The sequence below is a fragment of the Blautia sp. LMAG:89 genome (assembly GCF_008679485.1).
Taxonomy (GTDB): domain Bacteria; phylum Bacillota; class Clostridia; order Lachnospirales; family Lachnospiraceae; genus Blautia_A; species Blautia_A fusiformis.
On the sequence record NZ_NANC01000012.1, the window covers coordinates 402,589 to 633,274 of the forward strand.

The 230,686-nt window shown below is 43.6% G+C and carries 212 protein-coding genes, 1 tRNA gene, 5 pseudogenes and 1 riboswitch (2 of these 219 running past the window's edge); of the genes and pseudogenes, 27 read left to right on the top strand and 191 right to left on the bottom strand.

Features of this window, described 5'->3' with window-relative positions; all coding sequences use genetic code 11:
* Together CCC70_RS15095 and CCC70_RS15100 are read right to left on the bottom strand one after the other, a co-directional pair.
* Positions 1–660 carry the 5' portion of a glycosyltransferase family 4 protein gene (locus CCC70_RS15095; protein ID WP_287085250.1) on the bottom strand. 450 nt of this gene lie to the left of the window's left edge, so the window shows 660 of its 1,110 coding nt (coding positions 1–660); its start codon is at positions 658–660; the stop codon falls past the left edge of the window.
* Between the two features lie 271 nt (positions 661–931).
* Entirely contained in the window at positions 932–2,053 is a 1,122-nt protein-coding gene (locus tag CCC70_RS15100) for a transposase (protein ID WP_287085194.1), read from the bottom strand.
* A gap of 622 nt (positions 2,054–2,675) precedes the next feature.
* On the opposite strand from CCC70_RS15100, the gene CCC70_RS15105 reads away from it, so the two are divergent.
* On the top strand, positions 2,676–3,569 hold the full coding sequence (locus CCC70_RS15105) for an RluA family pseudouridine synthase (RefSeq protein WP_287085195.1): 894 nt from the start codon (positions 2,676–2,678) through the stop codon (positions 3,567–3,569).
* Between the two features lie 57 nt (positions 3,570–3,626).
* Here CCC70_RS15105 and CCC70_RS15110 read toward each other — a convergent pair whose 3' ends face one another.
* From CCC70_RS15110 to CCC70_RS15125, 4 genes are all read right to left on the bottom strand, one after another.
* On the bottom strand, positions 3,627–4,391 hold the full coding sequence (locus tag CCC70_RS15110; RefSeq protein WP_287085196.1) for a type III pantothenate kinase: 765 nt from the start codon (positions 4,389–4,391) through the stop codon (positions 3,627–3,629).
* A gap of 19 nt (positions 4,392–4,410) precedes the next feature.
* Positions 4,411–5,049 (bottom strand): ECF transporter S component, encoded by a 639-nt coding sequence (locus CCC70_RS15115; RefSeq protein ID WP_059085617.1) that lies wholly within the window; start codon positions 5,047–5,049, stop codon positions 4,411–4,413.
* A gap of 154 nt (positions 5,050–5,203) precedes the next feature.
* Entirely contained in the window at positions 5,204–6,409 is a 1,206-nt protein-coding gene (gene coaBC, locus CCC70_RS15120; protein WP_118368886.1) for a bifunctional phosphopantothenoylcysteine decarboxylase/phosphopantothenate--cysteine ligase CoaBC, read from the bottom strand.
* A gap of 14 nt (positions 6,410–6,423) precedes the next feature.
* Entirely contained in the window at positions 6,424–7,311 is an 888-nt protein-coding gene (locus CCC70_RS15125) for a peptidylprolyl isomerase (protein ID WP_118515966.1), read from the bottom strand.
* Between the two features lie 275 nt (positions 7,312–7,586).
* Here CCC70_RS15125 and CCC70_RS15130 point away from each other — a divergent pair, with 275 nt between their 5' ends.
* Positions 7,587–8,066 carry an S-ribosylhomocysteine lyase gene (locus CCC70_RS15130; protein ID WP_015524777.1) on the top strand — a complete coding sequence of 160 codons (480 nt, stop codon included), beginning with the start codon at positions 7,587–7,589 and terminating at the stop codon, positions 8,064–8,066.
* 198 nt (positions 8,067–8,264) lie between these two features.
* Here CCC70_RS15130 and CCC70_RS15135 read toward each other — a convergent pair whose 3' ends face one another.
* The 3 genes from CCC70_RS15135 to CCC70_RS15145 all read right to left on the bottom strand — a co-directional run bounded on the left by CCC70_RS15135 (position 8,265) and on the right by CCC70_RS15145 (position 11,081).
* A complete protein-coding gene (locus CCC70_RS15135; protein ID WP_195655978.1) occupies positions 8,265–8,807 on the bottom strand; it encodes an SH3 domain-containing protein in 543 nt (180 codons plus the stop codon).
* 91 nt (positions 8,808–8,898) lie between these two features.
* The gene (locus CCC70_RS15140) at positions 8,899–9,903 is read right to left on the bottom strand and encodes an XdhC family protein (RefSeq protein ID WP_118368889.1); all 1,005 of its coding nucleotides are present in this window, start codon (positions 9,901–9,903) and stop codon (positions 8,899–8,901) included.
* A gap of 32 nt (positions 9,904–9,935) precedes the next feature.
* Complete coding sequence (locus CCC70_RS15145; RefSeq protein WP_287085197.1) at positions 9,936–11,081, bottom strand: aminotransferase class V-fold PLP-dependent enzyme; 1,146 nt, start codon at positions 11,079–11,081, stop codon at positions 9,936–9,938.
* Between the two features lie 84 nt (positions 11,082–11,165).
* On the opposite strand from CCC70_RS15145, the gene CCC70_RS15150 reads away from it, so the two are divergent.
* The gene (locus CCC70_RS15150; RefSeq protein WP_118623820.1) at positions 11,166–12,386 is read left to right on the top strand and encodes a dicarboxylate/amino acid:cation symporter; all 1,221 of its coding nucleotides are present in this window, start codon (positions 11,166–11,168) and stop codon (positions 12,384–12,386) included.
* A 196-nt stretch (positions 12,387–12,582) separates the two neighbouring features.
* Here CCC70_RS15150 and CCC70_RS15155 read toward each other — a convergent pair whose 3' ends face one another.
* The 4 genes and pseudogenes from CCC70_RS15155 to CCC70_RS15165 all read right to left on the bottom strand — a co-directional run bounded on the left by CCC70_RS15155 (position 12,583) and on the right by CCC70_RS15165 (position 13,808).
* Complete coding sequence (locus CCC70_RS15155; protein WP_270652903.1) at positions 12,583–12,864, bottom strand: hypothetical protein; 282 nt, start codon at positions 12,862–12,864, stop codon at positions 12,583–12,585.
* Between the two features lie 20 nt (positions 12,865–12,884).
* Positions 12,885–12,980, bottom strand: a pseudogene (locus CCC70_RS16775) (DUF3791 domain-containing protein); the annotation flags it as partial.
* A gap of 43 nt (positions 12,981–13,023) precedes the next feature.
* The gene (locus tag CCC70_RS15160; protein WP_207724845.1) at positions 13,024–13,428 is read right to left on the bottom strand and encodes a hypothetical protein; all 405 of its coding nucleotides are present in this window, start codon (positions 13,426–13,428) and stop codon (positions 13,024–13,026) included.
* A gap of 47 nt (positions 13,429–13,475) precedes the next feature.
* Complete coding sequence (locus CCC70_RS15165) at positions 13,476–13,808, bottom strand: winged helix-turn-helix transcriptional regulator (protein WP_117497750.1); 333 nt, start codon at positions 13,806–13,808, stop codon at positions 13,476–13,478.
* 142 nt (positions 13,809–13,950) lie between these two features.
* Between CCC70_RS15165 and CCC70_RS15170 the strand changes: the two genes are divergently transcribed.
* Positions 13,951–14,304, top strand: coding sequence for a cupin domain-containing protein (locus CCC70_RS15170; RefSeq protein ID WP_117495883.1), 354 nt, complete (start codon positions 13,951–13,953; stop codon positions 14,302–14,304).
* 166 nt (positions 14,305–14,470) lie between these two features.
* Here the strand turns inward: CCC70_RS15170 and CCC70_RS15175 are convergent, their stop codons facing one another.
* The 9 genes from CCC70_RS15175 to CCC70_RS15215 all read right to left on the bottom strand — a co-directional run bounded on the left by CCC70_RS15175 (position 14,471) and on the right by CCC70_RS15215 (position 21,768).
* Positions 14,471–15,379, bottom strand: a complete 909-nt coding sequence (locus CCC70_RS15175) for a radical SAM mobile pair protein B (RefSeq protein WP_117920231.1) — start codon at positions 15,377–15,379, stop codon at positions 14,471–14,473.
* A complete protein-coding gene (locus CCC70_RS15180) occupies positions 15,367–16,056 on the bottom strand; it encodes a radical SAM mobile pair protein A (protein WP_118368359.1) in 690 nt (229 codons plus the stop codon). The genes CCC70_RS15175 and CCC70_RS15180 overlap by 13 nt, the downstream gene beginning before the upstream one ends.
* Entirely contained in the window at positions 16,053–16,490 is a 438-nt protein-coding gene (locus CCC70_RS15185; protein WP_117497744.1) for a radical SAM mobile pair system MarR family transcriptional regulator, read from the bottom strand. Before CCC70_RS15185 ends, CCC70_RS15180 begins: the two co-directional genes overlap by 4 nt.
* Positions 16,491–16,583: 93 nt before the next feature.
* On the bottom strand, positions 16,584–17,216 hold the full coding sequence (locus tag CCC70_RS15190) for a GyrI-like domain-containing protein (protein ID WP_270389893.1): 633 nt from the start codon (positions 17,214–17,216) through the stop codon (positions 16,584–16,586).
* A gap of 143 nt (positions 17,217–17,359) precedes the next feature.
* Positions 17,360–17,971, bottom strand: a complete 612-nt coding sequence (gene yedF / locus CCC70_RS15195) for a sulfurtransferase-like selenium metabolism protein YedF (protein ID WP_118368362.1) — start codon at positions 17,969–17,971, stop codon at positions 17,360–17,362.
* 100 nt (positions 17,972–18,071) lie between these two features.
* The gene (locus CCC70_RS15200) at positions 18,072–18,263 is read right to left on the bottom strand and encodes a hypothetical protein (RefSeq protein ID WP_118368363.1); all 192 of its coding nucleotides are present in this window, start codon (positions 18,261–18,263) and stop codon (positions 18,072–18,074) included.
* Between the two features lie 2 nt (positions 18,264–18,265).
* Positions 18,266–18,910, bottom strand: coding sequence for a GTP pyrophosphokinase (locus CCC70_RS15205; protein WP_270389892.1), 645 nt, complete (start codon positions 18,908–18,910; stop codon positions 18,266–18,268).
* Between the two features lie 123 nt (positions 18,911–19,033).
* Positions 19,034–20,281 carry a DUF1015 domain-containing protein gene (locus CCC70_RS15210; protein WP_270389891.1) on the bottom strand — a complete coding sequence of 416 codons (1,248 nt, stop codon included), beginning with the start codon at positions 20,279–20,281 and terminating at the stop codon, positions 19,034–19,036.
* Positions 20,282–20,397: 116 nt separating this feature from the next.
* Entirely contained in the window at positions 20,398–21,768 is a 1,371-nt protein-coding gene (locus CCC70_RS15215; RefSeq protein WP_270389890.1) for an MATE family efflux transporter, read from the bottom strand.
* Between the two features lie 253 nt (positions 21,769–22,021).
* Between CCC70_RS15215 and CCC70_RS15220 the strand changes: the two genes are divergently transcribed.
* Both CCC70_RS15220 and CCC70_RS15225 read left to right on the top strand, forming a co-directional pair.
* Positions 22,022–22,321: a BMC domain-containing protein gene (locus CCC70_RS15220; protein WP_138277430.1), complete on the top strand. Its 300-nt coding sequence runs from the start codon at positions 22,022–22,024 to the stop codon at positions 22,319–22,321.
* A 16-nt stretch (positions 22,322–22,337) separates the two neighbouring features.
* A complete protein-coding gene (locus CCC70_RS15225; protein WP_015524765.1) occupies positions 22,338–22,628 on the top strand; it encodes a BMC domain-containing protein in 291 nt (96 codons plus the stop codon).
* A gap of 295 nt (positions 22,629–22,923) precedes the next feature.
* Here the strand turns inward: CCC70_RS15225 and CCC70_RS15230 are convergent, their stop codons facing one another.
* The 16 genes from CCC70_RS15230 to CCC70_RS15305 form a co-directional block, all read right to left on the bottom strand.
* On the bottom strand, positions 22,924–24,180 hold the full coding sequence (locus CCC70_RS15230) for an RNA-guided endonuclease InsQ/TnpB family protein (protein WP_243164902.1): 1,257 nt from the start codon (positions 24,178–24,180) through the stop codon (positions 22,924–22,926).
* A gap of 54 nt (positions 24,181–24,234) precedes the next feature.
* A complete protein-coding gene (tnpA, locus tag CCC70_RS15235) occupies positions 24,235–24,645 on the bottom strand; it encodes an IS200/IS605 family transposase (RefSeq protein ID WP_207724827.1) in 411 nt (136 codons plus the stop codon).
* 556 nt (positions 24,646–25,201) lie between these two features.
* Complete coding sequence (locus CCC70_RS15240) at positions 25,202–25,894, bottom strand: nucleotidyltransferase family protein (RefSeq protein ID WP_207724828.1); 693 nt, start codon at positions 25,892–25,894, stop codon at positions 25,202–25,204.
* Between the two features lie 78 nt (positions 25,895–25,972).
* Entirely contained in the window at positions 25,973–26,665 is a 693-nt protein-coding gene (yqeC, locus tag CCC70_RS15245) for a selenium cofactor biosynthesis protein YqeC (RefSeq protein ID WP_186582138.1), read from the bottom strand.
* Between the two features lie 54 nt (positions 26,666–26,719).
* On the bottom strand, positions 26,720–27,583 hold the full coding sequence (gene yqeB / locus CCC70_RS15250; protein ID WP_330607393.1) for a selenium-dependent molybdenum cofactor biosynthesis protein YqeB: 864 nt from the start codon (positions 27,581–27,583) through the stop codon (positions 26,720–26,722).
* Positions 27,552–28,370: a DUF975 family protein gene (locus CCC70_RS15255; RefSeq protein WP_270652169.1), complete on the bottom strand. Its 819-nt coding sequence runs from the start codon at positions 28,368–28,370 to the stop codon at positions 27,552–27,554. Before CCC70_RS15255 ends, yqeB begins: the two co-directional genes overlap by 32 nt.
* Before the next feature lie 3 nt (positions 28,371–28,373).
* Positions 28,374–28,973 carry a histidine phosphatase family protein gene (locus tag CCC70_RS15260; RefSeq protein WP_118623802.1) on the bottom strand — a complete coding sequence of 200 codons (600 nt, stop codon included), beginning with the start codon at positions 28,971–28,973 and terminating at the stop codon, positions 28,374–28,376.
* Positions 28,966–29,346 carry a bifunctional adenosylcobinamide kinase/adenosylcobinamide-phosphate guanylyltransferase gene (locus CCC70_RS15265; protein WP_270652173.1) on the bottom strand — a complete coding sequence of 127 codons (381 nt, stop codon included), beginning with the start codon at positions 29,344–29,346 and terminating at the stop codon, positions 28,966–28,968. The genes CCC70_RS15260 and CCC70_RS15265 overlap by 8 nt, the downstream gene beginning before the upstream one ends.
* Before the next feature lie 27 nt (positions 29,347–29,373).
* Complete coding sequence (locus CCC70_RS15270; RefSeq protein WP_270652175.1) at positions 29,374–30,150, bottom strand: adenosylcobinamide-GDP ribazoletransferase; 777 nt, start codon at positions 30,148–30,150, stop codon at positions 29,374–29,376.
* Complete coding sequence (locus CCC70_RS15275; RefSeq protein ID WP_270652177.1) at positions 30,147–30,674, bottom strand: bifunctional adenosylcobinamide kinase/adenosylcobinamide-phosphate guanylyltransferase; 528 nt, start codon at positions 30,672–30,674, stop codon at positions 30,147–30,149. The genes CCC70_RS15270 and CCC70_RS15275 overlap by 4 nt, the downstream gene beginning before the upstream one ends.
* A gap of 1 nt (position 30,675) precedes the next feature.
* Positions 30,676–31,728 (bottom strand): nicotinate-nucleotide--dimethylbenzimidazole phosphoribosyltransferase, encoded by a 1,053-nt coding sequence (cobT, locus tag CCC70_RS15280; RefSeq protein WP_270652254.1) that lies wholly within the window; start codon positions 31,726–31,728, stop codon positions 30,676–30,678.
* Positions 31,728–32,156 carry a GtrA family protein gene (locus CCC70_RS15285; RefSeq protein WP_270389878.1) on the bottom strand — a complete coding sequence of 143 codons (429 nt, stop codon included), beginning with the start codon at positions 32,154–32,156 and terminating at the stop codon, positions 31,728–31,730. Before CCC70_RS15285 ends, cobT begins: the two co-directional genes overlap by 1 nt.
* Positions 32,137–33,084 (bottom strand): glycosyltransferase family 2 protein, encoded by a 948-nt coding sequence (locus CCC70_RS15290; RefSeq protein WP_270652178.1) that lies wholly within the window; start codon positions 33,082–33,084, stop codon positions 32,137–32,139. Before CCC70_RS15290 ends, CCC70_RS15285 begins: the two co-directional genes overlap by 20 nt.
* On the bottom strand, positions 33,081–35,855 hold the full coding sequence (locus CCC70_RS15295; RefSeq protein ID WP_270652179.1) for a YfhO family protein: 2,775 nt from the start codon (positions 35,853–35,855) through the stop codon (positions 33,081–33,083). Before CCC70_RS15295 ends, CCC70_RS15290 begins: the two co-directional genes overlap by 4 nt.
* Before the next feature lie 113 nt (positions 35,856–35,968).
* Positions 35,969–39,514, bottom strand: a complete 3,546-nt coding sequence (nifJ, locus tag CCC70_RS15300) for a pyruvate:ferredoxin (flavodoxin) oxidoreductase (RefSeq protein WP_015524748.1) — start codon at positions 39,512–39,514, stop codon at positions 35,969–35,971.
* Positions 39,515–39,758: 244 nt separating this feature from the next.
* Positions 39,759–40,172, bottom strand: a complete 414-nt coding sequence (locus CCC70_RS15305) for an RrF2 family transcriptional regulator (protein ID WP_110102187.1) — start codon at positions 40,170–40,172, stop codon at positions 39,759–39,761.
* A gap of 341 nt (positions 40,173–40,513) precedes the next feature.
* On the opposite strand from CCC70_RS15305, the gene CCC70_RS15310 reads away from it, so the two are divergent.
* The gene (locus CCC70_RS15310; RefSeq protein WP_021650411.1) at positions 40,514–42,154 is read left to right on the top strand and encodes an ABC-F family ATP-binding cassette domain-containing protein; all 1,641 of its coding nucleotides are present in this window, start codon (positions 40,514–40,516) and stop codon (positions 42,152–42,154) included.
* A gap of 85 nt (positions 42,155–42,239) precedes the next feature.
* Here the strand turns inward: CCC70_RS15310 and ybaK are convergent, their stop codons facing one another.
* From ybaK to CCC70_RS15350, 8 genes are all read right to left on the bottom strand, one after another.
* Complete coding sequence (ybaK, locus tag CCC70_RS15315) at positions 42,240–42,719, bottom strand: Cys-tRNA(Pro) deacylase (protein ID WP_118752969.1); 480 nt, start codon at positions 42,717–42,719, stop codon at positions 42,240–42,242.
* A gap of 23 nt (positions 42,720–42,742) precedes the next feature.
* Positions 42,743–44,002, bottom strand: coding sequence for a DUF4203 domain-containing protein (locus CCC70_RS15320; RefSeq protein ID WP_186582140.1), 1,260 nt, complete (start codon positions 44,000–44,002; stop codon positions 42,743–42,745).
* A gap of 49 nt (positions 44,003–44,051) precedes the next feature.
* A complete protein-coding gene (locus CCC70_RS15325) occupies positions 44,052–45,260 on the bottom strand; it encodes a transglutaminase domain-containing protein (protein ID WP_286187030.1) in 1,209 nt (402 codons plus the stop codon).
* A gap of 85 nt (positions 45,261–45,345) precedes the next feature.
* Positions 45,346–47,355, bottom strand: a complete 2,010-nt coding sequence (locus CCC70_RS15330) for a C40 family peptidase (RefSeq protein WP_186582141.1) — start codon at positions 47,353–47,355, stop codon at positions 45,346–45,348.
* 263 nt (positions 47,356–47,618) lie between these two features.
* Positions 47,619–48,215 (bottom strand): zinc dependent phospholipase C family protein, encoded by a 597-nt coding sequence (locus tag CCC70_RS15335; protein WP_186582142.1) that lies wholly within the window; start codon positions 48,213–48,215, stop codon positions 47,619–47,621.
* 392 nt (positions 48,216–48,607) lie between these two features.
* Positions 48,608–49,030, bottom strand: a complete 423-nt coding sequence (locus tag CCC70_RS15340) for a hypothetical protein (protein ID WP_186582143.1) — start codon at positions 49,028–49,030, stop codon at positions 48,608–48,610.
* A 91-nt stretch (positions 49,031–49,121) separates the two neighbouring features.
* Positions 49,122–50,135 (bottom strand): uroporphyrinogen decarboxylase family protein, encoded by a 1,014-nt coding sequence (locus CCC70_RS15345; protein ID WP_186582144.1) that lies wholly within the window; start codon positions 50,133–50,135, stop codon positions 49,122–49,124.
* Between the two features lie 54 nt (positions 50,136–50,189).
* Positions 50,190–51,590, bottom strand: coding sequence for an MFS transporter (locus CCC70_RS15350; protein ID WP_186582145.1), 1,401 nt, complete (start codon positions 51,588–51,590; stop codon positions 50,190–50,192).
* A 261-nt stretch (positions 51,591–51,851) separates the two neighbouring features.
* Between CCC70_RS15350 and CCC70_RS15355 the strand changes: the two genes are divergently transcribed.
* A complete protein-coding gene (locus CCC70_RS15355; protein ID WP_022426480.1) occupies positions 51,852–53,432 on the top strand; it encodes a PucR family transcriptional regulator in 1,581 nt (526 codons plus the stop codon).
* A gap of 21 nt (positions 53,433–53,453) precedes the next feature.
* Here CCC70_RS15355 and CCC70_RS15360 read toward each other — a convergent pair whose 3' ends face one another.
* The 8 genes and pseudogenes from CCC70_RS15360 to CCC70_RS15395 all read right to left on the bottom strand — a co-directional run.
* Positions 53,454–54,236, bottom strand: a complete 783-nt coding sequence (locus tag CCC70_RS15360; RefSeq protein ID WP_059085594.1) for an arylamine N-acetyltransferase family protein — start codon at positions 54,234–54,236, stop codon at positions 53,454–53,456.
* A 15-nt stretch (positions 54,237–54,251) separates the two neighbouring features.
* Positions 54,252–54,791 carry a DUF2284 domain-containing protein gene (locus CCC70_RS15365; protein WP_161208484.1) on the bottom strand — a complete coding sequence of 180 codons (540 nt, stop codon included), beginning with the start codon at positions 54,789–54,791 and terminating at the stop codon, positions 54,252–54,254.
* Between the two features lie 16 nt (positions 54,792–54,807).
* Entirely contained in the window at positions 54,808–56,508 is a 1,701-nt protein-coding gene (locus CCC70_RS15370) for an ASKHA domain-containing protein (protein WP_287085198.1), read from the bottom strand.
* A 91-nt stretch (positions 56,509–56,599) separates the two neighbouring features.
* Positions 56,600–57,232 carry a corrinoid protein gene (locus CCC70_RS15375; protein ID WP_015524728.1) on the bottom strand — a complete coding sequence of 211 codons (633 nt, stop codon included), beginning with the start codon at positions 57,230–57,232 and terminating at the stop codon, positions 56,600–56,602.
* Positions 57,233–57,286: 54 nt separating this feature from the next.
* The gene (locus CCC70_RS15380; RefSeq protein WP_021650848.1) at positions 57,287–58,102 is read right to left on the bottom strand and encodes a methyltetrahydrofolate cobalamin methyltransferase; all 816 of its coding nucleotides are present in this window, start codon (positions 58,100–58,102) and stop codon (positions 57,287–57,289) included.
* Positions 58,103–58,513: 411 nt separating this feature from the next.
* Entirely contained in the window at positions 58,514–59,446 is a 933-nt protein-coding gene (metA, locus tag CCC70_RS15385; RefSeq protein ID WP_015524726.1) for a homoserine O-acetyltransferase MetA, read from the bottom strand.
* A 91-nt stretch (positions 59,447–59,537) separates the two neighbouring features.
* Positions 59,538–61,499: an NAD-dependent DNA ligase LigA gene (gene ligA / locus CCC70_RS15390; protein WP_186582147.1), complete on the bottom strand. Its 1,962-nt coding sequence runs from the start codon at positions 61,497–61,499 to the stop codon at positions 59,538–59,540.
* A gap of 85 nt (positions 61,500–61,584) precedes the next feature.
* Positions 61,585–62,235 (bottom strand): annotated as a pseudogene (locus CCC70_RS15395) (pseudouridine synthase); the annotation flags it as partial.
* 112 nt (positions 62,236–62,347) lie between these two features.
* On the opposite strand from CCC70_RS15395, the gene CCC70_RS15400 reads away from it, so the two are divergent.
* Positions 62,348–62,884: an N-acetylmuramoyl-L-alanine amidase family protein gene (locus tag CCC70_RS15400; protein ID WP_118752960.1), complete on the top strand. Its 537-nt coding sequence runs from the start codon at positions 62,348–62,350 to the stop codon at positions 62,882–62,884.
* 65 nt (positions 62,885–62,949) lie between these two features.
* Here CCC70_RS15400 and CCC70_RS15405 read toward each other — a convergent pair whose 3' ends face one another.
* The 11 genes from CCC70_RS15405 to CCC70_RS15455 all read right to left on the bottom strand — a co-directional run bounded on the left by CCC70_RS15405 (position 62,950) and on the right by CCC70_RS15455 (position 74,716).
* Entirely contained in the window at positions 62,950–63,870 is a 921-nt protein-coding gene (locus tag CCC70_RS15405; protein ID WP_022426066.1) for an SH3 domain-containing protein, read from the bottom strand.
* Positions 63,871–63,927: 57 nt separating this feature from the next.
* Positions 63,928–63,999, bottom strand: a tRNA-Arg gene (locus CCC70_RS15410).
* Between the two features lie 207 nt (positions 64,000–64,206).
* The gene (locus tag CCC70_RS15415) at positions 64,207–65,037 is read right to left on the bottom strand and encodes a hypothetical protein (protein ID WP_186582148.1); all 831 of its coding nucleotides are present in this window, start codon (positions 65,035–65,037) and stop codon (positions 64,207–64,209) included.
* A 34-nt stretch (positions 65,038–65,071) separates the two neighbouring features.
* Positions 65,072–66,136: a DUF6077 domain-containing protein gene (locus tag CCC70_RS15420; RefSeq protein WP_186582149.1), complete on the bottom strand. Its 1,065-nt coding sequence runs from the start codon at positions 66,134–66,136 to the stop codon at positions 65,072–65,074.
* 1 nt (position 66,137) lies between these two features.
* A complete protein-coding gene (locus tag CCC70_RS15425; RefSeq protein WP_186582150.1) occupies positions 66,138–68,432 on the bottom strand; it encodes a xanthine dehydrogenase family protein molybdopterin-binding subunit in 2,295 nt (764 codons plus the stop codon).
* A complete protein-coding gene (locus CCC70_RS15430; RefSeq protein ID WP_015524717.1) occupies positions 68,429–68,899 on the bottom strand; it encodes a (2Fe-2S)-binding protein in 471 nt (156 codons plus the stop codon). Before CCC70_RS15430 ends, CCC70_RS15425 begins: the two co-directional genes overlap by 4 nt.
* Positions 68,896–69,708 carry an FAD binding domain-containing protein gene (locus CCC70_RS15435; protein WP_118752957.1) on the bottom strand — a complete coding sequence of 271 codons (813 nt, stop codon included), beginning with the start codon at positions 69,706–69,708 and terminating at the stop codon, positions 68,896–68,898. The genes CCC70_RS15430 and CCC70_RS15435 overlap by 4 nt, the downstream gene beginning before the upstream one ends.
* A 122-nt stretch (positions 69,709–69,830) precedes the next feature.
* Positions 69,831–71,507: an alpha-glucosidase gene (locus CCC70_RS15440; protein WP_287085199.1), complete on the bottom strand. Its 1,677-nt coding sequence runs from the start codon at positions 71,505–71,507 to the stop codon at positions 69,831–69,833.
* An 11-nt stretch (positions 71,508–71,518) separates the two neighbouring features.
* Positions 71,519–72,154 carry a GNAT family N-acetyltransferase gene (locus CCC70_RS15445; protein WP_015524714.1) on the bottom strand — a complete coding sequence of 212 codons (636 nt, stop codon included), beginning with the start codon at positions 72,152–72,154 and terminating at the stop codon, positions 71,519–71,521.
* Between the two features lie 20 nt (positions 72,155–72,174).
* Positions 72,175–74,220 carry a M28 family peptidase gene (locus CCC70_RS15450; protein WP_286187021.1) on the bottom strand — a complete coding sequence of 682 codons (2,046 nt, stop codon included), beginning with the start codon at positions 74,218–74,220 and terminating at the stop codon, positions 72,175–72,177.
* A 163-nt stretch (positions 74,221–74,383) separates the two neighbouring features.
* Positions 74,384–74,716, bottom strand: a complete 333-nt coding sequence (locus CCC70_RS15455) for an ABC transporter permease (protein ID WP_118752955.1) — start codon at positions 74,714–74,716, stop codon at positions 74,384–74,386.
* A 311-nt stretch (positions 74,717–75,027) separates the two neighbouring features.
* Between CCC70_RS15455 and CCC70_RS15460 the strand changes: the two genes are divergently transcribed.
* On the top strand, positions 75,028–75,615 hold the full coding sequence (locus CCC70_RS15460; protein WP_015524710.1) for a cytidylate kinase-like family protein: 588 nt from the start codon (positions 75,028–75,030) through the stop codon (positions 75,613–75,615).
* Between the two features lie 599 nt (positions 75,616–76,214).
* Here the strand turns inward: CCC70_RS15460 and CCC70_RS15465 are convergent.
* From CCC70_RS15465 to CCC70_RS16615, 31 genes and pseudogenes are all read right to left on the bottom strand, one after another.
* Positions 76,215–77,321, bottom strand: coding sequence for a DUF362 domain-containing protein (locus CCC70_RS15465; RefSeq protein ID WP_287085200.1), 1,107 nt, complete (start codon positions 77,319–77,321; stop codon positions 76,215–76,217).
* 202 nt (positions 77,322–77,523) lie between these two features.
* Positions 77,524–78,372 carry an alpha/beta hydrolase gene (locus tag CCC70_RS15470; protein WP_287085201.1) on the bottom strand — a complete coding sequence of 283 codons (849 nt, stop codon included), beginning with the start codon at positions 78,370–78,372 and terminating at the stop codon, positions 77,524–77,526.
* Between the two features lie 16 nt (positions 78,373–78,388).
* Positions 78,389–78,991, bottom strand: coding sequence for a bifunctional phosphoserine phosphatase/homoserine phosphotransferase ThrH (gene thrH, locus CCC70_RS15475; protein ID WP_015524708.1), 603 nt, complete (start codon positions 78,989–78,991; stop codon positions 78,389–78,391).
* Positions 78,992–79,126: 135 nt separating this feature from the next.
* Positions 79,127–80,518, bottom strand: coding sequence for an alanine/glycine:cation symporter family protein (locus CCC70_RS15480; protein WP_287085202.1), 1,392 nt, complete (start codon positions 80,516–80,518; stop codon positions 79,127–79,129).
* Between the two features lie 249 nt (positions 80,519–80,767).
* Positions 80,768–82,162 carry a magnesium transporter gene (gene mgtE, locus CCC70_RS15485; RefSeq protein ID WP_227573802.1) on the bottom strand — a complete coding sequence of 465 codons (1,395 nt, stop codon included), beginning with the start codon at positions 82,160–82,162 and terminating at the stop codon, positions 80,768–80,770.
* Positions 82,163–82,869: 707 nt separating this feature from the next.
* Complete coding sequence (locus CCC70_RS15490) at positions 82,870–83,433, bottom strand: Fe-S-containing hydro-lyase (protein ID WP_022426051.1); 564 nt, start codon at positions 83,431–83,433, stop codon at positions 82,870–82,872.
* A gap of 1 nt (position 83,434) precedes the next feature.
* Entirely contained in the window at positions 83,435–84,277 is an 843-nt protein-coding gene (locus CCC70_RS15495) for a fumarate hydratase (protein ID WP_059085578.1), read from the bottom strand.
* A gap of 50 nt (positions 84,278–84,327) precedes the next feature.
* Positions 84,328–85,938, bottom strand: coding sequence for an FAD-dependent oxidoreductase (locus tag CCC70_RS15500; RefSeq protein ID WP_022426050.1), 1,611 nt, complete (start codon positions 85,936–85,938; stop codon positions 84,328–84,330).
* A 13-nt stretch (positions 85,939–85,951) separates the two neighbouring features.
* A complete protein-coding gene (locus tag CCC70_RS15505) occupies positions 85,952–86,629 on the bottom strand; it encodes a 2Fe-2S iron-sulfur cluster-binding protein (RefSeq protein ID WP_021652990.1) in 678 nt (225 codons plus the stop codon).
* A 298-nt stretch (positions 86,630–86,927) separates the two neighbouring features.
* On the bottom strand, positions 86,928–87,782 hold the full coding sequence (locus CCC70_RS15510) for an FAD/NAD(P)-binding protein (RefSeq protein ID WP_015524689.1): 855 nt from the start codon (positions 87,780–87,782) through the stop codon (positions 86,928–86,930).
* On the bottom strand, positions 87,775–88,812 hold the full coding sequence (locus tag CCC70_RS15515; protein WP_287085203.1) for a 4Fe-4S dicluster domain-containing protein: 1,038 nt from the start codon (positions 88,810–88,812) through the stop codon (positions 87,775–87,777). The genes CCC70_RS15510 and CCC70_RS15515 overlap by 8 nt, the downstream gene beginning before the upstream one ends.
* Before the next feature lie 3 nt (positions 88,813–88,815).
* A complete protein-coding gene (locus CCC70_RS15520; RefSeq protein WP_015524687.1) occupies positions 88,816–89,790 on the bottom strand; it encodes a 4Fe-4S dicluster domain-containing protein in 975 nt (324 codons plus the stop codon).
* On the bottom strand, positions 89,778–90,221 hold the full coding sequence (locus CCC70_RS15525) for a hydrogenase iron-sulfur subunit (RefSeq protein ID WP_015524686.1): 444 nt from the start codon (positions 90,219–90,221) through the stop codon (positions 89,778–89,780). The genes CCC70_RS15520 and CCC70_RS15525 overlap by 13 nt, the downstream gene beginning before the upstream one ends.
* Positions 90,212–92,200: a CoB--CoM heterodisulfide reductase iron-sulfur subunit A family protein gene (locus CCC70_RS15530; protein WP_118752949.1), complete on the bottom strand. Its 1,989-nt coding sequence runs from the start codon at positions 92,198–92,200 to the stop codon at positions 90,212–90,214. The genes CCC70_RS15525 and CCC70_RS15530 overlap by 10 nt, the downstream gene beginning before the upstream one ends.
* A 4-nt stretch (positions 92,201–92,204) precedes the next feature.
* Positions 92,205–92,594, bottom strand: coding sequence for a 4Fe-4S dicluster domain-containing protein (locus CCC70_RS15535; RefSeq protein ID WP_118063559.1), 390 nt, complete (start codon positions 92,592–92,594; stop codon positions 92,205–92,207).
* Complete coding sequence (locus tag CCC70_RS15540) at positions 92,591–93,385, bottom strand: CoB--CoM heterodisulfide reductase iron-sulfur subunit B family protein (protein WP_044962411.1); 795 nt, start codon at positions 93,383–93,385, stop codon at positions 92,591–92,593. Before CCC70_RS15540 ends, CCC70_RS15535 begins: the two co-directional genes overlap by 4 nt.
* Before the next feature lie 373 nt (positions 93,386–93,758).
* On the bottom strand, positions 93,759–95,198 hold the full coding sequence (locus CCC70_RS15545) for a L,D-transpeptidase family protein (RefSeq protein WP_287085204.1): 1,440 nt from the start codon (positions 95,196–95,198) through the stop codon (positions 93,759–93,761).
* A gap of 215 nt (positions 95,199–95,413) precedes the next feature.
* Positions 95,414–96,658, bottom strand: a complete 1,245-nt coding sequence (locus CCC70_RS15550) for a 3-isopropylmalate dehydratase large subunit (protein WP_287085205.1) — start codon at positions 96,656–96,658, stop codon at positions 95,414–95,416.
* A 19-nt stretch (positions 96,659–96,677) separates the two neighbouring features.
* Positions 96,678–97,169: a LeuD/DmdB family oxidoreductase small subunit gene (locus CCC70_RS15555; protein ID WP_021653000.1), complete on the bottom strand. Its 492-nt coding sequence runs from the start codon at positions 97,167–97,169 to the stop codon at positions 96,678–96,680.
* Positions 97,170–97,213: 44 nt separating this feature from the next.
* On the bottom strand, positions 97,214–98,464 hold the full coding sequence (locus tag CCC70_RS15560) for a 3-isopropylmalate dehydratase large subunit (RefSeq protein WP_287085206.1): 1,251 nt from the start codon (positions 98,462–98,464) through the stop codon (positions 97,214–97,216).
* Between the two features lie 3 nt (positions 98,465–98,467).
* Positions 98,468–98,950, bottom strand: coding sequence for a LeuD/DmdB family oxidoreductase small subunit (locus CCC70_RS15565; protein WP_021978214.1), 483 nt, complete (start codon positions 98,948–98,950; stop codon positions 98,468–98,470).
* Between the two features lie 139 nt (positions 98,951–99,089).
* The gene (gene fliB / locus CCC70_RS15570; protein WP_118063591.1) at positions 99,090–100,226 is read right to left on the bottom strand and encodes a flagellin lysine-N-methylase; all 1,137 of its coding nucleotides are present in this window, start codon (positions 100,224–100,226) and stop codon (positions 99,090–99,092) included.
* Between the two features lie 140 nt (positions 100,227–100,366).
* Positions 100,367–101,749 carry an MATE family efflux transporter gene (locus CCC70_RS15575; protein ID WP_334296287.1) on the bottom strand — a complete coding sequence of 461 codons (1,383 nt, stop codon included), beginning with the start codon at positions 101,747–101,749 and terminating at the stop codon, positions 100,367–100,369.
* A gap of 126 nt (positions 101,750–101,875) precedes the next feature.
* A complete protein-coding gene (locus CCC70_RS15580) occupies positions 101,876–102,508 on the bottom strand; it encodes a collagen-like protein (RefSeq protein WP_287085208.1) in 633 nt (210 codons plus the stop codon).
* Positions 102,509–102,630: 122 nt separating this feature from the next.
* The gene (locus tag CCC70_RS15585; protein ID WP_287085209.1) at positions 102,631–103,710 is read right to left on the bottom strand and encodes a tetratricopeptide repeat-containing glycosyltransferase family 2 protein; all 1,080 of its coding nucleotides are present in this window, start codon (positions 103,708–103,710) and stop codon (positions 102,631–102,633) included.
* A gap of 98 nt (positions 103,711–103,808) precedes the next feature.
* Positions 103,809–104,465: an HAD family hydrolase gene (locus CCC70_RS15590; protein ID WP_227752211.1), complete on the bottom strand. Its 657-nt coding sequence runs from the start codon at positions 104,463–104,465 to the stop codon at positions 103,809–103,811.
* A gap of 15 nt (positions 104,466–104,480) precedes the next feature.
* Positions 104,481–104,954, bottom strand: a complete 474-nt coding sequence (ribH, locus tag CCC70_RS15595; protein ID WP_006427673.1) for a 6,7-dimethyl-8-ribityllumazine synthase — start codon at positions 104,952–104,954, stop codon at positions 104,481–104,483.
* A 29-nt stretch (positions 104,955–104,983) separates the two neighbouring features.
* Positions 104,984–106,201, bottom strand: coding sequence for a bifunctional 3,4-dihydroxy-2-butanone-4-phosphate synthase/GTP cyclohydrolase II (locus tag CCC70_RS15600; RefSeq protein WP_287085210.1), 1,218 nt, complete (start codon positions 106,199–106,201; stop codon positions 104,984–104,986).
* Positions 106,202–106,219: 18 nt separating this feature from the next.
* Positions 106,220–106,873, bottom strand: coding sequence for a riboflavin synthase (ribE, locus tag CCC70_RS15605; RefSeq protein ID WP_287085211.1), 654 nt, complete (start codon positions 106,871–106,873; stop codon positions 106,220–106,222).
* Complete coding sequence (gene ribD, locus CCC70_RS15610; protein WP_287085212.1) at positions 106,855–107,982, bottom strand: bifunctional diaminohydroxyphosphoribosylaminopyrimidine deaminase/5-amino-6-(5-phosphoribosylamino)uracil reductase RibD; 1,128 nt, start codon at positions 107,980–107,982, stop codon at positions 106,855–106,857. Before ribD ends, ribE begins: the two co-directional genes overlap by 19 nt.
* A 2-nt stretch (positions 107,983–107,984) precedes the next feature.
* A pseudogene (locus CCC70_RS16615) lies at positions 107,985–108,110 on the bottom strand (DUF6783 domain-containing protein); the annotation flags it as partial.
* Here CCC70_RS16615 and CCC70_RS16620 point away from each other — a divergent pair.
* Positions 108,060–108,326, top strand: a pseudogene (locus tag CCC70_RS16620) (DUF6783 domain-containing protein). The pseudogenes CCC70_RS16615 and CCC70_RS16620 overlap by 51 nt on opposite strands.
* A gap of 89 nt (positions 108,327–108,415) precedes the next feature.
* Positions 108,416–108,530: riboswitch (FMN riboswitch) on the bottom strand.
* 189 nt (positions 108,531–108,719) lie between these two features.
* On the opposite strand, the gene CCC70_RS15615 reads toward CCC70_RS16620, so the two are convergent.
* From CCC70_RS15615 to CCC70_RS15700, 18 genes are all read right to left on the bottom strand, one after another.
* A complete protein-coding gene (locus CCC70_RS15615) occupies positions 108,720–108,986 on the bottom strand; it encodes a hypothetical protein (protein WP_044960682.1) in 267 nt (88 codons plus the stop codon).
* Between the two features lie 305 nt (positions 108,987–109,291).
* On the bottom strand, positions 109,292–110,230 hold the full coding sequence (gene tsf / locus CCC70_RS15620; protein WP_287085213.1) for a translation elongation factor Ts: 939 nt from the start codon (positions 110,228–110,230) through the stop codon (positions 109,292–109,294).
* A gap of 36 nt (positions 110,231–110,266) precedes the next feature.
* Positions 110,267–111,010 (bottom strand): 30S ribosomal protein S2, encoded by a 744-nt coding sequence (gene rpsB, locus CCC70_RS15625; RefSeq protein WP_021977311.1) that lies wholly within the window; start codon positions 111,008–111,010, stop codon positions 110,267–110,269.
* Positions 111,011–111,188: 178 nt separating this feature from the next.
* On the bottom strand, positions 111,189–111,956 hold the full coding sequence (locus CCC70_RS15630) for a pseudouridine synthase (RefSeq protein ID WP_270437942.1): 768 nt from the start codon (positions 111,954–111,956) through the stop codon (positions 111,189–111,191).
* Positions 111,956–114,139, bottom strand: a complete 2,184-nt coding sequence (locus CCC70_RS15635; RefSeq protein WP_270609788.1) for a DUF6449 domain-containing protein — start codon at positions 114,137–114,139, stop codon at positions 111,956–111,958. Before CCC70_RS15635 ends, CCC70_RS15630 begins: the two co-directional genes overlap by 1 nt.
* Positions 114,114–115,016, bottom strand: a complete 903-nt coding sequence (locus tag CCC70_RS15640; protein ID WP_021650396.1) for an ABC transporter ATP-binding protein — start codon at positions 115,014–115,016, stop codon at positions 114,114–114,116. Before CCC70_RS15640 ends, CCC70_RS15635 begins: the two co-directional genes overlap by 26 nt.
* Complete coding sequence (locus tag CCC70_RS15645) at positions 115,009–115,383, bottom strand: GntR family transcriptional regulator (protein WP_015524662.1); 375 nt, start codon at positions 115,381–115,383, stop codon at positions 115,009–115,011. Before CCC70_RS15645 ends, CCC70_RS15640 begins: the two co-directional genes overlap by 8 nt.
* Before the next feature lie 280 nt (positions 115,384–115,663).
* Positions 115,664–116,458, bottom strand: a complete 795-nt coding sequence (locus CCC70_RS15650) for a CPBP family intramembrane glutamic endopeptidase (protein ID WP_287085214.1) — start codon at positions 116,456–116,458, stop codon at positions 115,664–115,666.
* 32 nt (positions 116,459–116,490) lie between these two features.
* Entirely contained in the window at positions 116,491–117,138 is a 648-nt protein-coding gene (locus CCC70_RS15655; protein WP_059085566.1) for an HAD family hydrolase, read from the bottom strand.
* Positions 117,139–117,184: 46 nt separating this feature from the next.
* Positions 117,185–118,093, bottom strand: a complete 909-nt coding sequence (locus tag CCC70_RS15660; RefSeq protein WP_287085215.1) for a hypothetical protein — start codon at positions 118,091–118,093, stop codon at positions 117,185–117,187.
* On the bottom strand, positions 118,071–119,336 hold the full coding sequence (locus tag CCC70_RS15665) for a serine/threonine protein kinase (RefSeq protein WP_199874100.1): 1,266 nt from the start codon (positions 119,334–119,336) through the stop codon (positions 118,071–118,073). Before CCC70_RS15665 ends, CCC70_RS15660 begins: the two co-directional genes overlap by 23 nt.
* A 251-nt stretch (positions 119,337–119,587) precedes the next feature.
* A complete protein-coding gene (gene argS / locus CCC70_RS15670; protein ID WP_287085216.1) occupies positions 119,588–121,354 on the bottom strand; it encodes an arginine--tRNA ligase in 1,767 nt (588 codons plus the stop codon).
* Between the two features lie 39 nt (positions 121,355–121,393).
* Positions 121,394–122,263 carry a DegV family protein gene (locus CCC70_RS15675; protein ID WP_118608511.1) on the bottom strand — a complete coding sequence of 290 codons (870 nt, stop codon included), beginning with the start codon at positions 122,261–122,263 and terminating at the stop codon, positions 121,394–121,396.
* 283 nt (positions 122,264–122,546) lie between these two features.
* Entirely contained in the window at positions 122,547–124,163 is a 1,617-nt protein-coding gene (ptsP, locus tag CCC70_RS15680; protein ID WP_015524657.1) for a phosphoenolpyruvate--protein phosphotransferase, read from the bottom strand.
* Between the two features lie 269 nt (positions 124,164–124,432).
* Positions 124,433–125,695, bottom strand: coding sequence for an ABC transporter permease (locus tag CCC70_RS15685; protein ID WP_021650388.1), 1,263 nt, complete (start codon positions 125,693–125,695; stop codon positions 124,433–124,435).
* Between the two features lie 21 nt (positions 125,696–125,716).
* Positions 125,717–127,798 carry a hypothetical protein gene (locus CCC70_RS15690; RefSeq protein WP_173741045.1) on the bottom strand — a complete coding sequence of 694 codons (2,082 nt, stop codon included), beginning with the start codon at positions 127,796–127,798 and terminating at the stop codon, positions 125,717–125,719.
* Positions 127,799–127,802: 4 nt separating this feature from the next.
* Complete coding sequence (locus CCC70_RS15695; RefSeq protein ID WP_015524653.1) at positions 127,803–128,474, bottom strand: ABC transporter ATP-binding protein; 672 nt, start codon at positions 128,472–128,474, stop codon at positions 127,803–127,805.
* Positions 128,471–129,913, bottom strand: coding sequence for an efflux RND transporter periplasmic adaptor subunit (locus CCC70_RS15700; protein ID WP_186582158.1), 1,443 nt, complete (start codon positions 129,911–129,913; stop codon positions 128,471–128,473). The genes CCC70_RS15695 and CCC70_RS15700 overlap by 4 nt, the downstream gene beginning before the upstream one ends.
* A gap of 218 nt (positions 129,914–130,131) precedes the next feature.
* Between CCC70_RS15700 and CCC70_RS15705 the strand changes: the two genes are divergently transcribed.
* Positions 130,132–131,265 (top strand): hypothetical protein, encoded by a 1,134-nt coding sequence (locus CCC70_RS15705; RefSeq protein ID WP_110102460.1) that lies wholly within the window; start codon positions 130,132–130,134, stop codon positions 131,263–131,265.
* An 84-nt stretch (positions 131,266–131,349) separates the two neighbouring features.
* On the opposite strand, the gene CCC70_RS15710 is transcribed toward CCC70_RS15705, so the two are convergent.
* The 16 genes from CCC70_RS15710 to CCC70_RS15785 form a co-directional block, all read right to left on the bottom strand.
* On the bottom strand, positions 131,350–132,105 hold the full coding sequence (locus CCC70_RS15710; protein WP_287085217.1) for a sulfite exporter TauE/SafE family protein: 756 nt from the start codon (positions 132,103–132,105) through the stop codon (positions 131,350–131,352).
* A gap of 6 nt (positions 132,106–132,111) precedes the next feature.
* Positions 132,112–133,911: an aspartate--tRNA ligase gene (gene aspS / locus CCC70_RS15715; RefSeq protein WP_287085218.1), complete on the bottom strand. Its 1,800-nt coding sequence runs from the start codon at positions 133,909–133,911 to the stop codon at positions 132,112–132,114.
* A gap of 77 nt (positions 133,912–133,988) precedes the next feature.
* Positions 133,989–135,242, bottom strand: coding sequence for a histidine--tRNA ligase (hisS, locus tag CCC70_RS15720; protein ID WP_114002783.1), 1,254 nt, complete (start codon positions 135,240–135,242; stop codon positions 133,989–133,991).
* Positions 135,175–135,810, bottom strand: coding sequence for an HD-GYP domain-containing protein (locus CCC70_RS15725; protein ID WP_021650382.1), 636 nt, complete (start codon positions 135,808–135,810; stop codon positions 135,175–135,177). Before CCC70_RS15725 ends, hisS begins: the two co-directional genes overlap by 68 nt.
* A gap of 21 nt (positions 135,811–135,831) precedes the next feature.
* The gene (gene hemZ / locus CCC70_RS15730) at positions 135,832–137,385 is read right to left on the bottom strand and encodes a coproporphyrinogen dehydrogenase HemZ (protein ID WP_287085219.1); all 1,554 of its coding nucleotides are present in this window, start codon (positions 137,383–137,385) and stop codon (positions 135,832–135,834) included.
* Complete coding sequence (locus tag CCC70_RS15735; protein ID WP_287085220.1) at positions 137,333–137,962, bottom strand: MBL fold metallo-hydrolase; 630 nt, start codon at positions 137,960–137,962, stop codon at positions 137,333–137,335. The genes hemZ and CCC70_RS15735 overlap by 53 nt, the downstream gene beginning before the upstream one ends.
* Positions 137,963–137,984: 22 nt before the next feature.
* Complete coding sequence (locus CCC70_RS15740) at positions 137,985–140,309, bottom strand: RelA/SpoT family protein (protein WP_015524639.1); 2,325 nt, start codon at positions 140,307–140,309, stop codon at positions 137,985–137,987.
* A gap of 78 nt (positions 140,310–140,387) precedes the next feature.
* Entirely contained in the window at positions 140,388–140,912 is a 525-nt protein-coding gene (locus CCC70_RS15745) for an adenine phosphoribosyltransferase (protein ID WP_021650378.1), read from the bottom strand.
* Between the two features lie 202 nt (positions 140,913–141,114).
* The gene (gene recJ, locus CCC70_RS15750; RefSeq protein ID WP_287085221.1) at positions 141,115–142,833 is read right to left on the bottom strand and encodes a single-stranded-DNA-specific exonuclease RecJ; all 1,719 of its coding nucleotides are present in this window, start codon (positions 142,831–142,833) and stop codon (positions 141,115–141,117) included.
* Positions 142,834–143,000: 167 nt separating this feature from the next.
* Entirely contained in the window at positions 143,001–145,424 is a 2,424-nt protein-coding gene (gene secD, locus CCC70_RS15755; RefSeq protein WP_287085222.1) for a protein translocase subunit SecD, read from the bottom strand.
* Between the two features lie 15 nt (positions 145,425–145,439).
* Positions 145,440–146,804: a thioether cross-link-forming SCIFF peptide maturase gene (gene scfB, locus CCC70_RS15760; RefSeq protein WP_129975275.1), complete on the bottom strand. Its 1,365-nt coding sequence runs from the start codon at positions 146,802–146,804 to the stop codon at positions 145,440–145,442.
* 143 nt (positions 146,805–146,947) lie between these two features.
* On the bottom strand, positions 146,948–147,088 hold the full coding sequence (gene scfA / locus CCC70_RS15765; RefSeq protein ID WP_015524633.1) for a six-cysteine ranthipeptide SCIFF: 141 nt from the start codon (positions 147,086–147,088) through the stop codon (positions 146,948–146,950).
* A gap of 82 nt (positions 147,089–147,170) precedes the next feature.
* A complete protein-coding gene (locus CCC70_RS15770) occupies positions 147,171–147,521 on the bottom strand; it encodes a TIGR04086 family membrane protein (protein ID WP_021650373.1) in 351 nt (116 codons plus the stop codon).
* Positions 147,522–147,571: 50 nt separating this feature from the next.
* A complete protein-coding gene (locus tag CCC70_RS15775) occupies positions 147,572–149,293 on the bottom strand; it encodes a hypothetical protein (RefSeq protein WP_287085223.1) in 1,722 nt (573 codons plus the stop codon).
* Positions 149,294–149,501: 208 nt separating this feature from the next.
* Entirely contained in the window at positions 149,502–150,095 is a 594-nt protein-coding gene (locus tag CCC70_RS15780; protein WP_021650371.1) for a YdcF family protein, read from the bottom strand.
* A 144-nt stretch (positions 150,096–150,239) separates the two neighbouring features.
* Positions 150,240–151,004 carry an N-acetylmuramoyl-L-alanine amidase gene (locus CCC70_RS15785; RefSeq protein WP_270391358.1) on the bottom strand — a complete coding sequence of 255 codons (765 nt, stop codon included), beginning with the start codon at positions 151,002–151,004 and terminating at the stop codon, positions 150,240–150,242.
* A 226-nt stretch (positions 151,005–151,230) separates the two neighbouring features.
* Here CCC70_RS15785 and CCC70_RS15790 point away from each other — a divergent pair, with 226 nt between their 5' ends.
* From CCC70_RS15790 to CCC70_RS15800, 3 genes are all read left to right on the top strand, one after another.
* Positions 151,231–152,208 carry an ABC transporter substrate-binding protein gene (locus CCC70_RS15790; protein WP_044960660.1) on the top strand — a complete coding sequence of 326 codons (978 nt, stop codon included), beginning with the start codon at positions 151,231–151,233 and terminating at the stop codon, positions 152,206–152,208.
* Between the two features lie 89 nt (positions 152,209–152,297).
* Positions 152,298–153,212, top strand: a complete 915-nt coding sequence (locus CCC70_RS15795; RefSeq protein WP_021650367.1) for an ABC transporter permease — start codon at positions 152,298–152,300, stop codon at positions 153,210–153,212.
* A gap of 2 nt (positions 153,213–153,214) precedes the next feature.
* A complete protein-coding gene (locus CCC70_RS15800) occupies positions 153,215–154,009 on the top strand; it encodes an ABC transporter ATP-binding protein (protein ID WP_021977269.1) in 795 nt (264 codons plus the stop codon).
* Between the two features lie 161 nt (positions 154,010–154,170).
* On the opposite strand, the gene CCC70_RS15805 is transcribed toward CCC70_RS15800, so the two are convergent.
* The 6 genes from CCC70_RS15805 to CCC70_RS15830 all read right to left on the bottom strand — a co-directional run bounded on the left by CCC70_RS15805 (position 154,171) and on the right by CCC70_RS15830 (position 158,758).
* Positions 154,171–155,103 (bottom strand): DUF5688 family protein, encoded by a 933-nt coding sequence (locus tag CCC70_RS15805; protein ID WP_278635539.1) that lies wholly within the window; start codon positions 155,101–155,103, stop codon positions 154,171–154,173.
* Positions 155,104–155,409: 306 nt separating this feature from the next.
* Complete coding sequence (locus CCC70_RS15810; protein ID WP_287085224.1) at positions 155,410–155,880, bottom strand: low molecular weight protein-tyrosine-phosphatase; 471 nt, start codon at positions 155,878–155,880, stop codon at positions 155,410–155,412.
* Between the two features lie 215 nt (positions 155,881–156,095).
* Positions 156,096–157,310: a site-specific integrase gene (locus CCC70_RS15815; RefSeq protein ID WP_022214379.1), complete on the bottom strand. Its 1,215-nt coding sequence runs from the start codon at positions 157,308–157,310 to the stop codon at positions 156,096–156,098.
* A 104-nt stretch (positions 157,311–157,414) separates the two neighbouring features.
* The gene (locus CCC70_RS15820; RefSeq protein WP_021650362.1) at positions 157,415–157,636 is read right to left on the bottom strand and encodes an excisionase; all 222 of its coding nucleotides are present in this window, start codon (positions 157,634–157,636) and stop codon (positions 157,415–157,417) included.
* Between the two features lie 424 nt (positions 157,637–158,060).
* The gene (locus CCC70_RS15825; protein ID WP_015541278.1) at positions 158,061–158,333 is read right to left on the bottom strand and encodes a helix-turn-helix domain-containing protein; all 273 of its coding nucleotides are present in this window, start codon (positions 158,331–158,333) and stop codon (positions 158,061–158,063) included.
* A gap of 56 nt (positions 158,334–158,389) precedes the next feature.
* Positions 158,390–158,758, bottom strand: coding sequence for a sigma-70 family RNA polymerase sigma factor (locus tag CCC70_RS15830; protein ID WP_330577243.1), 369 nt, complete (start codon positions 158,756–158,758; stop codon positions 158,390–158,392).
* A 662-nt stretch (positions 158,759–159,420) separates the two neighbouring features.
* Between CCC70_RS15830 and CCC70_RS15835 the strand changes: the two genes are divergently transcribed.
* The gene (locus CCC70_RS15835) at positions 159,421–159,780 is read left to right on the top strand and encodes a helix-turn-helix domain-containing protein (protein WP_015524620.1); all 360 of its coding nucleotides are present in this window, start codon (positions 159,421–159,423) and stop codon (positions 159,778–159,780) included.
* A 63-nt stretch (positions 159,781–159,843) separates the two neighbouring features.
* Here CCC70_RS15835 and CCC70_RS15840 read toward each other — a convergent pair whose 3' ends face one another.
* Complete coding sequence (locus CCC70_RS15840; RefSeq protein ID WP_005426510.1) at positions 159,844–160,179, bottom strand: hypothetical protein; 336 nt, start codon at positions 160,177–160,179, stop codon at positions 159,844–159,846.
* A 171-nt stretch (positions 160,180–160,350) separates the two neighbouring features.
* Here CCC70_RS15840 and CCC70_RS15845 point away from each other — a divergent pair, with 171 nt between their 5' ends.
* The 3 genes from CCC70_RS15845 to CCC70_RS15855 all read left to right on the top strand — a co-directional run bounded on the left by CCC70_RS15845 (position 160,351) and on the right by CCC70_RS15855 (position 161,207).
* Positions 160,351–160,614, top strand: a complete 264-nt coding sequence (locus CCC70_RS15845; RefSeq protein WP_015541275.1) for a helix-turn-helix domain-containing protein — start codon at positions 160,351–160,353, stop codon at positions 160,612–160,614.
* Positions 160,615–160,708: 94 nt separating this feature from the next.
* A complete protein-coding gene (locus CCC70_RS15850) occupies positions 160,709–160,882 on the top strand; it encodes a hypothetical protein (RefSeq protein WP_005426514.1) in 174 nt (57 codons plus the stop codon).
* On the top strand, positions 160,869–161,207 hold the full coding sequence (locus CCC70_RS15855) for a type II toxin-antitoxin system RelE/ParE family toxin (protein WP_019162149.1): 339 nt from the start codon (positions 160,869–160,871) through the stop codon (positions 161,205–161,207). Before CCC70_RS15850 ends, CCC70_RS15855 begins: the two co-directional genes overlap by 14 nt.
* 53 nt (positions 161,208–161,260) lie before the next feature.
* On the opposite strand, the gene CCC70_RS15860 is transcribed toward CCC70_RS15855, so the two are convergent.
* The gene (locus tag CCC70_RS15860) at positions 161,261–161,620 is read right to left on the bottom strand and encodes an MmcQ/YjbR family DNA-binding protein (RefSeq protein ID WP_008703804.1); all 360 of its coding nucleotides are present in this window, start codon (positions 161,618–161,620) and stop codon (positions 161,261–161,263) included.
* Positions 161,621–162,020: 400 nt separating this feature from the next.
* Here CCC70_RS15860 and CCC70_RS15865 point away from each other — a divergent pair, with 400 nt between their 5' ends.
* Together CCC70_RS15865 and CCC70_RS15870 are read left to right on the top strand one after the other, a co-directional pair.
* Positions 162,021–162,362, top strand: coding sequence for a plasmid mobilization protein (locus tag CCC70_RS15865; protein WP_005426517.1), 342 nt, complete (start codon positions 162,021–162,023; stop codon positions 162,360–162,362).
* Positions 162,311–163,690: a relaxase/mobilization nuclease domain-containing protein gene (locus CCC70_RS15870; protein ID WP_287085225.1), complete on the top strand. Its 1,380-nt coding sequence runs from the start codon at positions 162,311–162,313 to the stop codon at positions 163,688–163,690. The genes CCC70_RS15865 and CCC70_RS15870 overlap by 52 nt, the downstream gene beginning before the upstream one ends.
* A gap of 23 nt (positions 163,691–163,713) precedes the next feature.
* Here CCC70_RS15870 and CCC70_RS15875 read toward each other — a convergent pair whose 3' ends face one another.
* Positions 163,714–164,127, bottom strand: a complete 414-nt coding sequence (locus CCC70_RS15875; RefSeq protein WP_005426519.1) for a winged helix-turn-helix domain-containing protein — start codon at positions 164,125–164,127, stop codon at positions 163,714–163,716.
* Positions 164,128–164,245: 118 nt separating this feature from the next.
* On the opposite strand from CCC70_RS15875, the gene CCC70_RS15880 reads away from it, so the two are divergent.
* Positions 164,246–164,620, top strand: a complete 375-nt coding sequence (locus CCC70_RS15880) for a BlaI/MecI/CopY family transcriptional regulator (protein WP_092073165.1) — start codon at positions 164,246–164,248, stop codon at positions 164,618–164,620.
* Positions 164,621–164,630: 10 nt separating this feature from the next.
* Positions 164,631–166,427, top strand: coding sequence for a BlaR1 family beta-lactam sensor/signal transducer (locus tag CCC70_RS15885; protein WP_117628248.1), 1,797 nt, complete (start codon positions 164,631–164,633; stop codon positions 166,425–166,427).
* A 27-nt stretch (positions 166,428–166,454) separates the two neighbouring features.
* On the opposite strand, the gene CCC70_RS15890 is transcribed toward CCC70_RS15885, so the two are convergent.
* The 7 genes from CCC70_RS15890 to CCC70_RS15920 form a co-directional block, all read right to left on the bottom strand.
* Complete coding sequence (locus CCC70_RS15890; RefSeq protein ID WP_117628249.1) at positions 166,455–167,702, bottom strand: DUF6070 family protein; 1,248 nt, start codon at positions 167,700–167,702, stop codon at positions 166,455–166,457.
* Positions 167,689–168,846 carry a DUF6070 family protein gene (locus tag CCC70_RS15895; RefSeq protein WP_287085226.1) on the bottom strand — a complete coding sequence of 386 codons (1,158 nt, stop codon included), beginning with the start codon at positions 168,844–168,846 and terminating at the stop codon, positions 167,689–167,691. The genes CCC70_RS15890 and CCC70_RS15895 overlap by 14 nt, the downstream gene beginning before the upstream one ends.
* Positions 168,847–168,886: 40 nt before the next feature.
* Positions 168,887–170,989 (bottom strand): penicillin-binding transpeptidase domain-containing protein, encoded by a 2,103-nt coding sequence (locus CCC70_RS15900; protein ID WP_287085227.1) that lies wholly within the window; start codon positions 170,987–170,989, stop codon positions 168,887–168,889.
* Between the two features lie 692 nt (positions 170,990–171,681).
* Positions 171,682–171,840, bottom strand: a complete 159-nt coding sequence (locus CCC70_RS15905; RefSeq protein ID WP_171030307.1) for a hypothetical protein — start codon at positions 171,838–171,840, stop codon at positions 171,682–171,684.
* Between the two features lie 4 nt (positions 171,841–171,844).
* Positions 171,845–172,615: an ABC transporter permease gene (locus tag CCC70_RS15910; protein ID WP_287085228.1), complete on the bottom strand. Its 771-nt coding sequence runs from the start codon at positions 172,613–172,615 to the stop codon at positions 171,845–171,847.
* A gap of 16 nt (positions 172,616–172,631) precedes the next feature.
* A complete protein-coding gene (locus tag CCC70_RS15915) occupies positions 172,632–173,357 on the bottom strand; it encodes an ABC transporter permease (RefSeq protein WP_287085229.1) in 726 nt (241 codons plus the stop codon).
* Positions 173,354–174,118 (bottom strand): ABC transporter ATP-binding protein, encoded by a 765-nt coding sequence (locus CCC70_RS15920; protein ID WP_287085230.1) that lies wholly within the window; start codon positions 174,116–174,118, stop codon positions 173,354–173,356. Before CCC70_RS15920 ends, CCC70_RS15915 begins: the two co-directional genes overlap by 4 nt.
* 142 nt (positions 174,119–174,260) lie before the next feature.
* On the opposite strand from CCC70_RS15920, the gene CCC70_RS15925 reads away from it, so the two are divergent.
* Positions 174,261–174,962, top strand: coding sequence for a response regulator transcription factor (locus CCC70_RS15925; RefSeq protein ID WP_287085231.1), 702 nt, complete (start codon positions 174,261–174,263; stop codon positions 174,960–174,962).
* 4 nt (positions 174,963–174,966) lie between these two features.
* Entirely contained in the window at positions 174,967–176,331 is a 1,365-nt protein-coding gene (locus tag CCC70_RS15930) for a sensor histidine kinase (RefSeq protein ID WP_270400979.1), read from the top strand.
* 145 nt (positions 176,332–176,476) lie between these two features.
* Here the strand turns inward: CCC70_RS15930 and CCC70_RS15935 are convergent, their stop codons facing one another.
* Positions 176,477–176,890, bottom strand: coding sequence for a sigma factor-like helix-turn-helix DNA-binding protein (locus CCC70_RS15935; protein WP_055054171.1), 414 nt, complete (start codon positions 176,888–176,890; stop codon positions 176,477–176,479).
* Positions 176,891–177,108: 218 nt separating this feature from the next.
* Between CCC70_RS15935 and CCC70_RS15940 the strand changes: the two genes are divergently transcribed.
* Positions 177,109–177,360 carry a hypothetical protein gene (locus CCC70_RS15940; RefSeq protein WP_138344404.1) on the top strand — a complete coding sequence of 84 codons (252 nt, stop codon included), beginning with the start codon at positions 177,109–177,111 and terminating at the stop codon, positions 177,358–177,360.
* On the opposite strand, the gene CCC70_RS15945 is transcribed toward CCC70_RS15940, so the two are convergent.
* From CCC70_RS15945 to CCC70_RS15980, 8 genes are all read right to left on the bottom strand, one after another.
* Complete coding sequence (locus CCC70_RS15945) at positions 177,329–177,790, bottom strand: hypothetical protein (protein WP_287085232.1); 462 nt, start codon at positions 177,788–177,790, stop codon at positions 177,329–177,331. The two genes, CCC70_RS15940 and CCC70_RS15945, sit on opposite strands and share 32 nt — an antisense overlap.
* Before the next feature lie 7 nt (positions 177,791–177,797).
* Positions 177,798–178,577, bottom strand: coding sequence for an ABC transporter permease (locus CCC70_RS15950; RefSeq protein WP_270400982.1), 780 nt, complete (start codon positions 178,575–178,577; stop codon positions 177,798–177,800).
* 2 nt (positions 178,578–178,579) lie between these two features.
* Positions 178,580–179,365 carry an ABC transporter permease gene (locus CCC70_RS15955; protein WP_055303121.1) on the bottom strand — a complete coding sequence of 262 codons (786 nt, stop codon included), beginning with the start codon at positions 179,363–179,365 and terminating at the stop codon, positions 178,580–178,582.
* Positions 179,358–180,284 carry an ABC transporter ATP-binding protein gene (locus tag CCC70_RS15960; RefSeq protein ID WP_287085233.1) on the bottom strand — a complete coding sequence of 309 codons (927 nt, stop codon included), beginning with the start codon at positions 180,282–180,284 and terminating at the stop codon, positions 179,358–179,360. Before CCC70_RS15960 ends, CCC70_RS15955 begins: the two co-directional genes overlap by 8 nt.
* A 134-nt stretch (positions 180,285–180,418) precedes the next feature.
* Positions 180,419–181,336 (bottom strand): sensor histidine kinase, encoded by a 918-nt coding sequence (locus CCC70_RS15965; RefSeq protein ID WP_117638879.1) that lies wholly within the window; start codon positions 181,334–181,336, stop codon positions 180,419–180,421.
* Between the two features lie 5 nt (positions 181,337–181,341).
* Positions 181,342–182,034 (bottom strand): response regulator transcription factor, encoded by a 693-nt coding sequence (locus CCC70_RS15970; RefSeq protein WP_110102441.1) that lies wholly within the window; start codon positions 182,032–182,034, stop codon positions 181,342–181,344.
* Positions 182,035–182,077: 43 nt separating this feature from the next.
* Positions 182,078–182,215 (bottom strand): DNA-binding protein, encoded by a 138-nt coding sequence (locus tag CCC70_RS15975; protein ID WP_080633534.1) that lies wholly within the window; start codon positions 182,213–182,215, stop codon positions 182,078–182,080.
* 333 nt (positions 182,216–182,548) lie between these two features.
* Positions 182,549–183,040 carry a winged helix-turn-helix domain-containing protein gene (locus tag CCC70_RS15980; protein WP_330577244.1) on the bottom strand — a complete coding sequence of 164 codons (492 nt, stop codon included), beginning with the start codon at positions 183,038–183,040 and terminating at the stop codon, positions 182,549–182,551.
* Here CCC70_RS15980 and CCC70_RS15985 point away from each other — a divergent pair.
* Positions 183,039–183,200 carry a DUF6219 family protein gene (locus tag CCC70_RS15985; protein ID WP_330577247.1) on the top strand — a complete coding sequence of 54 codons (162 nt, stop codon included), beginning with the start codon at positions 183,039–183,041 and terminating at the stop codon, positions 183,198–183,200. The two genes, CCC70_RS15980 and CCC70_RS15985, sit on opposite strands and share 2 nt — an antisense overlap.
* 53 nt (positions 183,201–183,253) lie before the next feature.
* On the opposite strand, the gene CCC70_RS15990 is transcribed toward CCC70_RS15985, so the two are convergent.
* The 36 genes and pseudogenes from CCC70_RS15990 to CCC70_RS16170 form a co-directional block, all read right to left on the bottom strand.
* Complete coding sequence (locus CCC70_RS15990; RefSeq protein ID WP_118331030.1) at positions 183,254–184,306, bottom strand: radical SAM/SPASM domain-containing protein; 1,053 nt, start codon at positions 184,304–184,306, stop codon at positions 183,254–183,256.
* Positions 184,307–184,308: 2 nt separating this feature from the next.
* Complete coding sequence (locus CCC70_RS15995; protein WP_118001178.1) at positions 184,309–184,701, bottom strand: hypothetical protein; 393 nt, start codon at positions 184,699–184,701, stop codon at positions 184,309–184,311.
* Entirely contained in the window at positions 184,670–185,011 is a 342-nt protein-coding gene (locus tag CCC70_RS16000) for a hypothetical protein (protein ID WP_147421676.1), read from the bottom strand. Before CCC70_RS16000 ends, CCC70_RS15995 begins: the two co-directional genes overlap by 32 nt.
* A 70-nt stretch (positions 185,012–185,081) precedes the next feature.
* Positions 185,082–187,628 carry an NACHT domain-containing protein gene (locus tag CCC70_RS16005; RefSeq protein WP_171030308.1) on the bottom strand — a complete coding sequence of 849 codons (2,547 nt, stop codon included), beginning with the start codon at positions 187,626–187,628 and terminating at the stop codon, positions 185,082–185,084.
* Positions 187,629–187,886: 258 nt separating this feature from the next.
* Positions 187,887–188,516 carry a YodL domain-containing protein gene (locus tag CCC70_RS16625; protein WP_334296293.1) on the bottom strand — a complete coding sequence of 210 codons (630 nt, stop codon included), beginning with the start codon at positions 188,514–188,516 and terminating at the stop codon, positions 187,887–187,889.
* Complete coding sequence (locus tag CCC70_RS16015; protein WP_287085235.1) at positions 188,513–188,683, bottom strand: YodL domain-containing protein; 171 nt, start codon at positions 188,681–188,683, stop codon at positions 188,513–188,515. Before CCC70_RS16015 ends, CCC70_RS16625 begins: the two co-directional genes overlap by 4 nt.
* Positions 188,680–188,931 carry a transposon-transfer assisting family protein gene (locus CCC70_RS16020; protein ID WP_118049825.1) on the bottom strand — a complete coding sequence of 84 codons (252 nt, stop codon included), beginning with the start codon at positions 188,929–188,931 and terminating at the stop codon, positions 188,680–188,682. The genes CCC70_RS16015 and CCC70_RS16020 overlap by 4 nt, the downstream gene beginning before the upstream one ends.
* Positions 188,928–194,267 carry an LPD16 domain-containing protein gene (locus tag CCC70_RS16025; RefSeq protein ID WP_287085236.1) on the bottom strand — a complete coding sequence of 1,780 codons (5,340 nt, stop codon included), beginning with the start codon at positions 194,265–194,267 and terminating at the stop codon, positions 188,928–188,930. The genes CCC70_RS16020 and CCC70_RS16025 overlap by 4 nt, the downstream gene beginning before the upstream one ends.
* A gap of 53 nt (positions 194,268–194,320) precedes the next feature.
* Positions 194,321–195,973 (bottom strand): helicase C-terminal domain-containing protein, encoded by a 1,653-nt coding sequence (locus tag CCC70_RS16030; RefSeq protein WP_287085237.1) that lies wholly within the window; start codon positions 195,971–195,973, stop codon positions 194,321–194,323.
* Positions 195,974–196,121: 148 nt separating this feature from the next.
* Positions 196,122–196,343: a DUF4368 domain-containing protein gene (locus CCC70_RS16035; protein WP_330577248.1), complete on the bottom strand. Its 222-nt coding sequence runs from the start codon at positions 196,341–196,343 to the stop codon at positions 196,122–196,124.
* Between the two features lie 24 nt (positions 196,344–196,367).
* A complete protein-coding gene (locus CCC70_RS16040; protein ID WP_287085238.1) occupies positions 196,368–197,747 on the bottom strand; it encodes a recombinase family protein in 1,380 nt (459 codons plus the stop codon).
* Positions 197,686–197,871, bottom strand: coding sequence for a hypothetical protein (locus tag CCC70_RS16045; RefSeq protein ID WP_055056597.1), 186 nt, complete (start codon positions 197,869–197,871; stop codon positions 197,686–197,688). Before CCC70_RS16045 ends, CCC70_RS16040 begins: the two co-directional genes overlap by 62 nt.
* Entirely contained in the window at positions 197,868–198,032 is a 165-nt protein-coding gene (locus tag CCC70_RS16050) for a hypothetical protein (RefSeq protein ID WP_155512691.1), read from the bottom strand. Before CCC70_RS16050 ends, CCC70_RS16045 begins: the two co-directional genes overlap by 4 nt.
* A gap of 167 nt (positions 198,033–198,199) precedes the next feature.
* On the bottom strand, positions 198,200–199,897 hold the full coding sequence (locus CCC70_RS16055; protein ID WP_070102272.1) for a MobA/MobL family protein: 1,698 nt from the start codon (positions 199,895–199,897) through the stop codon (positions 198,200–198,202).
* A gap of 283 nt (positions 199,898–200,180) precedes the next feature.
* Entirely contained in the window at positions 200,181–200,588 is a 408-nt protein-coding gene (locus CCC70_RS16060; RefSeq protein ID WP_070102271.1) for a hypothetical protein, read from the bottom strand.
* Between the two features lie 186 nt (positions 200,589–200,774).
* Complete coding sequence (locus tag CCC70_RS16065) at positions 200,775–201,065, bottom strand: hypothetical protein (RefSeq protein ID WP_055056596.1); 291 nt, start codon at positions 201,063–201,065, stop codon at positions 200,775–200,777.
* Entirely contained in the window at positions 201,046–201,294 is a 249-nt protein-coding gene (locus CCC70_RS16070) for a hypothetical protein (protein WP_055056595.1), read from the bottom strand. The genes CCC70_RS16065 and CCC70_RS16070 overlap by 20 nt, the downstream gene beginning before the upstream one ends.
* A 75-nt stretch (positions 201,295–201,369) precedes the next feature.
* The gene (locus CCC70_RS16075; protein WP_055056594.1) at positions 201,370–202,326 is read right to left on the bottom strand and encodes a hypothetical protein; all 957 of its coding nucleotides are present in this window, start codon (positions 202,324–202,326) and stop codon (positions 201,370–201,372) included.
* 219 nt (positions 202,327–202,545) lie between these two features.
* Positions 202,546–202,887: a type II toxin-antitoxin system RelE/ParE family toxin gene (locus CCC70_RS16080; protein WP_055056593.1), complete on the bottom strand. Its 342-nt coding sequence runs from the start codon at positions 202,885–202,887 to the stop codon at positions 202,546–202,548.
* Positions 202,888–202,896: 9 nt separating this feature from the next.
* Positions 202,897–203,055, bottom strand: coding sequence for a hypothetical protein (locus CCC70_RS16085; RefSeq protein ID WP_154108127.1), 159 nt, complete (start codon positions 203,053–203,055; stop codon positions 202,897–202,899).
* 111 nt (positions 203,056–203,166) lie between these two features.
* A complete protein-coding gene (locus tag CCC70_RS16090) occupies positions 203,167–203,580 on the bottom strand; it encodes a winged helix-turn-helix domain-containing protein (protein WP_179979061.1) in 414 nt (137 codons plus the stop codon).
* Positions 203,581–203,648: 68 nt separating this feature from the next.
* On the bottom strand, positions 203,649–204,284 hold the full coding sequence (locus tag CCC70_RS16095) for an ABC transporter ATP-binding protein (protein ID WP_055056639.1): 636 nt from the start codon (positions 204,282–204,284) through the stop codon (positions 203,649–203,651).
* A 45-nt stretch (positions 204,285–204,329) separates the two neighbouring features.
* Positions 204,330–205,769 (bottom strand): ABC transporter permease, encoded by a 1,440-nt coding sequence (locus CCC70_RS16100; RefSeq protein ID WP_117997298.1) that lies wholly within the window; start codon positions 205,767–205,769, stop codon positions 204,330–204,332.
* A gap of 1 nt (position 205,770) precedes the next feature.
* Positions 205,771–206,985, bottom strand: a complete 1,215-nt coding sequence (locus CCC70_RS16105; RefSeq protein WP_055056591.1) for an FtsX-like permease family protein — start codon at positions 206,983–206,985, stop codon at positions 205,771–205,773.
* Positions 206,982–207,542, bottom strand: coding sequence for a hypothetical protein (locus tag CCC70_RS16110; RefSeq protein WP_055056590.1), 561 nt, complete (start codon positions 207,540–207,542; stop codon positions 206,982–206,984). The genes CCC70_RS16105 and CCC70_RS16110 overlap by 4 nt, the downstream gene beginning before the upstream one ends.
* A 114-nt stretch (positions 207,543–207,656) precedes the next feature.
* Positions 207,657–209,078 (bottom strand): HAMP domain-containing sensor histidine kinase, encoded by a 1,422-nt coding sequence (locus tag CCC70_RS16115; protein ID WP_055056589.1) that lies wholly within the window; start codon positions 209,076–209,078, stop codon positions 207,657–207,659.
* A complete protein-coding gene (locus CCC70_RS16120; protein ID WP_055056588.1) occupies positions 209,062–209,739 on the bottom strand; it encodes a response regulator transcription factor in 678 nt (225 codons plus the stop codon). The genes CCC70_RS16115 and CCC70_RS16120 overlap by 17 nt, the downstream gene beginning before the upstream one ends.
* Before the next feature lie 339 nt (positions 209,740–210,078).
* A pseudogene (locus tag CCC70_RS16435) lies at positions 210,079–216,105 on the bottom strand (Eco57I restriction-modification methylase domain-containing protein); the annotation flags it as partial.
* A 199-nt stretch (positions 216,106–216,304) separates the two neighbouring features.
* Positions 216,305–216,406, bottom strand: coding sequence for a putative holin-like toxin (locus CCC70_RS16135; protein WP_015524590.1), 102 nt, complete (start codon positions 216,404–216,406; stop codon positions 216,305–216,307).
* A gap of 130 nt (positions 216,407–216,536) precedes the next feature.
* The gene (locus CCC70_RS16140; protein ID WP_270652129.1) at positions 216,537–217,007 is read right to left on the bottom strand and encodes a helix-turn-helix domain-containing protein; all 471 of its coding nucleotides are present in this window, start codon (positions 217,005–217,007) and stop codon (positions 216,537–216,539) included.
* 152 nt (positions 217,008–217,159) lie between these two features.
* Positions 217,160–217,849, bottom strand: coding sequence for a hypothetical protein (locus CCC70_RS16145; RefSeq protein WP_270652130.1), 690 nt, complete (start codon positions 217,847–217,849; stop codon positions 217,160–217,162).
* 121 nt (positions 217,850–217,970) lie between these two features.
* Positions 217,971–224,708 carry a SpaA isopeptide-forming pilin-related protein gene (locus tag CCC70_RS16150; protein WP_270652131.1) on the bottom strand — a complete coding sequence of 2,246 codons (6,738 nt, stop codon included), beginning with the start codon at positions 224,706–224,708 and terminating at the stop codon, positions 217,971–217,973.
* The gene (locus CCC70_RS16155; RefSeq protein WP_270652132.1) at positions 224,698–226,800 is read right to left on the bottom strand and encodes a DNA topoisomerase 3; all 2,103 of its coding nucleotides are present in this window, start codon (positions 226,798–226,800) and stop codon (positions 224,698–224,700) included. Before CCC70_RS16155 ends, CCC70_RS16150 begins: the two co-directional genes overlap by 11 nt.
* A 48-nt stretch (positions 226,801–226,848) precedes the next feature.
* Positions 226,849–228,348: a CD1107 family mobile element protein gene (locus CCC70_RS16160; RefSeq protein ID WP_287085239.1), complete on the bottom strand. Its 1,500-nt coding sequence runs from the start codon at positions 228,346–228,348 to the stop codon at positions 226,849–226,851.
* Positions 228,332–228,580: a DUF4315 family protein gene (locus CCC70_RS16165; RefSeq protein ID WP_055066060.1), complete on the bottom strand. Its 249-nt coding sequence runs from the start codon at positions 228,578–228,580 to the stop codon at positions 228,332–228,334. Before CCC70_RS16165 ends, CCC70_RS16160 begins: the two co-directional genes overlap by 17 nt.
* Positions 228,581–228,592: 12 nt before the next feature.
* Positions 228,593–230,686 carry the 3' portion of a CD1108 family mobile element protein gene (locus tag CCC70_RS16170; protein ID WP_287085240.1) on the bottom strand. It continues 747 nt past the right edge of the window, so 2,094 of the gene's 2,841 nt are visible here — the last part of the coding sequence; its start codon lies off the right edge, out of view; the stop codon is at positions 228,593–228,595.

The window sequence follows — 230,686 nt, forward strand, 5'->3', positions numbered from 1 at the left end:
ATCCTTAAATGCTTCAATCAGATACCGAATCCCCTTCTCAGGTACCAACCGGCCAAGAAAGAGAAAATATGAATCTTTTGTAAGACCATATTTTTCTGTAATGATTTCTGCGTTTTTAATAGCTGGACGATTCACTCCATTAGGAATAAAATGTGTTTTTCTACCATATGTTTCCTGAAAATAATTCTGAACACCTTTGCTCAGAACGATTATTTCATCAGCATATTTCACTGCATTTCGTTCTCCCTGGCGGATAAATTTTGAACCAAATCCATTTTTCCATTTTTCTCTTTGCCAATCGATTCCATGTATGGTTACTACAACTTTTTTTCCGAATAATTTGGGCAACCACGCAAAAAATGCTGGTCCTTCAGCATGAATATGTACTACGTCGTATCTTCCAAATGCACAGCATAGAGCCGCAAAAAAAGAAGAACTAACTGCTGCCAGTCCCTTTTTTTCAATAGTGGGAACTGTCTTCAGTTTTATCCCCTTATATTCGTTTTTAATTTTTGCATCATATTCTGCGCCGCTTACATGATGACCGGCTCTGTTGTAACAAACAACTGTATGTCCGTCTCTCACCAGACGGGTACACAGTTCTTCCACAACAATTTCCACGCCACCTTCCCGACTGGGTATTCTCTTATGCCCAAACATCGCTATCCGCAGCGGCTCTTTAATCTTTTTTCTTCTCAATACTTTCCATCCTTACAGAAGATGCCCGCATCTTCTTACTAGTATTTTTAATCAATCCTATATATTCACATTCTTATAACTTCGAATACACCCCGCACCATAAGGGCACAGTTCTTCGGCGACGCCTGCGTTGGGCCGCCTGGCGGTATTCAACCGGAAAGGAGGCGTCATTGGCGCTTCCTCTCTTGCTGATCACTCAGCATTTATATATAAGAGGCATTTCTGCCGCTTATTAACTTGGTTTGTTGTTTTTCCGGAAGCTTTCCTGACATTTACGGCCCAGGTTTCGGGCGCCGTTCAGGAAGCGGTTGACCTGATGGCCGTTCTGGCAGATGAACATGCTGCCCTGTTTTTTTCCGGTGGCTCCGCAGATGGAACATTGCTTTTCTGTTCCGTCGGCGCGCAGCTCAAGTACCAGGATTCCTTCTGCCCAGGCTTTATATTTCAGATAATTCCGGATGCGGATACTTAAGTGAAGGGGCGAATAATTGCCGCTTCTGTACATGGATATCCTGGAAAAATCTTCATCATACTCCGGCAGTACCAGTATCCCGGTGTGTTTTTCTTTGCAGAAATCTATGATCTCCTTGCTGACCTGATGTGCATAATGTTCATTCAGGTGCTTGAGATGCATGTAATATTTCCTGTTTGGCTGACTGACGTTGTCTTTATCGGTAAATGCCCTGGATGCTTCTACTTTTTTCAGCAAAGCTTTGCAATGATGTCGGTATGCATTTCCGCCTCTGCAGTTTTTTACAGCCAGCTGGCTGGATCCTTCGTCCAGAACTGTGCATACTGCAAAGCTGTCCGTATTGGTAAAGCGGACGCTGCATACTCTGGCGCCTTCCTGCATTCGTTCCTTTGCTGTCCGGGCATCGAAGTTCTCCTGCTTGACAGGTACATGGAACATGAGCCATTTTTCCTCATGAACCAGCGTCGGTGAGAGGATCGTTGCTTCCTTGGGGAAAGGGCGTCCTGTAAGTCCGCAGGGTACCCAGATCCATTTCTTTCCGTTCCAGAGCTTCAGCACTACGGAGGTGTCTGTCAGGTCTCTGTACATTCCCTTGAAAAAGGTGATGTTGGCATCGATCTTTTCGGGGAAGCTTTCTGCGCTTGCTGCGGTCTTTACTGCCATTGCAGCTTTGTTCATGGCAGATCTCCGAAAGTAAACGGGGAGCTTTCCGCCTGGCGGGATGTACTTTGGTTCTCTTCCGTCTCTTCCGGGAACAGTGAGTTTTTCCAGATGTCCCTGGATGGTCAGCAGATTTTCGGCCCAGAGCTCTTCGCTTTCTTTCAGGAGCTCATAGTAAAATGCTACGGCTTCCCGATACAGGGCTTCGGTTATTTCGATCATCTGCTTTTCCGGACAAAAGAGCCGCATTTTCCATGTTTTGATACTGTATCCTGTTTTCATGGCATCTCTTTCTGCTGTCAGGTATCGCTTAATATCTTCATTAGCGAAAAAGAGCTTGAAACACTGTTAAATGCTGCTTTTTTCGGCACAGTTGACCACGATTTTGACCACTAATAATTGGAAAGAAAAAGGAAAAAAGCTTGAAAAGTATTGATTTTATGCGGATTTACGCAAGAAAAAAGTGACCACTTTTTGTGACCACTAATGTTAGATTTCGATGATTATCAGACTGTTTATTCACTTTTTGATAGAAAACGACTGCATATGATGCTTAAAAAACGACATTATTAGCATGCTTCATGTCTTTGGCACGCCTTGACAAAGGAAAATATCAATGGTATCCTTACATATGGCTGTAAAATATATCTTTTTTGGTCTGTGACTAATGAAGATAATAAGCGACACATTTCCCATAATCCACGAGCTGTCCAAGTATATTTTCTCTTGTACCAGCTCTTTTTTTATGTCTAATCGACATTTCCATGCCCAAATGCTATACTATACCCGCAGGCCGCGCGTTCTGGCTTTTGGCCTGCTAAATTTCAGAAAAGGATTTTTTTCTATGGAGAGAATTATTACCTATACGATCTCAACCGGGGAGTCCGGGGAAAATGTTCTTGGATTTCTTCGGAAGAAGGGGTTTTCCAAACATATATTGACTACTATGAAGCGGGCGGAGCATGCGATCCTGTTGAATGGGGAGCCGGCTTTTGGCAGGACAGTTCTAAAAGAGGGGGATGTTCTTCGGATCCTTGTTCCGGAAGAGGTCAATGAGTCAGATTCCTCTATCATTCCGGTGCCGCTGCATCTGGATATCCTGTATGAGGATGAGGATATCCTTGTGCTGAACAAGCCTGCTGATATGCCTGTGCATCCCTCTGCCGGGAACTATGAGAATACTCTTGCCAACGGTGTTGCCTGGTATTATAAGCAGCAGGGGAAGGCTTTTGTCTACCGCTGCATCAACCGGCTGGACAGGGATACCACCGGGGTGCTGGTGCTGGCCAAGAATCCTCTGAGCGGGGCTCTTCTCTCCGCCCAGATGAAGCAGCGCCAGATCCGGCGTACCTATCTTGCCCTTACTGACGGGATCCCGCCGGAAAGGGGGACGATCTCCGCTCCTGTTGCGAGAATGGATGCTTCTGTGATCACAAGGGAGGTTAATTTTGAGCGTGGGGAGGCTGCCGTGACTCATTATGAGCGTCTTGCAGTCAGCAATGGATATGCTCTTGTGGAGCTGCATCTGGATACGGGGCGGACTCATCAGATCCGGGTGCATATGAAGTATATCGGCTGTCCGCTGCCGGGGGATTTTCTGTATCATCCGGTTTTTGACCGGATCGGACGCCAGGCCCTGCATTCCTTCCAGCTGGAATTTGCACACCCCATCACCGGGGAGCCTATGTGTTTCCTGGCACCTGTGCCTGAGGATTTCCGCAAAGCATTTGCGCAGTAAAAAAATCAGCTGTCCGGTAGGTGTTTCCTGCACCGGCAGCTGATTTTTTTATTGTTTTCATTTATTTTTTTTGTAGATCACAAGGAGTCCCTTGAGCAGAAGGTCCTCATCCAGAATGATTTCTTTCTTACAGTGAGAAATGATCTTTTTTGCAAGACCGCCTGTTGCGATCACGGTTGTTTTCTCACCAAGTTCTTCTTCCACCCGGTCAATGATCCCGTCGATAGCTGCTGCGTTGCTGTAGAGCACGCCGCTTTTCATGCATTCGATGGTGTTGCGCCCGATCACATGCTTCGGGGCATCGATGCTGATCCCGCTGAGCTGGGATGCCCTGGCTGTCAGTGCATCCAGGGATATTCCGATGCCAGGAAGGATCATTCCGCCAATGTATTGTTTTTTTCTGTTGACAACCGAAACTGTAGTGGCGGTTCCCATATCGATCACAATAAACGGAACCGGATATTCATTTAATCCTGCCACAGCGTCTGCCACAAGATCCGCGCCCAGCTGTCCGGGATTGTCCATCATGATGTTCAGACCTGTTTTTACTCCTGGTCCCAGGACCATGACTTCTTTTTTGAGGATCTTTTCTGCTGCCAGCTTGGCAATGTTGGTGATCTGCGGGACTACAGATGAAATGATACAGCCTTCTATGTCTGCCTTTTTGATGTGGTAGATTTCCAGTAAGGTTTTCAGGTCTACGGCATATTCCAGTTCTGTTTTTGTTCTTACGGTAGCAAGTCTCTCGATGAAGTATGTTTTCTGATCATCGATGCAGCCCACGACTATGTTGGTATTTCCAATATCAATTGCTAATATCATAATTTTATTTTCCCTGTCTTTATGCTTTTGTCTTCTCACGGCTGATCTGTGCGGATGGGATCAGATGTGCCTTGGAAAGTGCAGCTCCCACTGCTCCTGTGATCACTGTGGAGGAAATCATTTCGCATACTGCGTTGATTCCTACCATGAGACAGCAGCCGATGATGATGTTATGACCGCCCATCAGATTTTTTACATAATCGGTATTTCCGAACAGTCCTACAAGTGCTGCCATGAAGAACAGTGTATTCAGGAATGCGGAAAAGAATCCGGTTACTGCACATGCCACATAGGTATTGCTGACCTTTCGCATGCCTTTAAAAATATATCCGAGGCAGATACCGTCCAGAAGACGTGGGATGAAGCGCTGGATAAAGGCAAATACCGGATTGATACCGAAAAGCACAACTCCCATTGCACTGGAGCCGCCTACTCCTATGCACTGGAGAAAGCTGGTCAGGCCGAAGATCGCACCTGCCACGGCTCCTCCTACGGGTCCAAGGACGACTGCACTGATGGCTACCGGGATCACATTAAAGGAAATGGCCAGTGGCCCGATGTTCAGATATCCCAGTGGTGTGTAGGCCATCAGCAGAAGGATTGCTGCCATCAGGCCCAGTAACGTAAGCTGCGCTGTTGTAAATCTGTTGTTTTTCATTTCTTCTCCTCCTTGTTACCGTTCCGCTCTGTGAATATTTCCGGAAATACAGCATTTTCCGGCGTTTTCTGCGGATACAATACGGTGATGGAAAGCGGTGATCTTTTTGTTCCGCTTTTCGTTGTTAAAACCGGCTATCTGACCGGTTCTGTAGCTATGCTTCTGCCTTTGTGGTAAGCAGAAGGATCTTATCCAGGATCTTTAACGCTGCATCCTCCTTGCTCATAAGCGGGAGTGACACTTCTTCGTCCTGTGTGATCAGAGTCAGGACGTTGGTATCTCCCTGGAATCCGGCGCCTTCTACCTTCAGGTTGTTGGCTGCCACCATATCCAGGTTTTTCTTCTCAAGCTTGGCTCTGGAATTACGGAGCATGTCTTTGGTCTCCATGGAAAATCCGCAGAGGAACTGACCCTGCTTCTTGTGCTGGCCCAGATATTTCAGAATGTCGTCTGTCCTCTCGAGCTCTATGGAAGCCTGATCGTCTTTTTTCTTAACCTTGTCTTCGCTGACCTGCTTCGGACGGTAGTCTGCCACTGCGGCAGCCTTGATGATGATATCCTGTTCATCACTTAAACCGGTGACTGCCTCGAACATATCTCTGGCGGATGTCACAGGTACGACCTTCACAAAAAGGGGCGGCTCAATGGCAGTAGGTCCGCTTACCAGCGTAACCTCCGCTCCTCTGAGCATGGCCATTTTTGCAATGGCGTATCCCATCTTTCCGGATGAATGGTTGGTGAGACAGCGGACCGGGTCGATGGCCTCCTGGGTAGGTCCTGCCGTTACCAGGAGCTTTTTGCCGGCAAGGTCTTTCTGGAAGGCGGCTTCCTTCAGGATATATTCCAGAAGGGTTTCCGGCTCCGGCATTTTTCCGGCTCCGGTGTCTCCGCATGCCAGGTAGCCGCTGGCCGGTGTGATCACCTCATATCCGTAGGTTTGCAGCTTCCGGATATTGTCCTGCACCACAGGATTCTCATACATGGCGGTATTCATGGCCGGTGCAAGGATCTTCTGACACCTGCAGGCCATTACCGTAGTGGTGAGCATATCGTCCGCAAGGCCGTTGGCCAGCTTTCCGATCACGTTTGCACTGGCCGGTGCGATCATCACAACATCTGCCTTCTTGGCAATGGATACGTGCTCTACCTGGAACTGAAAGTTCCGGTCAAAGGTATCCACCAAGCATTTATTCCCGGTCAGTGTTTCAAATGTGATCGGATTGATAAAGTTCGTTGCATTCTCTGTCATCAGTACATGGACATCTGCATGAAGCTTATGTAATGCACTTGCCAGATATGCGATCTTGTATGCAGCAATACTTCCTGTGATGCCAAGAAGCACTGTTTTCCCTTTCAGCATCCTTGTCCCTCCTGTCAGTCAACCATACGGATACTCTCGATCACCGGCTGCTGATCCTTTGCAATAGTTCCGTTGCCGTCTGTCGGCTTGGCATCCTTGCAGATCTGATCTACAATGTCCATCCCGGAGGTCACGTGCCCGAATGCGGCATAGTCGCCATCCAGATGTGTGGAATCGGACTGTACGATAAAGAACTGGGAGCTTGCGCTGTCCGGATCTGTGCTGCGGGCCATGGAAATGGTTCCTCTTACATGAGAAATATCGTTCTTCACTCCATTGCTGGAAAATTCGCCCTTGATGGTATCCTCTGCTCCGCCGGTTCCGTCTCCGTTTGGATCTCCGCCCTGGATCATAAATCCGTCAATGATCCGGTGGAAGGTCAGACCGTCATAAAAATTGTCCTGTACCAGCTTTACAAAGTTTGTGACTGTAATGGGTGCAGTGTCTGCATCCAGCTCTACATCGATCTCGCCATAGTCCTTTACGGTGATGGCAGCATGATGGGTTCCTGTCAGCTGCTGGCTGGTATCGATCACAGTTGTTCCTGCCATTTGTGCATCCTCGGAACCATCGGAAAATTCTCCGTCTGCGCTGTCTGTATCCTCTGTACTGTCTGCAGAAGCTTCGGTTTCATGTGAAGTGTCCCCTGCATTACCGGAAGCCTCCTGATCATCGGCGCTTTCTTCATGATCTGAAAAGCCTGCCGCCTCAGCCTCCTCCTCGGATACTGCATTGGCTGCTGTCTCTTCATCTACGCCTGTCTGTCCTTCTGAGGTTTCTTCCTCCAGAGATTCTTCCTTCTTGTCTGCTTTGTCAGAAGTGCTGTCTGTGCTTCCGCATCCGGAAAGCATTCCTGCGGTAAGAGCTGTCGCAAATAATACGGCTAAAACCTTACGTTTCATATTTATAAGTCCTCCTTATCAGATCCCGAAAACGCCTGTTCCGGCATTTTCAGGTGAGCTTTTCACTCTCCCCCTGTAAGCTTTTCTCAGTTTAACATCATCTTTTCATAAAGTCAACTTTGCACGGAACCAGGTACAGGAGTTACTATTCACTCCGTTTTCAGTAACGTGCAGGATTCCCTTTGTTTTTGCCTTGTATCTCTTCCGGTTCTCTGCTAAAATCATGTATGGAGCTTATCATGGGCTCCGTACATATAAGAAAGTGAGGAATCAACATGGAAAAGATCACAAGTTTTACCATTGACCATATCAAGCTTCAGCCTGGCGTATACGTTTCACGTAAGGATCCGGTCGGAGATCAGGTGATCACCACCTTCGATATCCGTATGACTTCTCCCAATGAGGAGCCTGTTATGAACACAGCCGAGCTTCATGCCATGGAGCATCTGGCGGCTACCTTCCTGCGGAACCATAAGGAGTTTGGCCCGAAGGTCATTTACTGGGGTCCTATGGGCTGCCGTACCGGAAATTATCTTCTTCTTAACGGGGATTATGAATCCAGAGATATCGTTCCGCTGATGATCGAAATGTTTGAATTTATCCGCGATTTTGAGGGTGAGATCCCGGGAGCTTCTCCCAAGGACTGCGGAAATTATCTGGATATGAACCTTGGCATGGCAAAATATCTGGCAAAGAAATTCCTGAACGAAGTTCTCTACGATATCAAGCCGGACCGTCTTGTTTATCCGGAATGATCTGCGGGTACGATCCGCTAGCATGATCCTTGTGTTCTGAACGGACTGGACTATATGCCGAAACAAAAAAACAGGCTGCCTGTATCGATGTTCTTTCATCGGATACAGCTGCCTGTTTTTTGTTATATCAAGGAGATATCTGCAATTGAAGCAGGATCAGGATTTCCCTGATCTGGTCAAAAGCCTGTAGTCTGTGCTCTACTGTGCTGCTTCTGCGGTAGTATCTTCTGCGGTAGTATCTGCTGCCACTGCTCCTACCGGCGGTGTTGTGCTGACGTAATCGCCGGATGCGTAGCAGGTCTGGCCATTATAATCCACACGGATCCATCCATTGTCACAGACACCGGTACACTTCAGGGATTCTCCGGAAAGGACACCTGCCACAAACTCTGCCTCTGCATTGGCGTCAGAACGTAAATTCACACCCTCCACTGCATAGTAGGTGGCATCCTGAGCCTGTACGTTGATGCCGCTTGGGGTCTGCTCCGTAGCTGCTGTCTGTGCTGCGGGATCTGCTGCCCCGGCTGTGGTGGAGTCTGCTGCCGCTGCTGCTCCGTCCGCTGTGGAATCTGCTGCTGCCTTCGGTGTAGGTGTTGCAGTTGCCTTCGGCTTCTCTGTGGGCTCCGGCGTCGGTGTGGAATCTACTACTGTTACCACTGCATCGGTTCCTTCCTCATATCCACAGCCCTGTGCAAGGAAAGCCGCGCCTATTATCAAAGCCATAATACATTTTTTCTTCATTTTATCTGATTCCTCCTTATACGCCGGTAAAAAATTCTCTGCGTCCAATATACACGATTCTGCAATATTATGCAAGTCCTGGCCGGTTCTTTCACATATTTACCGGCTCAAAAAGCACCCGGACAGTTCCGCCGCAGATCATCCCCAGATCTCCTGCCCCCTGTCCCAGCTCGTAAACCTTTGTTTCCGTATTTCGGATATTTACTGCGTGTTTTCCGGCTTCAAACTCCACTTTTCCGCCGCCGATGCTTCCTGCCGTGCTTCCGTCCCGGAATACGAACATCTTGCTCCCAGTTCCTCTTGGTGAGGAGCCCTTCTTCTCGATGATCGTGACCATGGTTCCCGGTGTCCTGCGGCGTACTGCTGCCTCCACCTCCTCATCACAGTAGGTGCGGAAATGCCGGTTCTTTTCCTGCACGATCTCTGCCATGATGCTCACGGCGATCTCAGCCGGCATCTGTCCTCCGATGGGAAGTCCGATGGGGGCATGGATCTGATCCAGCTGTTCCTCCGTAAATCCCTCTTTCAGGAGCTTTTCCCTGGTGATCCGCACCTTTGTCCTGCTTCCGATCATTCCGAAATATGCAAAGGGTCTCTTAAGGATCGCTCTTGCACAGGCGGAATCCCCCAGATGGCCTCGTGTCACCACTACATAGTAGGCATTTTCATAGGGAGGGATCCTGTCGGACAGGGTATCAAACTCTCCAAAGATCCTCTCATCTGCCATGGGAAATCTTTCCTCCGTCACAAATTCCTCCCGGTCATCCATGACTGTTACATGAAAGCCCAGCATCCTGCCGATCTCTGCTACCGGAAGAGAAACATGGCCGCCACCCAGTATGATCAGCCTGGGATTCTTCTCGTAGGTTTCCACAAATATCTCCCGGTCTCCGTTTTTCACAACGCCGGTTTCCACAGCTGCTTCCACAGAAGCCTTCAGGAATTCTTCTGCTTCTTTATTTCTTTCTGCTCTCTTCGGATAAAAAAAGCTGCTTTCTTCCAAAAGATATTTCAGCCCGGCATCCTTTCCGTTCAGAAGGATCCCTGTTTTTACACGCCCTCTTTTTTCTACCACATCATATATTGTCTGATACATTCTCTGTGTCCTTTCTGTCCGTCTTTCGCGGTTTATTCCGCGGCAAGCTCCTTTACCGCCCCGGCAGCAGTGTCCACCTCTTCTTCCGTATTAAAATAAGAAAAGCTAAAGCGGACAGTTCCTGTTTTTTCGGTTCCCAGTGCTTTGTGCATCAGCGGTGCACAGTGGCCGCCGGCTCTTACACTGATTCCGTACTCTTCATCAAGGACCATGGCCACCTCTGCCGAATCCATCTCTGCAATATTCAGAGTCACCACAGGGGAGCGTTCTTCCCTGGAAAAATCCCCGTACAGGGTAATTCCCGGAATTTCCTTTATCTGGTCATAAAAACGCCACATCAGCTGCTGCTCTCTTTTTCGGATCTGTTCTGTTCCGGTTTCCCTGATCCAGCTGATTGCTGCACCAAGACCTGCGATCCCGTGGCTGTTCAGGGTTCCTGCCTCCAGTGTCTCCGGCATATCCTGCGGATGCTCTCTCTGAAAGGTGAGGACGCCGCTTCCGCCTACCTTCAGAGGCTCCACAGATACCCCCGGCCGGACACAGATGGCTCCTGTGCCCTGGGGTCCCATAAGGCCCTTATGTCCGGAAAAGCAAAGAATATCTATATGATCTTTTTTCATGGAAATCGGAAATACTCCTGCTGTCTGGGCAGCATCCACAATAAAAAGCTTCTGGTGCTTCTGTGCGATCTCACCGATGGCGTGGATATCATTGAGATTTCCTGTCAGATTGGAAGCGTGGGTACAGACGATCACCTTCGTCTCCGGACGGATGGCTGCTTCAAGCTCCGTAAGGGAGATCCGTCCCTTGCGGTCTGCCGGCAGGATCGTAAGCTTCATGCCGTTTTTTTCCAGGCGGTACAGTGGACGGAGCACACTATTGTGATCCATCTCCGTACAGATCGCATGGATAGTTCCCTCCTCTGGATGGAGTGTTCCCTGCAGAGCGATATTGAGCGCTTCCGTGTCATTGGATGTAAAGGCCACACATTCCGGTCCCCATACGTCAAACATCTCTGCGATCTGGCATCTTGTATTAAAAATAAGCCTTGAGGCTGCCATTGCTTCGCCGCTGCTGCCCCTTCCGCTGTTTCCTGCATGCTGCATGGCTTCCACCACAGCACGCGGCACACAGTCCGGCTTATGAAAGCTTGTAGCCGCGTTATCCAGATAAATCATTTCATTCTGCTCCTTGTGATTTTTATCAAATGCCTTTATAATAAACTCTGGCTTTATTTTATACTATCCGAGGAGGTTTTTCCAATGAAAAAAACATCTTTTTTCAACAGTCTGCCATTTAAGCTGCTGGTTGCTGTGATCCTGGGGATCATGGCCGGGCTTATCCTGAACCGGTACAGCACCAACGGAATCTCCATGGCAGTTCTCAATATCACAGTTACTATCAAGTACATTCTGGGCCAGATCATTACCTTCTGCGTACCGCTGATCGTGCTGGGATTTATCGCTCCGTCCATTACCCGGCTTGGCAAAAATGCTTCGCTGATGCTGGGAGTTGCGGTTGTCCTCGCTTACGGCTCCTCTGTTGGCGCAGCGCTTTTTTCTACAGCCTCCGGCTTTCTGATCATTCCACATCTGTCCATCCATTCCTATGCTGCAGGACTGAAGCAGCTGCCGGAGGTGATCTTTGAACTGGAGATCCCGCAGATCATGTCCGTTATGAGTGCTCTTGTGTTTGCAATGATGCTGGGCCTTGCCGCCACCTGGACAAAAGCGAAGCTGATCACAGGACTTCTGGATGAATTTCAGAAGATCGTTCTTTCTCTGGTTGCACGGATCATCATCCCCATTCTTCCGCTGTTCATCGGCACTACCTTCTGCAGCCTTGCCTACGAGGGAACCATCACCAGACAGCTGCCTGTTTTTCTGAAGATCATCGTACTGGTGCTTGCCGGGCATTTTATCTGGATGGCTCTTCTTTACATCCTTGCAGGAATCTATTCCGGAGAAAATCCTCTGGAGGTTGTCCGCCATTATGGTCCTGCCTATCTGACTGCCGTAGGGACCATGTCCTCTGCTGCCACACTGGCCGTTGCACTGCAGTGTGCCTCCAAAGCCAAACCGCTCCGCAAGGATCTTGTCAGCTTCGGGATTCCTCTTTTTGCAAACATCCATCTCTGTGGTTCCGTCCTGACAGAGGTTTTCTTCTGTATGGCGATTTCAAAGATCCTGTACGGCTCCGTTCCCACACCGGGTACCATGGTTCTGTTCTGCCTTCTTCTGGGTATCTTTGCCATCGGAGCTCCCGGCGTTCCCGGCGGAACCGTCATGGCATCCCTTGGTATCATCACCGGAATACTGAAATTCGACAGCTCCGGCACTGCACTGATGCTTACCATCTTTGCACTGCAGGACAGCTTCGGAACTGCATGCAACGTGACCGGCGACGGTGCGCTGACACTGATGCTCACCGGCTATGCAAAGCGCCATCATATTGAGGAGCAGCAACTTGACGTAGAATTGTAAGTTCGGAGCTAAGTCAGGCGGATATTTGCGATCCGATCCGCTTCGTTGCTTGCTCATAACCGGATATCAACTGTTTTATGTCTTTTATGAGAAAATACTGGCTCGAGATGAATTTCCATTGTGACCGTTTCAGGAGTACGGCGGTAATTTTCTGTTCCGTCTTTCTCCTGCGGTCCTGAGATAACGATTTTACTGATCAGCCGGTGGGAACGTTCTTTGTGTTCCAATAGTGGAAGTTTTCAACACCATCCGGATATGCATTCATTTCAAATATGATATCCTGTTTTTTTAATTCTTCCCTATACAATTCAGCTATATATGCCGGACCATTACACCACAGCTTTGTTTTCTCATCATACAGTGCTTTTCCTGTCTTTGAACATAGAAAATCTGTCAATACCTCTTTTCTGTCCTTGCCCGTCTCTTCTGCGATTTCTTCTGTCACCATAGTGATAAGAAGGTCGATTGTATAATCCATTTTTTCTTTTGGAATTGTTACAAGTGGATAATCTGTTCAACAGGTAAATGCCACTCTTCTGAAGCAAGCCGGATTAATCTTGTTTGCATGAAAGTAATCTCTGTTTTCTCACTCATTATGAATCCTCCTTAATTTCTTGGTCAATAAAACTGGAATTGGTTATTCTTTTACGATTTTATCAATGCAGAAATAAACAGCTATCATAATTAAAGATATTACCAATCCAACATAAAACTCTGGAAAAGCAAATTCGATACTATTATGAATACTCATTTTCCCTGTTATATTCATTATGTGCCAAGTAAAAAAATTGTATATTTCAGAAATCACAATTCCTACTACTCCTAATCCACCAAAAACTTTATTGATTTTTTTATTTTTAAATGGAATCCATACACCTATAATAAAAAATAACACAGATATAATGCCTATTGGATTATACAAATTAATTAAACCACTAATCTCTTGTACACCTTTCATTCCACCATACTGGTTTAATAACATTGGTAATAAACTAATAACAAATGCTATTGTTAATATAATCTTCTTTTTTATAAAATACATCTCACTTTCAAATTCCGATTGTTCGAGCTTTTCAAATACTAACGTACTTATTTCTGTTCAATAAGTGATTTATAGTAGTTACCAAAGTCAGCAAGTGAATTAACAATTGGAAGCATTTTTGTTCCGAGTTCCGTTAATCCGTATTCGACTCTCGGTGGCTGCTCATGGTAATCGTGGCGATATGCCAGTCCATCACTCATCATTTGTCTTAAACTATCTGTCAAAACCTTTTGTGAAATACCATCTATACTTCGTTGTAGCTCATTGAATCTCCATGGGCGCTCTTTCAAGTTACGCAAAATCAGCAGTTTCCATTTTCCTCCGATGAGAGATACTGCTGTTGCAACTGGGCATTCCGGTAATTCTTCTTTTGCTCGCATAATTCTCACCTCCGAGTCTATTGTAACACATTCAATTTTGAGTGTACAGTTACAAAAAGGTGCGTACTTGTTTTTGTATGTGTCTCACACTATACTAATGCCATGTAATTAGAAACTACAAATCAACTATGGAGGTATTATTATGACAAATTACACAAAAACAACTATTGGAAAGGAAAACCGAATTGAGCTGCATGAAAAGTTGTCTTTAACAGGTGCAGAAATCAGTTTAAACGAACTACCTGCAGGAGCAAATGTCCCATTTGTTCATTCTCATAAAGAAAATGAGGAAATCTATGGAATTCTTTCAGGTAACGGCAAAGCCATAATTGATGGAGAAGAAATCAGCCTTTCAACTGGAGACTGGCTAAAAATCGCACCTGCTGCAAAGCGTCAGTTTTTTGCATCCGATATTTCCGGAATTACTTATATCTGCATTCAGGTAAAAGAAAATTCTCTGGAACATTTTACAGCAGAGGACGCCGTAATCGGCTAATTAAAAGTATTTATTTACAAAAATGCACAGTTCTCGATAAGCTAAGAACTGTGCATTTCTTTTTTCTTCAATTTTACAATTTCTCTATTTTTCAAACAAGAACTTCTCGATTTCAAATGGCGATAAATAAATCTCTCCACCATCATCAGTTTAATTTTCGTTTAGATTAACGATTTCTTTTTCCTGTATTCTCTGTCCCTCGGATTTCCTCATGATAGAAATAATCTACGATCACCGGATGTCCCTGCGGGACTCTGCCATAAGGCATTTCATTATCCACAAATGGGCAATCATACTTCTTAGCCATTTCCTCAGCTTTTACTTCAAGTGCTTCAAAGTAGCTGCGGTTATGCTTGTTATAGATCTCGTCGTAAAGTGGTACAAGATCAGGATATTTTCCGGCGATATAATCCATAATTGTCTTTTTGAAACCGCCTCGAAGATTGAGATTTTCGAGCCAGAACAGATCGCACTGATCCTTTACCCGCTCAAAGATTGCTTCAAAATCCGTGATACCGGGGAATACCGGAGATACGAAACAGACTGTACGGATACCTGCTTCATATACCTGCTTCATAGCAGCGATACGGCGCTCAATGCTAGAAGCAGAGTCCATATCGTTCTTGAAATTTTCATCTAGTGTGTTGATCGACCATGAAACGGTTACTCGTCCAAGCTTCTTCAGCAGATCAATATCTCGTACCACAAGATCCGACTTTGTGCAGATCAGAATATCTGCGTCACTGCCGATCAGCTGCTCCAGAAGTTTTCTGGTATTCCCGAATTGCTCCTCCTGTGGATTGTAGCCATCTGTCACAGAACCGATGACCACCCGCTGGCCGGCATATTTCTTCGGATTCTTAATTTCCGGCCAATGCTTCACATCAAGGAAAGTGCCCCATTCCTCCTTGTGTCCGGTAAAGCGCTTCATAAAAGAAGCATAGCAATACTTGCAGGCGTGTGTACAGCCTACATATGGATTGACCGAGTAACCGCCTACAGGCAGACTGGACTTGGTCATGATGTTCTTTGTTTCCGCCTCATTAATGAGGATTCCATTTATTACTTCTGCCATGATCTCTGTACCTCCAACACTTTATTGAATTCATCCGGCATTTCCTGAATCATATTTTCATTCCCTATGATAGGGACAAGATCTTCCTTCATAAATACCGGAATGTCAAGCACATGCGCCTGATCTGTCAGAGACCATGCCCACTCCGGCTCCGTATGAACCTTCCTGCTCTGAACTCCAGTCATGGTGCCAACAACGATCCAGTTGATCCCGGAAAGATCAACTGAACCTGGATTGTCGAATAGCGGCTCAAAGGTAACATGATAGTGTTTTGCTCTGACATTTTCCCGTAGTGCGTCAATACGCCACAGTTCTGCTTTTCTCGTCACCGTAACACCAAACCATGCGTTTTCCAAATCTGTATCAAAATCCAGCAGATCAGGTCGCTTGGTAAGGAACAGGAACTGATGCTGTGGATTTTCACGGATCTTTGCAAATACCTCGTCTCTCCATTCCGGCTTCCATCCGGAGAGATCGCTCATCCCGGTAAGAAGAAAGTTCTGCGGACGTTTCTTTTCCATCATCTTGAGCTTACCCGGAAAGAATTCAGGGTCAGCGAAGTCATCAATCATATGCCAGCGTTTCACGTTGTTGCGGGCATAGCAATATGTACACCCCACTGTGCAGCCAATGACGATATTCATGTTCTGAATCTGATCTTTGATACAAATACTCATGACTTCTGCCACTCCTCAAGATTCTTTCTGATACGGTCGAGGCATTCCTCAAACTGGGTAATTTCTTCCTCCGAAAAACCTTTGTAGTAAATACTGCCCATTTTATCAGATACAGAATCGTATTCGTCCTTTAAGGCATGTGCTTTTTCAGTCAGAAACAGAAGTGTTTTCCTTTTGTCCGTTTCAGACTGAACGCGTCTTATCAGCCCTTGATTTTCCATTCTTTCCAGCATCGTAGTAAGAGAAGTTATCGCTAATCCACATTTAATCGAGAGTGACCTGATTGAAATTCCATCTTCCTGCCACAGTACATAAAGAATACGCCCCTGGGCTCCGTTAAACGCATCAATATTCTTTTCGCTGAGAATCTTCTCAAAGATTCGATCTCCAAGTTGTTTTATTTTGGTAACAAGAAATCCGCCATTCATTTTCATACAAAAACTCCTATATAGTATTTTATCAAATAATACTATATAGGAGTTTTACTGTCAACAGTTTGTATGTCTAAGTAGAAGTAAATCCCGATTTTACGCTTTCTTAATCGGATGTCTAATTACAGTTTTCCATTTATCTGGAGCAATCTTTCTTGCATCAGACATATAAATCTCGTGGTGCAATCTATCTTTGTTAATATCATTGAGATACCCATTTTGTTCTATATAAGTATCCATAAGAGCAACGGTTGCTGGCTCATTATCAAAAGAACCTATGTGCATAATTTGAACGCATAATCCTTCATCAATCGTAAGATATTCTGCTGACGAACAATCAATTTTCTTCTTTTTCGTTGCTGTTTCTATCGCCCAGTCAAAATCAGCTTTAGATATGAAATCAGGCAAACGAATAACAGAAACCCAGTTAAAAGCAGATTTATTTGTATAATCTACACCCACAACATCATCCTGCCACCAAAAGCCTTCCAATGGCGGAACAACATATTCAAAAAAGCCTTTAATTTTATAATCGGTCTTGTAACTCATTTTTAATGTGTATGCAACAGCATATAGAATACTGATTGCTTGTTGATATGCCCCGCCTTCTTCATTTGGATTGCCTTTTCCTCTAACTGCAATATAATTTGCCTTAGGTACATTTACAATCTCTGGTTTATTCTTAGGCATATAAAATTCTTTAAATTCTTTCTTAAAATCAAAAGCCATAATAACCTCCAAAATACCGAGTTGTTAAAGTCCACAAGTCAAAATTTGTCACCTTCTACATATTGTATTTCCCAAAATCTATATGTTTTTGTCTGCTTCTGTAAGTTTCTATATACTTTTGTTGTTTCTATATGTTTCTCTGTTTACGGGCGGATCACTTTTCCTGCTTTTGTGAGCTTTTCCGCTATGGTATACATATTTGTTACGGTTCCCACTGCCGGTTCCTTCAGTCCATAGAAGTTCACACAGGTTCCGCAAGTCAGGATCTCTGTTCCCTGTTCCTGTAAGGTCTTAAGGTCTTCGATACATGGTGAATCCTGTGCAGTAAGTCTGGCTCCGCCATTATAAAACAGCATAACTGACGGCGGTGTCTCCAGCTGTGTCAGCGCATACACAAATCCCTTGATCAGGATCGCACCAAGCTCCGGATCTCCGTCTCCCATCTTATCAGAAGTGATGGCAACTGTATAATCTCCCTTAGGAACAGCCGGTGTGCAGACGATCTCAGGCTCTGCCTGACTTCTTGCAGCAGAATCTGATTTTACTGTCATATTGATCTCATAACCACCTTCTGTTTTTCTGGATACGAAGCTGCATCCGGTACTTCCGGCAAGTCTGCTTAAGTTGTTTACCGCCGTTTCGTTGTCTACCAGTATTAAGATCTCGTCTCCCTGCTCTGCCTTGTCAAGAATCTTCTTGGTCATCACCACCGGGATCGGACACTGCTTTCCCATCGCATCTACTGTGTGCTTCATACCTACTCCTCCTGTTTTCTGTGATTTTTTTATAATTGTTTTTTTATCATTATTATTTTTGATCATTATGCATTTTCGCCGTTTTCTTTTCTTTGATCTTTTATTTCTGCTCCAGTTCATGAGCCTGTTTGAAGATCTCACAGGCGCCTGTATTTACACATCTCTCATGCGCGCAGTCCATAAAAGTCAGCTTCCTGCTGCCGTCCTCCTGCCGTGTATACTCACAGCAGACGGTTTCGCCCCCGTTCATGGTACGGCAGAAACCGGATACAAATTCCTCTTCAATCTCCATTTTTATCCCTCCGACGGATTCTCAGCAATCGGGGCTGGTGTGATCTCCTCCAGCATTCCTGTTTCATTGTAGGCTTCAAACTGTTCCTCGATCTTTCCGAGGATATCTGCGTACTGACAGAAAGCCTCTGCCAGCTCATCCCTGTGTTCCGGAAGCTTCTTGTAGCAGACACGGTGCTCCATGCTTGCCCAGAGATCCATAGTCATCGTCCTCAGCTGGATCTCCACCGGAAAATACTCCATGGTATCCAGATAGTATACCGGAACTGCGATGATCACATGAAGGCTGCGGTATCCGTTGGGCTTTGGATTCTGTATGTAATCCTTCTCCCTGATAAAGATCAGCTCACTCTGCCGTTTCAGCGCATTTACAAGATTATATATATCATCAATAAAGTAGCAGATCACACGGATTCCGGCGATATCCCGGAGATGATCCTTGGCGTTCTGCACACTGTCCGAATGTCCCAGCTTCTCCAGCTTTTTTTCGATGCTCCTCTTGGATTTGATCCGTTCCTGGATATTGTGGATCGGAGATACGGCAGACTTCTGATACAGACTTCCGTTGAGCACTTCAAGCTTGGCGCGCATGATCTGGCATGCATTCTGGTATGGCTGGATGCAATCGTAATACTGTTCGTTTGTCATGAAAACCTCTCTTTCTCATTTGCTCAGCATATACTGTATATTACCTGACAAATGTGAGCGATCTGTATTAATTTCCTAAGATTTTCCTGACGATTTTATTAAAATTCTATAAAGTCTCCGGCATCAGTCTGAAAGCTTATGGATAAAAAGACCACTGCGGAGCTTCGGCTCAAACCAGGTGCTCTTTGGCGGCATAAGCTTTCCCTCGTCTGCGATCGTCATCAGCTCCTCCATAGATGTAGGATACATGGCAAAGGCAGCTCCTCCTGTCTCATCTGCAGCTGCTGCCAGATCTTTCAGCCGGTGGTTTCCTCCCATAAAGCGGATTCTCTCATCGGTACGCGGATCACTGATCCCCAGAACCGGACCCAGGACCTTATCCTGAAGAATAGACACATCCAGCTGACCTACGCTGTCCTTTCCCGCATAGATATCCGGATATGCCTTCAGATGGAACCATTCTCCGTCTACATACAGCCCAAAACAGTGTTTCTCTACCGGTTTACATGGAAAGCCCGGCATTGCCATCAGCTCAAAATTAAACTTCATACTTCCGATAAAGGCTTTGGGTTCCATGCCTTTGATGTCCTTTACGATCCTGTGATACGGAAGAATAGTCAGCTGGTCATACGGAAATACCACTGACAGGAAAAAGTTAAATTCTTCTTTTCCTGTGTAGTCCGGATGCTCCGCTCTTTTCTTCTGTCCCACCTTTACTGCGGAGGCTGCTCTGTGGTGGCCATCTGCAATATAGATAGATGAGATACCGCCAAAAAGGCTGTCTATAGTCCGAATCGTTTCTTCCTCATCTACGATCCATACACGATGTGTGATCTCGTCATCGGAAGTAAAATCATACACCGGAACATGTGTATCTTTCCATTCTTCCATAAGAGTAAGAAGCTCTGCCGGATATCTGCACGCCAGAAAAATAGGGCCTGTGTTGGCATCACAGACATCCACGTGACGGATGCGGTCCTGCTCCTTATCCTCTCTTGTAAGCTCATGCTTTTTGATCACACCATTCATGTAATCATCAATGGAGCTGACACCTACGATCCCTGTCTGGGATTTTCCCTTACGAATCAGTTCATACAGATAATAGTTCGGTTTCTCATCCTGGATCAGGATCCCTTCTTTCTGGAAACGGTCCAGATTTTCCCTTGCCTTCTGATAAACCATCGGATCATAAAGATCTGTTTCCGGATCCAGATCCATCTCTGCACGGTCTATATGTAAAAAAGATTCCGGATTTTTTTCCCCGATCTCTCTCGCTTCCTTTCTGCTGACTACGTCATAAGGAAGTGCCGCCACCTTTTCTGCTTTTTCCGAAGCAGGTCTTACTGCCCGAAATGCCTGAAATAAAGCCATTGTGTTTTCCTCTCATTCCTGTCCGGCCATACGCCGGCCTTTCTTAATATTTCTGCTTAGTCTGCAGAAAAATCGTCCTGTCCATTCTAACACATATCAAAATTTCCCGCAAACCTTTATCCGGCCCGTTTGAGGTCACTGTTCAGCTCCGGCAGTACTGTCGCCAGCATGGTAAAAAAGCATGCACAGCCGCCTACAAGGTTGGAAACCGGTTCTGCCCAGAACACGCCGTCTGTTCCCAGGCCATTCACATGAGGCAACAGGATCGTCAGCGGTACCACGATCACTACCTTTCGAAACAGGGAAAAAAAGGTGGCCTTTTTTGCCTTTCCAAGTGCTACGAACACACTTTGTCCGGTAAACTGCAGTGCCATAAAACAGAAGCCAAAAAAGTAAATATGAAGGGCGGGAACTCCCTTTTCCAGAAGCCCGGGATCGCTGTTAAAGATCCGGATAAAAAATTCAGGAAGCACCTTCAGGATCCCCCAGCCTGCCAGGGTATAGATCACACAGACAACTGTAATAAATTTAATTGCTTTTTTGACTCTGTCGTAAGCTTTTTCTCCATAATTGAAGCTCATGACCGGAGAAGCACCTGTGGTAAGCCCATGGACCGGCATGGTGAAAATGTCACGGACAGAATTTAAAACTGTCATGACACCAACATAGATATCACCACCCCAGGTCTGGAGTGTGGCATTGCATACCACCTGCACAAGACTGTTTGTAAATGCCATAAAAAAACCGGACATACCCAGACTTACGATACTGCCAACTCTTTTCCAGGAGATCCTCATGGCGCTTTTTTTCAGGTTCAGGATCGCCTTTTTTCCTGTAAGGAAGCGTAAGACCCAGATGGCGGAACAGAACTGGGAAATGATAGTCGCCAAAGCCGCTCCCCGGACTCCCATGTGCATTCCAAAGATAAACAGGGGATCCAGAAGAATGTTCAGTACAGCACCGATCAGTATCGTGAGCATCCCTGTGTTTCCAAATCCCTGGCTGTTGATAAACGGGTTCATTCCCAGAGTGATCATCACAAACAGGGTTCCCAGAAGATAGATCCTTATGTAGTCTGCCGCATAGGAAAAGGTTACATCACTGGCGCCAAAGGCATAGAGGATCGGTCTGTAAAAGATAAGGCCAATGGCTGTCAGGATCGCTCCTGTGCCGATCAGCATCACAAAGGTGTTTCCCATGAGCATTTCTGCTTCTTCCCGGTTTCCTCTTCCCCGTTCCATGGAGCAAAGCGGTGCTCCTCCATTTCCAAAAAGATAGGTAAATGCGGTGATCAGGGTGATAATAGGAAAACACAGTCCCACTCCTGTCAGTGCAGTGGCTCCGATCTCAGGAATCCTTCCGATATAGATCCGGTCTACAATGTTGTAAAGGAGGTTCAGGATCTGTGCAATGATCATCGGCACAGCCACTTCCATAATGTTACGATAGACATTTCCTGTTGAAAAGTCTGTCTGATGTATCTGCATTTCTTTACACCTTCCTGCTATTTCTTATTTAATTAATATACTATATCCGGCGTCCAAAGTAAACTTTGCGTTGCTGTTCTCTTCATGAACTACTGTTCACTCCGTTCTCAGTAATACTTTGTTATCTGTGTATTTATTTCTTGCTATTTTTGTCTAAAAAAGTTATAATAAATCCATAAAAACGGTAATGATTCCACGTAAAACCGGTCAAGAAACCACATTACTGGAATCTGTTCCGCATGGAGGTATTTTTATGGATAATAATTATAAGGGCATGGCTGTAGGTGTTTTTGAGCTGGATAACCTGGTTGCCTGTTTTGTTGCTCTTGATGCTGCTTCCAAAGCAGCTAATGTCAAGATCCAGAGTGTTGAACGTAACCGTCTGAAGAGTGGCGCCTGTGTCAAGATGCGTGGTTCTGTTTCTGACGTTAATGCAGCTATGGAGGTTGCGCTGGAGGCAGCCAAACCTCTTGGTAAGGTTGTTTCTCATACTGTGATCGCTTCTCCTTCTGAGGATACTGAGATCGCACTGAAGATGACGATCAATAAATAAAGGGGGCGATGGATTTATGAATTATGGTGCTTTTGGTTTAGTTGAGGTTGTTGGCAGCAGTAATGCGATCCTGGTGATCGACCAGATGCTGAAGACTTCTGATGTTTCTTTTCTTACCTGGCAGACGAAGTGTGGTGGTCATGCCACTGTTTTTCTGACTGGTGATGTTTCTGCTGTTACGGCTGCCGTTGACAGTGTAAAAGGAAACCCGCCTTGTGAGATCGTAGCTTCAGCAGTAATCTCCAATCCTTCCGGTGAGACGGTTCGTCTGGCTGAGGAAGAAGCGGCTAAGAATCATTTTATTTGAGATTTGTCTACCTTATAATTATAAATTATAACGAACGTACGCAGGGAACCGCCCTGGCGTAGCGGGAAGGGCTTCGTCATCCGCTGACTTCTAAGGTGCTGCGGCTTCTGCTAAAACCATTCCAAAAAGTTCTGAACTCGCGTCAAGCCGCTCAGACAGCAGAACTTTTTGGAATAACGCAGAAACCACACCACGTGAACTACTCGGCAACTTAGTTACCAGAGTATCTGAAATCCGGCGGGATACCGCCTTTTTTCAGGGTGCGTCCATGACACCAATACTGCTTGCCTTTCGGCTATACAGCTACTTTTATTATTTCTGGATTTTTTAGTCCGGTTACGGACAGTGTCTTCTCTTTTCCGGATACGGAAAGATATTTCCGCAGGATATTAAATGCGCCTACTGCATCTGCATTGTAGCTTACTCCGTCAGTTATATACATACCCCGTTCTTTTCGGTTTAATGCTTCTGCATATCTTTTTGATACTTCCGGTGATAATGGACTGCACTGGCTGGTATAGCTTTCCTCCTGTTTTATCAATTGGATCCCATACAGTTTCAGCTTATATCCCAGCATGATATACAGCCTGTTATATGGCAGTCCGTGAAACTTCTGGTTGGTCTTATGCCCCATATCTTTCTCTTTACGGATATTTCGGATATCTCCCACAACCACACAACGGATATCTTCTTTTCTGCAGTATTCTGCAATCCATCTGGTTACTTTGTGAAGATAATCCTTCACTGCATTCTGCTTTTTTCTGTAAAGTCTCTGGATATGTTTCGATGATCTTGGATATTTTATCCCTCTTTCCGATTGCTGCGCATACCAGACAGACTGCACTCTGGCGATCCCTTTATGAAAATATCTTTCCAATGAAAGATATCTCCTTCCAAGGATAAAAGTCCGGCCGTTTCCGGAATCATAACAGGTCATAAGATTATGAAGTCCAGGATCAATAGATAAATAATGTCCATTCTGGGAAAGCTGCTCTGGTCCTTCAATCTCATAGGTAACGATAAGGTCACATTTTCCGTTTTCCGGCGGATAGATCTGCAATTGTTTTATATGATCCATGTCCCTGAAAATCTTATTTTCAAGATATAGAAATTTTTCATGGATCCCGTAGGTTTCTTCCATATAGCTTTTCAGATCCTTTGGCAGAGACAGGCGTAGCTGGTCTGAACCTTTCTCATGCCGGATTCCCATCTGCATGTATGTGACCGGGATATTGTCCTGCTTAAAACGGGGCGGATTTGGATCTTTGATCCCTCTAGTCTTTTTCAGGACATAGAAAGATCTCCATGCTTTGTCCAGCTGCTTGCAGGTCTCCTGTGCTGTCTGTGATGGAAGCTGTCTGTACCACAGATCTCCTTTATGCGCTTTTTTCTGATAATACCAATCAGGATACTTTTCCAGTCCCAGCTCTTTATAATGATGACGTTCGTAGTTGCAGACATTCCAGAGTTTGGAAGCTGCATAACACATATGCCCTATGATATTGGAATATTCCGGCCGGATCTTTACAGATGTTCTGTGTGACAGCAGCATTCCTCTTCCCCCTTTGGACAGCTATGCAGATAGAGATCTACACTCCACCTTGATTTAATACGACTTGCTCTGATGCTCAATATAACGGCGGATATTCTCCTCAGATACAGATCCGATCGTTTCCACATAATAGGAATGGTTCCACAGCTCTCCCTTCCATAGCTGGTCTCTTATTTCCGGAAAACGTTCGAACAGTTTTCTGCCGGTGATTCCCTTCAGATACTTGACGATTGCTGTTATGGACAGCTTTGGTGGAGCTGATACAAAACAGTGGACATGATCACCTTCACCACATTCAAATAAATAAACAGTAAAACCTTTATCCTCAGCGATCTGCTGCACCAGTTCCTTTAGGTATTCCTCAATTTCTGAGTTTAATATCTTCCGCCGGTATTTCACCGACCACACCATATGGTAATTAATATTACACACACAAGTCCTATAATGTATTAGATTTTCTTTCATACATATAGTATAACATAACAAGTAGAAATGCGCAGCAAAAATCGAACATATTTTCGATTGATTATATGCCGGTTACGGCATTAATATCAAGGGATTGGGAGATTATTATATTATTTCAATGTGCAGATATGCACAATCCTGCGCTTTCATCTCGGTAATTGAATTGCCGAGAATTCCCGCTTATTGTCCTAAGAATCAGCAGGACTCCTGCAGAGCATCCCGCCACGCCAGGGCGGTTCCCTGCTGGCTTTTGTATGCGTGAAAATTGCCTCAGACACGGTGATTTCGTCATTGATGCTCTGCTTCTACAAACTTCACACTTTCACTCTAGCCTATCTCCCCTTTCGCACGTCAGCCGGCGAGGTACCGTCTGGTTTGGGCTGGCTCTGCAGGAGGGGTGCGCTTCTTAGGCGGTGGGAATCTGCGTTGCTGGAAAAAATCCAGTTGTTTGAGCGACGCAGGAGCGAGTTCTGGATTTTTTTCAGCGGTTTTAGCAGATTTCCGGCGCCTTAGAAGCCAGCCCCCGACGAAGCCCCAGCACAAACCAGACGGTACCTCACCGGCGTCCGTCCGAAAAATCCACATCCACCATCTCCCGTCCATCTTCCACCTTCATCACAGCCACATCCTCCCGATGTGCCACAACCACTCTCTTCCCTCCGACATCACCGGAAAGCTTCATCAGTTCCTCATAATACTTCTTCGAAAAAACACAGGGATTCCCGGTCTTCCCATCATGCTCCACACAGGCGATTCCTTTCCCATCTCTCAAAAACACATCCACCAGTCCCAAAACCGTCTCCCACCGCAACCACGGCTGATCTGCCACCGTAAACAGACAAGCATCCATCTCCCGGTTGACCCGCAGCCCGATCTTCAATGAGGAAGATATCCCCTCATCCGGATGCAGATTATAAAGAAACCTCGCGCCGAGCTTCTCTGCTTCCTGCGCGATCTCCTCATACTGTGTGACAACTGTGATCTCACACCTGTGCCCCTGTTCCTCCAGTGCTGCTTTCACTTTTTTCAGTTCCAGGAGGATATGCCTGTACATCGGCATTCCGTCTATCCCGTACAGCAGCTTATTGCTTCCAAACCGCCGGCTGTTTCCTGCTGCCAGCATAATCAGTCCCAGCTTCATATCACCGCTCCACTTCCTTTCGATTCTAGTACAGCGAATATTAAGTAACCGCCATATTGACTTGCCTGATTTTTCATCTGCTGCGTTGTCGTCAATCGTCGTAGCCACCGCTACGCCTCATTCCTCCGCCTTGCAGATGAAGAAATCATCCTGCGTCAATATAGCAGAAACTTAATTTTCGCTGTACTAGCTGTTTACACTTCTCTGCAAGCTGCCGCAGATCACCATGATCCCAGACTCCTGACCTTGTGCCATAAGCTTCTCCACCACACAAGGATCCTCCAGAGTATCTGCCTTGTTCAGATACGCAAGAAATCTTCGCCCGTCCACGCCTTTTTGCAATCCGTCTTCAGACCGGATGATCTTCCACACATCCATCCATGTCACAGGCTCATCTGTACGCTTTCCCAGAAATCCCGCCACATCATCCGGACGATGTGCCGTATCACAGATCCTTTTGCCGATGCAGTCAAGACCGATCACTCCTACTACCATATCTGCAAAAGAAGGGATCACCGGCTCATGAACAGCCGGCACTTTAAGGGGTCGGCGCCTGGATCCGTCAGCTTCCACAAGAAGAAGATCACAAAAGCCGGGCAGCTTTTCCAGGATCTCCTTTTCGGGGCCGGAAATCTTTGGCTGCCCGGCCTTGTGATGAGCCGCGATGACGTATCCGTATTGTTCTATAAGCCGGCATGCTCCCGGAATGTCCTCTGCCTCCGCAAAAGGACGTTCCGGTTCCCATGCCATATGCGTGGTTGTGGTCACGATCACACGTTTTCCCTGTCCGGAAAATATTTCTGCCAGTCCAAGGATCAGACTGGTCTTTCCGCCGCCTCCTGTGAATGCCACAGTAAACGCTTTTTCATTTTTCTTCATGACACACTCCATTTTTCTTCTAACTTTTTTCAGGGACACCAGGCTCTGTATCGGTCACAGATTCTCATTCCTCACAGCTTTCTCTGTTCCCGGAAGCACTCCGCAGGAAATCAGCACCTCCAGAACTCCCCCTGCGATACACCTTGCCTTGTCTGAGATCGTAAAACAGTTTTTCTTCTGTTCTGCCCTTGGGTCGATGTCCGCGATCTTCATTCCCTCAAAAACAGGGTAGCCGTCCCGGATCAGCCCCCGGATCACGCCGGAAATGGTAGCCTTCACCGGCGTATCACCTACCACGGCGATCACCTGGTCTTTTTCAACAAGATCTGCGATCTGACAGATGTTTTTCATGTTACCGGCTGCCGGTGAATGGATCACACGTTCCTTTCCAATCCCTGCGATCAGTCCCGGCACTCCGGTATTCGGCAGGGCACTGCCTTTTTTTATGATCCTTCCCAGGTTATGGCCACGCATGGTCTCGATCACGTAATCCACATCCTCCCCTGCGGTAAAGCCCGGGCCAAGTCCCACAGTCAGTGGTGCCATATCCCTGCTGGTCCCAAGATTCTTTTTTGCAAGGATGGCATCGATCACTGCCTCCGGCTCCAGTTCGCGGATATGTTTTCCATGGGTATCTGTCAGAAGGGGAATCTCTCCCTGTGCCCAGCATTTCCTGCACTGTGTCCGGATATCGTTCTCCGTGATCCTCCTGCACACAACGCCTTCTACCTCTGCAGTTCCGTCATAAACAGCTTCACAGAAAGCCACATGACGACGGATGGCACTTGGACGGTCACATTCCAGGATCAGGACCTGATAGCCACTCTGATGAAGCTTGTGAATCACTCCTGTGGCCAGATCTCCGCCACCTCTCACAAGGATCATTTTATCCGTATATGCCGCTGTTTTCATCTTCATACACCTGCTGTCCGTTTCCCGGCATTCCTGCCGCAAGAGTATCATAAAGCTCCGCATAGGTTGCATCCTTATACGGGGATACATAAAAGAGTCCCGCGATCCCGGCCGTAATTGCCGAAAGGACAGACCAGGGAATAAAGGAAAGATCCAGGATAAAGGTATCCATCTTCTGTCCGTCCATCATCTCACGGCTTTTTGCAAATACTTCCTTTGTGCTCAGATCCGGATATTCCGCAAGAAGATAAGGTATCATCTTATATTCGTAGGATTTTACCACCCCGGGAATAATAAAAAGCAGCGTCCACAATACAAGATACAGGTCCCGTAAAAACATGGTTTTTACGATATTACCGTAATTCCCTGAACGAAATACACTGAGGAGCTTTCCGGGCCCGGGTACAGAATAAAGGTTCTCAATGTAAAAATCTCTTCCGCCTACCTCCAGAACATTTCCCACAAAAAAATGGAAAAGGATTCCGATCAAAGCCACAGCTACCACGGCACTGGCACTCAGAAGCGCAAAAAGCACTGCCAGTGGGGAGCGAAATACATGGCTGACATAAGAAGTAACACCATTGATATCCGTACCCAAACGATACGTTGTAACACCGTAATCCGGACTTGCCACATTTCCGGCACTGCCTGTGGCCGCACCGCTTCCACCGGTTGCCATCACAATAGCCAGCACCAGACTTACCAGCACTGCTGACCAGTAATTTTTTTTGAATGCCTGTTTTCCACGCCATTTCAAGTCACTGCGTTTCCAGCTGATCTTCTGCTCATTCATAACTTAACCCTCCATATATGCTTCACGGACACAGAGCTCTCTCCGGCCCTTCTGCCACAGCGCAGGCTCCAGCTCTGCCAGATAACCACCGCCGTTTTTTACATGCCATTCATAAAAAGCCCTGGGTCTGTCCGCATATTCTTCCATAATGTTCATGATCGTACCGCCATGTATCACAAGAGCTGCTGTCTTTATGTTGTTACGGATACACTGTGTGACGGCCTTCTGAAATCCTGTAAGGCTTCGGTGCTTAAAAGCTTCTCGACTTTCTCCTCCCGGAAAAGGAAGCGTTCCATTGCTGTCGATCCACCTCTGATAATCCTGATTTCCGGAAAGCTCTTTATAATTTTTATTTTCAAACTCTCCAAAATCACACTCGGAAAGCTCTTCGATAATATGAAAGCTTTTTCCCGGAAAAAGGATCCCCGCAGTTTCCACACAACGGCAGAGCGGACTTACATAAAGGGCCTCCGGCATAGGATAGGTCAGCTTTTCCAGAAATTCCTTTCCTTCCGTGCTCAGTGGTTCATCCGTTGTTCCGATATAACGCTGAAGCTTATTTCCGGGTGTCTGTCCATGTCTTATCAGATATAATCTAATCATCCTTCAGCACCGTCCCGATCCCGCATACCACTCTTGTGACCCTTCTGCTTTTTGCAGCCAGTGCAGTGCACACCCGGCCAACAGCTTCACGGTACTGCCGCTCAAAAGCATCCGCCGGAACGATCCCGTAGCCTACCTCCTCACTGACAAGGATCACATCCGTATCCTGCTGTGCCAGCTTTTCTGCCAGACCGGTGAGATCTTCTCCTGCCTTCAGAGCTTTTCTTATGTATTCCTGAAATCCCAGAACGCCCTCTGCCTTCAGAAGCTCCTCTTCTGTGATCCCTCCTCCGAATTTCCAGTCCACATCCGGGAACTGCGCTTTTGCATAGGCAGCTTTTCCCTGATATGCACCTCCGATTATCATTTCCATATCTTTTTTACCTCATCCAAATCTTCATTACAGATTAAACGCGCCGCCAAAAGCAAGCACCAGTGCCATCACAACCTCGCAGATGCAGAGGAAAAATCCGGAAAGATCGCCTGTGGTCCCTCCAAAATATTTCAAAGCCATATGGTGATACCACCAGAATACCAGAAGTGCGCTGACAGCTGCCAGAACACCCAGGACCGGATCTACCCATATCATCAGCGCTGCAAGGATCACAAACATCGTGATAAGAACATTTCGCACTGCGATCTCTGACGCATTTCTGGAAAATTCTGCCACAGTCCCGTCTGTCCTTGCCTTGGGAAATGTGATCACACCGATCCCGGAAAGACATCTGGACATCATAAAGCCCAGGCTCATGATACAGATCCCGTTATAATTTCCAAGGAGCTGATCCCAGGCTCCCAGCCAGAGGATAAAATATACACAGGCTGTGATAATGGCAAATGCACCTGCATGGGAATCCTTCAGGATCTCCAGCCTCCTTGTGCGTTCCTGCCAGGAGCTTAATGCATCTGACGTGTCCAGAAGCCCATCTACATGAATGCCGCCGGTAACAAATACCGGGATCACAGTAAGGATCACAGCAAGAAAAAATGGCTCCAGAGCTACGTGTACACCGAGGACCCCTCCTGCAAGCCAGGTCAGGATGCCGATGGCAGTACCCACAAAGGGGAAAAAGCACATCATATATTTTATGTTTTCCTTCTTCCAGTCCACCATGGGCATAGGAATCTTTGAAAACATGGCAAAGGCTGCCTTAAAACTGTTCCATAAGCTTTTCATGCTTCCTTTCCTCCTTTATGCCATACAGGGATCCCGTATACGACTTCCACAACCTCTTCTGCCATCTCTGCCAGTTTCTGGTTGATCTGTCCCAGCTCTTTTTTGTACTGTTCTGATTCTTCCTCGTAGAGGATCCCGTCTGAAAAGATCTCGTTGGTGACGATCACCACATGCTTTGCCTGGGAAAGAAGATTTTTCACTCCTTCTGTGATCTTTTCCGCCACCTCCGGGTGGAAGCCGTCTTCCCGGAACATCTCATTTGCAACCAGATTGGACATGCACTCCAGAAGAACCACACAGTCCTTCGGGATGAACAGCTCATCAAGCTCTGTATATCTTTCTATTGTCTCGAAGCCTTTTCCTGCACGCATGTGCCGGTGTCTGCGGATGCGCCTGTGGCTTTCTTCGTCAAAAGCCTGCATGGTGGCGATATAGATCCTTCTGGCTTCGCCAAGGGAAAGTATGGTTTCTTCCGCAAAAGCAGATTTTCCGCTTCCGCTGCCTCCTGTTACAACAACCAGCATATTATTTCAGCTCCTCGTACTGTTCTACATTGATATCACCAAAGGTACTCATGGAATTATATACTGCACAGGACAGATCCATCATCGGAAACAGTGCCACAGCTCCGGTTCCCTCGCCCAGGCACATGCCGGCGTGGATGATCGCTTCCTTGCCAAGCTCCTTCAGGATCAGCTGTGCTGCAGGCTCTTTGGATACATGAGACGCAAGGATATGATCACTTACCTGCGGGCAGATCTTTATTGCGATCAGTGCAGATACGCAGGAAATAAATCCGTCCATGACAACCGGCATTCCAAGTGCTGCTCCTCCAATGAATACTCCTGCCATTCCTGCAATATCCAGTCCGCCTACCTTTGCCAGGACATCAAGGGCATCTGAACGATCCGGATTATTCAGGGCAATTGCCTTTTTGATCGCATTGATCTTCCGGACAAGCCCTTCACTGGTTAATCCGGCACCACGTCCGGTCATATCTTCCACCGGTTTTCCGAGAAGCACAGCTGCTACCGCACTGCTGGTGGTGGTATTTCCGATGCCCATTTCACCGGTTGCAAGGACCTGATATCCTTTTTCCTTCAGCTCCTCTGCCATGGCAATTCCGGCTTCGATGCCACGAATCGCCTGATCTCTTGTCATTGCCGGCTCCCTGGTCATATTTCTGGTCCCATAGGCAACCTTAAGATCTGTACGGACCTTTGTATCTGTGACCATTCCCACATCTACAGGAAAAAGCTCTGCTCCACACTGACGACACATCACACAGCAGGTAGTAGTCCCTTCCAGAAAATTCTCAGCCACGACAGCCGTCACTTCCTGTCCGGTCTGGGTCACACCCTCTTCTACAACTCCGTTATCCGCGCACATGGCAACCACCGCTTTTTTCTCCACACGTATCTCCGGTGTACCTGTGATGCCGGCGATCTGTGTCAGCATATTCTCCAGTTCTCCCAGAGAATGCAGGGGCTTTGCAATACTGTCCCATCTTTTTCTCGCCCCCTCCATAGCCTTTTCATCCAGAGGGCGGACTTTCTTCACTGCCTCATCCAAAGTCATCATTTGCTACCTCCAATCCTTTTACCTGTGGTAAAAATAATAAATTTACTAAAAATATAATTCAACGCCAGCACGATAAATTGTGTGCAGAATTTTGCAAACATATCCTGCAATCCCAGAATCTCCGCCAGAAGCCATACACCGCCTACCTCAATGACCATGGTCACCAGACGGGCACTTATAAATTTCAGAAAGGGCTGTATATGATCCCTCCATGTTTCACAGCGGTCATGAAATACAAATCTGGAATTCACAACATAGGCAAACAGGATCGCCAGGATGATCGATATGATGTTGGCACTCATCAGCGGGATTTTCATTGCCCTCATGATATAAAAGCTTAACAGATTTACAAGAGTCGTACAACCACCCCAGAAAATATAACGGATCACATCATTTTCATAGAATTTAAGGATCCACTTTTTCATTGGTATCTCCTCCTCGTATGATCTTTGACACGATATATCTCGGACGGCGTTTTACTTCCTCATAGATCCTGGCGATATAATATCCGATGATCCCGAGGCTCATCATCACGGCACTTCCGATAAAGAGCATCACGATCAGAAGTGTGGTATAGCCTTCCACCGCATGCCCGGAAAAATACCGGACCAGAGAATAGACCAGAAGGAGCAGGGAGCACCCAAAGCAACCCACAGCACCGGCTGTTACAAACTGCAGCGGAAGTGTTGTAAATGCCACGATATTCCGAAACGCGTAGCTGATCAGCGTTCCTGCAGACCATTTGGATTCTCCTGCCTCACGCTCCTGCACCTCAAAAGGTACGGAGATGCTTTTGAAGCCTATCCAGGACGATGCCGCCCGGAAAAACATGCTCCGTTCAGGCATGGCGAGAACACTCTCCACCGCTTTCCTGTCCAGCAGCTTGAAATCGGAAGCATTTTCCATATCAAAGCCGGTGGCACGGGACATGATCCGATAGAAAAATCCGGCACTTTTTCTGTGAAAAAGAGTTTCTTTTCCACGATTTTTCTTGATACCCTCCACAACCTCGTAGCCCTGCTTCCAGAGCCGGTACATTTCCAGGAGGATTTCCGGCGGATGCTGCAGGTCACAGTCCATCACAGCCACCGCATCTCCGCATGCCTGTGCAAGGCCGGCCACAATTGCTGCTTCTTTCCCGAAATTTCTGGAAAAATGCACACCTGTCACATTTTTATCTTCTCCGGATACTTTTTCTATCGCTGCCCAGGTTCCGTCAGAGGAACCGTCATCTACCAGGACCAGTTCATAAAGGATCCCGGCCTGCCCCAGGAGCTCTCTGAGAGTCCGGCAGGTTTTCTCCAGCATCGGTTCCTCGTTACAGGCAGGCAAAACTACCGATAATCGGCTCATTTCTCCTGTTTTCCCCTTTCTTTTTGTTTTCCCCGGCGCCGGTAAGATATTACGATCCCGGCAAACAGGATAAGGCCGATCACCGTCAGTATCATTCCGGGCACAATATACGGTGTACAATATCTGAGCGTGATCGTATGCCTGCCTTTTTTTAATTCCAGTCCCATATACATACTGTTTGCCTTCACAAGTTCTGTTTTTTCTCCATCTACATAGGCGGTAAAGCCTGCGCTGTAGGGAATGGAAAATACCAGGATCTTATCGGAAGTGGTTGTGATATCTCCACGAATGCAATTTGTCTCCATTTTGATATTCTGAAGAGCTTCTTTTCCAAGCTCCTCTGTCTGTTCTTCAACAGAAGACATGGGCTGACATACCACATACAGATCATCAAAGGTATATTCTCCTGGCATGGAGAATGTCAGTGTCATAGTTCCTGCAGAATAGTTTTTATATCCCATATTCAGAAGAAAATTATGTCTTCCGCTGTAGCCGTTGTATTTATCTGTAAAGATCCGGATAGTCTTGTCCACGGAGCCCAGCGAAACATCCACTGCTGATTCCTTGCTTTCTTTCCAGTAGCGCCAGTTATTGTCTTCATAACGCACGGTATTCTTCTCATATTCTGTCATGGAATCCCATTTTTTATCACTGACCACTGCACGTGGAGAATAGGCATTAAAATCCAGATTTTTTGCCACAAGATAAACCTCTGCCTCCGGCTCTCCCTGATATCCGATCTGTACGGTTGCTCCTTCTTTGGCCACAATGATCTTTCCGTCTTTTATCTTACAGCCTTTTCCTGCTTCCAGTGTAAAATCTGCTTTCTTATCGTCAAAGATGAGGTCTGTCTCAGAAAGACTGCTGTCCTCAAGGACTGCCCCCTGCAGGAGTGCCTGCTGCTTTTCGGTCACGGAAAGCTTTTCATAGTTTTCTCTGGGGATCCAGGAATCATAGGTATAACCAAGAGGAAGGGAATCCTCGTCTTCGTAGATCCTGTATTTTTTTGTGACTGCTGCTTCACTGTCATAGCCGTATGGCAGATACCCATATCCGCTTTTTTTGATGGCAAAATATTTCACCGAGGCAAGACGATCCAGGATACTCCGTCCGTCCAGGCTGCTGTAATGATAATCCCAGGGGGTATTCAGATACATCTCATCAAAGAAACGGCTGATATTTCCATTGGCCACACTGAAATAATAGGAAGTACTGTTGGTTCCCATATACATGGCAGTGTTTACATAAGAGCCCGTTTTGTACTGGTCATATCTGGTAACCGCTGAATCGTCCATTGACCGGATTGCTTTGTCCGGTCCGGACTGAAGCTTCTCCAGCGCCTGATCCTTTTCCTCAAATTCTGACAGATAATCTTTTTCGTAAGAATACTGGTATGAAACATTCAGAAGGATGCTTGTCACAAGCACGGCCACGATCATTCCACAGAGATACTTTCCCTGTGTAAATACGTTTCCGTAGGAAACCACTGTAAACACAGCCAGGACCAGCATCATCAGTGCCATGATATTGCGTTCCGTACGGGCAGATTCCGAAAACAGTGCCAGCACGCCATATATCAGCAGCATCACAAATATCCGTCGTTTTTCCCTGATGCCCAGCGTAAACAGTTCCGGATATGCCTGTACCAGGATATATGCGATCAGCATTCCATACGCCCAGATCCATCGATTGGACACGTATGAAAATCCATTCAGTACATGACCTGCAAAGGGGATCAGCAAAAACAAGTTCAGAAGCACAAAGCCCAGCTTCAGTCCCGTATATTTTTTCTTTTTGGAAAAGATCACAAACACGCCTGCCATTGCGACTGCGGAATATCCAGCAACTCCCCACTGGATCATATTTTCGCCGATCAGGCAGCCGAGATATTTTTCGTAGTAAATGCGGTCATATAACAGCGGCACATAATTCTGCGCCTGAAAGCGCTCTGTTCCAAACAGAGTCATGACCACAGGTAAAAAGATCAGTGCAGCGATCATAAGTGCGACCAGATAAAAGCCAGCAAATTTTAGGAACCACTGAAATACATCTTTTACTGAACGCTTGCGGAATATTCCAAAATACCGGAAAGCTGCATACAGCACCATAAAGATACTGATCATATAAAAGAAATAAAAATTAGACATTGCCGCTACAGCCGTCGCACAGATAAAAAGGTATGGCTTTTCTTTTTTGTAAATCTTTTCAATTCCCATAAGGACCAGCGGCAGATAGATCATGGGATTGGAAAAATATGGGTGCTTCATGGACGCATAAATGGTCCATCCTGCAAAAATATAAACAAGGCTTCCAAGAAATGTGGCCTGTTTGGGATTCTTGCGGTAAAAGCAGTAAATGCTGAATGTGATACCCGCCAGATAAATGCGGAGAAAGATCAGAATCTCATATAAGATCTCTGTGTCTTTTTCCGGTACAAAAACGGACAGTAAGGTCAGCGGATCACCGATCGCATAATAATGAAGTGTTGTAAGGATATCGGAACCGTATCCGATATGCATATCCCACATAGGAAGGGAAAGCTTATGCTCCGTCACCAGCGTCTGCAGAACATTCCGCAGATATTTTCCATAATAGGCCAATGCATTGATGTGCTGCGGAACACCGTCATGACTCCAGATCAGGGATTTTCCATTGAAATAAAAACAACTGTAAATAAACAGCGAGATCGCCGCAAAAACAATCGTATACAGAATATAAAAATCTGCTTTTTTCTCTTTCCGGGATTTCTCCTTCGAAAAAATTCTCTTCATATATGTCTCTCCTGTATATGAAAAAAGGCCTGCGGTGCGCTAAACACCGCAGGCCTGTCACCTAATGCTTAATCAGCAAGCACACTGTATAAACAGTAACTATTGATCAATAATTAGTCTTCTTTCTTATCTGCTCCGTAAAGAGTGATAAGTTTCTGCAGATACTCATATCTAGCCTGAGCCTCAGACTCGTTCTTAGCAAACAGTCTTGCAGCTTTCTCAGGATTCTGACGCTGCAGAGAATTGTAACGAACCTCACCGTTCAGGAAGTCCATATAGTTCTCCATATCCGGTGTCTTGGAATCAAGGCTGAACTTGTTCTCAGCAGCCGGGTTGAATCTGAAGTTGTGCCAGTATCCGCACTTAACTGCCAGCTCTTCCTCTGTCTGAGCTTTGCTCATACCTTTCTTGATACCATGGTTGATACATGGAGCGTAAGCGATGATCAGGGATGGTCCCGGATATGCCTCTGCCTCTGCGATTGCTTTTACAGTCTGGTTGAAGTCAGCACCCATGGAAATCTGTGCTACATATACATAGCCATAGCTCATTGCGATAGATGCCATATCTTTCTTCTTAGTCTCTTTTCCGCCTGCTGCGAACTGAGCGATCGCACCTGTCGGTGTAGATTTGGAAGACTGTCCGCCTGTGTTGGAGTAAACCTCTGTATCGAATACCATAACGTTGATGTCACGTCCGCTTGCAAGAACGTGGTCAACACCACCGAATCCGATATCGTAAGCCCATCCGTCACCACCGAAGATCCACTGGGATTTCTTGGAGAGGAAGTCTTTCTGTGCAAGGATCTCGTTAGCCTTGTCACATCCGCAAGCCTCAAGAGCTGCAACGAGTTTCTCTGTAGCTGCACCATTTGTTGCGCCTACAGCATAAGTATCCAGCCATTCCTGACCAGCTGCCTTAACATCCTCGTTTGTTCCGTTAGCTACAAGGTCTTCGATCTTCTCTTTCAGACCGCCACGGATCGCACGCTGTGCAAGAAGCATACCATAACCGAACTCTGCGTTATCCTCGAACAGAGAGTTTGACCATGCAGGTCCCTGTCCCTTAGCGTTTGTTGTGTATGGTGTAGATGGTGAAGAGTTACCCCAGATAGAGGAACATCCTGTAGCATTTGCAATGTACATTCTGTCACCAAAGAGCTGTGTGATCAGCTTAGCGTATGGTGTCTCACCACAACCTGCACAAGCGCCGGAGAACTCAAGGAGCGGCTGTTTGAACTGGCTGCCTTTTACAGTTGTCTCTTTATATTTAGCGATAACGTCTTCCTTCTGAGGAAGTGTTACACCGTAATCGAAGAATTTCTGCTCTTCTGTGTTAGCTTCAAGCGGAGCCATCTCAAGAGCTTTGTTGCCTTTCTTTCCTGGGCAGACATTTGCGCAGGAACCACATCCTGTACAGTCAAGAGCGGATACAGTCATTGTGAATGTATAGTCTTTCATTCCTGTAAGTGGAAGTGTCTTGATTCCCTCTGGAGCGTTAGCTGTCTCATCTGCTGTCATAGCAACCGGACGGATTGCAGCATGCGGGCAGACGTATGCACAGCGGTTACACTGGATACAGTTGTCCGGAACCCATACAGGAACGTTAACTGCGATACCACGTTTCTCATATGCAGCTGTTCCGGATGGTGTTGTACCATCTACATAATCCTTGAATGCAGATACTGGGAGGCTGTTACCTTCCTGAGCATTGATCTTGCACTGGATGTTGTTTACGAAGTCCTGAGCTTCCTGAGCACCGTGGGATGCGTGAGACATGAAGAGTCCCTCGTCCTCAGCGTTCTTCCAGCTCTCCGGAACCTGAACCTCTACGATCTGTTTAGCACCGGCATCGATAGCTGCCCAGTTCTTCTTAACAACGTCATCACCTTTACGTCCGTAAGTAGCTTTAGCAGCAGCTTTCATAAGCTCGATAGCCTGCTCCTCAGGAATGATTCCTGTAAGTTTGAAGAATGCGGACTGAAGGATCGTGTTGATACGTGTTGGTCCCATGCCAGTCTCAATACCAATCTTAACACCATCGATGGTGTAGAATTTGATATTGTGGTTAGCGATGAAAGCTTTAACCTGTCCTGGAAGATGTTTCTCAAGTCCTTCCATATCCCAAGCACAGTTCAGAAGGAATGTACCTCCGTCAACAAGCTCCTGTACCATGTTATATTTATTAACATAGGACGGATTATGACATGCAACGAAGTTTGCTTTGTGGATCAGGTATGTGGATTTGATCGGTTTCTTACCGAAACGAAGGTGAGACATTGTAACACCGCCGGACTTCTTGGAGTCATAATCGAAGTAAGCCTGAGCGTACATGTCTGTATTGTCACCGATGATCTTGATGGAGTTCTTGTTAGCACCTACAGTACCATCAGCTCCAAGTCCCCAGAACTTGCAGTTTGTTGTTCCCTCTGGTGTTGTAACAAGTGGTGCGCCTGTCTCAAGAGAAAGGTTTGTAACATCATCAACGATACCGATTGTGAATTTCTCTTTCTCAGTGTTCTCATATACTGCTACGATCTGTGCAGGTGTTGTATCTTTGGAACCAAGTCCATAACGTCCTGTAAAGATCTTAACATCGCTGAACTTGCTGTCGCGAAGAGCTGCAACAACATCAAGATACAGAGGCTCGCCAAGAGCTCCTGGCTCTTTTGTTCTGTCAAGAACAGAGATCTGCTTAACTGTATCCGGGATTGCATCGATAAGAGCCTGTGCACAGAATGGTCTGTAAAGACGAACTTTAACAACACCGACTTTCTTGCCAGCTGCCATAAGGTAATCGATGGTCTCCTCGATGGTATCGTTTACGGAACCCATAGCTACGATGATGTGCTCAGCGTCAGCAGCTCCGTAGTAGTTGAACAGTTTGTAGTCTGTTCCGATCTTCTCGTTAACTTTGTCCATGTACTCCTGAACAACTGCCGGAAGAGCGTCATAATATGGATTACATGCCTCTCTTGCCTGGAAGAAGATATCCGGGTTCTGAGCGGAACCTCTCTGACATGGATGGTTCGGGTTCAGAGCACGGTTACGGAACTCTGCGATTGCGTCCATATCTGCCATATCTTTCAGATCTTCATAGTCCCATGTCTCGATCTTCTGGATCTCATGAGATGTACGGAATCCGTCGAAGAAGTTGATGAATGGAACTTTTCCTTTGATTGCTGCAAGATGAGCAACCGGTGTAAGGTCCATAACCTCCTGTACAGAAGACTCACAAAGCATTGCACATCCAGTCTGACGACAGGCCATAACGTCGGAATGGTCACCGAAAATACAAAGTGCGTGGGAAGCAAGTGCACGGGCAGATACGTTGATAACTCCCGGAAGCTGCTCACCAGCGATCTTGTAAAGGTTCGGGATCATAAGCAGAAGACCCTGGGAAGCTGTGTAGGTTGTAGTCAGGGCACCTGCTGCCAGAGAACCGTGAACGGCACCTGCTGCACCTGCCTCAGACTGCATCTCTGTAACCTGTACTTCCTGTCCAAAGATGTTCTTTCTTCCCTGAGTTGCCCACTCGTCTGTAGCCTCAGCCATTACAGATGAAGGGGTAATCGGGTAAATAGCAGCTACATCAGAAAAAGCGTATGATGCATGAGCGGCTGCATGGTTACCATCCATGGTTTTCATCTTTCTTGCCATTGTTTTTTCCTCCTTAAAGGTTTGTTAAAAAATATATTATTTAGGCTTATGAAGGCCTAAAATTCCATTGGTTATTATATCATAGATTCCCAGTTATGTCCATTTTCTTTCATTGTTTTTTGTATATTATCCTGTACAAACGCCGTTATCTTTTTCACAAATAAAAAAGAGCTGTTCGGAATTTTTCCTCTCCAAACTGCTCTCCTTATCATCTCATACGCTTATCCCAACTCACATTCGGGAATCACTTCTCCTCTTTTCCGAAAAGATCCTTCATGGATTTCCGACGGAGCATTGTCCACAGCTGATCCTGGATCTCCTTAAGCTCATCATGTGCATGGCAGGGAACTCCGTCCTGTCCGTTCCTTGGACACTGATATGTGCCGTTCAGGCACTCAATGATGGACATATCCGGATCGATCGCACTGTATATCTCATATAACGACAGTTCTTCCGGATCTCTCTTCAGCGCGTAACCGCCATGAACTCCGCGGTATCCTTCCACGAGCCCTGCATTCTGAAGCTTCTTCAGTATCTTGTATGCAAAGGGTGCTGTGATCGATTCCCTCTCACAGATCTCGCTGACGCTCAAACGCGGCTCCCACATCAATGCGCGGATAACCCGCATCGCATAATCGCTTTCTCTGGTGATAAACATTTTTAACCTCTCTTCTGTTCAACTAAGCTGCTGATTTATGATAGTTTCCGCATTCCATCCGATCTGCCACGTTCCTGGGTGTTTCTGATGTGCCAGAGAGCCGGATATCCATATCCCCGGAATACTTCATTACCACATACGACAGTATAACCCATTTTTTTATATAATAAAAGGTTATTATTTTCCTGTGATTCATAGTAATCCCCTGTTTTTCCTTTATTTAGCCGAAAAAAGGAAAATACAGCTTGCAAATTTTTCAGTTTACGGTACAATAGGAAACGATTGTAATGCTTTCGTATGTAATTGAAACGATATTTATTTAATGAAAAAAGAGGTATGATATGATTTCAGCAAATAACATCACACTGCGCGTTGGAAAAAAAGCGCTGTTTGAAGACGTTAACATCAAATTTACAGAGGGTAACTGTTATGGATTGATCGGCGCCAACGGCGCAGGAAAATCTACATTCCTCAAAATCCTTTCCGGTCAGCTTGAGCCTACCAAGGGCGACATTGTGATCACCCCCGGTCAGAGACTTTCTTTCCTGCAGCAGGATCACTTCAAATATGATGCTTATCCGGTTCTGGATACTGTCATCATGGGTAATGAAAGACTCTATCAGATCATGAAAGAGAAAGAAGCCATTTACGCAAAGGAAGATTTCACAGACGAAGATGGCATCCGTGCCAGCGAGCTTGAGGGTGAGTTTGCAGAAATGAACGGATGGGAAGCAGAGTCCGATGCTGCTACTCTTCTCAACGGTCTCGGCGTCGACACCGAGTTCCACTATACACAGATGGCAGACCTTACCGGTAGTATGAAGGTCAAGGTTCTTCTTGCACAGGCTCTTTTCGGAAATCCTGATATCCTTCTTCTTGATGAGCCGACCAACCACCTGGATCTTCCTGCTATCGAATGGCTGGAGGAGTTCCTGATCAATTTTGACAATACGGTTATCGTAGTATCCCATGACCGTTATTTCCTGAACAAGGTCTGCACACATACTGCTGATATCGATTATGGCAAGATCCAGCTTTATGCCGGAAACTACGACTTCTGGTTTGAATCCAGCCAGCTTCTGATCAAGCAGATGAAAGAGGCCAACAAAAAGAAAGAGGAGAAGATCAAAGAGCTCCAGGAGTTCATCTCCCGTTTCAGCGCCAATGCTTCCAAATCCAAGCAGGCGACTTCCAGAAAGCGTGCCCTGGAAAAGATCCAGCTGGATGACATGCGTCCTTCCAGCCGTAAATATCCATACATCGACTTCCGCCCGAACCGTGAGATCGGAAACGAGGTCCTCATGGTGGAAAATCTGTCCAAGACCATTGATGGAGTAAAGGTTCTGGACAACATTTCCTTCACTCTTGGTCGTGAAGATAAGGTTGCCTTTGTGGGCGCCAACGAGCAGGCCATCACAACCTTCTTCAAGATCCTTACAGGTGAAATGGAGCCGGATGAAGGAAATTACAAATGGGGCGTTACCACTTCCCAGGCATATTTCCCGAAGGATAATACACAGGAATTCGATAACGACCTTACTATCACCGACTGGCTGACACAGTACTCCGAGATCAAGGACGCAACCTACGTCCGTGGATTCCTTGGCCGTATGCTTTTCCCTGGTGAGGATGGTGTAAAACGTGTCCGTGTTCTTTCCGGTGGTGAGAAGGTTCGCTGTCTTCTTTCCAAGATGATGATCTCCGGTGCCAATATCCTGATCCTGGATGAGCCAACCAACCATCTGGATATGGAGTCTATCACAGCACTGAACAACGGACTGATCAAATTCCCGGGAGTGATCCTTTTCACCTCACACGATCACCAGTTTGTACAGACAACTGCAAACCGCATCATGGAGATCCTTCCTAACGGCAAGCTGGTAGACAAGATCACCACTTACGACGAGTATCTTGCCAGCGACGAAATGGCCAAGAAGCGTCACGTATTCCAGGTTAACGAAGAGGACGCACAGGATAACTAAATCCCATGCTTCTGTAACAAAAAATCTCCCCTGCTTCCGCCTTTACAGGCAGTCAGGGGAGTTTTTTTATCTGTTTTATATGCGCTTACTCCATGGTGATCGGAGCAAGCTTGCCCTGTGTTACATCCAGAAGATCTTTAAGCGGTACCTTCAGGGTAAGGCCTACTCTTCCACCACTTACATAGATCTCATCAAAGTTTTCGGCAGACTGGTCAAACACCACCGGATAATTTTTTTTCATTCCAAGAGGGCTGCAGCCTCCGCGGATATAGCCCGTGATCTTTGTAAGATCCTTTACATGGATCATATCTACTGTTTTTTCGCCTACAGACTTTGCGGCTGCCTTACGGTCCACCTCTTTCTCGATCGGAACTACAAACACATAGTAGCCGCCGCTTTTCCCTTCCATGACCAGGGTCTTAAAGGACTGATCATGAGGGGCTCCTGTAATGTCTGCACAGTGGATCCCATCTATGAACTCTCCACAGTCATATGCGAGCGCTTCATATTTTACTTTTTTTCGATCCAGCATTCTCATCGCGTTTGTTTTGGCTTCTTTTCCCATTTCTGTCACTCCTCGGATTTTTCTCAGTTGTCTTTCCACTCATCAAGCTCATCCAGATCCTCATCATTCATCAGATCCGGGTTATTCCTGTAATTTCCATATTCTTCCTGCTCATCAAAATCCGCCATATTTTCAATATCCATCCGGCGTCTTTTCTGCTGCAGTTTTTCAAAATCTTCATAGCTGTCCCTGTTTTCCGACTCATCAAAACGATCATAGTCTTCATGATCCTCCGGATCTGCATAGCGGGATCTGCTTCCCGTTCCTGCATTCCTTCGTTCCCTGGTGCTGCTGCTCTGGCTGTATCTGCGGCCTCTTCTGTCATCCGAAGCATAATTTCTGTCGGAGGTTCTGTTTCTGCCGGAGGTTCCGGAAGTGCTTCTTCTTTCAGTGGAACTGCCTTTGCTGTTTCTTTCGCTTCCGGATCTTTTTCGGCTGTCTGCATAATTTCTTTCTCGTCTGTCAGAGTTGCGTCCTTCTCTGTCAGATGGTCTGCGGGAACGTCTTTCACCCCGGCTTTCCCGGTCATCGTTTGCCCGGTTTTCGTATGTATATCTGTGATCGTCCCTGTTACGGTCAGAGGTATATTCACGGCTGTTTCCTCTACGATCCCTTCCTGCCGGCTTCCTGGTCTCCTCCGGCAGAGCTCCATCGTCGTCATCCTCTTCTTCGTCATCTTCCTCATCGTATCGGTCTTTGTTGATGGCGAACTGGATCAGCATACCAAGGATCGCAATTCCCGCTGCCATACCGACGCCATATGGAAACTGCGCCAGCCCTGCGATCTTTGCAATGGATAATCCTGCCAGAACACCACCCAGTATACTGGTTCCGACAATGATCACTCCTTTCGCATAACGCATAGCAAGTATTCCCAGTCCCACGCCGATAAGGATGCACAGGAAAAAGGAAAAAGAACTGGTCGGATGAATCAGATAGATACTCAATGTTATTCCGATACCAAATCCCAGTACAAAGATTCCGGCCCTGTAGATCAGAAACGAAACAACAGCCAGTACGATCCCCAGTCCCGCCATGGCACCTGCGATCACCATTTTATCCTGAACACCGGACATATAGGTTACACCAAAGCCGGCGCCTGCTCCGATGATAAATCCAAAGATCATCATCCAGAACCGGAGGATACGATATCCCAGGATACAGTTCAAAAGCCCGAAAACGCAGAGCACTCCATATACGATCACCATCAGCTGGCTGATCTGTTCCATACCTCCTGCTCTCTGCAGTATATCAAATCCTCTTGACAACATATCCATATTCATAACTTACTCCTCTCTTTCCAAAACCTCCGGAAATCTTCCCGAAGATGTTTCAGAAAATAAAATATATGGTATAAAAATTATCCATCACTCCATAATGATACTCCACCTGACCAAGTCCGTGAAGTTTCATATAATACTGTGCCACATTCTGTACCACGCCATCATCCAGCAGTTCCTGACAGGCTTCGGAAAAAGCTTCCTGACTGCCAAACTTGAAACGAACTACAGCCGCACCATTATCCAGTCTCATCTTACAATAATCATATATGTCCTGCCAGCTGTAATCTTCAAAGTACCCCTGGTTCAGCACATAAAAATCCAGATTCTTCGCAGTACATGCCGGAACTGTCAGTTCTTCCGATGGTGTATAGGTTTTTTCATATTCTTCCGGGAAAGGGCAGAGATAATCGTAAATGATCGTCTTATGTTCTTCCAGCTGTGCGGCATCTCCATTTAAAAAATCCGGCTGATCCCCATTGGTAGCATCTACATAATAATACTCCTGGCCTATTTTTACAATATCCCATGCATGACCCTCTGTACTTCCTTTTGTGCTTCCGTCCACATAAATACAGGGAATATCCATCCTTTCCAGAAGATACTGGACAGCTCCTGCATATCCGGCACAGACTGCGGATTTTTTCCAGAAAACACCTGCTATGCTCTGATCATCCTCCCCGGTCTGATACTGGGTATGGTCAATAACATACGTATAAACAATGCGTACCTTCTCGTAGTCACCGGCATCCTCCGGAATCAGGGCTCTGACCTCCTGAAAGCTCTGCTCCATGGCCGTCTGTATCTCATCGATCTCGCTGTCTGTATAAGTATAGCCCGGAGTAAAAACGCAGTAATCACTGTCTGAATACGTAGTTTTGTAGATTTTTTCACGATTGTGGACCCAGAATATCTCCGGGTGGTCTTTCAATACTGCATGATAGCTTCTGTCAATACTGTCATCATCGGAGATCGTCAGATAAAACTCCTTTTCCCGGGCACGGATTCCTTTCAGCAGCTCCCGATATACTCTCTGCTCTTCTTCCGTAAGCTGTTTGAAATAATATTCCTGATGCCCTTCTTCGCTCTGGGCAACCTCCATCTGACGCAGTTCCTCTACTTCCTTTGGTTCGCCTGAAATAATGCTCTTTGCTATGGAGCGGATCTGACCCAGTGCCCCTGCCGAAGCGCTAAAGGGCTGAAGGATCACTGCAGCTGTAAGCACTGCGGCTGCCATGGGGCAGAAATTTCTTTTTTTCATAATATCATGTCCTATGTCTGAAGCAGCGATTGTAAGAAAGGGCAGCCTCCCGTGGGAGACTGCCCTTATCTTCAATCGCTGTCCCTTAGTTTTCCATTTCCAGTGTTTCTACATCATCATCAAATGTATCCACTGCATCGTCCATGGTCTCCTGATCCAGAGTCAGCGTCTCAACTTCATCTTCTTCCTCATCCTCCTGCAAAGCCTTATTCTTAAAATCTGCAAGAAGGTCACTGGAAACAGTATCACCGGATGCCAGTGCATCCTTCAGTGCATCAGATCTAACCACATCCGTGAGGAGCTTTTCTGCACTCTCCTCTGTCAGAACATCATTCTCTGTAGCTGTGGTCTCATTTTCCTCCGCCGTTGTATCCTGATAGAAGGATGGCTTTCTGATATAACGGAAGCTTGCACTGTATGCCTCACCAACCGTTACACCATTCTTGCTTGAGGAACAATGTACTGCGATCCAGTCGCCGGAATCCGTCTTTCCGCACAGGATACCAACGTGGTTGTTGCTTCCTGCTTCCGGTCCTCTCTGGAATACCAGATCTCCTGGCTGTGCATCTGCTTCGCTGACAACACCGGCCTTCTCCCACTGGTCAGAGGTTCCGTCTCCAACTGCTGCCTGCATTCCCTGATCCTTATATCCATTGATCACTGCCCAGGTAACAAAGCCGCTGCAGTCCAGACCATATGCACGGAGCGTACCGGAGCTTCTGCTGCCGTCTGCAGATACCTTCTCAACGGAGCCCCAGCTTGGATCTTCTCCGATCACCGTAGATTTACCGCCCCAGAAATATCCGACCTTACCAACCAGTGAATACGCTGCGGTGATAACATCTACACGATCCTCAGAAACATTGTCTCCCACGCTTTCACGGACAAAGCCTTTGGATGCGGTAACTACCGCACAGAGAAGCTTACAGTCTGTTTCCACATATTTCTTAAGGACGCTTCTGTCTTTCTTTGCAATATTGTTCTTCTTGATGTAGTAGTTGATCTTGCGATTTCCGTAGGATATCTTGGTAATATCCTGCTTGTCCCTGACGATGGGGTTCATCTCCGCAAAGATCCTTGCCAGATCATCCTTGCAGGATGCATCCAATGTAAATGACGTTGCTCCTGCTTTGCTCTTTTCGTAAATATAAACAGCAAGGATATCCTGCCAGTTTCTTACCAGAAGTGTATTCTCCGTATCGGTAAGCTTGTTCTTCTCTTTATATTCTCTTTCGATCTCTTCCATTACAGAAGCAAAATCATCAGAGAAGGACAGATGATAATTGCTCTTAAGACTATCCAGATAAAAATCCTTGCCCGCATGAAGATTGGATACCATATTTGTCACATAAACAGGATCTCCGATCTGTGTTGCTGTTGCGTTATTTCCATCTGTGATCTCTGTATCTTTGTTATCATCTTTTTTGTTGTCTTTTTTGTTATCACTGTCGTTCTTGTCGGCAGCTGCAAGCTTGGCTTCTGCCTCCGTCAGAATCTTATAATTCGTAACTTTGGCCTTTTCTGTATTAGACAGCGCCTCATAAGCTGCACGTGCGCTCTCTATCTCAGCTTTATCTGCTGCTGTGATCGTTCTGCCTGCCAGTGCTTTGATCTTCCGGATCACCGCCTGTACCTTTGCAGAATCATCCCTGGCCGGTGTTTCCGTCGGTGCAGGTGTTGCGGTTGGTTCCGGCGTTGCAGTTGGTGCAGGTGTCGCTGTCGGTGCCGGTGTCGCCGTTGGTGCAGGTGTCGCTGTAGGCTCCGGTGTTTCCGTCGGTGCAGGTGTTGCGGTTGGCTCCGGTGTTTCCGTCGGTGCAGGCGCCGGTGTTTCCGTTGGTTCCGGTGCAGTAGTTGGCTCCGGTGCTGTAGTTGGTTCCGGTTCAGGTGCAGCAGTTATTTCCGGTTGCGGCGCAGCTGTCGGCACCGGATCTGCCGGAACTTCCGGTTCACTTACCTCACTCCCGTCTCCCGAAACACCTTCCTCAGCAACAATATTATCTGCTTCCTCGGCGGCTTTTACTCCGGTTGGAACTGCCAGTACCATAGCTGATAACATCGTGATGCAAAAAAACTTATTCAGGTACTTGTTCTTCATATTTATTAAGATGCTCCCTTCTTTCCTTGAACATCCCTTTACTTCCCCTATAATAAAGGTCTGCCTTAAACCGTTTGATAACTTAAAGTTTAATTCAATTTATTTTAGCATACGAAAATCGTGAAATCAACTGTTCTGGTAGGATATCTCCTTCAATTCATCTATTTTTCACTTTTTATTCATATTTTTGTAAGATTTTTTAGAGTTTACCATAACGTAAAAAAGCCACAGTGCTCTCACACACTGCGGCTTTTTATATACTGTCAGACAGTCACTGCCGGCTGTCCGCCCATATGAAACTGTTTTCTGACACAGAGCTGAAAAATCCCCTGTACAACCTGATAGCACACCCGAAGGATAAAACGGATGTCATCGGCAATGCACCGCGGGCTTTCCAGATAATATGCATGACGCTCACGGATATATTCCACAAGTTCCTCAAAGCTTTCAAACTGCTTCGCTTCTTCCAGCTGGCTGTCTGCTGCGCCGCTGAGGATACATTCTCTCAGGCGGTTTTTCAGCTCAGCTTCATAAGAATTATGTGCTGCAAGATTTCCTTTGTATGTTTTGTTATGAGGAAAAGTAAAATAATCAGCCATATAATGCATGACCTCACCGAATCTTCTCCAGTATACTCTGGCATTCTCTTCCTCCGGGTTCTTCTCGACAAGCGCCCTCATCTTATTCTGGAGGTAATCGAATGTTCCGAAAAACTCATGTCTGGTGGTGAGAAACGATGGTTTCAGATCAGGCATGATATTGCCCAGGCAAAACGCTTTTCTGTGCTGCTGGAGACTGTACACCTCAGACATCTGGTCAGCCAGGTATCTGCCTAACAGTATATGTGATTTTTTACGCAATTTTTTCCCTCTTCCTTCTTTCCTGATCCAGATCCTGACCGGTCAACAGTAATTTGGTTCCGCCCGGTCCTCTTCTGGGATCCATAAATCATCCGTTTACCGGAACCAACTTTACTATAGCACTGTTTTTTCAAATAATCAAATAAAGATTATGTAAATTTAATCCAGATCAAAAAGCTGCCGCTGCTTCAGATCAATAGATGCCCAGACGGTACTTGTCTTCGATTCTCCGCAAAGATAAACCGTGCTGGAAACCTGAGCAGCATATACAATTCACTTTTTGTTCCAATCCCTCCGTCAAGTCCAACACTGTTGTGCGCAGCTTCAACCAGGGTCTTTGCCCTATCTTCAGTAACTCCTCTGCCACGCATCTTTTTATCATGCCAGATCTTTCAGATCCCATTTACTCCAAGCGCAATCACATCTTTTGGCAATGGTGCTTTTTCAAGCACTGCCAGGCCGCTTATTGCATCAAATCGTGTATATAATCCCAGATATTCCGGGAAATGTATTGCAAGCCATCTCTGGATCCTGTTTGCAGATATGTTGTGCTGCTTCATGATCCCGTCACGGCTGTATACCAGGTCTCTTATCAGAACTGCAGTCTTTTTATTCTCAGTCTTAAGTGTCTCTGCCCAAAGGTTGAAAAAATTGAACCCTTCCAGATCGTTATGAAAAGAAAAAATACGTTTTGTAAGTTCGCGTCCTCTGTTATCAAAAGCTCTTGCATAATGTATCTGGCTTCCGATATCAACTCCGACAACCATTGTTGAATCTGTTACTTGCTCAATCTTTTCATTCTGTGTATAATTCATTTGGAACCTCCAGTGCTTGATTGTTTTGTTTACATCCGCCAAGATGCAACTCAATCATACCTTGAGGTTCTTTTTTATTCAATTGGCGCTTTTAATGAATTCCATATACCTCTTTATTATATTTTTCAATCTCGTCATCAATAATTGAATCTACATGAGGGAACAGACAACCGGGACCTCCATAGGTAATACATGGAATGAAATGTCCGTTTGGTGCATACTCCTCACATGCTCTTCTGACTTCCTTACGGATCTCTTCTTCTGTAGAATCCACACGGTCTACAATAGAAGCATCGATTCCGCCCATAAGTGTCATTCTTCCGTTCAGCTGTTTCTGGAGCTTCGGAATATCATTCTGCGGAAGTGTTCCCTGCCAGATGTCAATCCCAAGATCAACCATATCCTCTATGATCGGTTCCATGAAGGAATCTGCGTGATGCATGACGATCACTCCATGGTCTTTCATATATTTATAGGATCTTTCATACTGTGGTTTGATAAATTCTCTCCATGTGTCCGGACTGATGAACAGGGACTGCTTGGAACCCCAGTCATCGTGGGAAAGGATGATATCCGGGTGGAGATTATCAACGATCAGCTTTGTAAGCTGAAAACGGTACTCTCCAATGGCATTGCAGAGATCCATCATATCCTCCGGCTCAAGAAGGAAGTTCACCAGCATATCCTCAAATCCCATCAGGAAGTGAAGCCTCTCAAAAACACCTGTAGGCATAAATGCCATGAAAAGGCTTCCTGAATCCTTTATCTCCTGTGCCTTCTGTTTAAATGGTTCCCATAAAGCCGGATCCGAGCACTGACCGACAATATCCGGGATCACCAGCTGCTCTTTCCATTCTGTGATATCATCAATGACCTTGTTGTCCTCTGTTACATGTGGCATTGCAGCCAGCTGTTCCTGAGGCCAGAGGATCTCAGTTCCGAAAAGATCCTTCATAGGCTCCATACCACGGTGACGGTTTCCACGCACATAATTATTTGCCGGGTTCGGCGGGTAAAAGGTCGCACCCTCATACTGTCTCAGAAGTCGTTCTGGCCTGCCGTCCTTTTTTATCGTTTCAAGTAAAATCTCCGATGCTTTCAACATAATGCTTCCTCCTTTATTATCCTGTGATCTTTCAAAATACCCGATCACTTATCTTTATGATCTTGCGTCAATCTCAGCCTGATACTGAAGAACCTTTTCCTTTGTGATCTTAAATCCAAACACCAGAAGCAGAAGACCTGCCAGACAGAAAATAGCCGGAACAAGTGCAAAGGAAATCGTCATTCCCTGACGGGCCGTTCCCTCAAGAACAACTCCGGATTTCCAGCCTACCGCCACAAGACAGGCGCTGAGGATCGTTCCTCTTAAGAATACGGCAATCTTCAGCGGAAGATTCTGTAATCCCATGATCCATCCGGATGCATCTTTTCCGCTCTTCCATGTTGCATACACTACAGTGTCCGCATAAAGTGCAGGTGAAGCTGCAAAAGCCATACCGTAGAAGAACTGGGCAAGTGTCATAAGAGCGATCACTGTCATTGCATTTCCATAGAAAATATATACAAGGAACAGTGATACTGCCATTCCTGCATAAGCAATGATCATAGTTGTACGGGACGATATTGCTTTTGCAATGTATCTCATGGAAAAAGCTCCGATGATGGCACCGATGGCAACCCAGAGAAGATAAGTGGTCATCAGTCCCGGATTTCCCATTGCATCCCTGAAATAGTAAATAGCTGATGCTGCTGTTACAAATTTCACACACCATTTTGCAAGGTCTGCCAGCATCAGGACCATAAGAGGCGGATTCTGAAACAGGGAAGCAAACATCTCTCTGATCGTGATCTTTGTTTTGTCATTTTTCTTTCCTGCTGTTTCCGTTTCAATCTCTTCATAGCCTTCCGTCATCTTGAAATGGGCAAAATAGGTTACGACCATCAGAATACCCAGGCAGAAAGCTGCTGCTGCAAATTTATTTTTCTCACCGACATATCCGGCAAGAAGTGTTGCAAATGGAAGACCCATATAGGAAAACAACAGACCGCCTATGTTATTCCAGGTTGCCCTGGAGGATGCAAGCGTTGCTTTGTCTTCCGGTGTTTTACCAACAACACTGATCAGGGTTGCGTTGGCAACATAGCTGAAATTCCATGCCACATGAGATGCGATGGATGCGGCAATGATCACCACTGCCGAAAGCCATTCATTATCACTGACACGTATGAACATGAATGCGTACAGAAACGGCACCATCCACGGAACCATGATCAGCCAGGAACGATAACGCCCCCATTTCTTTGCTTTTGTGCCATTGATGATTCCTCCGTAAAGCCAGGACAGACATGCATCAACAATGGTAAATACGGAATTGATCACACCAGCTACACCAGCTGCAAAACCAGCCAGATCCGTCAGAAATGTCATAAAGTAAAATGTCTCAATATTACTCATAAGAACAAATCCGGCATCACCAACACCAAAGAAATATTTCAGGGCATTTGTAAGACCCTTTTTCTGTTTCGGATCTTGTTTCGGTATTTCATTTTTACTCATTTTCTTTCCCCCTTCGCTGTTTTTTGTGGGACCGGCCATTTCCACAACTTCACGTTACCTTTGATGATTACAGTATAGTTGTTTTTTTCTTGTTCGTAAATCCGCATACTTCTTCATTCTTTCTCCAATGCTTCATACTTTTTGTATAGTTATTATTGTAAATATGCACAAATAATTTTCTCTCCGTTTTCTTTTTATTTTCCGTCTAATATGTTATAATTTCCTATAAATACAAGGCTTTTATGAATTGGAGGAAATATTTTGAACAAAAGAGAGCATTTCGTGAATAGCCCGCATACAGGCTTCCATCTTAATCTCCAGATCATTGCTGACGATTTTGCGGAGAAAAAAGAGGATGTTTCCATCCTCTGCCGTGAAGACCCCCTGACGCTGGATGGTCTTCGCATATATCAGGCAGGAGCCCTGCTGAAGCCATGCTACCTTTATCTTGTCTTCGGCAATTCTCTTTCCGAAAGCTTCCTGCGATACCAGAACATCGCATTTGTAGTGGTGGGCTCCGGTGATCTTTCCTGCTTTTCCGAAAGCTGCAGGATCCTTCACATTAAGGGAACCCTTTCTTTTTCTGAGGTCTTCAACCAAATACAGCAGACCTTTGACAGATATTCTGACTGGGACAGTAAACTCCAGCTTGCACTTGGAAGTATCGATCCGTTGAATGAAATGCTGGAAGCCAGTCTGGATATATTTCATAATCCGGTTTTTGCCCACGACACCAACTTTTATATCCTTTCTTCTCCCCGGCACGTAACCGGTATGTCCGAATGGGTCCATGACCAGCGTACAGGAAGACTCATCGCACCTTTAAGCCTGATTCAGGATTTCAAGCTTGACGCCGAATACCAGCGCACACTTATCACCCACGGCGCCAATATTTATTCCGAAGAGCTCCGCGGTTATCGTATCCTCTACATGAATCTCTGGGTCAGCGGCAATTATCAGGGCCGGCTTTGTGTGGATGAGCTCCAGACGGAGATACAGCCCGGACATTTTTCTGCTCTTGAGTATCTTGGCTCCTTTATCGAGCTGTGCATCCGTCGACACAATCTGTTCCAAATTTCAATGGGAAATGACTCCCGGCAGTTTTTCACGGAGTATCTTTCCGGAAAGCTCACAGAACTACAAGCAGTTACCGATCAGATCCAGTATCTGAACTGGAATCGCCATGACCGGTATCTTGTACTTCGTCTGGAAACCCAGCAGCAGGATGACCGTATGCACTCTTCCATCGCCACACTGGGACACATTGAAGCCCAGATCCCGGAAGGTCTGGCTTTTACCTATCAGCAGGGAATCGTTGTGATCGTTAATCTGTCCTTTAAGCACTCTGTATCTTCCGATGTTATCAGTTCACTTGCGATCATCCTGCGCGAAGGGCTTTTTAAAATGGGAGTAAGCTCTGAATTTCGTGATTTTCTCCTGATCCCTCAGGGCTATATTCAGGCTGTTTCCGCCTTGCGCCTGGGCAAAAAAAGTCAGAGCATGGCCTGGTGCTATCATTTTGATGCTTATCTTCTGGAATATATGCTTTCCCAGATCAGCCATCAGATCAGTCCCGAGCTTCTGGTCTCTTCACGACTGGATGCACTGCAGAATTATGACCGAAAAAACAATACTGAGCTGTATCACACACTCAAGGTCTATCTGGAGCATGAACGCAATTCTCTTCAGACAGCCCGTGAGCTTTTTATACATAGAAGTTCCCTGACCTACCGTCTGGAGCGCATCCAGAAGCTCACAAAGGTTGATCTGGATAATCCGAAAGACCGGCTTCTTCTGCAGCTCTGCTTTCTTCTGCAGGAAAAGGACCAGACTGTCACCTGACAACCTGGTCCTTTTTTCTGTTTATATCTGTAAAAACTCCAATCCGAAATAATGTTCCATCCATAGCCTGATGGTTTCTTCCGAATCACTTATTTTCGTTTCAATGGATCCATCTTCCTTCTGGATCGTAAGAACATCCCCAGTCAGCGCAACACTTCCTTCTGGTCTGCAGATGCTCACTACTCTTTTTCTGGTAAATAATACATCTGGAGATTTTGCACAATAGAAATTCAGCAGTTCAAAATCTGCTTCTACTGTAGGAGTCTGTGAAAATCTGAGTATTGGCAGATATTTTTCTTCTTTCCTTCGTTCAACAAGTATCTCTCCGTTTGTATTTCCCGGCTTCATGTTAACACGGTACCATCCGTTTTTTTCTCTGTGGATACCATCCTTCATAAGAACCGGCTTCTTGGGACCGGGACCTCCGTATCCTACATCACAGTAATAGCTTCCTTCCTCAAAAATAACAAGGGTTGCCCGGTGCAGGACCGGCGGAAGCTCTTCCCGGTTCCACAATATCCTTACCGCCACAGGGATCACACGGAAATCCAAAGCTTTCAGAAGCTCATAAAACAATTTATTCAGCTCAAAGCAATATCCACCTCGTTTTCTGACAATAATCTTCTCATAAATATCTTCCCACTTCAGAGAAGGAATCCTTCCCTCGTCAAAAACTTCCAGATTTTCAAAGGGAATACTGCAAAGATGAAGGTCCATTATCTTTTCCAGACATTTTTTATCTGTTCTTAATTCACCCTCATATCCGATCCTGTTCAGATATGCCTCCCGTTCTCTGTCATTCATTTTTTCACTCCTGTTCTATTCAAGAAGATAACAGCTGGTATAGGCGATCGTACAGGGACCATAATAGTATTCCAGACCATTTGCCTGGCATACCTGTGTTACCAGCATTCCATAGGCTTCCATCGAAGAAAATGCCTGTTCGGGGAAACGGCATGGAGCATCCGGATATGTACACGTTTTACATTTTGTACAGCACCCGGCCCCTATGGGGAGCATGCCCGGCCATCTTTCTCTGAGCACTTTTTCAAATTCATAAAAATTCTGTTTATGAACCGCTTCGGTCTCCATCATCGTCTCTCCGTCCAGAGGATCCTCCAGTTTCCCCACTGTCTGGACAATAATGCCTTCCCTGTACTTTTCTATCTTTTTTCTGCATACTTCAAGATCTCCGCATCCGGGAGGACAGCTCCAGCGTTTTGCATACATATGGCAGGTATTATTTTTGCACATTTCCCTTACCTCCGGCATAAGCTGGATCGAATCGCTCTTCAGAAGTGCTACATAAGAAAATCCTGCCTTTTTTCCCATCTCTTCCAGTTCTTTTATATTAAGCATATCCATTCTCCTCGCATTACGGAAAGCATAAGCCATCCACAAAACAGTCCTGGAACTCCGGCGAAGCTGCCAGCTCCACAAAATCCATATTTTTGACAGTCCGATCCATTTCTTTTCTTTCCTCTTCATTCAGGAGTGCGATCCTGGCACCTTCGCCTGCCGCATTTCCCACCGGCTGTATACTGGGTAGCAGTCCGGCCGGGAACATCCCGATCGCTGCCGCACTTTCCGGATTCATGTAATTGCCGAATGCACCGGCAAGATAGACCCGTTTAATATCCTTTTCTGTGATCTCCAGTCTTTTCATAAGAAGAAAGATTCCCGCTGCGATAGCCGCTTTTGCCAGCTGTACCTCTCCGATATCCTTCTGTGTCAGATAAACGCCCCTGTCATTTCCCGCCTTTTCCGGAGGTACCAGCACAAACACTCCCGCCTTTTCCTGGCCGCTTTCCAGATGACCACTTTCATCAATAAAGCCAGCCAGGTACAGCTGTGCCACAAGATCGATCAGACCTGAACCGCATAAGCCTGCCGGAGCCTTATTTCCTATAGTCGTGTATTCCCATTTTCCATGTTTGTATACTACATGATCCACTGCTCCTGCTCCTCCACGCATCCCGCACTCGATCTTTGCACCTTCAAATGCCGGACCGGCAGCTGTTGAACAACAGGCTAATCTCGTTTTATTTCCGAGAACCATCTCCCCGTTCGTTCCAATATCGATCATAAGGCTGATCTCGTTCTGCTGATCCTGTCTGAGCGTCAAAATGCAGCCACAGGTATCTGCCCCTACATACCCGGCTATATCAGGCAGCATAAGCAGCTGCCCCTTTCTGTGGATATGGAGCCCATATTGCTCTGCATTCAGTGTAAGCCCCTGACTGATCGCCGGATTATACGGTGCATGGACCAGCGATGCCGGAGAAATCCCAAGAAAAAGATGATGCATGCAGGTATTTCCTACCACAGATACCTGACAGATATCTAATGTGCTTCTTCCTGCTTCCTCTGCCAGTTCCTGGAGCATTTCATCAACCGCATTCCGTATGCAGCCGGTCAGCTGCTCTACGCCATGCTCCAGAGCATGATCCGCCCGCATGATCACATCTGCGCCATACTGAGTCTGTGGGTTCATTCTGCTCTTGAGAGCCAGCTGCTTCCCGGTCAATGCATCCATAAGATAGCCGACCACCGTCGTTGTACCTATATCAAAAGCCGCAAAACAGATTTTTTTCTCTTCTCTGCTGATATCCAGGATCTCATTTCCTGCACAGATCACATACCATTCTTCTGCTTCTTTTCTGCAGCCGTAAAGCTTCGATGCAATTTCAGTATCAGGCAGAACAGGTTTTTCTACATCCAACTGTTCTGTCAGCCGCTCCCATTCAGAGCGGTTGTCTCCTGTCTCCGGTTTCTTAAGAATCACTTTTTTCTGTTTCAGATCAGGCCTGAACGCAACCGGTCTCTGCATTCCTTCTGTAAGGATCTCCTCTTCCTGGCATCCGGACAATGTATCTACTTCAAGGTCACTGTGGATTTCCGTCTGACATGCAAGCACCATGTGATCTTCTATTTTAACACGACATTTCCCGCACTTTCCCCGGCCTCCGCAAGGTGCATCAGGAACCAGCTTTGCTTTTCTTTCCGCCTCAAGGATCCTGGTACCCGGTTCCACCAGGATCTCCTTTTCCTCCCTGATAAATTTTATTCGGTACATTTTCATCCCTCCGATGGTCACTGTAAAGCAAAAGCCGCTCTGCCGTCTATGCCATGCACAGACAATACAGAGCGGCCTGTTTTATTTTCCCTTATGCTGCCAAAGCTTTTGCAAGAACTGCTGCGCTTGCTGCATCTTCTGAATATCCATCTGCGCCGATCTCATCTGCAAATTCCTTCGTGATCGGTGCTCCTCCAACCATGATCTTAACATTGCTTCTGAAATCTTCCGCATTAAGTGCTGCAACTGTATCCTTCAGAGCCGGCATTGTAGTTGTGAGCAGCGCTGAAAGTGCAATTACCTTAACATCCGGATTTTCTTTGTAACATTCAATAACCTTCGATGCAGGTACATCAACACCGAGATCAATAACTTCAAAGCCGGCACTTTCGATCATCATTGCAACAAGATTCTTTCCGATATCATGAAGATCTCCTGCTACAGTAGCGATGATAAGTTTTCCCATACTTCCTGTAGCGCCGGATGCAAGATGCGGTTTCAGAACCTCAACACCCTTTTTCATTGCACGGGCTGCTACCAGCATTTCCGGAACAAAGATTTCTCCGTTCTTAAATCTTTCACCTACAACAGCCATTGCATCGATCATGCTGTTAAGAATCTCTGTTGCCTCACAGCCTTCATCAAGAGCTGACTGTACAGCTGCACCTACAAGTTTTGCTTTTCCTTTTTCTACCAATTCTGCTACTTCTGTGATTTTTGACATAATCAAACACCTCCGCTTTTTATTTTTTATCCGCATTCCGCATATGTATTTTATTTATTTTTTTACAGGTCCGATCAGACCTTCTCTGTATGCTCCGATGTATTCCATACAGTAATCATCCAGACCAAGCAATGCCTCTGTTGCATATACAAGTCCAAGCATATCTCTGTTTGTAGGATCCATGATCGCGCTGTCAAGGCCGGCATTCATTGCAAGTACCACAAATCCGAAATTGATAAGCTTACGTACCGGCAGATTGAAGGAAATGTTGCTGATTGCCGCTGTAATGTGGATCATTGGATACTGTTTACGGACACTTGAAATTACTTCCACATTCATCGCAATACCATCTTCAGATGTACAGAGCATCTCAACCAATGGATCAATATGGATACGATCCGGTGAAATTCCGTACTCTTTCGCTTTTGCCATGATCTTGTCAAATACCTTCAGCCTGTCTTCCGCACTTTTGGGGATACCTGTATCATCGCTTAGAAGCGCGATAACCTGCCACCCTTTATTTTCAGGCTGTGCCATAAGAGGAAAAATCTTATCGATCTTATCCCCTTCACCGGATACAGAGTTAAAAATACCCGGTTTTCTGCAGAATTTGTAAGCTTCTGTAAGAACATCTGCGCTGGGACTGTCTACGGAAATCGGAAGATCTGTCACTTCCTGAATACAGTCGATCATCCATTTCAAGGTTTCTACTTCTTCTGCTTCCGGAACAGATGCGCAACAATCGATATAGCTTGCTCCTGAGTTTGCCTGAGCAAGCGCCCGCTGCTTGATGAATTCTGCATCTCTGTTTGCGATCGCCTCCGCCACAGAGGGGATGGATCCATTGATTTTTTCACCTATGATTATCATATTATTTATCCTCCCGTTAACATATTCTGGCCTGCATCAAGAACTGTTACTGTTCTCTCCGTTCTCAGCAACACGCTTCGCGATATACAAAATTTATGCTAATCTCATAAATTCACGCGGTATTTCCCGGGTTTTCTGTGACCTTTGCTCACAAAAATCACCTCGCGGAATATTACCAATGAACAGTAACCAAAAATTCTTATTTCAGTTCCATGTCTTTTATGTAATAATTGTATCAAAATAAATGCAAAAAACCAGCCGCATTTCATACCATAAACATTGCATTTATTCCTACATTTTGTAGGAATGTTTTTCAGGAAAGACCTTCGTAAGCAGCAATCTAAAATAAGCCCATAAATCATAGATTTGTCTATGATTTATGAGCTTATGCTAACACTTATTTCATATTCCTTAAATTTCCCTGAAATCCGGTGTCCCGTACAGGTCATACGGAGTACTCTGGTATACGTAATAATTCAACCAGTTCGTATACAGGTTGTTGGCATGGGCCCTCCAGGTGAGGAGTGGTTTGTTGTTTGGATCGTCATCTTTGTAATAGTTCTTCGGGATTTCAATAGGCAGACCCTTGGCAAGGTCTCTCTTATATTCGCCATCCAAAGTCACGCGGTCGTATTCCGGATGTCCCATAACAAAGATTTTACGTCCTCCCTCTGCCATTGCAAGGAACAGACCAGCCTCTTCGCTTTCCGCCAGGACCGTAAGGTCTTTGCATGCATGGATATCTGCAATAGGAACTTCTGTGTGTCTGGAATGCGGCGCAAGAAATACATCATCAAAGCCCCGGACCAGCGGAATCTTACGGTTCAGTACCCTGTGCTGGAAAAGTCCGAACATTTTCTTATCCAGAGGTTTTTTCTCCAGGCCATAAAAATGATAAAGACTGGCCTGCGCTGCCCAACAGAGAAAGATCGTGGAAGTCACATGCTTCTCAGTCCAATCCATGATCTCAGTCAGCTCATTCCAGTAATCCACTTCCTCAAAAGGCATCTGCTCCACCGGTGCTCCTGTGATGATCATTCCATCAAATTTACGTTTCTTTATATCGGTGAATGTTTCATAAAACTTGTTCAGATGGCTGAGAGATGTATTCTTGGCTTCATGGCTCTCCACAGCCATAAATGTCACATCCACCTGCAGCGGTGTATTGGAAAGAGAACGCAGAAGCTGCAGCTCTGTTTCTTCTTTCAGCGGCATCAGATTCAGGATCAGAATATGGATCGGACGGATATCCTGGTGCATGGCACGTTTTTCGTCCATTACAAATATATTTTCTCTCTCCAGGATCTCCTTTACCGGAAGATCCCCCTGTGTTTTGATCGGCATTGTTTGCCCTCCTTATATATGAAGCGTCTCTTATAAAGGAGCCGCTCGGCTTTTTTCTTCAAATAAAAAGTATCTCCAGTCTGTACGGCCTTTACTGCACTCCGGCAAGTTTCCGAAAATCTTCTTCTGAAAGGATCGGAATCCCCAGTTCTCTTGCCTTTTTGTTTTTGGATGAATTGGACTGGATGTCGTTATTGATCAGATAATTGGTCTTTTTGGTAACTGAACCGGTAACCTTGCCTCCCAGGGATTCGATCAGCTCTTTGGCCTCACTTCGATTTCCAAAGTGCACCAGACTTCCTGTGATCACAAAATTCATTCCTTCAAAGATCTGTTCCTGTTTGGGACTATCCTCCTGAATATGAAGAAATCTCATCAGATGATCCAGGCGGCGATTATTATCCTCATCCCTAAAATAAGCTACCAGATTTCCGGCAATGACCGGCCCGATGGTATCAATATCACTGACCTCTTCCAGACTGGCATGACGTATCCTGTCCAGATCATTGTCAAAATGACGGCAGATCACCTTTGCATTAGCCAAACCGATATTTGCGATCCCAAGACTGTAGATCACCCTTGGAAGTGTAGTCTCTTTCGCCCGTTCCAGACTTTCCATAAGATTATCATAGGATTTCTGCCCAAAGCCTTCCATTTCCACGATCTCATCTTTATACCGGCTGATCTCAAAAATATCGCCAAAGTCATGGATAAATCCCCTGGCAATAAATTTCTCCAGTGTTGCCTCGGAAAGTCCGTCGATATTCATGGCATCCCTGCTTGTAAAAAGCCCAAAGGATTTGATCTTCTTGGCCGGGCATCCCGGATTGACGCAGAAAAGACATTCCACATCGTTTTCTTTCTTTACTACCGTTTCCTGTCCGCAGGCCGGACAGGTATGCGGGATCGGTGCATTACCGCTTCCGGTCAGATTTTCCGCAATCTGAGGAATGATCATATTTGCTTTGTATACACGAATGGTATCTCCGATCCCCAACTTCAGTTCCTTCATGATACTGATGTTATGCACACTGGCCCTGCTCACTGTGGTGCCTTCCAGTTCCACCGGCTCAAAAATTGCTACCGGATTGATCAGTCCGGTCCTGGACGGGCTCCACTCAATCTCCAGGAGTCTCGTATCACGCATCTCATCGGCCCATTTAAATGCCATGGCGTTCCTTGGAAACTTGGCCGTAGTTCCCAGAGATTCTCCGTAAGCAATATCATCATACAATGCCACAAGCCCATCTGACGGAAAATCATTGGTCGTAACTGCTTCCGCAAAGTAATCCATCGCTTCATCCAGAGTTTCCGCTGTGACTTTTCGATATTCCACAACCTCAAAGCCCTGTTCATTCAGCCACCGGAACTGTACCTCCCTGGAATTCCGGAAATCCACGTCTTCCGCACTCACTAAAGAAAAAGCATAAAACCGTACGTTTCTCTTCGCTGTAATTTCGTTATTCAGCTGGCGGACAGAACCACTGCAGAGATTTCTGGGATTTTTGTATTTGGCATCTGCATCTCCGATGGTTTCGTTGATCTTTTCAAAATCCGAATAGGTAATGATGGCTTCTCCGCGAAGTACCAGTCTCCCTTTAAAAGAAATTTTCAGAGGTATGTTCTTAAATACTCTGGCATTATTGGTAATAACCTCTCCCACAATACCATTTCCTCTGGTAACTGCCTTTATAAGCTCTCCGTTTTCATAGGTAAGCACGATCGTTAAGCCATCCAGCTTCCAGGATAAAAGTGTAGGATGTTCCCCGATAAACTCTCTCAAAGCTTCTCTCTCTTTGGTCTTATCCAGAGACAGCATCGGTCTCTCATGTTCCTCCTTTGGGAGCTGCTCCACTGCCTCATATCCTACATTAACGGTTGGACTGTCTGCCAGAACGATCCCTGTTTCTTTCTCCAGTGCGCTCAGAGTGTCGTACAGGGCGTCGTACTCCACGTTGGACATGATCTCCCTGTCTTCCTGATAATAGGCCCTGGACGCTTCCCGGAGCTTTTCTCCCAGCTCTTTCATTTTTTTTATGGATGATTCGTTCATGGCTTCCTCCCGTCCTTTTTTCTGATTTTTCGGAGGAAAGCATCTCCTCCAGTTCTTTTCGTTCTTCCGGCCGGATCTCACGATATTTCCCCTCTTCCAGGCCATCAATATACAGATTCATGATCCGAACACGTTTCAGTGTTACGACTTTATATCCGAAATATTCACACATACGACGGATCTGGCGGTTCAGACCCTGGGTAAGGATGATACGAAAACTGTTTTTCCCTGTTTTTGTAACCTTGCAGGGACGTGTGACCGTATCAAGGATCGGCACTCCGCCGCCCATACCACGGATAAATTCTTCTGTCACCGGTTTATTCACGGTCACTTGATATTCCTTTTCATGGTAGTTCCCCGCCTTCATGATACGGTTCACCAGATCTCCTTCATTGGTAAGGAGAAGCAGTCCTTCGGAATCTTTATCCAGCCGTCCTATGGGATAGATCCGCACCGGATAATCCAGATATTCTGTTACTGTCATCTCATTCCGCTGCTGCTTGGTGCTGCAGACAATCCCTTTTGGTTTATGAAAAAGAAGTAGGATCTTTTTTTCCTGTTTTTTTACAGGCTTTCCGTCAATACAGATCTCCGCATCCGGAAGGATCTTCATTCCTGTGGAAACCAGTTCTCCATTAGCAGTAACTCTCCCCGCTTCTGTCAGTCGGTCTGCCTCTCTTCTTGAGCAGACTCCTATATCGCTTAAATATTTATTGATTCTGATTTTTTCGTCCATTGTTCTATTATATATTTTTTCTCATGCGTTCGCAACCGGTTATTTTTCTTGTATTTTCTTTCTCATTATTGTATGATAAACAGAAATATACTTAAATATCAGGAGGAAAAACATGTCAGAGCATACTCCACGTATGAACCGGCTGCTGATCTTTGTCGCTGTTTTCCTGTGTCTGATCTGCGGTATTCTCTTTACCCAGTCATCGGCCGGTCCTTTTGAAAGCAGCAGTACTTCCGTAGTTTCCATAAATACCAGCGATATTTCGACTATTGAACCAAGTTCAGATCGCGATCACCATACAGATGTATCGATATCTTCCGGCGCTCCCTCACCTTCCGCCACACCGTCTCCTGTTCCCACAGAGATTCCCGAAACAGAAAAGGTTTCGCCGGAGGCAGAAAACGGAGTCTGGACACCGGATGGCACCAACTGGAAATTTATGGTTGACGGAACCGCCTATACCGGATGGCTTACCGACACAGATGGTCATCGATATTATTTCAATAAGGACGGAATCATGCAGACCGGCTGGATCACCCTAGGCAAAAAACGTTATTATCTGGACGAAGACGGAATCATGCAGACCGGAACCATCACCGTAAATGGAAAAAAATACACATTGGCAGCAGACGGTTCACTCAAAAAATGATCTTTCGTTATATCAGAGCAACAAAAATGCAGGTTCTTCCGGAACCTGCATTTTATTAACCCTTATTATTCTAACAGACCACTATAGACATAACCGGTCTGTCCATCATAATCAACCTGTATCCAGTCGCCTTCCTGCCCTTTCTTTTCAACTTCCGTTCCTGCAGAAAAACCACCGATAACCTCACCCTCTGAATCTGCGGAAGCACGAACATTACAATCCTCTGTAACTGTAAGCATTGTTCCTGCATCTGCGGAAGCACTGGCATCTTCACCAAGGCCCTGAAGGAATTCTGCCAGCGAGGGATCACTCTCCTGCGCAGCTTCATAGTCCGTCTTTACCTTTGTGATAAGCTCCTGCACATCCTTCTCAGATTCCAGTTTTTTCACATAGGCACTGATATCTGCATCGTCATCAGCACCACCTTTGATCTTCAGATTGCCGTCACTGCCCGTCTCCACATAAAACTGGCTCAGTGCCGGAACCGGAGTCTCAATTCCAGTACAGATATAATTAAAGACTACATAAACGACATACGAATCGTCCGTCAGTCCCTTCTTAGCGTAAACATTCTGTACCTCATACCCATCAATATAATCCCTTGAATTAATCTGCGACTCGTCAGCCGGCGTAAATCCGTCCTCAATCGTCTTAAGTGTTGCAATGTCTTTTTCCCCAAAAGCTTTATAATAGCTCTGAATCAGCTCGGTTACTTCCGTGCTGGCTTTTTCCATGGTTGTCTCCGCATCCGTATCTGCCGCGGAACTGGCGTCTTTCTTCTCGTCTGTCTCCCCATCATTTGCCGGAGAAGAAGGATCATTTTCCTGGTTACTTTGGGCTGTTGTCTGATCTTTATTGGAATTCCCCTTCTTACCTCCAACACAGGCGCGGACGCCAAAGATCAGAACAAGCACGATCACCAGAATGGCTCCGCCTAACATAAAATAGCGAAGGTTATCTGATAACCATTCTCTGAAATCATCCAAGTTCTTGTCCTCCTTATCATAACAACACGCCGGAACAATTCCCACTGTTCCGGGTAACACACCTGAAGGGAATCGAACCCCCGCACATGGTACCGGAAACCACTGCTCTATCCACTGAGCTACAGGTGCATAATGAAAAACATAACTTCTAAATTCAGGTATGAAATTATCAAAGTAGGTTTACACTGTTTATGATTTTAACACAAATCCATGAAATTGTAAAGATTTTTTTAAACAGTACATATTCATCATACATTTTATGGTTGCTATTCACTCCGTTCTCCGTATCATTTTACGCACTTTAGTCATTTTTCCAGGCCAGAAGGGCGAACACATTCACCCTTCAAACCTGTATACCACATATTTTTCTGTCTGTGCAATAGGGGTACATCCTGCCTGACGAATATAGTCATGATTTGTAAGATCTATCGGAAGAACGAGATAATCGGTTTCCGTTCTTTTCAATACCTGCCGGAACTTATCGATCCCTACATCCATCTGATAACTGATCACATCCATGATCACTTTCTGGATCTGGTAGGCCTTGCTGTTTTCGTAGTTTCCTACCACAGTACTTCCTGCACGATACAGGATAAAATTACGATCCAAAACAAGGATCAGTGACGGATCATACTGTCTAGCCACCAGATTCAGCTCATTGTCAAAAACAACCTTGGGTTGTTCTTTATCGCAGTCCTGATGGATCACATCGCATACTGAGCGCAGCTCATTCGGGACTTTATAGATGTTTTCCGCCATCACATAATCTTTTGCAATGCCGGGAACAGGTGTCCCCGTAGTGACGATCACTGCCGCAAGGATCAGCGCTGTTACAGCCTTCAGCCATCGAAACCTTACCGCTTCTACGATCCGTACAGCATAATAGGCAGCACCCGGGATCACCGGAAGGATCCAGATAAAACGATAATATTCACTTTCAAAATGTACCTTTGGTATCACATATTTTACAAGAACCGGATTATATACCGTAAGTGCCAGAAAGACTAGATAATACAGGAACACTCTGGATTCTTTTCTCCTGCGGTAAAAAATATCCCAGAGTATACCTGCCAGAAAAAATACAGGCAGCAGACAGCCACTCCAGTAATTTTCCATACAGATCTGCACAAAACGCAGTCCCAGTTCTTCGATCGTTACTCCCGCCATTTTCTTCTCCTATCCATAGTATCTTCCCAGTTTCCTATGATGCCGGAAATGCGATCCATCCAAGCTTCGCCGAAAAATAAACCAGGGCATACAAAAATCCCGGCAGCATACAAAGTGCATAGGGAATCGCGTAGGAAAGCTTTTTCTTCAGTACCATCACCGGAAGGATCGCCGTACTGACTACTGCAGGATAAATAAGGGAGGATCCTGAAAACGTCAACGCACTGACTGCAGCAATGAAAAGCAGTACCCAGCTCTCTTTATTTCTGCCATCTTTGTTGAGCCAGAGCCGTATACTTACCAGAAGCGCTGCCGGAATGGAAATATTTGCCAGCAGGGCCTTCCCTTCATAAATCCGCATAAACGCAAAGGTTCCTGTTGTATAGATAGAAAAAGAAAACAATTGCATCAGACACACAAAAAGAACCATCAGGTCTGCTTTTTTTTCATCTCCACGAAAAAAGCTTTTTCCGATCTGGTAGATCAGAAGATTGATCATCAGCATGTTGATCACAGACATCACGACCTTGGACTGAACGATCGGGTGGATGCCCAGAAGGACACACCACACCGCATTGTTCATCGGATATGCAGAAAGATCATAGCGGAGATTAAAATTTCTCTGGATAACACCGGTAAGCGGACTGTATCGGGCAAGAGTGTCTGTATACACAGAAGTGCTTACTGCACCAATATAATGTGTTGCATCTGCAGTAACATCCTGATATGCAGCCACCAGAAAACACTGCAGGATCACTGCCGCAGCGGTCAAAAGCAGCAGCAGTGAATGCTTCCGAAATGTTTCTCCTATCCGGTCCAGCTGTCCCTTCCAAAGTTTATGCGCAAACAGACATGCTGCCAGTACACAAGCTGCCATGATCACCATCCACAGATACGAAAAGGTACTCAGTTTTACCCATTTCAGTGTCATAGGAACTGCAAGTATCTCAAAAGCCGCAAAATACAGAAGATATCCCAAGACCAATTCCATGGTTACTTCCGCCTTCATTTTCAGTATCCGTGTCAGCAGACTTCCTGCACAGAAAAATACCAGCAGCTCCAGGATCAGTCCGGCAATTGCCAGTATCAGCTCCTGCATTTCACACCTTCTCTCCGGCTTCTCTGGCAAGGATTCCCATTGCAACCTTCTCCGGAGTGATCGGGAGCTCTCTGACACGTACACCTGTTGCATTATAAACCGCATTGGCAATAGCCGGACAAGGTGTATCGATCACAAGCTCACCAATGGATTTTGCACCGAAAGGACCTGTCTTCTCGTAGCTGCTCTCAAACTCGATCCGCACCTTCGGAATATCCATACGGTTGGGGATCTTATACTGCATAAAAGAATTGTTACGGATCTTTCCCTTATCTGTATACTGCACATCCTCATACAGAACCATTCCGATTCCCTGACCGATACCGCCTTCTGCCTGCACTCTGGCAAGATTTGGATTGATCGGAGTTCCACAGTCGATCACGCCCACATAATCAATGACATCGATCTGTCCGGTCTCTTTATCGACCTCCACTTCAGCGGCACCTACCATAAACGGTGGCGGAGAGATCGGAGAAGAATATTCTTTTACAACCTGAAGCTCACTGCAGACTCCACAGGTCGCTCTTCCTGCAATCTGCTGCAGCGTTACCTCTTTTCCGTCTTCTGTGCGGACTTTTTCTCCGTCAAAATCAGAATCCTCTGCAGATACTCCAAGCATCTGTGCGCCAAAAGCGTGGATTCTCTTTCTGAGTTCTCCGCAGGCCTGGATCACGGCATTTCCGGTTGCATAGGTTGTGGAAGATGCATAAGAACCGGAATCATAGGGAGAAATATCTGTATCCACACTGAATACCACGATATTTTTCATATCTGTATCCAGACAGTCTGCTGCCATCTGAGCAAGAATGGTATCACAGCCGGTTCCCATATCAGAACATCCAAGTGCCAGGGTATAGGAACCATCCTCATTTAATTTAATGTCTGCTCCGCCGACATCGATTCCTGCAATAGATGAGCCCTGCATGGCCATAGCGATACCGACACCCCGTACTTTGCCGTTACCCATATCACGGAACGGATATTTCTCATCCCATCCGATCATTTCCTTTGCACGGGCGAGGCATTTATCCATGGTACAGCTGCCGTTGATCGGTACATCCGGATATCCCGGAAGTGCCTCTCCCTCCATAGGCATGTTCAGCTCGCGGAATTTTACCGGATCCATCCCCATCTTATGAGCCAGCTCATCTGCTGCGGACTCCACAGCAAAAATACCCTGTGTGGCACCATAGCCACGATAAGCGCCAGCTGCCTGCATATTGGTGTAAACAACATCATAGGCAAAACGGTAGGCTTCCGTATGACGATACAGTGCAATGGATTTATGGCCTGAAAGTCCTACGGTTGTAGGCCCATGCTCTCCATAGGCACCGGTGTTGGAAAGAGTATAAAGATCGATTGCCTTTACAATACCGTTTTCATCTGCACCCATACGGATATGGACTTCCATCTCATGACGCGGAGAAGACGCGATCATGGATTCCTTTCTGGAAAAAACGATCTTGGACGGACGCCCGGTAACCCATGTTACCAGTGCCGGGAAAACCTCACTGACAGAAGACTGTTTTGCACCAAAGCCCCCGCCGATACGAGGCTTGATCACACGAACTTTGGAAGACGGAATGTTCAGCGCATTTCCTACGATCCTTCGGATATGGAACGGGATCTGAGTGGAAGAAACCACCGTCAGTCTCTGAAAATGGTCCATATAACAGTAGGTACGGAAGGTCTCCATCATGGTCTGCTGATTTGCCTTTGTGTGGTAAACCTGGTCTACTGTATACGCACATTTTTCCAGCATGGCATCCACATCACCCACTTTTTCTACATTGGAGGAACAGAGATTACGCTTATTATCTCCGCCGGCCGGGATCGGCATATACCAATCATCCTCCGGGTGCACCAGAATGGGATTATCCTTGGCTGTGTGGATATCCAGAACCGCTTCCTCCACACGATATTTTACCTTAATGCGCTTCAGGGCTTTATCTACTGCCTCTTCTGTCTCACCGGCTACGATGGCAACCGGATCCCCTACAAAACGCACATGCTTATCTATGATATAACGATCCCATGGACTGATCTCAGGCGCTGTCTGTCCGGCCAGGGTAAATCTTTTGTGGGAAACATCCTCATAGGTCAGAACACAGGCAATCCCCTCGATCTTCTTTGCAGCATCTGTCTTGATCTCTTCCACCCAGGCATTGGCATGAGGACTTCTTAAGATCTTGACGATCAGGCAGTCAGAAGGTGCAAGATCATCGGTATAGACCGGTTTTCCGGTTACCAGCGACATTGCATCTGTTTTTGGCACCGGCTTGTTTACGTATTTCATTTTCCTTCCTCCTGTCCTTTTTTATAGTCGAGAAATTTCAGGATACTTCTGGTCTGTCCCACAAATCCCGAGCAACGGCACAGATTTCCGGAAAGATACTCCAGGATATCCTCTTCTGTGGGATCTTCCAGTTCCTTTAACATGGCAAATACATTCATGATAAATCCCGGATTGCAGAAGCCGCACTGCTCTGCTCCCTCATTTGCCATAAAAGCGCCGAATTCCTTTGCTTCCTCCTGCATTCCCTCCAGAGTCACGATCCGTTTCCCGTCTGCGCGGGCAGCCAGCATGGAGCAGGACAGTACCGGACGTTCATCCATCAGCACAGTACAGAGACCACAGTTTGCAGTCTCACAGCCACGTTTTACGCTGTAACAGCTGTTTTTCCGCAGGAAATCCAGAAGCAGTTCATCCGGACGTACCTCGGCCTGCCGTTTTACACCATTCAGCCAGAAAGTGATATTCATTCTGCTCTCCCTCCGATCTCTTCCCAGGCTCTTCTTGTAAGGACTTTCACAAGAAGACTTCTGTATTCTTTTGAAGCACGCATGTTCTTGTCTGTAGAAACATGTTCCGCCGCATATGCGGCAAAAGATGCTGCTGCATCCTTTTTCTGCTGTGCATCCATCTGTACAAAATCTTTTAAGATTTCCTCTTCATCTTCCACGATCATTGCTTTTCCGGGTCTGGCCCCAATGACAGTTCTTGCTTTTCCGTCAATAAGAGCGGCCGCACAGGTGAGCACAGGAAAATCTGTGGAATTGTTCCGCTGACTTAAGTACACACTGTTCAGCGGCTGTTTTTTTACAATGATATTTACCAGGATATCGTTATCCTTTTCCATGGATGCAAACTGTGCCAGCGGAATGGTTCCGCCATTGTACAGCTCCACCCAGGTATCCAGTGCCAGAAACATGGTCAGTACATCGGAAAATCCGAATCTTCCGAAAATACTTCCGCCCACTGTGGCACAGTTTCGAAACTGCACACCCACAATGTGCCGTACACTTTCACGGATAGCACTGTTTGTATAGGCATTCAGCTCTTTGTGGGTTTCCAGCGCATGAAGTGGTGTCATGCAGCCGATCACAAATGCTTCTTCTGTTTCTGTAATAGTATCCAGCCCAAGACCTGACAGGTCAATGGCTGTCATGATGTTCCTGTTTCCCATTTTCAGCCAGACCATACCGCCCAGCACACAGGCTGTTCTTTTCTGGTTCAGTTCATATGCCTGTTCAAGGCTTTCTGCCTTTACGTAATTCTTTATCTTCAGCATACTTTATTCCCTTCTGAATTCTCATTCTCTTTCTTTACGGCTGTTTTTTCAGCCGAGCATTTATTTTAACAGACTGTCAGCTAAATAGCTATTGTTTTTTTCTCTGCTGTTCTGATGCCGCATCAGTCAGCGGTCTCCAGAACGATAAACTGATACGGTTTCAAAATGATCTCTTTTTCTGTGATCTCCACAGCTTTCTGATTATTCAGAAGCACCTCTTTTACTTCTCCCGGCAAAGATACCTTCTGTGACTGTGCCTGCATATTTCCCAGGATCAGAAGATTTTTCTCACCGTTTCTTGTATATGCGATCAGATTCTTCTGTTCTTCCTGATATGGAGCGAATGTTCCGTATACAAGCGTTTCTTTATATTCCGGAGCTTTTCTCAATGCAGTCAGCTTTTTGTAGAAAGAAAGGAGGGAATTACTATCCGTTAACTGGGACTCTATATTAATCTCCTTATAATTGGGATTGACCCCAAGCCACGGCTCTCCTTCTGAAAATCCCGCATTTTTCTCTGCGCTCCACTGTACCGGAGTTCTGGCATTGTCTCTGGAAAATGCGGAAGCAGCATCAAGCGCTTCTTTTTCACTGCATCCGGCACGGAGCGCTACCTGGTATTCATCGATGGTACTGATGTCATCGATCTGAGCCATAGAAGTAAACTCCATATTTTCCATACCGATCTCCTGCCCCTGATAAATAAACGGAATTCCCTTCAGCAGGAAATAAACACCTGCCAGGAGCTTCTTTGAATCCGGACAGCGATCTTCCGGAGAAATATAGTGACAGACACCTCTTGGCTCATCATGATTCTCAATAATGTTGGAGATCATGCCGGTATCCCCAATCTTTTTCTGCGTATGGAAAATACACTTCTTGTACTCTTCCGGAGTCAGGTACGGTTTGGATGCATACCAGCCATCCTCGCTCTTTCCGTAACAGGTTTCTTCAAAATCAAACATGGATGAAAAATATCCGTTTTCTCCGATAAAATCTTTGATCTCATCTTCCTTTTCATTGAAGACCTCTCCTACAGTAAAAGCATCATAGGGATGAAAACACTTCTCAGCCATCTCTCCCAGAAATTCTCCAATCCCTTCTGCCTCCTCCAGCATCCTCCCGACGCTGCAGAGCCCATCTGCACGATCGGCAGGATAATCGGAAAACGGAAGCTTCTTCTTGATATTGATAATGGCATCAATACGGAATCCGCCAAGCCCTTTTTCCATCCACCAGCGGATGTTTTTGTAGACTTCCTCTCTTACTTCAGGATTCTCCCAGTTGAGATCCGGCTGCTTCTTGTGGAATACATGGAGATACTGTTTATCCGGATGTCCCGGAAGCTCTTCCCATGCCGGACCACCGAAATAGCTTCTCCAGTTGCAGGGAGCTTTGCCATACTTTTTGTCCCGGATATAAAAGAAATTTCCATACTTTCCGTCCGGATCCTTAATAGCCTGCTGAAACCACTCATGCTCATCGGAGCAGTGATTTACCACCAGATCCATAAGGATGTACATTTCTCTTTTTTTTGCTTCTGCGATCAGACGATCCATATCCTCCATGGTCCCAAACCTCGGATCAATCGCATAATAATCTGCAATGTCATATCCCTGGTCTGCAAGGGGAGATTTATAGATTGGGGAAAGCCAGAGGATATCTGCTCCCAGTTCCTTAAGATAATCAAGCTTGCTGATGATTCCTGGGATGTCTCCGATTCCGTCTCCGTTGGAATCATAAAAGCTCTTGGGGTATATCTGATATACCACTTTGTCATGCCACCATTTTCGTTTCATCGTAATTCCTCCTATGCCTGTTTGATCATGCAGTACTGCTTCAGATCAAATCCTTTTTTCTGTACAATGCCGTATAATTTAAATCCGAATTTCTCATACATAGAAACATTTGCCGGATTATGGGTTTCCAGAGAGATCATCAACTTATGCCTGTCCGCATAATCGATCACCTCATCCATCAGCTTTTCAGCAAGACCGTGATGCTGCATCTTCGGCGCCACTGCCAGATAGATCACATGAAGTCTTTCTGCTGTATGAAGCTGGGAAGTCCAGCTGGAATTCAGATAGTCTTTTCCCTGGATGAATTTCCGCAGGGTCGCAAGACTTGGATCCTCTTTGATCAGATAGCCATCTGTTTTCAGAAGGGCAAAAAAATCCACCATCAGATTATGTAAGGCTGCTTCATGCTCTGTTCCGTCGGATACTACCAGGATACTGTTCAACTCACTGCTGTCTGCATAAATCTCGCAGGTCTCAAAAAACTCCGTAAGATCACAGGTAAAAAGCTCCGGCATCAGCCGTTCTCTGGTATCCCTGTCCGGGATCAGTGCATGATACAGAGGATCCTCCGAAAAACATACGGTCAATATCCGGATCAGCTTATCCAGATCTTCTTCTTTCACTCGGTATAAATTATGGCTTTCCATTCTTTCCTCCAGGTATGGTTTTATTCTGTTCCTTTTTCAAACATATCACTGACCTCGCAGATCAGATTCCTGAGCTTTTCCACTGCACGGATCAGATATTCAATATCATCGGCATAATAACGCTTCTGTCTTTCCCAGGCTTCCTTGAGGCTCTGCTTTTCTGCCTCCAGACTGTCACCCGGCTTCTTTTCCTTCAGACTTTCCACAAGATCATAAAGGTTCTCATGGTGGATGATCCTGCCCTTCCCCCACATCAGGCGATCCGGGGACTGCTTCAAGATATATTCCGTAAAATGATAAAAGACTTCCCGCTCAAACTGAAAGGCATAACAGTTGTTGTCAATACTGTAAAAAGCCTCCAGCGCAGGTGCGATCTCTCCTTTTTCCAGATATCCCATCGCTTTCTTCAGTGCATAAAGATTGTTCTGCACTGCCTGCTGCGGAAAGATCACATTGTCATCCCAGTCCAGACGTACCAGATAATCCTGGGATTTCCGGAATACACCGAGAAGCTTTTCGGTAATGGCATCGGCTTTTTTCCAGTCACGTTTTTCTTCCGGAAGGCTGTTGAAGTGCCGTACCTGCTCTGCAAGGATGGCAGCCGCTTTTTTTGCCTCTTCTGTTTTTTTCAGAAGGAGTGTACTGTCGGCGCCGATCTGCATACACAGATCCGTATCCAGGGTCTTAATACTTTGGTCCAGTACCCGCCCGAAATCCATTGGCGGCAGAGCAAGGCTGTCAATAGCCAGAAGAAGTTTCAGATAAAATTCATGATGGAATCTGTATACCTCTTCCTCATAAACATCCTGGTTATCGTATTGGGAATGATAATAATTTTCCATAAACGGACCACCGCTGAAATCATTGACCATGGACGGGATCCCGGAAATAGCCATGGTAAAATCATCAGACCAGGTTTCAATGGGGTACAACGTGGTCATGCCCTCCGGATAAATCCCCTCCGGCATCTGCACAGCATCCACGAAGCTACGCACAAAATCCGCATACTCATAGGTACATCGTACTGCATCTCTGGTACTGTGTGCATGAGCCGGAAGCTCAAAATTCAGATCTGCGATCACGTGCCCCTGCCACTCCGGTCTCGCATCAAATACCTGGCGGTAAGCACCTGTGGACCAGTCATATTTTGTGTCGGAAATCCCCCATTCTTCTGCTGCAAGAGCACATACCACAATAGTATGGCGAGGTTTATAGCCACCACGGAGCAGCGCCCTGGCAATTCCAATGATCATGGCCACTGCCGCATTATCGTCCTGAAATCCCTCAAAATAGGAATCATAGTGAGCACTTAACAGGATCATGGAATCCGAATCGGTTCCCGGGATTTTGCCAACGATATTGTAGGTATACTGGTCTTTGATCACCTCTGTGTCCGCATCAAATTCCACGGAAAGCTCCGGAACACGATTCCCATTCTCATTTTTTTCCTCCATCAGCTGACGGATCATAAGAAAATCTGCCCGTGACATGGAAAATGCAGGCGCACAGGAAGGTCCTGCGATATCCTGTGCATTCAAAGCCGTATCATCGATCTGTGCGTATCCTCTGCTCTGTACGGCGATCAGAGCTGCTGCACCCTTCAGGTGTGCCTGATACACCGGGTAGTTGATCCACCATTCTTCTCTCTGATTGATCTCGATAAGAACCAGCTTTCCTTTCACATCGATATCCTTATATTCGTCAGCTGTACCCTTTCCAAGATATACCAGATCAAACCTCTGAAAGCCATTGGTCTTAAAATCTGTCTGATATGCGCCAAGCTGGATCTCCCGGCAGGTTCCCTCTCTGTCATGGCAGCGCATCACAGCTTTTTTAAATTCCCATGCATCCACACGGATCTTATCTTTTTCTACCTGTGTGAAACCGGCTTTTTTCATTTCTTCCAAAAGCATATCTCCGGTTTTTCGCTCTGCCAGGGAGCCTGCTGTACGGTATCCCAGAACCGGATTTGTTTTTTCCTGTTCCATGCGCCTGGCCAGATCATAAGATTCTTTTATATTCAAGCATGAAACACATTTCTCCACGATGTTCAAATTTACTGTCATCCCTTTCTCGGCAGTTCCCTGCCGGCAGTTCCGTCCTCCCGGCAGAGATATTCCTCTAACTGTTATAGATTATACCTTATCAATGTGCGGATTTCCAGATAAAAAAACGCGATTTGTTCTGACAAAAAATCCATCTCACAAATCACGTTATTATAATTTCTTTTTAGCCGGAATACCGAAGCGCATCAATAGGCTTCCTGGATGCTGCCTTGTTAGCCGGATACAGGCCAAAAAGCACACCGATCATCAGAGACATGGTGTTGGTGACACCAGACATGGCTTCCATGATCTCTGACTGATCCACAATGGAAAAAGCGTCTTCGTCCTGCTCAAAGCGTTCCATCAGGAGCTCTGTAAACGCATTTTCTGCCGGCTCCAGGCTATCCTCATCTGCTCCGGATGCGTAAAACATGGTCACATCCAGTACATTATCCGCAAGCCTGGTCATAGTAGAAAACGGGATGATCACCATAAGCCTTTTACGCCGTCGTTTCATTTTCCTTAACCTCCAAATATGCTGTGTATGTTCTCTCTGTTTTAAAAATATTTAAAAGAAAAAATGTGTAAAGTCTTTGTGTGATCTGTGAAAACCCAGTGAAAAAGGCATCCTATTTTTCATATACAAATACAAATAATTAATTATATTTTCTGTCTGCTACCATTATTTTTTGTATATATTAAATATTATTTTAAAAATTATATATTATTTTCTGGTATTTTTTACCGAAATATGTTATAAAAGAAGTAAGAAAAACTACCGGAAATCAGATATTCCTGCTTCCGGTCCGAGATAAAGGAGGTATCTTTATGGCAAAACGTATTATCACCATCAATCGTATGTTTGGAAGCAACGGACGCCTTATCGGCAAGACTCTGGCTGAAAACCTGGACATCGGTTTTTATGATAAAGAACTGATCGACATGGCTGCCAAGAAAAACAATATCCCCTTCGACACCCTGGCAAAGGTAGACGAGAAAAAAGCCAGTCAGTGGGTATTTCCCGTTGACAGTGAGCTGCAGTTTACAGATAATTTCTCTTTTGTACCAATGAACGATGTGCTCTATGATCTCCAGAGAAAGATCATCCTGTCCCTTCCGCAGAGAGAGGACTGCGTAATTGTCGGCCGCTGTGCAACCAGTATCCTGAAGGATAAATCACTTAAACTTTTTATCCATGCACCTTTTGAGGAAAGAGTTCAGAATGTGATACGCCGTACCGGCAGAGAAGAAGCCAGCGCACGGAAACTGGTCAAAAAAATGGATAAAGAGAGAAAGGCTTACTATGAATACTTTACAGACAGCAAATGGCTGGATATGACACAGTATGATCTCTGTATTGACAGCAGCCGGTTTTCTATGGAGCAGATTATTGAGATTGTAAAGAGATGTCTTTAGGATTCTTTTTTTCTGAAAATTTTTTCTGAAAAATGTTTTTACGCTTTGGAAGCGTAAGTGAAACCGCAGGGGAGGGGAAGCACTCGTAGTTGCGAAAGGCCGTTTCCCCTCCCCTGCACCCCTTCCCTCAGGCCCCGCTATGAACCGTACGTTTTAGTTATGTTACGTTGTTGACAGGGTGATGGATTTTGCGTTTGTTTAAAACGCCAGGCTGTGCCGATCTCATCGGCATAACACCTTTCAACAAGAAGACGTATCCTTCCCACCATTCCAACACATTGAGCAACACCAAAATATTTATTGACCAGACGCTATTCTTCCCACACCTCCAACTGCGGACGCTCAACTCATCAAAACGTAAGGACAGGACACCACGCGTCCGCTTCTACCTCTCCGGCTGAAACGTCAGCCGGGGAAGTGACAGTCCTCCGGGCTGCTACGGAGAAGGGGTGATGATGGTTAGGTTGCGGGAGACGGCGTTATTGCGGAAGGGCCCAGCTGTTTGAGCCGAAGGTGAGTTCTGGGCCCTTCCGCAATGGTTTTAGCCGGCTCACGGAACCTTAGCAGCATCCCCCGACGGAGTCCGGCCCGGAGGACTGTCACTTCCCCGGCGTCCGTTCACCAATATACTCTTTCAAAAACTCATATATATCCCCCTCCAACGGCGGACACCCCTCCACATAATTCTGAAACTTACAGGTACAGTGTCCCACACCAAGCACTCCTGTCTTACCACGATACCCCTGTCCGATGCAGATCTTTTCATCCAGTTTCTCAAAAAGCCCCTCTTCCTTCAGCATCTCCAATGCCGGGATCAGATACCCGTAGCAGGCACTGCAGGATTCCACTTCCTCCACGGCATCCGCAAGCTCCACAACCTTTCTGGATACCGGCATCCTCTGATCCGCACCATCCTCCAGAAATCTGACATCTGCTTTGGAAATATCTGAACAGCCCACGCCAAGATCACCTGCCAGCTTCACATAAGGAACCTCAGCTACCTCATAATGCATCATCTGACACACATATGCATCCACAAGAACCGGATCACAGGCAGCCATCACCCGGTTCATCACAACAGGATTTCCGCCATCTTCAAAATCCAGATCCCCGCAGATATTATCCACAACAATAAAGTCCTGCTGTATCCCCATATTCAGATGAGCAATGGGTTTATGAAGCCCCAGAGAATGAAACCGTCTCTTTTCCTTATTTGGAATCAACCCCTTCATATTCTTAAGGGCACAGGTGATCTTTGTCTGACAATGGCCTTTCAGAACTGGCACATTGATCAGAAAATCAAGCTCCTTTACCCGCTCACAGACATTCAGCTCCATTCCGCCGCAGTCCACAGAAATACCCTTATCCTTCTGCATATCCCAGAACGGCACCCGATACTCTTCCTCAAGCCTGTCAAAGCCACAGGTCTCAAAAGCCTCCCTTGTCTTATCTCCTACCCAGGATCCCTCCAGCATCACCATATCCCGGAAGCCATGCTCCTTCAGATACTCGATAATTCCTGCAACCACTTCCGGATGAGTCGTTGCACCCCAGGAAGCCTCTGAAGGAGAAACCAGATTCGGCTTGATCCCGATCTTTTTCTTTCTGTCCCCGATATGGGACTGAAGATCCGCTTTTTCCAGAAGCTCCTTTGTCATTCTTTTATATTCCGTACCACTGGTAATAAAAATCTGATTTTTATCCATAATTATCAAAATTCCTTTCTTTCTGCAATGTGAATGTTGATCCAGATCCACACCAAAGCCCTGCAAAGCTTTTATCATCAGATAAGCCAGACAAAACAGCCGACAAATACAGCAGTCATCACAAGCATCACAATCATAAAAAATACCCTCTCTACCGGTTTCCCGGTAAAAAGGATATTTTATCCGACACAGCAGTCTCGTATTATCTTTCGATCTTTGCCCCGTTCCACCACGGGAATTCTCGGTTCAGCCATTTTCCTGCAAGCTCACTCCATGGTTCACAGGCTCTTGCGATCCCTCTGCCGTTTTCGTTGGCAGTCAGCTCATTTGCCAGGCCGATCCCATGGGGTCCCTGCGGAAAAACATGATACTCCACTGGAATGCCCTTTTTATAGAGTGCCTGAACAAAGAGAAGTGTATTATCCAGCAGCACCGTCTGATCCTCAAAGGTATGCCAGATAAAGGTTCTGGGTGTATCTTCCGTAACCTGAAATTCCAGAGACATCCGATCTTTCAGCTCCTCATAACGATCTCCCAGAAGATTTCGAAAGCTTTCTTCATGACCAGCTTCCCCTGAAGTGATCACCGGATAATTCAGGATCATGCCATTGGGACGGATCCTCTCGTTTTCCATTCCCGTGATTCCGGCCAGCTCCTCAGTATTCCAGAATACTCCCAAAGAAGCTGCCAGATGGCCACCTGCCGAAAAACCTGACACAATGATCTTATTTTTTTCAATATGCCACTTATCGCTGTTCTCTCTGAGAAAAGCTACTGTTTTTGCCAGCTGACGGAGAGCCACCGGATATCTGGCAGGTGCCACACTATAACGAAGTACCACTGCGTGATAGCCCATTCCCATAAACCGGACAGCAATGGCTTCTGCCTCTCTGTCAGAAGTCATGCCATAAGCTCCGCCCGGACAGATCACTATGACCGGACGCTTCTGTCCCGGATAGAGTTCTTCCGACTCCTGCCAGAAATAGGTCTCTATCCATGCCTCATTATAGTCCTTCGTTTTTTCTTCGATCACAATTCTTTCGTTGATCATCCCGGTTTTCCCTTCTTCATTTCATTGCTTCTCTGATCGCTGCAAGAAGTTCATCGTACTCTTCGTAAGCCGGAATTTCCGGATGATCTGCACGGATCTGCTCTGTACTGCGGAAAAGGAAGCCTGCTTTGCTTGCCTGGATCATTCCAAGATCATTGTAGGAATCTCCGCTTGCGATAGTCTCAAATCCCATGGACTGCAGTGCCTTCACAGTTGTCAGCTTGGATTTCTCACAGCGCATCTTAAAGCCTGTGATCTCTCCGTTCTCTGCTACTTCCAGGGAATTACAGAAAAGTGTCGGCCGTCCAAGCTTCTCCATCAGTGGAGTTGCAAACTGTGTAAAGGTATCACTGATCAGTATCACCTGGGAAAAGGATCTCAGCTCATCCAGAAATTCCTTTGCCCCCGGAAGGGGATCGATCTTTGCAATAGTCTCCTGGATCTCTTTCAGTCCCAGACCATGCTCTTTCAGAATTCCAAGTCTCCAGTTCATCAGCTTATCATAATCCGGCTCATCACGGGTTGTTCTCTTGAGCTCCGGGATTCCGCTTGCCTCTGCAAATGCGATCCAGATCTCCGGTACCAGTACACCTTCTACGTCCAGACATGTAATATACATCTTTCATATCCTCCTCTTGATCCAACTTACCGTTGATATTTCACAGAGTCTGACTTCTTCCGGCTGTCAGAACTCTTTAATCTTTTAGCGCTTTACCCTGATATTACCATATGCTCTCAAGGTCTGTAAACAGTTTTATTTTTTCTTCTTTTCCGATTCATAGATCTTCAGCTCTTTCAGTGCTTTTTCCCCAAGAGGATACAGCATGAAAATATTAAAGATCGTCATCAGGCCGATTCCTACATCTCCCAGATCCCATACAAATGTGTAAGCCGCGATCCCACCGATAAACAGCATCACCAGTGCCAGCACCTTATATCCTGTTTGTGAACCCCAGTTATCACCAAAAAGATAAGCCACATTGCCTCTTGCATAAAACAGGATTCCCAGGAATGTGGAAAAGCTGAACATAAACAGTGTTGCAGCAATAAAGATCACTCCAAACTGCCCCATATGATAATGCATGGCAGTCTGAAGAAGTTCCATTCCGGAAAGCCCCTGTACCAGATCTTCCGGGACCAGAAGCATGATCATGGCTGTACAGCTGCAGATCACGATCGTATCCACAAATACACCCAGGGCCTGGACAAATCCGGCTTTTACCGGACTGTCACATTCTGCTGCCGCTGCTGCACAGGGAGCGGAGCCGCTTCCCGCTTCGTTGGAAAAAAGGCCTCTTTTTACTCCGTTCATCAGCACGACGCCAAATCCGCCGGCAACAGCCTGACGAAATCCGAAAGCTTCTTCAAAAATCCGCTTAAATACTCCCGGCATACTTCCGAGATTTGTAAATATAATAAACAGCGTAATCACAAAATAAAGCACTGCCATCACCGGCACCAGAAGATCCAGAACTTTAACCGTTGCATTCTTTCGAAGCACGATCACAGCTGCGATCACTACCAGCACGATGGTAGTATACAGCGGCGGAATATCAAAAGCATTTTTGAAAGATGCCGTGACGGAATTGCTGATAACCTGACTGATCCCACACCAGCAGATCAGGCCGGAAATGGCAAACAGAACGGAAAGCAGAACCTTTTTTCGTTTTCTGCCCTGTTTTTCTTCCCAGTAGCGGTGGATATAGTAGGCAGGACCGCCCCTGTAGCCACCATATAGAGGATCCTTTTCTTTATAGAGCTGTGCCAAGGTCGCTTCGATAAAAGCAGTGGAGGAACCGATCAGCGCCGTGATCCACATCCAGAATACCGCTCCTGCACCTCCTGCCGAGATCGCAGCTACCACACCGACCAGGTTTCCCATTCCCACACGGGTAGCTGTAGATACGATCAGCGTCTGAAATGCTGAAAGATTATTTTTGTCACTTTTCTTTTCTGACAGGGCTCGTACCATATCCGGAAAAAGACGGATCGGCAGAAGCTTTGTCCTGATGGTAAAATAGATACCGGTCGGAATCAGAAGCAGGATCAGAAGTGAGATTCCCAGCGTACTTCCTCCCGGAAGCGGAATCTTTACCAGATCTCCCCACAGAAATGTATAGACCTTTTCGATCATTGTTACTATCATGTTACTGTTTCCTTTCCCCAATCACCCCATGTGATCGTTTTGTTCTCTTTTTTCTGCCCGTTGTTTGTATTTATTTCTGCAACGTTTTAAACGGGCAAAGCGTGTCTTTCATTATAATAGCTTTCTGTTTGTATGTAAAGAAAAATCCCGAATCTTTCGATCCGGAATTTTTTTGTATTGGTAACTTTTCTGTTATTCGACAGATTTCTGATATCTGTCTGTTTTTATAAGCATAGCTGCATTTTACTCTCAGCCAGCCAGGTGGAACATCTCGATCAGGAATATCCAGCTCATTCCATAGTATGTTATCACGGCTACAAGGTCATTCATCGTAGTGATCAGAGGACCTGAGGCTACTGCCGGGTCCACACCAACCTTTTTGAAAAACAGCGGTATGCAGGTTCCTACTGCACTGGATACCAGCATGGCCACCAACAGGGATAATCCGATACAGCCGGATACCGCATAGGCAAATACGAGTGTTTTTCCTTTGAATAAGAAAATATACAATCCGATCAGTACAAAAGACAGAATACCGAGCAGACCACCGTTGCAAAGACCGATCCGCATTTCCTTCAGCACAAGCTCTGCTTTCTGTCTGCCCGTCAGCGTCTCATCCATCAGTACACGGATGGTTACAGCCAAGGACTGGGTTCCAACATTTCCTGCCATATCCAGGATCAGAGACTGAAAGCACATGATGATCGGCAGACAGGTAACTACTTTTTCAAACATTCCCACAACAGAAGATACCACCATACCAAGGCCCAGAAGAACGATCAGCCAGGGCATTCTTTTTTTCATGCTTTCAAAAAGAGGTTCTTTCAGATCTTCCTCTGCAGTCAGACCGGCCAGCTTTGCATAATCCTCTCCCATCTCATCGTCTACCAGATCGATGATCCCTGCGGATGTGATCACTCCAAGGAAACGATTGTCATCGTCCAGTACAGGAATGGAATCTTCAGAATAATCCTTCAGCCGTTCCATACAGTCGTCGATCTGCTCAGTACCATACACATATGGATAGGAAGTTACGATCAGCTCTTCCATAGGGTGGTCCTGTCTTGCTGTGATCAGATCCTTCAGATCCAGGGCTCCATAAAACTCCCCTCTGTCCGTCACTGCAAAGATCGTAGAAATATTATCATTATCTGCCGCCTGGGAAATCAGCTCACTCATGGCCTGCTTTACGGTCAGATTTTCACGAATCACAATGCAGTTCGTTGTCATTCTGCTTCCGATCTCATCCTCATCAAAGGAGCGGATCATTTCAATATCTTTCCGCACCTGTTCATCCAGAAGCTGGATCAGAAGCTTGCGTTTTTCTTTATCGATCTGCTTTAAAACATCTGCCAGGGCATCGGTTTCCATTTTGGAAAGAATAGCTGCCGCTTTTTTTACATCCATCTCTTCCAGATATTGTACAGTTTCTTCTTCCTCCAGATATTCAAAAACATCTGCCAGCATACTGCTTTCCAGGATACGGTATAGTCTGCTGCGCTCCGCAGTGCTTAATTCTCTTAATACTTCCGCCAGATCGTTTTCGTGGAAATCCTGCAGCCTTTCACTTAAAACTGCCGGAGAAACACTGCTTCGGATCAGACTCAGAATATCTTTTGAAAAATCCTGATTTCTTTTTGTCATTTTCTCATCCTCCTCACATAGTTTCGCACAAAACACGCACACCAAAAACAGACATGTTAAAGCATGTCTATGTGCTGTTTGATTTTCGATTGTGTTTCCTTGGGATTTGAGTATAAAGCGAAATGAATTTATACATGATCGCCTTACTGTAAGATTCTCAGAATGAGAAGAATGAAAAATATATCTATTATAATCCTGCTGAAATTATAATGTAATAATACCGTACAGATTCTGATGACACCGATACATCCTGTCAAATATATCCTTCTGATATATAGATATAATATTCCCACAGATATTCCGTACACTTAAAACAGAATGGAACAGCCTCATCTCGCTCTGTTCTTTCCATCTTTCACTCTGAGAGCTACAACTTCGCCCATGAGAATCACAACTGTCCATTCTGTTCACCTGCCTTTTTTTCTTAATTTTTTTATCAACCCGGCCATTATAACGTTCCCGGCCGGGTTTTGTCAACCGGATTTATGGTTAAATTTATTGTAAATCCGGTTGAAATTTTATGTTTTACAGAGGTGGATGTTTATGCAGCAGCATTTGCGTTAATCGTGATGTTTTTTCAAAAAGGATCAAATTAAAAAGTCCAACAACAAATGCTTCTGCACGGATCTTCAGCATTTACTGTCGGACTTTTATCCTTTTTATTCTTTTTTGAAATATATCACAATATCATATTGTAGAGCAAAAGATTATTCTGCGTGGTCTTTCAGGTACTCTGCACGCCCCTCTTCGTAGAGGTTATTTCCCTCGCTGTCAATGATGACTACAAGCGGCATGTCTTCCACATAAAGCTTGCGGAGTGCTTCTGCTCCGAGGTCTTCGTAAGCGATAAGCTCTGCTTTTTTGATGCATTTTGCAAGAAGTGCACCTGCACCGCCGATGGCTCCGAAATATACGCCGTCATATTTTTTCATTGCATCTACGACTTCCGGAAGGCGGGCACCTTTTCCGATCATTCCTCTGGCGCCTACGGACATCATAGTCGGTGCATAGGCATCCATACGGCCGCTGGTTGTAGGGCCTGCGGAGCCGATGACTTCGCCTGGTTTTGCCGGAGTCGGACCTACATAGTAAATGGTAGCGTCTGTAGGGTCAAAAGGAATCTTTTCTCCTTTTGCAAGGGCCTCGCACATTCTCTTGTGACCTGCATCACGGGATGTATAGATAGTTCCTGTCAGTAAAACCTGGTCGCCTGCATGGAGGGTTCTTGCCAGCTCTCTTGTCAGAGGCAGTGTGATCTTTCTTCTTTCCATATTAAAGCACCTCCGTTTTATGACGTGTTACATGGCAGTTGATGTTAACTGCACATGGCATACCTGCGATATGGGTAGGCATAGTCTCAATGTTCAGACCGATAGCTGTGGTCTTTCCGCCAAAGCCCTGAGGTCCGATACCAAGCTTGTTGATCTTCTCCAGCATCTCTTTCTCAAGATCTGCATAGTAAGGATCCGGGTTCTCTGTATTCAGAGGACGCATCAGCGCTTTCTTTGCAAGAAGTGCACATTTGTCAAAAGTTCCTCCGATACCAACACCAACTACCATAGGCGGACATGGGTTCGGACCTGCAGTTTCTACAGCCTCAAGAATGAAATCCTTGATTCCCTGAAGGCCTGCAGATGGCTTGAACATACGGATCTGGCTCATATTCTCGCTTCCGAAGCCTTTTGGTCCTACAGTTACTTTCACCTGATCTCCAGGAACGATCTCTGTATAGATCATAGCCGGTGTATTGTCACCTGTGTTTCCACGGCGTACCGGATCCTTGACAACGGATTTTCTCAGGTAACCTTTATCGTATCCGCGGCGTACACCTTCATTGATGGCATCATTTAAATCTCCGCCTGTAAAGTGGACATCCTGACCAATTTCAAGGAATACACATGCCATTCCGGTATCCTGACAGATCGGAACATTCTCACTGTCTGCGATATCAAAATTCTCGATAATGTTATCAAGGACACCTTTTGCGATCTCACCGTCCTCGCAGGCACGGCAGGTTTTGATAGCATCCTTCACATCTTCCGGGAGATGTTCATTGGCTTCGATACAGAGTTTTTCGATAACCTCTGTAAGTCTGGTTACTTCGATTTCTCTCATAATAGACTCCTTTCGCTTATCTCATATGTTTTTATTATCATAACATATTGTTAACGTTCGTGGCGGGCATATTTCGGCAGAAGCATAGGAGATACGTCTCCTGTATCAACTCCTGCATTTTTCAGTTCCTCTTCATATTTTCTGATATGATCCAGATTCATGGTGCCAAGCTCTACCTCTTTGCATTTGGCAGCTGCTTTTTTACCTGCATTTCTTCCGAATACAATTACATCAAGAAGAGAGTTGCCCATCAGTCGATTTCTTCCGTGGATTCCGCCTGCTGCCTCTCCTGCAACCAGAAGGTTCGGGATTTCTTTTGTAAAGCCGTCTCCGTTGATCTCAAGACCACCGTTCTGATAATGAAGGGTCGGATAGATCACGATCGGAACTTTTCTCATATCAATACCGTAGTTCATGTACATACGGAACATGGCAGGGATCCTCTTTTCGATAGTTCCCTCACCTCCCAGGATCTCAATCATCGGAGTATCCAGCCATACACCTTTTCGTCCACCCGGAACTTCAACGCCACGGCCTTCCTCACACTCGCGGATAACGCCGGAAGCATTTACGTCACGGGTTTCCAGCGGATGAATATAAGCTTCTCCGTTTGCGTTAACAAGCTGTGCACCAACGGAACGAACCTTCTCTGTTACCAGTGCACCAAGGATCTGTGACGGATAGATCGCACCTGTTGGATGATACTGGATAGAATCCTGGTAAAGAAGTGAAGCACCTGCTCTGTAGCCAAGCACGAGTCCGTCAGCAGTTGCTCCGTAGTGGTTGGAGGTCGGGAATCCCTGGTAATGCATTCTTCCTGCACCACCGGTTGCAATTACAACTGTTTTTGCTCTTGCAACGGAATAGTCTCCGGTTTCCATGTTGAGAAGGACTGCACCGGCAGTCTGACCTTTTTCATCCTTCAGAAGTTCTACAGCGGATGTAAATTCCACTACCGGGATCTTAAGATTTAAGACCTCATCACGGATAGTACGCATGATCTCTGATCCGGAATAATCCTTTGCAGCATGCATTCTCTTTCTGGAGGTACCGCCGCCATGTGTAGTGACCATGGTTCCGTCTTCTGCTTTATCAAACTCAACACCAAGGTCGTTGAGCCATTTGATCGCATCCGGGGCTTCCATTACCAGTCTTTTTACAAGCTCCGGTTTTGCGGCAAAATGTCCGCCTCCAAAGCAGTCCAGATAATGCTGTACCGGGGAATCATTTTCTTTATCTGCTGCCTGGATCCCACCTTCTGCCATCATGGTGTTGGCGTCACCGATACGGAGCTTTGTAACGATCATAACGTTGGCACCTGCGTTGTGAGCCTCGATGGCACAGGAAGAGCCTGCTCCGCCACCGCCGATGATCAGTACATCTACATCATAATCGATTTTTGTAAGATCGATTTTTTCGTTGAGCAGACGGCTTTCTGAATGGAGCATTTTTGTCAGTTCCAGTGGTGCTTTCTGTCCCTTGTTCGGTCCTACCTTGATCTCTGCAAATGCATCCGGGTTATAATCCGGATGGAATTTTTTGAGAAGAGCATCTTTCTCATCTGCACTCAGACGTCTTGGCTCTGTTGCCATACGCTCCGCTCTTGTAGCCTCTACCTTTTTGATGGATTCCATCATATTTTCTGGATATGGTGCATACATGTTTTACGCCCTCCTACTTCTCGATTTCTCTGCTGTTGTAAAGTTCCTGCATCTCTGTGATCGGCTTCTGCATGATCTTCTCGATCATATCGTCAAATTTGCCCTCGTGGATCTCTTCCACACGTTTCTCCAGATGCTCGCTTTTCGGCGCAATATATTTTCCGGTGAGACGTCTTGCCAGAAGGCCTACCATCGGATGGGAAATTCCTGCCGGACATCTTACGGAACAGCAGCCGCAGCTTACGCAGTCAAAGGATTCCTCTGCACATTTTTCAAGCTCGCCTCTCTGCGCATATGCAATATACTGCATGACATTTAAGTCCTGTGTACAGGCCTTTGTGCAGGCATTGCATCCGATGCAGCTGTAGATCTCCGGATAAAGCTCCATCATTACCTGCTGGTTCGGCTTAAGATCTTCTATATTATAAAGTCTCTTGTCTGTAGGGAAGAACGGGATACTTGCCACATACATTCCCTCCTGCACCTGTGTCTGACAGGCGAGACAGGTTTTCAGCTCATTCTGTCCCTTGATCCTGTAGATGGTCGCGCAGGCACCGCAGAATCCGTGTCTGCAGCCGCATCCTCTTTTTAATGTATAACCGGCATATTCCATAGCTGTCATAATGGTCAGATCACCGGGAACGCTGTATTTTTTACCGAAAAAATATACGTTTACCATATTATTTTCCATTTGAGATTACCAGTCCTTTCTTTTACTTATTCAAACCGTACGCCGCAGTGCCAGGCTCGATTCCGCTTCGCTTCATCTCGCTTGAGGGCGTTCGCCCTATACAGCCGCCGATAAAAACAGCTGCTTACATGCAAGCATGATGCCTGACATACGGTACCCCGCAGTGCCAAGCTCGATTCCGCTTCGCTTCATCTCGCTTGAGGGCGTTCGCCCTATACAGCCGCCGATAAAAACAGCTGCTTACATGCAAGCATGACGCATCTGTTTTTATCAACGTCTGTGCACTGCTCATTGCTTATCAATACTCATTAGGCAGTTCATCAACCTCATCACACCTAAATACCGGGCCGTCTTTGCAGACGTATTTGTCTCCGATGTTGCAGCGGCCGCATTTTCCGACACCGCATTTCATACGAAGCTCCAGTGTGGTATATACCTGATCTCTGGAGAAGCCCAGTTCTTCCAGTCCTGCCAGAACGAATTTGATCATGATCGGCGGGCCGCAGACCAGAGCGGTCTTATTGGTATCAAAGCCAATCTCTTTCAGATAATTCGGAACAAATCCCACATGACCGTCCCAGCCTTCCTGCTCGCGGTCAATGGTAAGATATACATTTACACCTTCTGTTTTCATCCATACTTCCTGGATTTCCTTAAGCTGCACCAGATCATCTGCTGAACGGGAACCATAGAGAATATCTACTGTTCCGTAATCCTCACGGTTATCCAGCACATAGTTGATCACGGAACGAAGAGGTGCCAGACCGATTCCACCTGCGATAAACAGGAGATTTTTTCCCTTTAACTTATCTTCCACAGGAAAATGATTTCCGTATGGCCCCCTGACTGCGATCTCATCTCCAACCTGAAGGCTATGGAGATAGTCGGTAAGGGATCCGCATTTTTTGATACTGAATTCCTGATAATCCTTTACAGTCGGAGAAGAAGTAATGGAAAACATACCTTCACTGACGCCTGGTGCACAGACCATGGCACACTGTCCTGGCATATGCTCGAAAAGCTTTCCACCCTCCGGAGCCTCCACACGGAAGGTTTTTACATCCGGTGTCTCCTGACGGATATCTGTGATCACGCCAACCTTGGGGATCAGCGTATCCAGTGTATAATTCTTATGACAGGTACATTCACTCATTCTTTTCACCTCCCTGTTTTTCAAAGGCCTTGATGACTTTTACGATATTTAAAGATTCCGGACATTTCTCCACGCAGCGGCCGCAGCCAACACAGGAGAACATGCCGTCATTATTTAACGGATAATAAACAAGCTTATGCATAAATCTCTGACGGAATCTCTGCATCTGGCTGGTACGGTTGTTTCCGTGAGCCATCATGGTAAAATCAGAGTACATGCAGGAATCCCAGCAGCGGTAACGGTGAACACCGTGCCCTGTGTCGTAATCCTTAATGTCATAGCACTGACAGGTCGGACATACGAAGGTACAGGTTCCGCAGGCAAGACAAGGCTTGTACAGTTTCTCCCATACAGGAGAATTGAAACGGTCCATGTATTCTTCCTGCGCCCATCCTTCCAGTGAAAGATGTGTATATGGAAGAAGCTCGATAATACCACGGATTGCCTTCTTCTCCTCTTCTACCTTTGTCTCATCAGCATCTGCCAAAAGCTCCTTCACAGTTTCTGTCAGAGCGTTTCCCTTTTCTGTGAGAGGCTTCCAGAAAAGTTCTCCCTCGATGATCCAGGCTGCAACATCTGCTTCCGGATCTGCGGCATCAATGCCAAATACTTTACAGAAGCAGCTTTCCTCCGGTTCATGACAGGCAAGAGCTACGATAGTTCCATGTTCTCTTCTTGCCTGGTAAAAAGTATCCACCGGATCCCCAAGGAATACCTTGTCGAGAACCTTCACACCCTGTACATCACAGGCTCTCATTCCGAATACGACAAAATTCTGGTCTTTCAGTGCCTGAGGCTCAATGCTGATATTTTTTCCGTCTTTTTTACAGGTATAGAGATTTTCACTCTGCGGAAAGAAAGCATCCTTCGGTGATTTCACGGTTTTCAGTGTTTCAAGGGAAACTTCTGCATCCTCACTCCATGCCTTGAAGTTCACCTGTTCACTTACCTTTACCGGTAAATATAATTCCTGGTCTGCGGCAATTTTCCGGAATAATGCCGGCAGATTTTCTACTGCGATCTTATACATACATTATCCCCTTTCTGCCACGATCCCTGGCTCTACATCCTCAAAGGTAAAGCTGGTAAGCGGACCCTTTGACTCCGCATCCTCGCCAGCCTGGTACTCACCGTAAAACGCATCAATATCCTTGATAAACTTACGGTTAAACAGATGAAGGGGAATTCCCTGCGGGCAGACTCTGCTGCACTCGCCACAGTCCGTACATCTTCCTGCTACATGGAAGGCACGGATCACATGGAACATCTTTTCCTCAAAGGAATCCACATTTGCCTTCTGGGCGCTGTCGAACTTATTGCTGTCAAAAACGCATTTGCGGCAGCTACAGGCCGGACATACATTACGACAGGCATTACAGCGGATACATTTACTCAGCTCGCTCTGCCAGAATGCAAATTTTTCTTCCGGACTCATTGCCTCGATCCGCTCAACTTCTGCGAAACGGTCAGCGTCCTTTGTCTCCTTTGACTCACCGATCAGTTCATCGTAAATTTTATGCTCTTTTCCTTTACATACATGGCAGCGTTCCAGCATGGCATCTTTGTATGCACAGGTTTTTTCTCCGTAAACAGTATCCACAGTCAATGTCTCTGCATCTCCGGTAATCTCTGCTCCGGAAATTCCCCGGATACCCTTGATCCCCATTTTGCGGATCTTTTCAATATCCAGCTTTCCTTTACAGCCAACACCTACGATATAGGCTTTTTCTCTGTCTACACGATGCTCTTTCAAAAGCTGGTTAAAGCTATATGTATCGCAGGGCTTCAGACAGACCATGGTTTTTCCTTCCAGCTTGGAAGCTTCGATCATATATTTGCTTAAATTGGCACCGCAGAATCCATCATAGACAAAATCCTCCAGAGATTCCGGTGTTTCAAAATAGGCTGGTTCCGGATTAAAGGCAAGATCTCCGGCTTTCCACCCAAGAACCCGGACTACCGTGCCATCTGCAAGCAGTTCTTTTGCACGTTTTATCAGCTCCTGCATCTTATATCCTCCAATCTCACGTTTTTACCAAGTGAATGGATCTTCTCAACAAACTCATTCATAGTCTGTGAAAATTTCACGCCTTCTGCGGCAGATACCCATTCAACACGTGTTCTTCCGTTTTCTACCCCAATATAATCCAGCATTGAAAACAGAAGTGTCATACGTCTTCTTGCATAATAGTTTCCGGTACTGTAATGGCAGTCTCCCGGATGGCATCCGCACATGATCACACCATCGGCCCCTTTTTCAAAGGCACGGAGGATGAACATGGGATTGACACGGCAGGAACATGGAACACGGATGATCTTTACATCCGCCGGATAGCTCAAACGGCTGCTTCCGGCAAGGTCTGCTCCGGCGTAACTGCACCAGTTACAGCAGAATGCCACGATCTTTGGTCTGAATTCTTCCTTTGTTTCTATCGACATATTGCATCCACCTCCGCGATAATCTGTCTGTTGGAGAAGCCCTGAAGGTCCATGGCTCCTGACGGGCAGGCTACTGTGCAGGCACCGCAGCCCTGGCAAAGTGCTGTATTGACAACCGCAACTCTTCTTGTCTCACGGATACCGTGATCGTTGACCTGTTTCTCCTCATAGGAAATCGCTCCGTAAGGACATACATTTGCACAGGTAGAGCATCCGTTACAGAGAAGCTCGTCGGATTTTGCCGTACATGGATTGGTTGTCAACTTGTCCTTTGCAAGAAGTCCTATGGCCTTAACAGCCGCAGCTCCTGCCTGGGCAACTGTCTCCGGGATATCCTTTGGCCCCTGGCATACACCGGAAAGGAAAATTCCTGCTGTCGGTGATTCTACCGGACGAAGCTTTGCATGGGCTTCTGTAAGGAAATTGTTGGTGTCAATACTTGCAGTAAGCATGGTAGCAATCTTACGTACATCCGGATTCGGTTCAATGGCTGTTGCAAGAACTACCATATCTGCTTTCTTGAAGATCTGCTTATTATCAAGAAGGTCCGAGCCCTGAACAAGAAGTGTTCCATCCGGCTGCGGGATTACTTTTCCTACCTGACCTTTGATGTAGTTTACGTTATACTGCTCAACTGCTCTTCTGTAAAACTCATCGAAGTTTTTACCAGGTGTACGGACATCAATATAAAATACCGTCACATTGGTATCCGGATATTTATCACGGATCAGCATGGCATGCTTAGCTGTGTACATACAGCAGATCTTGGAACAGTATGGCTTTCCACGGTCATCGGAGCAACGGCTTCCCACACACTGGATAAACACGATCTCCTTCGGTGCTTTTCCATCGGAAAGACGTTCAAGATGTCCTTTTGTAGGTCCTGCAGCATTCATGATACGCTCCAGCTCCAGAGATGTGATCACATCCTTGCTCTGGCTGTATGCGTATTCATCATATTTGTCAAGCTTAATGGTATCAAATCCGGTTGCCACCACGATCGCTCCGTATTTCTGTGTTACGATCTCATCCTGCTGATCGTAATCAATGGCTCCTGCCTGACATACTTTGGAGCAGACACCACATTTGCCTGTCTTAAATTTCAGGCAATGCTCTCTGTCGATCACAGGAACATTTGGAATCGCCTGTGCAAACGGAGTATAAATAGCTGACCGGTTGTTCAGCCCTCTGTTGAACTCATTTGGAATCTTTTTGGAAGGACATTTTTCCTGGCAGACTCCACAGCCTGTACATTTGTCCATGTTGACACTTCGCGCTTTTTTGCGGATATCAACAGTAAAATCTCCTACAAAACCTGCAACTTTTTCTACTTCACTGTATGTATAGATATTGATCTTTTCGTGAGCTGCAGCCTCCACCATTTTTGGAGTAAGGATACATGCGGAGCAATCCAGAGTAGGGAAGGTTTTGTCAAGCTGTGACATTCTTCCGCCGATACTTGGTGTTTTTTCCACAATATCAACTTCATAGCCTGCATCGGCAATATCAAGAGCCGTCTGGATTCCGGCGATACCGCCTCCGATGATCAGGGCTCTCTTTGTAACCTGGCTTTCTCCCGGCTGAAGAGGAGCATTTAAATTGACTTTTGCTACTGCTGCTCTTGCAAGGATCACGGCCTTCTCCGTAGCCTCCTGCATATCCTTGTGGATCCAGGAACAGTGCTCACGGATGTTTGCGATCTCCACCATGTATGGATTCAGGCCTGCTTTTTCCGCTGCTTTGCGGAAAGTTGCCTCATGCATACGCGGGGAGCAGGAACAGACAACCACACCTGTGAGATTTTTTTCACGGATGGCTTCCTGAATTCTGGACTGACCTGCCTCGGAACACATATACTGGTAATCCTCGGCGTGTACAACACCCGGCTCTTTCGCTATGACTTCCACAACTTTTTTTACGTCTACCGTAGCGGCAATATTACTTCCGCAGTGACAGACAAATACACCGATTCTCTGCACGTTCTCACCTCCTGTATCTTCTGAATGCACTTACCAGCAGCTGCTGAGGAAGATCCGGATCAAGAAGTTCCGGGATCTCATCTGGTGAAAGATAGTTGCCACCTTTTTCCCGGACAACAAGCTGTCTTGCCCCGTCAATGATCTTTCCGGGTTTTACGTCTCTCGGACAGCGCTCCACACAGGCAAAACAGGAAAGGCATTTCCAAAGGGATGCTGAATTTACAAGTGCTTCGATATTTTCATTGATCACATAGGATACAAACTGATGAGGTTTGATATCCATCTCGTCAAAAGAAGGGCAGGTTGCGGAACATTTGCCGCATTTCATGCATTTTAAAGGATTGGTTCCACTGATCTCCTTTATTTTTTCCGCAGCAGAATGGTTATCTCTCATTTTGCCACCTCCTCTTTGACGCCAAGGGCTTCTGCCAGAAGCTCTGTAAAATAGTAAACCGGCAGTCTGTTTCCGGCATTTTTATTCAGATTATATTTGCACAGTGGACAGGCAGTGATCAGCATATCTGCGCCAAATCCGGCTGCACTTTCTTCGATCTTTTCACACATATTCTGTGACATTTCTTTTTCTTTCAGGGATATATATCCTCCACAGCATTCATTTCTGTAAGGATAGATCACAGGCTCAGCGCCAAGGGCACGGATAAAATCCTCCATGATCCTTGGATTTTCCGGATCATCAAATGCCATGATCTTTCCAGGTCTCAGAAGCAGACATCCGTAATAGGCTCCGATCTTCTTTCCGGTAAAAGGATTTACTACTTTTTCTTTCAGTTTATCAAAACCGACTCTGTCCCGGAGAACCTCCAGATAATGGAGAACGGTTGTCTCTCCTTCATAGGGAGCTTCCAACTGCATATAATTGTTGGCTCTGGTCCGGATATCTTCCACATTTTTCATATCATCATTGACACGCTTGATCACATGATGACAGGCTGAACAGATCGTCACCAGATCCTGGCCTTTTTCTTTTGCCTGGTTTAACGCACGGACGGAAGAAAGCTTTGTGGCGATCTCGTCTGTGCCAAGCGGATAAACACCACCACAACACTGCCAGTCCTCGATCTCCTCAAGCTCAAACCCAAGGGCTGTGGCACTGGCTCTGGCATACTCATCCAGATCTTTGGCCTTTGTTCTCAGGGTGCAACCCGGATAATAACTGTACTTCATACCTTTCATTATCCTTTCTTAGTCTAAAATCTGACGTTTATAGTAGATATTCTTGTTCATATATTGTCTTTTTTTTAACGATACATGAATAAAAAAATGAAATCTCAACTAACACTTATTTGAGTTTTTTTATCAATTTGCACCCAAATAAAAGAGAAAAACACTCTTCCTCCGCAATTAAGAAGTGTATTAGCTCGATTTCCGAAATCATCATATCACGTTATTTCTGTTTCGACAAGGCTTTTTCGATATTTTTTGTGTTTTTTTTAACGTACTTTTGAAAAACCTTATCATTTACGATCCTGCTTCCATGATAATTTTCATTTTCGGGCATAAAAAAGCTCCGGATCTCTCCGAAGCTTTTTTGCTCCTATCAGTAAATAATGATCGGATAACCTGCATCAATGGTGTTATAGATCAGTGCTGCCTGATCCTTAGGCAGATTGATGCAGCCGTGGCTTCCGTTGGTTTTATAACGGTTCCCGCCAAAGGATGACTGCCAGGACGCATCATGAAGTCCCTGTCCGTAGACAAAAGGCATCCAGTAATTAACCTTTACATCGTAACCATATTCATTGCTGGTAAGGTTAAAGGGACTCGCCTTGTAGGCGATCGGCCATGCACCACGATATGTTTCACGCCCCTTCACCGGCTTACCGCTGACAATATCTGTTTCCGTCACAAGGCTTCCGTCCTTATACAGCCACAAATGCTGTGCATCCAGACTGACCTCTATGTAACTGCCTGCCAGATCGTCTGTTCCGTTTCTCTGGTATCCTTTTTTGCTGTAAACAGGCTCTCTTGTTACAGCAGTACCACTTTTCAGGTCTTCCAGAAGCTGCGCATATTCTCCGTCCTGATCAATCCGGTATCCGTACTCATTTCCCTCAATGGTCACATCCGTTCCCGCAGATGTATGAAAGGTGCGGGGAACATAAATGGTATTGTATTTGTTGGCAAGCTCACTGATGTAGGCTTTAATGGCTTCTTCATCTAAAGTCAGCGTCTCCCCCTCAGCCTTCAGCCAGGATGTGATCGTATCGGAATCCAGAACAGCCGTTTCACTTCCGAATGTATAAGTTACTGTACTGCTGCGGTATTTCTTCAGCTGGCTGTTCAGGTCCGTAATCTTATTTTTCATATCCTCTGTTACAGTGACCGTCGGGCTTACATACACATGCTTGTTGATCGGTACTGTGATGGTATCCCCAAGCAGAGCCGTATCAAATGCTGCGTTCAGATTTGTGTCCACGGTAGTCTCCAGCTTATCCGGATCGATCTCCGTCCCCTGTACCTGTTTCACAAGGGTGAATTCTTTTTTCTCCTTATCGTACTGAATGGCTGCATCAACAGAAGCTTTTCTTTCTTCCGTACCGAAATTTGAAAGATCGAGAGCCTGCTTTTCCTGCTCCTCATCTTCCTCGATCTGACATTCCGGTTCTATATTTTCTTCCTTTGGAAAAAGCTTCCGGCTCTCTTCCCGCTGTTTCTGAATTTCTGTAAGCTTACTCAGAAGGGCTTCTTCATTGAGACTGTAGCCCAGCTCTTTCAAAGTAGTACTGTAAACTTCCTGATCATTTTCCTGAAAGGATACCGGACGCTCTGCAAATTCCGCAGTGATCTTTTCTTCTGCCTGCTTTGCATCCAGTCCGGAAACATCCACTCCCCATATGGAAATCTTCCGTCCCAGCGTATTGTGATCTGCCAAGTATGTATAGACAAATAACCCTGCCACTGCCAGGATCGTTACGCCAATGCAGATTCCAAGTATGATCTTCAGTGTCTTTTTACTGATGGTTGATCTTTTCTCCATACCCTTATCCCTCGAGTCTTATGTAATATATGTTATGTTGTCACACTGGCTGTTATTATAATACAATAAATCCCATTTTCTGTAAAAATGACTTATCCCGGATCCTTCTGATCCGGTAAAAAAAGACAGACTGACGCCTCTGCGAAAATCTGTCTTTCTCATACGTTTCTTTATCTGTTTCTGGCAGCAGTATTTCTCTCAGGATCTTCTGCTTCTTATTCCGGCATTACGATCTTGCCTGCAACGGCACAGGCTGCTGCTGTTTTCGGAGATGCCAGATAGATCTGAACCTTGGAAGTTCCCATACGTCCCAGGAAATTACGATTGTTGGTTGCCACAACCTTTTCACCGTCTGTCAGGATTCCGCCGGTCCTTCCGCAGCAAAGTCCGCAGCCCGGATGTGTAATGATAGCCCCAGCTTCCGCAAGAGTATCCAGAATGCCAAGCTCAATAGCCTGACGGTAAATTTTGCGGCTGGCAGGAGTCACGATCAGCTTTACAAAGTCTGCAACCTTTTTGCCCTTCAGCACCTCTGCTGCCGCCATAAGATCCTCCAGACGTCCGTTGGTGCAGGAACCGATGAATACCTGGTCGATGGTCTCACCCTGAAGCTCACTGACATCACGGATCTTGTCCACCTGAGACGGACATGCCATTACCGGCACAAAATCCTCTGCTTTATAAGTTATGGTCTTCATGTAGACAGCATCCTCATCTCCCACAAGACTCTTCTGATAATCATCAAGCTCTACGTTGCAGTAAGCAGCTGTCTTCTCATCCGGTGTGAAAAGTGCACATTTCGCACCGGCCTCAATTGCCATATTCGCCATAGTCATACGGCTTGCCACAGACATATTTTCAATGGTGCTTCCGGAAAATTCCAGAGCACGGTAAGTAGCTCCATCTGCACGAAGGTCACCGATCAGGCGGAGGATGATATCCTTGGACATGACATTCTCCGGAAGTTCTCCGTCGATCACAACCTTTATGGTTTCCGGAACCTTGATCCACATGGTTCCTGTTCCCAGGATGCTGGCCATCTCTGTATATCCGATACCGGAAGAAAATGCACCGACACATCCGTAAGTGGTAGTGTGGCTATCTGTACCAAATACGATATTGCCAGGTTTTACGTAACCGGCCTCTGTCATCAACTGGTGGCAGATACCGTCACTTCTGTGCACGTTTTTCATACCATATTTGGCTGCAAAAGCATCTCCCACATGGAAATGTCTGGTGTCGTCCTGCTGGCTTGCAGGTACAAGATGGTCATAGATCAGAACAACTTTGTCCGGATCCCAGAGTTTCTGAAAGCCCATCTCCTCGAATTTGTCCGCTACAAACGGAATAAAGATATCATGGATCATCACTCTGTCAACATTGACCGTCACGATATCGCCAGGCTTTACTGCTTTGCCTGTGTTATGTCTGATAATTTTCTCAATGATCGTCTCACCCATTATTTCTCTCCTTTCCGTCTTAGTCCAGACCGTTCAGTTTGCGCATGGCTTTTACAAGTCCGCCAGCCTGAATAATATCCATCAGATTCTCCGGAAGAGAAGCAATCGGGTACTGTTTTCCGTTATGGTCTACATGCTCGTTCATCACAACTGTAACTTCATCTCCCTCTTTCACATTGTCGTGAAGATCCGGCTGTTCGATAAGAAGAAGGCCGTTGTTGATGGAGTTGCGGAAAAAGATCCGGGCAAAAGATTTCGCAATAACACACTGTACGCCCAGTGCTTTAATGATCTCCGGTGCCTGCTCTCTGGAGGAACCGCAGCCGAAGTTCTTTCCTGCTACAATAATGTCACCTTTCTGGATCTGTCCTGCCAGCTCCGGGCGAAGGGGACTGAATCCGTACTGTTTCATATCGTCAATGGTTTTCAGCGCCAGATACTCGGTCGGAATGATGATATCGGTATCAATATCATCGCCCAGTACCCACACTTTTCCTGTAAATGCTTCCATATGTATATTCTCCTGTTTATTCCTGAATATCTTTTCTGAGGTTTTTATACTCTGTCTGCAGTTGCGATCTCACCTGCAATGGCAGATGCGGTAACCGTTGCCGCAGATCCCAGATAAACCTTGGAGCTCGGATGTCCGGCACGTCCCTTGAAGTTACGTGTTCCGGTGCTGATAAGAACCTCGTTCTCACCGATCACACCCTGGCAGCTTCCCCAGCATACACTGCAGTTCGGGTTCATCACAATAGCGCCTGCTTCCATGAAGATATCGATCAGGCCTTCTTTTAATGCCTGGCGGTAGATGGTCTGGCTTGCAGGAACGACCAGGAAACGAACGCCTTCTGCAACTTTTTTCCCCTTGATCACCTCTGCGCCTACACGGAGGTCTTCAATACGGCCGTTATTGCAGGAGCCAAGGAACGCTTCGTTGATCTTGATGCCGCAGGTTTCCTCAGCCGGAACCACATTGTCAACAAAGTCTGGCTTCGCTACAACCGGACGGACTTTTGAAAGATCAAAGGTATACTCTCTTGCGTAAACAGCATCCGGATCGCTGTGATATACCGCTTTTGGCTCACGTCCATGCTCTTTCAGATATTCCAGAGCTTTATCATCAGCCTCAAAGATTCCTGTCTTCGCACCAGCCTCAACAGCCATGTTGCAAAGTGCCATACGGTCGCTGATGCTTAATGTTCTGGCGCCCTCACCGGTAAACTCCATTGCCTGATAGTTGCAGCCGTTTGCCCCGATCTCACCGATAATGGTAAGGATCAGATCTCTTGCGTAAACGCCCTCAGGAAGCTTCCCTGTCAGGTTAAATTTTACGGTTTCCGGAACCATGACCCAGGAAGTTCCGGTTACCATTCCATAAAGAAAGTCTGTACATCCTACACCGGTACCGAAAGCGCCAAGTGCTCCATAAGAACAGGTATGGCTGTCTGCACCAAAGATCAGCTGTCCCGGACGGACATAATTCTCGATCATGATCTGATGACACACGCCTTTTCCTTCCCAGAAATCAATGTTGTTCTCTCTTGCAAAATCTCTCATTTTTTTCTGGGATGCTGCTGTTTTCGGGCTGTCAGACGGTACATTGTGGTCTACGATAAATACCAGTTTCTTTGTATCTGCGATATGTGGATTTTTTAATTTGTTGTTGTACATGTCAACAGTCAGATGTGTGGTTCCGTCATTGCTCATCAGATGATCCAGCTGGACCGTATAGATATCTCCAGGTTTTACGCTGTCCACACCGGCTGCTGCCGCGATGATTTTTTCTGCGATCGTCATTCCCATCTCTTATTCCTCCTCACGGTTCAGAGAAGCGATAAGTCCTCCCTGATTCAGTATATTCTGCATGTATTCCGGCAGTTTTGTGCAGGAATAAGTCTTTCCGTTGGCAACCGCTGTTCCCTCGGACATATGAAGCTCCATGGTATCTCCGGTCTTCACATCATCCGGGAGGTCCTTACAGACAATTGCCGGAAGTCCGATATTGATGGCATTGCGGAAGAAAATACGCGCAAAAGATTTCGCAATAACTGCCTTTACTCCAAGTGCCTTAAGAACGCCCGGTGCCTGCTCTCTGGAAGAGCCGCATCCGAAGTTCTCTCCTCCCACTACAAAATCTCCCGGTTTCACCTTCTTGGAAAAATCCGGATCCAGTGACTCAAATGTGTGACTCTTCATCTCATCCAGATTCGGCAGAAGCAGGTACTGGGATGCAATGATCTGATCGGTATCGAGGTCATTATGAAATTTAAAAATTGTTCCCTTATCCATAAAACAAGTTCCTTTCTGATTGTTATCCATTTCCGGGTTAACATTCCTCTGTTACCCTTTTCGTCCTATATTCTAACACAAAACGTCATATAATTAAAATGTATATTTTTAATACTTAATATAACTTCAAGTTATAAAGTCATTTTCCTGTGATCAGCGCAAAATATCCCCACTCCCACAGAAGTTCTTCAAAACTGTTCTCAAGATATTCCCGGATATCTTCTTCCTCATATCCGGTCATTCTGGAGATCACCACCATATAATCCCGGAGTGTTTCGTAGGGAAGTGCTCCCCGTCCCTCTTTCTGCCACCGGAGAAAAACAGCCTGGCGAATGGTGGCATATTCCATACCGATCCACTGCATATGAACCAGGGCATCTTCCAGATCTCCTTCTGATGTCAGAAGATCCGAATATACTTCGTTGGTAAGAAAGCTTCGGAGAAGATTTTCATATGCACGAAGTTCCCGGTAAAAATCCTCCCAGGCTTCCGTCATTTCCTCTTCCTCATACTCTTCCGATAATTCCTCCGCCAACTCCGTCACCGGCTCCAGATACTTCCGGTAAAGTCCTTCTTTCCAGTAATTTACAGCCAGATCCTGCAAAAGTTCATTGCATTCGTCCATAGTATCCAGAACAGGCAGGTCTATCTCGCTGATAGCTCTTTCCAGCTGGTGAATTGTCTTCTCTGAAAAATAATCTTCCACAAGCTCTGTGGTAAGCGGCGTGTTCCGGTGAAGTTCCTTCAGAACATAAAAACTTTCAAGAAGGGTTTCCTCCGGTGTTTTTTCAGGATCCATTATAAGATCCATAACCTTCCGACGCACAAGAAAAAGCGGCTGTTCCTTTTCTTTTGGAGTTTCCGGAAAAGCGATTCTTTTCTTCTCCTTCCAGATGTCCAGGACAGCCGGGCAACAGGGCATCATGGTCGCTTCCTTATGATCCTGAAATTCATGGATCTCCCTTGGAAAAATCTGGCAGGTCTCTGAAAGCATCGAATCCCCATAAGCACTTACCAGATAGCACAGTCTGTTCTTTGCAAGAAAAGGACAGTCGTGCTCTTCCGTCATCTTCATGATCCGGCTGCCGTCCTTTTTCATGGTATAGGCCTGCAGGCAGCTTCTGTGTCCGGGCACCTCTGACGGCGGCTGGATGGTTTTCCAGTTTCTGTAGGTTTCATCATCTATGTTGATCTTCCATTCCCTGCAGCAGCTGATGGTGCATTTGTCTGCAATACAGGTAAATTCGTCGTAATAATCAGGTTTTAATAATTCCATGTTTCCTCCATATTCTTTATTTTTCAGCTCCAATGTCTCCTGTTTGCAAAATGGACATGAGCTGACATGTTTTATTTTTCCCCATAAACACAGAAAAGCGGAATTCTATCCGCTTTCTCTGATATTCTGTGTATTCGTTTTTATTCTGCATTCTCTCCCAAAAGTTGTCTGTGCACCTTCCGCCTTACAAACCAGAAACAGGTCACCTGCATGATGATCGTAAGGATCCAGGATGCCGGATAAGAAATAAACAGTACTTTCAGTGATCTGTGAGCCGGGAAAATTCCGAAAATCCACACAATTCGAAGGCCGACCGTTCCGATAATAGACAGGATCATCGGCACACCGGAGCGTCCCATTCCACGCAGTGCTCCCGGAAACAGATCCATCTGTCCGCAGAGGAAATAAGTAACTGTGGTATAGGCAAGAATCTCCATTCCACATTGGATAACCTTAGGGTCTTCCGTATAGATCTTCAGGAGCTGCGGACCGAAAAAGTATGCACCACAGCCCATGGCAAAGGATACGACAAAGGACAGGATCATACAGTCAACAAGCACCCGGTCCATACGTTTCGGTTTTCGCACACCATAATTCTGGCTGGTAAAACTCATACATGCCTGGGTAACCGAATTCACGGACACATACAGAAATCCAAAAATATTATTGGCTGCTGTATATCCTGCCATAGCAATGGAACCAAAGGAGTTTACAGAAGACTGAAGAAGTACATTGGAAAAATTGATCACTGTACTCTGGATCCCGGCAGGCAGTCCCACCTGGAAGATCTGCTTCAGGTACTCTCCCTTTATGGACAGTTTTGAAAAACGCAGCTGATAGCTTCCCTCTGTCTGATACAGACACCGAAGGACAAGAATGCAGGAGATCAGCTGAGAGATCACCGTTCCGATTCCCACACCTGCCACACTTAAATGACAAATGATCACAAAAAACAGATTCAAAAGCGCATTGGCGCAACCGGAAATGATCAAAAAGACCAACGGCCGCTTGGTATCTCCCACTGCACGCAGAATTGCTGCGCCATAGTTATACAGCATAAAAAACGGCATTCCCAGAAAATAGATACGCATATAAAGAGTAGAAAGATCGATCACATCCTCCGGCGTATCCATCAGCTCCAGGCAGATTCTGGCAAAGATCACTCCCAGAACTGCCATGATGATCCCGCTGATCAGAGCCAGCAGGATCGATGTATGTACTGTTTCTGACATTTCTTCATCCTTACCGGCAGCATAAAATCTGGCTGCCAGCACATTGGCACCAAGAGAGATCCCGATAAAAAGGTTGGTAAACACATTGATCAGTGCGGTAGTGGAGCCTACTGCCGCCAGCGCCTCACTTCCACTGAAACGTCCCACTACCACGATATCCACTGCATTGAACATCAGCTGCAGGATACCGGACAGCATCAGCGGCAGTGAAAACGAGATCAGCTTGTCCATGATCGACCCATTGCACATATCGATCTCATACTTGTTTTTTTTCACGATTTCATCCCCCATAATCATACTTTGACAAAAATATTATAGCACCTTTCGTCAGAAAGCTACAATGAAATATTTTTATGGAGAATATGCAGCGGCTGCATAAAATACGCAGCCGCATAGTAACGTGTGTTTATCATTTCACTATCTTTCCAGGAGTCCTGCATCACGAAGGTTTGCAAGAAGTGCATTAAAATCCTCCACAATATCATCTACCGTTGTTGCATTTCCAACAGCAGCTGCCGGGGTTACTGTTCCGGCAGGGCCGGTGGCTCCGGCTGCTCCTGCAGGACCAGTGGCTCCTGTTGCTCCTGTTGGACCTGCTGGACCCGTGGCTCCGATCGCACCAGCCGGACCTGTTACCCCCGTCGTTCCCGCTGGACCTGTGGCTCCTGTTGCTCCTGCCGCTCCAGCAGGGCCGGTGGCTCCCGTTGCTCCCGTCGGACCTGTTACTCCTGCCGGACCGGTGGCTCCTGTTGCTCCCGTCGGACCGATGACTCCCGCTGGACCCGTGGCTCCAGCCGGACCGGTGGCTCCCGTATATCCCTGTATTCCCGGTTCCCCCTGCGGTCCCTGAGGACCCATAGGACCCGGAACTCCCGGACAGCCTCTGGGACCGGTTGGTCCTGTAGGTCCCACAGGGCCTGGGCAGCCTCTTGTTCCACATCTGTCACATCCACAGGAACTATGATTTCCATAACAGGACATACAGGACAAATCCTCATGACTGTCCTGCTGCATTTCCATTTCCTTACGTTTTCGATGCCTGAACAGCATTCTTCGATCACCTCATAGGAAAATAACTTTCCCTACAGTATATGACAACAGCTTTTACCTGTGCATAGGATCCCCGCAAGCTTGTACCCTGCCAGAAAAATATAATAAAGATATCTTTTCTTTTATGCCAGACCATATTTTTCCCAGAAATATTTCTGATCATACAATACTCCCGGATCTTCCGGCTTCAGTCCCTTCGCTTTCTTATGAAAAAAGAATGCCTGCTCCGGACATCCCATCTTATCATAACAAACGCAAAGCTGCATATATGGCACAAATCCATGACACTCAGCCATAAAAAATCCACCTTTTTTCTTATCTGACGGCACAGTAAGCGCCTGCCCGTACCAGTAGGCAGCCTGTCTGGGCAGCTCTCTTTCCAAAAAAATCTTTCCGACCTCACAGCAGATTTCCGCCCTCGGCACATCCATAGTCAGACTGTACAGAAAAGCTTCCAGTGCGTATTTTTCTTCTCCCATTTTCTGGTAGCACTGTCCAAGTATAAAACAGGCATCGATCTTATTTTCCAACCATCCGGACGGATTTTTCAGGAACTCCACCAACACAGCCTCTGCCTCCGGATAACGCTGATGATAATACAGTTCTCTCCCATAATAAAGCTGATGTCTGGGCTCCAACGTTTCTCCTCCTGCCTGCATTTTTTCATAAATGCGGAGATTACGGTCCGGATCACCTTTTCCACATTTCCGGTGCCGGATCACCACATCTGAATAGATGATGTTTCCCTCCGGAATCACAGTTTCATGAACTGCCCCATTCCATCTGAAATTTCTGGATGTTTTCATTATCCGCTCCCGAAAATAAGAAAATGTTGTTCTCCCACTCTGGTCAAAGCCTGCTGCATATTCCATCATTACAACATCTGTTCCAGGATCCAGAGTTTCTTTAAGACTCTTCAGTCTTTCCAGATTTTCTTCATCCAGGACATCATCCGCATCCAGCCACATCCAATAATCGGTGCTGACTTTTTCCAGAAGGAAATTACGCGGAGCAGAAAAATCGTCACACCAGGGAAAATCAAACACCTGCGACGTATACTGCTCCGCGATCTCTTTTGTTCTGTCTGAAGAACCGGTATCTGCGATCAGAATCGCATCCAACACCTGAGAAACCGGCTTTAAAATCCTCTCAAGAACTGCTTCTTCATTTTTAACGATCATACATAGACTGAGGGAAATCATATTTCAGGATCCTTCGGATTTTTATAATATTTATGCCGTTCCCGTCAGTCCTATGCCTTCTGTCAGTGTACAGCTTCTGTTTTCAGATAAAGCTGAACTCATCCTCGTATCACCAACTGTGGTATTTCCTCTATATGCTCTGCAAGATGATCTGCTCCGTTCAGCTCCCCTTTCTCACCATATCCATACAGACATCCTATAAATGGGCTTTTGCAGGCTCTGGCACATTCCAGATCCTGCCTCCTGTCTCCGACCACCAGATAAGGGCCAGTATATTCCCGGATAATTTCCTGCACAATTTCTGTCTTTGGACGGAATCCATACGATTCACAGTCATAAAAATGATCGAACCATCGTTCCATCCCAAATTCCCTCCAGTGCGCCTCACGATATGAAGCTTTACAGTTACTTAAGATCACAAGATGATATCCCCGGTTCTTCAAAGCTGTAAGCATCTCCTCTGCTCCCGGATACCACACTGCCTTATGCTTCCTGATCTGTCTGACCATCAGTTCTCCTACCATCCTGCTTGCCTGCTCTTTATAGCTCTGATCCAGCTCCGGCAAAAATGTATTCCACATCTCCTTACTGTTAAATCCCAGCCAGCCGGCAATTTCCGCCGAGCCTATCTCCCGTTCTTCTGCAGCCTTCTGTTCTGTCAGCCACTGATAGGTTTCACGAAATGCCGGTTCATAGATTCCAAGGGTATGATGGATCGTTCCATCATAATCGAATATGATCGTTTTTGTCATCATTTATTTTCCTGTCTTTTAGAGCTGCTTCATCAGATTGACCATCTCGATCGCAGATAACGCACAGTCATAGCCTTTATTCCCGGCTTTGCTTCCTGCACGCGCAATAGCCTGCTCGATATTCTCAGTCGTGATCACTCCGAATAAGACAGGGATCCCTGTTGCAAGTTCAACCTGTGCGATCCCTTTGGCAGATTCATTGCACACCAGATCATAATGTGAAGTATCTCCACGGATGACAGCTCCCACGCAGATAACTGCATCATATTTTCCTGACTGTGCCATTTTCTGTGCTGTAAGCGGAATCTCAAATGCTCCCGGTACCCATGCTGCAGTAATGTTCTCTTCTTCTACTCCATGTCTTACCAGTCCGTCGACTGCCCCTCCCAATAATTTATTCACAATGATCTCATTGAATCTCGCTGCCACGATACCAACCTTCATTCCCTCCGGTGCTACTACTTTTCCTTCTACTAAATTGATCTGTCTCATTTTTTCTTCCTCCTGATATTTGCTGTTTTTTATAAATTTATTTCTTTAAAAATATGACCCATCTTTTCCTGCTTCGTCTTCATATACTTTCTGTCATACTTTTGTACCGGAATCTCCAGAGGTACTCTCTCATTGATCTTCAGCCCGAATTCACCAAGTCCATAAACTTTATCCGGATTATTTGTCAGTAATCTTAATGATTTCACGCCAAGATCTGACAGTATCTGTGCCCCGACCCAGTACTCTCTGAGATCCGGTGCAAATCCTAACTTCACATTAGCCTCCACAGTATCGTATCCCTGCTCCTGAAGCGCATAAGCTTTGATCTTGTTGATCAGTCCGATTCCTCTGCCTTCCTGTCTCATATACAGAATGATCCCTCTGCCTTCCGCCTCTACCTGGCGCATCGCTGTCTGCAGCTGCAAGCCGCAGTCACATCTGAGTGATCCGAATGCATCTCCTGTCAGGCACTCCGAATGTACCCGGCAAAGCACATCTTCACCATCTCCTAGATCACCTTTTACCAGTGCCAGATGATGCTCTCCTGTAATGTCATTGATATAACCATACATTTTAAAATCACCATACTGCGTTGGGAGGTTTGCAGCTGCTTCCTCCTTTACATGCTTTTCATGTATTCTTATATAATCCTGCAGATCACGGATCGTAATAAATGTAAGGTTATGCTCTTTTGCCATTTCCCATAGCTGTGATGTACGCATCATAGTTCCATCTTCTTTCATAACTTCACAGCACACGCCGCATTCCTTCAGTCCGGCAAGTCTCATAAGATCTGTTGTTGCCTCTGTATGGCCATTCCGTACCAGAACCCCGCCTTTTCTGGAAATAAGTGGAAATACATGTCCCGGTCTTCTGAAATCCTCCGGTTTTGACTGATCATCCACGCACTTCATAATGGTATAGGAGCGCTCTGCCGCAGAGATACCGGTGGTTGTATCTGCGTGATCCACTGCCACGGTAAATGCTGTACTGTGATTGTCCGTGTTCTCAGCAACCATCGGCGGAAAGTTCAATCTCGCCGCAATTTCCGCATTCATCGGTGTACAGATAAGACCCTTTGCATAAGTCGCCATGAAATTAATATTTTCCCGGGTCGCAAACTCTGCCGCACATATCAGATCTCCCTCATTTTCTCTGTCCGGATCATCTGTGACCAGAATTATTTTTCCTTCCTTAAGATCCCTAAGTGCCTCTTCAATTGTGTTGTACTGATAATTTTGTGACATAGTGTATATCCTCCTGTTCTAAAACCCGAATTCTTCAAGAAACTCCATCGTAATTCCGGATTTTTTTTTCTCTTCTTCATTTTTTCTGATGCCAAGCAGTTTTTCTACATATTTTCCAATCACATCATTTTCCAGATTAACCAGATCCCCCGGCACCTTTTCCAAAAGGGTGGTTTCTTCTCCTGTATGTGGAATGACCGACACCTGAAAACCAGCTTCATCAATCCTTGCAACCGTCAGGCTGATCCCATCAATACAGATGGATCCTTTTTCCACGATCAGATGCAAGATCTGCGGTGATGTCCCAATCGATACCCAGATGGCATTTTCTTCCCGGAGCATGGAACGTATCACGCCAGTCCCATCAATATGGCCGCTTACTATGTGTCCTCCGAACCTGCCATCTGCAGCCATTGCCCGTTCCAGGTTTACCTGGCTTCCAGCTTTACAACTGCCAAGACTGCTTCTTCTGATCGTCTCTGCCATCACATCGGCAGTAAATCCGTCCGGCTGGATCGACGTAACTGTCAGACACACACCATTCACCGCAATACTGTCACCGATCCTTGTTCCTTCCAGGACCTTCCGGGCTTTCACTGCCAGGATCCCTGATTCTCCTGTCAGCTGTATATAACGGACTTTTCCCTTCTCTTCTACGATTCCTGTAAACATGATTCCTCCTGTTTTTTCTCACACACCTGACATCTTATCCGGATGTCCTCACCAATCTGGCAGATATCTGTATATTTCAGTTCCACTGCTTCAGACGGGAATTCAACTCCGATACCTTCTACCGGTGTCTTCCCGGCCACACCGCCAAACAGCTTTGGTGCCACAAAAGCCTGTACTTCCTTTACAATTCCGGCTCGCAGGGCACTGTCATTTAACGTACCGCCTCCTTCCAGGAGAATACTGTCAATGCCTTTGCTTCCAAGATCTGTCATCAGCTTCTTAAGGTCTATCTGATTCTTTTCATCCGGACAGTAAATGGTCTCAACTCCCATGGTATGTAATATTTTTATTTTTTCTTCTGTATTTTTCTGATCTGCATAAGCCACGATCGTCCGGTACTTTTCCGCACTTTTTACGATCTGACTGTCCGGCGGGATCCTGAGCTTACTGTCGCACACAATCCTGACAGGACTTTTCCATCCTTCTACCCGGACGTTTAACATCGGATCATCTGCAAGCACAGTTCCAATGCCTGCCATAATTCCCATGTACTGATGCCGCATATGCTGTACTTCTTTTCGTGCCGCTTCTCCGGTGATCCATTTTGATGCTCCTGTCTTCGTTGCGATCTTCCCATCCAGTGTCATGGCATACTTCATCACTACATAAGGAGTCTTCATAGTAATATAATGAAAAAACACCGGATTCAGCTGATCACATTCTTCTCTCATAAAATCTTCAACTACTGTTACACCGGCTTCCCTTAACATCTGTACACCTTTTCCCGCCACTTTCGGATTCGGATCCTGGGAACCGATCACCACTTTTCTTATCTTCTGTTCAATGATCGCTTCCGTACATGGAGGTGTTTTTCCATGATGACAGCAAGGCTCAAGCGTAACATAAATCACCGCACCTTCTGCTGATTCTGTAAGAGAAGCAATAGCATTACGTTCTGCATGAAGTTCTCCATACTTTTTATGATAGCCTTCCCCGATAATCTTTCCGTCTTTTACGATCACTGCCCCTACCATCGGATTGGGATTCGTCCAGCCTTCTCCTTTTTTTGCCAGCTGAATCGCCCGAAGCATATATTCCTGATCCGTCATTTCTATTCCTTCTTTCTTATTCCTGTTCTTTGTCTAGAGCGTGTTTGAAAAAGGCTTTCTGCAAGATGTGCGTCACAATTTGTGGGAGATTTTGTCCGGATGAGGGCGCCGTAGCGGGCTACGGCAACTGAATTCGGGCAAAATATACCGCAAAGTGGGGCGTGCAGATTGCAGGAATGATTTTTCAAACACGCTCTGGTACGCCGAGGCTTTTAGATCTGTGCAATCGGATTCACAGACAAGTGAGTGGTATATTTATTTCGAAAATGATGTACCAGATACAAAAAAACCTGCAGAAATATCTGCAGGGTGGAATTGATCTGTTACATCTGATCGATAAATGAATGTCTGATTTCCTATATAAAAAGCTCTGAAATGGATCACCATCTCAGAGCTCTGATACTACATTCATTCATACAAAAATCAACTGTACTATCATCTTCTTCCATCCAGACTGTACTGTCGGCCCCGGAATCTCACCGGATCATGCCTTTCGGCTCGCGGGCTCTACCGCCGGTAGGGAATCACACCCTGCCCTGAAGATATCTTTTTGTTTATTTTAATACTTTATCTGTTATTTGTAAAGCAGAATTATTATTTCACTCATTCCATGCGGAATATTAGTTACTGGCAGGCAATCGTCGTATTGCTATTCTCAGGCTTTGGTTGACAAACAGACACGCAAGCAATGACCGATAGCCAGCACACAGAGCCTGTGCCTTGGAAGATGAATTTTTTTATCTGCAGTTTACTATTGCTTTTTGGGCAGCAGCAAAATCTTTTTCTAGTACATAAATACATGTTGTTTCATTCTTATGATCAATTCCCGATGCAAAAGTATGATAAAAAATCAGGAAAAAAAGATTATTGATAAATGTTCCTTTTTTCAATCTCGTTTCGTAAAGAATATTATTTTCATTCAACGCTTGTGTTAACCGCACGAGATGATCCATATTATCAGTTTCACATAATTTAATTTTTCCATTATCCTGGGTATATTTCATAAAAATCTCCATTCCGCCGCCTTTGGCTGGCGGCACAAATAGTGAGGAATTATAAGCGGAAACAGGCGCAGGCCGTGACATTTAGGCGTTTTGAAAGTATCGATTATCTCTGTCAATGCATGAGCATACTTATTTTGATGTGGCAGGAAGAACCAGAGAATATATTTGACAGAGTGTCCAAGATATTTGGATAAAGAAAACCGATGGCTTTGACTGTTATCAATCTACACCATCGGCTTTCAAGGTTTTTAAATACTTAAATTCAGACTTATTAAAATAATATAATGAAAACTTAAGTTAATGGATTATTTACCCATCTGCTTTGCAACTTCCTCAGCGAAGTTCTCTTCTTTTTTCTCAAGACCATCGCCTGTCTCGTAGCGAACGAAGCCTTTGATCTGGATCTTAGCGCCGTTCTCTTTTGCTACCTGCTCTACGTATTTAGCAACGGACTGTTTTCCGTCCTCTGCTTTTACGTATGTCTGGGCAAGAAGGCAGATCTCTTTAAGCTCTTTCTTGATACGTCCTGTGATCATTCCCTCGATAACCTTAGCCGGTTTCTGGGACTCCTTCGGATCGTTCTGGATCTGAGCCATAAGGATCTCTTTCTCATGCTCGATATAGTCAGCGCTTACTTCCTTGTCGCTTGTGTACTGCGGTTTCAGAGCTGCGATCTGCATAGCTACGTTCTTAGCCATCTCTTTAACAGCATCGTTAACAACATCTGTCTCAACGTCTACAAGAACGCCGATCTTTCCACCCATATGAGTGTAGGAAGCGATGAATCCGTTCTGCTCCTCAACCTGAGCAAATCTACGGATGTTCATGTTCTCGCCGATTACTGCGATCTGAGCTGCAAGAGCCTCTTTTACAGTCTTGGTTGTATCAAGTGCCCATGCCTCAGCAAGGAAAGCATCGATATCAGCTGCTGTTGTGTTAAGTGCCTGTGCTGCAACATCTGCAACATAGCCCTGGAACTTCTCGTTCTTTGCAACGAAGTCTGTCTCAGCATTAACCTCAACAACGACTGCTTTCTTTCCATCCTCTGTTACCAGAGTTTTGCAAAGACCCTCTGCTGCGATACGGCTTGCTTTCTTCTGTGCTGTAGCAAGACCCTTCTCACGCAGGAACTCAACTGCTTTATCCATATCACCATCTGTAGATGTAAGAGCTTTCTTACAATCCATCATTCCGGCGCCGGTCATCTCTCTTAACTCTTTTACCTGTGCTGCTGTAATAGCCATTGTTCGTTTCCTCCTGAAATATTCTGTTTATACGAATTATTCCTCTGTAGCTGCAAACTCCTCAGACTCAGCCTCGATCTCGCCATCTGCCTCAGCAGTTCCCTGCTTAGCCTCGATAACAGCGTCAGCCATCTTGGAAACGATGAGTTTTACTGCACGGATAGCATCGTCATTTCCCGGGATCACATAGTCAAGCTCTTCCGGATCACAGTTAGTATCGCAGATACCGATAAGCGGGATTCCAAGTGTATGAGCCTCCTGTACGCAGATTCTCTCTTTCTTAGGATCTACGATAAAGATAGCATCCGGGATTCTCTTCATCTCTTTGATTCCGCCAAGGTTCTTCTGAAGTTTAGCAAGCTCTTTGCGAAGCTCGATAACTTCTTTCTTAGGAAGTACGTCGAATGTTCCGTCAGCTTCCATTGTCTCGATCTCTTTCAGTCTTGCGATACGGCTCTGGATTGTCTTGAAGTTTGTAAGCATACCACCAAGCCATCTCTCATTTACGAAGAACTCTCCACAACGCTCTGCCTCTGTACGGATAGCATCCTGAGCCTGTTTCTTAGTTCCTACGAAAAGGATGTGTCCACCGTTAGCTACGATATCTGCTACTGCATTGTAAGCATCGTCAACCATTCCTACAGACTGCTGAAGATCGATGATATAGATACCATTTCTCTCTGTGTAAATGTACGGAGCCATTTTAGGGTTCCATCTTCTTGTCTGATGTCCGAAATGAACACCTGCCTCTAAAAGCTGCTTCATTGAAATAACGCTCATGTCTTTTCTCCTTTTTGGTTAAATTCTTCCGCACAGGTCGCCTTCTCCCGGGACCCCTTACATACTGTAGGGCACCGTCCTTACAGAATCGCCGTGCGTGCTTATTTTTGCAACTTCTGAATTATAGCATAGGAAATCCCCTTATGTAAAGGGGATTTTTCCAATTTTTTTCTGTTTTTCAGCGGTTTCCGGCAGACTTCAGAAGCTCCAGCTCTTTTTCGGTGAGCGAACGATATTTTCCTGTCGGAAGATCTGAAGGAAGCGCCAGCGGCCCCATGGATAGTCTTTTCAAATAAGTTACTTTTTTTCCCAGTGCCTCCATCATCCGTTTTACCTGATGGAATTTTCCCTCGTGGATGGTAAGTCGGATCTCAGATTCCCAGTTCTTTCCGGCTTCTGCAGATTCTGTATCGGACTCCCAGGTGGAAAGGATCTCCAGCCTTGCCGGTCGTGTGAGATCTTTTTCCCCGATATCCACGCCTTCTGCCAGCTTCACGACATCTTCTTCTGTCACTTTCCCGGATACTTTTGCATAGTAGGTCTTGTCAACATGCTTTTTCGGAGAAAGAAGCTCGTGTGCCAGAGGACCGTCATCTGTGATCAGAAGGAAGCCTTCTGTATCTTTATCCAGGCGTCCCACCGGAAAAAATCCCTTTCTTCTGTCTTTCTCTTCAATATAGTCGAGAACCGTTTTATCTCTGGAGTCCTCCGTTGCGCTGACACAGCCCGCCGGCTTGTTAAAAAGATAGTATACATATTCCGGTGCAGCATGAATTTCCTGCCCGTTCATAACCACCTGATCTTCTTTTGTTACTTTCAGTTCCGGTTTCTTCACAGATTTCCCGTTAACCTGCACCTGACCCTTCTGTATGTATTTTTTTACCTCGCTTCGTGTACCTGCGCCGGCATCTGCCAGAAATTTATCCAGCCGGACTGGTTTTTCCATTAATCATTTACCTCCCATTCTGTTACATGGGCTGCCTTTGCATCTGCTCTGATGAAATCCGGGATCTCACCGGCAAATGTCATATAAAGTCCGGAATCCCCGTCGGTGCTCTCCTGTCCTTCCAAAACCACTTCCATTGTGACATCTGCATTCCAGATAGTCCATCCGTTTACCAGCTGTGATGGGCGGATACACTTTTTCAGGGTTTCCAGCTGTTCCTTTTTATCGTAACGGACTTTATAACCGTTCTCTGTTTCTTCAAGATCCGAAACAGACTCAATGTCGGAAAAAACCTCATCATCTTCGCCGGCAGCTTCGGAGCTGAAGTAATAAACATCAATATACTCAACAGACAGCTCATCCATGGAAAGAGGATATCCTGTTTCTTCCAAAATTGCAAGTGTTCTCTTATATGCCGGATACACCAGAACGGAGGTAGACACCCGCTCTCCTTCCTGAACAGCCGGTACATTCATTCCCCATTCATCTATGTATCCTTCTGACGGAATTCCCGCATAATCGAACATCAGCATTGCGCATGGCTGGTCTTTTACTGTCTGACCGCCGTTTTCCAAAATGTCCTTTCTCAGCGCCTCTGCCAGCGCCTGACGCTTCTCTGCATTTTTCTCAAATAATGTTTGAATATCTCCGTCACAGAAAGTACCGGTGACCTCTTTCAGATACTGTTTGTCCAGCTGGAAAAATGAATATTTGTCTTCTTTCCATGTCTGCTCATCATACAGGGCTTCCATAAGATTCTGTGCCTGTGCAGAGGATACATTATAACCTCTGCATACACTGAATCCCTGTTTATTTATGTAGCGCACATACACGCGCCTTCCTGATTTTTTTCCTTTTTCATTCTGAAGCCTGATATCCTCCAGACTGTTATATAATGCTTTACTTTTCATCACCGGCTGATCCAGCAGACCAGAACTCTTGTCTGAGGTGGCAGTATACCGGATCTTATAGATTCCGTCTTCTTTTTTTTCCACATTGCAAAGCTGCTCTGTATATGAAAGATTGCTTACATTTATCACAACTCCCTGAAGATTGTCATAAGCCGGAAAATAACTGTCATATCCCAGAAGATCCATTTTCATGGTCAGCGCACAGATTGCCACAACACCTCCAAAGATCATAAGCTGCACTTTTCTGCGGAAAAATCTGCGAAAATCCATTTCGTAGATCACTTCCAGAATTCCATGGACCAGGATCGTTCCCAGTATCATTCCGAAGATCCCCCATGCTGTTTTGGATGAATCTTCCGGGATCATATAAAAGATCAGACCGATTCCCAGTCCGGATGGTATTGTGATCAGGGCACTTAAGACCGGCTCCATCCAGGTATATACCAGAGCTTTTCCGGTATTCTCTGACCTTCGTCTGCAGAATGCCATCCAGGAAAGTACTGCCATGACAAACAGCGTTAGGATCAGTATCAGCAACTGCTTTCCAAAGCTCCCGCTGCTGTATTTATCTATAAAGCTTACGATCACCATAAGAGGAGATCCCAGATTCCGCACTGCTGCCAGAATTCCGTAACTGCCCTCGTACCAGGTATCAAAAAATAAATGTCCGCTTAACTGCAGCATCACTGCCAGAATGATACTGTAGGTAAACAATCCTGCCCATGCAAGGGCTCCCATCAGCATGGTACCGGTGCAGGCGATCACCAGCACTGTGGAAAAATACACCAGAAGATACATCAGGAGATGGAGCACCAGCAGGATCAGTGCCTTTTTCATAATGGAAAGGCTGTAATATCCTCTGGCTGCCCCGATGCATACCGCAGCAAATTCCATGATCACATATGGCACCAGATAATAAAGAACAGCCAACAATACTCTGTGCAGAAACAGTGCACTTCGCTTTACCGGAAGGCTGTGATAGAAATCCACTTTTCTCGGGGAATACAGATACCAGAAGCCGCTTACTGCTGCCAAAAATGCTGTTACCGCAGCCACACCTGCTCCCATTGTGAGAAAGTCACTGCTCCACAGGCTGGAATACAGATAGGAAAGCTGACTCTGAGTATAACTGCGCTCATTCCATTTTCCCATCAAAATAAGTTCCGCTACCGGAAATGCAAGGAGAAATGCGATCATGGCAAATGCCGGGATCCATCTTTGTCCTTTAGAAGAGGATTTCATGTACTCACTGGAATAAATTTTTGACTTCATAGCCTGCCACCTCCGTTTCGCTGATAAATATTTCTTCCAGAGTCAGTGGGAGCACTTCGCAGAAAAGAGGATTTTTTGCCTGTATCTTCTCCATGATCTCTCTTCTTGTTCCCCTTGCAGTAATAAGCAACAGGGAGCCCTGATGCTCTGTTTTCAAAACATCCAGCTCTTTCTTTAATTCTTCTTCTTTCTTTTTGTCAGTAAGTACACACTGGATCTTATGGATGTGGAATTTCATATCCTCCAGATCTCTGGAAAGGAGAATTCCTCCCTGATGAAGAAGCCCGATGTGATCGCAGATATCTTCCAGCTCACGGAGATTGTGGGAAGCGATCACCGGCGTAAATTCACGACTCATGATCTCCGATGCAAAAATACTTTTTACTGCCTGGCGCATTACCGGGTCAAGGCCATCAAAGGTTTCATCACAGAACAGATATTTCGTTCCTGTACTGATTCCCAGGATCACCAGAAGCTGTTTCTTCATTCCCTTGGAAAAAGTGCTGATTTTTCGTTTTCCATCCAGATGAAACTGCTTCATCATTGTCTCAAAACGTGCCTGCTGAAATCCCGGATAAATACAACGGTAAAATTCTGCCATGTCCAGAGCATTATAATTTGCCGGAATATATGCATCGTCCGGGATGTAGAAAAAATGTTCTTTGATCCTTTCATTTTCAAAAACCGGTTCTTCATCCATCAGCACCTCTCCTCTGTCCTGACGGATGATCCCGGCCATGATACGAAGCAGAGTACTTTTTCCCGCACCGTTGGAGCCGATCAGTCCAAAAACCTCCCGTTCCCCGATATCCATGGTGACCTTATTTACTGCCTGTATCTTACCAAAAGCTTTGCTGCAGTTTTTTATCTCAATCATTGTTTCCCTCCTTATAGCATAAGCGGATCACACCGATCATTTCTTCCTCCCCTACTCCCAGAGCCATTCCCTTTTCTGTGATCTTTTTCAGCTCACTTAAGGTTTCTTCCATACCGATCTGCCTGATCCTGCTGCTGTCTGTGACAAAACTACCTTTTCCCTTCACCGGACAGATCAGCCCCTGCTGCTCCAGTTCCATATATGCCCGCTGGATGGTATTGGGATTGATGGATAATTCCACGGCCAGCTGCCGCACAGACGGCATCTTGGAAGATGGCTCCACAGCTCCTGACAGGATCAGCATCCGGAATTTCTCTACGATCTGCTCGTAAATGGGACGTCTGTCCTGATAGTCCAAGAATAACATACGACGCTCCTTTCTCTGTAATCTGTGTATTAAGTGTATTAATTCTTTTAATACACTTATGATAGCACATGATACAAAGGTACGCAAGAAATGGTCTCTTAAATAAATATAAAATCTATATAAATTTACCGGCAGCAAAAGATTCTGGCATATTTTTATAAAAAAAATCTGTAATGGCATCCTTATACTATGATTCCACTACAGATTCTCTGTAAAGCAAATATTCATCTATCACTCTGCCTGATCCAGTAGCAGGCAGATATTCGTGATCCACATTGAATCAGACAGCCCGGTAGCCACGTTTTTCTCCCCGGCGTGCAAAATACTGATATCCTCCGATCATCGCTGCCGCAAAAACACCATAGATCATCAGAAGGCTTCCTGCCCCGGCTTTTTCCACCAGAGTCTGGGCGTATTCACTGAAAATAAGTATCCAGGTATTGGCTCCGATGTGCATCAGCACGCTGGTCCACTTATTACCGCCCATCTCCAGAAACCACGCAAAAATCCCTCCCAGAACAAACGCATACACAGCCTGCAGGACATTTCCGTGATAAATTCCGAAAAACGCCGCAGAGATCACAGCGGAAACCAGCACTGAAAAGTGATCCCGAAGTCGCAGATAGATCAGCCAGCGAAAGATCATTTCTTCTGCAACAGGCGCTATGATTCCCATCCAGAAGATCATTATAAATAAACTCTTTCCTGAAGTAATCTTCGTCATCGTCTCTCCATAGCTGGATGAGATCCAGTTCTGCAGGATCGCCACCAGCACATTGGCATACTGGGCAAATCCGGCTCCAGCAGCAAGAAGAAGCAGCATTTCAGGAATAGATAGCCTTTGTTCCTCAACGGAAGTCAAACCGCCGATCAGCCTTCCTATACGATCCTTCCGATAAAAATATACTGCCGGAAACATAACCAGCACTCCGGTAAGTCCGGTGATCACCAGCGTATAACTATAGTACCTTTCCTGTGCGTTGCCGACATGCCCTGCCAGCCAGAGAAGCACGGCGCTTCCGAGGATCTGTCCGATAAGATAATGGATTCCTGCCGGATAAAGCTCCCTCCACACTATTTGAAAAATATTCTGCCTGTGCAGAGGGGTCAGACGAAAAAATTCAGAAGTTCATCTGCGGAAGCTACGATCTGAAGAGGCTGTGCCTTTTCCAGTTCTTCTCTGCTTCCATATCCGTAAGATACAGCCACACACTGAATCCCGCATCGTCTGGCTCCGAGAATGTCATGTTCTCTGTCACCCACCATGATCACCTGGTCACGGTGGTCAGAAAGGCTCATTCTTTCCAGAGCTTCCTCGATCACCTGAGATTTGGTTACTTTCGGTCCATTGAGGTCCGTCCCGGCGATCACCTCAAAATACCGACTCAGATTAAAATGGTCCATGATCTGTGTTACGTAAAAGGTCGGTTTCGCAGACGCCACAGCCAGTCTGTAGCCACGACGTTTCAGTTCTGCCAAAGTGTTTTCCACGCCCGGATAAACGGTATTCTCATACATTCCTTTTTCTGAATACCGCTCTCTGTAATATTCAATTCCCTTCTGTGCTGTCTCTTTATCAAATCCCGCATATTTCATAAACTGTTCCAGAAGCGGCGGACCCACAAAAACCTTCAATGGCTCCAGCTCCGGTGCCGAAACTCCAAGCTTCTCCAGTGCATACTGTACAGATTTCGTAATCCCCTCTCCGGATTCTGTCAGTGTTCCGTCCAGATCAAAAAAGATTGCCTTATACATAAATTCCTCCTGTTGTATAAAATAATCAGCAAGTATGCCTATTGTATCACTGTTTTTCTGGTAAGTCCATGGTTTCATAGTACAGCTTCCCGGATTTCACAAAACCCATGAGTTCTGCTTTCCAGGGATTTCTGCTTTTTTTCGGTAATTCCGCCAGAAGCTTTTTTCCTTGCCAGTAAAAATCACATTCTTTTCCATTGATCCGAAATGAAAGGATCTGGAACGGAATATCCGGACTGATCTCTATCCGGATCCTGTTACCGTCTGTTTTCATTCGGATCACCGGTTTTTGCTCTTTTTGTTTTTTCCTATCTGGCGTTCCTGTTGGTTCTGTCCGATAGTAAGATAATGCCGGATTTTGCTTCTTCTCCCTCTTTGATGCATCTGTCACTGACTTTCGAACTGTTTTTTGAATCAACGTTACAGATGGACTTGCTGTCACTGTCTGTATGGGGACCGGTTGTTCAGTCAGTATTGGCAGTTTTGTTGGTATCGGCGTTTCCGTCAGTTTTTCCGCAGGTATATCAGCTATCTCTACTTCTGCCGCAGTATTTCCATTTTCCATAAAGCTTTCTTCCTGAGAACGTACCTCATCTGTCTGAAAATCTAAATTCCATTGTGCAGACTCCTCCTGATCATTCTCTGATTCTGCCCAGGCAGCGGAATACTCCTCCGTATTTCCTTCTTCTCTGTTCCAATTATTATCATCACTTCCTTCTCCTGCATAGCTTTCTTCCCAGTCTTCCGGCAGCTGTCCGGTTCCTTCTCCCACATTCATATCAAATCCGCCGGTATCAAAACTATCCATTCCTGACACATCAAATCCATAGGCAGCAATGGAAGGGATCATCCAGCTGCATAAGACCAGCAGAAACAAAACAATAAAACAGGTTTTCCTACTAGGAAATTTCATTTGTTTTGGTTTTTTCTGATCACTTTCTCTTCTTTTTCTCATTGATCTCCTCCCAAAGCTGCAGATTTCTGCTTTCACTGTCATCCAGTAATTCCGCTTTTTCTTTCTCTTTATAATCTTCCCACAGCTTTCTGCTGGCCTCTTTCTGCCCGGTCCGAATAAGAAACATCCCATATTCTCCGTAAGCCACAGGATATTCTGCATCATACAGAAGAAGATTTTCATAATATAAAGCCGCTTTTTCCGGTTCACACAAAAGCTCCGCATTCCATGCCAGCAATAGCTCAATACGACGCTGCTGTTCTTTTTCCCCATAATTTCTACTTAACCTCTGGAGTCTCTTTTCCGCTGCCATACAGCACTTTTCCCGATCTTTTGAGTCTTCCGGATACTGTCTGGCTTCGTAATACAAATCTGTTACTTCTGAGATCGCCACAGAAAATTCTTCCGTTTTCAGCAATCCTGCTATCAAGATCAGTGTTCCTATCAGAATCCCTGCAGCTGCCGCTTCCAGAAATCGTTTTCTCCAAGTGATCATCCGATATCTGTTTTCCAGCTTTTGGATTTTCTTCTGAACCACTGACATATCCGAATATCTGTATTTTTCCTGTTTTCTGGTACATCGGAACAGAAGCAAGAAAAAATCCGGATATAAAATCCACTGCCATTTCTTTTTTCCGCAAAGCTTTTCCAGGGTCTTCCCCAGAGCATAAATATCACTTCCCGGTCTTAAGTAGCCCTGATACTGCTCCGGCGCCGCATAGCCTTTCGTTCCTTCACAGATCTGTTTTCTTTTTCCATGATCGAACATGGCACTTCCAAGATCTATCAGATACAGATGCCCGGTTTCAGAAAACATAAGATTATCCGGTTTCAGGTCCCCGTAACAGACCGGTGGCTTCCGACTGTGAAGATATTCCAATACTCTGGCAATCTCCTTTCCCAGAGCAAGGATTTCCCTTAAAGAAAACCGTTTTCCTGAACGAAGAAGTTCTCCCAGCGACTGCCCCTTGATATATTCCATGATCAGATAACAGTACTCCCCTGTTTCCACATAATCGATAATCTTCGGTATTGCAGGATATTCCAGATGCTGCATGAGTCTGGCTTCTTTTTTCTTTGCGATCGGTATCTCTTTCACTGCACGGCAGATACCAAGCTCCATATCTTTTGCCAGATAAAGGCTTCCACCTCCGCCATGTCCAATTTGTTCTACAATGCAATAACGTTCTTTCAGAACATTTCCGATCAGACAGATCACCTTCCTCTCATTTCTGTCAGACAATATTTATGATTACGTTTCTTATTGATTTGGGATAATCCGGTGAATTCCGGTTTGAAAAAAATCAGATAACTTATAGTCAGGCAGAAATTCGTGATCTGCCCGCGTTTAGGATAAGTCCTATTATAGCACGTCCTGTTCTTTTTGCAAAGAACTTTCTATATAAAAAAGTCCGCCGAATATAGCAGACAAAAATGTCTCTTTATCCGGCGGTCTGTCATTATTCATAGTGTTTGTATCTGCAAAGCTATACCTTACATACGATCCGGTGCAGAGAATCCAAGAAGATCGATGCTTGTCTCAAGCACTCTTCTTGTAAGCTGGAGCAGCTGAAGGAAGGATTCCTTCTGTGCCTGATCCTCTTCGCTTAAGATCTTGGTCTCATGGTAAAAGCTGTTAAATGCATTGGATACCTCATAGATATATGCACAGATCTTATGTGGTGCTTTTTCTTCAAAAGCGTTCTCAACCATTGCCGCAAAGCCGGAAAGCTGAAGCATCAGGTTCTTCTCACTGGCATTGACTGCCGGAAGGATCTTACCTGTACTTAAATCTCCTCCCTCCTGTACATAACGGTTCAGGATCGACTTAATACGAACGATAGTATAAAGGATATACGGACCTGTATTTCCCTCAAAGGATGTAAAGCGGTCAACATCAAAGATGTAATCCTTGGTCGCCTGGTTGGAAAGATCTCCGTATTTGATTGCGGAAAGTCCTACGATCTTGGCAGTATCCTTTGCATCTTTATCTTTTACACTGCGATTCTCCACGATCTTGCGGTACATTTCCTCATTAATGTCTGCGATCAGGTTCTCCAGACGCATAACACCGCCTTCTCTTGTCTTAAACGGTTTACCGTCTTTTCCATTCATGGTACCGAAACCAAGGAAGGAAAGCTTGGTCTCCGGATTTACAAGACCGGTTTTTCTTGCGCAGCGGAATACCTGGATAAAATGCAGCTCCTGACGCTTGTCAACAACATAAAGGATCTCATCCGGCTGAAAGAGTTTCATACGCTCTACGATAGTAGCAAGGTCTGTGGTCGTATAGAGAGAAGCTCCGTCTGATTTCAGAAGCATACATGGAGGGATCTCCTTGGTATCACTCTCTTCTTTTACATCTACAACAAGAGCGCCCTGATCCTCATAGGCAAATCCTCGCTTCTTCATATCCTCTACCATATCCGGGATGTACGGCTGTGCATCGGATTCCTTTTTCCAGAGGTCAAAGTCTACATTCAGGTTCGCGTAGTTTCTCTTCAGGTCTGTTACAGATACATTCATGATGTGGTTCCAGAGAGCCATGTATCCGGGTTTGCCCTGTTGAAGAAGGTGGGTTGCCTCCAGTGCCTCATTACGGTAAGCCTCATCCTCTTTTGATTTCCCACTGGCACATGGATAGATTTCTTCCAACTCGCTGATAGTAAACGGTGCCTCTGCCGGATATTCACCGGTAAAGCTATCATCAAAATATACCAGCTCCGGTTTCCGGTGTTTCAGCTCGGTAATGATCAGTCCCATCTGAAGACCCCAGTCTCCAAGATGTACATCACCGATCACCTTATGTCCTACAAAACGTCCGATACGCTTGATGCTCTCACCGATGATCGCAGAACGGAGATGTCCTACGTGAAGCGGCTTGGCAACGTTTGGTCCGCCATAGTCGATAATGATCGTCTTCGGATCCTTGGCAGTCTCAACAGAAAGCTTCTCATCCTCTGCCATCTTATTCATGTATTCTGCAACAAATTCCGGTTTCACATCCAGGTTGATAAATCCAGGCTTTACAACTTCTGCTCTGGAAAAGATCCGGCTGTCTGACAGCTGTGCTACCACATCATCAGCGATCATAAACGGTGCCTTGTGATATGCTTTGGCTCCTGCCATAGCACCGTTACACTGATACTCACATAAGTCCGGTCTGTTGGAAACAGTAACTTTTCCGTAGGACGGATCATAACCTGCTTTTTCAAATGCTGCGGAAAGTTCTTCCGCCATCTGTTCCATAATCTTCTTCATGTTTCAAACTCCTCATATCTTTGTTTCTGTATTTTATGCTTATAACGTCACTTTTCTTGAACATGCGACTGCAAGTGCACCATAACCGATATGGCAGGCAACACTTAAGGAAAGGGGATCCATATGTATCTCCATTCCCGGAAATACCTCCTGGATCTCTCTTTTAAATTCTTCTGCTTCTTCCAGATTTCCTGTATAAGCAGCCTGAAGACACATCTCACCGTCAGATGCGTATTCCTTAAAACGTGTTTCCCAATCATTCTTCATTGCCTTCAGCATGGCACGTTTGGCCTGCTTCTTGCCACGGACCTTGGCGTAGGCATCCAGCTTCTCTCCCTGGATCTGAAGTACAGGCTTCAGGTTCAGAACCGTTCCGATGGCTGCTGCTGCCGGTGTGATCCTGCCACCTTTTTTCAGATATTTCAGGGTGTCAAGTGTGATATAAATACTGGAATCGAGTTTCTGATCTGTAAGGATCTTCTTGATCTCTGCAGCACTTTTTCCTGCCTCGGCAAGCATCTTAGCATCCATTACAGACTGTCTCTGTGTTACGGAAATCCGCTGATTGTCCACTACCTGAACACGACCATTATAATCAATAGCAAGTCCCATTGCAGTAGAACAGGATGCACTCAGTCCGCTTGACATCGGAATATGAACGATTTCCTCATAATCTCTCAGAAGCTTGTCCCACAGATCACAGAGATCAGCCGGACTTGGCTGAGATGTGGAGATCGGTTCATCCTTCTTAAGCTTCTCATAAAACTCTTCCTGTGTGAGAGTTACACCTTCAAGATACATTTTTTCATTAATATAAAACGGCATCGGTATCACATAAACGCCAAGCTCTTCGGCCTGGGCCTGTGTGATACCGCTGTTGCTGTCTGTTACAATGGCAATTTTGCCCATTCTTTTCTCTCCTCCTGGTCTGTTATCTCACAGTTCAAAGAATTAATGCATCAGCCCCTGATGAACTAATTCTTTGAACTGCTGTAGAAAGCCATGATGTTAGTGTATCATATTTTTTTCTATATCACAATTGGAAATTTTCTGTGACCTTCGCTCACAAAAAACACCTCGCGGAATATTACCAGTGAACAGTAACTAAAAAACAGCTGCCATACAAATATTTATGCACAGCAGCTGTCACACTATTTATCAAAAATATCCTTATCTATTTATGATCTGTGTTTTATTTCATTTCTCTTACGATCTTTCGAACCGGAAGAACAAATGTCGGAGATACGGACAACTCATCCAGTCCCATCTCTACAAATCTCTCAGTAAGTGTAGTGTCCGCACCAAGCTCACCACAGATTCCGGCCCAGATACCTTCTTTGTGTGCATTATCCACAACCATCTGGATCATACGGAGAACTGCCTCATGATGGGAATCATAAATGTTGTCAAGCTTTGCATTCTGACGGTCAATAGCCAGTGTATACTGGGTCAGATCATTGGTTCCGATACTGAAGAAATCAACCTCTTTTGCAAGAAGATCACTGATCATAACAGCTGCCGGAGTCTCGATCATGATACCCTGCTCCACGTCATCACGGAACGGGATCCCCTGTTCCTTAAGCTCTGCTTTTACTTCTGCTACAATAGCCTTGATCTGCTTCACCTCTGTTACAGAGATGATCATCGGATACATGATGGAAATATTTCCGAACATGCTTGCACGGAAAAGCGCTCTCAGCTGTGTCTTAAATACTTCCGGACGGTCCAGACAGATACGGATCGCACGATATCCCATTGCAGGGTTCTCCTCATGCGCCATATTAAAATAATCGATCTGCTTGTCCGCTCCGATATCCAGAGTACGAATGATAACTTTTTTGCCGGCCATATTCTGAGCTACGGTCTTGTAAACCTGGAACTGCTCTTCCTCTGTAGGATAGTCTTCTTTTTCCAGGTATACGAACTCACTTCGGAAAAGTCCGATGCCTTCCGCATCATTGGCAAGTACATTCGCAACATCACCTGTACTTCCGATGTTGGCATAAAGGTGGAGCTTACGACCGCTCTTGGTAACAGTTTCTTTACCTTTCAGCTCTTTGAGCATTGCACGCTGTGCAAGTTCATCGGCACGCATATCCTCATATTTTTTAAGGGTCTCTGCATCCGGCTCAACGATCAGATTTCCGCTCTTTCCGTCTACGACTGCCATCTTACCGTCCATGGACTCATCGTATTCAATATTGATCAGCGCCGGAATATTCATGGTTCTCGCAAGAATCGCAGTATGTGAGTTAGAAGAACCTTTTCTTGTGACAAAAGCAAGAACCTTGCTCTTATCCATCTGTACAGTCTCACTTGGTGCAAGATCCTCTGCAACTACGATCACCGGCTCGGATGCTTCAAGCTCTCCATCTCCATGGCCGGAAAGCACACGTACCAAACGGTCTGAGATATCCTTCACATCAGCTGCTCTTGCTTTCATATAATCGTCGTCCATCTGTGCGAACATTGATGAGAAATTATCACCAGTTGTTGCAACCGCATATTCTGCATTTACAGACTCTGTACGGATAATGTTGTGGATGGAATCCAGATAGTCATCATCATCCAGCATCATCTGATGAACCTCAAAGATTGCCGCTCCGGACTCTCCAACTTCCTGAAGAGCCTTGTCATAAAGCTTCTGAAGCTGTGCCACAGCCTGCTCTCTGGCTGCCTCCACACGCTTTACCTCTTCTTCCGGATCCTCCACGTGAACACGTTTAACACTGGCGTCAACTTTCTGGAGGATTGAGATCTTACCGATCGCAATACCGGAAAATACAGATTTACCTTCCAAAACCTTCATGAAATTATCTCCTTCTGTTTTTATATTTGCCCACTTATGACGTATTATATCACACTATCCAAAGATTCTGCCACGATTTTTTTATGATCTCTAAAAAACCTGTAAAAACTCTATTTATACTTTCTTTTTTTGTCATATATACAGCAAAAGTGACAAAATAAAGACCGCAGAGCTTCATAAAACCTGAACAATACTTTCAGATATAAAAATAAGCATCTGCCGCCGGAATCCTTCCGGCAATTGCAGATGCTATATGTATGTATATCTTTTTATTCACTGCGAAGGGCATCAATCGGATTAAGATTAGCTGCCTTTACAGATGGGAGAAGTCCGAAGATCAGACCGATCAGCATGGAAAATACCACAGAACCGATAATTGCCGGAACGCTGATAGCTGTTGGTGCTCCTGACACCTGAGACACCATTTTTGACAGGATGATCCCAAGGACCACACCAATGATTCCTCCGATACTGGTCAGCACCGAAGCTTCCGTCAGAAACTGTCCCAGGATCACTTTTTTTCTTGCTCCGATAGCTTTTTTCAGTCCGATCTCGCTGGTACGTTCTGTGACAGATACAAGCATGATATTCATAACACCGATACCACCAACAAGCAGGGAGATACTTGCGATCCAGATCAGCTGCTGATTGGTACTTTCGCTGAGCTTCTGGAGATTCTTGACCTTCTCCATAATGTCTTCCGCTTTATATTTAAAATTCGATTTGTTTTTTTCATTCTGGATTCCTGTATTCAGAATATCCTCTGCTGCTTTTCCTACAGAACTCATATTATCTGTGCTGTCTGCACGGACTGTCACATTTTGCGGCTGATCAAATTTAAATGCAACAGGCCAGGTAGTATCTGGGATCATCACGCTTCCCATGATCGTCTGCGAATATTCCTCGTACTCAGAAATCGTATTGATCTTCGGCATGCTGTCCTCACTCTGAGTGATCACACCTACAATAATATACGGTTCTGATCCCACCTCAATGGTTTTCCCTACAGGGCTCTCACTTCCGAAAATATTCTGTGCAGCATTGGAATCCACAAGAGCAACCTTTCGGTAGCTGTCATAATCTTTTTGTACAAATCCCCGACCGGACTGGACCAGGTATCCCATCGTTTTCAGATAATTGCTGTCGATCCCGTACACGGTTCCGCCCTGAAAGCTTGTGTTTTTATAATAAACACTGGCAGACTGGCTGCTGTAATAAAATGTAGAACTGATCACATGATCCAAGTCTCCGATCGCCGTTTTCTGGGAATCAGAAATAACCGGCGGTGTGGCCGAGCTTCCGTAAGAACCATAATCCATATCGTATGTACTGTCTCCGTCATAGAGCATAACCTGTACGGTATTGTTTCCGGACCCGATCAGATCTTCCTTGATCTGCTCACTGGTACCTTTGATCGTAGATACAATTGCAATAATAGATGCAATACCAATAATAATACCCAGCATGGTCAGAAAGGATCTCATCTTATGTGACCATATTCCCTGAAAAGCCAGGCGTATATTTTCAAACATGAAATTTCTCCTTCCTGTTATTTATTCATTGTACATATCATCCAAAGTTACTTCTTTTGTCTTGGCTCCCTCCTTCACGGCATCACCATATGGGAAAGCAAGAAGATCATCGGATTTCAGACCTGAAGTTACAACTGCATAATATCCGCTGTTCACAATGCTTCCCACTGTGATCTGCTGCTTTTTCAGTGTTCCCTTCACGTCTTTGTATACATAGCTGGTTCCATTTTCCGTACGGATAAATGCCTTCATCACAACCATACTGCCTTCGGCAAGTTTATTTGACTTCAGAGATACCGTCACATAATCCTGGTCGGTAAACTGCAATGAACGATCTGTGATCTCTGCATTAAAGGTGTAATACGATACATTGGGATTAGAATCTCCACCATAATAAGCATTTGAAGAATCCACCGGGTAATCGGATACATTCAGTACCTTCGCCTCAAAGCTGCCGGAATTATAACTGGTACACTGAAGAAGTGTTCCCTCCTTCATCTGATCCAGCATCAGTTCGCTGACCGTTCCGGTAACATAAAAACCATCTTTGCTTTTTACTTTCAGAAAAGCATCTCCATTATAAGAACCTGTGACTTCATCTCCGATGTAAGCAACCGTTCCATCCAGTTTGCTTGTTATCAGCTTGTTTTTTATTTTGTTCTCCAGCTTAGTGATTTTCAGATTATTTTCCTCAATATCCAGTTTCAAACTTGCGATCTTGTTTTTCTGGATCTTGATCGCATCCTCTCTTGACATGGTTGTGCCATCAGTACCGTCATCTCCATCACCGCTGTCATCCGGTATCTCATCATCATTTTTGTCATATTTGGAAGCCTCGTCCAGTGTAAATTCTGTTTCCGCATACATATATACCGGATTTTCAAGAAGACTTCCATCGATCAGATAATATCCTGTACAGGAAAGTGTTCTGTCCTGAAAATCAGCAATGGTATCATTCTCATGAAACTCCAGCTGGAACCAGCTGCCGCCTTTCTGGACCACTTTGGTTCCATCCTCACTGTATCCCGCCATTCTGTTAAAGAAGGATCCCATCACCGTAACTTTGCCTTTGGCACTGCTTACAAGAAAAACATAGGGATCTTCTTCCGTACCGGTTCCTGTAAACGGCTGAGAAGTATAATCCAGCTTCTGATAAAATTCCGGTTCACCATCTGTGATCCCCGGAATTTCCGGTTCTGTTCTATTGGGATCAGGAAGCTCATTGGGTCCCAGTGTGGGAGTCGGTGTCGGAGATACCGTTGGGGTGTCATCTTCTCCGGAACCCCAGTCCGTAGTCTCTCCGTCTGTAATATCATTGGCAGTAGGATCCTGGTAGGTCGGATCCATGATTAGATCCTCATCGGATGCAGTTGTATCCTCTTCCATATCCGCTGTGTCATCTCCGGTCATCTGCTCTGTTTCACTGTCCGTCGTTTCTCCGGACGGCATTTCTTCGGTAACTTCCTTTGCAGAATCTTCAAGATCTCCTTCTGTATCTGTAAAGGCACTGAGAAGTAATGGCCTAGAGGAAGCCGCTGCAAGATAGCTGCCATCTGCAGTAGCCGCGGAACCGGTAGTTGACTGCATATCCTCGTCTCCGTCACTTCCGGAAGGTGTATCGGTATTTGTCATTTCGCCGTCACCTCCTGTATCACCACCTGTAAGATTCAGGTCCGTATCATCAGTACTGTCTGTACTGTCTTCGATGGGACCTCCATTCTGAAGACTTGTCAGACGGTTCTGTGCTTTGGTCAGATCCTGCTCCTGCTTCTGCTGTTTCAGCTTTGCAATATTCAGCTCCATCTCTACAAGTGTCATATCAAAGGAGATCAGATTATCGCCTTTTTTTACATCATCACCCTGGGATACATATATTTTCTCGATGATCATATCTTTATCCATATTTATATTCTGAGAAACATTCGTGGTGATGGTTCCATCCAGTGTTGTCTCCGAATACCAGTCCGTCTGAAGATTGCTGACGCTGGTTACCGGCACCTCTGTTACCTTGGATTCTTTCACATGCATAAGCCCTGTGTAGATTCCTCCGGCTGCCAATGCCGCAACCAGTACACCAACGATCACTCTCTTCACCACTTTCATTCTATCACCTCTTTTCCTGCAGCTCACCGTCACGGATCATAACAACCCGTTTGGCATGTGCCGCGATCTCCGGGTCATGTGTGATCATCAGCACAGAAACTCCCTCATCGTTCAGCTTCTGAAACAGTTCCATAACCTGTGCTCCCGATTTCGTATCCAGTGCCCCGGTAGGCTCATCTGCCAGCAAAAGCTTGGGATTGTTTACGATCGCTCTTGCAATAGCCACTCTCTGCATCTGTCCTCCGGAAAGCTGGTTGGGCTTAAAATCCACCCTGTCGGCAAGGCCTACACGCTCCAGAGCTTTTCGTGCACGTTCCCGGCGCTCCTTTTTGGGAACCCTTGCATAATTCAGCGGCAGTTCCACATTTGTCAGCGCACTCTGCCTTGGAAGGAGATGAAAGCTCTGAAATACAAATCCGATCGTTTTCAGACGGATATCTGACATCTCATTTTCTGTACATTTGGCAATATCTTCTCCATTCAGGAGAAAAGTTCCCTTGGTAGGTTTATCCAGACATCCGATAATATTCATCAGTGTAGTCTTTCCGGAACCGGAAGGTCCCATGATCGCCACATATTCTCCCTCCTCCATGGAAAAATCTACATCTTTCAATACAGGTACCGTCATTTTCCCCTGTTGATAATCCTTATATATTCCTTTTAAATCCAAAATCATTCTGTCGGCGCTCCTTCCATCGGAACAAGGTCATCTCCCGAAGAAATATCGTCTGTCGCATCCATCATGTCACTGTCGATCGCTCCATCTTCGATCATTTCAGGCTCTGAGCCATCACTTTCCGTGTACGCAGAATCATCAATACTTTCATCACCCTCGGAATCATCCCACATCGCCGCTGTAGTCTGATCTGCAGTACCTTCTGTGACAGACATACCTTCTTTCAGCTCATCTGTCGGAAATGCGATCTTATCTTTTTCAGAAAGTCCGTCTGCGATCTCATATTCCCCAAGATCTTCATCATACTGTCCTAATATGACATCTCTCTTCTCCAGCTTGTTCTGACCGTTTGCGATCCAGACATATGGGCTGTCTGTATCCGCATCCACGATAAAATAATCGTTCAGCCAGATACCGGACTTCTTCTCATCCTGTCCTTCGTCCGGTTCAATATACACATGCTGCCCCAGCATCAGACCCTCAGATGAATCCAGATTCACATAAAACGGATAGGTACTGGATGATGTCTGATCATCACTGGCACTGGACATTCCGAACATTGCCATATCCGAACTGCTGTTGCTGGTAGAATTATCCAGGTCAACAGAGCCCATGGTGCCCTTCCAGGTTTTTGAAGAATCCACCCTGGAACGAATGATCACAGGAGTTCCCTCTATGATCGAATCACGGTTTATTTCATTTACCGTTCCCTTTACACGATAAGCACCTGTACTCAGGATCGTGATAAATGCATTGCCGGAGCTGTTTCCGGAACTGGAATCTGTGGAATCCGTCGTGCCTTCTGTCAGCGTATCCTCCACGCCCTCAGAATCATCGCCGCCCATCTTGGAGGTATCGATCTTCTGGATCACTCCATCGATCTCACTGCGCACCTCGGTATTCTGCGTTGCCTGGGAAAGCTTATTGATCTCTGCCTGTTTGCTTTTCTGATCATATTCATTCTTCTTGAGATTCATTTTCTGTGTTTCGATCTCTATTGTATAGGAAAGCTGATTATCTGCTGTAGCTTTCTTTTTCTCAGCTTCCAGTGTGGTGATCTGATCAGATATACTTAACTGTTCGTTTTTCAGGCGATCCAAGGCCAGCTGTGCTTCCTGAAGACTTTGCTGGATACTTCCAAGATCATACTGAAAAAGAAGCTGCCCTTTCTTGACTTCCTGACCGGTCTTTACCTGAACTTCTTTTACCTTTCGGCCGCTTTCGATCTTTACCTGAACCGTTTCCTGCGGTTCCACAACACCTGCATATCGGTTTTCCACTCCGGAATCCATTTCCGAAAGCTTGCTTATCTTTGTTACATATACAATATCGCTGCCTCCTGCGGACCCTGCATGATGTGTATAATAATACCATCCACCGGCTCCGATACCGGCTGCAAGTACAAGGACTCCAAGTGCGATCAAAATACGTTTTTTCATATCTGTCCCCTTTTCTCAGCATCGTACTGAAACTATCTGTTGCTTCAAACATCATAGCAGATTCACTCTAAAAAGAAAAGTCCCTGAAGAAAACGATGCAGATTTCACAGATTTTTCATAAAAAAGTCTCCTTTTTCTCCATTTTTGCGATATTTTGACTTTCGGTACTTTATCTGCTAAAATGTTGTAATATAACTTTTTTGAAAGGAAAGAACAATATGAAGACAGTGAAACATCTGCTGGCTTTCTTGATGATCATTCTTCTCTCAGTTTTTTTATGTAGCTGCTCCCAGTCGGCCAAAGCTCATGCGGAGAAGGCGATCAAAAAAGATCTGGATCTTCTTAAAAATCTGGACTCTGAAACAACCATGCAGTACATATCCTATCAGGAACTGTTTCCGGATTCTGATGACAGCACAAAGCTTTCTGCTGACATAAAAGAAGTATTTTCTCTCTTCTTTCAGAATTTCGATTACAAAATCCTAGGTATATCCGTTGATAGCGACGAAAAAAATGCTTCTGCGCAGCTTAAGCTCACTACTCTGGATGCTGAGGCTCTTGCCAGTGATTTTGTTTCTGCAAGCCTTCAGGAAGAAATACTGGAAACCGCCTCCGGTAAAGAAAATGATAACGGAAATTCCCTGGAGCAGCGTTATCTGCTACTGTACAAGCTTCTCAAGAATAACACGTACAGTTCTGTAGAACGCAATACTTCCATCCAACTAAACAATCTTGGATCTTCTTCAGAACCTGACTGGGAGATTACGCACAGTTCCTCTCTCGAAAATGATCTGGTCGGTGGCCTTATCACCTATCTGTCCGATCCTGATCTTGTGCCGCCTGCCGAAACGCTTACCGTCTATCTGAAAACGCTTCAGGAAATGGATGTAAAGCAGATGGCTAATTATTTGGGGCTGGATTCCATTCTGAACACTTCAGATTCGGCAAAAAACGCCATTGCCTCTGCCCTTATGGAACAGTTTCACTCCTGTTTTAACTACAAAATATCAAGCACCTCTGTTTCCGGATATCTTGCTGAAGTGGACGCAGAGCTTACCACATTTGACAGTAATTCCATTCTTACACAGTACGAAAAAGAATTGAATACTTATCTGGCTTCTGCTGATGCAGTGATCGACGGTTCCCAGAAGCGTTACAACAAATCACATGAACTGCTTCTGGACAGTATCAGGAATAATCAGGCAACCATAACTGCCACTGCTACCTTCCATCTCACAAACGATGGTGCATCCTGGAAGCTTGAGAATGCAGGTACCGAACTGGGCAATGCCATCTTCGGAACTCTTACCGCTTCACCGGTTCCTGAAGATTCTACCGAAGATAACGAATAAAGAATAAAAGCTAGAAAACCCGTGAATATCTGCTTTCTCTGACAGGAAAGCGTGATCTTCACGGGTTTTTTATATTCTTCTTTTTTATATTCCGGATATGATCTTTATAAAAAGCAATGCAAGGACTATAAGAATAATAGGCCGTATGATCCGGCTTCCGTTTTTCATAACCATACCTGCACCGGTATAATGTCCTGCGATCGAGAACACTGACGCTGCAATTCCAAGCATGATCACAATCTTTCCGCTGAGCAGAAATACAACAAGAGCCGCTACATTGGAAGAGAGGTTGGTAACCTTCATGGTACCGGAAGCTTTTGCCACACTCATTTTTCCCAATCCTGTAAACAAAAGCAAGAGAAAAGTTCCTGTTCCTGGTCCATAAAAGCCATCATAGCATCCTACAGCAAGAGAGCATACGGCACAGAGCAGGATCTGTTTTTTTCTGGCGATCTCGCCACCTTTCTCATCCATATTTTTCTTGCGCAGCACATAAAAAGCAACCACCGGAAGAACAGGGATCAGCATATAACGCAGGAGCTTATCACTGGCTATAAGAGCAAGGTGAGCTCCTATGGAAGATCCCAGGAGTGCCATTGGAATACATGGAAGCACCAGGATCCAGTCCACAAATTTATTTTTGCACAGACGGACAGTTGAGATCAATGTTCCTGTTGCTGATGACAGCTTGTTGGTGGCAACAGCATTATGTACAGGAATTCCGGCCAAAAGATAAGCAGGCAGGGAGATCAGTCCTCCCCCGCCTGCTACAGCATCTACAAATCCGGCAAGAAATACAAGTGGGCAAACGATCAGAAATGTATAGATTGTCGGCTGCATGATTTTTTATTCTTCCTCTTCTTTCTGCGGCTCAAGGTCAAGTCCCAGCTCATGAAGCTGTGCCTCACTTACCTGGCTAGGAGACTGAGTCATCAGACAGGAGGCATCCTTAACCTTCGGGAATGCAATAACATCACGGATCGTATCTGCCTTTGCCATAAGCATAACAAGTCTGTCAAGGCCATATGCAAGTCCTGCGTGTGGCGGAACTCCATATTTGAAGGCATCCAGAAGGAATCCGAACTGCTCATGTGCAGCTTCTTTTGTGAAGCCAAGTGCCTCAAACATTCTTTCCTGAATATCATCCTGATGGATACGCACGCTGCCGCCGCCGATCTCATTTCCGTTAAGAACGATGTCGTATGCTTTTGCACGAACCTTTCCCGGATCTGTGTCAAGAAGCGGAAGATCCTCCTCCATAAGCATGGTGAACGGATGGTGCATTGCTGTAAAACGGTTCTCCTCCTCGCTCCACTCAAGAAGCGGGAACTCTGTTACCCATACGAAACGATACTCATTTTTATCTAAAAGATCCATCTGTTTTGCAAGCTCAAGACGGAGTGCTCCCAGTACATCGTATACCAATTTTGTCTTATCTGCTGCAAAAAGAAGAAGATCTCCCGGCTTGCCGTCCATAGCTTTTACAAGAGCATCCATCTCTTCATCTGTCATAAACTTGGCGAAAGAAGACTTTCTGGTTCCGTCCTCTGCAATGGCAATGTATGCAAGACCTTTTGCACCATAACCTTTTACGAACTCAACAAGCTTATCGATCTTCTTTCTCGGCATTGCGCCCTGACCTTCTGCATTGATACCACGAACACTTCCGCCGTTCTCAAGCGCACCTGTGAACACACCAAATCCGCAGTCTTTTACGATATCACTGACATCATGAAGTTCCATACCGAAACGCATATCCGGCTTGTCGGAACCAAAACGATCCATAGCTTCCTGCCAGGTAATTCTCTGGATCGGGAGTTTTACATCGATATCCAGAACTTCTTTGAACAGGAATGCAAGATATCTCTCGTTAACATCGATAACATCGTCTACATCAACAAAGGAAAGCTCCATATCGATCTGTGTGAACTCCGGCTGACGGTCAGCACGAAGATCCTCATCACGGAAACATCTTGCGATCTGGATATAACGATCAAATCCGGAGCACATCAGAAGCTGCTTGTACAGCTGCGGAGACTGTGGAAGGCCATAGAAGCTTCCCGGATGAACACGTGATGGTACCAGATAGTCTCTGGCTCCCTCAGGAGTACTCTTTCCAAGCATCGGTGTCTCGATCTCAAGAAATCCCTCTTCTGTAAAGAACTGTCTTGTAAGCTGGGCAACCTTGCTCTTCATCATGATATTTCTCTGAAGATCCGGTCTTCTTAAATCAAGATAACGATATTTAAGTCGGATCTCATCTTTTGTCTTGCTATTCTCCTCGATCGGGAATGGAGGAACATCTGCCTCAGCAAGAACACGGAGGGATTTTACACGAAGCTCGATCTCGCCAGTTGCAAGATTCTCGTTTACTGCTCCTCCACGTTTCTCTACGGTACCGGTTACAGCAATAACAAACTCACTACGCAGTTTACCTGCTTTTGTAAAGCCTTCCTCGTCAATGCTGCCATTCTCAAAAATCAGCTGCATGATCCCGGAACGGTCACGAAGATCCACAAATACAAGACCTCCTTTATTTCTGGCTTTTGCCACCCATCCCATTAATGTTACTTCTTTTCCGACCATCTCTGTGGTCACTTCTGCACATCGGCAAGTTCTGTGCAGTCCCTGTATGCTTTCAGCCATCTCTTTATCCTCCTCTGACTATTTTTTTCATAGTCATTTTAATTTACTCTGCTATCTCCGTTTTCAGACGGGCAGTTTCAGTCTCTGTTGAAAAATTCTACATACTCTGTATAACCATCTGCTGCCAGCTGGTCTTTCTGGAATTTTTTGTTCTTTTTCATGATAGAGATATTGATCTGTGTACCTGCACTTCTTTCCTCAGTTGCCTGTTTCAGGATATTCAGAAGCTTGTCTGCCGGCATGTTCTTCTCAATCAGATATGCTTTCTTGCCATTCTTGGTTGGAATCTCATAGCCTCTCTCAAGAAGCAGCATAACGATTCTCTCAAATCCAATGGAGAAACCACAAGCACAGGTATTATTTCCTGTAAATTTACCGATCATCTCATCGTAACGTCCGCCTCCACCGACGCTTCCGCCGAACTCATCCATGGAAATCTCAAAGATCGGACCTGTGTAATAGGACATTCCACGTACCAGTGTAGGGTCAAAGGACATTTTGAAGTCTGCTGTTTTTACAGATTCTACAGTATTGATGATCGTTTCAAGATCCTCTGCAATACCTGCTTCCAGAACATCAGAAAGTTTTTCTTTAATATAACGGACACCCTCAACATCGTTGGTGATCTCACGGAAAAGTCCAAGATAAGTGTCAATGCTCTCTTTCGCAAAGCCCTCTTTCTCAAGCTCCTCTGCAACTCCCTCGATGCCGATCTTATCCATCTTGTCAAGAATAATAAAGACAGTATCAAAGCTCTCTGCCGGGAATCCGCTGTACTGAGCCATTGCCTTCAGGATCCTTCTGTCATTGATACGGATCGTAAAGTTATGGAAATCCAGTTTTCCAAGAAGTGTTGTAGTTGCAAGTACAAGCTCGATCTCAGCAAGATAGGTCGGCTCACCCAGGATATCGATATCACACTGCATAAACTGACGGAAACGACCTCTCTGCGGACGGTCAGCTCTCCATACATTTCCCATCTGAAGTGCCTTAAACGGAGCCGGAAGCTCGTTTGCATTATTGGAATAATATCTGGAAAGCGGTACGGTCAGGTCATAGCGAAGTCCGGAATCTGTCAGATCATTCTCTGTTTTTGCAGTATCCAGTTTCAGTTTCTCGCCTCTCTTCATGATCTTGAAGATCAGTTTTTCATTTTCACCGCCCTGCTTGCTGCAGAGATTCTCAATATGTTCTACACAGGGAGTCTCAATTGCGGAAAAACCAAAGGTTCCGTACGTCTCTCTGATCATATTCATCACATAGTTACGGATTGCCATTTCCTTCGGTAAAATGTCCTTCATTCCTGTAACCGGTTTCTTTTTTAATGCCATAGTTTCCTCCTTTATGAATCACCCTCTGAAATGCAAGAAACACCTGCATGTCAAAGTTTTTAATCTCATCGATCATCAGTCTTAAAACTTCATCATTTTCCAGAGCTTTCCGATATGGTCTGTCCATACTCAAAGCCGCATATACATCACATACTCTCAGGATCCTTGCACCCATAGGGATATCCTTTCCGCTTCTGTTGCTGGGATAACCGCTGCCGTCAAAATTCTCATGATGATAAAGAATACTTTCCAGAACATAATCGGAATATCCCTGGTCTTTCAGGATCTCATAACCTAATGTGGAGTGCATGCGGACATACTTCAATTCTTCAATGACCATCGGATTCTGCTCTTGGCCATTAATGTATCCTTCCAGTTTCAGCTTGCCTATATCATGGAGCATTCCGGCAATAGCCAGCTGATAACATTCTTTCTCACCAAGACCAAGCTCCTTTGCCACATCATAGGCAAGGTTACTGACAACAACCCCATGTTTCAGCTCTGCGGAAAGATCCATTTCCAGGATCCGGTCCTGCGTAGTTTCACTTATCTTCTGTACGCTTTTCAAGGATCCGTCTCTCCTTTCCGTCTACAGCCATTTTGCAATGCCCTCGCGTTTTCTCTCGATCATTTCATCGATACGTGTGATATAATTGACAACATCCTTCACATTCTCCACACGCTCAATGCGCTGTCCGTGATCAAACACAAGCTTGGAGGAACCACCTGCACCCAGTGCGATGATCGGCTGCTTTTCCTCCATAATCAGTATATTGTAAATCCCTGCTTTGTCAACCTCAGAATACCCGACGTTCTCAAAATTCCCCTTCATATTCTTCTGTCTGTACAGATAATAAGGACCCATTCCCATCTCGTAGGCCGTTTTCATAGTCAGATCCATGATCTCCTGATTGTTTTCAAAGGTCATCTCCTGGTATTTATCACGGAAAATATTCAGTCTTGCCGCACGCTTCACAGCAAGAGAATGTACGGTCAGGCTGTCCGGCCCGAGAGCTTTTACCTCGTCCAGTGTATGCTGCACTTTTGTGATATCTTCGCCGGGAAGGCCCACGATCAGATCCATATTGATATTGTCGAATCCGGCTTTTCTTGCCAGATGAAACGCATTCTTTGTCTGTTCTACTGTATGACGTCTGCCAATGATATCCAGGGTTTCCTGATTCATGGTCTGTGGATTTACAGAAATCCTGGTAACCGGAAACTCCCGGATCGCCTGAAGCTTTTCCAAGGTTATACTGTCCGGTCTTCCTGCCTCAACCGTAAATTCTTCCAGCTCCTCACAGGGAAAATATTCCGTGATCGCGCCAAGAAGTCTCCGAAGCTGATCCGGCTCCAGTGTGGTAGGTGTTCCCCCACCGATATAGACCGTATCCAGCTTCCGGTTTTTCATCATCCCGGAAACAGCCCGGATTTCCTTTACCAGCGCATCCAGATACGCCTCCACATATTTACGCCATCTCTCCAGCGGATAAGAACTGAATGAACAGTACAGACAGATACTCGGACAGAAAGGAATGCCAACATAAAGGCTGTAACCGTTTTCATAATCAATGTTTTTCAGGATATCCCGCTCACGATTTGCGATGGTAACTGCAAGAGCTGTTTTCTCCGGACTTACCAGATACTGATCTCTCATATATCTGGCAATCTCCGTATTTTTCATTCCGGACTCCAGCATTCCCATAGCCATTTTCACAGGACGGATGCCTGTAAGATTTCCCCAGGGAAGTGTCTTTCCTGTAGCTTTGGAAAGCATCTGATACAGGGCGTATTTGACCGCGTCTTTATTTTTTCTGCGGATATCATGGGCATCATTGCAAGAAATAAGGGCATCCGAAGCTTCTCCACTGGATTGCCCTTCTATCACAGCCCCATGAGCTGTTTTTTTCTCTATTCCGTTGTTATAACTGATGGTATAACCTTCTTCATCACGTGAAACCCGGAAGCGGATATCATAATCCGCATCATCCTCTTCATAAAGAGAAATGATCTCATTTCCGGGATAAAACGCTTTGATCAGCTCATACACATCATGCTCAAAATCTCTGTTCTGAAACAAAATTCCAATCTTATACAAATGGATTATACCTCTTTTCGTAACCAATGGTTGTAGATGCGTCATGCCCCGGAAATACTTCTGTATCCTCCGGCAAAGTATCCACAAGCTTGTGAAGGCTTTTCACGATCTCAGCAGAACTTCCGCCAGGAAAATCGGTTCTTCCCACAGAGCCGCAAAACAATGTATCTCCGCTGAAAAGCACACCTTCGTCTTTGATATAATAGCAGCAGCTTCCTTTGGTATGTCCCGGTGTGTGGAACATCTGAATGGAAAATCCGGCCGCTTCGAAGATCAGCCCGTCATCCAGAAGAACATCCGGCTTAATTGAACAGGCACTTCCATAAACAGCAGTCATATTTATCGTGGGCTCTGCCAGCATTGCTTCTTCCTGCCTGCATGCATAAACCGGGATCTGATATTTTTCCTTCACTTCCTTTACAGCCATGATGTGATCAAAATGACCATGTGTCAGAAGGATTCCCACCGGTTTTCCCTGCATAAGAGATACTTTCTGAAAAACTTTTTCTGCATAGTCTCCCGGGTCTACGATCAGCAGTTCTCCGGTCTCTTTATTTTTCAGAAAATAGCAGTTGGTAAACACCTGGCCAAGCACACACTGCTGCATTTCAAGTTTACTCATAAAAATTCCTCCGTTTATCGGGTCAGCCCGTTGTTCGCTCTACATCAAGAACACTTTCAACCTGACGGATCTTTTCGATCAGAGAATTCAGTTCCTGTTTGCTGCATACATTAAAGGACATGGAAATCGTGGCGCGTTCCTGCTTGTTGGTACGGCTGTTAATGGAACGAAGATCGATCTTCCTCTCTGTAAAGATCTTGGAGATATCCACCAGAAGTCCGGTACGGTTATTTGCATAAACCTGGATCTCCGCTTCGTATTTCTCGGAATCCGCTCTGTCCGGCATCTGCCACTCTGCTTCAATGAGACGTTTCCGGTCAATCTCAGGCATGTTGAGCACATTCACACAATCTGTACGATGAATGGTGATCCCTCTTCCTCTTGTTACAAAGCCTACGATCTCATCTCCCGGGATCGGACTACAGCATTTGGAAAAACGAACTGCCACATCATGAATGCCTTTTACTACAATGCCACTCTTACTCTTGGCAATGTGAAGCTTCTCCTGTGATTCGGAAGCTGCCTCCAGGACCTGTTCATCTGTAAGATTCTTCTTATGCTCCCTCTCATAGGCTTCTACCAGCTTGTTAAACACCTGACCTTCTTTCAGGCCGCCATGTCCGATCGCTGCCAATACAGAATCCCAGTCTCGGAAACCATATTTATGCATTACCGATTCCATATACTGTGGCTTGGTATATATGCCTGGTTTAAAGCCCTTGGTCTTGGCATACTGATTCAGCATGTCCTTACCCTTCAGGATATTATCTTCCTTCAGTTCTTTCTTAAACCACTGGTTGATCTTATTCTTAGCCTGTGTGCTCTTTACGATCTTCAGCCAGTCACGGCTGGGGCCCTGAGAATTCTGGGATGTTATGATCTCAATACGATCACCGTTTTTGATCTTATATTCAATAGGAACAAGTTTGCCATTGACCCTGGCACCTACCATCTTGTTTCCTACTGCACTGTGCACGCTGTATGCAAAATCAATAGGTGTAGAACCATTTGGGAGTGTTTTTACATCTCCCTGGGGAGTGAAACAGTAAACACTGTCCGCAAAAAGATCCAGATCATTTTTCAGAAGGCTCATGAACTCCCGGTTATCGGACATGTCGCGCTGCCACTCCAGAATCTGGCGCAGCCAGTTCAGCTTCTCTTCCTCACTCTTTCCAGGTTTCTTACCATCGGAAGTTTCCTTATATTTCCAATGAGCTGCAATACCGTATTCTGCGGTTTTATGCATTTCAAATGTACGGATCTGGATTTCGAAAGGCTGTCCGTTAGGGCCGATCAGTGTTGTATGCAGAGACTGATACATATTGGCCTTCGGCATTGCGATATAATCTTTAAATCTGCCGGGGATCGGCTTATACATCTCATGGATAACACCAAGAGCTGCATAACAGTCCTTCACAGTATCTACAATGATACGTACGGCAAACAGGTCATAAATCTGATCAATGGTTTTATCCTGATTGACCATCTTCTTATAGATGCTGAAGAAATGCTTCACGCGGCCATCCACCTGTGCCCTGATATTGGCATCCTCCATATGCTGCTTTACCTGTTTCACGATAGAATTAACAAATTCCTCACGGGCGCTTTTGCGAAGAGCAACCTTTTCTACCAGATCATAGTAAACATCCGGCTTCAGATACTTAAGAGAAAGATCATCCAGTTCCACCTTGATCTTGGAAATACCAAGCCGCATCGCGATGGGAGCATAGATATCCATGGTTTCTCTTGCTTTCTCCTGCTGTTTCTCTGGTCTCATATACTGCAGGGTACGCATATTATGAAGACGGTCCGCAAGCTTGATCAGGATGACGCGGATATCCTTAGCCATTGCAAGGAACATCTTTCTTAAATTCTCAGCCTGAACCTCTACCTTGTCCTTGGAATAGGACAGCTGTCCCAGCTTGGTAACACCATCTACCAGAAGTGCTACCTCAGAACCAAATTCCTTTTCCACCTCTTCATACGTCATCCAGGTATCCTCTACCGCATCATGAAGAAGGCCTGCCACTATGGTTTCCTTATCCAGCTCAAGATCCGCAAGGATGATTGCAACACAGAGAGGATGAATGATATAAGGTTCACCGGATTTACGTTTCTGATCCTTATGTGCCTCACTGGCCACTTTATAGGCCTTTTCGATCATGGAAATATCTGTAGACGGATGATATTTCTTCACGCTTTTTATAAGCTCCTGATAAAGAACCTCAGGGCTTGTAAAATCATGCATGGATTTCACCGCCGCATCTGCCTTCCGGACAGACTCTCTTTTTTCTTCTTCCTTCTGTATCTCAATGTTTTGTTTTTCCGTATTTTTTGTCTCTGCCATTAAATCCCACCTGCCTGTGCACAATTTCATACTGCCGTATGACTACAACAGTTCACATCCCCTTCCACCGACAAAAAATCATTTTCCGTCGTAACAGATCACAGATGCCACATTATAACCTTTGAGACGCTCACGCCCCTTCAGACCTGCAAGCTCCATAAGGAAAACCACCTTGACAACCTCGCCGCCAAGCTCCTCCACAAGCTTGATGGCTGCTTCCACGCTTCCGCCCGTAGCGATCAGGTCATCCACAATAACAACCTTCTGTCCCGGCTTGATGGAATCCTTATGCATCTCGATAGTTGCACTTCCATACTCCAGCTCATAGGTTCTGGAAACGGTCTCACATGGAAGTTTTCCTGCTTTGCGGACCAGAACAAAGGGTTTGTGAAGATTATATGCGATCGGCATACCAAAGATAAATCCTCTGGATTCAAGACCTGTGATCACATCGAACTCCTCACCCTCCAGACAATCCTGCATAGAATCAATGGCAAGCTGTAATCCATCCGCATCCTGAAGGACGCTGGTAACGTCACGGAAAATAATCCCTGGCTCTGGAAAGTCCGGGATACTTCTTACATATTCTTCTATTTTTTTCATAATAACCTCCAATGGTTTAATTTGTCAATCAGATGTTAGATAGTATAGCACTTTTTCTGTAGGGAATCAATGTGCAACCCGACAGAACTCGCGGAATTACGACAGGCCCTGGACTGCATATTGCCCAGTACAGAGCCTTCTTTCCTGTTTTACAGTCAATTACTCGCTGTCAGGATCTGCATTTTAGTGATACCTTCTCCTGTTATTCTGTAATATAATTTCGGATTACGATCTGTAAGGTCTCTCTTCCCTGATAACGGTTGATCTCAGGATAATATGTGACCGCAATACTTCCACAGTTTTTTATTCTATCAACAAATTCATCTGCTTCTCCAAAATATACTGCTTCCACTACACAGCCGGTACTGTCTGACAGCTGAAGCTTTGCCACATTCCTATTTTTGCCAAGAATACGGCTGCTTAAAACCCGAAGTCCCTTCTGTGCAAAAATCGGTTTGGTATTTCCCTTTCCAAAAGGCTCCAGCAGGGATATCTCTTCCACAAGTTCCTTATTTATATAGGAAACCGGCATTGGCACATCGATCAGGATCTTTGGAGCCAGATCCTTTTCTGTCAGAGTACAGTTTTCGTTTAACCGTCTGCGGAACTCTTCCACATTTTCTTCTTTAATAGATAATCCTGCCGCCATAGGATGACCGCCATACTGTTCCATCAGATCTCCGCATTTTACCAGTTCCTCAAACATGGAATAGCTTTCTATGGAACGTCCGCTGCCTTTCACCATTGTTTCACCTTTTGTCAGAACAAAGACCGGTTTATTGTACTTTTCTCGGATACGTCCCGCAATAATTCCGGCCAGACTTTCGTGACAGTCCGGTAAATAGATCACAAGAACCCTGTCCTGTCCGATTTCTGTCTCTTCCACAATACGGATCGCTGCTTCCTTTCCCTCTTCCGTGAGAGCTTTTCTGCTTTGATTCAACGCAGTCAGATCACCGGCAAGTTTTGCTGCTTCATCTTCCGTCTCCGCACAGAGCAGTTTCAGGGAACGTGCAGCGGTATCCAGTCTTCCACTGGCATTGATACATGGTCCCAGCACAAACCCTACATGATAGGCAGTGATCGGCCCATCCTCCAGGCCATTGGCACGGATCAGTTCACGGAGACCTTTGTTAGAAGTGTGGGAAAGTCGTTTCAGGCCTTCCTTTACAAGGATGCGGTTTTCACCCTGAAGATCCATCACGTCTCCCACCGTGGCAATGGCTCCTAATTCCAGAAAATCTTCCAGCTCTTTTTCCGGAATCCCGCATGCCTCATAGAGAGCTGTCACCAGCTTCAACGCAACAACTGCTCCGCACAATCTTTTCTCTGGATAATTACAGTCCGGTTGTTTTGGATTTACAATGGCATCAGCCGGCGGAAGGATCAGTTCTCTTCCATCTTCCGTTTCTTTATAGGGAATTTCATGATGATCGGTTATTATCACCGTCATTCCATTCTCTTTAGCCATAGTGATTTCATTGTACGCCGCAATTCCATTATCACAGGTAACAATTACGTCAATCCCATCATTCACTGCTCTTTCGATCAGGTGCTCATGGATTCCATATCCGTCCGCCACACGGTCCGGAATATATGTATCTGCCAGAGCTCCTGCACGCTTCAGTCCCCTGATCAGAATGAAAGTCGATACTACCCCATCAATATCATAATCGCCTATAATACGGATGCGTTTTTTTTTCTTTATTTTATTCTGCAGGATCTCCACTGCCTTGTCCACATCTTTCATCAAATGCGGAGAAGCCAATTCTTCCACCGTTCCATAAAGATATCTGCGAATTTCATCCCTATCCTGTACATCCCGATTTCGGATCAGTCTGGCGATCACCGGATCAATTCCGAATTCTTTTCCAATTGCCGCAAAATCCGCCCGTTTTGCAGCAACAACCCATCGTTCCATGTTGTTTCCTCCTCGATGCTTTGCCGCTTTCTTTCTTCAAAGCAACACAATAACCGTATTGTAACTCATACTCCTGCATAGCTGCAAGTTTTTTATGCCACACAAAAAAAACGTTCCGCCAGGAAATATTCTTTCCCGGTACGGAACGTTTCTGTTATTCAGCAATTTTATTCAGATTTCTCCTCATCATTCTGCTGCTTTGCTGCCTCCTGCGCTGCAAGGCGCTCGGCAACTCTTTTACGGTTTTTCTTCTTCGGCTGCTGAGCTGTCTGCTGTCCGGATGGCTGTTTTACCTTTTTCTCAGATTTCTCGGAAGAAATCTTTGCGGAAGCTGCTACAGCTGCCGGTGCTGCAACACGATTTTTTCTGAATGTTTTCATGGTGTACCACAGAGCACCAGTGATGCATACAGAAGAATATGCTCCACCGACGATACCTACCATCAGCGGTGCTGCAAATTCTTTAATTGAGGAAACACCCATTACATAAAGAATTGCAACCATTACAAATGTTGTCAGGGATGTGTAAATGCTTCGTGTCAGAGTTTCTGTAACACTGGTATTTACGATTTCTTTCAGTTTCTCATCCTCAACTTTCTTTCTGCCTCTCATATTCTCACGGATACGGTCGAAGATGACAATAGTAGCATTGATGGAATAACCTACGATCGTCAGCATACACGCAATAAATGTATTTCCCACAGATGTTCTGGAAATAACATAAAACGCAAGTACGACCAGGACATCATGAAGAAGTGCAAGTACTGCACTGCTTGCAAAGCGGATATCTTTGAAACGGAACCAGATGTAAAGAAGCATGAAGATCGCAGCTACGATAACTGCTACGATAGCGTCTCTTCTCATCTCATTGCTGACAGTAGCGGAAATATTCTCCGATGTGATCAGACTTGTATCTACATCAAAATTTTCCTCCAATGCCTTATTCAGTGCTTCTCGTTCCTTGAGATCCAGAGAACGTGTTTTGATCACTACCTGATTGGTTCCCTGCACCTTGGTCGGCTGTACATTCTTATCACCTGTCACTGCCTCAACAACCGGTGTTACCTTGGAATCGATCTCCTTGATATCCATCTCTTTATTGAAGGTTACATTGGTAGAAGTACCGCCGGAAAACTCCAGACTGTAATTCATGGCTTTGTCACCGATCACATTACTGTGGACCAGCATTCCTACAGGTCCGCAAAGGATCAGGATAATGGAAACAGCAAAGAAGATTTTTCTCTTTCCAACGAAATCCACAACCTTACGTTCCTTGGCAATGCCATAGAATTTCGGGTCACGAACACCAATTGCGTATACCGCATTAATAACAAGCCTGGATATAACCAGTGCTGTAAACATGGAGATCACGATACCCATTGCCAGCGTGTAGGCAAATCCCTTAACAGAACCGGAACCAAGCCACATCAGCACACAAGCCGCGATCAATGTTGTGATGTTTCCATCAAAAATAGCGGAAAATGCTTTGCTGAATCCACTTTTGATCGCTGCATGGACAGAAAGGCCTGCCGCGATCTCCTCACGGATTCTGGCGTAGATGATAACATTAGCATCCACTGCCATACCAATGCCCAGGATGATACCTGCAATACCCGGAAGCGTAAGGGTGATATCAAAGGCATTCAGTGTGATCAGCATTAAGGTTGTATAAAGAACCAGTGCAACAGATGCAACCAGACCTGGGATACGGTATGCGATGATCATGATCAGCATAACGATCACAAGACCGATCGCTCCGGCTTTTACACTTGTTGCGATGGCTTCTTCACCAAGCTGTGCAGCAACTACGCTGGAACGAAGTTCGGTAAGCTCAAGACTTAAGGAACCGATTCTTATGTAAGAAGCAAGATTCTGTGCCTCTTCTGTACTTGCCATTCCGGTGATCTGAGCTTTTCCGCCGGAAATCTCCTCATTTACATTCGGAGCGCTTAAAACCTGATCGTCATATACGATTGCGATCTGCTTTCCAACATTTGCCTTGGTAGCTTCCGCAAATTTGGTTTTTCCATTTTTTGTAAGAGTCAGACTGACTGCATATTTCTGGGAGCTTGTGGATGAATCCTGATAAGCACCTCCCTCAGCGTCTGCAACGTCTGTACCTTCCAGTACAACAGATCCGGCTTTCTGGATATCCTCAATACTTCTTGCAAGAACATATCCACTCTCACTGTTTCCTGTTGTAAAATTCTGGTTTCCGTCTGCATCTGTCTGATCGATAAAATACAGAGAACCTGGCTTTCCAAGTTCTTCCAGGATCGCATTTGCATCTGATACTCCTGGAATCTCAATGGTGATACGGTTGGAACCTTCCTGATATGCCTGTGCCTCAGTACTGTACTGAGAAACACGCTGCTGCATCTTGTAAACAGTATCGGACATGTCTTCCTTGCTCGGATTGCTGTCCTTAGCCTGGTATGTGATGCTGACACCGCCGGCAAGATCAAGTCCGGTGTTGATATTCTTAGCCGAACCTGTTCCTGTAGGACCAATGCCTACCGCAGCCACATAGCAGAAGAATACTGTGACAATTGCTGTCAGAAGCAGCACTGCAATTCCTCTACTTTTCTTCATTTTCTTTTTCCTCTCTTATTCCGCCAAAGCGGCTTTTATCATGATAGCGCACTCCACACGCTTCCTCTGGAGTTCGCATCCGATCTTATAATTCCCCCGGATATCTCCGCCGAAATGGTAACCATTTGCCGCACAGCCGCCGCTGCAGTAGAATCTGGCAAAACAGTCTTTACAGTCCGGTTTCGTATAGACGTTACATCTTCCAAAGTCTTTTACGATTTCAGGCTTTGTGATTCCCTCGTCTACATTACCCATAAGGTACTGTTCCTCACCCACAAACTGGTGACATGGATAAAAATCTCCCCACGGAGTAACAGCCAGGTACTCGGTTCCTGAGCCGCATCCGGAAAGTCGTTTGTATACACACGGACCACCGGTAAGGTCTATCATAAAGTGGAAGAAGTTGAATCCTTTTCCCTCTTTTTCTCTTTTGATCATTTCTTTTGCAAGAATATCATACTGTTCCAGGATCTGTGGGATATCCTCCTCACGGATCGCATACTCTTCTGTATCTGCTGCCACGACCGGCTCAACAGAAATCTGCTTGAAGCCAAGATCTGCCAGATGCAGAACATCCTGAGAGAAATCAAGATTATGATGAGTAAAGGTTCCTCTTACATAATACTTGTCCTGATTTCTGGATTCCGCAAATTTCTCAAATTTCGGCATGATCAGATCATAGCTTCCTGCACCCTTACGGAACGGGCGCATGTAGTCATGAACTTCTTTTCTACCGTCCACGCTTAAAACAACATTTCCCATTTCCTTATTGCAGAATTCCATCACCTCATCATTTAAAAGAACGCCGTTGGTTGTCAGTGTGAAGCGGAATTTTTTGTTATGAAGTTTCTCCTGTTCTCTTCCGTATTTCACAAGATCCTTTACAACCTGCCAGTTCATAAGAGGCTCGCCGCCAAAGAAATCCACTTCCAGATTCTTTCTGGAGCCGGAATTAGCGATCAGGAAATCCAACGCTTTTTTTCCTACCTCAAAAGACATCAGCGCACGTCTTCCGTGATACTCTCCTTCTTCTGCAAAACAATATCTACATGCCAGATTACAGTCATGAGCAATATGAAGGCAAAGAGCCTTTACAACGGTCTGGCGGTTTTTGGTAAATTCATCAATGATATTCTCATAAATATCTTTTGTAAAAAGCATTCCCTGTTCCTGAAGCTTCTTACATTCAGTTACAGAGGTTTCTACATCCTCTTTCTTAAAACGGTCGCCAAGCTTCTCAGCAATGGCAGCCGCTTCCATGCCTTCTTCAAGATACGGCAGCACCTCATAGGTTACTTCATCTACTAGGTGGATACAGCCGCTGTTGATATCCAGCACAATATTATATCCATTACTTTGATAACGGTGAATCAGACTCATCTTCCCGCAATCCTTTCTAAAATTCTTTTATAACCCGACAAAACGCGCCCTCCGGCGCGTTTTGCTGGATACCTGTTACTTTCAGATAAAACAAGTGAAGCAGCGGATCTCCCGCTGCTTTCCACTCATTCAACGGCTGCTTCTTATTTATGCTCGCAGCTCTGGTTTCCTACTGTACAGGAAGTCTTGCAAGCAGACTGACAGGATGTCTGACATTCGCCACATCCACCCTTCTTAACCGTGTTCTGAAGGTTCTTTGTATTTAATGTCTTGATATGTTCCATGATATATCCTCCTTTATGTATTCTATTCTTCGCCTAGTATAGCATAAAATCATCGATTTTCAAAGCATTTTTTTGTAAGCTTTTACGACAGCATCCCACCAATGGCTCCGCCACCAAGACACATGAAAAAAGTAGTCAACGCATGGGCAAAGGTCATATCCCATTTCCCCTGTGCCAGAAAAGATACCAGAAGCAGCAGAACATAATAGGAAAGCCCGGTAACGATCCCCCATATATATCGGTCTTTCCGTATGATCTTTCCCGCCATAAAACCTCCGACCAGGCAGGATACTACATAAATAATAATGATCCCCACCGCCGCCGTCCCTCCTCCAAATTCAAACTGAAAGAGCAGAAACGCCAGTATCAGAAGAAAAAGTCCTGTCACTCCATAGGCTAGCAGCAATGATCGTAATATTGCTTTTCCCTTCATAAAAAAGCCCTCCCACAGTCATTATATGGGAGAGCTTTTTCTCTTATTCATTACTTCTTTCTTTTCTTAAAAAACACTGCTACACCAGCTACAACTGCCGCTGCCACAAACAAGATCACAAACGGAAGGATCTGAGTGTTATCTCCGGTATTTACCTGTTTCTTGGATGTTGTTGCAGAAGACTGTTCTTCAGCCTCATTCTCCGCCGTATCACTGTTCTGAGAAGAAGACTGTTCCTGATCTGTGCTATCTGAAGTCAGATTCTGAGATGTCTCTGCCGTATTGGTGTCTGTACTGTCTGTTTCTGCAGAATCTGCAGTACCTGAAGATGCAGTATCCGAAGATGAAGCATCAGCTGCAGGTGTAACCGTTGCACCGGTATTGCTTTCAGCATCTGGCCCTACCAGAGATTTACTTCCAGCGATGCCAAATGGGCTGAATGAATGTGTACTGAAAGTCATTGTGTCACCATCCACGCTTGGAATGATGGTCTCCATTGCGCCATTATCAAGAAGGTGTTCAATCGAATATGTATAGCCTGCCTTTACAGGTACAGTCACACTGATATACTCTCCATCCGGAATTTTATACTCTGTATTATTCTGTGTATCCCAGAGTTCAAACTCATAGGATTTAAAGATCGTTGCATCTTCTTCATTGGTAAACTGATAATCCTCACCACCGGAAACACGAAACTGTACATACCACGGAAGATCAATTCCTGATACAGTGATTCCATCACAGGTATGATTTTGAGACGCAATTTCCTCTTTTTCTGTTTCTGTCAGATCGGTAGCTGCATTCTGAGGGCGTTTATCCTCTGTATCATCTTTCCTGTCAAAAATATTATTCTTGTTTTCTTCAGCATCAGGAGTCTCCGTGATTTCCGGGATCGCAGTGATTTCAGCATCGTTATTTTTTTCATGATTCTCATCGTCTCTGCTCTCAGATGCTGCATCAGGATCCATATCATCTTCTGCCGCCGGAGTTATCGTTACAGCAGGAGTTTCCGCAGCTTCTGCTTCTTCCCCATCCTGAGTTTTATTATCCTCAGATGGTGCAGCTGTTACCTCCGGAGCTTCCGTTATCTCCGGATCCCTTTTTTCCTCTCCACTGGCATCTGCTGTATCTGAAGAATCTGAAGAAGACTGCTCCGTTTTTCCTGTTGTCTCCGAATCTTCTTTATTTTCATTCTCCTGAACACTGTCAGTCTGCAGACCTTCGTTCTTCCCTTCATTCTCTGCAGTGCTGTCCTCTGTTTCTTTTACGGAAGTATCTGCATCACTCTCATTGACGTCAGTTCCATTTTCCTCTTTATCATCGGTTCCATAGGATTCTCCTGAATCTGAATCAGAAGAATCGGAGCTTTCCTCACTTCCGGAATTTTCCTCTGTACTGTCAATGCTGCTGACCACAACTGTCACGGAACCTGTAAGTGTTCCTGAATTACTGTCCCACCCCGGAAGGCCTGAAAGGTCAGCACCTGCAGCAGGTTTGAACACTACCCCACAGGATTGCACACGTTTGTCCGGAACATAAGAACTATCTGCCCAGGAAAGAGTTCCATACGCATTAGATGGGAGCGCAATGTTAGCAAGAGCTGTAGGGCTGTCAATAGTTATATTATCCGGGATCACAGCACCGGATTCTATACCTGAAGAGTTCTCCGCATATGCCGGAAAGGTCTGTCCTCCGATCAGTGTCATGGACAATGCCGCTGCTGCCAGTATTGAAAAGCTTCTGCTAAATGTAACCTTTGTGTTCTTTTTCATAATAATCTGCACCTCTATATTCAAAATCTAAGATTCATATTTGCCTTTTATCAAAAAATTCAGTTATATAAAATATCGAACGCATGTAACATGCGCTCGAACCAATATTTCTCCAAAAATTAATATCTTGTTAATCTTTCGTAACAGATATTTCTTTTTTTCGTCAAATGCATTATAACACAATTCTTTTTTTTACGACACCCCTAAATTAATTTTTTTTGAGCATCAATGAAAATTGTTTAATTATTCTAGTTATTTCCCCCATTACCTCATCAATTCCATCATTTGTCATAATCCACGTATTTTTATCTATAGAATCCACACAACACGAACTCACAAAGAATTCCGTATCCGGATAAAGCAACTTGTAATACATCAACGCACGTCTTGCATGACAGGTTTTACAGCAGAGAATCGCCTTTTTGATATCCAGGTATTCTCTGTCTGTTACCTGCCGGGAATAAATTGCGTTCTCATAAGTGTAGGTTGCCTGATCTTCTTTCAGAATCGCTTCTTCCGGTACACCATTCTGCATCAGAACATCTTTCAAAAAATCCCATTCCGTTTTGTATGTCCCACAATAACATTCTTTCTTGTCAAGAACTCCTGTAAATCTCCCTGCTGTGATACTGTATCTTCCACTAGGCAGGATCTTTGGTGCAAACCCATTCCTGTAAAGCTCCGCTGCTTTTTCCGCCATTTGAGGATATCCGTTTCCCGGAACAAAGATCACATCCGCTTTTTCCGGCTTATCTTCTATAAACATGAAATCTTCTATCTGTTTCAGAAACTCTTCGTACATTATTTTCTATGTCCTTTCTTTACCATCTGCAGCTAAATCCCGGATCAAAAGATATTTATCTGACAGATATCTCTTATCCAGCTTTCTGTATTGCCTAATCATATCACTCTTTCGTGGCAGATGCACTAACAGATCATCTGTTTTCTATTTTGTAACGATCACTGTGCTATATCCACTGTCCCTCAGCCTTTGTTCCATATTGACCGCATTTCCAAGCTGCATATATGCTCCTACCTGAACTTTGTAAAGATCATTCTCTCTCAGGATAAACGCCGGAAATCCCTGATCTGTCAGCTGATACAACATCCTGTCTGCATTTTCCCGATTTCGAAATGCTCCTGTCTGTACCCGATAATACAATGGCTCTTCCACCGTTTCCTCATTCAATGTTCCCAGAATGGCATCTGCGATGCTTCTGGCAATCTCTTCGAATTTTTTTTCAAAAAGCTGATTATCCTTTTCCGAGTTTATAAATCCGGTCTCAATCAAAAGTGCCGGCATTTTTGTGCGCCGGAGCACTACCAGCCCCGGACGTTCTTTTACGCCCAGTTCCCGAAACCCCAGTTCTCCCAATGCTCCCAGGATATTCTGTGCCATCTGATATTTAATGCCTTTCTTATCATAGACCAGTACTTCAACTCCATTGTATTGTTCCGGCTTGGAACTGCTGTTGCGATGAAAAGAAATAAAAAAATCTGCTCCAGCTTCATTTGCAGCTTTCGCTTTTTCAAAAGGAGTCTGATAAATATCTGTAGTCCTGGTATAAACCACATCCACGCCGTTCTCTTCCAGGATCTTTCCTACTGCAAGGGTCAGTTTCAGATTGTCATCCTTTTCCTTGCGATCTTTATAAACAGCACCCGGATCTTCTCCACCATGTCCGGCATCCAGAACGATTTTATATGCCATGTTCTTTCTCCTTGAGAATTTCATTCACAATATGATATGACTGTATGTTTTTTCCTGTGCCTGCATTTCATTTCATGCTTTATTTTGTTTTCCGGATCTGTTTACTCAACATATTTTCACGTTAATTCTTCTTGACTTTTAAGCGTTAAAGTGTTATATTAACACAATCAGCGTTGTATTTTTAAATAATCCAAAAATGCAGCAACATCGTGAGGAGGAAAACAATATGAAAAAGCGTATTTTAACAGCTGTACTCGCAGCAGCTCTTGTAACAGGAACCTGTGCTGCCACAGTAAGCGCCAAAGAAGAAAAGACTTACACAATAGGTATCTGCCAGCTGGTCCAGCATGACGCACTGGATGCCGCAACCAAGGGTTTTGAGGATGCCATCACTGAAAAGATGGGTGATTCCGTAAAATTTGACGAGCAAAATGCACAGGGTGATTCTAATACCTGTTCTACCATTATCAACAGCTTTGTTTCAGAAGGGGCAGACCTGATCCTTGCAAACGCAACCGCATCTCTTCAGGCTGCAGCTGCCGGAACTTCCGATATCCCGATCCTTGGAACAGCCGTTACCGAATATGGTGTCGCTCTTGGAATTGATGACTTTGACGGAACAGTAGGCGGGAACATTTCCGGTACTTCTGATCTTGCTCCTCTTGATGAGCAGGCAGATATGCTCCATGAGCTTTTCCCGGATGCAAAAAATGTCGGACTTCTCTACTGCTCAGCAGAGCCAAACTCCCAGTATCAGGTAGATACAGTAAAAGATGCTCTTGAGAAGCTTGGTTATACCTGTGAAGATTATGCATTCTCTGATTCCAACGATCTTTCATCCGTTGTTACCACAGCTGCCAATGACAGTGATGTGATCTATGCACCTACAGATAATACTGTAGCATCCAATACTGAGATCATCAACAACATCTGTCTTCCGGCAAAGGTTCCGGTAATCGCTGGTGAAGAAGGTATCTGTCAGGCATGTGGTGTTGCAACACTTTCCATCAGCTACTATGATCTTGGATACAAAACCGGCGAAATGGCAGTCAGCATCCTTCAGGATGGTAAAGATATCTCCAAAATGCCGATTGAATATGCACCAAAATTCACAAAAGAATACAACAAAGACATCTGTGACGAGCTTGGTATTAAAATTCCGGATGGATATGAAGCAATCGAAACAGATAAAACAGCTGAATAATCGGTAAAAAACCTATTATACACTGATACAGCGAGAAGGGAGTTCCCCTTCTCGCTGTTCGTGCATAAAAAAGAGGAGGATAATTTAACATGCAGATTATGAGTTTAATAACCGCACTTCCAGGAGCTGCCGCACAGGGGCTTATCTGGGGAATCATGGCGATCGGTGTGTACATTACATTCCGCATTCTTGATATTGCGGATCTTACCGTTGACGGAACTTTATGTACAGGCGGCGCTGTTTGTATCATGATGATGCTCAGCGGACACAATGTATGGGTGTCCATGCTGGTTGCAACAGGAGCCGGACTTCTGGCCGGTCTTGCCACCGGTATTTTTCATACCTTTATGGGCATCCCGGCTATCCTTGCCGGAATCCTGACACAGCTTTCCCTTTACTCTGTCAACCTGAAGATCATGGGAAAAGCAAACCAGGCGATCAATGTTGATAAATTTAATCTTCTGGTATCCCTTCGACGTGTCAAGGGTGTTGCTCTGACACAGAATACGCTTTTTATCGTAGCAATTATGATCATCATTCTGATTGCAGTCCTTTACTGGTTCTTCGGAACTGAACTCGGATGTTCCCTGCGTGCGACCGGATGTAATCCAAGCATGTCCCGTGCACAGGGTATCAACACAGACCGCAATAAGGTTCTGGGACTGATGCTTTCCAACGGACTTGTTGCTCTTTCCGGCGCTCTTCTCACACAGTACCAGGGATTTGCAGATATCAACATGGGACGTGGTTCTATCGTTATCGGTCTTGCTGCAGTAATTATCGGTGAAGCGATCTTCAGCCGTATTTTCCGCAACTTTGCACTGAAGCTGTTAAGCGTTGTATTTGGTTCTATTCTTTATTATCTGGTACTTCAGATTGTTATCTGGATGGGAATTGATACAGACCTTCTGAAAATGCTTTCCGCACTCGTCGTTGCATTTTTCCTTGCTTTCCCATACTGGAAGGGCAAATACTTTACAAAAGCCAAACAGGGAGGTAAATGATCATGCTGAAACTGATCGATATACATAAAACATTTAATCCGGGCACCATCAATGAAAAGGTTGCTTTAAACGGCGTGGATCTTCATCTGAACGAAGGTGATTTTGTTACAGTCATCGGAGGAAACGGCGCCGGAAAATCTACTATGCTGAATGCAGTTGCAGGTGCCTGGCCTGTAGATTCCGGAAAGATCATTATCGGTGGAACCGATGTCACAAAACTTTCCGAATATAAAAGAGCCGCGTATCTTGGCCGTGTATTCCAGGATCCTATGACCGGAACTGCTGCAACTATGGGAATTGAAGAAAATCTCGCTCTTGCCAAACGCCGCGGAAAATCCCGCCTTCTCCGTCCGGGCATTACCCGCCAGGAACGGGAAGAATACCACGAACTCCTGAAGATTCTCGGTCTTGGTCTTGAGGACCGGCTCACTTCCAAAGTCGGACTCCTCTCCGGTGGCCAGCGTCAGGCATTGACACTTCTGATGGCAACTTTAAAGAAGCCTCAGCTTCTTCTTCTGGATGAGCACACTGCTGCTCTTGATCCGAAGACTGCAGCCAAGGTTCTCGAGATCACAGACATGATCGTAAACCGCGATCATCTGACAACCATGATGATCACCCATAACATGCGTGATGCAATCACTCACGGCAATCGTCTGATCATGATGTGGGAGGGAAAGATCATTCTGGATATCCAGGGCGAAGAAAAGAAAAAGCTTACAGTCAAAGATCTCCTGGACAAATTCGAAGAAGCCAGCGGTGAAGAATTTTCCAACGATTCCGCACTTCTCAGCTAAACCACAAAAAAGAACTTTTATAATAGTTAGACAAACAGCATAACACATGGAAAGAACCTGGCCGGAATTTCATTCTTTATGATGGATTCCGGCCTTAATTTCTGTTCTAATGCCAAATAACGATAAACTCAAAGCACTTCCATATGTCACCTCTCTTTAGCTCATTTCAATTCCACAGAGAATTCACCACTCCTTCTGCTGTATCGATAAATGGAAGATGTCAGATAATCCTCTTCCGGAGTTGCTTTCTCGAGCGTATCACTTAGAACTTCTTTCAAATCTTCCGGATAAACCACATCCGCATTATGGACCATTACTTCATGAACACTGGTAAAAACCAGATACAGGTCTGACCCCAGAAGTTCAGAAAGACGTCTGGCTACCCCGGGCAAAAAGATTGCTGCCGCTCCATTAGTACGCTTTTCTGTACTCAGGCAATTCCCGGCAATCCCTTTATTTGGATGGTATGTTCCAAGGATATCCATGAAATTATCTCCTTCATATGTCTTATCAAACAGCATTTTTTCCCAATGATAGATTCTTGGTGGACTGATAAAATATGTATTTATTAGAGCAGCTTCGAAAACAGTATCCGCATCTTTTCCCCATTTCTCCACAAAGCTTTTCTTGATCTTTGCACTCAGAACATATCCCTCTTTTTCTCCTGCAAGATAATAAACCACTAAAGCAATATCTCCGATTTTGTGATGAACCAACTCCTTCAGTATAGTCCTGTTTTTATCTGCATTCAGAAGGCGAATAAAAAGTCTGCTTTTTACCTTCTCATAATCTTTCAGATCATCCAAATCACATAGCACACAATTTTCACTGACTTTCTTTATCTCCCCAACACAATCATGAACGATATTTTCAAAAGAATGTTCCTGACAGTACCTTTTATAAAGTTCTTCTGTATGCAACCCGCAAACTGTTTTTGCCTTTTCCATATGACCACTCTCTACAAATAGCCTATCTCCCAAACAGCCATATTTTTCTCCATCGTTTGAAAAATAAATTTCTTCTTCCTTCAGATCCATAGCCGCAAGAAGGAGCTTTCTCAGGTCCGTGACAAAAGTTTCATAACTTTTTTCCATATTTAATTTCCTTTCTGTGAAACAAAGCGGACGAATGTCCTGACAAAATCCTGTGCGCTCTCACAACGACGCACAAAATGATTCTGATCTGATAACATGATTAGATATTTCTGTGGAAAGAACTTCCACTGTAGAATTGCAGAGAGCAGATTTCTCTGCTGAATCTGAGTTGCTTGCTGTATGGACAAGTATAATAGAAGTTTTCAGATTTGTAAAGAAGTTTTCATCGACAGAAAAAGCAACTTCCGCTGCCTTTTGCTGTCATACCTTTTGTATTGTTTCAGATTTGTGTCTCATTCCGAAATATCAGTAATGGATTTCTCCATGTTCCTCCAGATAATCCAGAAATCCCTCACAACCTTCCTGTATATCTTCATAAGTTTCGTCAAAATTTCCTGTATACCAAGGATCCGCAATATCCCGTCCTGATCCGGCAAAAGTCAGAAACTTATAAAGCTTCTCTTCCGGGTCATTCTTCAGCATCCTGTTAAGATTACGCATATTAGCAGAATCCATACCAATAATATAATCGGATTTTTCATAATCCGCCCACGTAATCTGCTTCGCTCTGTGCGGAACCAGTGGTATTCCCACTTCTCTCAGCTTGTTCACTGTTCCTCTGTGAGGCGGATTCCCAATCTCTTCTGTACTTGTTGCAAAACTGTCGATCAAAAACTGATCTGAAAGGCCGAGCGTTTTTACCTTGTGCGTAAAAACACTCTCGGCCATGGTTGATCTGCAGATATTGCCGTGGCAGACAAATAGCACACTTATCATTGCTTAAAACTCCTTGAAATGCTGTATTTACGCTGTTTACAGGCATTTTCCGATAATCTTCAATCCTGTCATTTTCCTGTATATCACAGCATAAATTCGTATATTTTCTTATCCAAATTTAGTAACTTCTTAGTAATAACCAGCCTGGAAAACAGGCTTTCTAAGAACCTTATAATCAGATTATTTTTAATTCTTTTTTCTATTATTTTATCATACTATGCCAGTTTTGCAATCCTATTCATCTCTTCTTTTGCATCAATTAATCCCAGATGCGTATATACATTTAACGTAACCCCTATATCAGAATGTCCCATTAAATATTGGAGTGCTTTCGGATTCATTCCAGCTTTCGCCATATTGGAACAATATGTGTGCCTGCATACATGAGGCGTGATCTTTGGCATTTGTTTCTCATGAGTACGATTATACTTTCCTAACGCCCATTGAAAATGTTTTTCCCAATGGAGTGCTACCTCAGGCATATCTTTTTTATCCAGGAATAGAAATCGACTATATCCATCTATAATCGGCTCAACCCTTACTTTTTTACGGTTTTTCACAATCTGTTCAAAACATTCATAAACTTCATCTGTCATCGGTAACATTCGTGTTCCACTTGAAGTTTTGGTATCTTCAATGACGTACTGCATTCCTCTGGTTCTCTGAAGCTGATGATTCACATTGATTTTTCTCTCCTGAAGATCAATATCTTTCACTGTCAATCCACAAAACTCAGAAATACGAAGTCCAGTCTTAAACAAAATAAACATTCCATTATAGTATTTTGAGTAATGGTCATCATTTCGGATAAACTCCAGAAATAACTCTTCCTGTTCTTTTGTAATTGCCTGTCTTGTAACACTGTCATTTACGACAACTGTACATAATTGAAATTCAAAAGGATTCTTGCGCAGTAAATCATCTTCAACTGCCATCTGAAATGCAGGTCTTACAATTCCACGCACACTGTGAATGGAACTGTATCCTCTTCCATCTGCTTGCAGCTTAATAAACCATGCTTTTGCATCCGACAATTTTATTTTATCTATTCTTCTGGTTCCGAATTCTTCTTTTTTTATTATATTGATCACAAAATCATAGTTCGCCTGAGTATTATGACGAACCCCCTTTTTTTGTCCAATATATTTTTGAACCAAATCCAAAACTGTTAAATTTCCTCCGTAAGGTACTATACCATCATGTAAATCTCTTTGGATATTTTTTTCTTTTTCCCTTAGAGCTAAGCATGGTCTGCATCCAGTTGGCAGAGAATCTGTTGGCTCTAATTTCCAACTATACAAAAACTTCTGCTTTCCATAACAATCTGTATATACAAACGCATATCTTCCATCTTTTCTCTGACTTTCTCCGTTTCGTAAAATTCGACCTTTTTTATCTCGTCGTTTTTGGTCACGTTTTGTTTTACCCAAACGTCTTCGCCCCTTTCTACGAAGAAGCCCTAGCACGATATAGGTATTATATCATACCAGGGCTAACATTTCCACTTTAAAGTGCTAAATTGTTCGTATATTTTTTACAAAGACGTAGTCTGATCCAGAAAGGCCTCAAATTTCTTACGGTTAATCAATGACTTACACCCCACCTGGACTGTAAAGCAACATTCTGAATTTAGATGTTCCGAAATAAGCATCCTTATTTTCTTTTCACCTATTCCAAAATATTGCACTGCTTCATCCACCGTAAGCATATATTTTTCCCAAATTGGAATCTTACCTTTTTCAATTTTAATCGCCACTCTTCTCTCCTCCTTTTCTCTTTGGACAAAACATTTTTATCTGCCCATGACAATTTACAATTTTATACACTGTCATCGGCAGATAAAATTACAATACAGGTGGCAGTTCAGTACTCTGCCCACATCGGTTTTGCACCGTCATTAAATATGACCAGATTTTTTCTGGAAGTATCATTATCACAGATATGCTTCGTCGCCCTGTGCAGCTGCTACACATTTTGTCAAATTCTTCTCGCTCCATACCTTTACTTCAATGTTATATTTCAGCATTTCCTCGTATTTACTCCATTAACAGAGCAGATATATCATGGCGGATTTACCTAGTGGCTCTACATATCTTCACGTCCTGTATGTAAAACAATATACAATTTTCAAGGTACAAAAATTCCTGAAGGGGAAAAGGAATCTATATTAAATACTCCCTTTACTGATTACTTTTCCTTACATATGATTTCGTATCAAATCCCAAGGTCTTAGTAATCAGTTTTGCTTCCAGGCGTTGACGCAGAGTTTCATCTACACAGTAATGCACCTGTCCAAATTCGTCAAACATTTTTCTGGTAGCCAAAACTGTTATGTACCCTTCATAATGCTTCAACACTGCCTGGATTGCCTCAGTATCACCAGTTGATGCTGCCTCAATAACATGGAATGGCAGCAAATCAAATGCGCATTTCTGTTTTTTACTTTTTTTCATTTGCAGATTCCTCCATATTTTTTCTCATCAGTTCCAGTGATCGTCTACGATGCTCATTAATTGTGCTGCGTACAAGATTCATTTCTCTGGCAATGTTCTGCATCACTCATATCCATAAAATATGATAATAACACAACATTCCTTTTCTTTTCAGTAAGTGTCTGCAGTGCTTCAGCAATCAATGCATCTTTGACTTCTATGTCGTAACCCAGGACCTGAAAACGATGTGTTTCCATTTCATGCTCATCCATTATAAAAAGTCTGTTCAACTCCTTTTCTGATAATTCTGACAACATCACTTCATACTTCTGGCGATATGCCATATGCTTTTCATAATTAATAACTTCACTTTTCAATGCCAGCTTGCACAGAGAATCAAACTGATGTCTGACTGTCTGCTCATCTTGAAAAGAGGATTGCTCCATAAGAGTTCACCTCCTTCCCCGCCGGTAGGCAATAAGCAAAGTTCTTGCTTCCCCTTCACACATATCCCAAACGGATGAGTGCATTTGTCGGGGTGTGGGAAGAAATTTTTAAAAAATTTCTTAATAAATACGAGAAAATTGTTTTTCCTGTATTTTGAGGTATATAAAAAACGTCCTAATGGGTAGTTTTTAGCCCATCGGACGCTATTTATATCAAAAGATAATATTTTGCCATCATTTTTTGTGGCATATAATTCACTTTTTGAGGTAAAGAAATTTATTTGCTTTTTTGAACTATTTATCTATTTCATCCGTCACGTAATGACGGATATGATACCAGACAATAAAATTCTTAATCTTTCCTATACCTCCGGATCTGTTTTACGGAAATTCAGAATTTTATATGTCTTATCAAGCGGATATTCGCAATCCGCTTCGCTACTTGCTCATAACCGAATAACTGCTCCGCAGTTTATCAGAAGGAGTTTGCACTCCTCCTGATACAAGCAAGTCCCCACCCACTGCTTATTGCTTTTCGCAATTGAAGCAGGGGACTTACTTGATTCGGTTAAAAAGTGAAATATCACCCTCTTTTTTAGTGAAATATTAGTTCATTTTCTTTCAAGAAAGGGAACTATACACTAAACATGGAGGTGTATCATATGCCAAAACAAACAGATAAAGAACTGGGATTGTTTTTTAAGAACGCCCGACACGAGCAAAAATTGACTTATGAAGAATTAGCTGAAAAAGCAGAAATGTCCAGCCGATATTTAAAGGAAATTGAAAATGGGGGCCGAGTTCCCAGTTTTCATAAAATCAGAAAACTGGTACGCGCTTTAAATGTTCCTCCTGAACCATTGTTTTATCCAAACAATCATACAGATAATCTTGATTATCAACGCCTGCTCATGTACCTGTCAAAATGCAACGATGAGCAAATTACCGCTATCCTTGCCATCGTAGAAGCATACCTGCGCACATACAAAATTCCTACAGACCACGATAAACAAGATCCCTGAAATTCATTTGAATTCTATCTGAATTATTCTGAAGAAGCGGTATGGTTTCCCATACCGCCACTCTTAACGTGCATATTTTTCTATCATTCTCTTAACATTCGTGGATTTCTTTATTGCCCCTATATTAATAAGAAACTCAACTACATCCATCATTCCCTGGTAATAAGCCCGCTGCTCCTCTTCATAATGGAAATGTTCTAACTGATCCAGATATTTATTCCAGAAATTCTGCTCACGCTCTGGGATTTTTTCCAGATGTAGTGGCAGCTTCTTTTGTATTTGTTTCAAATTCTTCTCTGCTTCTTTCCATTCTTCCGGCTGTACTGTATATTCTCTTTCTCCGGAGTCACAGCGCAATTCCTCAAATAAATTCGATACTGCTTCATAAAATTCATTCATCTTCTTTCCACCTCTCATTAGAATTATTTCTCATTACAGGCAGCATTATCATTTTCTTATTTCAAAAATCAAATAAACTTTCCAAAAACTTCATCTTTAGAAGTATAGTAACAATATTTTTCCTTAAAATCAATAATAATACTTCATCTTTAGAAACTTTTGAGGATCAGAATGATTATTTATTGGGATAAAAAAACGAACAGTAAAAACAGAATAGGACAACGGGTAAAAGAATTACGAAAGGCTCATAATCTTACTCAGAAAACACTCGCTGCCAAATTACAACTTGCAGGATATGATTTTAATGATCTGGCAATCCTGCGAATTGAACAAGGCACACGTTTCGTTCCCGACTACGAAGTTGTCGCACTGGCCGAAGTATTTAATGTTTCCTGCGAATATCTTCTTGGTCTGACGGACGCTCCTGCAAAATAATTCAATTGTATTGCTGCCCATTCTATGCTAAACTATGGATAGATACTTCTGAACAACATACACTATTTATAAACCGTATGATTGGAGTGATTTCATGGAATTAACAAAAAAAGTCCCTACAACCGATAAAAACCAGGAAAACAATCATCTTCTCCGCATGTTAGACCGGGGAATTGATGATATGGAAGCTGGTCGTGAATTGCCACTGGAAGATGCTTTTCGCAAAATCACAGAATTAAGGGATGCACGAAGAAATGCAAGAATATAAAATTATTTTAACCTGGGAAGCAATTTACGATGTCACAGACATTGCAGATTATATTGAAGAAGAATTCGGCCAGCAACGTGCTGACCGTTTTCAATCTGATCTGAAAGAACAAATGCAGAATTTAGGCCAGTTCAGTACTGCCTTTCCCCGAACTCAAATTCTGTACAGAGGATATTCCATACATAAAAGATCTTTTCCGCCATCTATTATTTTTTATATTATAATGGAAGAAACAAAAGAGATTCATATTCTCCGAGTGTTGCGCCATGAACGAGATTGGGAAAATATCCTGTTGCAAAGATCAACTTATACATATCCAGAATGAATACCTGGGAGCCGATCAGAGATTTTTCTGAAAGGCTTCCTTTTTAATTTTAATTACTTCCCACTGTCAATTAAATCATAACTCATATCCAGAAAATCTAGCGTCTTAGCTTCACTGACAGATTCATCCAAAAGAATCGTAATCCAGTGTCGCTTATTCATATGATACCCCGGTAAAAATCCATACGTTTGAATTAACATCCCAACCAGATCAGGATCACATTTTACATCCAGGATATTAATTTTTCCATCTTCTTCTAATCCCAGTGTTTTCTTTTCCACTGCCATAATTATAGCATACCATTTTCCATTTTTATGTCGAAGCACCGCAGAATCAGGATCTTTTTTCCATAAATATTCCGGTTCCGTTCCATATTGCTCTTTCACATATTGAAAAATTTCCTCACGTTTCAAATTTATCCCTCACTTACGATTTCTTGCTCTGATTATACGCTATCAGGATTATATTCTCAACCACTTCTCACAGTTCCATTTATGTTTTATAGCTTTTGCATAGCCTGCTTTGCAGGCTACACCCCAAAAGAAGCAAGCACTGCCAGTGTCATGACAACTGGCTCATTTTGTCAAATTCCCTTTCCGGTTCATTCTACCAAAATGTATCAGGGAGTATCCCTGGCCCTCTCATATTTTATAATTTCTTAATTTGACGTTTTCACCCAGTCCTGTTAAAATAACTTACAGATACATCTGTCCAAACCAACAAAAAACCAAGTACCATAACTGTCATAGCCGAACTGGTTAGACAGTTTTTTTGTACTCTTTTTTATAGAAAAAAACGAATTGGAGGATTTCAATGAGCAAACGTACCAGAATTCATCCCGTACAATTTTATTTGAATGATGACGAACAATACATTTTAGAAGAAAAATATCGTCTTTCCAGGATGAAAAGCAAATCTGCCTTTCTACGGAAAATGATCTTATATGGATTTGTATATGAAGTAGACTACTCTCATATCCGAAAAATGAATACCCTGCTGGGCAATATCAGCAGCAATTTGAATCAGATCACCCATCGTATAAACAGTACCAATACAGTTTACCCAAAGGACCTGGACGATATAAAGGAGTTAATGGAAAAAATATGGCAGTTACAAAAATCCATGGTATCAAAACAACCGTTGATAAAGCAATAGAATACATCTGCAATCCAGATAAAACTGACCAGAATCTATATATTTCTTCCTTTGCCTGCTCTCCCGAAACAGCCGTTCTTGACTTTAAATACACTTTGGATCATACACATGACTGCAGAGATCCGCACAATACAAATAAGGCATTTCATCTGATTCAGGCATTTTCCCCTGGTGAAGTTTCCTATAAAGAAGCCCATCAAATTGGCAAAGAACTTGCGGATCGCTTACTGGAGGGAAAATACTCCTATGTTCTGACAACACACACTGATAAAGGTCATGTACATAACCATTTAATTTTCTGTTCTGCAGATAACATCACTTTTTCTCATTACCATGACTGTAAAAAGAATTACTGGAAAATACGAAATCTCAGCGACACTTTATGCCAGGAACATAACCTGTCCACAATTATGCCAGATGGTAAAAAAGGAATGAAATACAATGAATGGGCTGCAAATAAATCTGAATCCAGTAAAAAAGCGCAGCTGCGAAAAGATATCAACCAGACAATCCGAATCGTTTCCACTTATTCAGAATTTCTTGCATTTATGGAAGCTAAAGGATATGAAATAAAAAACGCAGAATTTGGCGAAAACAGCAGAAAATACATTACCTTTCGTTCTCCCGATATGTCCCATCCAGTGCGTGGAAGTGCTAAATCTTTAGGAAAAAATTTTACTAAGGAACGTATCAAAGAACGCATTAATAATAAGCTCCACAGAACTACTGTTCCTTCTGTTCGTAATAAGTTAATAGACACCAACACTCCCAATATAGCAGGAAACATTGGACTTCAGAAATGGGCAAATAAGGAAAATTTAAAAATTGTCTCTGCTGAATATAACAAGATGTTCACACATAATCTACATAATTTTTCAGAACTTGAAGACCGCATAGCCTTGTTACATATGCAGCAAAAAGAGGTAAATACCTCTGTTGTTTCTCTCGAGTCTCAGATACGCCATCTTCGAGAAATGCTAAAATATGCCGAACAATATCAGAAAAATAAAATTTACGACGACCATTATAAAAGCTCCAAAGATCCAGATCGTTATTTCCGTAAATATGAATCTCAAATTATTCTTTTCGCTGGTGCTGAACATATGTTACAGGAAAATGGTATAGACCTGAAACATCTTAATTCCAATAAGTTACAAGAGCAAATTGCAGATCTTATTTCCAGAAAGGAATCACTAAATACTCAATACGTTTCCTTTAAGCAAGAAATAAAAGAGTTGGAATTGATACATCAAAACCTATCCAAATATCTCAAACAGGATGCTCCTAAAATACAAAGATCTTCTCATAACCAACTCCTTTCTTTGTAAAACCATAATAATAGGCAGCGATTTCACTCGCTGCCTAAATTCCCATTAAACCGATATCCTACACCTCGTACTGTTTGTATATATAATGGTTGTCCAGGATCATCTTCTATTTTTTCTCTGATATTGCAGATATGTCGCATAACCACATTATAATCACCGGAATAAGGTTCATTCCATACCAGATCATAAACCATTTCTTTTCCAAATATTCTACCTGGACTTTTCGCTAAAAGAAGTAAAATATCATATTCATATTTTGAAAGATGAACATCACTATCATTCTTTTTAACAATTCGTTCCTGTAGATATATTTTTAATTCTCCAAACCTTATAATTTCCGGTATGAATTGGTTTTTATGTTCCCAGCTAGTCAATATGTTTTCACTTATGCTTCCATTAGCATCTGTGATTCTCTCAATAATTTCTATCTTTTTCACCTTTATTGCCTCTACATTATTAATTTTATATTCTATATATCATCTGCCATTTGACTTTTTTCTTCTACAAGTAATATAATATATTTATTACATATGTAGGATTTAGCAGGAGGATTTTATTATGTCACTACCCCAAATTTCAGAAGCCGAATTTGAAGTTATGAAAATTGTATGGAAATATGCTCCCATCAATACAAATGAAATTACAGAAAAACTTACTCTAACTACCAGCTGGAGTCCAAAAACAATTCAAACTCTTATCAAGAGACTTGTTTCCAAAAAAGCTCTTTCCTACGAAAAACAAAGCCGGGTATTTGTCTATACTCCATTAGTCCAAGAAGATGAATATATACGCCAGGAAAGCAATTCTTTTTTAAAGCGATATTATAATGGAAATCTTTCTTCTATGCTGGCTTCTTACCTTGAAGACGATAAGCTCTCTTCAACAGAAATTGATAACTTACGCCATTTATTATCAAAACATCAGAAATAGGAGGTTTTGAATGAGCAACTGGATCATCCACTTTTTAATCAGTAATATCTTCATATGTATTTTTACACTTGTAATAATCGGAACAAAAAAACTTCTGAAAAAATATTTATCTGCGGCTACACAGTACCATCTCTGTTTTCTTTTATTTTTATTACTTGCCGTGCCATTTTTTCCTGTACAGATTCATGGCTCACAACTTTTTTCATGGTTACATTTTTTTCAAACTGACTCAGGACTTAACTCTGGTACCGACACGCTATCCGAACTTACCAGTAATACACAAAATATTTTGTTAAACCAGGTGAATGATTTTTCAGTTTCCATCAGTAGTCAATTTTCTGGAGGCTTGAATACCATACTCTTTCTAATATGGATAACGGGTGTTATGATTATGTCAGTCCTCACCCTTCATTCATTAAACTATGTACGTTCCATAAAAAGATCTGCTCTCCCGCTTCAAAATCAGCAGGTAAAAACTATTTATTACAATTGTTTAAAGGAACTTAAAATCTCTCACCCAGTATCAGTCTACAGTACTGCATTTTTAAAATCACCAGTTTTAATCGGAATAATACATCCCAGAATTTACATTCCCATCCATTTAATTTCCGAACTGAATCCTGATGATATGCGTTTTATGCTGCTACACGAATTACAGCATTACCGTCACAAAGATACATTTATTGGCTTCCTCATGGTCATAAGTAATATACTCTACTGGTTTAACCCTTTTGTTTGGTACACTTTAAAAGAAATTCTCTGTGACCGTGAAATAGCCTGTGATTCTGCTGTATTGCAGATGATTTCTGCTGATGAATACCAAGCTTATGGAACTACACTGATTAATTTTGCAGAAAAAATATCCTCTTTTTCCTCTCCACTGGCAGTTGGAATGTCCGGAAATTTCAGGCAGATGAAACGACGTATTCTCAACATCGCCGTTTTTAGGAAAGAAACTCTTTATCAAAAAATGAGAGCATTGATAATTTATCTGGTCATTAGTGCTGTTTTTATTGGATGTACACCCATTTTATCCATTGATGCCTCTACTCAAAGCGTATATCATTTTAGTGATACAGACAAAAATATCTCCCTGTTAGATATATCCGAAACATTTGGAACATATGATGGATCATTTGTTTTGTATGACAATAATTTGGATTCCTGGAAAATATACGATCTTGAAGAAGCCACCAAACGTATTCCGCCAGAGTCTACCTACAAAATATACGATGCATTATTAGGGTTGGAATCCGGAATCATCACACCAGAACACTCTTCCATGACATGGAATGGTGATGCCTTTCCTTTTCCATCCTGGGAAGCTGATCAGGATTTAAACTCTGCTATGCAAAATTCCGTTAACTGGTATTTCCAGGCAATTGATTCGCAGCTCGGAATTAACAGAGTCCAGGAATTTTTGAATAAAATAGAATATGGAAACCAGACAACCAGTTCAAATCTGGATTTATACTGGTCCGATTTTTCATTAAAAATCTCGCCTTTAGAGCAAGTAACATTATTGAAAAAATTTAACACAAATGAATTCCATCTAAATTCCCAAAATGTATTTTCTGTTAAAAATGCTATAAAAATTGCCAGTACACCTAATGGTAATTTCTACGGAAAAACTGGAACCGGTCGTGTCAACGGACAGGATATCAACGGCTGGTTTATCGGATATGTAGAAACTTCCGATAACAGCTATTATTTTGCAACCAATATCCAAAGTGATTCTAATGCAACTGGAAAAAAAGCATTTGAAATCACTTCTAATATCTTAAAAAAATTACATATATGGAATTAACAAATATGAAAGGGCTGATAGTTGTTATCAGTTCTTTCTTTTTATTCTATATTGATATTTGGGAACTTCTTTCGTACCATTATTCAGAATTTTATTCCCCATATATTTAAAACTCTTATCATCGTTGAACTTAACAGTCAGCTCACTTGTAATAACGGCATCATTACATATAAATGTATCACATACAGCATCAACAACCAGCACATTGTTTCCCTCTCCGCTATCTCTTATTTCAACGACCTCCGGTAAAGATGTTCCAAAATAAGTAGGGCTATAATTTAAACAACCTAATCGTTCCCAGTCATAAGTTTGATGTTCCGAATCAAATACTGCCCATTTTTTAATTTGCTCCGCTGTTATCGGCAAAAACTCCATTATCAGATTTTCAAACTCTTCTGCCGGAATTCCACTTGAGTTACCAGAAAACTCATATCTCTCCCCGTATTTCATTCGATATAAATATTCATATAAACCATTATAATCTAACCCTTCCATATCAGATCTATCCCAATCAGAACATAAAAGATTATTCCCCTGATATCCAAGCAAATACACACACCTCTTTGAAACTTCCCTGCATTCATCACTTAAAGGTTTAATTCTTATCATAGAACTGCCATCAACCGCTTCTGATACTTCCGGATATTTTGGAACACATAGCGTATAACCAAACCAGCCTTTTTCTGTATATTTCCATTCTTCTATCCTTGTATACGAAACATATACAATAGATGGATTGTCGTTCATACCCCAAACAACTTTCACAGCCAACAAATACATATCTGTCCCATCATAATTGAATTTGAGTCTTTCTATCCCACCATCCCTGTTAATCCTATATAAGACGATATCTCCTGGCAGATCCTGTTCTGCCTTGAAAAGAAATTCTTCCATTTTAGAATAATTAGCCATATTTGAATACGGCGCTGATGTAATAACAGGGACATTTTTTTCCTTTAATACTTCCTGCATTTCTTCCATTACTGTCTCAGAAACTACTACATTCGATGAAGTTCCTTTATCCGCCTTTTGATAAATGGCTTTCATCTGATTCATAACATTCTTACAATCTTCAATAGCTTCTTCTTTCACGACTTCATCTACTGGCAAATCATATCCTCTTTCTTGTACAGCATAATTCGCAGTTTCCTGTGAAATATATTCTAAATCAGCCCCTTTACATTTTGTATTTCCTATGAAAAAGCATCCCAAAATAAATAAAACACTCACCATCTTTTTCAGTTTTCTTTTTGTACTCATATCAATTATCTCCATAACATTCCTCCCACTTTTCGTCTGATAATCTTTCCGTATACCAGGTAACCTCTATTTCTGACCTTGATACATAATTGGATACATATTGAAATCTATCTTTATCTAACAGCCGAATGGTTACGCTATGACAAAACGCCTGATCTAATTCTTTTTGTGGCCATACCGCATTTACTTCCAGTGTTATTGTTCCATCTTGATTTTCTATGTAGGAAACAACTTCCGGATATGGAATATATGGTGTGGGAGCAAAATCATATACGATTCCTCTGGTTCGATACCGATATGTCTGTGTTTCCGTGTGAAATACCGTTCCTGTCTGCAGTATCTCTGCGCTTATATTAAAATATTTTTGAAATATCGCTTCAAATGATTCTTTTGGGATTTCATAAGTCTTTCCTTCCTTAAATTCATCAGTTTTTTCTTCCATTGAAAGTAAACGGTCAAAAACATCATAAAAATTTATTCCATCATAATTTTTTTCACTCCAATTAGAAGTAAACAATTTATTAAGTGTATATCCAAAAGGAAGTATATATTTTCGATTCAGCTCCCTGCATTTTTTATTTAACGGCACTACCCGAAAGGCCCGATATCCAGACGGTCCATCATATCCAGCCGGATGATATTCTTCCATAAAGAAATACCCGTTTTCTGTATATTTCCATGAATTAGCTCTAAACTCATGATAATATTTTTCCTGCCAAGTGTCCTCTTTCCATTTAAAAGAGCTTACTTCAACGTCTATTTTCCCCTGTTTGGTTTTCAGATCATACCGGATAAAATGATCCCCTGCTATAACTTGAAATATAGTAGTTTTTCCATTTTTCTCTTTTTCTGCTTTTTTCAAAAAATCATCTACTTTAATACTTTGAACCATATCCAGCTGATTGTAGGAATCAATTACTGCATATCCATATTTTCCAAAATAATCCATACTTTTTTGTATTGTACTCAGCTCATATAGTGCATTTTCTTTCACAGCATTCTCATATATGTTCCGATAGCCTTCTGCTAGCATTTCACACTCTCTGTAAATTTTTTCTTTCGTATCTTCAATTGTCTTTTTCTGCTCTTTCTTTATGCCACATCCACTACAGACAGCAAGAAAAATAACTCCCACAAATATTTTCCAAATTTTTTTCATATCATTTTCCTCTTACATTTGTAATATTTAAAGGTAAAAATTATTCATTACCAAGATATTCATCCAGTATCGCCTTATCCTTTTCCACCACATAACCGCTTCCTCCAATATCTTTCACATTCTCTACCATACTGATGAGCAAAATAGGATTCTTTGTATCTCTATCTGTAGTAAAAACTGTAAACCAGCCAATTTCTGTTCCAGATGTATCTTCTTTTGTAGCTTTCAGTTCCGCTGTTCCGGTTTTTCCTGCTAATCTAATGTCTTCCCGGCATGCTCCATAACCAGTTCCTTCCGGGTTATTCACTACACCCTCTAACCCCTCCATAACCTCCGAAACAATTTGTGGTGAAAAAGCATCTTTTATCCAGATTTCACTGGAAGTGCTTCCACCATCCGCGTGAAGATATGGCTTTATCATATTTCCATCATTTAGAAAAGCCGTATAAATGCTTGCAAGATGCAAAGGATTTACCAGAATCTGTCCCTGTCCATACCCACTGTCAGCAAGCTGGATTTCTGTTTCTATCTTGTCCATATTAGAATATTGGGACTCTGACATTTTAATATCAAATGGAAGTTCCTGATTAAATCCTATTTGATTTAGAGACTGCATCAGTTGATCCGCACCAATTTTTAATGCTGCTTTTGCAAAATAAATATTATCTGAATAAATAAGCGCATTTTTCAAGATCACAGGTTCATAATCATGAAGTGTAGTCACTGTATAATCTCCCCACGAGGAATCTTTCTGCCACGCCAGACCCTCATTTCCAAAATCGTCATTTGCAGTAAATGCCCCCACTTTTAATCCAATTGCAGCAATTACAGGTTTAAAAGTTGAGCCAGGACACCATGTCTGGCGAAAGCGGTTGTATAAAGGCCTGTCTTCATTTTCATTTAATGCACTCCACTGGCTGTTGTCCATTCCACGTACAAAATCATTATTATCATAAGATGGCGTACTTACCAACGCCAATACTTCCCCTGTATAAGGATTCAAAGCTACAGAACATCCTCTGTCTTCTTTAAATTGTTCATAAAGAGTACTTTGAAGATCACCATCAATCGTAGTATGGATATCTTCCCCATCTTTTCTAGGCTCATATGCAATAACATTTTTTTTATTTCCATTTGCATCTACAATACAGATTTCACACCCATCTGTTCCTTTTAGTTCTTTTTCATAAAGCGTTTCCAGTCCAGTCTTTCCAATCACACTGTTTGTACAATACCCTTCCCCTTTATGTTCCTGCAAATCTTCGGCTGTAACCGCCTGTACATACCCTACCAGATGAGAGGCAGCTTCTTTTAGATAATAAGTTCGTACTTTTACATCAGATAACATAATACCTGGAATCTTCAATAATGTGTCCTGCTTTTCTTTTTCTTCCAGAACAGTTTTATCCGGATTCACTGTCAAAAGATCGACCTCTTGTATTTTAGGAATTGTTGCTACTGGTACAAAAGAATCTGCTTTTACCCAACCGGCTTTTAACTTATCCTCAATTTCGTCTGCTCCAATTCCAAGATACTCTGCCAGTTTTTTTATTGTATCTTCTCTGTTCTCCATCCTGCCCGGAACAATTCCTACCGAAGATGCAGTTCCCTCTCCAGCCAACTGACGACCATTTCTGTCTAAAATATCTCCTCTCTTTGCCTCTTCTGACGTTACCTGAACTTTATCCGTTGCAGATAACTCTGGAAAAATCAACTGATCCTGCCAGATTAAATGATATCCTGTCCAATCATGTGAAAATACCGCATCGTTGGTAAATTCTACATTTCCTGCAGCAGTCTGCATATTTGTTGTATAGGAAACTGCCGCATTTCCGTTTTCTTGTCTTTTTACTGTAATATCGGTTATGGACAGATCAGACATCTCAATGCCTTCATATATTTTAGAATTTCGTTCTATAAATTCTTCCTTACTGTTCATGCTGCTTTTTTTCTGATCCAGCATGGCATACATTTGCTCATATTCCCCTTTTTCAATATATTTCATATATTCCATTAGTCTTTTTTCAGGAACATTACAATTCATTATTGTTACAATACCGATTCCACCACCAATCAATATACCGCTAAATAAAACTATTTTTGTAATAATCTTCGTGTGTTTTTTTCTTTTCTTTTTTCTCATATAGTTTTATTTCTCCTTTTTTCATATTTTCTTAAATATTACACTTGTAATATTTAAACGTCAAGCTTTTTCTTAGGTTTATATATGTAGACAAGAGAAAAGATTTGCATAAAAAAGAAAGGGCATCTCAAAGCCTTCTTTGATAAAGAACTTTACGACACTCTGAGGTAATGGTTTCTCCGGATGTTTCCCAAACGCTATAATCACTCTCCAGAAGAACCAAAAACGATTTTTAATTTTCTCTCAGAAAAAAAAGAACTACTCTAAATCTGCTGATCTTTGAAATAACCCTGCTCGTTTCTTATAATCACAAACATATTCAGACAACACATTCTTTGCTGGCAGATTATTATAGCAGAAAACGCAACAAATCCCTTTATTAACTTTTGTTCCATATATTTCCTGTACCAATCCTATTGTTTCATCATCTGAACAAAAGCTCTTCGGAATCTCCCTACAATCCCTGATAATAACGCAAATCTGTTTACTATGTCCTCTCTGTTAGTATACAAGCCAGCTAATCTCTTTATTATAGTATCTAAATACTTCTTCCCAATTCCACTACTCAAAATTTCTTCAGTCACTATTTCTGCAGATGTGTTTTTATATCAGCCAGAGTTCCCCTGGCTGAATTCTTCCAATATATACCTGTTAACACTTCTCAAAGTTCCCGACATTGGGGTCAGACCCTATTAAACATACTGGACAAAAACGATATTGGCTCCGGCCCAAGCGGTTCGGACTCCATCCGACAGCGAAAGGTGCAGAAGCGATGGGGCAAGAGCCACCAGCGGTAGGATGCTCACAATGAGCGCAGCGATACTAACTGATTGAAATTTTTTCTTTTCCATAGTTTTACCTCATTTCTTTTTTCCCAAATTGGGTGACAGCCAGCGCGAAAAACAGGCCAAACACTACAATCGCGCACGGCAGGAACGGAAACACCGAAAACGAAAAAGCGGCGTCGGAAGTTTCTGCTGTAAAGTCATGGAGAGAGCAGGAAACGAGATAACCGCTGTAACAGTACGGGTAGGCGATCCACAGCGGCGTATTCGCAACCAATACACCGGGAATCACAAGCAGCAGATTTAATCCCACAGAAAGAAGCGGTTTTTCAAACAGCACAGTGATGGCCCACATAGCCGCAATGCACGGCAGCATAGTCAGAAACAGCCCCAAGCACCATTTCAGAAGATATAGGATCGGCAGGGTTTCTGTTACTCCCATTGTCTGTGTCGCAATCAGCCCAGCGATTACAAATACGACAAGAAACACCACCATCTCCATAAACAGATAAAAGGTAAGCACACAGAATTTGGCAATGGATAATGCGCAGCGGCTGACCGGTAGCGCCAGCATTTTCAGAATCCCGTTATTTCCTGTTTCTCGTCCTGCGATCATCACGCAAACCACGATCATGCTGAATGGAAGCAGATAGTAGGCGTAAACAAGCACACTTTGAATAAACATGGCAGGCCACGCATTGGTGTATTCCGGTGTAAAGTAGTTGCTCAAATTCGCAACCCCGGAAACCACCACCAATAAAGGTGCAATGAAAATCAGGGGTACGATTTTGGAGCGTTTTACTTTCATAAACTCGATTTTGAGTAAATCCAAAAAGCTCATTTCTTATTATCCCTCCTTACTCGTAGCGTCTGTACTTCGCCAGCCACAAGCCCACAACAAGGAACAACAGTGTTTCCACCAAAGCGACAAGGGCAACCGTCGAATCAGGCTGGGCACTCATGGCTACTGCTGGTTTCAGAATAATCACAAAAGGATGCACCAGCAAAAGCGTCAGCCCCGAATTTGCAAAGGCCATACCACTCAGAAAACCGGCAACACCAATTCCAAGCGGCACCCACATATTTTCAAAGCGCGAGGAAATCAACAGCATAAACGACAGTACCGGCATGGATGTGAGAAAAGAGTATCCGTCAAAGCGTACCAGCGTACCCATCTCAAATGCTCCGTCCGGCAAGTCCGTCATTCCAATCTGTGCAAGTGCCAGGTTTTGCAGCACGATTGCAACCAAAAACATGACCGTCAGAATCAGAAATTTGCACAGATACATGGCCGGGACGCTGACGGGAAGCATATACATCTTCTTTACGGCACTTCCCTTAAATTCCATGTTGTAGATCATGCAGGTAGCAACCACGATACCGAACAGATTCAGCACCATAATCATGCCGTAGAGCTGGGTCAACAAGACATCCATCGGGGCCAGCGGCAAATTCAGAAGTGTGTCTTTCCGCACAATGAAATTGACAAATGCGTAGGCGGCTCCCAAGACACCAACGGCCAGCAGCACGGGAATCACGCCGGTTCGCTTTCCTTTCCGAAGTTCGATTGCCAGCGTTTTCATAATTTTGCCCTCTGCTTTCTGTCCATGTTATCTTTCTCAACCATAGAAAGAAACACATCTTCCAGATTGTCCGCAGCGAAGCCGGATTGCAGGGCGTATTGACGCAGATCATTCATGCTTCCCTCAAACAGCAGCCTCCCGTGGTTGAGAATCCCAATGTCATCTGCAATCAATTCGATTTCAGACAGCATATGGGACGAGATCAGCGCCGTGCAGTCGTAAAGGCTGGGCAAGGATTTTACCAGATTGCGGATTTCGTGGATACCAGACGGGTCAAGACCGTTTGTGGGTTCGTCCAGAATCAGAATCGGCGGACGCCCCAAGAGCGCCCCGGCAAGGCCCAAGCGTTGCTTCATTCCCAGCGAATACTGTTTTGCCAGCCGGTCGCCAAACTCGGTCAGCCCTACCAGTTCCAGAGCATCTTCCACATCAGCTTTCGGCAGTCCCAAAATGCGGCGGATAATGTCAAGATTTTCCCGCCCGGTGAGATTTGCGTAGAAAGATGGCGCTTCGATGAAAGAGCCGATCTCTTTGAGAATGGCAATCCGATCCTGCGGAAACTGTTTCCCATCAATGGTAAAGCTGCCTTTTGTGGGAGCGGTCAACCCCAACAGCATTTTCATGGTAGTGGATTTGCCTGCCCCGTTCGGGCCAAGAAAACCATAAATGCTGCCCTTGCGAATATGAAGCGAAACATGATTGACCGAAGTGAAGTTCTTATATTTCTTGGTCAAATGTTCCGTTGTAATGATATAGTCCATAGAAACATCTCCTTTCGATGCTTCTATGGTACAACTTCAACCTGACATCTACATTCTCCCGTCCTTACTTTTACCTTACTTTTTGAGGATGCCCTCCGCAGACTTGAAATCCTATGTTATAATACTTTCGGGAGGTGACGCTATGGACAACTCTTTTCTGCATCGGAAGAAGCTCTTGCTTGTAGACGATGAGCCAGATTTGCTGAAAATGGTATCCGATATTTTAAGCGATGCTGGTTTTGAAACGGTACTTACTGCCGCAACGGTAAAAGAGGCTATAATAACGGCAGAAAAAGAAAAACCCGACTTGATGGTTTTGGATGTCATGCTGCCAGATGGGGACGGCTTTTCCCTGATGAAGCAGCTCCGCACTTTTACAAATGTGCCAATCATCTTTCTGACCGCAAAAGACAAAGCAGCAGACAAGTTGGCCGGTCTTGGCCTTGGAGCAGACGATTATATTTCAAAGCCGTTTATGCCGCAGGAGCTATTACTGCGTGTCTATGCGGTTTTGCGCCGAACTTATAAAGAGGACAGCCCGCGGGTTTTCCTGGATGGATGTACGATTGATTTTAGCCGGGCAGAGGTCAACAAGGGCGGCGAGATTATCCCCCTGACCGCAAAAGAGCATACCCTGCTGGAAACGCTGGCCCGCAACGAGGGAAAGATCGTTACGGTTGACGCTCTTTGTGAAGCATTATGGGGCGACAATCCTTTCGGCTATGAAAATAGCCTGAATGCCCATGTACGGCGGATTCGGGAAAAAATTGAAGCCGATCCCTCAAAGCCCGTTTCCCTGATTACGATCAAGGGGCTGGGTTATAAACTGATTACAAGGAAGTGACGCCATGAAATCTTTTGGAACCTATATTTCAAAGCACTTGGCGTCTTTCGCTGCATTTCTTTTGATCCTGGTAATTGTCAATGTCGTTCTGTATGGCGTGACTTTCTATCACACAGTTTCAGAGGATTACGGAGAAGCGTCCCCGCGCGCCATGCTTGAGCTGACCTCTACTGCGGCTACCACAGAAGGTTTGCCCGATTACGCAGAGCAGAAATTGCGCCAGTACAATATCTGGGCCATGTATCTAACGTCAACGGGCGAATGCTTCTGGCGGCTCGATGTGCCACAAGAAGTGCCGCAACATTACAGCATTCAAGAGGTAGCTTTATTTTCCAAAGGCTATCTGGAGGATTATCCTGTTTTTGTCTGGAGTACAGAGGATGGATTGTTAGTTTTAGGGTATCCAAAGAATAGCTATATGAAGCTCACCAGCAACTACTATTCCATGGAGACTATTCAGAAAATTCCCCTCTATGTGATAGGAATGTTGGGCATGGATGTGCTGTGCCTGTTTTTGGCCTACTATTTTTCAAAACGCAGGATCATCCAGAACACGGAACCGATTGTAGATGCCATTGAAACATTGGCCGATGGCAAACCCGTTTCTCTCCATATTGATAGAGAGTTATCCGAAATTGCGAACAGCGTAAATAAAGCCTCTCTGATATTAAGCAGGCAAAACGAAGCCAGAGCCAACTGGATCAGCGGGGTCTCTCATGACATCCGAACTCCGCTTTCTATGATTATGGGCTATGCAGACCGGATCGCCGCAGACAAAACAGCCAGTGAGGGGGTAAAAGAGCAGGCTGTGATCGTGCAAAAGCAAAGCGCCAAAATCAAAGAACTCGTGCAGGATTTGAATTTAGTATCGCAGTTGGAATATGAGATGCAGCCGCTTCATAAAGAGATGGTTCGCTTATCCAAACTACTGCGATCCTATGTAGCAGACCTGTTGAATACAGGAATTTCCGATAGCTACAACATCGGAATTAAGATCACTCCTGACGCCGAAAATGCTGTGTTGGAATGTGATGCCAGATTGATTTCGCGAGCTGTAAACAACCTTGTCCAGAACAGCATGAAACACAACCCACAGGGCTGTGAAGTCTGCATTTCTCTTACAGCATCGCAAAACCATCTTATCTTGGCGGTTACGGATAACGGAATGGGTCTGCCTGCTGAAAAGCTGCAAGAGCTGGAAGAAAAACCGCATTATATGGAAAGCACAGATGGACGGCTTGATTTAAGACATGGGCTTGGATTGCTGATTGTCCAACAAGTCGCCATAGCTCATAACGGCACTTTCAAACTTACTAATGTTTTCCCGAAAGGGTGTGAAGCCACTTTAATATTCCCGTATATCGGATAAACAGGCAAGTACAAATCTATAAGAAAACGCCAGATGCAGAGGTGCTACGCCCCTGGATCTGGCGTTTTCTTAATAAGCGCACTTCAAATCGGTATAACCTTCTTATTAACACTGACAAAAAACAGGCTCATCAAATGAAATTTTATCAAAAATATTTTACAAGCTGCTTTAATCCACGGCGGATACTGTCTCGGACACGGCTTGGGTCTACACCTTCTACTTCGGCAATTTCGTTTACCGCCATTCCCAGATAGTATCGGGCATAAATGCGCTTTGCCTGTTTCTCCGGCAGCTTCATCACAGCGGCATAGACCTGCTCCTGAAACTGTTTTTCCTCCAGAAGCATCTCCGGTGTTTGCGGCTTCAATAGCACCGCATTTTCAATGCCATTCTCGCAATCCAGAGAATACTGTGCTTTATAACGATACATCTTTCGCTCATACGCAGCCTCCGCACGTTCAGCTGCTCGAATAGTCTCCATTACTTCCTCTGTCACATCTACAAAAAAGTCTGTTGTATAAACATCAGGATAAAGTTCCCGAAGGTTAATTTTCTTCATTATGTACCTCCATTTCGATTCACGGGTGATTGACGGGTGAATCGAATGGAGGCGGAGACCGACACCGGCAGACAACCGGGTCATCTCCGAAAAAATGGCAACAAAAAACGCCAGATTTCCGTGAGGGAAAACTGGCGCGCCAAGAACAGTCATTATTATACTGAATTACATGGAACGATAATGCCGATGCAATGTTATACTTGCCCGGAGGAGGAGCAATGCTTTTTTTAACTGATGTAGATCATGTGAGCTTTGAAAAAGCAAACGAGACACGGCAAAATAACCTCCAATCGGCTACCGTGTCCCTGCAAGTCGTCATAGGATTGTGTAAACGCAAAGAAACGGCGGCTCTGAAATCAAAGCCGCCGTTTCAAATGGGCGTGTCAAATTGTCTGCTGTACGACGGCTTTTTTTCTTTTGCCGTCGTCCGGCAGAATGTTATTCAATATTTAATTCAATGCTTCCTGTGAAACTCTCGCATTCAATGCCGACATAATTTCCGCCATCAGGAAGTGTAATTGTGTCACTATAAGTTCCGGTTGTTTCAATCAAAGTGACTGCTTTATCAGATCCAGAAATCCAAAATACTTTTGCAGTACCTTCCGTAACCTCCAAAGTGCAGTCAATAGACAGCTCCTTACCGGCTTCTCTTTTTATGGAAGTTCCTCCGAACAAATACTCTGTATCTGAAAAATCCTCATAATCAGCCGTATAAGTTCCCGTATAATCATCGATTCCTTTTTCTTTTGTTCCTTCCAAAGATGACTTTCCTGTAAGCTCTATGGCTCCAGCCGACTGAACGATATTATTATAATGATCAAGAATTTCATCTTTTGAACAGCCAGAAAGCATAAAACTTCCTAAAAAAACGAATGTTAATACTAAAGCACTTTTCTTCATACAATCATCACCAGCCTTTCTTTGGAGCTACCTTTTTGGCCTTTTTCTTTGTTTGGGTTGCTTCTCGTTCTTTCATGCACAAAATCAAGATGGCAGAAATAACGACAGCAAGCGCAAGACTGCAAGAACAGGTTCCGATATTCCAGTTGACTGCGGTATCATAGCTGCGGTAGCCTACCATTCCAAGACTTGCGGTAATCGGATAAAGGTTTGCTAATGTCATATTTCCTGCGGCAAACATCCCTCCATATCCATAGACAAAAGCAATGATTACACCGACTAAAAAGCTACCTGTCCTCCGACAAGTAAGAGCGATAATCGGCAGAACCGCAAGATATAAAAAGAAATTAACCGCAGTAATCTGCAAGGCTGCTTTTAGAGCTAAGGAAATCTCAAAGCCTGGAAATCCCACAATCATTTCCGCTATGATTGTAAACAAGCTGCATATCAGCCCGAAAATAATAGACAATACGCCGCACACAATCAATTTTCCGGTCAGCAGCTTCTTAAAAGAAATCGGCACAGTCAGAATATTTTTCAGTGTGTCATCCGTCTGCTCACGAGAAATCATATATCCAGCAATTAGGCTGATACACATCGGAAAAATCATGGACATATTGTTTTTGATGACCTGTTCTGTAAGATAGGCGAAATCCCAAACGGAACCATCATTCGCCATAGAGGTAAACAAGGTCAGCAGGACGGATAGGAGCATGAGTGCAACGCCCGCCCAAAGAATATGATACCTTTTCAATTTATAAAATTCTGTTTTTACAATGCGAACCATTTTTATTCCCCCCTCTGCTTATATAATCTGTCAATCAGTAAGAACGAAACCAATGCCATGATTCCAAGAATGAATACAACTTGAAATGTTGAAGGAATTAGCCCTGTCATTTGCTCCAAGTCCATTTTTATTCCATGAGCCGCCATATCTCCCGCACTCCAAAATGTAGTCAGTGGCGTGGGCAGAAGCCATAACATGGTTTTAGGCAGTGTGTCAAACAATGCCGTAGCACTCATGTTCAGAACGCTGTAAAAGACACACAGCAAAATGGAAAAAACATAGGTCTTACTGAAAAAGACAACAAGGACAATCAACGGGAGTGTTCCTGCTGTAATGAAGATCCCCGTTTCAACCGCCAAAAACAGTTTATAACCAATTCCATAAACTTCTAATGTTCCAATTCCGCAAAGAATTGTTGCAATAGTAGAAGCCACGCAAAAAACAATTCCAAAGATAAAAAGGACAATGATCTTTGCAAGTACCATTTGCGTGCTGGTTACTGGAATTGTACGCAAATTTTTGAATGTATCGTTGTCGCGTTCCATAAAAAACAGGATAGCGGCAATCACTCCGATAATGCAGGGCAGTAAAAACTGGATACCATATCCCAACACCATGTTAAATAGTCCATCGAAAGCATCTGCCCGATCCGTATATCGCTCCATCATAGAGGGCGTTGTCATCAGATAAGTCAGCGGGATTGGAAACAGGAACGCAGCCAGAATAATCAGCGGAATAAATTTCTTCCGTTTCAATTTCAAAAATTCGCATTTGATTAGTTTAAGCAATTCCTTCGCCCCCTGTCACACGCTTGAAGTAATCTTCAAGACTTTCTTCACAGGTATGTGCTTCTGATACCTCCAATCCGTTTTCTACAAAAGCAGTTACAATTTTCCCCACAGGCAGCTCCATATTGCGTAGACGCAGATTGTGGTCGTCTTGTATGGAAAAATGGGTTTCATGGAAATTGCGTTCCAAAATTCTTGCCGCCTGTGCAGTATCAGAGATCGTAAACCGGATATGTTTACTGCTTTTTTGCTCCAACTCAGCAAGGCTTTCTTCTTCCAGCAATGCACCGTGGTCAATAATTCCAATATTGTCAGCCAGCAAGGAAATCTCCGAAAGAATATGACTGGAAATTAAAATGGTTTTTCCTCTTGTGTCGCAAAGCTCACGGATAAAGGATCGCACTTCTGCAATACCGATGGGATCGAGACCGTTGATCGGCTCATCCAAAATCAAAAGCTCCGGATCGTGCATGACTGCAAGGGCAATCGCCAACCGCTGCTTCATGCCAAGAGAGTATTGCGAAAACAGCTTTTTATCCTTGTAAGGTAGCCCGACCAAATCCAGAGCGTCTTTGATGGCATGATTGTTTGGTACTCCACGCAGGGTAGCAAAGATACGCAGGTTCTCCGTACCGGTCAGATTGGGATAAAAACCAGGGGACTCAATCAAACTGCCAATGCGGGGCAGCAACTTCTTTTCATTTCCTTGCAAAGACTTTCCCCAGATTTTGACCTCACCGGAAGTAGGCTTCGTTAAACCCAACAGCATTTTCATAGTTGTGGTTTTTCCGGCTCCGTTTCTACCCAACAGACCATAAATTCTCCCACGCTTGACATGGATATTTAAGTCAGCCACACTCTTTTGTGAGCCGTATTGCTTTATCAGATTTTTTGTTTCAATGATATAATTTGTATCCATATTCAAAACCTCCTGTTCTGTAAGGTATTCTATCATGCCAACCTTGCATTAACCTTGCCGCAACCTTGCATTAACCTTGCAATTTGAAATCCAGTAAAATGACAAAGGCTCCCGCCATAAAGACGGGAACCCGCTTAACTCTCCAAAGGAAAAAGCAACATAAATTCAGTTCCTTTTCCCGGCAAACTTTCAACTGTTATACTTCCACCCATCTTTTCTACAAGCTGATGGACAATAGAAAGACCAAGTCCGCTGCCTTTTTCAGAGCGTCCTTTATCACACTTATAAAGCCGTTCAAATATGTGTTTCAAATCTTCTTTCTCAATTCCCACTCCATTATCCGCCAGCAGCAGCTCCATGCTGTTTTCCTTCTTCGATAGGGAGATTTTAATTTTGTCCGCATGGCTATGAGCGATGACATTTTGAATGAGATTATTGATGATTCTCATATAGCTGTCTATATCCAATCTTACCCGGACAGGCTGTTCGGAAATATCAATGTCATAATCAACCTGTTTATCCTCAAAAATCGGTATCCAGTCAATCAGGATATTCCTTGTAAACTCTGCGGCCTCAATGCTCTGAATTTCCAAAGCAAACTCGTTGGAATTTAACTTGAACCAGTCAAAAAGCACATCAATATATTCTTTCAGATCGTGGGCTTTCCGGCGAGCAGTTTCAATATAATCATCCCGGTCTTTTCCCGTGACAATACCTTTGTGTGCAGCATCAAGATACCCGATCAGAGTGGTAAGAGGCGTCCGAACATCGTGAGAAAGGCTCGTCATAAGCTGGCGGTTGGTTTCTTCCGTCTGTCGCACAGCAGAAAGCCTGCTTTCATAAGCCACAACGATCTCATTGATTTCATATGCAAGAGGGGCTGTTAGTTCATTTGTTGCAGACAAAATACGCCGATTGCCATTTCCATTTTTCACATCAACCAATGCATCGGTCATTTCTGCTATTTGTTTTTTTATACGCCGAACGAGAACGATGGAAGTCAATACAGCCACAACAGCAATCACAATGGACAAGAATACGATGATTTCCATGCTGACTACACCTCCTTGTTAAAGCGATAACCGATCCCTTTGACAGTTTGGATGTACTTTGGACTGGAGGGGTTGACTTCTAATTTTTTACGAAGCCGACTGATAATCGCCATAATGTTACTGTCATCATAGAAATATTCTTCACCCCATACTTCTTCATAAATCTGCTGCTTTGTTAAAATCCTTCCTTGATTTTTTACACAATAGAGCAGCAAATCAAATTCCTTTGGTGGAAGTTCAAAAGTGCCGTTTCCCGTAGTAACGGAACGATTTTCAAGGTCAATTTGTAATCCATCAAAATTCAGCTTTTGCATCGTTCCGGCTTGCTGATTAAAGCGAGTGTAACGGCGAATGAGGGACACAATACGGGCAATCAGCTCATCCATATCAAACGGCTTTGTCAGATAATCGTCCGCTCCGGCCCGTAACCCCCGCACCTTAGAAATGCTGTCATTTTTGGATGTGAACATTAAAATTGGCAAACTATGCTCTTTGCGGATTTCTTCCAGTGTTTCAAACCCATCCATACCGGGCATCATCACATCCAGTATTACAAGCTGATATTCCTGCTCTTTTAATTTCTGCAAGCCCTCTTTTCCGGTATTACAAAAATCGGCTGCTATATTTTCCGTTTGTACGCTGCGCTTAATTAAGGCACACAGTTCTCTGTCATCATCTATAATCAAAATTCTATTCATGGTACAATTCTCTCCCTTGTTTTGTCCGACCATCCACAGGTTTTTATGCTGATTTTGGTATCAGCCAAACCATTCCCATCTTTACAGGTCCTGGAATACGTCCACCAGAGCAAAAATAATTTATCCAACGAGGTGTTACTCCCCATTTTGCACTAGCTTCTTTTAATATCATATAATCCATATCCATTCCTCCGAATATTATTATAATTCGTTCTTTCGAATAATACAATCATATGCCTTCTACATTGGCACATCCTTCGGGAGTGCATGAAAGGATACCTAGCAAACACTTCCTATGTCATGACACAGACGAAATTTCCCACACTTTCCTAACGTCTGTACAATTAAATTTCCATAGGAAAGTCTTCCTGGCATTCTTCTGATTTTCTTTAATTTTCCGCTAGAATATCTTGACTTTTCACGCCGTCTGTATCATTAGTTAAATTTTTTCATGTATCTTGTGAATATCTCTTGGGTGTTAAAAAGGAAAAATAAGCAGTGATCTGGAATATTTTCACAGACCACTGCTTAAATTTTTATTAAAGCGATAACCAACTCCCCACACTGTCTGTATGTACATTGGTTTACTTGGATTATCTTCTATTTTCTCACGTAGGTTACGGATATGACTCATAACAATATTATAATCGCCAAAATATGGTTCTTTCCAGACACAATCGTAAATCTGCTCTATACTGAACACTATTCCGGCATTTTGTGCTAATAGCAATAAGATTTCAAATTCTGTATAAGTCAATTCAATTTCAGTTTCACCATGGATCACTACTCGCCTATATTTGTCTATACTTAGTCCCTCAAAGCATAGGTTTTTATTTTCAACAATGTCTTGTTTGAAAATTTTTGTTTTTTCATCTACGCATGATAATATCTGATGTGTTCCTTTTTTCTTTAAGTAAAAGCTGTTTAACTGAATCATAATAAAAAACGGGAGGATTATAAAAATGAAGGCACATAAATATTGGTCACTCGGTGCATTGGCAGCCATGGTTGGAACCTTTTGCACTGGCTATAAAAATATGAAATCCGCTCATAAGTATTTTGCTGGGAGTGCTCTGCTCTGCATGATTATGACTATATATTCTAGACATAAAATGATTTCTAGCAAGTCTAAAAAAAGGAAAGACCCTGTTTCCACTGAAGAATAGTAATCCTGTGTGGGAAAGGGAGACTCTGATAGTTTCCCTTTTTCCACCTTTACTTAACACATATCTATATCTATCCCAAGTCTACAACCACCTTGACATATTTTCATTTGTCTGCAACTGGAGCATTTTACTTTTCTTTGTTCTCTGAAAGCAACAAATTTATCTCCCCGCCATATTTCTCTTAATGTTTTAGAATTCATTGATTCGGATATATTTTTATCCCATATACCAAATGAACACGGATAACAATTCATTTGACTGTCTATGTACATTGAAAAAGTGGCGGCCTCACAAGCATCTATGCTAACTGCTGGTACTGTATCTCCCCATCGCAATAATGCGGGTGTAAAACATGTATCAAATCCAACTCTGTACGGATGTTTAACCTTTGTTGCAAGAGATATAAATCTTTCAATTCGAGAATCCGTATTTTTTAATACCTTTTCTATAATACCATTCCCCACAGGCTTGTACAAAATAAATATAACTGCATTCACTCCTTTAGGAAATGAATCCATCTCCAATCTTGTGATTGCTTCATTAATAGTATCTTTCGATACCACATAATGAATATTTGTAGTACAGCCACTTTTCACCAATCGTTCTACAGCATCTATTGTTTCCTGATTACTTTCTTTTCCATCCATGAAACGTGAATACCAGGACACTGCAACGGCACCACAATATTGCTTTATCAAACCAACTTCATTATCTGTTATAAGAAAACCACTTGTTGTCATATTCGGAATAATTCGATATGCTCTACATGATTTCAGTATATCCTCAATTTGTGGATGTTTATTAGGATCTCCAGCCCCACCTAATGCAATTTGGAAAGTTTTACCTGCTGCTTGTTTTACAATTTCCATAAAATTCTCATATGACATATGTGGAGCATATGTTGTAAAACCTTTTTGGTAACAATCAATCCCAGCGTTCCTACAATATTGTCCACCATTGCAATGTCCCATGATTCCCACATCAAGCAATTCAGGAAACGATCTCATTACTGGATCAACGCCATTGATATCACTGCGAAATAAGGTTCCATTTTCTTCGTTAAAAATTTCAAAAAAACCAAACACTTCATCTTTATAAATAATCATCTTTACCACACGCAAGCTCTACCATTAAGATAGAAATCCTTGTCCTCTATTTCAAAACTATCAGTAGTAAAAAACTGTGTTATAGGCGAATCATCGCTACTTGTATATCCCCAATAAGCATGATACCCCTTGTTTTTAACAAACAATCTTGCAGATTTCTCTCCGAAAACTTTTTTTATTGATTCATAATCCGGTATTTCATAGTTGTGATATCTTAAACCTCCATCTAAAGCATATATTATGCTTCTGCATAATTCTCGGCCTTGTTTTTCAAGCATACCATCCTTTATAAAACCTAATTTTTCAAACAAATACTCTTCTGTTAATTCCTCTTTCGATATAATAAGGAAATTAGTAGAAGAACTATTCGTAATAAATCCCATCCTGATCTTCATCTTCCAATCCTCCTACCGCTTTTGAAAAAGCTTTTTTAAAACTTTCATCATAATTAAGTGTTTCTATATTTCTTTCAACTGAACAACGTGAACACTCTTTCATAGAATAATTTCCTTCAGCCAATTTTTTAGCATCATCTAATTCAATATTAAAATGTTCTTCTATGAACTTTTCTACAGAGCAAAATTCTTTCCGATAGTACTTTCTATATTCTTTTTTTAAATTTATCGCTCCTTGAAAATAATAATCATAAACTCTGGAAATCATATTTCCGGCAAACGTATTTTTCTTTACTCCCAGCGTTTTCATTACTCGCCTTTTACACGGTACATCTTTATGCTTAAAAAATATTCTTCCATTTATCTTATAACACGATGTTTCATTCATAATCTTTTACCTCTAAACCACAGGCTATCCTCATTTCTAAAATCATATCATTTTGTACTTTATCATGTGTAGGCAAATTGTAGAAAAAATCTTCAAGTTCTTCCTGCTTATCTTTATCATGTAATTTAAAGCACAATAAAAATAATTCAGCTATTTTTTGAATCTGTAATTTTCGTTCTGAATCTGATAGTTCATTATAATATTTGATGAAATCTTCTGGAATAAACCTGTCATCCATATTATTACGTGCACTAATCGTGTGAAATGTATTAAGTATGGCATCTTTATTTTTCAATCCAAATAAGATCCCTAAATATATATCTAAATTATATATTCCTCCATAAAGTGTTCCATCTAACATTGTATCAAAAAACATTCCACCATCTTCATATGGATCTTTTCTTAAACAGTCTTGAATATACGTAATTTCAAAATCAGTCAATTCGAGACCAGATGTTAAGATAATCCTTAATCCTAGATTTTGAAATTCTTCCCTGTAACGCATACTCCAATATGACTTTCTTTCTCCACCTTCCGGAATACGGTATAAATCAAGAATTGAATTGCACATTTTTTCTGTCTGCTCTAATTTTGAAACCAGTTCATCCGTTTTAAAAAAGACATAGCAATAATGAATAACTCCCTCTGCACAAGATGCACCTGATGCTTTTAATTGTTTTAATTTTTCGATAACGGATTCTCCATCCACATAATATGCCGATACATTATTTAATAAAATTTGCCGTGCTAAACAATAATCTCTCATTTCATCAAAAACAAAATACACGACTTCCTTTTCATTTCTTGCAATTGTACCTTCATGAAAAACCAATTTTTTACTGAGAAGAATGCCACTATTTACTGTCTTCCGTATATCACCGGAAGTAATTCCTGCCTTTTCCAAGTCAGTTATACTGATTTCATCATAATTATCACTGTGTATCATGAAATCAGTCACTGTATCGAGCATAGTTTCAAGATATTCTCTGTTATTTTGTTTTAGTTTTTCAATATACTGTGCAAATATTTCATGCTTTCGAATGGAAAACACATCTGCATTGCTATCCTTATTAACTTCGAAAAATATTCGTAGTAAAAGTAATTGCTCACTAAGTACACTTTTCACAGCAGGGGAGATATTTCCACTATAATTAAAATGATTACTATATGTCTTAATGATACGATTAATCGCTGTAGATGTATAATGTTGCTCCTTTAAATCAAACTCAAATGCTGGTATATTAACTTTTTCTACAAGATATTTCCTAAAACGTTCTTTATAGTATTCGTTTCTACAAGATACAACTATCTTCACTCTACTATAGTCGGAAATTTTATTGATAAATGTGCTAATCCGGTTTCCAAATCCATCACTGTCATTTTCATTAATAGCATCAACAATTATAAATAGAAGCTTATTCTGAACAGTTAACAGTAAGTTTACCAAATGAAGATAAATTTCTTTATGCTTCTTATATAAACCTGAAATTCCCAATTCATCGAATACAAAATCTAAAATATCCCCCTCAATCTCTCTAGCATTCAAAAATATTGTTGTTTGCTTAAGATTAACTAAAAGTTCACTAATACTACATAACAAATTTGTCTTTCCATTTCCAGCACTGCCAGTAAGTATAAGATACTTTCCATTAGCACCTCTACTATATTGTAGCAAACTTCTTAGCATTTCGTTATATGGATGCTGTATTATTTCAAAAAGAATCTGCGATTCTTTATAATCTTGTTTAAATTCTATATCTGAGTTTTGAAAATTATTATGAAATTCATATGCCGAATTTACCGACTCTAAAATTTCCTTTGGCGATGCCATTATGTTAAGATGAAAACACACATTTTGATTGTCACAGGCTTTTTTTAAAATCTCTCCATATGAATTATCATATACATAGTTAAAGTTTTTAATCAGCCTCTTTCTCCACTTCTTACCATATACAAAATATCGTAATACTTCTTTACTATTATTAAGTTCCACAAAAATGCCCGGAATATATTTTCCGTCATGAATCAATTTCTTAATCTGTTCATCGGTATACTTATTTGCTTTTTTTCGTATTAAAAAAAGAGATGTCATAAGTGCCAAAATCAAAACCCCTAGTGTAACAAGCCACCATAAATTTTGTATTGTATCACTAAAACTACTAAGTAAATCAATTATCATTGAAAAAGATACACCTTCTGTACACTCATTTTCCATTGCAGAAGTCATACTTTGAGTTGATATAAGATCCTGTTCTTTCTCGTTTTCTATTATAGTTTTCCCTTCGGATGCCCCAACTACTTCTTCAGTCTCCTGCTCCTCAACATTCTTCTTTTGTATTGTTGCTTGTTCCTGTTTTCCTTCTATATTTGCAGCTTCTGATATTGGAGAAAAACCTATAACGAGCAATGTAAACACTAATACTAAAAACATAATTTCCTTTATTTTTTTCATAAGTGCTTCCTCTCTGACACAACATGATATTTTTTCATGCTCTCGAAATTTCAGGGCTACTCCTGTACTACATACCCAACCTTTCATATATATTCTCTCATTTAACATCCCCCATTTTTACTGTATCTACTAATTACTTAACAGCTTATCATAAATTTTCTATTTTATAAAGTAGCTCAAAAAGAAAACCCGCCATATTGACGGGTCTCCATGAAAAATTACTTCTTCTTCCTTTCCATCTCTTCTTCCACTGCCTTCTGTTGCTGTGGTTGTCCCTTCCCCTGACTGGCTATCTTTTGCTGATGCTTGCGAAGTCGTTTCAATACTGATCTCCGAGGAGCATTTTTATCTTTTTTCTTTGGCATATTGTTCATCAGGTCCATCAATCATATTGTAATTGGCTTCTTCTGCCATCTCCGCACTGCGAAGATATTCTCCATTGTCCATGACCTTCTGCCAGTTTGCCAGCTCTGGTTTCTTTTTCTGCTGTTCTAGTGACTGCTGCGTCTGATTCGGTTGCTTTTGTGATTGCACCTGCTGTTGTCTTTGCTGTTCCTGTTCTTTTGCTGCCTGTTGCTGCATAAAGTTCTGAATGTTCCGTCTTGCTTCTTCATCAAAGCCATTGTAACAGTCATTCATAACTACTACTCCATCTTCACTGAGAATCACATAGGCGGCTCTTGTCCCATACTCTTCATGTTCCATTAGGAACCATTTCTTCTCATTCATCAAAATATAATCTTGGGCAAGCAATGTTCCTTTCTTTCCTTCGATTTCATATCCTGTTGTATCAATGGAAAGTCTGGTATCAGCGGAACTTTTGATTGTGAGAAATTCTGGAATGATAATGAATCCGTCTTTATTAATATAGTAGGCTGTGGTTTTTCCCTCATCCGTGATTACCAGAACATCGCTACATCCGATGGAATGACCTTTGAAGTTCTTCGGTCGCTGTTTCTGCAGGCGTATTTTTATATCCGCCGGAGTTTCCCCGACTGGATTCTTCCAATGTACACCTGCTGATAGTTCTCAATGCTGACGCTCTTTCCTTCGCTTCTCAGCTTTTCATAAGAACGGAAACGAACATCACGATACTCTGGTGTTTCTTTTACCTGATATACTGCACACTGACTTGTTCTCATTCCTCGTCCTCCTCTTCCAATTCCGTTTTATAATCTTCCAGATCCATAAGAAAAATCTCATAGCCTTCATCACTCATGCAGAACAGCTTTCTTATGGTATTGCAGACCAGCCCTATCATATCCGCATCCCCTTTCAGAAATGGAATAATATTGTCGATGGCTTCCATCGTATCATTTCGGTTGCCTTTATCAAACATCGCAGTTACTAAACATTCGTCTGTATCAAAGTTCATTGCCAGATCCATCATAATTCTACCTCCCCCTTCTTACGTGCTTTAGATTTTTCAGTTGCCGTTTCTTTCTGCTCCTGTGCTTTTGCTCTTACCTGAAACTCTTTCAATGACTGCAGCACAGATTTTTTCAGTTCTCCTTTTTCGCCCTTTACAGGCTCTTTCTTTTGCGTCTGGTTCGGTTCTACTGATACGGATTCTTTCTTGACTGGTGTTTCTGAAACTTCCTGTTTCACTTCCACGGTCTGTTCTGCTTCCTGCACTTTTCCATGTTTCTCATTCAGATATTTTTCCATATCGTTGATTGCTTTCTGTACCAATGGACTCTCCTTATAATGTGGAATCATATCAATCAGATCCCTGTCTATCCTGTCTCCACTCATGAGTCCATATTCCCCGGAATAATCTTCATCACCATCTTGCAGATCAAATCCGATTCCTTTAATCCCATGCAGTCTCTCTGCTGGGATACTCTCATATATTTTAATGGCTTCTTCTAAAGTGAGGTTATTATGGTACTCTCCCATGACCGGAAACTCCATGCACTCTGCGACATAAAAACTGATCGTGGCTTCTGGCTGTTCCTGCTCTGGCTGTTTGTCAAAGATAGAAAATCTCTCTGCGTCCTCCAGACGGGAAAGTAAAGAACGGGCAGTTATAACATCGCTGTCTATATCGGATTCTTCAGATACTTCAACCAGCCAGTCCTTTAAACACTCTGTTTTCTTATTCAGAATGTCCTCTGTGATTTTCTCCACCTGTTCTTCCCTGTTCTCAACGGTATCTTTATATTCGTAAGTGTCATATTCATAGCTGAAATTATCTAAATCCACCGCCAGCTTTTTAATCTCCTGCTGATCAAGGTAAGCATCTGCTTCCTTCATATATTCTGCCAGAGTGATTCTTTTTTCTGCGATAGGATTGATGTCCACCTTAATGCCTGCCATTGCTATACCATGAGCATTTAATTCATTGAAGAAACTGTCTTCACGGATATTGCCACGATAAGAAAGCACTACATCAAGGTCAGAATCTTCCCGGTAGAGGTCTTGTCTGCTTCTGGAACCATACACTCTTGCAGCAAGCAGCTCTACCTCCTGTTCCATTCCCATATCTTCTAATACTGCCTGTGCATGATACAGGACACCTCTTTCAACTTCTGCCCTGCTCAGGCTATTTAATGCCAGTTCATTTCTTCCAATCTCAGAAGTCGCACGAAGTTCCCCCTCCTGCAATAAATCCTTAGAGTGCTGGACCGTCATTTCTTCAAATTCTTTATAATCCACTTTGACACATTCCAGGTCATCCATTCTTTCACTTTTAAGGATTTCATAAGCAGCTTCCTGAATGGATGCGTCTGGATTATCGTAATCACCACTCTGGATTTCATGCAGATCAGAGTCATAAAAAATAAACGAATATCCTTCTTCTGTTGCCTGTATGGTCAGATACCCTTTACTCCTGATAAACTGCATTGCGATTCCTTCATAGGTTTGCATTGCTTCTTCCCTGCGAAATCCTTCAAAAATACTTGCTGGGCAGTTTTTTTCTAATTGTATCCGCTGCATCTGTTCTTCCTGAACTTCTTCCACATCTGCCATCAGTTCTTCATAATCCACTACTTTTGCGTCTTCCAATGAGTACCCTTTATCTTCCAAAATATCACTGGCAGCTTCATCTACATAAATTGTCGGATTGTCATAGATTCCTCCATCATCCTCCTGATAATCTTCATTGTAAAATGTATAATCATAGCCATCTTCAGCAGTCTGGATTGTAAAGTATTGTTTTCCAATCTGATATGCAATCTGTACCTCATTCCAGTCCAGCATATTTTCTATTTTATTTACCGCTTCATATATTTCCGGATTCAGCCACCCTCCGATCTGTTCATATGCATGGGTCAGCTGATCTATTCCGTTTTCACATCGGATAAAATCCATGCTTTCCTGCATTGTTTCCGTATTCTGGATACCAAGCACTTTTTCCTGATGATTTGGCAGGCGTAAATATTCCTGCATCGCTTCATCCAGTGATTCATACCGGTTTACTTTTACTACACCCTCTGCATTTACATCTTCCATCACATAAAAATTATCAATGTAATGAATCTCTGGCATTTTTAACTTTATGCCTTCCGGCAGCTGCACCTCACTGACTGCATGAAAATTAAACCGGACATCTGTTCCCAATTCATTTTTTCCTGCCATCGTTTCTTCCCATATGTCTTTCTGTACTGCCTGTATTTCTTCGATTGTAAGTGTCTGTCCACTCCGCAGGGTTACAACAGAATCTTTCGGGAATTCCGTCAAGTCATAGAGTGTTGTTCCATTTTCCTGCAGATATTCTGATACAGTTTCTAACGCTCCTTCATCAAATCCATTCCATAAGTCCTCCGCTACAAGCTGTCCATTTTCTGCTACGATAATACCAGCCACATCGGAGCCAAATTCATCATGTTCCATTAAGAAAAACTTTTCCCCAGCATATTCCTTTTTATCAACCGTATGCCATGTCCCGTTATGTCCTTCTGCTTCATATCCTCTTGTCTCTGCTGTGATCGTCACTTCGTTTTCTCCTATCGCCTGTTCTATCCTCTGCATCCGGATCTCAGCTCTTGCCATGTCGATAAACCCATCTAAAACTGCCGGGTGGCTTTCAATCACATAATCCAGGTTCAGATTTCTGCCCCGGCTGATATTTTCCGGGATTTCGATATGCTCCGCCCAGTCTTTGTTCTGTCTGGAAAATCTTCCATCATGAGAAAGTTCACGGATGGTGTTTGCCATAACAAAATTCATACGTTCTTCCCCAAAGCGTTCCACGACTTCTTTTGCCGCACCCTGCTTTAAGTGCAGTCCGTCAAAATTCTCCCGGATAACATCCTCGATTGCTTTCTTGCAGTCCAGGTTTAACTTTCTGGAATCCAGATAGGCATCTACATCCCGTTCTCCCATTGCCTGTTCCAATGTTTCTTTATAAACTGGCGGATATGCCCTGACGGAATTATGTTCCAGCATGTTCATTCTCTGCTGGACAAACTCCGGAAGTTCCTGAAATCCAAAAGAATCTACATAATAGGCTGTGATCTCTGCACCCCTGTTTATCACGATCACATCACTTACCGATAAGGAATGACCACGGAAATCTTCCGGTCGATCAATGTTAAATCGTTCAAATATATTGTCTAACGTGATTGTTGGCATCCACGGTGCTGCATAAACCATCCGGTAATCCTTTCCATCAATGGTATAGCCCAGACTCTTTGCGGATTCTATTCCCATAAACTGATAAGTATGCTCATCTCCACTATCCATCTGATAAATGGCAAACCTTCTGCTTTCTCCATGCAGAAGAAGTGTCTCATCAATCTTTTCCGCACTGTCCTGTTCCAGTTTTTCCTGTCTGGCGGCAGTTGCTTCTCTTTCTTTATGTACTTCCCATTCTGCTTCCGTGATACCAAAAATACCGTCATGTCCCAGAATTGCATTTTCTGTTTCTGCAAGAATCTGTCCTGCCTGCTCTGGATTGTCTGGATTTCCATGTAAGAGAAAAACTTCCGCACCCTCACGATACAATTCTACTGTCCTGTTTTTTTCAAGAGGATACATGTGTTCCAGTCGGATTCCTGCTTCGTGCATTTCTATAAAACCAATCATGCCATCTGGGAAATTGTCAATCTGTGCCTGTGTTTCATTCATAAGGTTTCTCGTATATTCACTTTCCGGTCTGCGGATTGCGGTCATCATGCGGTTCACCAGTCCAAGCACTTCGTCTTTGTCATCCATCTTATATGCAAAATTCACAATAAGATTTCTCTGGGAATCTGTGAAATTTCCTGTATTTGCAGCTTCTGCCGTTTCAATCAGACGGTGGGCATACTGCATGGCTGTTTCTTCTGCAATCTCCGGTTCCTTCACTGGGAAGTTTGCCCTTGCTGCCTGGATCACTTCATACACCAGCTTTGAACCGGCTTCATCGTAAGATTCCCTCATATCCCATACCAGGTCATTCAGTCTTTCCACCTGTCCGGGGAAGGTTTCTGCATATTCATTTACAAATGCCTTTTCATTTTCCGAAAAAATATTTCTTGGAAACTCTGCTTTTTGCACCAACATCTCTGCCTGCTCTTTCGGAGAAAGGTCAGAAAAAGAAGTAACGCCTGTGTCCGCATCATATTCCACATCATAAAAATCAATCGGATAGTTCTCTCCGTGCCCACTGCTGTCATAGAGTGGTGTGACGGCAGCACCTTTTTCTTCCAGAAAACTTTCCAGTGGTTTCTCATTTTCCTCTATCTCACCACTTTCCAGAAGGCGGACGTATTCACCCACATTCTGTTCTAACTGTTCCCTGCTCATATTTTCGATCAGATCATAAGTAAACTCGGAACCCATGCTGCCCGAAAGATGCAGAATCAAATCTTCCTTATGGAAGGTATCCCGGATTGGTCTTTCCATTTCCAACTCGTACATCTGTGCCTCGATATTCTCAATGATCTCTGCCGATGTTTTTCGGATGGTATCCATAGATGCTTTCAACGCCTTCATATCCCTGCTCTCGCACCAGCTGGCGATATAGGTAAACGAATATTCTGAAGTATCCAGACCAAAATGGTTGCAGACAATATAAGCAATACTTTCTGCTTCCACTTCCTTTGTTGTCTGGTCTTTTAAGACTCCTTCCGCATCCATTACTTCCCGGTCATGCAGCAATGCGTGGCTCACCTCATGGACTCCGGTTTTCATCGTCTGTACATTACTCATATCTTCCTTTATCGCAATATATTTTTCTGTCTGGTGATAATAGCCTTTTGCATCCCCTTCCACATTCATCATACGGATCGGCACAGGAGAAATATTCTGCAATGCCTGCATGAACGTATCATAAAACTGTACACTTCCGGTAAGCTCCGGCACCTCCAGTTCTGCGATCGGTTCCCCCTCTGTCTGGCTGACATCAAACACTGTCGTTACACGGAATCTCGGTATCACCATCTCCACGATCTCTGTTTCCGGCTGTCCATCATCCCCGATCACAGGCTCTTTTGTTACCGGGTCGATCTTTTCAATCTCCTGTTTCTCCCGTATCGGTGCTGGTGCGATGATCTGGATTCCTTTCTCTCCACGTTTTACATGACGGTTAAATTTCTTCTGCCATGCATGATACCCGGCCACCAGTGTTGCTTCCGGTTTCTGCATGGTGATCAGCAGCGTGTTATTAAAGCTGTAATTGTGGAACTTTGACATGGTATTCAGATATTCGGTATATCTCTCCGAAGTAAAGATTTCTTTTACTCCCTGCTCCAGCCGTTCCGATATTTCTTTTAACTGTTTTTCTATATTATTTGCCATAAACAAACCCTCCATTTTATGTCCCGCCAGAGAAAACTCTGACGGGAAATCTTTTATAACTCCTGTTCGTGTTTTTTCTTTGCAGCTTTCTGTGTAACGGTCGGTTCCGCTGTATTCTGCTGTGCCTTCTCCTGTTTTAAGCGTTCCAGAATAGACGGCTTATGGATTCTGTCTGCTGTTTCCGGAAGTTCTTTTTCTTCTACGGCATCCCTGCTGTCTGTGCTGCTTCCTTCTCTGCCAATATCCTCATCTGCCATAATCGTCTCATTGCCCTTTTCATCCATGTTCAGCAGGGCATTTAACTCGGATAATCGTTCCATCTTTTCATTCAGCTCTGCTTCTTTCGGGAATGGCTTCTTTACCTCTTCCTGTGCAGTAGCAAGCTGCTGTTGTACAGTTTCCAATTTCTGCTCACTTTCCGTCAGCTTCCTGTCGATAGAAGAAAGGGTGTTATGGATACGCTGCATATTTCCTACCGGGTCTTTTCCAATCTCCAGCTTATAAGAGCATTTTCCTTTGATCGTCAGTTCAAACGCATTGGAAAACATATTGTAGGAAGCAGATAACGTAAACCCATGATATTCCCCAACTTTTCCGCCGGTGCTGACGGTTTTTAACCCTGCACAAGCAGCGATCAACGCTTCGCCTGCTTCTTTCTTATCTTCATAAAGGACATTCCCTACTGTCATGGCAAACATGTCATTATCCTGTAAATCCACACTTTTTACTACCTGCGAATCCACCTGCATTCCGGCAATCCGCTCTTTCAATGCACTGATCTGTACCGGGAAATTCTTTGCAATATCGGATTCCAGACGATAAATCTGACTGGTATGGTTTGCCTTTAGAAGTTTTAGCTTACTCACCTGCACATCCAGATCCATTTTTTCTTTAATGTACGGATTGCCTGTGGCAAGTGCCTTTATTTCCGCATAGGACAGTGCCGTATCATCCACATCTTCACAAGCCCTGACCGGGGATTTACTGGTCATGATCTGGCTGATGAACTTCTGCTTATTCTCCAAAATCTGCCACATATACGCATCAAAAGTGTTCTCCGTCACATACCGGAATATCTTTACTTTGTCATTCTGGTTTCCCTGTCTTAAGATACGTCCTTCCTGCTGTTCCAGATCAGACGGCTTCCACGGACAGTCAAGGTGATGGAGGGCAATGAGCCTGTCCTGTACGTTGGTACCAGCACCGAGTTTTGGAGTGGAACCCATAAGGATTCTCACCTGCCCGGCCCGTACCTTTGCAAACAAATCTGCTTTCTTTGTCTCCGTGTTGTATTCATGGATAAACGCAATCTCTTCTTTCGGGATTCCCCTGGCAACCAGTTTGTTTCGGACATCATCATATACATTGAAAGTCCCATCCCCTTTTGGAGTAGACAAGTCACAGAAGATCAGCTGTGTTGTCCGATCTGCTTTTCCCTCGTCCCATACCTGAAAAGCATTTTCCACACAGGTATTGACCTTGCTTTTTTCTGCATCCGGAAGGAGTTCATTTAATAGCCTCTGATCCAATGCACATTTTCTTCCGTCATTGGTAATCTTGAGCATGTTGTCCACCGTTGGATTCACAAGACCGGCTCTTACTTCTTCCGCACGTTCCGAAAAGGCACTGACCATTTCCTGCTGTTCTTCACTTGGTTTTAAGACTTCATTGATAAACTCTGCTTCCGGTACAGGAAGATTCAGCATATCCGATGTCTGAATATCCGCAGCTTCCTTAAAAATGGAGATCAGCTCTGGAAGATTAAAAAAACGGGCAAACCGTGTTTTCGCACGATAGCCCGTTCCTTCCGGTGATAATTCAATGGCTCTTGAATTATAGGTACATTATGGAAATTTAATTGATTTCTCCAACGAACTTGTAGAAAATCCTGATATTCTGGACTTTCTCTCCGTCGATGGTCTGAGGTTCAGATACCTCAATCTTTTCGATAAGACGATTTACTATGGCTGTGGTCAGCTCTTTGATCTCTGCACATTCCACCATTTCATTGGCAAGCTGTTCCGCTTTGCAGGTGCTGTCCTTCAGATTGTCAGCCGTAGTTTTCAGTTTTTCAATTTCTTCGGTTGTTTCTTTCTTTTCCTATTCAAAATGAGTGGACAACATCCGGAACTGCTGTTCTGACACAAGCTGCTTTGTAAAATCCTCATACAGCTTGATGAACTGTCTGTCCGATTCGAGGAGCTTTTTCTCCAGTTTCTCCAGCTTTTTCTGGATATTTTCCCGGTTATTCGCCGCTGTCGTATCCATCTGCCCCAATACCTTCCGCATGAATTTCTCCCTGTTTTTTATGACCCTTTTTGCATGGGTCTGGATGTCCGCAAGTACAAGTTCCTCCAGATCGTCCGCATTGATGCGGTGCTGGCTGCAGAACCCGGTTCCCCTCACACGGTAAATGCGGCACTGGTAAAAAGTCCGTTCAATGACTGGCTTCTCCTTATTCCTGCCATCGGTATGCACCATCAGGGTACTTCCGCAGTCGGCACATTTTAAAATGCCCCGGAACTTATTCTCATACCCGGAAGTACAGGGCTTGACTTTCGTATGACGGTCAAGGATTTCCTGCACCGTATCCCATGTGTGTTCATCAACAAGTGCATCATGGTCACTGGGAATAATGGTACGCTCACTCATGGGGATATACCCCCTTGTTTCCTGCTTGAAATGCTTCTTATCATATTTCTGCACCCAGAAATAGCCTTTGTAAAGCGGGTTTCGTAAAATCCGGATGATGGTCTCCTGTTTCCAGTTATAGGCATCATCTTCTTTTACCAGAAACTTTCCGAAGTATTCCGGCTTATAATATGCCGGCTTTGGGATTTTCTGTTCATAAAGGATTTTCCCGATTTTATTGTTTCCCATTCCCTGAAGTGCAAGCTGGAAAATATAACGGACGGTTGGTGCGGTTTCCTCATCGGCAATCAGGTGGTTTTTGTCCTCCGGGTCTTTCTGATACCCGAATGGTGCGTGTGTTCCCATGAATTTTCCCTGGCTTGCCCGGATGTATTTACCTGACTTCACCTTTTTGGAAACATCCCTTGAATAAAACTCATTAAGAATGTTCTTAAACGGGGTAATATCCATCTCCCCGCTGTTTGCAGAATCCACACCGTCATTGACGGCGATATACCGTACCTGATGTTTTGGGAAAAATACCTCGATATAAGCGCCACTCTCCAGATAGTTCCTACCTAGCCTTGAAAGATCTTTCGTGATCACACAGGTAACTTTTCCTGCTTCAATGTCCGCTATCATCTGCTGAAAGGACGGACGGTTGAAATTCGTACCGGAATAACCATCGTCTACATAAAACTGATAATTATAAATCCCCAGTTCCTCTGCTTTTCTTGTCAGGATCGCTTTCTGGCTCTGGATGCTCATGCTCTCGCCCACGTTGCCGTCATCCAATGATAATCTTGCATAAAGTGCTGTCCATGTTTCTCTGATTTCTGTTGTCTGCATATTGACCTCCTGTGGTTTCTTCAATATCCAGTGACAGAAATACGCTGTCTTTATTATAGCGATTCCTGCCACCTCCTGCAACTGCTGATTTTATTTTTCCGGTGAAATCTGCATCTTTTCTCATCCCACCTTTTTCTGATTTTCCAGCTTCTCCTTTACATTCTGTTTCGCCGCTTCTTCACTAACGGCAGTCAGTACCTTTTCCATGCTCTCCTTGCCGGAATAAACATGTTCCACCACATAGCGGATCGGTTCTCTCCGGCGGTTCCCTGCTTTTCTCTGCATAAAATCCCTCCATAAATACCAATGCTGGCAGAGGATTATCCCTGCCAGCACACCAAATGTCAAACTATTGTTTCTGTTTTTCGTAGTCCTGCAATCTTTACTCATTGCAATCTCCTTTCTGCCTGCCGGGGGACATCCCGGCAGATTTTCCTTAACGATGTATAAATCTAAAGTCCCATTTCCTGACGTTTCTTCTTTTGCTCCTGCCCCCTGTCCATCTTTTCATGCTGTCGGCTCTGGGACTGGTCTTTGTTCTTCTGCTCCCGCTCATCTATCTTCCGGTTATGACGAAGCAACTCCACATAGGCAAGATTGACGGTACTCCTGCCGTAACGTCTGGACTGTTTCTCGTATTCCTGTGTCAGCTCTTTGATCTGTGCTTCCCACTTTTTCGGTGTGAATTTTTCTCCTTCCCGAAGAAGTTCATAGACCGGAATACGGAGTTCTTTCGCCGTTTCCAGTTCTTTCTTATGCTGGCTGTGATAAACTGCCTGTGCGATTCCTTTCTTCTGCAGATATTCATTACGGATGGGAATGTATGGAGCATAGGCGGCATAAGCCTCTGACAGTTCCTTTAACCGCCGGATTTCCCTTCCATCTCTGTTGCAGATTTCCTCTGCTTCTTTCTTGGAAGCTTCTTGCTGTACTGCAAAGGTTTCCAGTGCTTCAAAGCTGTCAATGCCTTTTTCTTCCACGAACCTCCGCACGTTTTCAATATCCATCAGTGCTGCACGATTACTTACCTTTTTTAAATTCGGTGCCTGTATCAGCGGCAGATGAAGCCTTCCAAATGCTGCAAGAATACATTCCAGCATTTCCAGAACCTCATTTTTCATCGCTGCAAATACGCTGACTTCCTTTGTACCGGAAGTTTCTTTCTGTATCGAACCAACTGCCGTCTGTTCTGCTTCACCTTCCTGTGCCGCAGGGATGTCTCCTGCCATTTTTCCTGCTTTCTTTTCTGCGGCATTCTTTGCAGCTTCCGCAGCTTTTTCCTGTTCCCATTTCTCCAAATTTTTCACACTGTTCCATGCAATATCATAGAACATCCTTGCCCTTTGCAGCGTCTGGTTATGCTCCATGATTGCCCGGTTCGCATCCCCTTTTTCGGTACGGATGCCTTTCCTCTCCAATGCACTGGCAATCGGACCTAAGTGCCTGGTCGGCTCCTGCTCCAGTCCCAGCTCTTTAAAAGAACGGTGTTCCCAGTACTCCGGCAGTCCGATCCGGTCATTCACCACATTGATGGTGTCCGTCAAATCCTTTCTCCATTTCCGGGAATTACCTTTTTCATTCCAGTCATTCACATCTACCGCCCTGCTCTTAAATCCCCGTCCGGACTTATTGCGGATTTTATTGCCGTCTTTATCAAGGATATATTCCTTTCTCTGCTTGGCTCCCCACTTCCCGTTTTCTTCCACCGGGCGCAGGGTGAGCATAAGATGGAAATGCAGGTTATGGATGCCATTTTGATTAACAGAATCATGGATTGCCCAGTCCGCACACATCCCTTTGGAAACAAAATTCCGCTGCACATAATCCCGCACCGTTTCTTCTGCCAGCTCATAGCTCCAGTCATTTGGAAGTGCTGCTTTCAGTGTCCGGCAAAGCTGGGCATTTTTCTGTTTCTCATTCAGCTCCACAGAGTTCCACAGCACTGCCCTGTCCAGCCATTCCTCCGGTGCATATTCCGGGAGATTGATTTCACAATGCACCAAATCTTCATGGTATTTCGGGCGATACGTTTTCCCGTCATACTCGCTGACAAGAACACTCCTGCTGATGTAAGAAGCTGCATCTACCGCCGACTGCCCTTTGCTCCGCTTTACAATGCTGAACCTTGTGCTGGCATATTTCGTGCGCATACTCACAAAGTTCCTCCCTTACCGTAAAATAGAGGGCTGCAAGAAAAGCCTTTGCAGATGGACGAAAGCCGGGTGTGTTTTCCGGGTTACGGGCAGATGCAAAGGATACAAGGGGGTAGGAAGCGCAGCGGACGGAGGGGAAAGGTTATTTCCCCTCTTGACTGGTGCAAGGCAGGCAACGCCCACCGCAGGTGCCCTCGGAGAGCGCACAAGACCATACGGAGTGTGGTCTATCTGTGCGCACCCCATAACTGGGGTGAACCCATACTCCCGGAGATACTGCTTACACTCCCTGCGAAAAACTGCCACCCGCAAAATCTTTTGAATTGGCGTATCCGCCGCTGTTTTCTTTTGTCTTCGTTTCATCGGCGTGACCGCCGTTTCTGTCTTTTTCATCTTCCATCTCATCCGCATTTTTCTCCATCCTTTTTACGTTTTCCACCGCCTGCCTGCACTCTGCCGAAGCAAGAGCCGCTGACAAGATCACATTCAGTTCTTTTTCTTCATACTGATAACATTCCGGGAAATACTTTGCAACAATGCCGCCCATCAGATATTTATGATGGTTCTGTGCTTTCCTGCGTTTCTCATTCTCCTTTTTGCGCTCTGCCTCATATCTTGCCTTTGCCTGTTCCAGATTTTTCAGTGCCTTATCCATTGCAGCACTGGTTTCATTCCTGTTTTTTATCATGTGTTTATACTCCTTTTCTCATTTTTCTGTTTGATTTTTTATTTTATGGCATAAAAAAACAGCCTGAACCTTTTCCATGTCCATAGCCGCTCTCCTGCCATTTGGTTTTCTATTTTTCTTAATTTCCGTATTTTCACGGACAGCTTTCTTCCTGACACAGAGCTGTCACCTCTGTGTGCGGTTCTTTCATAAATTTCCCGCATTTTTATGGCGGTTCATTTCCTGCATCCTCTGCCTTGCCCATTGGCTGTGCTCCTCGTTTACCTTTCTCGGTTTCCGAAGATTGATGAGGTGTTTTTCACAGGAATAGGTTTTACTCACTTCGGTCTGCTCTACCACCTGGTAATGCTCCGGATAAGCTGCAGCCAGTGCATCCAGTTTTCGCATCATCTGCGGGCTGGCTGTATAAATACTGGCTTCCTGTTCATCATTATTAAAATTGATAATCGTTTCCTGCTCATACTTTGTCAGTTTCATCTGCTTTTTTCTCCTTTCCGGCTCCCGCCTGTTTTGCTTTATTTGTATGCTGTTCCATCCACAAAGCCAGCTTCTGCTTTGTGACAAGTTTCCGCCCTCCCACCTGCAAGGTTGGAAAATCCGGACGGTTTAATAGCTGATACGCTCCTGCCTTTGAAATAGAAAGGGCCGATGCCAGCAGTTTTGCATCCAGCACGTCCGGCAGCGTTTCAAATAATTCTTTCCCCACAAAAATCACCCCCTGTCCGGAAATGGGTAAAAGAAAGCAGCTATCGTAAGGATAGCCGCCGATGGGATGGATGGATTAGAATGTTTCCAGATATTTTTGATATTCTTCCGAGATAAAATCCTCATAACAGTCTGCAATATGGCGGATTCTTTTCAGCACCGCACCGTGTGTCTTATAGCCTACAGCTTCCGCAATCTCCTGTAACCTATGCCCCTTCATTTTCATTTCCAGAATCTTTTTATCACGTTCGGAAAGCCCTGCAGCAAACTCCGCAATCTGAAGCTCTGACAACACCGAATTTTCAAACGCACTCCTTGTATCCGGAATATCAAAGTCTATGCTATTTTCTTCTGCATCCTCTGCAAGCTGCTCTATGGATACCGCCTTTTTCCTGGAACGGCTGTGTTCCCACGAACGCATGAAGTCCAGTTTTACCTGACTTCCCCTTTTATCGAAGTCCTCAATGGTTCGGTTGTTCCAGATTTCATCGATCATAGGCTGCCAGTTCTGTTCCTGTATAATTTCCGGCACGAGGGTACCGATCAGGTTGCCAAACTGCTGATAAGTAAGCCACGGAAGTTCCGTTCCCTCCGGCACGTTGTAAAGCTGCTGGAAAGAAAATCCGCTGACCTCAAATTTGTCACGCAGGAGCGGAAGCATAGAGTAAGAGAGCCGCCACAACGGAAAGTCCCCGGAATACTGCGCCGCACTGCCGGGTATCTCCCGGTAGCCGCCTTTTTGATATGGAACTTCAAAATACTGCCATGCGCTCCATGCCACACAATCCCATACCAGTTCCAGAAATGTATCATTGTTTATCATACTGTCATATTTATCCGTCCGCAGCACCTCATAAGGGCAGCGTGGGAAGTTCAGATAAACAGGACGTTTGCTGACAAACTCCTGCGGCAGACTATAAAATAATGTCAGCCATGCTTTGCCGCTGTTCTTTGGAATTTTTATCACCTGTCCCTGCTTCATTTCAATGATTTCTCCATTGTCATTCTGCTTCTGTTCTTTTACATCTTTCATCCAAAATCACCCCCCTACTGATACATGGCAGAAGTCCCATTAAAATGTTCCAATATTTTTGAATATTTTTGAAAAAGTTTTTTCTCTTTTAAATTTCACAATCTGTCCGTTATTTTCTAATATTTTTCTTCTGCTGTCCATCTGTTTTCAGCGGACATAAAAACAGGCGGTACCCAATCTGTTTGAATACTGCCTGTCACTATAATCTTTTTGTATATCCTATGCGTTTTCCCGCAGCCACCGATTGATGATATACTGCCAGTCCATTCCATCCTGCATGACACGCAGAACTGTAACTGTTTTCACTGCTTCATCCACAGTATAAAACAGCAGATAGGATTCACACGGTTTCATGTAAATATCATAACCACGATACCGGAAGCCTGTTGTATTATACCCGGTCGGAAGTGTATCAAGTGCAAGAACCGCTTTTTTAATCTTTTTGGAAAAGTTTTCTGCATATTCCCGGTACTTAAATTGCTGAAGGATATATTTCTTTTTTTCTTTCACATCCAGCTTGCCGCTCTGGGCAATGACAACTTTGTATTTTTTGTTTTCCATCCGTACCCCTTATACTGCATCAATTTCTGCCCATGCTTCTTCCACTGTCTGCACTCTGCCATTTTCCATATCGTCAATGGCTTCATCCAGCTTTGACAGAAGGACATCCATTGCATCGTTGATCGTATAAGTTGTTTCACGGGATTTCGTTGCCTGTGCCAATGCCATAACCATCACCCTTTCTTAAAATAGCACTCATGTTTCTGTCTTTATCATACCACGAACCATCAGAAATATCTATCATTTTTTGACAGTCACACAACACTGGATCTGATTTAATTATTCACACATTTTTTCATTAAACTTATAACCAACTCCCCACACAGTCTGAATATAGACCGGATGACTCGGATCATCCTCTATTTTTTCCCGAATATGGCTGATATGGCTCATCACAATGTTGTAATCACCGGAATACGGTTCCTGCCAGACCATATCATAAATCTGTTCTTTACTGAATACCCTGCCGGGATTTTGAGCGAGAAGCTGGAGGATTTCAAACTCTGTATAAGTCAAGGCAATTTTATCATTATTCCGCATAACCTCTCGTCGCTCTAAGTCAAGCATTATTCCCTTGTGTTGTAAGTTCGATTTTAGATTCATTTTTTGAAATATAAATTTTTCTCTACCAGCATCCAAAATGGAAATAACAGATTCTATTAAATTTTCTTCATCTCCATCAAAAGATAGCAATAAAATTTTTCCTATACAGCTCACCTCATATTATTTCATGCTATAAAACACTATAACTTTACATTCACTTAAACCAAATGATACAATTTCCCCTCATGGATTTTAAGTACCACATCTGCAGCATCAGCTATTTTTTTGCTATGTGTTACGACAATTACACTTTTTCCCATTTCATGCGCACTTTTCATCAATATCTTAATAATTTCGTCTGCAATTTCTTCATCCAGATTTCCTGTAGGTTCATCTGCAAGCAATACCTTCGCAGGACTTGCTAATGCTCTTGCAATAGCCACTCGCTGCTGCTGTCCTCCTGATAACTGTAAGACCTGCCGTTTCCAGTCTTCCCTCGGTATTCCAACCGCTTCCAAAATTTTCTCTATGTCTTTCTTTCCACCCAGCATCACATTTTCTTCTGGAGTCAAATAATCTATCAGATTATAATTCTGAAAAACCAATGACATATTTTTCTTTCGATAGTTGTGTAGTCCTTTTTTTCTTATATTTACCCCTTCATAATAAATTCCCCCATCCGTCGGAGAATCCAAACCTGCCAAAAGCGATAAAAAAGTTGTCTTACCGGAACCACTTGGTCCCAAAATGGCATACATTTTTCCTATCTCAAAGCCATATGATATATCATCTAAAACTTTTTTGCCTTTATTCGCCTTATAGTAATAGACAACATTCTTTGCCTCAAGAACAATGTTTCCTGCATTTTTACTCATTTCTATAACCTCCTACCCCGTTATTCAGCTCATTTCACTTAATATCTGCTTCGGCCTTTTCTTCATTATCGTGATTCCTGCTACTAATACTGCAATAATCAAAATACCTGATATCATCCCAATATCCATCAGAACCATTTCTTTCGTTATATGAACCTCCACATCTTGTATTTTTAAATCCGGTGCAATATATCCATCTATATAGGTACCAGTATTTTCCTGTTCCTGCTGTTCTAACCTTAAGGTCTGCGTTTCTTTCGCTAAATATGAAGCTGAAGTCTCTGCAATAATTGGGGAAATTGCAAAGGATAACAACATCCCTATAATACTTATCATTACTGCTTCCCATAAAAACTGTACCCATATTTCAAATTTGCACTTTCCAAGTGACATCATAATTCCTATTTCTTGCGTACGATTTTTTATCCAAAACAGAAAAACTAAAACTAAAATCACAAGACCTGACACTGAAACTATTAGTAATAATCCCATACTCATCTGATCCATCTGCCCAAAATTTTCTGTCATATTTTTAATATTTCCATTATTATCAATTAAGTCATATCGTGACCAATCTATATTCGCTTTCTGTACAGACTTTTTAACTTGATCGTACTTCCCTGCATTTTGGACTTTGAATATAGCATACTGATAGAAAGGATTTCCTTCATTTCCGGATGGTTTTTCCGGGAAACTCATATCCGTAAATATTGTATTTTCTGGACGATAAGAATCCCCATACATAATAGATTTTCGTTCTTGCTTTGTTTCATAAATTCCGATAATCTCGGCACTGTATATTGTGGAATGTTCTTTGTCATGGTAATCATTAAACTTTAATAAGTTCCCAGTTTTTAAATGGTTTAGTTCTGCCAATTCTTTCGAGATGACACAAACATCCCTGTCATCTTTTTCAATCATTCTTCCTTCAATCAGTGAAATCTTACCTGCAGATACGTCCATATCCATTTCCATTATGCGATTACCTCGTAGGTTGACACCGCCTACATCCGTACTTTGATCCATATCTGAATCTTCTATTCTCGAAAAATTGACCGGATTCACAACAGTTGCTATTGTTATCAAATTATATTCCTCAATCCCCTCCACCTGAGCTACTTTTTTTACATCATCTTCCTTAACCGTCTCAAATGAGTTATCTGTAACTACCATATCCGCCCCATTTTCTAACCATTTATGAGTAACTCCTCCATAACTGCCCTCCCGATCACCCAGTACATCCATTGCCTGATCTAATCGCTTTCTCCTATTCTCCTCATTTCCTTCTATGCGAAAGGTAGCCCCTATTGCCTGTCTTGTAGCGTCTTGTGTATAAATACTTGCTGAACGGCTTGCCATAGCACCTAAAAATAGGCCACTCATAACAATTACAATAAACAATAGAATAATACTTTTTATCGGTTTTCTTAACACTGAACGTACTCCTCTTTGTAAAACATTCATGTTATCCCTCCATTTCTGCTAAAATTTTTTTTGGCTTTGTACATAATATTGGAAAAAGTGAAATAGAAATAGAAAGCAATAAAATTATTGTTCCTGATAATATGAGATAACATATATCTTTATTTTGTGCATATATTTGCATAGATGTAAAAGCCCCAATACTTTTCCAATCTAAAAACTTTTCCAATACTATCAGCATCTTATCTCCAGTATAAAGAGCTATTATTGTAGAAAATCCAAATACTGAAAAGCATTCCAAAATAATCTGCATAAACAAATCTACTTTTGTTTTTCCAAGACTCACATAAATTGCTATTTCTTTCTTTCTGGCTCTCATCCACATAGACAAAAGCAATGTTATTACAAGTACAGACGATACAACCGATAATCCCAACATCATTTTTACAACCCTAACAACTTGTAAGAGCGGAATTTCCATTTTCTGAAACAGGTTATCTGCTTTCATCACTCTATAGTTTTTCAAAATGCGTGTTACTTCTAGCTGTGTTCTGCTCAACTGCTCTGGATTATCTACATATACGATTAAGTTTTCATATCCGCACGTTTCTTGTAAATGACATACGAACTCGGGTTTTCCATAAATTGTATTTTCAATTCTGTTTACTGCTAATGGTTCCTTCCCTTGCTTTTCTTCTATACCCGAAATATAGATTCCTGATATGCTTGCCTGTGATTGTTCACCTGAATGAGATTTGAAACAAACAGTTTCCCCTATTTCCCATTGATTTACTTCTGCAAGAAACTGATTTACTACTATTTCACCTTCTTTGCGAGGATATTTTCCTTTCGTCAGATGAATTTGCCCGTCAGCAAATGGGCCATCATCTTCAAGGCTATCGTAGGCCATTATGCGCAATTTTTGGTTGTCTGCATCAACACTCTCACTTTTCGTTATAATTTTAAAATCCATTGGATATAACTGCACTTCTGCTACTCGATTTACCGCCTTCACATTTTCCAGTTTCTCAAGTTTTTTGTATTCATCATCCGTAAACAATTCCTCCGCTTTTTCCCGTTCGATCAACAATTTCGCTTTTGATTTCCCTAATAGTTCAATTCTTGCTACTTCGGATGCCCGTAATATAGTGACAGTAGATAAAATCATTGTTTCGGTAATAAGCAATACCCAAAACAAGATAATCGCTTTTCCTTTTTTCCTGAAAAGGTAGCGGAATGCTCTTTCTGCAAAATTCATTCCCATTCTCCTTCCTTTTCAAATCGGTCAATAATTACCCTTTTAGCCAAAAACGTACCATCCTCCTGGTAATCCCCATACAGATAGAGCATTGACTGCTTTTTCACTTCTTCTTTCCGGCAATCCTCAAGCGTAATACCCGTCATCGTTGAATGAGAAATCTGAAAATAGGTATTTTCTCCATATACTATTTTCACCTGATTCATTTCTTCAACAACCGCTCCCGGAGCAGGAACCATTTCTGCATCATCCGTCTGCGTCCCTATGCTGATATTACATCCTGTGTCTGAAAATTCCAAAACAGCTCCACGCAAATCTGCATTTGCCAACACTTCTGAATCGTCCGCTGAGTTCTCTTTGTCATCAGCATTACTACTTGACTCGTTCTCGTAACCGCCTTCTTTTTTCTCTTGATCATTCAGTATATCAGATACATTCTCGGTAGTTGTCTGATTATCCCCTGTTACTTTTGAATCAAAATTTTTATTGCTGCACCCAACAACTGATACGGTTCCTATACAACCCAAACATAATACTATACATATTTTTTTCTTCATTTATAAAAAATCCTCCATTACATATTTTTTCTTTATATTATAAAAATTGAATGTATGATTTTCCCGTTTTTTTTATGTATTTTATATGTATAAAAAGGCTGTTGTGATTTTCCGTCACAACAGCCTTCTGGTTGGTTCATAACATCTTATTTCCACTTTTATGCCTTTTTCTGTATTTTCAATACAATAAGGAAACTGATGCTGTTCTAAAATCATTTTTGTAATATATAATCCCAAGCCGCTTCCACCAGTTCTTTTATTTCTGGATTTATCAATACGATAAAATGCATCACATAATTTTGGAATTTCTTTCTCATCAATAGATTCCGTTTCATTTTCAATCCAAAAAATTATTTCTTCACCTCTTTTATACACTCCAACCCATATATTTCCATCCTCATTCGTATATTTAATTGCATTTCCTACCACATTACTTATGACCTTCGTGAAAAGAGCTTCATCTGCCCGTATCCAAGTTGATTCTTCTATTCGTATATGAAACTGTAATCCCCTATCAATAGCCATATCTTCCTGTTCCTTAATCACATTCTCAACAAGTTGGTGAAGTGGTATATCTATCAATTTCAACTCAAATCCCGATGTTCTAATTTTTGAAACATACAGAATTTCCTGCACCATATTCTCCATGGAATTAGCTACTTCAAAAGAACGTTTTAAATATCTATCTCGGTCTTTATATCCCCCTACTTCTAATAACATTCCCTGAATTTGTCCTTTTAGAATTGTAATCGGAGTTTTTAATTCATGCGAAACAGCTGAAAAAAAAGCCATTTGTTGTTGTTCCAGTTGCTGCTCAAGTTTGATGCTTTTCTCTAAATCAGTATTTTTTTCTTTCAATTCATCCAAAGCACTCTCTAATTTTTCCGAAAGTTCGTTCAGATTTTCTCCCAAAATTCCAATCTCGTCCCTCCGGTCTTCTGTATATCGAACTCGAAAATCAAGATTTGCCATTTTTTTTGAAACTTCACTCACCTTTAAAATTGAACGCGTAATATATTTTGTGTATAAAGCAGCAATAGCTAATGCTGCCAAAAAAGTAATAGCCCCCAACATAGGTAAAATTCTTTTTAATGATTCCAGTCCAATATTTACTTTCTCCTTGTTTCCAAACACTTGAATCCAATATGTTTTTCCATTCGTTAACTTACAGGAATAAGATTCCGTTATCCCACTGCCTAACAGAATATCTTCTACATCTGTTCCAGGAGCCAGTGAATATTCCATATCTCCATATATACCAAGTACCTTTTCGTCACTATCTTTTAAGACAATAGAAATCCCATGCTCCAATGCAAACATTTTTAATATTCCATCTATTTCCTGCACTGAAGTATTCGATAATTGAAGTACCATTTTTTCCGTCTGATTACTCAAACTTCTATCCAACTCTAAAAAATAGCTCCGTGACATCCCCAATGCAACCATTCCATAAATCGCACTACCAACAGTAATCAATAAGCATACTGTAATTATAAATATTTTTGTAGACAAATGTTCTCTAATTAGCTTTATCAATTCGATACCCCACCCCTCTTACCGTTTTTATATAATCCCCTGCTTTTCCCAATTTTCTCCGCAAATTTTTGATATGATTGTCAACTGCACGTTCTTCACCTTCAAATTCATATTTCCATAGACGATTTAAAAAGCTCTCTCTTGTTATCACGCATCCCTGATTTTCAATCAATTCTTTCAAAATTTCATATTCTTTCTGTGTCAAATCAATTAACTTTTTCCCTATTTTCACTTGATAATTTCCTACAATCAATATTATCTCTCTGTATTTTAACTCGTGATCTTTTGTTATATCTACTCCTTCATATCTACGCAGAACAGCTTCTATTTTTTTTATCATAATTGGAAGAGAAATCGGCTTGGGGATATAGTCATCTATTTGCATTTCAAATCCCTTTATCTGGTCTTCTTCTCTTCCCAATGCACTTATCATAATGATTGGTACTTCCGATTCTTTTCGTATTAGTTCACAAACTGCATACCCATCCATTTTAGGAAGTAAAATATCGAGCAGTATCAAGTCAATTTGTTCTTTCAGAAAAACCGCAATACCATCTATTCCATCAGATGCCGTAATCACTTCATACCCTTGATCCTCTAAAAAAAACTGTATCAGCTCTTGAATATCCAAATCATCTTCTATAATTAAAATTTTTTTCATTCTTAGCTACCTCTTATTTTCCGTTTTTTTTATTTTATCAGTTTTTCTTGTAGTTTTTGTGTATTTCGTTTTTTTAGTATCAACTTTTTTCAAATTACTATCTTAAACAAACACTTACTTTTACATTATCATTTTAAATGTTGAAAGAGGTAGCAGAAAATGCTTTTCGCACCTTCTGTCGCTTTTCACTTATGCTTCATTTATTGCCTTTTTTCTTTGCTAATCCATATCTATTTCTGGCTTCCTTGCTTCCTGTCTGTTCCAACATTTCCTTTTTCTTTGTTTTTTAGCGTATTTCTGTATGGAATTAAAATTGCTTCCATATGCCTATAATACTTGAGCGAACTCGATTGCGGTTACTGTCTCCCCAAACGTTGCCGCCCAGGAATCAAAGTGTCCCATACCCATACGCATGAGTGTGTCATACTGGAGATAACGCATGATAGTGTAAAGCTCGGTCATACTATTTGATACAGGAGTACCTGTAGCAAAGGTGATTCCTCTGCCGCCTGTCAGTTCATCCATATACCGGCATTTCATAAACATATCCGAACTTTTCTGTGCATCCGTCTGTGAGATACCCGCCACATTCCGCATTTTTGTATACAAAAAAAGGTTCTTAAAACTATGGCTCTCATCCACAAACAGCCGGTCTACACCCAACTGCTCAAAAGTTACTACATCATCCTTTCTGGTCTGGTCATTGAGTTTCTTCATCCTCGCCTGCAGACTCTTCTTTGTTTTTTCCAACTGCTTGATGGTATAATTCTGCCCTGCCTGATGTGCCGCTTCTTCAATGGAAAACGTAATATCTGCGATCTGATCTTCCAGCATGGCAATCTGCCGTTCTCTTGAAAGAGGGATTTTCTCAAACTGCGTATGGCCGATGATCACGGCATCATAATCCCCTGTCGCAATACGGGAACAGAACCGTTTTCGGTTTGCCGGCTCAAAGTCTTTCTTCGTTGCCACCAGGATATTTGCTCCCGGATAGAGACGTAGGAAATCACTGCCCCACTGCTCGGTCAGATGGTTTGGCACAACATAAAGATTCTTTTGTGAGAGTCCCAGCCGTTTTGATTCCATACCGGCTGCGATCATCTGGAACGTCTTTCCTGCTCCTACGCAATGAGCCAGTAACGTATTATTTCCATACAGCACATGAGCCACTGCGTTTTTCTGATGCGGCATCAAGGTGATCTCCGGGTTCATGCCGACAAACTGAATATGGCTTCCATCATATTCCCGTGGACGGATGCTGTTAAATCGTTCATTATAAATTTTACAGAGATCTTCCCGTCGGTGCAGGTCTTTAAATATCCACTCCTTAAATTCCTCTTTGATCAGCTCCTGCTTCTGCTGTGCCAGCATCGTTTCCTTCCGATTTAATTCCTGGTGTTCCCCATCGGCATCCTGTACCGTGTCATAAATCTTGGTATCTCTAAGGTTTAAGGCATCTTCCAAAAGGCGGTAGGCATTGGCTCTCTGTGTTCCATATGTGGAAGTAACAAGGGCATTTCCGTAGCTGTCCACATTTTTTCCCATAACATTCCACTGTCCGGTCACTTCGGCATACTGGACTTTGACCTTGCTCCCTACATAATATCTTGGTGTATGGAATGTTTCTGCCATGAACCGTGTAATGTAATCCTCGGAGATCCAGGTTGCCCCAAGTCTTGCTTCAATCTCTGATGCATCCAGATCTTTTGGCTGTACCTGCTCCAAATACTGCACATTCACCTGATATTCCGGGTGATCTTCTGCAAACTGTTTTGCGATCTGCAGTTTCTCCCTCACATTTCCAGAAAGATATTCGTCCGACGGCTCCCATTTTTCACCGATCGGATTCTTAAAGATCACCCCTGCCAGTTCTTCTGTAAGCTCCTCTTCTGTTTTCCCTGAAAGCTGTGCCATATAGGAAAGGTCAACGCCTGCCCTCTCACCAATGCAAACCACAAGTGCTTCACTGGCAGTATCCACGGAAGTTACCGTTTCTGCCCTGCGGATCGTCCTTTTGGTAAAAATATCCGCTTTCCGTTTCAGTTCTCCCTTATCATCCAGAAATTCCAGAGAAGTCAAAAGACAATAGCTGCTGTCCTGACTGAATGCCCTCTTATTGGCATTGCTGCTGATAAGACCATATTTTGCTGTAAAGATATCATATTCTTCATTGAGTTTTTCCTGCAGCTTTGTGATCTGCTCATCGCTTCCCTCTTCCATCTGACACCGGATCAGTTCATTCGTAACATCACGGATCTTCACCATCCCTTTGACACGTTCCGCTGTCATTGCCGGAAGCACCATGCGGTTCATCACAGAATTTTCCCGGTAATAGACTTCCTCATTCACTACGGTAAAACTGAAATTCTTTACATCCGGGTCTGCCGGTATAAAGACAACATCCTCCTCCAGCTCTGTATCCGAAAGTTCCAGTTCCGTGATCGTGCCATGGATATTCTGGACAGCTTCTTTTAATTGTTCTTCTAAGGTAATTCCTTCTTTTGGTTTTACGGTCACTTCCTGCTTTCCATACTGGGTACTTTCTGTAGTAAACTCACCAAGCACCATTTCCGGATGCTCTGCAAAATAAGCATTGACTGAATAGCCTTCCGGTGTTTCCTTTAAATTTAACCATTCCGGTTCCTCAATGGATGCCCTGTCCCTTTTCTGGAAAAACAGAATATCAGAAACAACGCTGGTATTGGCATTTCTCTGGAACGCATTATTCGGTAATCGGATGGCTCCAAGCAGTTCTGCCCGGTTTGCGATATACTGTCTCACTGCCGGGTTCTGCTTATCCATCGTTCCACTGGAAGTTACCACTGCAACTACACCGCCCGGACGGACCAGATCAAGAGATTTTGCAATAAAATAATCATGGATCATAAAATGATGCCGGTCATATCTGCGGTCACTGACCTGATACGCCCCAAATGGAACATTACCTATCACGCAATCAAAAAAGTTGTCCGGATAACTGGTTTCCTCAAATCCCTGCACGGCAATCTTGTTTTTCTGGTAAAGCTGTTTTGCGATCCTGCCCGAAACCGGGTCGAGTTCCACACCATACATATTGGCTTTGCCCATACTCTCCGGAATCAGTCCCATAAAGTTACCGACTCCACACGATGGTTCCAGGATATTTTCCTGTTTCAGTCCCATATTTTCCAGTGCTTCATACATACTTCGGATCACGGTCGGGGATGTATAAAAAGCATTTAAGGTCGATGCCCTTGCTGCACTGTATTCTTCTGGCGATAAGGTATTCTTTAATTCCAGATACTCATTCGCCCAGCTACTGTTATTCTCCTCAAATGCCTGTGGGATGCCACCCCAGCCAACATAACGGGATAAGATTTCCTGTTCTTCGGGTGCTGCCAGACGTTCTTCTTTCTCCAAAGTCTGTAACAAATGGATGGCTTCCATATTTGCCTTATACTTTACTTTCGGACCGCCTGCCCCAAGGTCATTATCCTGGATACGGAAGTTATGTGGTTCTAACACAGCTTTTTCCTGTTCCTGACTTTTCAGAATAGATTCTTCGGCAGTAACCTCTTCCTCTTCTATTTTCTCCACATCTGACATATCTACTACGGTCGGTTCTGCCACTGCCTTCGTATCTAAGAAATCAAACATGGTCATCTGGTGCCCGGATGGTTCCACAAAAGACGGTTCTGCTTCCGGTGTCGGAAATATCGTATAGGTTCCTTCTGCATACTGGTGGAGTTCTGAAAGAAGTTCTGTTTTCTGCTGATAGTTTGTCCCATACGCCTCAAAATCTAATGACAAAGCTGCCAATGCTGCATCCATCTTCTGTAACAGTTCCTCTGTCTGCTCTGTTCTTTCCAACACTGCCATCAATTCTGCTCTCGACACAGCCCCAAAAAAGTCATTGGTAAATGGTCTGTCTATTCCTTCCGGAAGACGAGCATAAAAACTAAGTATCTTATTCGCCATCTGTTCCCGTTCATATTCTGGCATATGAACATAATCTTCTGCCTGCAGGAACTGGTCATTCCTTATCAAATAGGATATTCTATTGGCAACTTTCTTCCAAGATAATGAAATTGAAGCATATGGGCTATTATCATCACCTCTTGCAAGAAGCAGTCCTTTCCTGTCATAATTTACATAAAAATCATCTACATCAGGCAGTGCATGAATCCTTTTATTAGCTCCATACTTTTCTTTAACAAAATCTGTTCTGGATTTTTCATTTTCATTTAACAGATAAAAAGAATACGTTTTGAGCCTATCTTTTGAATAAGGGCCACCCCTTGCGAGAAAAGAATCTATCTCATCCTGCGTAATAAACATCTGATGTTCTTTCCACACAAATCCGTCCCTTGCCTGATAAGGGATGACCTCATCCGCAAACTTCTGAAACTGCTTTGAGATATTTACAGGATTATAATGATGGAAACGCATAATGGAATGATTTTCTTCATAGGCTTCTGCCAGTGCATCCAGTCTTTCATCCAGTTCCGAAAGCCACTGGGGATCTTCCAATTTTTCTTCCAGATAATCCGTGATCTCTGGATAGATACTGCGAAGATGTGGTAAGTCCTCTTCGTCGAAAACAATCTCCGCTACTCCTTCTGCCATATCCCCTTTCATATAGGCAAGAGCCTGGGCGTGTTCTTTTACTGCATTACTTCTTGCCGCATCCAATACAGACTGCGGTGCATATTCACCCTGATCTAAAAGCTGATGGATACGTCCGCTGACATCTTCCCATGATAAAAATGCCTTATCTAAGATATGGTCTGTAACTGTATGCCCTACTGCGATCTGCATCCCGGTTTCATCAAACCAGACTGAATATTCATTTCCATCAATCTGAAAGCCTTTTCCCCCTTTGCGGTATTCACGCTTCACAAACTCCGTATATTCCTCCGGTGTCTGTTCACTCATGAAATTATAGATGACCCGGAGCTGGCTGGCTTTCCGGTTTCCTCCTGTCCGTAAGATCTCATCAACAACTTCCTCTGGAATCGGGATTTCTCTGGCATAAAGGGCAGCTGCCCTTTCCTCGATCTGCCGTCTTTGTTCATTTGCGGTTGGATATTCGGGCAAAGATAAAGCAGAGGCGATCTCTTCCTCTGCTTTACTCAATCCATCTTCTCTTGTATCTTTGACTAACTGTATACCAATTCCGTCAAGATGCTCTCTTCCGCTGTTGCCATCAGTGCGTTCATGTGTGCTGTCCATGCCATCGGATCTGCTTCCTTGTCCGGTGCCGGATTCTTCTCCAGCAATTTCTCCATCTGGCAGTCCATTCTCTCCTGTGCTGCTTTCTCGATCTGCTCCAGATGACGGTTCAGCTTCCCGGTCAGAAACAGGCTCTGATAAAGACTGTTCCTGTGTTCCTTCAGAAATGTCCTCCGCAGCATCCCGTATTTCCCGATCGTCACTTCTTCCTCTTCGACGGTCAGATTCGGAAACAGGTAATCTCCCTTGCGATGATATGTCAGTTCCATAATCGGTTCCTCCTTCATTTTCAATATTTTCTTCTTTTTTCGTTTCTGCATCCCGGTTTTTGATTTCACGCATTAACGTGGTAAAGTTATTATAATTCCTTTCATTGTAATTTTCAACCTCTTTTCTCGCTTCTTCCAGAGAAATTTTATGTACGGTCTTTCCAATATCAATCAGAATACTTTCACTGAGCTGGCTTGTTGCATTTCCAAGGAAGGTGAGAACAGACAGGCGGTTATAATCTGTGATATGCATGAAGTCCTCTTCTTCCAGAAGTTCCATCGGGTCAAGTCCGCATCGCCTGGAAAGCAGATAGTAAACACTGTCTGTTGCCAGCTGACGGAAATCACTGCGGATCGTCACCTCATCCAGATCTTCCAGATAAGTACCTTCTACAGCATATTCCAATCCGTCCAGATATTCCTCCAGATTATCACTGACCATTTCCCTTGCAACTGCCATTAATGAATCCTGCAAAGTTGCTGTATCCTTTTCTTCCAGAGCATAGACCTCTGCCAGATGGGTGAGAATCTCTTCTCTCTGGTGTTCCTGCATCTTCCAAAGATACGGGCTTCTGCCTCCGGCTACCATGTGGGTATCCGAAATATCAAACACATAATGGAGTTTGGTATTCTGCCAGGTTTCATCAAACAGGGCAATTCCTCTTGCACCACGATTTACCCAGCGTAACATCTTTTCATTCCATAGTTCCAGTGATGCACAGGCTGTTGCGTCTGGACGCTGTGCATGAATCAGAAGCTGATCAGAAAAAGAATACCGATATAATCTTGATGCTGTATCCATATAATCCATCCAATTCCCTGGCGAACTGCTTACTGATACGGCATGTTCCTGCGCCAAGTTTCGTATGTCCTGTAGTTTAGACATTTAACTTCCCTCCTGTCAATAAAAAAACAGCCTACTCTTTTTAGAATTGGCTGTATAAAATGTACTTTACTTTTCGGAGAGAAAATGCTATATTCTAATTGAAAAGAGTAACCGCCCACAAGGTGGATGCTCCTGGATTAGGTTTTAATTTATTTTGCTCTCAAAGAGAGCTGCCTATCCTGTTGGCAGACAGGGTAGGCTATTTTTTTCGCTTGTTGTCCCTATTATCCAAATAGGCAAGCAAAGCAATCAGAAACGTACCGCCTAAGAACAATAAGCTCAAGACTTCGTATGTATCCATTCGCTCCACCTCCCTTCTTCTGTATCCCTTAACGGGATCTGAAAATCCAGGAGGTTTTTACCAACCCTGTACACGGTTACTCCAGTAATATTCTAACAGGTAACTCTCCGCAAAGCAATTCCTTTTTACTTTATACGGTTTTATATTCTGTTTTTTGTTTATCCTCTGGCCAATGCAGTTTCCATTCCAGATATTCCTCTTCTGTAATTCTTCCATCGCCCAGTTTCTGCTTTTTCCCCATCCATTCCTGCAGATAAGACATTGTTTTTTTATCCCTCATTGTGATTCCAACTGTTTCACTTTCTGAATCATTTAGCAGGAACAGATGAAAAAGCCCTCTATTTTCTTCATCCATCCAGAATAAAGTTTCCATTAATTCGTCCATTGTCGCAATTCCAGGACTTAAAAAATTTCGGACATCAACTTCCAATATTTCTGCTATCCGGATAAGCGTTTCCTGCTTCGGTGTACGCTGTCCACTTTCATATTGGGCAATTCTCACATCTGCACTATTTTCTCCATACCCTAACCTGCGCCCCAGTTCTTTTTGAGTTATGTTGCGAAACATACGGATTTTTCTTATTCTTGCTCCTAGCTTCACTTGTTTCTCCTTTAAAAACAAATCTACATGGTAAATATATCTCTACAAATTGCAGATAAAATTCCAAATAAAAATGCAAAAATATACATTAATGAATATATATCCTTGCATTTTTCAACTATAATTGAATCCAATAATAGCTCACAAAATTTTTATATTTTTCCATCTTGTTCAAGTTTTTCTTTCAATTGGTCTATAAACGGTCTCATCCTACGATATGCTCTTTTGCTTAAATCCAACTCATAGCTAATACCTTTTCTTTGTTCTGCGATAATGTGAATGCCATTTCGATACGAATAGATTTCGATTAATTCAGAGGGTAAATCTATTTCAATTTGCTTGTCGTTGACAAATTTATGAATAAGCCCTAAACATTCTGCCGTTCTACATTTATCATCAAATCTAACTTGAGGTTTTTGTTTCTCTTTTTTGCAATAATAAAAAGGGACAATTTCTTTTCCATCATGCGATAACGCATCTTGCAATTTATTCATTTTATCTTGAGGAATGGATATTCTAACAGGAACTGTATAATGCATTAAAGACTCAAATTCAGCTGTATCATAATAATATGTAGTTAAAACATTTTCTATTACGGCTTCGTAAATCGATGCATATGCAAGTATCTGATTTCGTACTTCAAACATTAAATTAGCATCAGTTGCGCCTATTCCTTCATATAATTTGTATGCAAATCTTATAGCCTTAAATTCCGTAATAATACGATGTCGTAATTCTATATCCTGAATAAAAGAAAATTCATTTTCATACCATGAATCATCTGCTAAATGGTTATTACAATAATCCTCAATTTCTTTTTTGATTCTTTCAGAAAAAGCCATATTTTTTTACCTCCTAGTTTCGCTCCATCTATTCATATAATATCATAAAATAGCGTTGGCGCGTAAAACTTTATCCACAATCCCTGGGGCTGTATTACAGCCCCAGGACCTTATTCTATTATTATTTATGTTTTCTTCTGATTGCCACTACACCTCCCAGACATCCTGCTGATACCGCAAGCGCCAGCACAAAAATAGCAATATTTGTGTTATCTCCTGTTTTTGGTGAATTGGATACAGAAGTCGCATCAGAACCATGGGAAACAGGAGTGCTGACTCCCTGGTTTTCTGATGTTTCCGGAGTGTCTTTTTCCGGAGCTTTCTTATTTGTCAGATCCAGAGTATATTCAATCACAGGAGTATGGTCATTGACATACTCAAACTGAATCTTATGCTCTGTTTCATCAAGCTGATAGCTATCCAGTGTTTTTGTTTCTTTCAGGATATATGTGATTGCTTTTTTATACTGCCCATTCTTAAAAGTCGCAATCGGATAATTCTTTGATTCTGCATGACCGGCACTGTCTGTTACCAGAGTTTCCAGAACTTTACCTTTACTGTCACAAAGGGCAAATTCTACACCTTTCATTGGCTTCTTGGTATCTTTATCTGTTTTATTTAAGATCACCTTGCCCATTGCCTGTTCATCTTCCATTTTGGCTCCCTGAATATCTCCGGTGTCCTTAATCTCAAATGTCACTTTATTTGCCACAATGTACCCCTTCGGTGCTGTTTCCTCCAATAATGTATAAGTACCGATTGGAAGTTTCTCCACATAATGGGGTTGATCACCAGACGTCCAGCTTTCCATAACTTCTTGGTTTTCATTAAGGATATACAGCTTCGCACCTTTGACCTCGCTGCTTCCATCTGTCATATCCACCTTACTGATCAGAATTTTTGTTGTATCGTCCTGCATTTCTACTTTCTGTATATCTGCAGTATTTTCTACTACAAACGTAATGGATTCTGCAGTTGCATAACCATCAGCAGGAATTGTCTCTGTTAATGTATATTTCTTTCCAACTTCCAGTTCCTTAATGATGTGTGGTGTGCTTCCGGATGTCCACTCATCCACAACGTTTCCCTCTGAATCAGATACTTTCAGTTTTGCACCTGGTAATTCTTCCCCTGTTGTAATATCTGATTTTGTGATTTCAAAAGTAGTTGGCTCATCTTCATAAGTGAACTCAAAGGATACTTCTGTAACCTCTTCTCCCGCATAAGTAAAATCAAATTCCTTGATTTCTTCTGTTGTTACAAATCCTGCAGGAGCCTGCACTTCTTTTACATAATAGCTTCCATTGATTGGAAGATCTGCCGTAAATACAATTCTTCCATCCTGATCCGTAGTTTTCTGCTCGATCATGGTATCTGCTTTCAGGATCACTTCGCCTTCTGCATTTAAAATATCATTCTTTGTATAAAGTGCAAATACTCCGCCTTCCAGAACACGGTCTGTATTTTTTTCTTTCTTAACTACAGTTACTTTTGCTTTCTGGCGGTTATTCTGCCAGTCCTCATCATAAGTCACAACCGGAGTATTCTGATCACGATAAGTCAGATCAACCTCTCTGATTTCCCCATCCAGAACATATCCATCTGCAGTTTCTTTTTCTTTTACATAGTATTTTCCTAAAGGAAGATCTTCTGATCTTGCATATCCAAGAGCGTCTGTCGTAATTGTTGCTACCAGTTCATCCTTTTTATAATAATCACTGCTTTCCCCATCTGCAGCCTTGATGTCTTCCGCTGCATAAATTTCAAAAGTAACATCTTTCAAAGAACCTGTAACATAGCCAAATGCTGCGTCCATGCCGCCTGCCAGCATATCTTTCCAGGTAACTTCTTTGACAAATTCACCTTTTTTATTGAGGATGATTCGTCCAACCGGAACAGCATCCTTCATTTCTACTTTTTGAACATCTGCAGTATCAGAAACTGTAATTTTCACTTCCTCTGCCTGCAGATAACCATATGGTGCAAACTCTTCCCGAAATGTGTAGGTTTTTCCCACATGGAGTCTTTTTATTACATGAGCTTTTCCTTTTACAGAAGTCCATTTTTCTACTTCTTTTCCGTCTGAATCCAGAACCGTCAGTGTTGCTCCGTCAAGTTCCACACCTGTTGTAATATCTGATTTCGTAAATTCAGTTGTTGTCGGCGCATTCCTAAAAACAGTTTCCAGTTTTACTGTTTTTACTTCCTGTCCCTGATATTTCGCAGTCACCTCAATCTGCTCATCCGAAGATACAAAACCATCTGGGGCTGCCAGTTCTTTCACATAATAAGTTCCAAATGGCAGATCCTGCTCAAAAACAGCTTTTCCATCTTCGCCTGTTACCGCTTTTGTAAGCAGTTCGTCTGCTTTTACCAGCACCTTGTCCCCTGCTTTTATATCCTCTTTTGCGTAAAGACCAAACTCTGCTCCAGAAAGCCCTTTCTCATTTTCAGCATCTTTTTTCACAACTGACACTTCTACTTTCTGGCGATCATTTATAAACTCTGCACTCTGTGAGATCACTGGTGTATCCTGGTCTGCATAGACGAAAGAAATTTTCTGTTCTTCTTCATTTAATACAAATCCCTCTGGTGCAGTCTTTTCTACCACTTTGTATTCTCCTAAAGGCAGATTATCAAGATCTGCTTTTCCGGATTCATCCGTTGTCAGTTCTGCAACTTTTGCACCCTTTGCATATTCCAGGATTCTTTTTCCTGTGTCATCTTTCTGGAAATCAGCTGTATAAATATCCTCTGCAGCATACACTTCATATACTGCACCGGAAAGGTTCTGAACTTCATACTTAAAATCATTCTTATAGGTCGAAAGAACCTCTCCTTTTTTCTGTACAGTGAGTTTTCCTTTCACCGGATGATTCTCATATACAACTTCAATGATTGCATCACCTGATACCGGATCAGTCTGATACAGCGTATTGGTGTCCACCTGTATTTCGACATAATTTTTGTTAATGGTATAACCGTCCGGTGCTGTTACCTCTTCGATTCTGTAATGACCGATTTTTAAATTCTGCGGCAAGATCAGATATCCGTCTATATCTGTGAAATAAGAGGTATGTGTAACGGTTGTCGGGTATGTAGTTACCTGCTCTACATATTTTTCATGATCCAGATCATAAATTTTAAACTCTGTTCCCGGAATTAAAACTGATTTTTTAGTCTCATCATCCTGTTTGATGATTTTCAGTTTTGCAGAAAATTCTTTATCCAAAAGAACTCTCCATGTCTGCGGCTCTGTTGGTTTATTCTCTGTAATCCTGACAATAAAATCATCTACAGGTTTGTAATTATGGGGTGTTGTAGTTTCTCTCACCAGATATGTTCCATATGGAATTGCAATGGATTTTACATAGCCTTTCTCATTTGTAAAAATTTCCGTTGCTCCATTTTCACCGATCACAACCGGCTCTGCAGAGGAAAAATCATAATTTTCATCCTCTTTTACCACCAAAGAAGATACCAGATATGCACTAAATCCAGCTCCGGATAATAATGCAGCATCTGTATCTCCATTATTGGCAGCTTTAATAAGTTCAAACGGCTGTTTTTTTACAGTTTCCAGCGAAATACATTCTTTTTCTACAACCGCTGTCAGATCACCTTCATCACTGCATACAAGGTCATATTCATTCTCATCTGTCAGATATCCTACGGAAGGGGTAATTTCCTTGATATAATACTCTCCAAGATAAAGATTCTCTATCCTTGCTTTTCCCTCTTTATCTGTGGTCAGCGTACCAATTTGGCTTCCTGCTTTATAAATAACACCGGTTTTTCCATCTGGATGGGTAATATCGTTTCTTGCATAAAGTCCATACACCGCATTTTTCAGGGAAGCATCTCCCTGTGCCTTATTTTCTTTTGTCTCGGCATCTTTTTTATTCAAAGAGATTGCAGCACTGACCCTGTCATTCACAAAAGTATGACTGAAAGAAATTTTTGCCTGTTCATCATTGGTATAACTGAACTGGAAAGAATAAGTATCTTTCTCATTTCTGACATAACCAGCCGGAGCCTGGACTTCTTTTACATAATAAGAAAATCCCACTGGAAGATCTGCTTTAAATGCTGCTTTTCCATCAGTACCAGTAATTGCAGTCTCAATCAGAGCATCTTTTTTTACTGCTACTTTTCCATCCACAGTTTTCATATCCTGCGCTGCAAACAGAGCAAAATGCCCTCCGGATAGTGTATTTTCAGTATCTTTGTCTTTCTTTATCACTTGCACCACTGCTTTCTGACGGTCATTTGTAAAGGTAGTCTCTGAGAAAGCCGCTTCTGCAGTCTGCCCTGCATAAGAAATGGTTACTTTTTTTGTTTCTTTTGCATTATAAAAATTTTCCGGGGCCTGTGCTTCTGTTACATTATAGCTTCCAAGCGGAAGATTCTTTACCGTTACAGAACCGTTCTCACCTGTGATCAGATTTTTCGCTACTTCTGCGCCTTTTTTGTAAACTGTTTTTCCACCTGCTGTTACAATATCCTCGGCAGCATATACGTTATAAACAGCTCCTTTCTGACGGCGTTTCTCATACTGGAATGAAGTTCCATTTTCATCAGATACAGCTCCTACAAAAACTTCTCCCTCTTTATAAACGGTCAGATTTCCTTTCTGCTCTTTGTCCGTTACAGTCTGTTTGGTTGTACTGCCAACTACTAATTTCACTCCATACGAAGAAGCCTGGACAACATAACCTTCCGGTGCTGTAATCTCTTTTAAGTAAACAGTATCCTGTGTCTTGGTAAGAGTTACACGTGAAGAACCATTGCTGTCTGTTGGCGGCATTTTAGCAATCAGCTTTGTGCAGGCGTTATCACTATATACCCCATACACGGCTCCAGCTAGATTTTTTCCAGTATCTCCATCTTTCTTTGTAATTTCAATAACTGCTTCTTCCGGCCAGTCAACTGTAATCTGCAGGTCAGAGGAATCTGTATAGTAGCCAAAACCAATGTCCTGTGAACTCTCCAGTTTTAAAAGCATTGCATGGAAATCCAGGGGAAAATTGGAAGTGATCGCATACTTTCCTTTCAGACTGCCCATATTGGCTGTTGTAGCTACAAGATGAAATTTCTCTCCACCTTTTACAGTGACATTTCCAGATGCCGTCTTTCCTGTAGTTTCGTTGACAAGGCTCACACCATTTTCCAGATGAATGGTAATGGTAAATGCTTCATTTGCCTTCCAGGTAAAACTTTCTGTTTCCTTTCCCGTTGCATTAACGGAAAGTCCTGGAAGAAGTTTCATTGCTGTCGGATCAGGCATTTTAGCAAGAGCTGCTTTAATCTCTTTCAGCATATTTTTAGCGGTTGTAGAAAGCGCACCTCCAAATCCGGATTCGCCATCATATAAATAGTCAACCAGGTAATGCTGCATGGCTCTTGTCTCAGAACTGCATCCATATTTTTCCATAATGGATTTTACATTATATCCATTGAATGTATGTCCCCATCCTGGACCGCCATATCCATAGAATAAGGCTTTTCTCAAATATTTATCATCTCCGCCTTCATCCAGTTCAACCATATTTTTATATGTTGTCCCACTTGGAGGTGACTGCATGGAGTGCTGCATACAATACGCATTTACTGTATAAGTCTTTCCGCCTGCTTTGTAACGAACATATTTGTAGCTGTCATTTCCACCCTGTCCCATAACTGTATCAAACGGATGAAGCTGGCCATCTGAATAATAGTAATATTTATTTGCTTCAATATTTGTTGCATCATCCCATGGAGTATCGGTTGCAAGTAACATGATACCGTTTTCTGCCTGATCCATGGAAACACTTAGGTCAATGTCATCTGCTGGCATTTCAAAACTGAATTTATCCGATTCTTCGTGATAAGTCACCTCAGAATACAATAAATCTTCTGTATTCTCTGTCTGGTTTGCCTGTACTTTTGTTGTTCCTACTGCAATTAAGCTGCCTTGCGGCATATCTCCAGAAAAAACAACGGTTTCTCCTGGCTGATACTGTCCATCTTCATGATTCAGCTCAATATGAAATTCCTCTCCACGAACAATATTTACCTGATAATTTCCATCTGCATCTTCTGTTTTCTCTGTTCCATCTGTAAAAGAGTCGTCTGTCGCCTCTGGCATTTCTTCCGGATCTGTATCTGTAATTTCTTCAAATGTGCTGTCTGTATCCGGATTATCATCTATGGCAGGTTCTTCTGTTGAAACTTCCTCAGACGGGTTTTCCGGGATTGGTGTATCTATTGGCTCTTCCTCAACCGGAATTTCTGTCGGAGTTACTTCTTCATAGATTTCATCCTCTGACGGAATTTCTACATTTACCTCATTCTGCACAGGTTCTTCACTCTCTGCAGTGCCTATGGCTGGTTCCTCGCCTTCTGCTTCATTCTCATCTTCCTGGTTGCTTACAGATTCCTGATTCTCAGATTCAGCAACCTGCACCACCGCTTCCTTTACAATCAGCTTACGATTGATCTGATAAATTGGGTGGCCACTTACTGGCTCCACATAATAAACAGCTTTGTATGTATCTTCGTAATCTGTTGTAAAGTCCTGCTTTTCCTCATTTTTTGCCTCATGGAAAGTGATCTTCACCTTTTTTTCATCTGGTATTTCCAGTCCGGTAAAATCTTTCTCCACTTCAAAAATACTGCCTGTTTCCAGTTCCAGATCTTTTGCTTTTACCACCTCATCTGCATCAAGTTCATTTTTTACCTCTTCGTATAACGGTGGCTCTTCTGGCACTGGCACTACATCTGCCGCATAGGACAGTATTGGAGATAGAATTGTAGATAACACTGTAAGCATTGCCAAGAATCCCGACAAAAATCTTCTCATATTTTTTTTATTCTTCATTCTTTTTTCCTTTCTTCCGTTCCGGGAAAATCAACTGAAACTTTGGATTTCCGGTTTCTGAAACCTCCATCTTTATAGTTGCTTCATACTTCCTTTTTGTTTTCTCTGATACCAGATCTTTGAAATGCACCTGCTTCTCACTCAGCAGCTTCCTGACAGTTGCTTCATCAAGCGTTTTTCCCTGACTCTCAAAAAATCGGTTATTTTTCCATAAAGTAAAACTGCAATCACTTCCTGAACAATAATAATTTCTCTTTCCCACATAAACCTTATTGCCGCATCTAGGGCATTTTCCAATTTCTTTCCGACCATCTGAAAATAGTTTCTGGTATTCTTCCACTGGCTGTCCATTATCACTTACCAATTTGGAAACCATTTTTTCAATTTCGAAGAGAAATTCTTCTACATTTTTCTGGCCTCTGGAAATCAGTGTCAGATCATTTTCCAATTCTGCTGTAAGTTTTGGTGATTTGATCATTTCCGGAAGAATCCTGATCAGATTTCTTCCATCTGCTGTAGGTAATATCTGCTTCTTTTTACGCTCAATAAAGCCTTTCTCAATCAGTTTTTCAATAATCGCTGCCCTAGTAGCCGGAGTTCCAAGCCCTTTTCTCTCTGCGTCTTCTATCGTATCCGAGCTTCCAGCGTGTTCCATGGCACTAAGGAGCGTATCCTCCGTATAATGTTTCGGCGGTGCTGTAAAATGTTCACTAAATTTTACAACAACACATTCAAATACCTGTCCTATTTTTATATCTGGAAAATCACTTTCCTCCTCTTCTGGCTTTTCTGCATTTTTCCCATATGATTTAAAGAACCGTTCTTCCACTTCTTTCCATCCATATTGGAGAACATTCTTTCCAGATGCAGTAAACAGTTCTCCATGACAGGAAATTTCAGTCTTAATACTCTCATATATGTATTCCTGTTCCGATGCACATAATAACTTTGATGCAATCAGCATGAGAATTTCTTTTTCTCCACCTGGAAGTGCTTTTAAATCCGTGTTTGCAATTTCTACCGTTGGTATAATTGCATGATGATCTGATACCTTTTTGCTGTTTAAAAGTCTTTTTATCTCTGGTTCCGAACCCTTCATTGATATTTCTGGAAATACTCTATTTACCGCATCAATAACCAAAAACGCATTTTCTCCCATATCATCTGTAAGATATTGGCTATCCGTCCTTGGATACGTCACCAGTTTCTTCTCATAAAGGCTTTGGGTATAGTCCAAGGTTTGCTGTGCCGTAAATCCAAGAAGACGATTTGCTTCCCTCTGTAATGTGGTCAGATCATATAATTTCGGCGGCTGTACCTTTTTCTTCTCTTTCTTTACTGAAAGAATCTGTGCAGTTTCATCCTTCATATCCTCCATCATCTGAACGGCAGCACTTTTCTCTTTTATCCGGTTGCTTACAGCATCCAATCCATCCATCAGAAGATGAACCAGATAATACTTCTCTTTCTGGAAGTTCTCGATGCTCTTTTCCCGTTCCACCAGCATTGCAAGTGTAGGTGTCTGCACTCGTCCTACAATCAACCGATGGTGGTACAGCACCGTAAACAGTCTGGTGGCATTAATTCCCACCAGCCAGTCTGCTTCACTTCTCGCCACCGCAGAATAATAAAGATTATCATATTCATGTCCATCTTTCATCTGCTGAAATCCTTCCAGAATTGCTTTTTCCTCCATGGAAGAAATCCACAGTCTTTTAAAGGGAAGTTTACATTCTGCCTGGTTATATACCAGACGGAAAATCAACTCCCCTTCTCTTCCTGCATCTGTTGCACATATAATTTCTGTGACATCTGCTCTGTGAAGCAGTTCCTTTAAAATCTGAAACTGCCCTTTGGTACTTTCTTTAATCTGATATTTCCAATTCTCCGGGATCATGGGAAGTGTCTCATATCTCCATGCTTTCCAGTCATCCCGGTACTGATCTGCACTGGCCAGTTCAATCAAATGCCCAATACACCAGGAAACCAGATACTCTTTTCCTTCCAGGTAGCCATCTTTTACGTTTGTGGCATGAAGCACCTTCGCAATGTTTCTGGCTACGCTGGGTTTTTCCGCAATTACAAGCTGCAATTTTCTATCTCCTTTCTGCACCTGTCGCTGTAATTAAGTGAAACAAAGTTATTCCTCTGATTCTTCGTCTTCTACTTCACCTTCCATTTCATATTCTTCTAATTCTTCATCATCCTCACGAATTGTATCTTCTTCCTCCTCATCGTCGTCCTCGTCCTCTTCATAATCAAAAGAAGTATTTCTTCCTTTCATAAATTTCCAATAATAGTAAGCACCACAAACTCCTGCAAGAACCAGCAGCATTAATAAAATCGTGCCGGAATTATTGCTTTTCTTCTCAGGTTCTTCCTTTTCTTCCGGTATGATCGTAACTTCTGGTTCCGGTGTCTCTGTGATCTTCTCTGTTTCAAGTGGCAGTGCGGATTCTGCAATAGCCTGGTTCTGTGGAAGTGTGACCATGTTGGTATCCGTAAAGTTCAACAGATCATTTTCGCCTACCTCCGTAAGAAGATAAACATTTTCATCCGTTTTATCCTTATCTACGATCAGATAAAAAACCTTATCACTTTTTGTCTTGATCGTATAAAATTCCTTTCCCCCTTTGTCCTGAACTGTTCCTGTTGTCATGCCGGAAGCAGAGCTTTCTCCCTGCACCCGTCCGGTATCTGCTTCTGTATCCGTTTCATTTCCTGTGTTTTCTGGTTCTGTTGGTGCAGTAGCAGTCTCGTTCGTTGTCTGATGTTCCGTTACGGTTGCCGTAGCACTGGTGGGCTTACTTGCAGTTCCATCGGCTGGCAAAGAAGCTGCATTCTGCTCCGTTCCGGAAACCTCTGTATTCTCTTTTACTGCATCTGGATTTTCATAATAAGGGTTTCCTACTTTATATATCTCTGACATATTTCCTGCTTTGTCTTTTGCCTGCAGGGTAAAGTATTCATAGGAAGTATCCGCTTTTTGCAAACGGACATTTAATGTATTATTCGTCAGTTCTGTGAATTCATTTCCATTGACATACAAAGCAGCAATTCCCGATTCCGCATCAACTCCCTGCACAATCAGTATCCCATTCTTCGCAGCCGCAATAATAGTTGGTTTGGTTTTATCAAAACACTCTATGTAACGATTCTGCTCATAAGTATTTCCATTCTGATCGGTAACTCTCACATAAACACTACAATTAGAAGAGATGGATACTTCCATATTTCCGGTTATGTCTGACCATCCTCCATTTTCTGAAAGTCTTGCTTCTACTTTTGCAATAGAAAAAGCACCTGTATTCTTTGTATCTTCCACTTGAATTTTTACGGTTGCCGTATCTGTCTGCCAGCCTTCGGGTTCTGTAAAGGTAATCCCTACTTCCGGTGTTTCCGTCACATCATTTCCTGCATCTTCCTGTGCCTGTTCCACTGGATCTGCAAGAATTTCAGCTTCTGATCCATCTGAAAAATCAACATCTTCCGGGCTGCTTTCTTCTGATGATTCCACTTCTACATTATCTGCCCATACAGTCAGACTTCCGGGTGAACTATAAAAGAAAGCTCCTGCCGGAAGTCCTGCTAACGTAGCTGCGGTTAAAAATACAGCTGCTCTTTTATGAAATTTCTTCATTTTCTGTCTGCTCCTTTTCTCTGGTTTCCAATATCTTTTTTTGTTCCTCCTTGCTGATATCAATCATCAACTGAAGTTCCTCTGCGGAAACTCCATTGCTTCGGATAATTTTCAGATACTCCATATCCTCTGCCTGTTTCTTCTGTTCTTCCAGATCCCTTGCTTTTTTCTGTAGCTTTTCAATCTTAGCGTAGGTTCTGGCAAGTTCTTCTTTTATTCGTTCAATGTTCAAATACGCCCCTCCTTATGGCCTGCCAAAAGCATAAAAATGAGACTGCCAGTATGCAGAATTAATGGACGTATACTGAATTGGATTTCCACAATGGATCATCTGTCCATCTCCGGCATAAATTCCTACGTGGGTAACCGGCTCTCCCGCATCATACGTCCCAGTGAAAAAGATAATATCTCCTGGCCTTGCTTCTTCTGGTGATACAGGCATACAAATGTCATAAATTCCCTGTGCAGTAAGTCTTCCCATATTGCAGACACCCGAATTGGTAAACACATAGCTTACAAAACCAGAACAGTCAAAAGAAGTCTCCGGGCTGGAACCGCCCCATACATACGGCATACCAAGATATTTGTCTGCTTCCGCAAATAATCTCCGCACAGTCTCATCATCATAACTGCCGCCTCCACCATACAGCCCGCTATCTCCGGTACTGATATAAAAAACAGGATTATAATATTCCCCATCTTTGACCAGTTCCAAATATAACTGGCTTCCGGTTGCACTTCCTGTACTTCCCGTTGTACCAATTACAGTATCTGTTGTTACTTCCTGACCATTTACTACCGAAATGCTCTGCAGATAAGCGTATTTAATCTGCACACCTTTTTTATCCTGCGTAACTACATAATTTCCAAAAGTTCCGCTATATCCTACATCTACAAAAAAACCATTCATCGCTGACTTCACTTCTGTTCCCTGTCGTACATTAACCGTCACACCTCTGTGAAGTTGTGTCTGCCCGGTTCCATTATTTACAGAATACCCATAATAGGTACTGATATAGGCATACCAGTTTAACTCAACCGGAGTTTTATATATCTGTAAATTTCCTCTGTTGGAATAGACCTCTTCATAAATTTCCTGCTCATCCTCTTCCATTCTGGACAGAATAACACTTCTAAGCGGTTTTGCCTGAACAGAAACATTCAGTACATCTGCAGTTACTGTACGGGTAACTTCCACAGAGTTCTGATTGCCCTCTGCCAGAAAACATTCCCAAATCTGATGACCATGTGCCTCAGCTACTGCGTGATTATCATAATAAACATCAAACTGGACACCATACTGGGCAAAGTTTCCAGTATCTTCTACGGTGTACTCAATCCCATTCATCACTACTTTCGTCCCCATTGGAAGAAATGGGTTTGCAGCATCAACCGCAAGCGTATGATTAGCCTGTGGCATTGCCCCTGAAGCAGTTGGTCCTCCACTCCACACGCCACAGCAGATGGGACAGTTACAGTATCCACTGGTCACAACATTTCCCAATGACTGCCCTACCTGTATTGTAGATGTTTCCTGCCGGGTTTCACTTTTTTCTTCTACGGTGATTCCGTACTGTAAAGAAAAAATTGTTTCCAGTTCTCCTTTTATCTCATCAAACTTAAAATCCCCATACCTGGCAGTCAGATAACTGATCAATGTATGGGGATCATGGCCGATTTCACCAATGTTATATCTGTATTCATCTTTTCCTGGATACCGGGCTTCCATCTGGTTTATTTTCTGTTGAAGACTGGCTTCCAACTGCGTATAATACAACTCTGCTTTTTCAATTTCGTCCGGATCCGCAATGTAACTGGAAGCGATTACCGTAGAAATTCCATTAGAAAACATAGCCGAACAGGAAGCAAATCCTGTCATTACGGAAAGAAGCAAAATCAATAACAACCCCATTGAGATCAGAGTAGTTACATTTCTTACAAATACTTCCTGTGCCTTTCTTGCAATTTTAGTAGCAAGATTTACTGACCGGATTGAGGTGTCTTTTGTTTCTTTTGCAATCTTCCCAGCCCGGTATGCCATCTGATACTCTCGCTTAATCCTCTGCTTCTGTATTAATTTTCTGATCAGCTTTTTCTGCATCTCTGGATGTTCTTCCAGATATTTCTGATATTGATACCTGGATGCACTCTTCCAGGCTCTTTGCTCTAAACGGTTTTCTTTATGTATCTGACTGCGGTTCTTCCGGATATTTCTACTGCTATGTTCCTGTAATATCCACTCACCTGAACGCACCAGCTTATGTGCTGCATCTACAGCACTGTTTTCCTCTTCGTCTTCGCCTGCTTTCTGATATACTGCATTTTTTAATGCTTTCTT

Coding starts and splice junctions, on each gene's coding strand:
- CCC70_RS15170 (WP_117495883.1), top strand. CDS start 13,951: ATGACAAATTACACAAAAACAACTATTGGAAAGGAAAACCGAATTGAG.
- yqeB (WP_330607393.1), bottom strand. CDS start 27,583: ATGAAGATGAAAACAGCGGCATATACGGATAAAATGATCCTTGTGAGA.
- CCC70_RS15380 (WP_021650848.1), bottom strand. CDS start 58,102: ATGATAATCATAGGTGAAAAAATCAATGGATCCATCCCCTCTGTGGCG.
- CCC70_RS15520 (WP_015524687.1), bottom strand. CDS start 89,790: ATGCAGGAGCTGATAAAACGTGCAAAAGAACTGCTTGCAGATGGCACG.
- CCC70_RS16000 (WP_147421676.1), bottom strand. CDS start 185,011: ATGAAAACGCTGGGAGTAAAGAAAAATACGTTTGCCGGAAATATGATT.
- CCC70_RS15200 (WP_118368363.1), bottom strand. CDS start 18,263: ATGGAGATTGAAGAGGAATTTGTATCCGGTTTCTGCCGTACCATGAAC.
- CCC70_RS15260 (WP_118623802.1), bottom strand. CDS start 28,973: ATGATTAGATTATATCTGATAAGACATGGACAGACACCCGGAAATAAG.
- CCC70_RS15915 (WP_287085229.1), bottom strand. CDS start 173,357: ATGAAAACGCTGGCAATCGAACTTCGGAAAGGAAAGCGAACCGGCGTG.
- CCC70_RS15865 (WP_005426517.1), top strand. CDS start 162,021: ATGAGCAAACGTACCAGAATTCATCCCGTACAATTTTATTTGAATGAT.
- nifJ (WP_015524748.1), bottom strand. CDS start 39,514: ATGGCAAGAAAGATGAAAACCATGGATGGTAACCATGCAGCCGCTCAT.
- CCC70_RS15145 (WP_287085197.1), bottom strand. CDS start 11,081: ATGATTTATCTGGATAACGCGGCTACAAGCTTTCATAAGCCGGACTGT.
- CCC70_RS16045 (WP_055056597.1), bottom strand. CDS start 197,871: ATGAGAAAAGATGCAGATTTCACCGGAAAAATAAAATCAGCAGTTGCA.
- CCC70_RS15325 (WP_286187030.1), bottom strand. CDS start 45,260: ATGAAAAAAAGAAATTTCTGCCCCATGGCAGCCGCAGTGCTTACAGCT.
- CCC70_RS15175 (WP_117920231.1), bottom strand. CDS start 15,379: ATGGCAGAAGTAATAAATGGAATCCTCATTAATGAGGCGGAAACAAAG.
- CCC70_RS15190 (WP_270389893.1), bottom strand. CDS start 17,216: ATGGCTTTTGATTTTAAGAAAGAATTTAAAGAATTTTATATGCCTAAG.
- ribE (WP_287085211.1), bottom strand. CDS start 106,873: ATGTTTACAGGAATCGTAGAAGAGAAGGGAAAAGTCCGTTATATACAG.
- CCC70_RS15535 (WP_118063559.1), bottom strand. CDS start 92,594: ATGAGAGATAACCATTCTGCTGCGGAAAAAATAAAGGAGATCAGTGGA.
- CCC70_RS15515 (WP_287085203.1), bottom strand. CDS start 88,812: ATGTATAAGATCGCAGTAGAAAATCTGCCGGCATTATTCCGGAAAATT.
- CCC70_RS15130 (WP_015524777.1), top strand. CDS start 7,587: ATGGAAAAGATCACAAGTTTTACCATTGACCATATCAAGCTTCAGCCT.
- CCC70_RS15790 (WP_044960660.1), top strand. CDS start 151,231: ATGAAAAAGCGTATTTTAACAGCTGTACTCGCAGCAGCTCTTGTAACA.
- CCC70_RS15695 (WP_015524653.1), bottom strand. CDS start 128,474: ATGATTTTGGATTTAAAAGGAATATATAAGGATTATCAACAGGGGAAA.
- CCC70_RS15995 (WP_118001178.1), bottom strand. CDS start 184,701: ATGAAGATCAGGATGGGATTTATTACGAATAGTTCTTCTACTAATTTC.
- CCC70_RS15870 (WP_287085225.1), top strand. CDS start 162,311: ATGGCAGTTACAAAAATCCATGGTATCAAAACAACCGTTGATAAAGCA.
- CCC70_RS15460 (WP_015524710.1), top strand. CDS start 75,028: ATGGCAAAACGTATTATCACCATCAATCGTATGTTTGGAAGCAACGGA.
- CCC70_RS16080 (WP_055056593.1), bottom strand. CDS start 202,887: ATGGAAAACAAAAAATACAAAGTTGTCATTGCCCAGAGCGGCAAGCTG.
- CCC70_RS15910 (WP_287085228.1), bottom strand. CDS start 172,615: ATGAGCTTTTTGGATTTACTCAAAATCGAGTTTATGAAAGTAAAACGC.
- CCC70_RS15255 (WP_270652169.1), bottom strand. CDS start 28,370: ATGAATGAGCAGAAGATCAGCTGGAAACGCAGTGACTTGAAATGGCGT.
- tsf (WP_287085213.1), bottom strand. CDS start 110,230: ATGGCTATTACAGCAGCACAGGTAAAAGAGTTAAGAGAGATGACCGGC.
- CCC70_RS15975 (WP_080633534.1), bottom strand. CDS start 182,215: ATGGATTATATGATATTAAAAGAAGCTAGTGCAAAATGGGGAGTAACA.
- CCC70_RS15555 (WP_021653000.1), bottom strand. CDS start 97,169: ATGGAAGCATTTACAGGAAAAGTGTGGGTACTGGGCGATGATATTGAT.
- CCC70_RS15310 (WP_021650411.1), top strand. CDS start 40,514: ATGATTTCAGCAAATAACATCACACTGCGCGTTGGAAAAAAAGCGCTG.
- CCC70_RS15925 (WP_287085231.1), top strand. CDS start 174,261: ATGGACAACTCTTTTCTGCATCGGAAGAAGCTCTTGCTTGTAGACGAT.
- CCC70_RS15940 (WP_138344404.1), top strand. CDS start 177,109: ATGCTTTTTTTAACTGATGTAGATCATGTGAGCTTTGAAAAAGCAAAC.
- CCC70_RS15180 (WP_118368359.1), bottom strand. CDS start 16,056: ATGAGTATTTGTATCAAAGATCAGATTCAGAACATGAATATCGTCATT.
- CCC70_RS15360 (WP_059085594.1), bottom strand. CDS start 54,236: ATGAATGACAGAGAACGGGAGGCATATCTGAACAGGATCGGATATGAG.
- CCC70_RS16085 (WP_154108127.1), bottom strand. CDS start 203,055: ATGGCATTGGCACAGGCAACGAAATCCCGTGAAACAACTTATACGATC.
- CCC70_RS15840 (WP_005426510.1), bottom strand. CDS start 160,179: ATGAATGAATTTTATGAAGCAGTATCGAATTTATTTGAGGAATTGCGC.
- CCC70_RS15710 (WP_287085217.1), bottom strand. CDS start 132,105: ATGCAGCCGACAATCTATACATTTCTGATCGTTTGCCCACTTGTATTT.
- CCC70_RS16055 (WP_070102272.1), bottom strand. CDS start 199,897: ATGCGCACGAAATATGCCAGCACAAGGTTCAGCATTGTAAAGCGGAGC.
- CCC70_RS15565 (WP_021978214.1), bottom strand. CDS start 98,950: ATGGATAAGGGAACAATTTTTAAATTTCATAATGACCTCGATACCGAT.
- recJ (WP_287085221.1), bottom strand. CDS start 142,833: ATGGAACGATGGGTTGTTGCTGCAAAACGGGCGGATTTTGCGGCAATT.
- CCC70_RS15435 (WP_118752957.1), bottom strand. CDS start 69,708: ATGCTGAAGATAAAGAATTACGTAAAGGCAGAAAGCCTTGAACAGGCA.
- CCC70_RS15330 (WP_186582141.1), bottom strand. CDS start 47,355: ATGAAGAACAAGTACCTGAATAAGTTTTTTTGCATCACGATGTTATCA.
- CCC70_RS15890 (WP_117628249.1), bottom strand. CDS start 167,702: ATGGAGATAATTGATATGAGTACAAAAAGAAAACTGAAAAAGATGGTG.
- CCC70_RS15290 (WP_270652178.1), bottom strand. CDS start 33,084: ATGAGCCGATTATCGGTAGTTTTGCCTGCCTGTAACGAGGAACCGATG.
- CCC70_RS15415 (WP_186582148.1), bottom strand. CDS start 65,037: ATGGCGGGAGTAACGATCGAAGAACTGGGACTGCGTTTTGTGCAGATC.
- CCC70_RS15425 (WP_186582150.1), bottom strand. CDS start 68,432: ATGAAATACGTAAACAAGCCGGTGCCAAAAACAGATGCAATGTCGCTG.
- CCC70_RS16005 (WP_171030308.1), bottom strand. CDS start 187,628: ATGAAAGGTTGGGTATGTAGTACAGGAGTAGCCCTGAAATTTCGAGAG.
- yqeC (WP_186582138.1), bottom strand. CDS start 26,665: ATGAAGAAAAATGAAAAAGCGTTTACTGTGGCATTCACAGGAGGCGGC.
- CCC70_RS15580 (WP_287085208.1), bottom strand. CDS start 102,508: ATGCTGTTCAGGCATCGAAAACGTAAGGAAATGGAAATGCAGCAGGAC.
- CCC70_RS16065 (WP_055056596.1), bottom strand. CDS start 201,065: ATGAAACTGACAAAGTATGAGCAGGAAACGATTATCAATTTTAATAAT.
- CCC70_RS15660 (WP_287085215.1), bottom strand. CDS start 118,093: ATGAGAAAAAGAAGAGAAAGTGATCAGAAAAAACCAAAACAAATGAAA.
- hisS (WP_114002783.1), bottom strand. CDS start 135,242: ATGGCATTAAAAAAGAAACCGGTTACAGGAATGAAGGACATTTTACCG.
- CCC70_RS16105 (WP_055056591.1), bottom strand. CDS start 206,985: ATGAATTTTGCAGAAAGAGCATTCCGCTACCTTTTCAGGAAAAAAGGA.
- CCC70_RS16015 (WP_287085235.1), bottom strand. CDS start 188,683: ATGAGAACAAGTCAGTGTGCAGTATATCAGGTAAAAGAAACACCAGAG.
- CCC70_RS15645 (WP_015524662.1), bottom strand. CDS start 115,383: ATGTTATTCTTGGACTATCAGGACAGACGTCCCATTTACGAGCAGATC.
- CCC70_RS15700 (WP_186582158.1), bottom strand. CDS start 129,913: ATGAAAAAACGTATTTTGATCGCACTTGGAGTCCTTGTACTTGCAGCC.
- CCC70_RS16145 (WP_270652130.1), bottom strand. CDS start 217,849: ATGGCTTTTTCTGAAAGAATCAAAAAAGAAATTGAGGATTATTGTAAT.
- ribH (WP_006427673.1), bottom strand. CDS start 104,954: ATGAGACAGATCAATTTAGTAGAAGGAAAAGTAGTAGCACCGGAGGGA.
- CCC70_RS15655 (WP_059085566.1), bottom strand. CDS start 117,138: ATGTATAAGGCAATCTTTTTTGATCTGGACGGAACACTGACAGAATCC.
- CCC70_RS15775 (WP_287085223.1), bottom strand. CDS start 149,293: ATGAAAAAGAACACAAAGGTTACATTTAGCAGAAGCTTTTCAATACTG.
- CCC70_RS15575 (WP_334296287.1), bottom strand. CDS start 101,749: ATGGGGGATGAAATCGTGAAAAAAAACAAGTATGAGATCGATATGTGC.
- CCC70_RS15920 (WP_287085230.1), bottom strand. CDS start 174,118: ATGGACTATATCATTACAACGGAACATTTGACCAAGAAATATAAGAAC.
- CCC70_RS15970 (WP_110102441.1), bottom strand. CDS start 182,034: ATGAATAGAATTTTGATTATAGATGATGACAGAGAACTGTGTGCCTTA.
- CCC70_RS15125 (WP_118515966.1), bottom strand. CDS start 7,311: ATGAAACGTAAGGTTTTAGCCGTATTATTTGCGACAGCTCTTACCGCA.
- CCC70_RS15500 (WP_022426050.1), bottom strand. CDS start 85,938: ATGTATGCACCATATCCAGAAAATATGATGGAATCCATCAAAAAGGTA.
- CCC70_RS15230 (WP_243164902.1), bottom strand. CDS start 24,180: ATGCTGCTGTCACACAGAACATCTGTAAAGATCCGGCCGGAATATTCC.
- CCC70_RS15225 (WP_015524765.1), top strand. CDS start 22,338: ATGAATTATGGTGCTTTTGGTTTAGTTGAGGTTGTTGGCAGCAGTAAT.
- CCC70_RS15550 (WP_287085205.1), bottom strand. CDS start 96,658: ATGGGTGAGACGATCATTGAGAAAATTATCAGACATAACACAGGCAAA.
- CCC70_RS15305 (WP_110102187.1), bottom strand. CDS start 40,172: ATGTTTATCACCAGAGAAAGCGATTATGCGATGCGGGTTATCCGCGCA.
- CCC70_RS15345 (WP_186582144.1), bottom strand. CDS start 50,135: ATGTTGAAAGCATCGGAGATTTTACTTGAAACGATAAAAAAGGACGGC.
- CCC70_RS15965 (WP_117638879.1), bottom strand. CDS start 181,336: ATGGAAATCATCGTATTCTTGTCCATTGTGATTGCTGTTGTGGCTGTA.
- CCC70_RS15770 (WP_021650373.1), bottom strand. CDS start 147,521: ATGAAGGGAAAAGCAATATTACGATCATTGCTGCTAGCCTATGGAGTG.
- CCC70_RS15930 (WP_270400979.1), top strand. CDS start 174,967: ATGAAATCTTTTGGAACCTATATTTCAAAGCACTTGGCGTCTTTCGCT.
- CCC70_RS15455 (WP_118752955.1), bottom strand. CDS start 74,716: ATGAAACGACGGCGTAAAAGGCTTATGGTGATCATCCCGTTTTCTACT.
- CCC70_RS15275 (WP_270652177.1), bottom strand. CDS start 30,674: ATGCTGGTTGTTGTAACAGGAGGCAGCGGAAGCGGAAAATCTGCTTTT.
- CCC70_RS15985 (WP_330577247.1), top strand. CDS start 183,039: ATGGTTGGAACCTTTTGCACTGGCTATAAAAATATGAAATCCGCTCAT.
- CCC70_RS15495 (WP_059085578.1), bottom strand. CDS start 84,277: ATGAGAGAAATCGAAGTAACCAGACTTACAGAGGTTATCGAAAAACTC.
- CCC70_RS15905 (WP_171030307.1), bottom strand. CDS start 171,840: ATGGAAAAGAAAAAATTTCAATCAGTTAGTATCGCTGCGCTCATTGTG.
- CCC70_RS16160 (WP_287085239.1), bottom strand. CDS start 228,348: ATGAAGAAATTTCATAAAAGAGCAGCTGTATTTTTAACCGCAGCTACG.
- CCC70_RS15795 (WP_021650367.1), top strand. CDS start 152,298: ATGCAGATTATGAGTTTAATAACCGCACTTCCAGGAGCTGCCGCACAG.
- scfA (WP_015524633.1), bottom strand. CDS start 147,088: ATGGAACATATCAAGACATTAAATACAAAGAACCTTCAGAACACGGTT.
- CCC70_RS15785 (WP_270391358.1), bottom strand. CDS start 151,004: ATGGCATATAAAATCGTTCTGGATGCCGGACATGGTGGAGAAGATCCG.
- CCC70_RS15895 (WP_287085226.1), bottom strand. CDS start 168,846: ATGAAAAAAATTTGGAAAATATTTGTGGGAGTTATTTTTCTTGCTGTC.
- CCC70_RS16060 (WP_070102271.1), bottom strand. CDS start 200,588: ATGATAAAAAACAGGAATGAAACCAGTGCTGCAATGGATAAGGCACTG.
- scfB (WP_129975275.1), bottom strand. CDS start 146,804: ATGAGTCTGATTCACCGTTATCAAAGTAATGGATATAATATTGTGCTG.
- CCC70_RS15510 (WP_015524689.1), bottom strand. CDS start 87,782: ATGAGTGAATGTACCTGTCATAAGAATTATACACTGGATACGCTGATC.
- CCC70_RS15590 (WP_227752211.1), bottom strand. CDS start 104,465: ATGATGACAAAAACGATCATATTCGATTATGATGGAACGATCCATCAT.
- CCC70_RS15350 (WP_186582145.1), bottom strand. CDS start 51,590: ATGAGTAAAAATGAAATACCGAAACAAGATCCGAAACAGAAAAAGGGT.
- mgtE (WP_227573802.1), bottom strand. CDS start 82,162: ATGACAAAAAGAAATCAGGATTTTTCAAAAGATATTCTGAGTCTGATC.
- CCC70_RS15525 (WP_015524686.1), bottom strand. CDS start 90,221: ATGTCGATAGAAACAAAGGAAGAATTCAGACCAAAGATCGTGGCATTC.
- CCC70_RS15270 (WP_270652175.1), bottom strand. CDS start 30,150: ATGAAAAGCTTATGGAACAGTTTTAAGGCAGCCTTTGCCATGTTTTCA.
- CCC70_RS15585 (WP_287085209.1), bottom strand. CDS start 103,710: ATGATTTCCCTCAGTCTATGTATGATCGTTAAAAATGAAGAAGCAGTT.
- CCC70_RS15635 (WP_270609788.1), bottom strand. CDS start 114,139: ATGAAGTCAAAAATTTATTCCAGTGAGTACATGAAATCCTCTTCTAAA.
- CCC70_RS15540 (WP_044962411.1), bottom strand. CDS start 93,385: ATGAAGTACAGTTATTATCCGGGTTGCACCCTGAGAACAAAGGCCAAA.
- metA (WP_015524726.1), bottom strand. CDS start 59,446: ATGCCGATCAAAACACAGGGGGATCTTCCGGTAAAGGAGATCCTGGAG.
- CCC70_RS15100 (WP_287085194.1), bottom strand. CDS start 2,053: ATGATCGAAATAACCGAAGCCCTGTATCGGGAAGCCGTAGCATTTTAC.
- CCC70_RS15830 (WP_330577243.1), bottom strand. CDS start 158,758: ATGGAGCAATCCTCTTTTCAAGATGAGCAGACAGTCAGACATCAGTTT.
- CCC70_RS15215 (WP_270389890.1), bottom strand. CDS start 21,768: ATGCAGATACATCAGACAGACTTTTCAACAGGAAATGTCTATCGTAAC.
- CCC70_RS15675 (WP_118608511.1), bottom strand. CDS start 122,263: ATGGGCAAAATTGCCATTGTAACAGACAGCAACAGCGGTATCACACAG.
- CCC70_RS15945 (WP_287085232.1), bottom strand. CDS start 177,790: ATGAAGAAAAGTGCTTTAGTATTAACATTCGTTTTTTTAGGAAGTTTT.
- tnpA (WP_207724827.1), bottom strand. CDS start 24,645: ATGAAAGAAAATCTAATACATTATAGGACTTGTGTGTGTAATATTAAT.
- thrH (WP_015524708.1), bottom strand. CDS start 78,991: ATGTATATTACATGTCTGGACGTAGAAGGTGTACTGGTACCGGAGATC.
- CCC70_RS15560 (WP_287085206.1), bottom strand. CDS start 98,464: ATGGGAATGACGATCGCAGAAAAAATCATCGCGGCAGCAGCCGGTGTG.
- CCC70_RS15980 (WP_330577244.1), bottom strand. CDS start 183,040: ATGGCTGCCAATGCACCGAGTGACCAATATTTATGTGCCTTCATTTTT.
- CCC70_RS16075 (WP_055056594.1), bottom strand. CDS start 202,326: ATGAAAGATGTAAAAGAACAGAAGCAGAATGACAATGGAGAAATCATT.
- CCC70_RS15440 (WP_287085199.1), bottom strand. CDS start 71,507: ATGAAACGAAAATGGTGGCATGACAAAGTGGTATATCAGATATACCCC.
- CCC70_RS15160 (WP_207724845.1), bottom strand. CDS start 13,428: ATGTATTTTATAAAAAAGAAGATTATATTAACAATAGCATTTGTTATT.
- CCC70_RS15105 (WP_287085195.1), top strand. CDS start 2,676: ATGGAGAGAATTATTACCTATACGATCTCAACCGGGGAGTCCGGGGAA.
- CCC70_RS15800 (WP_021977269.1), top strand. CDS start 153,215: ATGCTGAAACTGATCGATATACATAAAACATTTAATCCGGGCACCATC.
- CCC70_RS15885 (WP_117628248.1), top strand. CDS start 164,631: ATGAGCAACTGGATCATCCACTTTTTAATCAGTAATATCTTCATATGT.
- secD (WP_287085222.1), bottom strand. CDS start 145,424: ATGAAGAAAAGTAGAGGAATTGCAGTGCTGCTTCTGACAGCAATTGTC.
- CCC70_RS15505 (WP_021652990.1), bottom strand. CDS start 86,629: ATGGAAAATAATATGGTAAACGTATATTTTTTCGGTAAAAAATACAGC.
- CCC70_RS15545 (WP_287085204.1), bottom strand. CDS start 95,198: ATGGAGAAAAGATCAACCATCAGTAAAAAGACACTGAAGATCATACTT.
- CCC70_RS15220 (WP_138277430.1), top strand. CDS start 22,022: ATGGATAATAATTATAAGGGCATGGCTGTAGGTGTTTTTGAGCTGGAT.
- CCC70_RS16050 (WP_155512691.1), bottom strand. CDS start 198,032: ATGCAGAGAAAAGCAGGGAACCGCCGGAGAGAACCGATCCGCTATGTG.
- argS (WP_287085216.1), bottom strand. CDS start 121,354: ATGAAGAAGATTATGGAACAGATGGCGGAAGAACTTTCCGCAGCATTT.
- CCC70_RS15450 (WP_286187021.1), bottom strand. CDS start 74,220: ATGACAGTAAATTTGAACATCGTGGAGAAATGTGTTTCATGCTTGAAT.
- CCC70_RS15780 (WP_021650371.1), bottom strand. CDS start 150,095: ATGTACGAAGAGTTTCTGAAACAGATAGAAGATTTCATGTTTATAGAA.
- fliB (WP_118063591.1), bottom strand. CDS start 100,226: ATGGAATTATTAAAACCTGATTATTACGACGAATTTACCTGTATTGCA.
- ybaK (WP_118752969.1), bottom strand. CDS start 42,719: ATGGGAAAAGAAGCCAAAACAAACGCGATGAGAATGCTGGATCGAAAA.
- CCC70_RS16120 (WP_055056588.1), bottom strand. CDS start 209,739: ATGAAAAAAATTTTAATTATAGAAGATGATTTGGATATTCAAGAGCTG.
- CCC70_RS15810 (WP_287085224.1), bottom strand. CDS start 155,880: ATGATAAGTGTGCTATTTGTCTGCCACGGCAATATCTGCAGATCAACC.
- CCC70_RS15805 (WP_278635539.1), bottom strand. CDS start 155,103: ATGGAAAAAAGTTATGAAACTTTTGTCACGGACCTGAGAAAGCTCCTT.
- CCC70_RS15165 (WP_117497750.1), bottom strand. CDS start 13,808: ATGCGAGCAAAAGAAGAATTACCGGAATGCCCAGTTGCAACAGCAGTA.
- hemZ (WP_287085219.1), bottom strand. CDS start 137,385: ATGACGCATCTACAACCATTGGTTACGAAAAGAGGTATAATCCATTTG.
- CCC70_RS15705 (WP_110102460.1), top strand. CDS start 130,132: ATGAAGACAGTGAAACATCTGCTGGCTTTCTTGATGATCATTCTTCTC.
- ribD (WP_287085212.1), bottom strand. CDS start 107,982: ATGACGGATCAGGAATATATGCTTCGGGCGATTCAGCTGGCAAAAAAA.
- CCC70_RS15285 (WP_270389878.1), bottom strand. CDS start 32,156: ATGAAAAAGTGGATCCTTAAATTCTATGAAAATGATGTGATCCGTTAT.
- CCC70_RS15600 (WP_287085210.1), bottom strand. CDS start 106,201: ATGTCACAAAATTATCAGTACAACACAATTGAAGAGGCACTTAGGGAT.
- CCC70_RS15400 (WP_118752960.1), top strand. CDS start 62,348: ATGTCAGAGCATACTCCACGTATGAACCGGCTGCTGATCTTTGTCGCT.
- CCC70_RS15110 (WP_287085196.1), bottom strand. CDS start 4,391: ATGATATTAGCAATTGATATTGGAAATACCAACATAGTCGTGGGCTGC.
- CCC70_RS16025 (WP_287085236.1), bottom strand. CDS start 194,267: ATGGCAAATAATATAGAAAAACAGTTAAAAGAAATATCGGAACGGCTG.
- CCC70_RS15155 (WP_270652903.1), bottom strand. CDS start 12,864: ATGGATTATACAATCGACCTTCTTATCACTATGGTGACAGAAGAAATC.
- CCC70_RS16135 (WP_015524590.1), bottom strand. CDS start 216,406: ATGGATACATACGAAGTCTTGAGCTTATTGTTCTTAGGCGGTACGTTT.
- CCC70_RS15140 (WP_118368889.1), bottom strand. CDS start 9,903: ATGTATCAGACAATATATGATGTGGTAGAAAAAAGAGGGCGTGTAAAA.
- CCC70_RS15735 (WP_287085220.1), bottom strand. CDS start 137,962: ATGAGTAAACTTGAAATGCAGCAGTGTGTGCTTGGCCAGGTGTTTACC.
- CCC70_RS15630 (WP_270437942.1), bottom strand. CDS start 111,956: ATGGAAAAACCAGTCCGGCTGGATAAATTTCTGGCAGATGCCGGCGCA.
- CCC70_RS15205 (WP_270389892.1), bottom strand. CDS start 18,910: ATGACAAACGAACAGTATTACGATTGCATCCAGCCATACCAGAATGCA.
- CCC70_RS15465 (WP_287085200.1), bottom strand. CDS start 77,321: ATGGATAAAAATCAGATTTTTATTACCAGTGGTACGGAATATAAAAGA.
- CCC70_RS15950 (WP_270400982.1), bottom strand. CDS start 178,577: ATGGTTCGCATTGTAAAAACAGAATTTTATAAATTGAAAAGGTATCAT.
- yedF (WP_118368362.1), bottom strand. CDS start 17,971: ATGAAGCACACAGTAGATGCGATGGGAAAGCAGTGTCCGATCCCGGTG.
- cobT (WP_270652254.1), bottom strand. CDS start 31,728: ATGACTTTGGATGAGGCAGTGAAGAAAGTCCGCCCTCTGGATGAAAAG.
- CCC70_RS15445 (WP_015524714.1), bottom strand. CDS start 72,154: ATGGAAAGCCATAATTTATACCGAGTGAAAGAAGAAGATCTGGATAAG.
- CCC70_RS15480 (WP_287085202.1), bottom strand. CDS start 80,518: ATGATAGTAACAATGATCGAAAAGGTCTATACATTTCTGTGGGGAGAT.
- CCC70_RS15295 (WP_270652179.1), bottom strand. CDS start 35,855: ATGAAGAGAATTTTTTCGAAGGAGAAATCCCGGAAAGAGAAAAAAGCA.
- CCC70_RS15115 (WP_059085617.1), bottom strand. CDS start 5,049: ATGAAAAACAACAGATTTACAACAGCGCAGCTTACGTTACTGGGCCTG.
- CCC70_RS15185 (WP_117497744.1), bottom strand. CDS start 16,490: ATGAAAATGAATGGCGGATTTCTTGTTACCAAAATAAAACAACTTGGA.
- CCC70_RS15845 (WP_015541275.1), top strand. CDS start 160,351: ATGATTATTTATTGGGATAAAAAAACGAACAGTAAAAACAGAATAGGA.
- CCC70_RS15850 (WP_005426514.1), top strand. CDS start 160,709: ATGGAATTAACAAAAAAAGTCCCTACAACCGATAAAAACCAGGAAAAC.
- CCC70_RS15855 (WP_019162149.1), top strand. CDS start 160,869: ATGCAAGAATATAAAATTATTTTAACCTGGGAAGCAATTTACGATGTC.
- ptsP (WP_015524657.1), bottom strand. CDS start 124,163: ATGAAGGTTTTGGAAGGTAAATCTGTATTTTCCGGTATTGCGATCGGT.
- CCC70_RS15370 (WP_287085198.1), bottom strand. CDS start 56,508: ATGTACCGAATAAAATTTATCAGGGAGGAAAAGGAGATCCTGGTGGAA.
- CCC70_RS15690 (WP_173741045.1), bottom strand. CDS start 127,798: ATGAAAGTGGTGAAGAGAGTGATCGTTGGTGTACTGGTTGCGGCATTG.
- CCC70_RS15835 (WP_015524620.1), top strand. CDS start 159,421: ATGCCAAAACAAACAGATAAAGAACTGGGATTGTTTTTTAAGAACGCC.
- CCC70_RS15825 (WP_015541278.1), bottom strand. CDS start 158,333: ATGAAAAAAAGTAAAAAACAGAAATGCGCATTTGATTTGCTGCCATTC.
- CCC70_RS15685 (WP_021650388.1), bottom strand. CDS start 125,695: ATGTTTGAAAATATACGCCTGGCTTTTCAGGGAATATGGTCACATAAG.
- CCC70_RS15365 (WP_161208484.1), bottom strand. CDS start 54,791: ATGCTTAATATAAAAGAACTGGAAGAGATGGGAAAAAAGGCAGGATTT.
- CCC70_RS15210 (WP_270389891.1), bottom strand. CDS start 20,281: ATGGCTTTATTTCAGGCATTTCGGGCAGTAAGACCTGCTTCGGAAAAA.
- CCC70_RS15960 (WP_287085233.1), bottom strand. CDS start 180,284: ATGGATACAAATTATATCATTGAAACAAAAAATCTGATAAAGCAATAC.
- CCC70_RS15150 (WP_118623820.1), top strand. CDS start 11,166: ATGAAAAAAACATCTTTTTTCAACAGTCTGCCATTTAAGCTGCTGGTT.
- ligA (WP_186582147.1), bottom strand. CDS start 61,499: ATGAACGAATCATCCATAAAAAAAATGAAAGAGCTGGGAGAAAAGCTC.
- CCC70_RS16150 (WP_270652131.1), bottom strand. CDS start 224,708: ATGAAGAATAAAAAAAATATGAGAAGATTTTTGTCGGGATTCTTGGCA.
- CCC70_RS15470 (WP_287085201.1), bottom strand. CDS start 78,372: ATGATCAACGAAAGAATTGTGATCGAAGAAAAAACGAAGGACTATAAT.
- CCC70_RS16020 (WP_118049825.1), bottom strand. CDS start 188,931: ATGATGGATCTGGCAATGAACTTTGATACAGACGAATGTTTAGTAACT.
- CCC70_RS15990 (WP_118331030.1), bottom strand. CDS start 184,306: ATGATTATTTATAAAGATGAAGTGTTTGGTTTTTTTGAAATTTTTAAC.
- CCC70_RS15420 (WP_186582149.1), bottom strand. CDS start 66,136: ATGCAGGAGCTGATACTGGCAATTGCCGGACTGATCCTGGAGCTGCTG.
- CCC70_RS15745 (WP_021650378.1), bottom strand. CDS start 140,912: ATGAAAAAAATAGAAGAATATGTAAGAAGTATCCCGGACTTTCCAGAG.
- CCC70_RS15490 (WP_022426051.1), bottom strand. CDS start 83,433: ATGGAAAGAAGAAAGATCACACTGCCTCTGACAAGAGAGCTGGCAAGA.
- CCC70_RS16100 (WP_117997298.1), bottom strand. CDS start 205,769: ATGAATGTTTTACAAAGAGGAGTACGTTCAGTGTTAAGAAAACCGATA.
- CCC70_RS15340 (WP_186582143.1), bottom strand. CDS start 49,030: ATGAATTATACACAGAATGAAAAGATTGAGCAAGTAACAGATTCAACA.
- CCC70_RS15615 (WP_044960682.1), bottom strand. CDS start 108,986: ATGAAATATACCCAGGATAATGGAAAAATTAAATTATGTGAAACTGAT.
- CCC70_RS15135 (WP_195655978.1), bottom strand. CDS start 8,807: ATGAAGAAAAAATGTATTATGGCTTTGATAATAGGCGCGGCTTTCCTT.
- CCC70_RS15265 (WP_270652173.1), bottom strand. CDS start 29,346: ATGGAAATGATAATCGGAGGTGCATATCAGGGAAAAGCTGCCTATGCA.
- CCC70_RS15320 (WP_186582140.1), bottom strand. CDS start 44,002: ATGAATATGGATATGTTGTCAAGAGGATTTGATATACTGCAGAGAGCA.
- aspS (WP_287085218.1), bottom strand. CDS start 133,911: ATGGCTGAAAGCATACAGGGACTGCACAGAACTTGCCGATGTGCAGAA.
- coaBC (WP_118368886.1), bottom strand. CDS start 6,409: ATGCTGAAAGGGAAAACAGTGCTTCTTGGCATCACAGGAAGTATTGCT.
- CCC70_RS15900 (WP_287085227.1), bottom strand. CDS start 170,989: ATGAGAAAAAAGAAAAGAAAAAAACACACGAAGATTATTACAAAAATA.
- CCC70_RS15375 (WP_015524728.1), bottom strand. CDS start 57,232: ATGTCAAAAATCACAGAAGTAGCAGAATTGGTAGAAAAAGGAAAAGCA.
- CCC70_RS15430 (WP_015524717.1), bottom strand. CDS start 68,899: ATGAATATCACTTTCTGGCTGAATGGTGTAAAACGGCAGGCCGAGGTA.
- CCC70_RS15935 (WP_055054171.1), bottom strand. CDS start 176,890: ATGAAGAAAATTAACCTTCGGGAACTTTATCCTGATGTTTATACAACA.
- CCC70_RS16040 (WP_287085238.1), bottom strand. CDS start 197,747: ATGCAGACAACAGAAATCAGAGAAACATGGACAGCACTTTATGCAAGA.
- CCC70_RS16110 (WP_055056590.1), bottom strand. CDS start 207,542: ATGAAGAAAAAAATATGTATAGTATTATGTTTGGGTTGTATAGGAACC.
- rpsB (WP_021977311.1), bottom strand. CDS start 111,010: ATGAGCGTTATTTCAATGAAGCAGCTTTTAGAGGCAGGTGTTCATTTC.
- CCC70_RS15640 (WP_021650396.1), bottom strand. CDS start 115,016: ATGATTGAGATAAAAAACTGCAGCAAAGCTTTTGGTAAGATACAGGCA.
- CCC70_RS16030 (WP_287085237.1), bottom strand. CDS start 195,973: ATGCTGAATCTTCCTGTACCGGAAGCAGAGTTTATCAATGAAGTCTTA.
- CCC70_RS15740 (WP_015524639.1), bottom strand. CDS start 140,309: ATGGCAGAGACAAAAAATACGGAAAAACAAAACATTGAGATACAGAAG.